The sequence below is a fragment of the Paenibacillus sp. HWE-109 genome (assembly GCF_022163125.1).
Lineage (GTDB): Bacteria > Bacillota > Bacilli > Paenibacillales > NBRC-103111 > Paenibacillus_E.
This window is the reverse complement of the sequence record NZ_CP091881.1, coordinates 2,306,861-2,537,546: the sequence shown is the minus strand read 5'-3', so window position 1 is coordinate 2,537,546 and position 230,686 is coordinate 2,306,861. Positions and strand designations below refer to the sequence as shown.

General features: G+C 45.4%; 227 protein-coding genes, 2 pseudogenes and 2 riboswitches (2 of these 231 cut by a window edge). Of the genes and pseudogenes, 51 read left to right on the top strand and 178 right to left on the bottom strand.

What is annotated here, in order from left to right; translation table 11 throughout:
- Positions 1 to 128 carry the end of a BlaI/MecI/CopY family transcriptional regulator gene (locus LOZ80_RS10380; protein ID WP_373291158.1) on the top strand. The gene continues 205 nt to the left of window position 1, outside the view, so the window shows 128 of its 333 coding nt (coding positions 206-333); the start codon falls outside the window, past its left edge; it ends in the stop codon at positions 126 to 128.
- A complete protein-coding gene (locus LOZ80_RS10375; protein ID WP_238171358.1) occupies positions 125 to 1,606 on the top strand; it encodes a M56 family metallopeptidase in 1,482 nt (493 codons plus the stop codon). Before LOZ80_RS10380 ends, LOZ80_RS10375 begins: the two co-directional genes overlap by 4 nt.
- 70 nt (positions 1,607 to 1,676) lie before the next feature.
- Here LOZ80_RS10375 and LOZ80_RS10370 read toward each other — a convergent pair whose 3' ends face one another.
- The 8 genes from LOZ80_RS10370 to LOZ80_RS10335 form a co-directional block, all read right to left on the bottom strand.
- Positions 1,677 to 3,026, bottom strand: a complete 1,350-nt coding sequence (locus LOZ80_RS10370; protein WP_238171357.1) for a hypothetical protein — start codon at positions 3,024 to 3,026, stop codon at positions 1,677 to 1,679.
- Positions 3,027 to 3,049: 23 nt separating this feature from the next.
- Complete coding sequence (locus LOZ80_RS10365) at positions 3,050 to 4,615, bottom strand: ABC transporter substrate-binding protein (RefSeq protein WP_238171356.1); 1,566 nt, start codon at positions 4,613 to 4,615, stop codon at positions 3,050 to 3,052.
- A gap of 83 nt (positions 4,616 to 4,698) precedes the next feature.
- The gene (locus LOZ80_RS10360) at positions 4,699 to 5,610 is read right to left on the bottom strand and encodes a carbohydrate ABC transporter permease (RefSeq protein ID WP_238171355.1); all 912 of its coding nucleotides are present in this window, start codon (positions 5,608 to 5,610) and stop codon (positions 4,699 to 4,701) included.
- Positions 5,611 to 5,634: 24 nt separating this feature from the next.
- A complete protein-coding gene (locus LOZ80_RS10355; protein WP_238171354.1) occupies positions 5,635 to 6,609 on the bottom strand; it encodes an ABC transporter permease in 975 nt (324 codons plus the stop codon).
- Positions 6,610 to 7,017: 408 nt separating this feature from the next.
- Positions 7,018 to 8,736, bottom strand: coding sequence for a sensor histidine kinase (locus tag LOZ80_RS10350; protein WP_238171353.1), 1,719 nt, complete (start codon positions 8,734 to 8,736; stop codon positions 7,018 to 7,020).
- A gap of 1 nt (position 8,737) precedes the next feature.
- On the bottom strand, positions 8,738 to 10,396 hold the full coding sequence (locus tag LOZ80_RS10345) for a response regulator (RefSeq protein ID WP_238171352.1): 1,659 nt from the start codon (positions 10,394 to 10,396) through the stop codon (positions 8,738 to 8,740).
- Positions 10,397 to 10,559: 163 nt separating this feature from the next.
- A complete protein-coding gene (locus LOZ80_RS10340; RefSeq protein ID WP_238172947.1) occupies positions 10,560 to 11,270 on the bottom strand; it encodes a YebC/PmpR family DNA-binding transcriptional regulator in 711 nt (236 codons plus the stop codon).
- 93 nt (positions 11,271 to 11,363) lie between these two features.
- Positions 11,364 to 12,233 (bottom strand): helix-turn-helix transcriptional regulator, encoded by an 870-nt coding sequence (locus tag LOZ80_RS10335; RefSeq protein WP_238171351.1) that lies wholly within the window; start codon positions 12,231 to 12,233, stop codon positions 11,364 to 11,366.
- 146 nt (positions 12,234 to 12,379) lie between these two features.
- On the opposite strand from LOZ80_RS10335, the gene LOZ80_RS10330 reads away from it, so the two are divergent.
- Positions 12,380 to 14,347, top strand: a complete 1,968-nt coding sequence (locus tag LOZ80_RS10330; protein WP_238171350.1) for a family 10 glycosylhydrolase — start codon at positions 12,380 to 12,382, stop codon at positions 14,345 to 14,347.
- On the opposite strand, the gene LOZ80_RS10325 is transcribed toward LOZ80_RS10330, so the two are convergent.
- The 5 genes from LOZ80_RS10325 to LOZ80_RS10305 all read right to left on the bottom strand — a co-directional run bounded on the left by LOZ80_RS10325 (position 14,323) and on the right by LOZ80_RS10305 (position 19,144).
- Complete coding sequence (locus tag LOZ80_RS10325) at positions 14,323 to 14,466, bottom strand: hypothetical protein (RefSeq protein WP_238171349.1); 144 nt, start codon at positions 14,464 to 14,466, stop codon at positions 14,323 to 14,325. The genes LOZ80_RS10330 and LOZ80_RS10325 overlap by 25 nt on opposite strands.
- 1,341 nt (positions 14,467 to 15,807) lie before the next feature.
- Positions 15,808 to 16,617 carry an MBL fold metallo-hydrolase gene (locus LOZ80_RS10320; protein WP_238171348.1) on the bottom strand — a complete coding sequence of 270 codons (810 nt, stop codon included), beginning with the start codon at positions 16,615 to 16,617 and terminating at the stop codon, positions 15,808 to 15,810.
- Positions 16,618 to 16,740: 123 nt separating this feature from the next.
- Positions 16,741 to 17,424 (bottom strand): MOSC domain-containing protein, encoded by a 684-nt coding sequence (locus LOZ80_RS10315; RefSeq protein ID WP_238171347.1) that lies wholly within the window; start codon positions 17,422 to 17,424, stop codon positions 16,741 to 16,743.
- 43 nt (positions 17,425 to 17,467) lie between these two features.
- A complete protein-coding gene (gene pdxS / locus LOZ80_RS10310) occupies positions 17,468 to 18,349 on the bottom strand; it encodes a pyridoxal 5'-phosphate synthase lyase subunit PdxS (RefSeq protein ID WP_283214751.1) in 882 nt (293 codons plus the stop codon).
- A 27-nt stretch (positions 18,350 to 18,376) separates the two neighbouring features.
- Positions 18,377 to 19,144 (bottom strand): type 1 glutamine amidotransferase, encoded by a 768-nt coding sequence (locus tag LOZ80_RS10305; protein ID WP_238171346.1) that lies wholly within the window; start codon positions 19,142 to 19,144, stop codon positions 18,377 to 18,379.
- Between the two features lie 112 nt (positions 19,145 to 19,256).
- Between LOZ80_RS10305 and LOZ80_RS10300 the strand changes: the two genes are divergently transcribed.
- Entirely contained in the window at positions 19,257 to 20,147 is an 891-nt protein-coding gene (locus LOZ80_RS10300; RefSeq protein ID WP_238171345.1) for a LysR family transcriptional regulator, read from the top strand.
- Here the strand turns inward: LOZ80_RS10300 and LOZ80_RS10295 are convergent.
- The 11 genes from LOZ80_RS10295 to LOZ80_RS10245 all read right to left on the bottom strand — a co-directional run bounded on the left by LOZ80_RS10295 (position 20,134) and on the right by LOZ80_RS10245 (position 32,905).
- Positions 20,134 to 21,360 (bottom strand): cysteine desulfurase, encoded by a 1,227-nt coding sequence (locus LOZ80_RS10295; protein ID WP_283214750.1) that lies wholly within the window; start codon positions 21,358 to 21,360, stop codon positions 20,134 to 20,136. The genes LOZ80_RS10300 and LOZ80_RS10295 overlap by 14 nt on opposite strands.
- Before the next feature lie 13 nt (positions 21,361 to 21,373).
- Positions 21,374 to 22,618 (bottom strand): serine hydroxymethyltransferase, encoded by a 1,245-nt coding sequence (gene glyA, locus LOZ80_RS10290; RefSeq protein WP_238171344.1) that lies wholly within the window; start codon positions 22,616 to 22,618, stop codon positions 21,374 to 21,376.
- 188 nt (positions 22,619 to 22,806) lie between these two features.
- A complete protein-coding gene (locus tag LOZ80_RS10285; protein ID WP_238171343.1) occupies positions 22,807 to 24,681 on the bottom strand; it encodes an LTA synthase family protein in 1,875 nt (624 codons plus the stop codon).
- Between the two features lie 123 nt (positions 24,682 to 24,804).
- Positions 24,805 to 26,070 carry a Gfo/Idh/MocA family protein gene (locus tag LOZ80_RS10280; protein ID WP_238171342.1) on the bottom strand — a complete coding sequence of 422 codons (1,266 nt, stop codon included), beginning with the start codon at positions 26,068 to 26,070 and terminating at the stop codon, positions 24,805 to 24,807.
- A gap of 60 nt (positions 26,071 to 26,130) precedes the next feature.
- Positions 26,131 to 26,970 (bottom strand): carbohydrate ABC transporter permease, encoded by an 840-nt coding sequence (locus LOZ80_RS10275; RefSeq protein WP_238171341.1) that lies wholly within the window; start codon positions 26,968 to 26,970, stop codon positions 26,131 to 26,133.
- Between the two features lie 13 nt (positions 26,971 to 26,983).
- Positions 26,984 to 27,868: a carbohydrate ABC transporter permease gene (locus LOZ80_RS10270; protein ID WP_238171340.1), complete on the bottom strand. Its 885-nt coding sequence runs from the start codon at positions 27,866 to 27,868 to the stop codon at positions 26,984 to 26,986.
- Positions 27,869 to 27,940: 72 nt separating this feature from the next.
- Positions 27,941 to 29,239 (bottom strand): ABC transporter substrate-binding protein, encoded by a 1,299-nt coding sequence (locus LOZ80_RS10265; protein ID WP_238171339.1) that lies wholly within the window; start codon positions 29,237 to 29,239, stop codon positions 27,941 to 27,943.
- Positions 29,240 to 29,400: 161 nt separating this feature from the next.
- A complete protein-coding gene (locus tag LOZ80_RS10260; protein ID WP_238171338.1) occupies positions 29,401 to 30,447 on the bottom strand; it encodes a LacI family DNA-binding transcriptional regulator in 1,047 nt (348 codons plus the stop codon).
- Positions 30,448 to 30,617: 170 nt separating this feature from the next.
- A complete protein-coding gene (locus LOZ80_RS10255) occupies positions 30,618 to 30,986 on the bottom strand; it encodes a hypothetical protein (protein ID WP_238171337.1) in 369 nt (122 codons plus the stop codon).
- 103 nt (positions 30,987 to 31,089) lie between these two features.
- The gene (locus tag LOZ80_RS10250) at positions 31,090 to 31,884 is read right to left on the bottom strand and encodes a Nif3-like dinuclear metal center hexameric protein (protein WP_238171336.1); all 795 of its coding nucleotides are present in this window, start codon (positions 31,882 to 31,884) and stop codon (positions 31,090 to 31,092) included.
- Positions 31,885 to 32,020: 136 nt separating this feature from the next.
- On the bottom strand, positions 32,021 to 32,905 hold the full coding sequence (locus LOZ80_RS10245) for a LysR family transcriptional regulator (protein WP_238172944.1): 885 nt from the start codon (positions 32,903 to 32,905) through the stop codon (positions 32,021 to 32,023).
- Positions 32,906 to 33,014: 109 nt separating this feature from the next.
- Between LOZ80_RS10245 and LOZ80_RS10240 the strand changes: the two genes are divergently transcribed.
- Together LOZ80_RS10240 and LOZ80_RS10235 are read left to right on the top strand one after the other, a co-directional pair.
- Entirely contained in the window at positions 33,015 to 33,386 is a 372-nt protein-coding gene (locus tag LOZ80_RS10240) for a CidA/LrgA family protein (RefSeq protein WP_238171335.1), read from the top strand.
- The gene (locus tag LOZ80_RS10235) at positions 33,383 to 34,072 is read left to right on the top strand and encodes an LrgB family protein (RefSeq protein WP_238171334.1); all 690 of its coding nucleotides are present in this window, start codon (positions 33,383 to 33,385) and stop codon (positions 34,070 to 34,072) included. Before LOZ80_RS10240 ends, LOZ80_RS10235 begins: the two co-directional genes overlap by 4 nt.
- Before the next feature lie 426 nt (positions 34,073 to 34,498).
- Here LOZ80_RS10235 and LOZ80_RS10230 read toward each other — a convergent pair whose 3' ends face one another.
- The 5 genes from LOZ80_RS10230 to LOZ80_RS10210 form a co-directional block, all read right to left on the bottom strand.
- Entirely contained in the window at positions 34,499 to 35,608 is a 1,110-nt protein-coding gene (locus LOZ80_RS10230; RefSeq protein ID WP_238171333.1) for a low temperature requirement protein A, read from the bottom strand.
- Positions 35,609 to 35,719: 111 nt separating this feature from the next.
- On the bottom strand, positions 35,720 to 36,061 hold the full coding sequence (locus LOZ80_RS10225; protein ID WP_238171332.1) for a zinc ribbon domain-containing protein YjdM: 342 nt from the start codon (positions 36,059 to 36,061) through the stop codon (positions 35,720 to 35,722).
- Positions 36,062 to 36,273: 212 nt separating this feature from the next.
- A complete protein-coding gene (locus tag LOZ80_RS10220; protein ID WP_238171331.1) occupies positions 36,274 to 37,158 on the bottom strand; it encodes a PhzF family phenazine biosynthesis protein in 885 nt (294 codons plus the stop codon).
- A 61-nt stretch (positions 37,159 to 37,219) separates the two neighbouring features.
- Positions 37,220 to 37,657, bottom strand: a complete 438-nt coding sequence (locus LOZ80_RS10215) for a rhodanese-like domain-containing protein (RefSeq protein WP_238171330.1) — start codon at positions 37,655 to 37,657, stop codon at positions 37,220 to 37,222.
- A 108-nt stretch (positions 37,658 to 37,765) separates the two neighbouring features.
- A complete protein-coding gene (locus LOZ80_RS10210) occupies positions 37,766 to 38,659 on the bottom strand; it encodes a LysR family transcriptional regulator (RefSeq protein WP_238171329.1) in 894 nt (297 codons plus the stop codon).
- 90 nt (positions 38,660 to 38,749) lie between these two features.
- On the opposite strand from LOZ80_RS10210, the gene LOZ80_RS10205 reads away from it, so the two are divergent.
- Both LOZ80_RS10205 and LOZ80_RS10200 read left to right on the top strand, forming a co-directional pair.
- Positions 38,750 to 39,232 carry a CBO0543 family protein gene (locus LOZ80_RS10205; RefSeq protein ID WP_238171328.1) on the top strand — a complete coding sequence of 161 codons (483 nt, stop codon included), beginning with the start codon at positions 38,750 to 38,752 and terminating at the stop codon, positions 39,230 to 39,232.
- Between the two features lie 99 nt (positions 39,233 to 39,331).
- The gene (locus tag LOZ80_RS10200) at positions 39,332 to 39,556 is read left to right on the top strand and encodes a hypothetical protein (RefSeq protein ID WP_238171327.1); all 225 of its coding nucleotides are present in this window, start codon (positions 39,332 to 39,334) and stop codon (positions 39,554 to 39,556) included.
- A gap of 357 nt (positions 39,557 to 39,913) precedes the next feature.
- On the opposite strand, the gene LOZ80_RS10195 is transcribed toward LOZ80_RS10200, so the two are convergent.
- The gene (locus LOZ80_RS10195) at positions 39,914 to 40,582 is read right to left on the bottom strand and encodes an O-methyltransferase (RefSeq protein ID WP_238171326.1); all 669 of its coding nucleotides are present in this window, start codon (positions 40,580 to 40,582) and stop codon (positions 39,914 to 39,916) included.
- 123 nt (positions 40,583 to 40,705) lie between these two features.
- Here LOZ80_RS10195 and LOZ80_RS10190 point away from each other — a divergent pair, with 123 nt between their 5' ends.
- A complete protein-coding gene (locus tag LOZ80_RS10190) occupies positions 40,706 to 41,602 on the top strand; it encodes a LysR family transcriptional regulator (RefSeq protein ID WP_238171325.1) in 897 nt (298 codons plus the stop codon).
- Positions 41,603 to 41,605: 3 nt separating this feature from the next.
- A complete protein-coding gene (locus LOZ80_RS10185) occupies positions 41,606 to 42,196 on the top strand; it encodes a 5' nucleotidase, NT5C type (protein ID WP_238171324.1) in 591 nt (196 codons plus the stop codon).
- Positions 42,197 to 42,226: 30 nt separating this feature from the next.
- Here the strand turns inward: LOZ80_RS10185 and LOZ80_RS10180 are convergent, their stop codons facing one another.
- From LOZ80_RS10180 to LOZ80_RS10170, 3 genes are all read right to left on the bottom strand, one after another.
- Positions 42,227 to 42,628, bottom strand: a complete 402-nt coding sequence (locus LOZ80_RS10180; RefSeq protein WP_238171323.1) for an NUDIX hydrolase — start codon at positions 42,626 to 42,628, stop codon at positions 42,227 to 42,229.
- A 78-nt stretch (positions 42,629 to 42,706) separates the two neighbouring features.
- Positions 42,707 to 43,516 carry an ABC transporter permease subunit gene (locus LOZ80_RS10175; protein ID WP_238171322.1) on the bottom strand — a complete coding sequence of 270 codons (810 nt, stop codon included), beginning with the start codon at positions 43,514 to 43,516 and terminating at the stop codon, positions 42,707 to 42,709.
- A complete protein-coding gene (locus LOZ80_RS10170; RefSeq protein WP_238171321.1) occupies positions 43,513 to 44,400 on the bottom strand; it encodes an ABC transporter ATP-binding protein in 888 nt (295 codons plus the stop codon). The genes LOZ80_RS10175 and LOZ80_RS10170 overlap by 4 nt, the downstream gene beginning before the upstream one ends.
- A 157-nt stretch (positions 44,401 to 44,557) precedes the next feature.
- Here LOZ80_RS10170 and LOZ80_RS10165 point away from each other — a divergent pair, with 157 nt between their 5' ends.
- A complete protein-coding gene (locus LOZ80_RS10165) occupies positions 44,558 to 45,151 on the top strand; it encodes a TetR/AcrR family transcriptional regulator (protein ID WP_238171320.1) in 594 nt (197 codons plus the stop codon).
- An 18-nt stretch (positions 45,152 to 45,169) separates the two neighbouring features.
- Here the strand turns inward: LOZ80_RS10165 and LOZ80_RS10160 are convergent, their stop codons facing one another.
- The gene (locus tag LOZ80_RS10160) at positions 45,170 to 45,916 is read right to left on the bottom strand and encodes an MBL fold metallo-hydrolase (RefSeq protein WP_238171319.1); all 747 of its coding nucleotides are present in this window, start codon (positions 45,914 to 45,916) and stop codon (positions 45,170 to 45,172) included.
- A gap of 142 nt (positions 45,917 to 46,058) precedes the next feature.
- Here LOZ80_RS10160 and LOZ80_RS10155 point away from each other — a divergent pair, with 142 nt between their 5' ends.
- Positions 46,059 to 46,472, top strand: a complete 414-nt coding sequence (locus tag LOZ80_RS10155; protein WP_238172943.1) for an Lrp/AsnC family transcriptional regulator — start codon at positions 46,059 to 46,061, stop codon at positions 46,470 to 46,472.
- 204 nt (positions 46,473 to 46,676) lie between these two features.
- On the opposite strand, the gene LOZ80_RS10150 is transcribed toward LOZ80_RS10155, so the two are convergent.
- From LOZ80_RS10150 to LOZ80_RS10140, 3 genes are all read right to left on the bottom strand, one after another.
- Positions 46,677 to 47,108, bottom strand: a complete 432-nt coding sequence (locus LOZ80_RS10150) for a hypothetical protein (protein ID WP_238171318.1) — start codon at positions 47,106 to 47,108, stop codon at positions 46,677 to 46,679.
- Positions 47,109 to 47,447: 339 nt separating this feature from the next.
- Positions 47,448 to 48,245 carry a polysaccharide deacetylase family protein gene (locus LOZ80_RS10145; RefSeq protein WP_238171317.1) on the bottom strand — a complete coding sequence of 266 codons (798 nt, stop codon included), beginning with the start codon at positions 48,243 to 48,245 and terminating at the stop codon, positions 47,448 to 47,450.
- Positions 48,242 to 49,219, bottom strand: a complete 978-nt coding sequence (locus tag LOZ80_RS10140) for a Gfo/Idh/MocA family protein (protein ID WP_337951012.1) — start codon at positions 49,217 to 49,219, stop codon at positions 48,242 to 48,244. Before LOZ80_RS10140 ends, LOZ80_RS10145 begins: the two co-directional genes overlap by 4 nt.
- Before the next feature lie 204 nt (positions 49,220 to 49,423).
- Here LOZ80_RS10140 and LOZ80_RS10135 point away from each other — a divergent pair, with 204 nt between their 5' ends.
- Positions 49,424 to 49,828 carry a CBS domain-containing protein gene (locus LOZ80_RS10135; protein ID WP_238171316.1) on the top strand — a complete coding sequence of 135 codons (405 nt, stop codon included), beginning with the start codon at positions 49,424 to 49,426 and terminating at the stop codon, positions 49,826 to 49,828.
- Positions 49,829 to 50,371: 543 nt separating this feature from the next.
- Here the strand turns inward: LOZ80_RS10135 and LOZ80_RS10130 are convergent.
- Genes LOZ80_RS10130 through LOZ80_RS10120 form a run of 3 tightly spaced genes read right to left on the bottom strand, consistent with a single transcriptional unit; the run spans position 50,372 to position 54,861 of the window.
- On the bottom strand, positions 50,372 to 52,258 hold the full coding sequence (locus tag LOZ80_RS10130; RefSeq protein ID WP_238171315.1) for a cache domain-containing sensor histidine kinase: 1,887 nt from the start codon (positions 52,256 to 52,258) through the stop codon (positions 50,372 to 50,374).
- On the bottom strand, positions 52,209 to 53,720 hold the full coding sequence (locus LOZ80_RS10125) for an extracellular solute-binding protein (RefSeq protein ID WP_238171314.1): 1,512 nt from the start codon (positions 53,718 to 53,720) through the stop codon (positions 52,209 to 52,211). Before LOZ80_RS10125 ends, LOZ80_RS10130 begins: the two co-directional genes overlap by 50 nt.
- A gap of 31 nt (positions 53,721 to 53,751) precedes the next feature.
- Positions 53,752 to 54,861 (bottom strand): SGNH/GDSL hydrolase family protein, encoded by a 1,110-nt coding sequence (locus LOZ80_RS10120; protein ID WP_238171313.1) that lies wholly within the window; start codon positions 54,859 to 54,861, stop codon positions 53,752 to 53,754.
- Between the two features lie 264 nt (positions 54,862 to 55,125).
- On the opposite strand from LOZ80_RS10120, the gene LOZ80_RS10115 reads away from it, so the two are divergent.
- From LOZ80_RS10115 to LOZ80_RS10105, 3 genes are read left to right on the top strand one after another with little or no spacing between them, the layout of a single operon-like run.
- On the top strand, positions 55,126 to 56,688 hold the full coding sequence (locus LOZ80_RS10115) for an FAD-dependent oxidoreductase (protein ID WP_238172941.1): 1,563 nt from the start codon (positions 55,126 to 55,128) through the stop codon (positions 56,686 to 56,688).
- A gap of 31 nt (positions 56,689 to 56,719) precedes the next feature.
- Positions 56,720 to 57,778, top strand: a complete 1,059-nt coding sequence (locus LOZ80_RS10110) for a Gfo/Idh/MocA family protein (RefSeq protein ID WP_238171312.1) — start codon at positions 56,720 to 56,722, stop codon at positions 57,776 to 57,778.
- 23 nt (positions 57,779 to 57,801) lie between these two features.
- Positions 57,802 to 60,942, top strand: coding sequence for an Ig-like domain-containing protein (locus LOZ80_RS10105; RefSeq protein WP_238171311.1), 3,141 nt, complete (start codon positions 57,802 to 57,804; stop codon positions 60,940 to 60,942).
- 480 nt (positions 60,943 to 61,422) lie between these two features.
- Here the strand turns inward: LOZ80_RS10105 and LOZ80_RS10100 are convergent.
- From LOZ80_RS10100 to LOZ80_RS10045, 12 genes and pseudogenes are all read right to left on the bottom strand, one after another.
- Positions 61,423 to 61,605, bottom strand: a pseudogene (locus tag LOZ80_RS10100) (transposase zinc-binding domain-containing protein); the annotation flags it as partial.
- A gap of 625 nt (positions 61,606 to 62,230) precedes the next feature.
- Entirely contained in the window at positions 62,231 to 63,064 is an 834-nt protein-coding gene (locus LOZ80_RS10095; RefSeq protein WP_238171309.1) for a Gfo/Idh/MocA family oxidoreductase, read from the bottom strand.
- 65 nt (positions 63,065 to 63,129) lie between these two features.
- Positions 63,130 to 64,662, bottom strand: a complete 1,533-nt coding sequence (locus LOZ80_RS10090) for a type 2 periplasmic-binding domain-containing protein (protein WP_238171308.1) — start codon at positions 64,660 to 64,662, stop codon at positions 63,130 to 63,132.
- 106 nt (positions 64,663 to 64,768) lie between these two features.
- Complete coding sequence (locus tag LOZ80_RS10085) at positions 64,769 to 65,695, bottom strand: carbohydrate ABC transporter permease (RefSeq protein WP_238171307.1); 927 nt, start codon at positions 65,693 to 65,695, stop codon at positions 64,769 to 64,771.
- Positions 65,696 to 65,719: 24 nt separating this feature from the next.
- Positions 65,720 to 66,646 carry an ABC transporter permease gene (locus tag LOZ80_RS10080; protein ID WP_238171306.1) on the bottom strand — a complete coding sequence of 309 codons (927 nt, stop codon included), beginning with the start codon at positions 66,644 to 66,646 and terminating at the stop codon, positions 65,720 to 65,722.
- Positions 66,647 to 66,819: 173 nt separating this feature from the next.
- On the bottom strand, positions 66,820 to 68,418 hold the full coding sequence (locus LOZ80_RS10075; protein WP_238171305.1) for a response regulator transcription factor: 1,599 nt from the start codon (positions 68,416 to 68,418) through the stop codon (positions 66,820 to 66,822).
- A gap of 90 nt (positions 68,419 to 68,508) precedes the next feature.
- The gene (locus tag LOZ80_RS10070; protein ID WP_238171304.1) at positions 68,509 to 69,342 is read right to left on the bottom strand and encodes a nicotianamine synthase family protein; all 834 of its coding nucleotides are present in this window, start codon (positions 69,340 to 69,342) and stop codon (positions 68,509 to 68,511) included.
- Positions 69,343 to 69,445: 103 nt separating this feature from the next.
- Entirely contained in the window at positions 69,446 to 70,723 is a 1,278-nt protein-coding gene (locus LOZ80_RS10065) for an MFS transporter (RefSeq protein WP_238171303.1), read from the bottom strand.
- Positions 70,707 to 71,321, bottom strand: a complete 615-nt coding sequence (locus LOZ80_RS10060) for a nitroreductase family protein (RefSeq protein ID WP_238171302.1) — start codon at positions 71,319 to 71,321, stop codon at positions 70,707 to 70,709. The genes LOZ80_RS10065 and LOZ80_RS10060 overlap by 17 nt, the downstream gene beginning before the upstream one ends.
- Positions 71,322 to 71,354: 33 nt before the next feature.
- A complete protein-coding gene (locus LOZ80_RS10055) occupies positions 71,355 to 72,398 on the bottom strand; it encodes an ABC transporter substrate-binding protein (protein WP_238171301.1) in 1,044 nt (347 codons plus the stop codon).
- A gap of 37 nt (positions 72,399 to 72,435) precedes the next feature.
- Positions 72,436 to 72,771 carry a 4Fe-4S dicluster domain-containing protein gene (locus tag LOZ80_RS10050; protein ID WP_189008653.1) on the bottom strand — a complete coding sequence of 112 codons (336 nt, stop codon included), beginning with the start codon at positions 72,769 to 72,771 and terminating at the stop codon, positions 72,436 to 72,438.
- Positions 72,768 to 74,372: an FAD-dependent oxidoreductase gene (locus LOZ80_RS10045; protein WP_238171300.1), complete on the bottom strand. Its 1,605-nt coding sequence runs from the start codon at positions 74,370 to 74,372 to the stop codon at positions 72,768 to 72,770. The genes LOZ80_RS10050 and LOZ80_RS10045 overlap by 4 nt, the downstream gene beginning before the upstream one ends.
- A gap of 385 nt (positions 74,373 to 74,757) precedes the next feature.
- Between LOZ80_RS10045 and LOZ80_RS10040 the strand changes: the two genes are divergently transcribed.
- Positions 74,758 to 75,201, top strand: coding sequence for a MarR family winged helix-turn-helix transcriptional regulator (locus LOZ80_RS10040; RefSeq protein ID WP_238171299.1), 444 nt, complete (start codon positions 74,758 to 74,760; stop codon positions 75,199 to 75,201).
- Between the two features lie 61 nt (positions 75,202 to 75,262).
- Here the strand turns inward: LOZ80_RS10040 and LOZ80_RS10035 are convergent, their stop codons facing one another.
- From LOZ80_RS10035 to thrS, 8 genes are all read right to left on the bottom strand, one after another.
- A complete protein-coding gene (locus tag LOZ80_RS10035; protein WP_238171298.1) occupies positions 75,263 to 75,604 on the bottom strand; it encodes a 4Fe-4S dicluster domain-containing protein in 342 nt (113 codons plus the stop codon).
- Positions 75,601 to 77,199: an FAD-dependent oxidoreductase gene (locus LOZ80_RS10030; protein WP_238171297.1), complete on the bottom strand. Its 1,599-nt coding sequence runs from the start codon at positions 77,197 to 77,199 to the stop codon at positions 75,601 to 75,603. The genes LOZ80_RS10035 and LOZ80_RS10030 overlap by 4 nt, the downstream gene beginning before the upstream one ends.
- 23 nt (positions 77,200 to 77,222) lie before the next feature.
- Positions 77,223 to 78,080 (bottom strand): ABC transporter permease, encoded by an 858-nt coding sequence (locus LOZ80_RS10025; protein ID WP_238171296.1) that lies wholly within the window; start codon positions 78,078 to 78,080, stop codon positions 77,223 to 77,225.
- 34 nt (positions 78,081 to 78,114) lie between these two features.
- Entirely contained in the window at positions 78,115 to 78,963 is an 849-nt protein-coding gene (locus LOZ80_RS10020; RefSeq protein ID WP_238171295.1) for an ABC transporter permease, read from the bottom strand.
- A gap of 17 nt (positions 78,964 to 78,980) precedes the next feature.
- Positions 78,981 to 79,757 (bottom strand): ABC transporter ATP-binding protein, encoded by a 777-nt coding sequence (locus tag LOZ80_RS10015; protein ID WP_238171294.1) that lies wholly within the window; start codon positions 79,755 to 79,757, stop codon positions 78,981 to 78,983.
- 483 nt (positions 79,758 to 80,240) lie between these two features.
- Positions 80,241 to 81,077, bottom strand: a complete 837-nt coding sequence (locus LOZ80_RS10010; protein ID WP_238171293.1) for a sugar phosphate isomerase/epimerase family protein — start codon at positions 81,075 to 81,077, stop codon at positions 80,241 to 80,243.
- Between the two features lie 178 nt (positions 81,078 to 81,255).
- On the bottom strand, positions 81,256 to 81,816 hold the full coding sequence (locus tag LOZ80_RS10005; protein ID WP_238171292.1) for a GNAT family N-acetyltransferase: 561 nt from the start codon (positions 81,814 to 81,816) through the stop codon (positions 81,256 to 81,258).
- Between the two features lie 134 nt (positions 81,817 to 81,950).
- Entirely contained in the window at positions 81,951 to 83,870 is a 1,920-nt protein-coding gene (gene thrS / locus LOZ80_RS10000) for a threonine--tRNA ligase (protein WP_238171291.1), read from the bottom strand.
- Positions 83,871 to 84,353: 483 nt separating this feature from the next.
- Between thrS and LOZ80_RS09995 the strand changes: the two genes are divergently transcribed.
- A complete protein-coding gene (locus LOZ80_RS09995; RefSeq protein ID WP_238171290.1) occupies positions 84,354 to 85,025 on the top strand; it encodes a class I SAM-dependent methyltransferase in 672 nt (223 codons plus the stop codon).
- Between the two features lie 79 nt (positions 85,026 to 85,104).
- Here the strand turns inward: LOZ80_RS09995 and LOZ80_RS09990 are convergent, their stop codons facing one another.
- The 5 genes from LOZ80_RS09990 to LOZ80_RS09970 are packed head-to-tail and all read right to left on the bottom strand — an operon-like array spanning position 85,105 to position 90,170.
- Entirely contained in the window at positions 85,105 to 85,959 is an 855-nt protein-coding gene (locus LOZ80_RS09990) for an STM4011 family radical SAM protein (RefSeq protein ID WP_238171289.1), read from the bottom strand.
- Complete coding sequence (locus tag LOZ80_RS09985) at positions 85,956 to 87,302, bottom strand: STM4012 family radical SAM protein (protein ID WP_238172940.1); 1,347 nt, start codon at positions 87,300 to 87,302, stop codon at positions 85,956 to 85,958. The genes LOZ80_RS09990 and LOZ80_RS09985 overlap by 4 nt, the downstream gene beginning before the upstream one ends.
- Positions 87,303 to 87,318: 16 nt before the next feature.
- Positions 87,319 to 88,104, bottom strand: coding sequence for an STM4013/SEN3800 family hydrolase (locus LOZ80_RS09980; protein WP_238171288.1), 786 nt, complete (start codon positions 88,102 to 88,104; stop codon positions 87,319 to 87,321).
- Positions 88,101 to 89,321 carry an STM4014 family protein gene (locus LOZ80_RS09975; RefSeq protein ID WP_238171287.1) on the bottom strand — a complete coding sequence of 407 codons (1,221 nt, stop codon included), beginning with the start codon at positions 89,319 to 89,321 and terminating at the stop codon, positions 88,101 to 88,103. Before LOZ80_RS09975 ends, LOZ80_RS09980 begins: the two co-directional genes overlap by 4 nt.
- Positions 89,322 to 89,324: 3 nt before the next feature.
- Positions 89,325 to 90,170 (bottom strand): STM4015 family protein, encoded by an 846-nt coding sequence (locus LOZ80_RS09970; RefSeq protein WP_238171286.1) that lies wholly within the window; start codon positions 90,168 to 90,170, stop codon positions 89,325 to 89,327.
- A gap of 191 nt (positions 90,171 to 90,361) precedes the next feature.
- Between LOZ80_RS09970 and LOZ80_RS09965 the strand changes: the two genes are divergently transcribed.
- Positions 90,362 to 90,475 (top strand): YjcZ family sporulation protein, encoded by a 114-nt coding sequence (locus LOZ80_RS09965; protein ID WP_238171285.1) that lies wholly within the window; start codon positions 90,362 to 90,364, stop codon positions 90,473 to 90,475.
- A gap of 78 nt (positions 90,476 to 90,553) precedes the next feature.
- Here the strand turns inward: LOZ80_RS09965 and LOZ80_RS09960 are convergent, their stop codons facing one another.
- Positions 90,554 to 92,146, bottom strand: a complete 1,593-nt coding sequence (locus LOZ80_RS09960; RefSeq protein WP_238171284.1) for an ATP-binding protein — start codon at positions 92,144 to 92,146, stop codon at positions 90,554 to 90,556.
- A gap of 179 nt (positions 92,147 to 92,325) precedes the next feature.
- A riboswitch (cyclic di-GMP riboswitch) is annotated at positions 92,326 to 92,409 on the top strand.
- A 77-nt stretch (positions 92,410 to 92,486) separates the two neighbouring features.
- On the opposite strand from LOZ80_RS09960, the gene LOZ80_RS09955 reads away from it, so the two are divergent.
- Together LOZ80_RS09955 and LOZ80_RS09950 are read left to right on the top strand one after the other, a co-directional pair.
- Positions 92,487 to 92,666, top strand: coding sequence for a hypothetical protein (locus LOZ80_RS09955; protein ID WP_238171283.1), 180 nt, complete (start codon positions 92,487 to 92,489; stop codon positions 92,664 to 92,666).
- Between the two features lie 165 nt (positions 92,667 to 92,831).
- Positions 92,832 to 93,986, top strand: a complete 1,155-nt coding sequence (locus LOZ80_RS09950; protein ID WP_238171282.1) for a GGDEF domain-containing protein — start codon at positions 92,832 to 92,834, stop codon at positions 93,984 to 93,986.
- Positions 93,987 to 94,452: 466 nt separating this feature from the next.
- Here LOZ80_RS09950 and LOZ80_RS09945 read toward each other — a convergent pair whose 3' ends face one another.
- Positions 94,453 to 95,739 carry a hypothetical protein gene (locus LOZ80_RS09945; protein WP_238171281.1) on the bottom strand — a complete coding sequence of 429 codons (1,287 nt, stop codon included), beginning with the start codon at positions 95,737 to 95,739 and terminating at the stop codon, positions 94,453 to 94,455.
- A 137-nt stretch (positions 95,740 to 95,876) separates the two neighbouring features.
- Here LOZ80_RS09945 and LOZ80_RS09940 point away from each other — a divergent pair, with 137 nt between their 5' ends.
- The gene (locus tag LOZ80_RS09940) at positions 95,877 to 96,680 is read left to right on the top strand and encodes a helix-turn-helix domain-containing protein (protein WP_337951032.1); all 804 of its coding nucleotides are present in this window, start codon (positions 95,877 to 95,879) and stop codon (positions 96,678 to 96,680) included.
- A gap of 2 nt (positions 96,681 to 96,682) precedes the next feature.
- On the opposite strand, the gene LOZ80_RS09935 is transcribed toward LOZ80_RS09940, so the two are convergent.
- From LOZ80_RS09935 to LOZ80_RS09805, 27 genes are all read right to left on the bottom strand, one after another.
- Entirely contained in the window at positions 96,683 to 96,949 is a 267-nt protein-coding gene (locus LOZ80_RS09935; protein WP_238171279.1) for a hypothetical protein, read from the bottom strand.
- Entirely contained in the window at positions 96,942 to 97,634 is a 693-nt protein-coding gene (rpiA, locus tag LOZ80_RS09930; protein WP_238171278.1) for a ribose-5-phosphate isomerase RpiA, read from the bottom strand. Before rpiA ends, LOZ80_RS09935 begins: the two co-directional genes overlap by 8 nt.
- A gap of 62 nt (positions 97,635 to 97,696) precedes the next feature.
- On the bottom strand, positions 97,697 to 98,305 hold the full coding sequence (locus LOZ80_RS09925; protein ID WP_238171277.1) for a transglutaminase-like domain-containing protein: 609 nt from the start codon (positions 98,303 to 98,305) through the stop codon (positions 97,697 to 97,699).
- 150 nt (positions 98,306 to 98,455) lie between these two features.
- Positions 98,456 to 98,806: a VOC family protein gene (locus LOZ80_RS09920; RefSeq protein WP_238171276.1), complete on the bottom strand. Its 351-nt coding sequence runs from the start codon at positions 98,804 to 98,806 to the stop codon at positions 98,456 to 98,458.
- A gap of 18 nt (positions 98,807 to 98,824) precedes the next feature.
- Positions 98,825 to 99,916, bottom strand: coding sequence for a toxic anion resistance protein (locus tag LOZ80_RS09915; RefSeq protein ID WP_189018235.1), 1,092 nt, complete (start codon positions 99,914 to 99,916; stop codon positions 98,825 to 98,827).
- Positions 99,917 to 99,933: 17 nt separating this feature from the next.
- Positions 99,934 to 100,596, bottom strand: coding sequence for a hypothetical protein (locus LOZ80_RS09910; RefSeq protein WP_238171275.1), 663 nt, complete (start codon positions 100,594 to 100,596; stop codon positions 99,934 to 99,936).
- A 186-nt stretch (positions 100,597 to 100,782) separates the two neighbouring features.
- Entirely contained in the window at positions 100,783 to 103,419 is a 2,637-nt protein-coding gene (locus tag LOZ80_RS09905; protein ID WP_238171274.1) for a discoidin domain-containing protein, read from the bottom strand.
- 38 nt (positions 103,420 to 103,457) lie between these two features.
- Entirely contained in the window at positions 103,458 to 104,987 is a 1,530-nt protein-coding gene (locus tag LOZ80_RS09900; RefSeq protein WP_238171273.1) for a glycosyl hydrolase, read from the bottom strand.
- 197 nt (positions 104,988 to 105,184) lie between these two features.
- On the bottom strand, positions 105,185 to 106,555 hold the full coding sequence (locus LOZ80_RS09895) for a sugar phosphate nucleotidyltransferase (protein ID WP_238171272.1): 1,371 nt from the start codon (positions 106,553 to 106,555) through the stop codon (positions 105,185 to 105,187).
- Positions 106,556 to 106,608: 53 nt separating this feature from the next.
- Positions 106,609 to 107,937: a UDP-glucose dehydrogenase family protein gene (locus tag LOZ80_RS09890; protein ID WP_238171271.1), complete on the bottom strand. Its 1,329-nt coding sequence runs from the start codon at positions 107,935 to 107,937 to the stop codon at positions 106,609 to 106,611.
- A gap of 4 nt (positions 107,938 to 107,941) precedes the next feature.
- Positions 107,942 to 109,042 carry a glycosyltransferase gene (locus tag LOZ80_RS09885; protein ID WP_238171270.1) on the bottom strand — a complete coding sequence of 367 codons (1,101 nt, stop codon included), beginning with the start codon at positions 109,040 to 109,042 and terminating at the stop codon, positions 107,942 to 107,944.
- A 31-nt stretch (positions 109,043 to 109,073) separates the two neighbouring features.
- Entirely contained in the window at positions 109,074 to 110,225 is a 1,152-nt protein-coding gene (locus LOZ80_RS09880) for a glycosyltransferase (protein ID WP_238171269.1), read from the bottom strand.
- Positions 110,191 to 111,462, bottom strand: coding sequence for a glycosyltransferase family 4 protein (locus tag LOZ80_RS09875; RefSeq protein ID WP_238171268.1), 1,272 nt, complete (start codon positions 111,460 to 111,462; stop codon positions 110,191 to 110,193). Before LOZ80_RS09875 ends, LOZ80_RS09880 begins: the two co-directional genes overlap by 35 nt.
- Positions 111,446 to 112,282 carry a glycosyltransferase family 2 protein gene (locus LOZ80_RS09870; RefSeq protein ID WP_238171267.1) on the bottom strand — a complete coding sequence of 279 codons (837 nt, stop codon included), beginning with the start codon at positions 112,280 to 112,282 and terminating at the stop codon, positions 111,446 to 111,448. Before LOZ80_RS09870 ends, LOZ80_RS09875 begins: the two co-directional genes overlap by 17 nt.
- A gap of 24 nt (positions 112,283 to 112,306) precedes the next feature.
- A complete protein-coding gene (locus tag LOZ80_RS09865) occupies positions 112,307 to 113,683 on the bottom strand; it encodes a lipopolysaccharide biosynthesis protein (protein WP_238171266.1) in 1,377 nt (458 codons plus the stop codon).
- A complete protein-coding gene (locus LOZ80_RS09860) occupies positions 113,646 to 115,130 on the bottom strand; it encodes an O-antigen ligase family protein (protein WP_238171265.1) in 1,485 nt (494 codons plus the stop codon). The genes LOZ80_RS09865 and LOZ80_RS09860 overlap by 38 nt, the downstream gene beginning before the upstream one ends.
- Before the next feature lie 63 nt (positions 115,131 to 115,193).
- Entirely contained in the window at positions 115,194 to 115,997 is an 804-nt protein-coding gene (locus tag LOZ80_RS09855; RefSeq protein WP_238171264.1) for a WecB/TagA/CpsF family glycosyltransferase, read from the bottom strand.
- Positions 115,994 to 117,334: an O-antigen ligase family protein gene (locus LOZ80_RS09850; protein ID WP_238171263.1), complete on the bottom strand. Its 1,341-nt coding sequence runs from the start codon at positions 117,332 to 117,334 to the stop codon at positions 115,994 to 115,996. The genes LOZ80_RS09855 and LOZ80_RS09850 overlap by 4 nt, the downstream gene beginning before the upstream one ends.
- 8 nt (positions 117,335 to 117,342) lie before the next feature.
- Complete coding sequence (locus LOZ80_RS09845; RefSeq protein WP_238171262.1) at positions 117,343 to 118,278, bottom strand: glycosyltransferase; 936 nt, start codon at positions 118,276 to 118,278, stop codon at positions 117,343 to 117,345.
- A gap of 30 nt (positions 118,279 to 118,308) precedes the next feature.
- Positions 118,309 to 119,007, bottom strand: coding sequence for a sugar transferase (locus LOZ80_RS09840; protein ID WP_238171261.1), 699 nt, complete (start codon positions 119,005 to 119,007; stop codon positions 118,309 to 118,311).
- A complete protein-coding gene (gene galU, locus LOZ80_RS09835; protein ID WP_189018191.1) occupies positions 118,976 to 119,914 on the bottom strand; it encodes a UTP--glucose-1-phosphate uridylyltransferase GalU in 939 nt (312 codons plus the stop codon). Before galU ends, LOZ80_RS09840 begins: the two co-directional genes overlap by 32 nt.
- A gap of 41 nt (positions 119,915 to 119,955) precedes the next feature.
- Positions 119,956 to 120,594, bottom strand: a complete 639-nt coding sequence (locus LOZ80_RS09830; protein WP_238171260.1) for a CpsD/CapB family tyrosine-protein kinase — start codon at positions 120,592 to 120,594, stop codon at positions 119,956 to 119,958.
- A complete protein-coding gene (locus tag LOZ80_RS09825) occupies positions 120,578 to 121,321 on the bottom strand; it encodes a YveK family protein (protein ID WP_238171259.1) in 744 nt (247 codons plus the stop codon). The genes LOZ80_RS09830 and LOZ80_RS09825 overlap by 17 nt, the downstream gene beginning before the upstream one ends.
- A gap of 382 nt (positions 121,322 to 121,703) precedes the next feature.
- Entirely contained in the window at positions 121,704 to 122,324 is a 621-nt protein-coding gene (locus LOZ80_RS09820) for a response regulator (RefSeq protein WP_238171258.1), read from the bottom strand.
- Between the two features lie 39 nt (positions 122,325 to 122,363).
- Entirely contained in the window at positions 122,364 to 124,025 is a 1,662-nt protein-coding gene (locus tag LOZ80_RS09815; RefSeq protein ID WP_238171257.1) for a sensor histidine kinase, read from the bottom strand.
- Between the two features lie 399 nt (positions 124,026 to 124,424).
- Entirely contained in the window at positions 124,425 to 124,961 is a 537-nt protein-coding gene (locus tag LOZ80_RS09810; RefSeq protein WP_238171256.1) for a GNAT family N-acetyltransferase, read from the bottom strand.
- 14 nt (positions 124,962 to 124,975) lie between these two features.
- On the bottom strand, positions 124,976 to 125,314 hold the full coding sequence (locus LOZ80_RS09805; RefSeq protein ID WP_238171255.1) for a winged helix-turn-helix transcriptional regulator: 339 nt from the start codon (positions 125,312 to 125,314) through the stop codon (positions 124,976 to 124,978).
- Positions 125,315 to 125,461: 147 nt separating this feature from the next.
- Between LOZ80_RS09805 and LOZ80_RS09800 the strand changes: the two genes are divergently transcribed.
- Positions 125,462 to 126,175 carry an SDR family oxidoreductase gene (locus LOZ80_RS09800; protein WP_238171254.1) on the top strand — a complete coding sequence of 238 codons (714 nt, stop codon included), beginning with the start codon at positions 125,462 to 125,464 and terminating at the stop codon, positions 126,173 to 126,175.
- Positions 126,176 to 127,059: 884 nt separating this feature from the next.
- On the opposite strand, the gene LOZ80_RS09795 is transcribed toward LOZ80_RS09800, so the two are convergent.
- The 4 genes from LOZ80_RS09795 to LOZ80_RS09780 form a co-directional block, all read right to left on the bottom strand.
- A complete protein-coding gene (locus LOZ80_RS09795; RefSeq protein WP_238171253.1) occupies positions 127,060 to 127,407 on the bottom strand; it encodes a hypothetical protein in 348 nt (115 codons plus the stop codon).
- The gene (locus tag LOZ80_RS09790) at positions 127,404 to 127,589 is read right to left on the bottom strand and encodes a group II intron maturase-specific domain-containing protein (RefSeq protein WP_283214781.1); all 186 of its coding nucleotides are present in this window, start codon (positions 127,587 to 127,589) and stop codon (positions 127,404 to 127,406) included. The genes LOZ80_RS09795 and LOZ80_RS09790 overlap by 4 nt, the downstream gene beginning before the upstream one ends.
- 335 nt (positions 127,590 to 127,924) lie before the next feature.
- Positions 127,925 to 128,452, bottom strand: coding sequence for a DinB family protein (locus LOZ80_RS09785; RefSeq protein ID WP_238171251.1), 528 nt, complete (start codon positions 128,450 to 128,452; stop codon positions 127,925 to 127,927).
- 67 nt (positions 128,453 to 128,519) lie between these two features.
- On the bottom strand, positions 128,520 to 129,467 hold the full coding sequence (locus LOZ80_RS09780; protein ID WP_238171250.1) for a helix-turn-helix transcriptional regulator: 948 nt from the start codon (positions 129,465 to 129,467) through the stop codon (positions 128,520 to 128,522).
- Between the two features lie 213 nt (positions 129,468 to 129,680).
- Between LOZ80_RS09780 and LOZ80_RS09775 the strand changes: the two genes are divergently transcribed.
- A complete protein-coding gene (locus LOZ80_RS09775; RefSeq protein WP_283214749.1) occupies positions 129,681 to 130,862 on the top strand; it encodes an MFS transporter in 1,182 nt (393 codons plus the stop codon).
- Positions 130,863 to 130,923: 61 nt separating this feature from the next.
- On the opposite strand, the gene LOZ80_RS09770 is transcribed toward LOZ80_RS09775, so the two are convergent.
- The gene (locus LOZ80_RS09770) at positions 130,924 to 131,193 is read right to left on the bottom strand and encodes a hypothetical protein (RefSeq protein ID WP_238171248.1); all 270 of its coding nucleotides are present in this window, start codon (positions 131,191 to 131,193) and stop codon (positions 130,924 to 130,926) included.
- Between the two features lie 179 nt (positions 131,194 to 131,372).
- On the opposite strand from LOZ80_RS09770, the gene LOZ80_RS09765 reads away from it, so the two are divergent.
- Entirely contained in the window at positions 131,373 to 132,317 is a 945-nt protein-coding gene (locus tag LOZ80_RS09765) for an alpha/beta hydrolase (protein ID WP_238171247.1), read from the top strand.
- Between the two features lie 111 nt (positions 132,318 to 132,428).
- Here the strand turns inward: LOZ80_RS09765 and LOZ80_RS09760 are convergent, their stop codons facing one another.
- From LOZ80_RS09760 to LOZ80_RS09715, 10 genes are all read right to left on the bottom strand, one after another.
- Positions 132,429 to 132,794 carry a GNAT family N-acetyltransferase gene (locus tag LOZ80_RS09760; RefSeq protein ID WP_238171246.1) on the bottom strand — a complete coding sequence of 122 codons (366 nt, stop codon included), beginning with the start codon at positions 132,792 to 132,794 and terminating at the stop codon, positions 132,429 to 132,431.
- A gap of 74 nt (positions 132,795 to 132,868) precedes the next feature.
- Positions 132,869 to 134,554 carry a dihydroxy-acid dehydratase gene (ilvD, locus tag LOZ80_RS09755; RefSeq protein ID WP_238171245.1) on the bottom strand — a complete coding sequence of 562 codons (1,686 nt, stop codon included), beginning with the start codon at positions 134,552 to 134,554 and terminating at the stop codon, positions 132,869 to 132,871.
- A 259-nt stretch (positions 134,555 to 134,813) separates the two neighbouring features.
- The gene (locus tag LOZ80_RS09750; RefSeq protein WP_238171244.1) at positions 134,814 to 136,337 is read right to left on the bottom strand and encodes an MDR family MFS transporter; all 1,524 of its coding nucleotides are present in this window, start codon (positions 136,335 to 136,337) and stop codon (positions 134,814 to 134,816) included.
- Between the two features lie 119 nt (positions 136,338 to 136,456).
- Entirely contained in the window at positions 136,457 to 137,647 is a 1,191-nt protein-coding gene (locus LOZ80_RS09745; protein ID WP_238171243.1) for an MFS transporter, read from the bottom strand.
- 349 nt (positions 137,648 to 137,996) lie between these two features.
- Entirely contained in the window at positions 137,997 to 138,155 is a 159-nt protein-coding gene (locus LOZ80_RS09740; RefSeq protein WP_238171242.1) for a hypothetical protein, read from the bottom strand.
- Between the two features lie 683 nt (positions 138,156 to 138,838).
- Positions 138,839 to 140,467, bottom strand: a complete 1,629-nt coding sequence (locus LOZ80_RS09735) for a response regulator (RefSeq protein WP_238171241.1) — start codon at positions 140,465 to 140,467, stop codon at positions 138,839 to 138,841.
- Between the two features lie 8 nt (positions 140,468 to 140,475).
- Positions 140,476 to 142,203, bottom strand: coding sequence for a sensor histidine kinase (locus LOZ80_RS09730; RefSeq protein ID WP_238171240.1), 1,728 nt, complete (start codon positions 142,201 to 142,203; stop codon positions 140,476 to 140,478).
- 350 nt (positions 142,204 to 142,553) lie between these two features.
- Positions 142,554 to 142,727, bottom strand: a complete 174-nt coding sequence (locus LOZ80_RS09725; RefSeq protein ID WP_238171239.1) for a hypothetical protein — start codon at positions 142,725 to 142,727, stop codon at positions 142,554 to 142,556.
- A 133-nt stretch (positions 142,728 to 142,860) separates the two neighbouring features.
- Positions 142,861 to 143,766, bottom strand: a complete 906-nt coding sequence (locus tag LOZ80_RS09720; protein WP_238171238.1) for a protease complex subunit PrcB family protein — start codon at positions 143,764 to 143,766, stop codon at positions 142,861 to 142,863.
- A 94-nt stretch (positions 143,767 to 143,860) separates the two neighbouring features.
- Positions 143,861 to 144,391, bottom strand: coding sequence for a hypothetical protein (locus LOZ80_RS09715; RefSeq protein ID WP_238171237.1), 531 nt, complete (start codon positions 144,389 to 144,391; stop codon positions 143,861 to 143,863).
- Between the two features lie 260 nt (positions 144,392 to 144,651).
- Between LOZ80_RS09715 and LOZ80_RS09710 the strand changes: the two genes are divergently transcribed.
- Entirely contained in the window at positions 144,652 to 145,350 is a 699-nt protein-coding gene (locus tag LOZ80_RS09710) for a C40 family peptidase (protein WP_238171236.1), read from the top strand.
- A gap of 134 nt (positions 145,351 to 145,484) precedes the next feature.
- A complete protein-coding gene (locus tag LOZ80_RS09705; protein WP_238171235.1) occupies positions 145,485 to 146,105 on the top strand; it encodes a TerC family protein in 621 nt (206 codons plus the stop codon).
- Positions 146,106 to 146,114: 9 nt separating this feature from the next.
- Here the strand turns inward: LOZ80_RS09705 and LOZ80_RS09700 are convergent, their stop codons facing one another.
- The 8 genes from LOZ80_RS09700 to LOZ80_RS09665 all read right to left on the bottom strand — a co-directional run bounded on the left by LOZ80_RS09700 (position 146,115) and on the right by LOZ80_RS09665 (position 154,267).
- Complete coding sequence (locus LOZ80_RS09700; protein WP_238171234.1) at positions 146,115 to 146,645, bottom strand: metallophosphoesterase family protein; 531 nt, start codon at positions 146,643 to 146,645, stop codon at positions 146,115 to 146,117.
- Positions 146,646 to 146,707: 62 nt separating this feature from the next.
- A complete protein-coding gene (locus LOZ80_RS09695) occupies positions 146,708 to 148,582 on the bottom strand; it encodes a methyl-accepting chemotaxis protein (protein WP_238171233.1) in 1,875 nt (624 codons plus the stop codon).
- A gap of 191 nt (positions 148,583 to 148,773) precedes the next feature.
- Positions 148,774 to 150,312 (bottom strand): SAM-dependent methyltransferase, encoded by a 1,539-nt coding sequence (locus tag LOZ80_RS09690; protein WP_238171232.1) that lies wholly within the window; start codon positions 150,310 to 150,312, stop codon positions 148,774 to 148,776.
- Between the two features lie 110 nt (positions 150,313 to 150,422).
- The gene (locus LOZ80_RS09685; RefSeq protein ID WP_238171231.1) at positions 150,423 to 151,106 is read right to left on the bottom strand and encodes a DUF2642 domain-containing protein; all 684 of its coding nucleotides are present in this window, start codon (positions 151,104 to 151,106) and stop codon (positions 150,423 to 150,425) included.
- A 26-nt stretch (positions 151,107 to 151,132) separates the two neighbouring features.
- Positions 151,133 to 152,470, bottom strand: coding sequence for an arsenic transporter (locus LOZ80_RS09680; protein WP_238171230.1), 1,338 nt, complete (start codon positions 152,468 to 152,470; stop codon positions 151,133 to 151,135).
- A gap of 55 nt (positions 152,471 to 152,525) precedes the next feature.
- Positions 152,526 to 152,681, bottom strand: a complete 156-nt coding sequence (locus LOZ80_RS09675) for a hypothetical protein (protein WP_238171229.1) — start codon at positions 152,679 to 152,681, stop codon at positions 152,526 to 152,528.
- A 184-nt stretch (positions 152,682 to 152,865) separates the two neighbouring features.
- Positions 152,866 to 153,918, bottom strand: coding sequence for a CotH kinase family protein (locus tag LOZ80_RS09670; RefSeq protein WP_238171228.1), 1,053 nt, complete (start codon positions 153,916 to 153,918; stop codon positions 152,866 to 152,868).
- 67 nt (positions 153,919 to 153,985) lie between these two features.
- Positions 153,986 to 154,267, bottom strand: a complete 282-nt coding sequence (locus LOZ80_RS09665; protein WP_238171227.1) for a hypothetical protein — start codon at positions 154,265 to 154,267, stop codon at positions 153,986 to 153,988.
- Positions 154,268 to 154,623: 356 nt separating this feature from the next.
- Here LOZ80_RS09665 and LOZ80_RS09660 point away from each other — a divergent pair, with 356 nt between their 5' ends.
- The 3 genes from LOZ80_RS09660 (at position 154,624) to LOZ80_RS09650 (ending at position 156,963) form a co-directional block, all read left to right on the top strand.
- Complete coding sequence (locus LOZ80_RS09660) at positions 154,624 to 155,169, top strand: DUF6897 domain-containing protein (RefSeq protein WP_238171226.1); 546 nt, start codon at positions 154,624 to 154,626, stop codon at positions 155,167 to 155,169.
- A gap of 109 nt (positions 155,170 to 155,278) precedes the next feature.
- The gene (locus LOZ80_RS09655) at positions 155,279 to 155,983 is read left to right on the top strand and encodes a DUF2642 domain-containing protein (protein WP_238171225.1); all 705 of its coding nucleotides are present in this window, start codon (positions 155,279 to 155,281) and stop codon (positions 155,981 to 155,983) included.
- A 95-nt stretch (positions 155,984 to 156,078) separates the two neighbouring features.
- On the top strand, positions 156,079 to 156,963 hold the full coding sequence (locus LOZ80_RS09650; protein WP_238171224.1) for an alpha/beta fold hydrolase: 885 nt from the start codon (positions 156,079 to 156,081) through the stop codon (positions 156,961 to 156,963).
- Here LOZ80_RS09650 and LOZ80_RS09645 read toward each other — a convergent pair.
- The 4 genes from LOZ80_RS09645 to LOZ80_RS09630 all read right to left on the bottom strand — a co-directional run bounded on the left by LOZ80_RS09645 (position 156,960) and on the right by LOZ80_RS09630 (position 160,166).
- The gene (locus tag LOZ80_RS09645; protein WP_238171223.1) at positions 156,960 to 158,330 is read right to left on the bottom strand and encodes a PDZ domain-containing protein; all 1,371 of its coding nucleotides are present in this window, start codon (positions 158,328 to 158,330) and stop codon (positions 156,960 to 156,962) included. The genes LOZ80_RS09650 and LOZ80_RS09645 overlap by 4 nt on opposite strands.
- A 74-nt stretch (positions 158,331 to 158,404) precedes the next feature.
- Complete coding sequence (gene hisA, locus LOZ80_RS09640; protein ID WP_238171222.1) at positions 158,405 to 159,178, bottom strand: phosphoribosylformimino-5-aminoimidazole carboxamide ribotide isomerase; 774 nt, start codon at positions 159,176 to 159,178, stop codon at positions 158,405 to 158,407.
- Between the two features lie 184 nt (positions 159,179 to 159,362).
- The gene (locus tag LOZ80_RS09635) at positions 159,363 to 159,842 is read right to left on the bottom strand and encodes a hypothetical protein (protein ID WP_238171221.1); all 480 of its coding nucleotides are present in this window, start codon (positions 159,840 to 159,842) and stop codon (positions 159,363 to 159,365) included.
- Between the two features lie 15 nt (positions 159,843 to 159,857).
- On the bottom strand, positions 159,858 to 160,166 hold the full coding sequence (locus LOZ80_RS09630) for a hypothetical protein (protein WP_079412910.1): 309 nt from the start codon (positions 160,164 to 160,166) through the stop codon (positions 159,858 to 159,860).
- 307 nt (positions 160,167 to 160,473) lie between these two features.
- Here LOZ80_RS09630 and LOZ80_RS09625 point away from each other — a divergent pair, with 307 nt between their 5' ends.
- Together LOZ80_RS09625 and LOZ80_RS09620 are read left to right on the top strand one after the other, a co-directional pair.
- Positions 160,474 to 160,773, top strand: coding sequence for a hypothetical protein (locus LOZ80_RS09625; RefSeq protein ID WP_238171220.1), 300 nt, complete (start codon positions 160,474 to 160,476; stop codon positions 160,771 to 160,773).
- Between the two features lie 105 nt (positions 160,774 to 160,878).
- Positions 160,879 to 161,532, top strand: a complete 654-nt coding sequence (locus LOZ80_RS09620) for a phosphatase PAP2 family protein (protein ID WP_238171219.1) — start codon at positions 160,879 to 160,881, stop codon at positions 161,530 to 161,532.
- Positions 161,533 to 161,775: 243 nt separating this feature from the next.
- Here LOZ80_RS09620 and tnpC read toward each other — a convergent pair whose 3' ends face one another.
- The 5 genes from tnpC to LOZ80_RS09595 form a co-directional block, all read right to left on the bottom strand.
- A complete protein-coding gene (gene tnpC, locus LOZ80_RS09615) occupies positions 161,776 to 163,221 on the bottom strand; it encodes an IS66 family transposase (RefSeq protein ID WP_238166678.1) in 1,446 nt (481 codons plus the stop codon).
- Between the two features lie 225 nt (positions 163,222 to 163,446).
- Positions 163,447 to 163,641, bottom strand: coding sequence for a hypothetical protein (locus LOZ80_RS09610; RefSeq protein ID WP_238171218.1), 195 nt, complete (start codon positions 163,639 to 163,641; stop codon positions 163,447 to 163,449).
- 154 nt (positions 163,642 to 163,795) lie between these two features.
- Positions 163,796 to 164,860, bottom strand: coding sequence for a YheC/YheD family endospore coat-associated protein (locus LOZ80_RS09605; protein ID WP_238171217.1), 1,065 nt, complete (start codon positions 164,858 to 164,860; stop codon positions 163,796 to 163,798).
- A 129-nt stretch (positions 164,861 to 164,989) separates the two neighbouring features.
- A complete protein-coding gene (locus tag LOZ80_RS09600; RefSeq protein WP_238171216.1) occupies positions 164,990 to 165,421 on the bottom strand; it encodes an NUDIX hydrolase in 432 nt (143 codons plus the stop codon).
- 18 nt (positions 165,422 to 165,439) lie between these two features.
- The gene (locus tag LOZ80_RS09595; RefSeq protein ID WP_238171215.1) at positions 165,440 to 167,362 is read right to left on the bottom strand and encodes a DUF2334 domain-containing protein; all 1,923 of its coding nucleotides are present in this window, start codon (positions 167,360 to 167,362) and stop codon (positions 165,440 to 165,442) included.
- Between the two features lie 383 nt (positions 167,363 to 167,745).
- On the opposite strand from LOZ80_RS09595, the gene LOZ80_RS09590 reads away from it, so the two are divergent.
- Both LOZ80_RS09590 and LOZ80_RS09585 read left to right on the top strand, forming a co-directional pair.
- Positions 167,746 to 168,111, top strand: coding sequence for a hypothetical protein (locus LOZ80_RS09590; RefSeq protein WP_238171214.1), 366 nt, complete (start codon positions 167,746 to 167,748; stop codon positions 168,109 to 168,111).
- A 121-nt stretch (positions 168,112 to 168,232) separates the two neighbouring features.
- Positions 168,233 to 169,042 (top strand): YitT family protein, encoded by an 810-nt coding sequence (locus LOZ80_RS09585; RefSeq protein WP_238172939.1) that lies wholly within the window; start codon positions 168,233 to 168,235, stop codon positions 169,040 to 169,042.
- A 91-nt stretch (positions 169,043 to 169,133) separates the two neighbouring features.
- Here the strand turns inward: LOZ80_RS09585 and LOZ80_RS09580 are convergent, their stop codons facing one another.
- The 3 genes from LOZ80_RS09580 to LOZ80_RS09570 form a co-directional block, all read right to left on the bottom strand.
- The gene (locus tag LOZ80_RS09580; protein ID WP_238171213.1) at positions 169,134 to 170,168 is read right to left on the bottom strand and encodes a Gfo/Idh/MocA family protein; all 1,035 of its coding nucleotides are present in this window, start codon (positions 170,166 to 170,168) and stop codon (positions 169,134 to 169,136) included.
- A gap of 156 nt (positions 170,169 to 170,324) precedes the next feature.
- Positions 170,325 to 170,588: an HPr family phosphocarrier protein gene (locus LOZ80_RS09575; RefSeq protein ID WP_238171212.1), complete on the bottom strand. Its 264-nt coding sequence runs from the start codon at positions 170,586 to 170,588 to the stop codon at positions 170,325 to 170,327.
- A gap of 30 nt (positions 170,589 to 170,618) precedes the next feature.
- Positions 170,619 to 171,278 carry a PhoP regulatory network YrbL family protein gene (locus LOZ80_RS09570; RefSeq protein ID WP_238171211.1) on the bottom strand — a complete coding sequence of 220 codons (660 nt, stop codon included), beginning with the start codon at positions 171,276 to 171,278 and terminating at the stop codon, positions 170,619 to 170,621.
- 234 nt (positions 171,279 to 171,512) lie between these two features.
- Between LOZ80_RS09570 and LOZ80_RS09565 the strand changes: the two genes are divergently transcribed.
- Positions 171,513 to 172,403 carry a cation diffusion facilitator family transporter gene (locus LOZ80_RS09565; RefSeq protein ID WP_238171210.1) on the top strand — a complete coding sequence of 297 codons (891 nt, stop codon included), beginning with the start codon at positions 171,513 to 171,515 and terminating at the stop codon, positions 172,401 to 172,403.
- Positions 172,404 to 172,506: 103 nt separating this feature from the next.
- Here the strand turns inward: LOZ80_RS09565 and msrB are convergent, their stop codons facing one another.
- From msrB to LOZ80_RS09550, 3 genes are all read right to left on the bottom strand, one after another.
- A complete protein-coding gene (msrB, locus tag LOZ80_RS09560) occupies positions 172,507 to 173,490 on the bottom strand; it encodes a peptide-methionine (R)-S-oxide reductase MsrB (RefSeq protein WP_238171209.1) in 984 nt (327 codons plus the stop codon).
- Positions 173,491 to 173,937: 447 nt separating this feature from the next.
- Positions 173,938 to 174,870 (bottom strand): manganese-dependent inorganic pyrophosphatase, encoded by a 933-nt coding sequence (locus tag LOZ80_RS09555; RefSeq protein WP_238171208.1) that lies wholly within the window; start codon positions 174,868 to 174,870, stop codon positions 173,938 to 173,940.
- A gap of 99 nt (positions 174,871 to 174,969) precedes the next feature.
- A complete protein-coding gene (locus tag LOZ80_RS09550) occupies positions 174,970 to 175,686 on the bottom strand; it encodes a TetR/AcrR family transcriptional regulator C-terminal domain-containing protein (protein ID WP_238171207.1) in 717 nt (238 codons plus the stop codon).
- Positions 175,687 to 175,831: 145 nt separating this feature from the next.
- Between LOZ80_RS09550 and LOZ80_RS09545 the strand changes: the two genes are divergently transcribed.
- On the top strand, positions 175,832 to 176,542 hold the full coding sequence (locus LOZ80_RS09545) for a DUF6022 family protein (RefSeq protein ID WP_238171206.1): 711 nt from the start codon (positions 175,832 to 175,834) through the stop codon (positions 176,540 to 176,542).
- Here the strand turns inward: LOZ80_RS09545 and LOZ80_RS09540 are convergent.
- The 6 genes and pseudogenes from LOZ80_RS09540 to LOZ80_RS09520 form a co-directional block, all read right to left on the bottom strand.
- On the bottom strand, positions 176,528 to 177,322 hold the full coding sequence (locus tag LOZ80_RS09540; protein ID WP_238171205.1) for a polysaccharide deacetylase family protein: 795 nt from the start codon (positions 177,320 to 177,322) through the stop codon (positions 176,528 to 176,530). The two genes, LOZ80_RS09545 and LOZ80_RS09540, sit on opposite strands and share 15 nt — an antisense overlap.
- A gap of 605 nt (positions 177,323 to 177,927) precedes the next feature.
- A pseudogene (locus LOZ80_RS39440) lies at positions 177,928 to 178,057 on the bottom strand (transposase zinc-binding domain-containing protein); the annotation flags it as partial.
- Entirely contained in the window at positions 178,056 to 178,409 is a 354-nt protein-coding gene (locus tag LOZ80_RS09535; protein WP_238171204.1) for a GIY-YIG nuclease family protein, read from the bottom strand. The gene LOZ80_RS09535 and the pseudogene LOZ80_RS39440, both read right to left, overlap by 2 nt.
- Before the next feature lie 31 nt (positions 178,410 to 178,440).
- Entirely contained in the window at positions 178,441 to 179,196 is a 756-nt protein-coding gene (locus LOZ80_RS09530; RefSeq protein ID WP_238171203.1) for a DUF2087 domain-containing protein, read from the bottom strand.
- Between the two features lie 151 nt (positions 179,197 to 179,347).
- Complete coding sequence (locus LOZ80_RS09525) at positions 179,348 to 179,800, bottom strand: DUF6157 family protein (protein ID WP_238171202.1); 453 nt, start codon at positions 179,798 to 179,800, stop codon at positions 179,348 to 179,350.
- Positions 179,801 to 179,805: 5 nt separating this feature from the next.
- Complete coding sequence (locus tag LOZ80_RS09520; RefSeq protein WP_238171201.1) at positions 179,806 to 180,351, bottom strand: DUF1697 domain-containing protein; 546 nt, start codon at positions 180,349 to 180,351, stop codon at positions 179,806 to 179,808.
- A 141-nt stretch (positions 180,352 to 180,492) separates the two neighbouring features.
- On the opposite strand from LOZ80_RS09520, the gene LOZ80_RS09515 reads away from it, so the two are divergent.
- From LOZ80_RS09515 to LOZ80_RS09500, 4 genes are all read left to right on the top strand, one after another.
- Positions 180,493 to 181,254, top strand: coding sequence for an alpha/beta hydrolase (locus tag LOZ80_RS09515; protein ID WP_238171200.1), 762 nt, complete (start codon positions 180,493 to 180,495; stop codon positions 181,252 to 181,254).
- A gap of 62 nt (positions 181,255 to 181,316) precedes the next feature.
- Entirely contained in the window at positions 181,317 to 182,096 is a 780-nt protein-coding gene (locus LOZ80_RS09510; protein ID WP_238171199.1) for a threonine/serine exporter family protein, read from the top strand.
- Positions 182,093 to 182,521 (top strand): threonine/serine exporter family protein, encoded by a 429-nt coding sequence (locus LOZ80_RS09505; protein ID WP_238171198.1) that lies wholly within the window; start codon positions 182,093 to 182,095, stop codon positions 182,519 to 182,521. The genes LOZ80_RS09510 and LOZ80_RS09505 overlap by 4 nt, the downstream gene beginning before the upstream one ends.
- A gap of 154 nt (positions 182,522 to 182,675) precedes the next feature.
- Positions 182,676 to 183,374 carry a class I SAM-dependent methyltransferase gene (locus LOZ80_RS09500; RefSeq protein ID WP_238171197.1) on the top strand — a complete coding sequence of 233 codons (699 nt, stop codon included), beginning with the start codon at positions 182,676 to 182,678 and terminating at the stop codon, positions 183,372 to 183,374.
- A 1-nt stretch (position 183,375) separates the two neighbouring features.
- On the opposite strand, the gene LOZ80_RS09495 is transcribed toward LOZ80_RS09500, so the two are convergent.
- The 13 genes from LOZ80_RS09495 to hrpB form a co-directional block, all read right to left on the bottom strand.
- Positions 183,376 to 183,819, bottom strand: a complete 444-nt coding sequence (locus tag LOZ80_RS09495) for a DUF2269 family protein (protein WP_238172938.1) — start codon at positions 183,817 to 183,819, stop codon at positions 183,376 to 183,378.
- A gap of 69 nt (positions 183,820 to 183,888) precedes the next feature.
- On the bottom strand, positions 183,889 to 184,221 hold the full coding sequence (locus tag LOZ80_RS09490; RefSeq protein ID WP_238171196.1) for an ASCH domain-containing protein: 333 nt from the start codon (positions 184,219 to 184,221) through the stop codon (positions 183,889 to 183,891).
- A gap of 77 nt (positions 184,222 to 184,298) precedes the next feature.
- Entirely contained in the window at positions 184,299 to 184,472 is a 174-nt protein-coding gene (locus tag LOZ80_RS09485) for a hypothetical protein (RefSeq protein ID WP_238171195.1), read from the bottom strand.
- Between the two features lie 97 nt (positions 184,473 to 184,569).
- Positions 184,570 to 185,571: an aldose 1-epimerase gene (locus LOZ80_RS09480; protein WP_238171194.1), complete on the bottom strand. Its 1,002-nt coding sequence runs from the start codon at positions 185,569 to 185,571 to the stop codon at positions 184,570 to 184,572.
- A gap of 189 nt (positions 185,572 to 185,760) precedes the next feature.
- On the bottom strand, positions 185,761 to 187,248 hold the full coding sequence (araA, locus tag LOZ80_RS09475) for an L-arabinose isomerase (protein ID WP_238171193.1): 1,488 nt from the start codon (positions 187,246 to 187,248) through the stop codon (positions 185,761 to 185,763).
- A gap of 86 nt (positions 187,249 to 187,334) precedes the next feature.
- The gene (locus tag LOZ80_RS09470; RefSeq protein WP_238171192.1) at positions 187,335 to 188,429 is read right to left on the bottom strand and encodes a GntR family transcriptional regulator; all 1,095 of its coding nucleotides are present in this window, start codon (positions 188,427 to 188,429) and stop codon (positions 187,335 to 187,337) included.
- A 211-nt stretch (positions 188,430 to 188,640) separates the two neighbouring features.
- Positions 188,641 to 189,465, bottom strand: a complete 825-nt coding sequence (locus LOZ80_RS09465; protein ID WP_238171191.1) for a carbohydrate ABC transporter permease — start codon at positions 189,463 to 189,465, stop codon at positions 188,641 to 188,643.
- Position 189,466: 1 nt separating this feature from the next.
- Positions 189,467 to 190,351 (bottom strand): carbohydrate ABC transporter permease, encoded by an 885-nt coding sequence (locus LOZ80_RS09460; RefSeq protein ID WP_238171190.1) that lies wholly within the window; start codon positions 190,349 to 190,351, stop codon positions 189,467 to 189,469.
- An 83-nt stretch (positions 190,352 to 190,434) separates the two neighbouring features.
- Complete coding sequence (locus tag LOZ80_RS09455; protein ID WP_238171189.1) at positions 190,435 to 191,790, bottom strand: extracellular solute-binding protein; 1,356 nt, start codon at positions 191,788 to 191,790, stop codon at positions 190,435 to 190,437.
- Between the two features lie 810 nt (positions 191,791 to 192,600).
- Entirely contained in the window at positions 192,601 to 193,224 is a 624-nt protein-coding gene (locus tag LOZ80_RS09450; RefSeq protein ID WP_238171188.1) for a class I SAM-dependent methyltransferase, read from the bottom strand.
- A 31-nt stretch (positions 193,225 to 193,255) separates the two neighbouring features.
- Entirely contained in the window at positions 193,256 to 193,519 is a 264-nt protein-coding gene (locus LOZ80_RS09445; protein WP_337951011.1) for a hypothetical protein, read from the bottom strand.
- Positions 193,512 to 194,231: an alpha/beta hydrolase family protein gene (locus LOZ80_RS09440; RefSeq protein WP_238171186.1), complete on the bottom strand. Its 720-nt coding sequence runs from the start codon at positions 194,229 to 194,231 to the stop codon at positions 193,512 to 193,514. Before LOZ80_RS09440 ends, LOZ80_RS09445 begins: the two co-directional genes overlap by 8 nt.
- 33 nt (positions 194,232 to 194,264) lie before the next feature.
- A complete protein-coding gene (gene hrpB, locus LOZ80_RS09435; protein ID WP_238171185.1) occupies positions 194,265 to 196,751 on the bottom strand; it encodes an ATP-dependent helicase HrpB in 2,487 nt (828 codons plus the stop codon).
- Between the two features lie 126 nt (positions 196,752 to 196,877).
- On the opposite strand from hrpB, the gene LOZ80_RS09430 reads away from it, so the two are divergent.
- Positions 196,878 to 197,132, top strand: coding sequence for a YpbS family protein (locus tag LOZ80_RS09430; protein ID WP_238171184.1), 255 nt, complete (start codon positions 196,878 to 196,880; stop codon positions 197,130 to 197,132).
- Between the two features lie 14 nt (positions 197,133 to 197,146).
- Complete coding sequence (locus tag LOZ80_RS09425; protein WP_238171183.1) at positions 197,147 to 197,311, top strand: hypothetical protein; 165 nt, start codon at positions 197,147 to 197,149, stop codon at positions 197,309 to 197,311.
- A 55-nt stretch (positions 197,312 to 197,366) separates the two neighbouring features.
- Here LOZ80_RS09425 and LOZ80_RS09420 read toward each other — a convergent pair whose 3' ends face one another.
- Together LOZ80_RS09420 and LOZ80_RS09415 are read right to left on the bottom strand one after the other, a co-directional pair.
- Positions 197,367 to 198,011, bottom strand: a complete 645-nt coding sequence (locus LOZ80_RS09420) for an NUDIX hydrolase (protein ID WP_238171182.1) — start codon at positions 198,009 to 198,011, stop codon at positions 197,367 to 197,369.
- Positions 198,012 to 198,039: 28 nt separating this feature from the next.
- A complete protein-coding gene (locus tag LOZ80_RS09415; RefSeq protein WP_238171181.1) occupies positions 198,040 to 198,348 on the bottom strand; it encodes a Dabb family protein in 309 nt (102 codons plus the stop codon).
- 129 nt (positions 198,349 to 198,477) lie between these two features.
- On the opposite strand from LOZ80_RS09415, the gene LOZ80_RS09410 reads away from it, so the two are divergent.
- From LOZ80_RS09410 to LOZ80_RS09400, 3 genes are all read left to right on the top strand, one after another.
- On the top strand, positions 198,478 to 198,654 hold the full coding sequence (locus LOZ80_RS09410; RefSeq protein WP_238171180.1) for a hypothetical protein: 177 nt from the start codon (positions 198,478 to 198,480) through the stop codon (positions 198,652 to 198,654).
- A 140-nt stretch (positions 198,655 to 198,794) separates the two neighbouring features.
- A complete protein-coding gene (locus LOZ80_RS09405) occupies positions 198,795 to 199,766 on the top strand; it encodes a YpdA family putative bacillithiol disulfide reductase (RefSeq protein ID WP_238171179.1) in 972 nt (323 codons plus the stop codon).
- A gap of 767 nt (positions 199,767 to 200,533) precedes the next feature.
- Positions 200,534 to 200,836, top strand: coding sequence for a hypothetical protein (locus tag LOZ80_RS09400; protein WP_238171178.1), 303 nt, complete (start codon positions 200,534 to 200,536; stop codon positions 200,834 to 200,836).
- Between the two features lie 62 nt (positions 200,837 to 200,898).
- Here the strand turns inward: LOZ80_RS09400 and LOZ80_RS09395 are convergent, their stop codons facing one another.
- The 12 genes from LOZ80_RS09395 to LOZ80_RS09340 all read right to left on the bottom strand — a co-directional run bounded on the left by LOZ80_RS09395 (position 200,899) and on the right by LOZ80_RS09340 (position 210,962).
- Positions 200,899 to 201,459: a DNA-3-methyladenine glycosylase I gene (locus LOZ80_RS09395; RefSeq protein WP_189019176.1), complete on the bottom strand. Its 561-nt coding sequence runs from the start codon at positions 201,457 to 201,459 to the stop codon at positions 200,899 to 200,901.
- A gap of 85 nt (positions 201,460 to 201,544) precedes the next feature.
- Positions 201,545 to 202,339, bottom strand: a complete 795-nt coding sequence (locus LOZ80_RS09390; protein WP_238171177.1) for a TatD family hydrolase — start codon at positions 202,337 to 202,339, stop codon at positions 201,545 to 201,547.
- The gene (locus LOZ80_RS09385) at positions 202,336 to 203,100 is read right to left on the bottom strand and encodes an ABC transporter ATP-binding protein (RefSeq protein ID WP_238171176.1); all 765 of its coding nucleotides are present in this window, start codon (positions 203,098 to 203,100) and stop codon (positions 202,336 to 202,338) included. Before LOZ80_RS09385 ends, LOZ80_RS09390 begins: the two co-directional genes overlap by 4 nt.
- 18 nt (positions 203,101 to 203,118) lie before the next feature.
- Complete coding sequence (locus tag LOZ80_RS09380) at positions 203,119 to 203,886, bottom strand: ABC transporter permease (RefSeq protein WP_238171175.1); 768 nt, start codon at positions 203,884 to 203,886, stop codon at positions 203,119 to 203,121.
- The gene (locus LOZ80_RS09375) at positions 203,886 to 204,176 is read right to left on the bottom strand and encodes a thiamine-binding protein (RefSeq protein ID WP_029194191.1); all 291 of its coding nucleotides are present in this window, start codon (positions 204,174 to 204,176) and stop codon (positions 203,886 to 203,888) included. Before LOZ80_RS09375 ends, LOZ80_RS09380 begins: the two co-directional genes overlap by 1 nt.
- 43 nt (positions 204,177 to 204,219) lie before the next feature.
- Positions 204,220 to 205,236 (bottom strand): ABC transporter substrate-binding protein, encoded by a 1,017-nt coding sequence (locus LOZ80_RS09370; RefSeq protein ID WP_238171174.1) that lies wholly within the window; start codon positions 205,234 to 205,236, stop codon positions 204,220 to 204,222.
- Positions 205,237 to 205,449: 213 nt separating this feature from the next.
- A riboswitch (TPP riboswitch) is annotated at positions 205,450 to 205,558 on the bottom strand.
- Between the two features lie 64 nt (positions 205,559 to 205,622).
- The gene (locus LOZ80_RS09365) at positions 205,623 to 205,949 is read right to left on the bottom strand and encodes a YnfA family protein (protein WP_238171173.1); all 327 of its coding nucleotides are present in this window, start codon (positions 205,947 to 205,949) and stop codon (positions 205,623 to 205,625) included.
- Positions 205,950 to 205,995: 46 nt separating this feature from the next.
- The gene (locus tag LOZ80_RS09360) at positions 205,996 to 206,415 is read right to left on the bottom strand and encodes a VOC family protein (protein ID WP_238171172.1); all 420 of its coding nucleotides are present in this window, start codon (positions 206,413 to 206,415) and stop codon (positions 205,996 to 205,998) included.
- Between the two features lie 20 nt (positions 206,416 to 206,435).
- A complete protein-coding gene (locus LOZ80_RS09355; protein ID WP_238171171.1) occupies positions 206,436 to 207,287 on the bottom strand; it encodes a patatin-like phospholipase family protein in 852 nt (283 codons plus the stop codon).
- 183 nt (positions 207,288 to 207,470) lie between these two features.
- Positions 207,471 to 209,036 (bottom strand): DUF3369 domain-containing protein, encoded by a 1,566-nt coding sequence (locus tag LOZ80_RS09350; protein ID WP_238171170.1) that lies wholly within the window; start codon positions 209,034 to 209,036, stop codon positions 207,471 to 207,473.
- The gene (locus LOZ80_RS09345; RefSeq protein ID WP_238171169.1) at positions 209,033 to 210,568 is read right to left on the bottom strand and encodes a sensor histidine kinase; all 1,536 of its coding nucleotides are present in this window, start codon (positions 210,566 to 210,568) and stop codon (positions 209,033 to 209,035) included. The genes LOZ80_RS09350 and LOZ80_RS09345 overlap by 4 nt, the downstream gene beginning before the upstream one ends.
- Positions 210,569 to 210,581: 13 nt before the next feature.
- Positions 210,582 to 210,962 (bottom strand): hypothetical protein, encoded by a 381-nt coding sequence (locus LOZ80_RS09340; protein WP_238171168.1) that lies wholly within the window; start codon positions 210,960 to 210,962, stop codon positions 210,582 to 210,584.
- A gap of 313 nt (positions 210,963 to 211,275) precedes the next feature.
- On the opposite strand from LOZ80_RS09340, the gene LOZ80_RS09335 reads away from it, so the two are divergent.
- Together LOZ80_RS09335 and udk are read left to right on the top strand one after the other, a co-directional pair.
- On the top strand, positions 211,276 to 211,593 hold the full coding sequence (locus tag LOZ80_RS09335; protein WP_238171167.1) for a hypothetical protein: 318 nt from the start codon (positions 211,276 to 211,278) through the stop codon (positions 211,591 to 211,593).
- A 112-nt stretch (positions 211,594 to 211,705) separates the two neighbouring features.
- Positions 211,706 to 212,341: a uridine kinase gene (gene udk, locus LOZ80_RS09330; RefSeq protein ID WP_189019198.1), complete on the top strand. Its 636-nt coding sequence runs from the start codon at positions 211,706 to 211,708 to the stop codon at positions 212,339 to 212,341.
- Between the two features lie 320 nt (positions 212,342 to 212,661).
- Here the strand turns inward: udk and LOZ80_RS09325 are convergent, their stop codons facing one another.
- Positions 212,662 to 213,207 (bottom strand): hypothetical protein, encoded by a 546-nt coding sequence (locus LOZ80_RS09325; protein WP_238171166.1) that lies wholly within the window; start codon positions 213,205 to 213,207, stop codon positions 212,662 to 212,664.
- A gap of 172 nt (positions 213,208 to 213,379) precedes the next feature.
- Between LOZ80_RS09325 and LOZ80_RS09320 the strand changes: the two genes are divergently transcribed.
- Positions 213,380 to 214,495 (top strand): aminopeptidase, encoded by a 1,116-nt coding sequence (locus LOZ80_RS09320; protein ID WP_238171165.1) that lies wholly within the window; start codon positions 213,380 to 213,382, stop codon positions 214,493 to 214,495.
- Between the two features lie 90 nt (positions 214,496 to 214,585).
- On the opposite strand, the gene LOZ80_RS09315 is transcribed toward LOZ80_RS09320, so the two are convergent.
- Positions 214,586 to 216,067 (bottom strand): L,D-transpeptidase, encoded by a 1,482-nt coding sequence (locus LOZ80_RS09315; protein WP_238171164.1) that lies wholly within the window; start codon positions 216,065 to 216,067, stop codon positions 214,586 to 214,588.
- A 170-nt stretch (positions 216,068 to 216,237) separates the two neighbouring features.
- On the opposite strand from LOZ80_RS09315, the gene LOZ80_RS39155 reads away from it, so the two are divergent.
- Positions 216,238 to 216,369: a hypothetical protein gene (locus LOZ80_RS39155; RefSeq protein WP_283214748.1), complete on the top strand. Its 132-nt coding sequence runs from the start codon at positions 216,238 to 216,240 to the stop codon at positions 216,367 to 216,369.
- Positions 216,370 to 216,827: 458 nt separating this feature from the next.
- On the opposite strand, the gene cyoD is transcribed toward LOZ80_RS39155, so the two are convergent.
- From cyoD to LOZ80_RS09290, 5 genes are all read right to left on the bottom strand, one after another.
- Positions 216,828 to 217,157 carry a cytochrome o ubiquinol oxidase subunit IV gene (gene cyoD, locus LOZ80_RS09310; protein ID WP_238171163.1) on the bottom strand — a complete coding sequence of 110 codons (330 nt, stop codon included), beginning with the start codon at positions 217,155 to 217,157 and terminating at the stop codon, positions 216,828 to 216,830.
- Positions 217,158 to 217,775 carry a cytochrome o ubiquinol oxidase subunit III gene (cyoC, locus tag LOZ80_RS09305; protein WP_238171162.1) on the bottom strand — a complete coding sequence of 206 codons (618 nt, stop codon included), beginning with the start codon at positions 217,773 to 217,775 and terminating at the stop codon, positions 217,158 to 217,160. It abuts the gene before it with no gap.
- Positions 217,775 to 219,748, bottom strand: coding sequence for a cbb3-type cytochrome c oxidase subunit I (locus tag LOZ80_RS09300; RefSeq protein ID WP_238171161.1), 1,974 nt, complete (start codon positions 219,746 to 219,748; stop codon positions 217,775 to 217,777). Before LOZ80_RS09300 ends, cyoC begins: the two co-directional genes overlap by 1 nt.
- Before the next feature lie 33 nt (positions 219,749 to 219,781).
- Complete coding sequence (cyoA, locus tag LOZ80_RS09295) at positions 219,782 to 220,753, bottom strand: ubiquinol oxidase subunit II (RefSeq protein WP_238171160.1); 972 nt, start codon at positions 220,751 to 220,753, stop codon at positions 219,782 to 219,784.
- 268 nt (positions 220,754 to 221,021) lie between these two features.
- On the bottom strand, positions 221,022 to 221,282 hold the full coding sequence (locus LOZ80_RS09290; protein WP_189019213.1) for a hypothetical protein: 261 nt from the start codon (positions 221,280 to 221,282) through the stop codon (positions 221,022 to 221,024).
- A gap of 248 nt (positions 221,283 to 221,530) precedes the next feature.
- Here LOZ80_RS09290 and LOZ80_RS09285 point away from each other — a divergent pair, with 248 nt between their 5' ends.
- Positions 221,531 to 222,292 carry an MBL fold metallo-hydrolase gene (locus LOZ80_RS09285; RefSeq protein ID WP_238171159.1) on the top strand — a complete coding sequence of 254 codons (762 nt, stop codon included), beginning with the start codon at positions 221,531 to 221,533 and terminating at the stop codon, positions 222,290 to 222,292.
- Positions 222,293 to 222,352: 60 nt separating this feature from the next.
- On the opposite strand, the gene LOZ80_RS09280 is transcribed toward LOZ80_RS09285, so the two are convergent.
- The 5 genes from LOZ80_RS09280 to LOZ80_RS09260 all read right to left on the bottom strand — a co-directional run bounded on the left by LOZ80_RS09280 (position 222,353) and on the right by LOZ80_RS09260 (position 228,079).
- Positions 222,353 to 222,661 carry a DUF4870 domain-containing protein gene (locus LOZ80_RS09280; protein WP_189019217.1) on the bottom strand — a complete coding sequence of 103 codons (309 nt, stop codon included), beginning with the start codon at positions 222,659 to 222,661 and terminating at the stop codon, positions 222,353 to 222,355.
- Between the two features lie 200 nt (positions 222,662 to 222,861).
- Positions 222,862 to 224,046, bottom strand: a complete 1,185-nt coding sequence (locus LOZ80_RS09275; RefSeq protein WP_238171158.1) for an FAD-dependent monooxygenase — start codon at positions 224,044 to 224,046, stop codon at positions 222,862 to 222,864.
- A 130-nt stretch (positions 224,047 to 224,176) separates the two neighbouring features.
- A complete protein-coding gene (locus LOZ80_RS09270; RefSeq protein WP_189019223.1) occupies positions 224,177 to 224,326 on the bottom strand; it encodes a hypothetical protein in 150 nt (49 codons plus the stop codon).
- 323 nt (positions 224,327 to 224,649) lie between these two features.
- Positions 224,650 to 225,306: a deoxynucleoside kinase gene (locus LOZ80_RS09265; protein WP_238171157.1), complete on the bottom strand. Its 657-nt coding sequence runs from the start codon at positions 225,304 to 225,306 to the stop codon at positions 224,650 to 224,652.
- A 526-nt stretch (positions 225,307 to 225,832) separates the two neighbouring features.
- Complete coding sequence (locus tag LOZ80_RS09260) at positions 225,833 to 228,079, bottom strand: PAS domain S-box protein (RefSeq protein ID WP_238171156.1); 2,247 nt, start codon at positions 228,077 to 228,079, stop codon at positions 225,833 to 225,835.
- A 192-nt stretch (positions 228,080 to 228,271) separates the two neighbouring features.
- Here LOZ80_RS09260 and LOZ80_RS09255 point away from each other — a divergent pair, with 192 nt between their 5' ends.
- Complete coding sequence (locus tag LOZ80_RS09255) at positions 228,272 to 229,204, top strand: zinc dependent phospholipase C family protein (RefSeq protein ID WP_238171155.1); 933 nt, start codon at positions 228,272 to 228,274, stop codon at positions 229,202 to 229,204.
- Here the strand turns inward: LOZ80_RS09255 and LOZ80_RS09250 are convergent.
- Positions 229,201 to 230,686, bottom strand: partial view of a M3 family oligoendopeptidase gene (locus LOZ80_RS09250; RefSeq protein ID WP_238171154.1) — the 3' portion only. Its footprint extends 209 nt past the window's final position; the window shows 1,486 of its 1,695 coding nt (coding positions 210-1,695); the start codon falls outside the window, past its right edge; it ends in the stop codon at positions 229,201 to 229,203. The two genes, LOZ80_RS09255 and LOZ80_RS09250, sit on opposite strands and share 4 nt — an antisense overlap.

Below are 230,686 nucleotides of genomic sequence, written 5' to 3'. Positions count from 1 at the left end.
CATCTTTCCTGAAACGCATATATGGCGGTGCTTTTAAGCCTCTGCTTGTCAACTTTTTGAAAGAGGATCACCTCTCTCAGGAAGATATTCAAGAATTGAAAAATATCTTGGATGACAAAACAAAATGAAACAGTTAACTGAACACTTGATTCAGCTCTTTGATTGGGTTTGGTCTGTTTCGACGATGACAAGTGTTTTGGTTGTGCTGATTATTGGGATGCAGAAGGTGCTCAAGCATCGACTCAAACCAAGATGGCATTATCTTATGTGGCTTATGGTAATTGTCCGATTAATTCTACCCTGGGGCTTAGAAAGTGAATTCAGCATCTATAATTGGGTTGGATATACAGATTCAGTCCACTCTGCGATAGATGTTAATCAAGAAGTAATTAGCCAAATTACTAACACTCAACCAACTGCAGCCCCATCTATGTATCGAGCTTTATTCGCAATTTGGCTGTTTGGTGTATGTTCTTTAGGTACTTATACGATCTGGATCAATCGTAAATTTGCTCGAAAGATACAACGTGAAACGATTATGATTACCGATGCGCGCATACGTAAACTTTTCAATCAATCCAAAGTCATGATGTCGTTTCAAAGACCCATAGTGCTTCTACAATCTGATGAAGTAGCGACACCTACTCTTTTCGGCCTTATAAAGCCCAAACTCATTATGCCGAGATCTATTCTTAACAGTTTAAATGACGATCAATTGCAGCATGTGTTCTTGCACGAACTAGCCCATAGCAAGAGAAATGACATCGCGATCAACTGGCTCATGCATGTTCTTCTTATTATTCATTGGTTTAATCCAATTCTTTGGTATGCCAATCGTCGCATGCAGGAAGATCAGGAAATCGCTAGCGATGCTCTCGCCCTCAACTGCTTACCACCTGAACAAAGTCAGGACTACGGCTATACGCTCATCAAGCTGTTGGAAAATTTCACTCAACCTAGGCGTGTAGCAGGGAACGTCCATCTCTCAGGAAATAAAGGTCAACTACAAAGGAGAATTACCATGATCAAACAATTCAAAACCAATTCCTATCGATGGTCATTTCTTGGCCTAGCCACCATTCTTATTATTAGTGGATGCACCTTAACCAATCCTAAGGGCACTGAGACAGCGGCTCCCCCAGCATCAAGCACCAAAGTGTCCGAAGAAAAATCAACGCCTAATGTACCGCAAACAACACCAACTGGTGTTACAACGCAACAAACCGATTTGGCAAGCGGTACGCAACCGCCAGCCGTTGATAGTAAGCCAAAATCAGAGACATCCGAAGTTCAATCTGCTGTGACTGTGGAGAAGCCGGGACCTGCAGCTTCAGATGGGGCAGCGCGAGTTATACCGACTGAGAATACTCGTGCAACTGCTCCGGCAGTTGCGCAGCCTGCTGCGGTGAGTGATCAACGACAGCAGCCGAGAGCTGTACCTTCTGTCAAGGAGCTGCCTTCTGACTCGGGCGTCAAGCCGAGAGAGGCTGCTTCTGTAAGAAGTCAGCCATCTGCAACAAAAGAAGAGCCGCAACAATCGGGCCCTGTCAGAGCCCTCCCTCAGGTAGTCGAAGCTAAGCCGACTGCTGCGCCTGCAGCTCCATAATTGATGTCTACTCAAAAATGCAAAAGCCAAAGCCCTGCATCTCTTTCGATGCAAGGCTTTAGCTACGTCATCACTGCTTTTTCCGTAGTATTAATCGAATCGATTTCTTATCCCCTGTTAAATTGAACCGAAGAAAAACCAACTCATTCTTAATAATCTTCGCTTCATCAACTTCTGAACAAGTATCGATTTCATACTCATGCAAATCATCCCAGTACACGATTCCTAAGGGAATCGGCTTCCAGTTCCCAATTTCATAAACAAGCTCAATACGATCGTCCGTGCGCTCATACTTGGTTACGAATAAATTAGGAATATCTTCTTGGAACATTTCGTTCATATTCCATTGTCCAACGTAGTTGCGCAGCAAACGCGGTGTGCTCTCTCCTTTCACGAAAACCATCTGACACTGGTTGTCGTAATAAAGGAACGTGTCCGGCCATGGCCCGGTGGCCACACCGCCTAAAGTCATCGTATATTCATTGACTTCGGGGCGAATCGGCTTATCTTTCGTTAACATATAGACAGGGGCCGTGATTGGATTGCGCTCGTGATAGGACGCGAGCGCCTTCGGCAAGGTTGTGAGTGTGACCTCAAACTGCGAAATATAGGCAAAGAATCGGTCCAGCATCCCTTCACAAGCCTCCACATGCGAAGCAGGGAAAACGGCGAAGCGTTCGGTGAACTCCATCTCGTGGGCTTCCTGCTGCTGCAGAAAAAACACCTGATCATTATGATCTGTATTCTCCAAATACTCATCAAACATCAGTTTCCAGTAAGTGATATCTTCCCCCGTGCATAGACCTGCGCGCAGAACATCATTAGGGTCGGTTGAGTAAATAACAGGACTGCCTGTATGGTAAGTCAGATGCAAATCCCGTGCTGTCCACTCGCAGGCGACAACCTTGCCTTTCCCTTGGTGAGGAACCTTATACCGCTGGCTATCCACATACCACGTGCCCCATGGAATACCTTTATGCGTAATGCCATCCCACCATACTTGCTCCCAACAGTAGCCCCACATGCCCTGGAAATCCAGTTCCTCCAACACTTCGATCACTTCATTGTAAATTTTGCCTCGCCCGGCGATCTTGGTGGTCGCCCATGGAAAGGCTTCTTGCACAAGGAGCCAATCCGCTTCCAGCCAAGCTTTTAACTCTTCTTTTGACATTTTGGCATCTTCCATAAAAAACGGACATTGCAAAATAACATCATCGCCATATTCAGCATGCCACTTCCGAATCTGTTCGCCAAGCACGGGGATAGACCCCCGGTTGACAATCCAAGTCACAGGAATGTTGTAAGCGTGCGCCAATTTGGCTGTCCGCTCTACACCTTCAACAGCCGTTCCATGTCCCCAAGGAGTATCATAATGGGAGGCATAACTGACGAAGGTATAGATGAGATTCTGGGGTTTCAACGGGAATCACCTCTGCAATCTGGCTATTTTTTGTTTTCTTTCCACCAAGCATCGATTTGCGTTTGCAGTTCAGTTTTCACTTTCTCAAGACCTGCTGCTTTCAGCTTCGCATTCCGCTCATCAAGCAATTTCACTGGATTCGGAACAGCTCCCGTACTGATAACTTTGTATTCATTCACAATAGTCGTAAGCTGGGCAATCTCATTTTTCACATTCGTATCGTCAAAAACAAATCCAAGAAGCGGAAAACGCTTAGCATCATTGTTGAACTTTTTCCAACTTTCATACAGATCGTCCGGTTGTCCTGGTTTCAAATAATTGAGGAATTGATTGCCAAGTACCCAGAATAAGCCGCCGTCATAACCAGAATCCTTAATTGGTTCAATCCGATTAGCGCTTATTTTCTTGTAATGCTTACCCTCAATACCGTTAACAACTAAATTGATAACATAAGGATCTGTGTGCAGGTAGTTGAGCACCATCATCGCTCTTTCTGGATTCTTCGACGTTCTGGAAATGGAAAGCATAGAACCTGTCGCTAAATCCGTCGTTACAATAGGCTCCTCGATCACATGGGATACCCAGTCAAAGTTATCGGAAAGTTTTAACTCAATGTCTGAACCTGGTTTCCAAACCGTTGTTTGCTGCCAAATTTTCCCTTGTTTGCGGATATCGGCAATGTTCGTCGTTACCGTAGCCGCATCGGCATTCGTGTAACCTTTTTCATAGTATCTGCGGAACATCTCGGCATCTGCTTTGTTCAGATCAATAATATCCTGGTCGAGTACTGTCTTGACCTTCATCTCCTGAGACTTGTAATCCAAGAAGAACATCGGCAGCTTCGCAGGAACCGGTCCAATCGGACGATAGTTGGATTTGCTTTCATACATCATGAAGCTTGCAGGTCCGCCAGCCACATAGTTATTGATCATTTCCGGTTCTTTTTGTTTAATAATTTCAAAATAAGGTTCCAAATCTTCCATCTTGTTAATCTTATCAGTGGGAATATTATATTTATCGACGATATCTTTTCGGAATGTAAAAGCTTTACCCTGCGTAATCTCCTTATTCGTAGGAATCGCATAGAGTTTCCCTTTGTAGCGTGGAGCCTCCAAATATAACGGATGCAGTGCTTTCTTCGTGTCAGGAGCGAATTTATCCAGCAGCGCATCCAGCTCAATAAAAGCGCCTTTGGTCACATTCGCGGAGAAATCAAGCCACGATGCGGTGAATACAAGGTCCATCTTTTCACCCGTGTTCATCATCAGCTCGGTTTTTTTCTTGTAATCACTTGGTGCAATCGGTTGGAGCAATACGGTAGTATTCATCTTTGCTTTTAAATACTCATTCAATTTCTCCTGCACCAAAGCATCGTCCTTCTGCGGTTTCCCGTGATACACGATCGATACTTCATAGGGAGCCAAAGCTTGCGGACTGGCAACCGCAGCAGTGCTTGCAGATGTACTTGCAGCTGTTGCTGCAGGGCTAGCCGAACTCCCCTTGTTGTCACTGGAGCAAGCCGGTAAAATAGCGGATAAACCAAGAGCCAGCGCTAGCGGTGCAAACACGACAGTCTTTCTACTTTTCATAGTGGACCCTCCTGAAATGGATATTATATAAATCGGCTGATTGATGCAATAGGCAATCTGAACAGCCGGCAATGCCAAATTATTCAACCTTTTACAGCGCCAACTGTCAGCCCTTTGACAAAGTATTTCTGGAAGAACGGATACACCAGAAGAATCGGCCCCATCCCGATAAAAGCAATAGCCATCTGCAAAGATTCATTCGGCAGATTTTTGAGAAGCTCTGGATTTTGCGAAACCAGCGTCATATTTTCCCTGATGTACTGCACATCCTTTAAGACTCGCATCATCAGGTATTGAACTGGATATTTATTCTCTGTATTGATAAACAGGAGCGCATTGAACCAATCATTCCAATATAAAATCGTGGCAAAAAGCGCCATAGTTGCCAGTACCGGAAGAGACAACGGAAGCACAATCCGGAAAAAGATGCGCAGTTCACTCGCTCCATCGATTCTTGCGGACTCGATCAAGGCTGGATGAATCGTCGTTTGAAAAAACGTCCGCATAATAATCACATTGAACGGAACAATGAGAAGCGGCAGGATCAGGGCGATATACGAATCTTTTAGATGCAGAGTCTGCGTGTAGATCATATATCTACTGACTAATCCCCCGTTGAACAGCATCGTAAAAAACAGGAAGAAAGTGAAGAAGGAACGGAATGGATAGTCTTTGCGGGAAATCGGATACGCATATAAGGCCATTAGCAGGACGCTTAGAACTGTTCCTACGACCGTTATCCCAATGCTCACCCGGTACGCAGCAGCGATGGTTGAGAATTCTTTTAATAATGTTGTGTAAGCGGTAACTGACCATTGTGACGGAAAGAAACTATACCCCTGGTTCACAAGTGAATCATTATGCGTAAAGGAAACAATGATAACCAGCATAACAGGCAGCACACAGGCTAGCGACAGCAGAATGAATATCACATTCAATATCGTCGCAGACAACGGGGAAATGCGATTTTCCCGTTTATACGCTTTGGAGATCAAGAAGCTCACCTCATCTCAGTTGATTTAGAACAAGGCTTGATCCGAATTTATTTTCCGGACCGCTCCATTCGTGATAAAGACCATGATGAAACCCAGGACAGACTGCACCATTGCCGCAGCGGAAGACATGCCGATATCGTTTAGCTGCATTAAGACGCGGTATACGTAAGTATCCACCGTATCTGTCACGGGGTACAACATTCCGGAATCCATCGGCACCTGATAAAATAAGCCGAAATCGGAATTAAACACATGTCCCATATTCAGGATAGTCATGATAATCACGATCGGCATAATCGCAGGAAGTGTAATATGGACAATTTGCTTCCATTTGGAGGCTCCGTCGATGACTGCGGCTTCGTAATATTCGGGATCAATCCCGGCGATAGCGGCAATGTAGATGACAGCTCCGATTCCGATGCCTTTCCAGGCGTTGACCACGGTCAGAATATACGGCCAGTATTCTTTGGCCATATACCAAGACACTGGCGCTTTGCCAAGCGGTTCCAAGATGGATGCATTAATGAAACCATTCGTTGGATGCAGGAATGCGTACACGAGATAGCTGATCACTACCATCGATAAAAAGTGCGGCATGATCAAAAAGCTCTGATAGCTTTTGACCGCCAAACGGCTGCGCAGCTCGTTAATCGCCACCGCGATGGCTACCGATAAAACCAAGTTGAGAATCATAAATGTCATGCTGTAAGCAACCGTATTCCTCACAATTCTCCATAGCGACCCATTATTGAATAGAAACGTGAAGTTATCGAAACCAATCCATGGGCTATGCCAAATGCCATCCACATAATTGATTTTTTTGAATGCGATAAACAAACCGAACATGGGCAAATAGTTGTTCAATACAAGCACGAGTGCCGCTGGCACGATCATGAAAGTTAAATGTCTGAACTGCCAAAAGCTGCGAAAAAATCGATACGCTTTCACTTGGCGATTCGTTCGCACGGCATTTGGTGAAGGTACGACGGTCTCTCTCACTTCTTTCACTCCTTCCTCTGTTACATTAAGTATATGATAACGTTTTCCTGTTTTCGATGATGTATATATATAAGAGCGTGATGCATTCTCTCAACTAGAAACACCCGCTATGCAGTGACAGAGAGCGTCGTGTGAAAAGGAACTATGATCCTCTATATGGCAGGAATTGGGGTAAACGTAGCATGAAAAGGAACTGAGATCCGCTATTTAAGCCAAATCTGCTGATTCCAACTGGGAAATGGTCAGATAGCGGATCGTAGTTCCCTCTGACGTGGAATATCGCGGTTTTCAGAATGATAGCGTACTGTAGTTCCCTCAAACCCGCTATCCTGACAGGGTAGCCTCCGACTTTCTTTCGGGTCTCCAAAATCACAAAAAAATCCGGCATATCGCCGGATCCAATGCTGCTTATTCACTTGGCTGCGCAGGTATAACAATGTGGGCGATCAAGCCCCCGCCTTCTCTTAATCGATAACTCAGACCATAACCTTCACCATAATGCAGTTGGATACGTTGGTGAACGTTCCGGATGCCATAGCCCTTATCTTGTAAGTGACCGTGTACAATACTTTGAAGTTTATCAAGGTTCACCGGAATGAACCCATTGTCTTCTACCAGAATATGGACATCCTCTGCGCTGCGTCGCATGCGTACCCAGAGATGTCCTTCCCCATCCATGCTCTGAATGCCATGGAAAATAGCATTTTCAACCAAGGGCTGGATGAGGACCTTCGGCATAGTGTAGGCGCCTATGCCTTCCTCTATCTCCCAGAACACTTCAAAGTTTCCTGGATACCTTTTCATCTGGAGTCTAATGTAGGCTTGAATATGTTCCAATTCTTCGCTGGTAGAGATAATGCTCTTGCCTTTGCTTAGCCCGATGCGCAGCAGCTTCGATAAATCCTTGACCATGCTGCCTACACCCTCATTGCCGCTTTCCAGCGCATACCAATAAATAGAATCAAGCGTGTTATACAATAAGTGCGGCGTAATTTGAGAATGCAGTGTAGTCAGTTCTTGTTCCTTCTGCTTAATCTTCATCCCATAATTTTCTTCGATGGAGTCATTCAGCCTGCCTGTCATCCGAATGAAAGCTTTGTAGAGGACGCCGAATTCATCCGTGCTGGCACGCGAGGATAGGTTTCCAAAATCAAAGGGCCGCCCCGGCTCATATAAACGGGTGAACATAACCAGCTTGGCCAACGGCTTAATAATATTGCGCAACAAATATAAGACGAATAGCAGCACAAGCAGGAGGTAGACAGCCAGCATCACCATAATCATCCGCTGAAAGTCGGTTTGATTGCCCATAATAGACGCCAAAGGTATTTTATAAATTAATCTTGTATTGAAATTTATATCATTGGAAATGGCGTACAAGTCTTGATGATTCCGACTATTGGCAAAATAGAAACCAGACGTTTGATTGCGCATATTTTCCGGCAATTCCGTAAGATCCATCGTGCCGGTCCCGGCCTGCATCAGAAGCTCGTCTCGGTCATCGAATAAATAGACACCGGCATTCGGAGGCAGTTGAACCGAAACCATATTTTTGGTCAGCAAAACCTCCAGTTTGGAAACGACGAGAAAACCAATCGATTCGTCATATTTCCCTGGATGCAGAATGCTTCTGGTGAAACTTACGGTCGATTGTCCATTGCTCATTGTAGCAAGGCGAATGCTTCCGGCCCCTTTTTCCTTTTGGGTTTGCTCGGCCCATTCCGGATAAGGGCTTCCTTGATCCAGATAGATTAAGCCTTGGTTTTTATAAAGCGCATTGAGTGGAAAGGGTTGCTCTCCTTTATTCTCCAAATATAAGGTATATTCGGTCCCATCCGATGACCAGCGTTCCAGAATCGTATCCGCTTCACTAAGCTCGCTAATCGACGAAATATGCGTCCAAAATGCAAATTGTTTAGGATTGCTAAAAAAATGATTATCCAAGAAAGTGACGGTCTTGTCCCTTGCAGAAGACATGGTGTTCTCCATCGTTGCATGATTCTGCTTCACAAGTTGAAGCATCGTCTTTCCGACCTCATTCTTCATGGTTGCGGAAGTTCGCGAAGCGGAGTACCAGCCTACGAGCAGAAAGGGCCCAATGATAAACAGGCAAAATGCCAAAATCATCTTATACTGGAGCCTCAGATGAATTCCCCCTGATCTCTTTGCGATAATCGGCCGGTGAACTGCCTAGGAATCGCTTGAACATCCGACTGAAATGCTCCGGCGATTGATATCCGACTTGGTAGGAGATTTCGTACCTCTTCAAATCGGTTGTTGCCAGCAGATGCTTGGCCTCCTCAATACGGACTTCAGATACATAGTCCCAGACGTTTTTGTTCGTTTCTTTTTTAAATAGATAGCTCACATAGGCTGCGCTGAAATGCACCTCGCCGGCAATATCCTGAATCTTGAGCTCATGATTGCCGAAATGTTGATGAATGTAGGCGGATATCCGGGAAACAACGGTCTGATCCCTTTTGCTGATACTTTCGCGAATTAAGGATGAAAGCCCTTGCACATACGACTTTAGACAATCAACCTTTTGGCTGCTATCCATGCCGCGGTAATAAACATCTGGATCATAGTGGCGAAAGCTGCTGCTAGCCTCTTGCCCATTATCAAAAAGCAATCCATAAAGCCGATAAACCAACAGACCGAAACAGCTGTGAAATAAACCATCTGATTTCTTGAGCGATGACAATACTTTGACAACATGATATAACTCATCAGGCAAATGAGCATCGGTATCCGTTTTTAATTGAAGGACCACTGTTTCCACCAGAGCTGCCCATTCCATCATTCGCAAATTGCCCAAGGCTGACATATCCTCATAATAGAGAACCTTATTATTCGGATGCAGCTTCCTCCACTCGATAGCAGCATTAGCCTCCTCCATGAGCCTAGGCAGCGTTGTAATTTCAGGACTCAGCGTGCTGACACCAACTGTCACATCTACATTCAAATATTGCTTGAGATTCATAATAATCGTTTGACCAATGAGATTAAGCTGTGAATTCATAGACATTCTCGTATCTAGCGGCTCCGAAACGTTCAATTGAATGACGCAAACCAACTGATTGCCGAAACCGTAAAAAGCAACACCGCACCAGTCCGACAAGCTTTCCTCCAGAATATTAACCGAGGCATATTTCAATAGTTTACGATCTACCAACGTTATATCCTGATTGCTGAAGCCGCCTTTGCTTAGATTCAAATGTACAGCCGCGATGCCGTACCAATAGCCTTCTTCTTTCAGTGGACCGCCGATTTCACGCAGCAGATCGGCATAATCCTTTTCCTGGAGATCTTTCTCCGTAACTAGCTCAATTAAAGCTTCATGCCGTTTCTTGAGCAGGCGATTATCCATGGCGGAAGTCGATTCTGGCCGCTGCAGCGTTTGTCTTCCTATTTCTTTCTTTTCTATCAGCGCTTTGCCCACCACGCGAATCAGTTCATCCAGTTCAACTGGTTTTATGAGGTAATCCTTAGCACCCAAACGCAGTGATCTCTTGGCAAATTCAAATTTCTCATGAGCAGAAATCACGATAACCGGCAGATGCGGCTGCTCCAGAAGGATTGCTTCCATCAATTCGATGCCGTTCATCATGCCCATCTGAATGTCAGTTAAGACGAGGTCATAAATGTCCATCCGCAAACAATCCAGCGCTTCAAAACCATTGATAGCTGTCTCTACATGATCAATCTGCAGCTCCGATCTCATCAAATAGTTCTTAATCCCCGAGCTAACCGTTGGCTCATCATCCACGACCAGAATCTTATACATCGCTGCTCACCCTTTATCATGCTGAATTCGTTAAATATCGCTATGATACCATGTTAGCCACTGCACTTAGGTCTGGCAATGATTCATTTTCAGAATAATGTGATTAATGCTAGGAAGTTTTATTGTCTAAAATAAAAAACCGCGCAATGCGCGGTTTGAGGTCTTATTCAACGTTATGATACACCTGTTGTACATCTTCTAAATCTTCCAAAGCGTCAATTAATTTATCGAATTGGACTTGTCCATCATCTGGCAATGTGACATTGTTTTGCGCCAACATCGTTAATTCCGCAATCGAGAACTCCGTGATGCCAGCTTTCTTGAATGCTTCTTGCACAGCATGGAATTGCTCCGGATCGGCATAAACCATCACGATGCCTTCTTCTTCAATAATGTCACGAATATCAACATCCGATTCCAGCAGAAATTCCATAATGTCATCGATGCTCTTGTCTTCAATACCGATAACAGCTGTGGCATCGAACATGTAGGCAACAGATCCTGTTACACCCATATTGCCGCCGTTTTTGCTAAAAGCCGCTCGAACACTTGAAGCCGTGCGGTTGACATTATTCGTCAACGTGTCCACAATGACCATTGAACCGTTAGGTCCGAATCCTTCATAGCGAAGCTCGACATAGATTTCATCGGAGCTGCCTTTGGCTTTATCGATGGCGCGATCAATAATCGCTTTGGGCACATTGTAGGTTTTGGCCCGCTCCAGGACAACTTTCAAAGCGCGATTCGATTCAGGGTCTGGTTCACCCTTGCGTGCTGCTACATAAATTTCGAGTCCGAACTTGGCATAAATTCGACTTGTATTTGCATCTTTGGAAGCTTTCTTTTCTTTAATGTTATTCCACTTACGGCCCACGAGTGATCCCACTTTCTTTTTTAATTTCATTATATATAATACCTGATTTTTGTTCTAAATGTAAAAAAAAATGTTGAGCCTTTCAATTTCCGCCTACATGTAACCCTGACACATCTTCCGAAATCTCCCCGGCGTCATGCCAACTTTCCTATGAAACAACCGAACAAAATAGTTGCTATTGGGAAAACCTATCTGCTCTGCAATATGTTCTACCGGCAGTGCCGTACCCGTTAATAAGAGTTTGGCATCTTCGATCCGCAAATAATGCAAATACTCGACAGGTGTCATGCCCGCATGCTTCTTCAAACAACGATTCAAATAATCTGGATTGAAATGGAGTTCTCGCTCCATCTCACTGGCTTTATACGGTTCATGACGTCTTGCCTGCAAATACTGCATCACGCGGTCACAGATCGTTTGGGAGCGCGAAGTATGCCGATTGCGTATTGATTTTTGTAATTTGCTAAATAAAAGCCCTAACAACGCATGAAGCTCAAGCGCGTTTTCTACTTGAAATTGATTATGCAAGGCGTACATTTCTTCCAAAATGGGGATAATCGGCGCCAAATCAAGTGACGTATATTTAGGAATATACATCGTTTGCTTAGAGGGCGTGATGTCGGTATCCGTTCCTTTTTTAATCACAGAGGTCCACTCTATTTCTTCATGAAATAAGGTTCTATTCGGCCGTTCATGAACAAAATGCACCCAATAGATATCCGAATTAACCTCAGTCGGCCGATACCCCCAATGCTCTTTGCCTGCCTCCAGAACTAACATGTGTCCAGCCAGAACTTCATAAGATTGCTCGTCTTCCGACATATAGAAAGCACCACTCGTACAAAAAAGCATGTCATAAACATCAAATGTTCTCCGGAAATGCTGCATCCCCTGTTCCCACCTAGCTCGCCCGATGGTAACGAACTGCGGGAGCGGCGGCATGGTCAACTCCAAGCATAGCATTCGCTCTGATCACCTCATGTCCCTATCGTATCACAAATAAGTTAAAGTCGATATTAGGCTATTAATAGTCGTTTTCCTTGCTAGTGGAATAGAGTAATTCTCCGTACAGTTAGAGTAGTGAATTTAACTTTAAAGGAGAATAGAAAATGAGATTCAGACAAGTGCATTTAGATTTCCATACCTCAGAAGCAATTGAACTCATTGGTGCCCAATTTGAGAAAAAACAATTTCAAGAAATGCTCAAGCTCGGACATGTAGATTCCATTACGGTCTTCTCCAAATGTCATCATGGATGGGCTTATCATCCCTCTGCAGTTAATGACATGCATCCAGGGCTTACCTTTGATTTATTGCAAGCAATGATAGAGGCCGCACATGATATCAATGTGAAAACACCTGTCTACCTTTCAGCAGGTTTAGATGAAAAACTAGCCCGGAAGCATCCAGAATGGCTTTTTCGTGATCAAACGGATGGCACTAGTTGGGTTAATGGTTTCATGAAACCAGGATATCACCTGTTTTGCATGAACTCACCTTATCTTGAAATTCTGCTGTCGCAGATCAAAGAAGTCGTTACCAACTATGACGTAGACGGTATCTTCTTAGACATTGTCGGTGTAAAGAATTGTTATTGTCACAATTGTATAAATTCCTTATTGGAGCAAGGCAAAGATCCACGGGATCCGAACGCTGTGCTCGAATTAGGCGAACTGACCTATGCTAATTACACAGCCAGAGTGAACGAAACTATCCATGCAATCAAGCCTGGGACACCTATTTTTCATAATGGGGGGCATATACGGCGAGGACGTCGGGATTTGGCTGCGATGAATACGCATTTAGAGTTAGAATCTCTGCCGACAGGGGGTTGGGGTTATGATCATTTCCCTCTATCTGCACGCTATGTGCAAAACTTAGGTTTACCTTATCTCGGAATGACCGGGAAATTTCACACAAGCTGGGGCGAATTTGGCGGATATAAGCATCCGAATGCCCTCAGATATGAAACAGCTTTAAGCTTGGCTAACGGGGCGCGCTGCTCTGTCGGAGATCAACTGCACCCCAGCGGTGTCATGGATGAAGCTACTTACACTTTAATCGGGGCAGCTTATCAAGAAGTCCAAACGAAGGAAGCCTGGTGTGTACAAGCCGACAATGTGGCTGATATTGCTTTAATAAGCCTAGAAGCCGCAGGTGCTCATTATGCAGCAGACAGCACCAAATTACAATCCGATGCAGGCGCAGTGAGAATGCTCTTGGAAAGCAAGTATCTATTCGATGTTATTGATCTGGATCAACATTTTGACCCATACAAAGTTATCATTCTCCCTGACCGCATCGTCATTCATGAAGCTTTAAAGAAGAAATTGCAGGCCTTCCTACTTAACGGCGGCAAACTATTAGCAACTGGTAAATCCGGATTAAATGAAGCGGGTGATGCTTTCGCCATCGACTTAGGCGTGAAATGGGTTTGTGAGAATCCGTACAAACCGGATTACTTCCGTCCTCATTTTGCGTTAGCGAATCTTAGGAACGCCGCCTTCGTCTTCTATTCCCTCGGCCAGAAAATTGAGCTTGACGGCGGCGTGGAATTAGGTCAACGGGAAAACCCCTATTTCAATCGGGATGTTTTCACCTTTTGCTCACATCAGCATACGCCAAGCCGTCATCATCATGCAGGTCCTGGCATGGTTGAAAGTGCTTCTGGCATTTATTTCGCCTGGGACGTCTTCGATGATTATGCGAAAATGGGCAGCCTAGCACTCAAGGAATCCGTACAATATGCTTTAGATAGACTTCTAATGGAACATAAAACCTTACAAACCAATTTGCCCGCACAAGGAATTGCGACATTGACGAAACAAATATCGGAGAAGCGATACGTGCAGCATCTGCTCTATGCTTCCCCTGTCAAACGCGGCAAAGATATCGAGGTCATCGAGGATATTGTACCTCTCTATCAAATAAACGTTGCCATCCGAATCCCGGAAGCGGCAACTGATGTTTATTTAGCTCCACAGATGGAGCCATTGGCTTTCGAGACCAGAGAACAGCTGCTCACCTTTACTGTCCCTAAGCTGGATCTGCATCAAATGGTTGTTATCGAATATTGAAATGGCGCCTCAACATCAACAGCAACATCAACAGCAACATCAACATCAACATCAACATCAACATCATCAACTACAACTATAACAACAGCAACAGCAACATCAACTACAACAACGCTCACCGCTTACGAACTGCATGATGCTTATTGAGGCGAAAATGGCTGCTTTAAAAATCTAACGAACTGAATTAGCGTTATGATGCATTTTTTGGGCGGAATGGTGGTTAATTTCTTGCAATAACGCATCTGGAATTCGTTATCTTTTCAAATTGAACCATTTTGATCAAATAAGGGTTACTGAGTTCGTAAGTGCTGGGGTTGGGGGTTGCGGGTTGGGCTTTGCGGTCTGCGCTTTGCGCTATGCGCTCTGCGGGCTGCGCTCTGCTCTCTGCGCTCTGCGCTCTGCGGTCTACGCTCTGCGCTCTGGGCTTTGCGGACTGCGCTCTGCGGTCTGCACTCTGCGCTCTGCGGTCTGCGCTCTGCGATCTGCGCTTTGCGGTCTGCGCTCTGCTCTCTGCGGTCCACGGGCTGCGCTCTGCGGCCTGCGCTCTGCGCTCTGCGCTCTGCGGTCTGCGCTCTACGCTATGCGGTCTGCGCTCTACGCTATGCGCTATGCTCTCTGCGCTATGCTCTCTGCGCTATGCGCTCTGCGGCCTGCGCTCTGCGCTCTGCGCTCTGCGCTCTGCGCTCTGCGGTCTACGCTCTGCGCTCTGCGCTTTGCGGTCGGCGCTCTGAGGTCCACGGGCTGCGCTCTGCGGTCTGCGGTCTGCGCTCTGCGCTCTGCAGCCTGCGGTCTGCGGTCTGCGCTTGCGCTCTGCGGTCTGCGGTCGGCGCTCTGCGGTCGGCGCTCTGCGGTCGGCGCTCTGCGGTTTGGAATCTGGAGAGTCAGGTTCGGGGGGCAGGGAGTCGGGGTTCCGAGTTCGAAGTTCAGGGTTTGAGTGATCTAGGGTTCAGGGGTCGGACAGAGCTTCAAGGCTTCAGGGCTTCAAGGCCTCAAAGCTTCAGTACTTTCCGGCTCCCCCCAAGGCCATAAGCCTTAAGGAAGCCCCCCTTACCCTGCCACATAGCTCGACATGGGAAATAAGGCAGCTGAAAGTGCATATTTGATCGAATTTCGCTAAGTTCATGTCACGAACTTAGCGGAAACAAGCACTTGTAGCTTACCTATTTACCACAACGCCCATAATATTAGAAAACCTAGCCGCTGGCTAGGTTTTTGACATTTAAAACATCTTTAGAACCAACCCGAAGAGTTGCTCAGCTGCCTTACCAAGAGATAAGTGAACGTCAATCCTCTATTTCAGCCAGAAACGTCATTATCTCGAGGTTGAGGGAACTATAGTACGCTATTTTGCTGTTTAGAGGGAAATTCAGCGCTTTTCGAGGAAATAAGACCCTGTAGTTCCGCTATGACCCTCGCATCCCTGCAATTTGCCGAAATAGCGGATCAGAGTTCCCTTAAATCTACAACTGAACAATCAAACCATCATAAGCAACCTGAATTCCATGAGGTTCAAAAATTTCAAGCAAATCCTCATGAAGCAAGCCAGCATTATGTGAGAAATGCGTAACCAGGACCGGTGCGCTTTCTTTCAGAACACCGTTCGCCTCCATCCACGCCTTCGTTTCCAACACCGCATCGACGTTCATATGATTATTGCGATGTGAGCTCTTTCCTGTCGTGCATTCCAGTATGGCCAGATCCAACTTTTTATCCTTGAGCCATGCCCAAGTCTGTTCAGGAAACCAACCGCTGTCATTGCCATATAGGATAGCTTTGCCATCTTTTTCAATGTAATAAAGCAGACATGTTTCTAGTTGATCATGATCAGCCAATAAGGGCACAATCATCGCTGTTTGCGTCTTAACCGGAACGAATGGCAGCACGCGATGAAACTGGTAGTTATGCTCTAGCCCATTAAGTGCTTGGAAACAGAGCCGGAAGGGCAGATCATGCCCATATACATGGATGGCCTTATCCCCAGACTGTGCGTAGCCTTCTGCTCGAATCGCCATATCCTCGGCATACAAATGATCAGAGTGAGAATGCGTGATAAGCAAATCCTGGATTGAATTCATATCCAAGCCATACCGATGCGAGTGATATAAGGTGTCGGGAGGAAAATCAACCTTTAACACTTGATCAATTATCACCGATGTACGTGATCGCATATTTTTACCGCCTCGTTCACGAGCTTGCTTACATGTCGAGCATTGGCAAAATAGCGAAGGAATTCCCTCAAAAGCCGCTGTTCCAAGGAATTGTACCTCCATATCCGTTCTCCTCCTTTTAGCTAAACAAGTGTTTCCGATTTTGGTTTCGTGTTGATTCATACATATTTCATGTGTTGTTTCGTGGTAATTGTATAGTGGTTTTACACATATGTCAAAACATTTCTAGTCAATTCCATGCAATCGCTCACGCGTATCTGTTTCATGGCCTAATAACCGTTTGGCAAACGTCTGTCTCCAGTTCACCGAAAGCTCCTTGACTTCTAGAATGCGTTGCATTTCTTCCCAATTATTCTTATCAACATGCATAATACGGTTAGCAAAAGCAACTGTAATGGATTTCGGATGAGCCGAAATTTGTTCCAACCTGTCGGTTAAGCCGACCTTCCCTTCCTTCAAAACACGGAAATAAAAGCCTGAGTAGCCGGACGTTTGAACTTTTAACGGCATTTCAGGATCATTGTAGCGAACAGATAGTTTAAAACAAGGTTGTCGCGGTTGACTGACTTGCAAGATGGTTTCTCCTAATGCAAAGATGTCTCCGATGCAAACATCCGTTTCCAGAACTCCGCGAACTGTTAGATTCTCTCCAAAAGCCCCGTATTCCAGTGCTGTCTGCAACTCTTGTTCCCAATAGGGATAATGTTCAAAAGGATATACACATACCGCCTTCTCTCGCCCGCCATGGTGAACAAGATCTGCCTGACCGTCGCCTTCGAAATTCTCCCAAGTTAAATACAAGGCGTCAAGCACGGGCAATTTATAGATCCCAGTAGAAATTTCCTTATTATTATAGTGGACTTTCATCGGTTGACTAATATTAAGAGAGAGAAGCTCTCCGCTAAGCATATGTGATCCTCCTCCATGCACGAATGATTCACTTATTTCCAAATTAAATACCACGTTCCTGCATACGATCATACGCGGAAAGTGTGGATATCTCAATGCCTTTCATGGGTGCTCCCAGATTACGGGATATCCTCGCAATCAAGCCGTAATCCGAATAATGTGTGGTCGCTTCGACAATCGCGCGAGCAAATTTCTCAGGATGCTCGGATTTAAATATCCCTGATCCAACAAATACGCCATCCGCGCCCAAAACCATCATTAAAGCTGCATCTGCCGGAGTAGCCACACCTCCTGCTGCAAAATTGACAACCGGTAATTTGCCTGTGGTTTTTATCTCCAACAGCAATTCATATGGTGCACCAAGATGCTTAGCCTCTACCATTAATTCATCCTTGTTCATTCCTTGAACCTTGCGAATTTGCCCTAACAGCATGCGAATATGGCGAACCGCCTCAACAATATTGCCTGTACCCGGTTCTCCCTTCGTCCGTATCATCGATGCCCCTTCGCCGATGCGGCGTAAAGCTTCGCCTAAATCTCTTGCCCCACAAACGAACGGCACTTTAAAATCCTGCTTATCGATATGATAAACATCATCGGCTGGCGTCAAAACTTCGCTTTCATCGATATAGTCAACTCCCAAGGATTCAAGTACCCTTGCTTCTACATAATGGCCTATACGCGCTTTCGCCATCACCGGTATCGTCACAGCCTTCATCACCTGTTCGACTATCAGCGGATCTGCCATCCGAGCTACGCCTCCGGCAGCCCGAATATCAGCAGGCACTCTTTCCAAAGCCATGACTGCCGTAGCACCCGCAGCTTCGGCAATTCGAGCCTGCTCAGCATTCATCACGTCCATGATGACGCCGCCTTTTTGCATTTCTGCCATTCCTCTTTTAACTCGTTCTGTTCCTGTTGCCAACTTACATTCCCCCTGCTTAGATAGTTTTTAATCACCAATATTCCGAAATGAACCTCTAGGCGCCTCATCGAATGTGTGAGTTTGCTCCCGATTCCACGCTTGGGCCTTGGCTTCCATGGCATCAAGCAATTGAGTTAAGATCTCATTGGATTGTTCCAGCCATTGGCTCCGACCCAACATTTCTGCGGGTTGCTGCACATAGGTTCCTTGTTCCAAATCCGTTTTGCAATGCTCGATAATTCTCTGAATACTCGTATCGCTGAACTCCAAGTGAAATTGCAATCCAACAACATGATCCCCGTAAACAAATGCCTGATTGATGCATCCTGGGCTTGAAGCTATTCTCGAGGCTTCGGACGGCAGATGAAACGTATCTCCATGCCAGTGAAAGGGAACAAAGTCTCTCGGAAAATTCTTGAAATACTCTGATTGGGCGGCGTCATTCGTTAAATGGACTGGAAACCAGCCTATTTCCTTTTTATCGTTTTTGTAAACCTCTCCCCCGATGACCTCAGCAATCAATTGGGCACCTAAACAAATGCCAAGCACCAATGTTCGCGATTGAATAGCTTCCTTGATTAATTGCTTTTCCGTAGCCAACCAAGGAAACTCCTTTTCATCCTTAACACCCATGGGACCACCTAAAACAACGAGCATGTCCACATCCGATAAAGAAGGAAACGGATCATTTTCAAATAGCCGTTGACTCGTTACTTCATGACCTTTGTCTTGCGCCCAGACCGCAATCATCTCCGGTGTTTCAAAAGGAACATGCTGTACATAATGAATTCTCACTTTCCTCACCCTTCCAATTCAATTAAGCATTCGTTATACTGTATCATTATGATGATAATGATTGAATTTACCTATGATTGTCGCAGATGAACCTCATCAAGGAGGAAGCCAAATGGAACTCAAGCAATTGGAATACTTTATGGCCGTATGCCGGGAGCTGCATTTTACTCGAGCGGCCGAAAAACTTGGTATTTCTCAACCTTCCCTAAGCCAACAGATTCGCTTGCTGGAACATGAAATGGGAACACCATTATTTGACCGGATTGGCAAACGCACCGTCATTACAGAAGCAGGCAAAACGCTGCTGCATCATGGGTATAATGTGTTTCATGAAATAGCCCAAGCCCGTACAGCCATCAGTGAATTGCAAGGTTTACAAAGAGGGTCACTGAAGATTGGCGCGCTTTTAACCGTAGTGAATTATTTACTTCCGCCAGCTGTCATATCTTTTCATCACAATTATCCGAAGGTGGAGCTGTCCATCCTAGGATTACGAACCGGGGATATCTATAATGGGCTGTTGCAAAATGAGCTTGATTTGGGCATTGTCATGCTGCCTGTGGTACATGAAGATTTGGAAGCGATCCCCCTCTGCGAGCAAAATCTGGCCTTCGCCGCACCTGTTGATCATCCTATTGCCAATCAACCCTTCGTAACCCTGCATGTGCTAAAAGAATACCCCAGTGTGCTGCTGCCAAATACGTATCAACTGCGACAGCTTATCAATGATGAATGTCGCGAATTGGCATTTGCGCCAAAGCCAGCCTTGGAGATGACAACGATGGAATCGATTGTCAATATGGTTTCAAAAGGGGTCGGAATCACCATTCTGCCAAAACCATATCTTGATTATATGGACCATCAACAGGTCCGAACCATCCCTATCGATCAACCAGCATTAAAGACGCATATGGGTATCGTATATCGCAAAAACAAACATATGTGCGCGGCAAGTCGTGTATTCATGGAGCAATTGATTGAAACAGTTACTACGAGCTCTTGAAAAAAGTTTGCGTTTGCAGCAACGCCTCTATCAAACGGTCTACATCATTTTCCGTGTTGTACAAATAAAAACTGGCTCGCGCCGTTGCGGACACTTCAAAATGTCTCATCAACGGTTGGCAGCAATGATGGCCTGCCCGGATGGCTATTCCGAATGTATCCAGAACCGTCGCCACATCATGGGGATGAATCAGGTCTATCGTAAAGGTGATCAAGCCCAACCGTTCGCACTCAGGTCCGATAATGGTGATCCCGTCGATCTCATTCATTTGTTGCAAGGCATATTGCGTCAAATAGCGATCATGCGCTTCGATTTGTTCCAGCCCTATTTCCTCCAGAAAATCGATGGCCGTTCCTAGTCCAATTGCTCCGGCTATGTTAGGTGTTCCTGCTTCGAACTTCCATGGAAGCTCTCTCCAAGAGGATTCATATAATCCGACATCATCAATCATTTCGCCGCCGAATTCAATCGGATGCATTTGTTCAAGATGATCTTTTTTGCCATATAGAGCACCAATCCCCGTGGGTCCGCACATTTTATGCCCCGAAAACACATAGAAATCACAGTCTAAATCCTGTACATCCACTCGGATATGAGGCGCACTTTGCGCACCATCAACAACTAGCACTGCTCCGTGCTTATGAGCAATTGCGGCAATTTCCTTTACTGGATTGACCGTGCCCAGAACGTTGGATACATGCGACATCGAAACGACTTTGGTGCGACTAGTGATCGCTTTCTCCACATCCTGAATTGCTAAAGTTCCATCTGACTGTAAGGGAATATAGGTTAACGAAGCTCCCGTAGCTTGAGCCACTTGCTGCCAGGGAAGCAAATTGCTGTGATGTTCCATCGCCGAAATGACAATTTCATCCCCAATTCCGCAAACCGCTTGCCCATAACCGCTGGCTATCAGATTTAGTCCAGATGTTGTTCCGCGAGTAAAGATAATTTCCTGTACCGATGAAGCCTGAAGAAATCGGGCGACTTTGTATCGCGCTTTTTCATAGGCGTCTGTTGCTCTTGATCCTAAAGTGTGTATCCCCCGGTGGACATTGGCATTATCCCATTCATAATAGTGTTGGATGGCTTCAATCACTTGCAATGGCTTCTGAGTTGTTGCCGCGTTATCCAAGTAAACGAGGGGATTTCCGTTAATTTGTTGGTTGAAGATTGGGAAAATAGACCGCAATTCATTCAATGATATAGACATTTGCTTTCCCTCCTTACTTTTCGTTCTCATAAAGAGGAAACCTTGAAGTGAGTTCCTTCACTCTATCTGTTAAATGCTTGTTGGAAGCCGCAAGCGTCGGATTTTTCAAAGCAAGTGCAATAAAATGGGCGATTTCTTTCATTTCATTTTCCCCCATCCCTCTAGTCGTTGCTGCCGGCGTCCCAAGACGGATTCCGCTAGTCACAGTTGGACTTGCTGTATCGAACGGGATCGCATTTTTATTTACGGTTATTCCGATAGAATCTAGAACATGTTGTGCCTCTAGACCGGTTACCCCCAAGTTACGCAGATCCAATAGCATGAGATGATTATCCGTACCACCTGAAACGACATTCAATCCTTCTGTTTGCAGAGCCTCAGCCAGCATTTTGGCATTTCGCAGAACACGGCTGATGTAATCTTGGAATGCGGGCTCTGCCGCTTCTTGGAAAGCTACCGCTTTGGCTGCTATCGTGTGCATGAACGGGCCGCCTTGTGTGGTCGGAAAGACGGCTCTATCAATCGCTTGAGCCCATGAATTTCGGCATAAAATGACGCCGCCTCTTGGCCCGCGAAGTGTTTTATGCGTCGTCGTGGTCACGAAATGCGCATAAGGCACCGGATTGGGATGCAGTCCTGCTGCCACAATCCCGGCAATATGAGCCATATCCACAAGGAACAATGCCCCTGTTTCTTCAGCAATTTGTGCAAATGGCTCGAATTCAATCGTTCTAGAATAGGCGCTCGCGCCTGCCACGATCATTCTCGGTTTATGCTTGTGGGCAAGTTTCCGCAATTCATCAAAATCAAGACGAAATGTTTGCGGATCCACCCCATATGGAATGAAATTGTACATGCGGCCTGATACATTCACTGGGCTTCCGTGTGTCAAATGACCGCCATGCGAGAGATTCATGCCCAGAATCGTATCATTAGGCTTAACCGCAGCAAAGTATACGGACATATTCGCCTGCGCTCCTGAATGGGGCTGCACATTGGCATGTTCAGCGCCAAATAGATCCTTGACTCGCTGCCTCGCCGTTTCCTCCACGATATCTACGGCTTCGCAACCCCCATAATATCTTTTTCCTGGATAGCCTTCTGCATATTTATTGGTAAGTACCGTACCCATAGTTTCCAGAACGGCCCCACTCACAAAATTTTCGGATGCAATCAGTTCTATTTTGTCCCGTTGACGTCTTAGTTCTTCGTGTATCGCTTGTGCGATAGCTGGGTCTTGCTTCATCAAATGATTCATGCAGTTTGCCTCCAACGTTATGTTTTTGATTAATGACTACATTAAGACAAGATGACATATAGTTCAATTCAATTATTTGTATGATAATGATCACGTTTGCCTATGATTAATCACAAAAAGAGCAGATACGTCAGAACATATTCTGACGTATCTGCTCAATTCTAGGCAAATCAGGTGATAGGCCCAGCTTATTTGGCGAAAAAATTACTTTCGTGTACGAGATCCGCAATCTTAAATGAATCGAGGATGTGTGTCTTTTCTCTGCCATCAGGTTGATCGCCTACTAGAGTCCCATCGTTAAGAATGGTGAAATTCCGCTTTGTATTAACCAGATTTTTCCCCATGGCGGTACCGCTGAACTGATGTGTGTCCACCCCCATCAGATACGCAAGTGTTGGCAAGGTATCCACCTGGCCGCCGACTTGATCGATGGTCTCTCCTTGCAAGCCTTTTTGATATACAAGAAAGGGCAGCTTCAAAGTTGGCGCTCTCCACTCCTCGTTTTCAATAGCAGCAATCGCATTAATTTGATCTTGGTAATATTTATGGACACCTGTATGGTCCCCGTAGATAGCGATCACGGATTGTTCAAGAAGTCCAGACTTGTCTAATTTGTCCAAGAAAGCACCGATCTGCTTATCTGCATAATGCACAGCCTGAAAATAAGCCCCCATCGTTGTCTGGTTAAATTCTGGCGAGAGACGAAGTTCTTGTTTCTTCTCTGGAATATGAAACGGGCCATGAGAGGACAGCGTTACAAAATGCATTAGAAACGGCTGCTTTTGATCCTTGATTTTATCACTCAATTGCCGTAAGTACGATTCATCTGAAAAACCAATGCCTACTTGTTCATCCACATTGAATTGGCTTAAATCCCAGATCTTTCGATACCCAATGCTATGGTGGGCTTCAACCCAATTCCAGTTCCCGGCTGGTTCCGGATGCGAAGAGATCGTCTGGTAGCCCATTCCCTCCAGTAATTTGGGTAACGTGTTGTAGACGTTCGTTGGATACCGATAGAAATTGGAGCCCTCCCGCAAAGGGAACACAGAAGTCGTAGTCAGCAAATCGCTGTCTGAGCTGGTGCCATTGTTCACTTGTTCATAAAAGTTAGTAAACTGCAGGCTGCTGCCCAGGAGCCGATTCAGATTAGGCGTAATTTCTTGACCCCCCACTTGCTCATTCAGAACGAATGCTTCCAGTGATTCCACTTGGATGATAATCAAATTTTTTCCGCGAAACTTTCCTTTATATGCGTTATCTGGCAGATTTTCGTCCTGCTGCGAGAACCAAGCTTGAACATCCGCCCGTTCCTGTGGCGCCAAGGCATGTTCTTTGTTGTCGCCGAACAACCGCAGACCATCATACAGATGGTACCCGATTGGTGACATGTTCGACATGGTTTGGAACGGCACCCAACACATTCTCACAAACATCATTTGACCATTGGTTGTGTCTTTAATGTCAATTCGGTAATGATCGTAAGAGACCACCGATACAGCCGCTGCCATGACTAGGGCAGCAAGCACAGGATGTCGATGCGAACTTTGCCTCGTGGTACCCAATTTCCTGTTCTTACGCACTAGCATGACGCAAACGATTAAGATTAGATCGATCAGAAACCAGAAATCAAACAGCCGGATGAAGCCCCCAAGATTTAAAGCAAGCGGATTAAAACCTGCGGGATGTTCAAGAAAACGAAGGGAAAGAAATGCGGCATACGCTCGGTAATAAATTAGATCACAAAAGAGCACCAAGCTGATGATCACATTTAACACAATCAAATATAATCGTCGAACCTTACTTTTGAAAAACAAACCAATCGCCACAAAAAATACGATGATCATAAGGTGTGAGAAAATAGGCGGCACCGTATAAAACATGTGGCCAATATCAACACCCGCAACACCCGGTGCATGCAAGGCTGCTAGCAGCAAAAGCGATTTAAGCAGAATCGCCAGAAACGTGTAATACAGGAACTTGCCGTTTTTCAGAGCCAGTCTTAAAGAATTTGCAGGACGTATGCGAAATGCTTGCCGTAACTGCGATGCTAATGGAAACACTGATCTTTCACCTCTTCATCTTTGAACGAAAACCGATTTTTCCATTTTAACATAAGTTGCTCGCATTCGTTAAACATAGAAAAAACGCAAGCAACCCATGTTCGGTTGTTTGCGTCTGGTTTCTTAATGAATAGCGGCTAATCTCTGATGCAGCTCTTCTATTTTTACAGGCTTGCCGCCATTCAAACGTGATTCCTCTGCGGCAAAAGCCATCAGATGGCTTCGCACAGAAACGGATGCCGATGATTCGCTTTCTCCGCCCGCATAAGATCTAACTTCGCGAAGGAAGCTGCGCATAATTCCCGCATCCCCGCCATTATGCCCTTCATGGGATGCCTCAACACGCACTGTCGTCTTCTCATTGGTAATAAAGTCATGAATGGTAAATTCATGCTCTTCCATATTTCCGCGGATATCGCCTTTCGTCCCCATGATCTGAAGAATACGCGTATTGTCACGCGTAAATCCACACATGCTGAACATCGCTGTAGCTCCACTCGCAAACGCCATATTCACTACTTGATGATCCACCACGTTATTGTTGCTGCGATACACACATTTGCCATACGGTGTTGTGCCTAAAGCTTCAATAATACCTTCAAGACTCGTATCCGTCGTGAATTTCCCGGCCCATCCACGCCCTGTGCCCAAATAATACTTGGGCGCGTAGTATTGGCAAGTGGCTTCTGCCGGACACCCATCCAAACAGCGTTCTGGCGCCCCGGCTGGCGCGTTCTCCGCTGTAAAATGCATCAGAGATCCAAACGAACTGACGACCTCGCAGGGCTCATCCATGATATAAGAAAGAATGTCCATATCATGACATGATTTGGCTAGAATCATGGGGCTGGAGGTATCTGAATTGCTCCAATTACCACGAACAAAGCTATGTGCCATGTGCATATTGCCGACATTTTCATTCAATTGAATGTTGACAATTTGACCAATTTTCCCATCCTCAATCACTCTTTTCATCGCCGTCCAGAACGCTGTATAACGAAGCACATGGCAAATCGTAAGCAAACGATTATGCTTCTTAGCCATAAGCTCCATCTCTACGCATTCTTCCGGACTTGGCGACATAGGTTTCTCCAATAGGACATGATAGCCTAATGCGAGGGCTTGCAGTGTTGGATGGTAATGCATCTGATCTTGTGTGCAAATTATGGCGATATCAGCAAGCTTAGGTTGTGCCAGCAGTTGTTCCCAATCTGAAAAGGCATGCTCAGCCGCGATCTGATGAGCAGCGGTGAACGCTGCGCGCCGCTCTTCATCAGGCTCAGCAACCGCAATAATATCGAGCTCATGCGGATAATTCAGCGCATAAGGTGCATAGGATTGCGCTCCGCGGTTTCCCGCCCCAAGCAGGATAGCCGTAACTTTTTGCATGTTAAATTCCCCCTGAAGACTACGTATGTAGATATCTTATCTGTTCGTAAATAAACTTCTTCAAGACTTGCTTCCAGTGAAAGCAATTCCTTGGATAAACGATCGTTGAAAAACGAAAAAGATCACGATCATCGGTAAAATGGCCATCATGGAGCCAGCCATTATGATGGTATAGTTCGTTTTGTGTTCCCCTTCCAGGAAGGCAATCCCCGCGGAAAGAACCATTTTATCAGGCGAGCTGTTCACAATGAGAGGCCACATCAAATCATTCCAGGACCATAGCATTGTGAAAATGGCCAGGGCAATCATCCCCGATTTGGCCAGCGGCAGCATGATTTGCCAGTAAATCCGGAATTGGTTGCAACCATCCAGCTTCGCTGCCTCCTCAAGTTCATGCGGGAGCGTCATGAAGAATTGACGCAGTAAGAAAGTACCGAATGCACTGAATAAGCCAGGCACAATTAGCGCTGTAAGAGAATTAAGCCAGCCCATATCTTTCATAATCATATATTGCGGGATCAAGAATACTTGGCCAGGCACCATGAGTACCGAAAGCATAAGGATGAAGAAGAAATGACGTCCTGGAAAGGAAATACGTGCAAACGCATAAGCGGCTAAGGAACAAATAATCAATTGTCCAACTACTTTAACAACCGTCGTAATCAATGTATTCCAGTAGAAAGTAAAGAATGGCAAGTTCACAAAAACTTTCGCATAATTATCCCAACGGAAAGATTTCGGAAAAAAAACAGGCGGTATTGCCGTCGACTCACCCAACGTTTTGACCGATGTAAGAAACATCCATATAAAAGGAGTGACCATGATCACTGCACCTAAGACAAGAATAAGATGGACGAACCCGATCTGAAGTGATTTTTGGCGGTAGGATTTGGTATTCATACACTCAACCTCCTCATTCGTAGTGAACCCATTTCTTCTGAATTTTCATTTGAATATACGTGATGATCATAATGATCCCGAACAACAGCACAGCGATGGAGGATGCATATCCTTTGCTATTTTTCAAGAATCCGTATTTGTAGTACAAGAAAACAACCGATTGTGTTGACTCCATAACAATATCGCCAACCATCATATAGATGAAGTCGAATACCTGAAAAGCGCCAATTAAAGAGGTTACCATGACGAAAAATATCGTCGGCGTTAACAAAGGCAGCGTAATTCGTGTGAATTTAGTGAATGCCCCTGCCCCATCAATCGATGCGGCTTCATAATAGGAAACCGATATGCCTTGCAGCCCTGAAAGAAAGATAATCATGTGACTTCCGATGGAACTCCAAATCGCCACAATAATAATGGAGAGCAAAGCCGTTCGATTGTCGGTTAACCAATGCGGTCCCGGAATGGATAAACGTCCAAGCACATAATTAATCAGTCCGAAATCGGAATTATACAGCCATTTCCAAACCATCGCGACAGCCGCAGGCATCGTCACAACAGGTAAGAAATACAAGGTGCGATACACCGACAACCCCTTTACCTTCTGATTTAGAAGGACCGCAAGAAATATCGATAAGATAATGCCAATCGGCACAGCCGTAATGATATAAATACTTGTATTTCGAAAGGCATAGAGTAGATCCCGATCCGTTAGCAGCCGCTTATAGTTGGAAAGTCCTGACCAGGTGTACTTACCGAAAGAGCCCCAGTCCGTAAACGAGAAATAAAAGGTTTGAAACACGGGCCAAATATAAAAGAATAGCAAACCCAGCATTAAAGGTGTGATCATGATGTACGCCCACATCCAATCGGAGCGGCGTTTTGAGCTGATTCGCATGAGTATTCACGCTCCCATAATGAATTAGGGAGGGAGATTCGTTAGAAAATCACGAATCTCCGCACCGAAAACTTATTTCTCTGCAGCTAACGCTTGATTCATTTTGGCTCCGAGCTCTTTGGCTGCATCAGCAACTGGCTTCTCACCTGTCCAGGCATTTTTCAAAATTTCTGTTTCATACGTCGTCCAAACGGAAGTATTTTTCGAGACCGGATAAGGTGTTGCATATTCCGTCATATCAATAAAAGCTTTCGCGTGATACTGCGGGAATGCAGCTAACCAAGCCGCTTCACTGCCTTTGAACGCTGGGATAGCTCCGCCTTGCTTGGCAGCGATTTCTGCTGCTTCTTTGGAGCCAAGGAATTTGACGAATTCCCACGCTTCTTTGGGGTGCTTGGAATTTGCCGAAATGACATGACTCAAACCGTGGATCACAACCCCTTGTTTCTTCCCTTTTGGCAGCGGTGCCACATCAGCATTGTTTTTCATCTCGGCATTTTGAATAATTGTGAAAGCAGCCCAAGATCCATCGAAGTACATGGCTAGCTTGCCGGATGTAAATAAGTCCGCTGGCGCAGTTTCTGTCATTTGAGCCAGTGTTGGCGATACTTTATGCACCTGAATGAGGTCAGTCAAAAATTTCAGGCCTTCGATCGCTTCTGGTTGGTCAAAGCCGGATTTTTTGTGATCGTCAGAAATAATGTTTCCGCCTGCTTGAAGAATCGTATTATAGTAGTCCTCTTGATTCATCATCGGTGCAGCAAATCCATAGATACCCTTGGAGCTATCGGTTAATTTCTTGGCCGCTTCCGTCAATTTAGCCCAATCCCATGTGCCGTCCGGATACGGAATGCCTTTTTCATCAAACAACTTCTTGTTGTACCACAATCCAATGGTGTCATAATCCTTAGGAATTCCGTAGTTTTTCCCACCAAGACTATATAAGGAAATGAGTGAAGTTGGATAATTTTTGAGATCGACCTGATCCTTCTTGATGTTATCGGACAAATCTTTCAACATGTTATTCTCAGCGTATTTAATGAAATTCGGACCGTTCATCCAGAGCACGTCCGGCATAGTCCCGCCTTGTGCGGCCGTTTCTAATTTGGTGAAATATTGTTTGTACGGTGTGTTCTCTGCCTTGACTTCAATGTTCGGATGGCTCGCATTAAATGCTTTGATCACGTCCGTCATCGTGTCCAAGCTCCAACCGCCATAAGAAATGGTTACTTTCTCACCGGATGCTGCAGCCGTTTCTTTCGCACTGCTGGTAGGCGAGTCCGTTGAACTCGAACTTCCGCAAGCACTTACAACAACCATAGTGGACATAAGCATTGAAATCGCAACTACTTTTTTCGCATTTTTAACCATTTCGCGATCACCCTTTTTCGTTTTTTGTGAGAGAACTTGGTCCATACTTCACATCGTTGTCAAATTGTTACGGCCGGAAAGCAAGACTCACCCCCTTTATAGAATCGAATTTATATTGGCGCCAAATTATGGATAACGTTATCCAGAGATCCAAAAAAAAATTAATTGCGGTCAAATACCGACGATTGTCTCACCATTAATTTATGTGGAAGCAGTACTTTCGACAATAGGGGCTGCTCTCCTCTTAGCATATCCAGCAGTGTTGCTGCCGCTGTCATACCTATCTCTACTTTAGGCACATGTACGGAAGATAGAGGCGGTGTTGTATATTGGGCAAATTCAATGTTGTCCATCGAAATGAAAGCGATATCATTTGGAATTAGCAAATTGTTCTCAATGATGGCACGCATGGCTGGGATAGCCAACTGGTCGCTTGCTGAGAAGAACGCCGTTGGACGCTCAAGTGATGGCTGCTTCAATTGCTCCATAACACGTTCATAACTAAGATCGATGCCCCATCTTGTGTCTATGATCCATTCTTTCTGTAACGGAATTCCCGCATCATACATTGCAAATTTAAACCCTTGGAATCTCTCTTCGCTATTGAGTTCACCAGTATGCCCTGGACCTCCGATAAAACCGATGGACCGATGTCCTTGTGCAATCAGATGGTCAACAGCTGATTTAGCTGCATGAATACGATCATAATCAACCATCGTAATTTCAGTCCCATTGGTACAAATCCCAATCAAGGCCAGATCTTCTGTCTTTTGCAAATAATCAAGGATGGCCGGACCTACTTCTCCAACAATAATAATCCCATCCACTTGAATCTCGTGAATGCATCGATGCAGGAGCGCATCATCAGCAAGTTCATCCGACGTATGTATGAATGCTAAAGAATAACCGGATTCCAATATTTTCTTATTAAATGACGTAATAATGGGTGAGTAATAGGGATGATCATCATTCAACCGGGCCGTCTGAATAATGCAGCCGATTTGTTTGGTCATCTTTTTCTCAGCCTTCTGTTTGTTGACCAGATGACGAGCTGACTCGTTAGGCGTATAATCCAGTTGACGAACAGCTTCCCACACCTTGGCTTTGGTCTCCGCATTAATGTGCCTGCTGGTATCGTTTCTGATCACACGAGAGGCTGTTGAAATCGAGACGCCCACTAATTCAGCGACATCTTTAAGTGTAGGCATGACATACAGCTCCTTTGGCTTCTTACATGTTTCCATCTATGTTGCCCAAACGTTATCCAAGAAAGTTAAGTTTAAGTAAATATTAGTTCATCCCTCTCAATCAGTCAATACAATGTTATAAAAAGCAAATAAAAAGACAGCTCGTTAGAGTCTGTCTTCGTCCCTATCAGCTAGATTTCACTTTCTGTTTCTTCAAACTTATGTCCGCAAGTCGAACAGAACTTGGTGTCAGTCGCCACGACTTTACCGCAAACACATTCTTTTTCATTGCGAACTTCACTTATTTTATGTTCGAGCAAAGAGATCTCCTGCTTGATCACATCGATCCCGACACATAGATCAGCTCTGCGTTCTTCAGACTGCGCTGCATCTCCAGCAACATAAGCCGCATAGACCGATTCGCCAATAAGATGATAGGTTCTCTCGATTTCTTTCTCTTTCGCTGAAATTTGCGTTTTCAACTTCGTTATCTCTACCGTTTGCTGCGCTTTTTTCGCAGCATCTGACGCTCCTTGTTTCACCTTATCAAAAAAAGACATTTGTCCATCTCTCCCTTTTTATAAATGGTACTAAGGCATCATATGCTTTGTTAGAGCAAAGTAATACCCATTAACATTGGATCAATTTCTCCTCTTGAATTCATTAAATACGCTGAACCGCAAGGGAATTTTCTATGAATTCAACTTGCAGCTCAGGAAAAGATGAGCGCAATTGGTTAACAACTGTTTGCATGCCAGCCTCTTCACTTTTCTGATGACCCGTTATGATCAGCGCCTTGGCAAGCCCCATATCCACAGCATCTCTCACGTATTCATTCGTCTCCCATTCACTCGTTTCACCAACAATCAACAGATCAATATCTCTGCTTCCCAAGAACTGAATATGGGATCTACCGCCAGATGCGCCAGGCAACAATCCCATATTGCTCACTGGCTGCTCCAGATCACCAACCACCAACATATGTTCAATGCCTAGTTTGCTTTTGAGATGAGCAACGATCGAGCGTACAGAATACTTTTCTCCATCTGGAAGACGGAGCATATTCCTATCTGCCGGGTCCGCCAAGGCTTCCCATTCCAGTGCCTTAAGCATGCCGATGAGGATGCCATCGGGCTCGTAGCTGTGCACGTAATCGTGCAGCCGGAAAATCGCCACACCGGATTCTTCGATAAACTTCCTCTTCTGTTCATAGACCAAGTCACCAGCTAACCAATTACCTTCATCCATATGGTTATAGTAGGTAGGCTCATGGGTAATGATAAGATCAGCCCCTAACTCAACCGCTTCTTTAATTGAAGCGTACGTTGTCATGAACATAACGGCAATTTTGCGAACTTGCGCATCCGAACGTCCGCTTTTCAGCGTGTCAACTGTTGATGGAAGTAGCCCAACAGGTTCGATGAGATGATCCAGAATCGTCTGTACAGTAATTGTCACAAGAATGGCCTCCTTCATTAAGTTGCAGCAGTCGTGCATGCTGGCCTTTTCTGACTATACAGTAATGATAGCAATAGTCCTTTCCCTTGTAAATGCTTCCATTTCTTTTCGTATGCCAGCAGACATAACAGGAAGCTCATTCCACAAAGATATCTTTCGTGAAGCGAATCCACTCTCTCGCTGCCAAAGAAAGATAGCCTTCTTTTCTCCAAACCATCATCAGCTGCCAAGGTATGCTTGGATTTAACAATGGAATTGCCTTCACCTTCTCTGGATTGAGCAATTGACAGATCGTATCCGGCAGCATAGCGATACCGAGTTCTGCGCCAACCATCTCTCCGATAAAATCCCATTGCGAGCTCTCATAGACGATCTGCGCTTCGAAGCCCACCAAACGGCATGCAGTAATAATGCGATCATGCAGCGTAAAATCACTATTAAACAAGATGAACTTCTCGTTCTTCAGTTCAATAAGTTCAATTTGCTGTTGACTGGCAAGCTTGTGTGTGAGGGGCACAATGACCTTTAATTCGTCCTTAACGAGCAAAAAAGACTCAAATAATTCCTCCTGAATGGGCGAAAGCACAACCCCTACGTCAATACTTCCATCTTCAACGAATCCTTGAATTTTATTAGCCCCGTCTTCAATCATTTTAATCGCAATACCCTCATATTGCTTTTGAAATTTCTTGATCACACTTGGAAAAAAGTTGGCACCTGCCATTGGTGGCAGCCCGATACGTATGCTTCCTTTATTCAAATAAGTCAGATCCTTGAGTTCACCTTGCAGTTGATCGAATAAGTGAAGAATTGGCACTGCGTAATGGCTGATCGCTTGGCCAGCATCCGTCAGTTTCACTTGCTTCCCATCCCGGGTGAATAATTCTACATTCAGTTCAGCCTCCAAATTTTTGATCGCTTTACTGATCGTCGGCTGTGTAATATGCAGCGCTTGCGCGGCCTTCGTAAAACTATTTAAACGAACAATTTCATGTACATATTGCAAATGACGTATATCCAGAAAGACCCCTCTTTCCATAGCTAAATGGAATGTAATTCATGGTATATATTCATTTTACCTATAATAATTCATTCTGTATACTAACATACCAAGAGGGATGGATGAACTTATGCAGACATGGATGAAGACCATCATACAAATTATCTTTTTTGTTGCGATTTCTAAACTTGCGGATTTCACCGTAGAGAGGTTTCATTTACCGATGCCTCCCAGTGTATTTGGCATTTTACTCGTATTCGCGCTCTTGCAGAGCAAAATAATTCCACTAAAATGGATGGAACTCGGCTCGAGTTGGTTACTGGCACAGATGCTGCTGTTCTTCATTCCTGCAGCCGTAGGCATCATAAAGTACAAATCATTAATCATAACGAGCGGTTTACCCATCACAATAACGATTATCGCAAGCACCATCGCTGTTATGATGTGTTCAGGTTTAATGGGGCAATGGGTATCGAAATTACTAAGGAGGAGTTCGGAGTGAATGATACCTTGTTATCTTTGATTTGGTTAGGATCGACAATCCTTATTTACGGGGGAGCGAAGAAGTTACATCAATATTTCCCGAAAGCGTATCTGACCCCTCTGCTGATTACACCAATGATCCTAATTGCGCTTATATCTGGCACAGGGGTTTCCTTCGATACCTATAATGAAGGTGCGGGCTGGCTCAGTAAAATGATTGAACCTGCCACGATCGCCTTAGCGGTTATGCTGTATAAATATTATAATGTCATGAAAAAACATGCCATTGTTATCCTGACGAGCGTCACTTGCGGTGCCATCGCTTCGATTGTTACTTCTGCTGGCTTGGCGCATCTTTTTGGATTGAGTGCGGAAATAACGGACAGCTTAGCGCCTCGTTCGGCTACAACCCCGATTGCCATAGCCATTTCCAATCTGATCGGCGGAGTGCCCACGATAACGGCAGTAGCTACTTTAATTACTGGCATTCTAGGTCTTATACTGGGACCCGTTATTGTAAAATGGTGCGGCATTCAGAATCCTGTTGCGCGAGGTGTCTTGCTTGGAACGAGCGCCCATTCTGCCGGCATCAGCAAAGCGCTTGAATACGATGCGGTTACGGGATCTGTCGCCGGCATTGCCATGCTGACAACGGCATTCGTAACTTTGGCAGTTGCCCCGTTTCTCATTGTTCTATTCAGGTAACTCTCATTTAATTCGATTTATCGTGTAAGGAGGCACTTTGAAGTGGCCTACTTCTTTAGATGCCTAGGAAAAGAAGCTTTGCCGCCCTAAGGGATGAGCGTCTTCATAATGGTTTTCAGCAATCTAGTGGATTCTAGTTCCCTTTGGGCTTTGCGATGACAGAAAGTGTCGTGTGAAAAGGAACTATGATCCTCTATATGGCGGAAACAGGGGTAAACGTAGCAAGAAAAGGAACTGAGATCCGCTATTTAAGTGGAAACTGCTGATTCCAACCGGGAAATGGTGACATAGCGGATCGTAGTTCCCTCTGGCGTGGAATATCGCGGTTTTCAGCATTATAGCGTACTGTAGTTCCCTCAGACTCGCTATCCTGACACATTTTGCTTGGATGAATTCCAGTGAAGCTGAGCTATGAGAAGCTAAAATTCAAGTTGTTACTTTCGTATAAACAGCAAAGAAAACCATCAATTCGCCGATAATGACGTAATTCGGTACCACAACAAACAAATTCAACAATAAGAATAGGCAAAGCAGGCCTAACATGAAAATCAAATGTTGTACGCCCAATCTTTGATCTATATGCCTATATTTATGAAAAACCAGAGTAGTTGAGAAAAAATACAGCAGCACAGACCCAAAAATAAAAAACAACATAAAGGCATAACTTACTTGTTGCAAAAATAATAATTGGATCGAAGCCGCTATCATGCACATGGACAAATAAATGAATAAATGACCATAGATGATGGTCTGGCCGGCTGTTTCCAACGCTTTGTTCACTTTCTTTTCTACATTGTCAAAATACTGCCACCACATCGCTATGATTAGCATAAATGTGAGCGCCGCGAACAGAATTGATTCCCAGGTCCATGCGCTAGACTGCAAGACGGCGAGAATACTTATGACTGATTCGCCTAAGAGGATAAGCGTGAATAATGAGAAGCGTTCCAATAAATGATGCGTATTGATTGGACTTTTCACCAGGAATTTACGCCCGATCAGCGGCAGTAAAATATCAACGATAATCCCTGTATACAAAACAGCGTAACGAATCCATGAATCAAAGAATAGGGATAATGCTGAGATCGCAAGCCCTATCCAAAACCGACTTCCCAGATAGCGGGCTGTATCTCTGCGGTGCGCGTCTTCTTTTTTATGAACGGATAAATATTGTATCGCTGTCATCGCTCTTAAACCGATATATCCAATTAGAAATGGCACATAATACTGGTCAAAATCCACGGATAAACTTGCTGTCATGATTAAAACAAAAAATAATTGCAAAATCAGAAATACACGATGTGACAAAATATCTTGTCCATAACGATTCACAAAAAGCGATTGGCCCACCCAGGCCCACCAAATCGGGACGAAGATGAGTACAAATTTGAGCAAATACTCCGTTGGAATAATGCCATCATCGACATGCAGCAAGACATGGCTCGCCTTGGAAACAGCTGCTACAAACAGCAGATCATAGAAAAGTTCCAACCATGTCACTTTTTTCTCAATTAAGGCATTGAACTTTTGTTTCATTGTTGCCCTCCTTGAAATGATGTTTATGTACATAGTGACTATTCATTTACTTGCCTCTGACACCAAAAAAGCCACCATCATAGCGGCTTCATTTGTGTAATCCTTTTCTATTTATACCTTTTTAACAAATTCAGACTTTAATTTCATCGCGCCAAAAGTATCAATCTTGCAATCAATATCATGATCGCCGTCAACTAAGCGAATGTTTTTCACTTTAGTGCCAATTTTCACGACTAATGAGCTGCCTTTGACTTTTAAATCTTTGATGACGGTGACTGTATCACCATCAGTCAGGATATTTCCATTGGCGTCTTTCACTACTTTTGTTGCTTCACTTTGATCTGTTGCTGATTCTAGCGACCACTCATGCGCGCATTCTGGACAAACCAATTGGCTTCCATCATCGTAGGTATAAGCGGAGCTGCATTTCGGGCAATTTGGTAAATCTGACATAATCTTAAATTCTCCTCAATCTGTTTAGGATAAGCTGATCTATTGTTCTTCTATACTGCCACATTCCGCTTTTTTTAACAATACTTTCCCCACTTGTCTCGTTTTCCTTACGATATTTCCTGCGGACGAGCTACGTATTCCATTGTTGGAAGTCATGCCGACTGAATCTCACTTTGTTTGAAATGTGCTTATGGTTGTACGCGCTGGATTACCTAATCCGCTATTGACACTTCAAATTCACTTACATAAACGGCGTTGCCCGTAATTTCAATCACATCAGGATGGATCACTTTTACGCCAACTCTGCCATCTCTTTCAATCTCCTGGCCTTGCTCAATGACAAGTTTTACGGAAGTATCCGCATTCTTGTTCATATATCTTGTGTAGTAGGCTCCCATCACTCCTGATGCTGTACCTGTAACAGGGTCCTCAACGGTCCCTGAGAATGGTGAAGAGAAGTGCCGGGCATGCATATGAGCATTGGAATCATAGGTTTCCAGGCAAAATGGATGAACAGACGCTCTTGGCATTTCCTTCAGTATACTTGGAAAGATCTTATTATCGGGCTTCATTCGTCTAAAAGCTGCTAGCTTTTTGATTGGAATTAACAAGGTCCATGCCCCCGTACTCCCATACAAGGTAGGAAGGTCTTGCTCGATATCCTCCACTTCGATCCCCATGGAATGAGCAAGCTCTTCAAGACTTCCATGGAATTCCCGGAATTCCGGGGCAGCCTGCCTCATGGTGATGGCAAGGTCTTCCGTTATCGCTAAACGAATCGGCAATATCCCTGCTTTCGTTTCAATGGTGAGCGATGTTTGATCTCCTAGTAAGCCTCTCGTTTTCAAGGCATAGATGGTTGCCATTGTCGCATGACCACAAAGATTAATTTCATGACCTGGCGTGAAAAAGCGAATTCTCCAATCTGCTTTTTCTGACTTCATGGGAAAAGCCGTTTCATTAAACCCAACTTTCGCTGCGATCTCCTGCATCTGCTCTTCTGTTAAATGATCGCCATTCAGCACGACACCAGCCGGGTTGCCCATGTTGGGAATACAGCTGAACGCATCGTAATGGTACACTTTTATTGTGCGCATGTAGACAATCCTCTCCCTTGCTCAATGTTACGATACCGCCTTCTTCTATTGGTTGCAAGCATTATCCAATCAATGGTGCTAAGTGAGCTAGTGTACCTTCTACTTCATTTCCTTCTCTACGCCAGTATTCAATCCCGCCGATCATTTCTTTTACTTGAAACCCCAGCGCCGCAAGCCGCGAAGCCCCTTTGGTACCTCCGTTACAAGCCGGTCCCCAACAGTAGACAACGATCACTTTATCTTTGGAAAAAGATGACGTAGTTGCCTCATTGATTTGGTTAGATGCTAAATGGATGGCACCGGGAATATGACACTCTTCATAGGCTTTCGAGCTCCTTACATCTATAAGCACGAAGCTGTCAATGCCTCGCTGCAAATCATTACGAACATCAGCAACATCGGTCTCTACTGCTAATTTGTTGCTAAAATGCCTATGCGCAGCCTCTGGCGAAGCAGCAGGTGTTTCCAGAACGAGCGAAAATAACATTTGATTTTCCATAGGTGTAACCTCCATTTGGTTTGTGATATCAAGCTCGAATGACTTGAAATCACTATAGCACAGCGCTAAACCATGGAGTTATCGATAGAAATCGATACCAAACTTCATTTATTCCGATAGATGGCTTCCGTTGATAAGTTCCAAAAAACCAAAAAAGGCCTTGGATTGCCATTTTTTCTTGGCATAGACAAGCTGGGTGTAAAATTTAAAGTGAGGGTGAATTAGCGGAAATGCACTCACTTGGCCTTTGGCGATATCGGAAGCGACTACAATTCGTGGCAGCAAAGCAATACCCAGGCCATACGTTACACATTGTTTAATGGCTTCCAGATTGCCGAATTCATAAGATAAAGAGAAATTGATTTGGTTGCTTTTCAACGTTTGCAGCAGCATTGCACGATAGGTACAACCATCTTCGGTCAGAATCAGAGATTCGCCCTGGAGATCCGAAATCTGAATCTCGCTCTTCCCTGCGAACTTGTGATTCGGATTCGTAATAATGACTAGCTCTTCTTCCCTTAACTTGCAGCTGTGCAGCTCAGGATCCAGAAAGGGGGGATCCAGGATAAAACCAACATCGATCGTGCCGTCTTTCACTGAATTAATAATAGAAGGCTCATTGGCTGGTTGAATCATGACATTCATATCCGGAAAAAGCTGACGGTACTTTTGAAGATAAGGGGGTAGAAAGAATGCCGCCAAGGTTTCAATCGTGCCAATTGTAAGAATGCCTTTGGACTGATGGGATACGACTTCCTTGGACTCCTCATGAAGCCTTAGGATATCATTCGCATAGTGCAGCAGCGCTTCTCCGGCAATGGTCAACTTCATTCCTCTTCCCAATCGCTCCAAGAGCACGGCCCCATAAGATTCCTCCAGTTTTTGAATCTGCGTTGTAATGCTCGATTGCGCATATCCTAACACTTCAGCAGCCCGCGTGTAGCTTCCCCATTTCGCGACCTCGCGAAAGGTCTTCAAATACGTTAATTCCAACTTAACCATCCTTTCGATCCTTCTGGCCTTCCAATTCATGCATAAAACATCACACGTACTCAAACAATAACCACTATGTTATGAAAAGGAACTGATTACATGTTGGATAAAATTATTCTCTACGCTGTCTGGGTCTTTACGGCAACGCTTTTGCTAATCTTCATTAAAAAAAAAGATCTGATCAAAGCTCAAATCAGCTTTTTATTTATGCAGGTTCCCAGTTGGTTATTCGGGGCTCTTGTTGTTGAAGGCGGATTAATTGAGTATCCGGTCGGATTGCTTAAAATGGTCTATAAAGCAAGCTTTACCTTTGAATTTTTTGTTTTTCCAGCGGTAAGCGCGATTTTCAATGTTCATTTCCCAAGAGAGAAATCAAAGTTCATTAAAGTTTTATATACACTTAGTTTTCCTACGTTCATTACAGTTATTGAAGTTTTACTGGAGAAGCATACGGAATTAGTGAAATACTTGAACTGGACTTGGTACTGGAGTTTTATCACGGTAACCTTAACATTGCTGCTTTCCTATGCGTACTATCTATGGTTTTTCAATAAAATCAAAAATTTGTATAAGCAAAATTAAAACTCTATCAAAATTACCAAAAATACGACACCGTGTTTCGAGCGACATTTCAGTCAATCTGCGATAATCTATGAAAAATGATTCATAGGAGGTCGACGTATGCCGCGTGAATTGGAATTCTGTGCCATGCTATTTCTGATCATTGGTCTAATGTTCTATTTTTTTGTCGATGTGCTGCAAAGAAACAGGAACAACCTTCACCTTCAACTTGATCAGCTCGAATCCCAGAATGAACCCGATGCTCCAATTGATCGAATAGAATCGCCGATTTATCCGATGTATATTGATTGTAGTCTGCCTAGTTCTCCGCGGATAGCCTCATAGCCTCATCAGAGCCCTCCGCTCGGCATGCGGCTTACATCTTTGGCATACACCCACAACACTCCCATTCTCATCAGAGTAATAGGAAAGCTTAGCTGATTTTTTGCGACAGAAGGAACATGGCTGGTTCCTAAACTTTGTCGCTCTTTTTCTGTGCGCTGACATTTGCACGACTCTTTGCGCTCGCGAGGTCGCTTTCTTCTTGACTTGCATCCGGTAAATAAGCGTTGCGACGGCAAACAGGATGACTCCGACTATGATCCATTTCATAAGCAGCTTCCACCTTTCAAAAAAAGGGATGTGATCCACAAGATCATATCCCTTTATTCTTGTCTTCTTTTTGTACCATACTAAGCTTATCTAGTAAACAATCCCGAGAACAAAACCATCATATCCCTTACTTCCCACTGTTTGAATGGCTGTCGCCGTAATTCTGGATTCTTCGGCTAGCAGCTCGTAAAATGATTGCACACCTTTTACCCGAGGGTCCTCTGTACGCCCATTGATGATTTCACCCTCACGAATGACGTTATCGCCAAGAATAACTGTTCCGGCATGTGAAAATTGCAGAGCCCATTTCAAATAGTGTGGATTATTAGGTTTATCTGCATCAATAAATATAAAATCGAAAGGTTCAACCCCCTCTGCTTCCATCTGAGCCAATTGTTCCAGGGCATCTCCAACACGAAGTTCTACCTTGTCAGCCACTTTGGCAAGTTTGAGATTTGCCAAGGCGACTTGCGCATGTCGCGGGTCCAACTCCAACGTGACGATATGTCCATCTGCCGGCAATGCTCTGGCCATCCAAATCGTACTATACCCACCCAAAGTGCCAATCTCCAGGATCCGTTTGGCTCCTTTCATCTGAACAAGCAAGTTCAAAAACTTGCCTTGCGTAGTCGAAACATCATACGGCGGAAGGCTGGCATTATGATTGGCCTCCAAAACCTGTTCCAACACGGTGTCATGTGGAATTAGTTTCTCTGTTACATACTGATCGACCTTATTCCAAGTAATCGCTGCGCTCATCTCCATCACTTCTCCTTTTTTAACTTCTAAGGATAGTGTATACGCGTTATACTTATAAATATAATATATATTAATTCACGAACCATATATTTATTATATGATTGGTTGCAAAGGAGTTATTCCATGAACTTGCATGCGCTTCGTTTATTCCACATGATTGCAACGACTGGGAGCGTGACCCGATCGTCTGAACGTTTGCTCATCAGTCAACCGGCCATAACCGCGCAAATTAAAAAGTTTGAAAAAGAGTTGGATCTAACCCTCTTTGAGCCTGAAGGAAGAGGTATCCGGTTGACCGATGCCGGTGCTGAACTCGCTGTGCTTGCCAAGAGATTATTTTCAGTAGAACAGCAAATCGAACAGTTTGTGCAAGATTATCGCAATGGAACGAATGGCAGCATTCGTCTGGCAGCCACGTATTTACCCGCTCATTACCTGATACCTACATGGATTGCCAAGTTCAAGCAGCACTTTGACCGTGTCGAGATGATGATTACAACGACAAACTCCAGTGATGCTCTTCAACAGCTCCTAAATGTCGATGTTGATATTGCCATTTATGGCGGACTACCCGAATCTTACCCGGAGACGATTCAAACGGATGAATTATTTCAAGATCAACTGTGGTTTGTCGTTTCTCCGCAGCACCGCTTTGCCAATCAGCATATTTCATTGCGTGACATGATGACAGAACCATTTGTCATGCGGGAAGTAGGCAGTTCAACAAGGGAACGCTTGTTATCCTTATGCCGGACCTACAATCTGCCTTCCCCTACAATTTCTCTGCAATTTAATGGTTTGCAGGAAGCTATTCAAGCTGTAATCGCAGGTTATGGAGCAAACTTTGTTTCTTCTCTAGTTGTAAGAGAGTACGTCGAACGCGGGGAATTAAGTCGTGTTTATGTGGAAGGCATCCAATTAGAAAACACCATAGCCATTTGTACGCGAAAAAATGAAACGCTACCGGCTTCTGTCAGAAACTTCATTCAAATGATTCGCCAAAATCCTTGGAGGTGCTAACTTATGCATATTGGCATTGATCTAGATAATACAATTCTCGACGCCACTTCAGCTCATCTAAAATACTATAATATAGCCTCCGGGCAATCCTTTACAGCCGAAGACGTGAATGATTTCTATATCTATCGTTTATATGGTTGGAATCGAGCCGAACGTGAAGCCATTTATCATCAATATGGTCACGACATTCATTGGCATTCTTCGCCTTTTCCACTGGCCGTAGACATGATCCAACAACTCTTTCAACATCACCAGATCTCGATTATTACTGCGCGCCCAGAGCTTTTTCGCAAGGTTACCCTAGACTGGTTGAAACATCACAACATTAACTATCACCAAATCGCCCTTGTTGAAAATAAACTTCAGCAATGTATTTCCGCCAAGGTTGATGTGCTGATTGATGATGGACCGCACTATGCGGAAGAGTTTGCCCGATCCAATAAGTCTGTAATCTTGTATGAACAACCCTATAATCTATCCGTGCGGCATGATTCGGTTCTACGCGCTTCGAATTGGCATGAAGTTAAGGATCATATCGATAACTTAGCTTTGAAATTAAAACAAACGAATCTGACTCTGTCAGACACTATGTAAATGGGCAGCCGTTAGGCTGCCCTCTTGGTCTCAAATGAGTAATTCCATCTCATACAACTTGTCAAAAATAAGCTGGCACACAGCGGAAACGCGATCTTTGTCCGCGTAACTTAACCATACCAAATCTTCAATTTCAGATGCAGGACTCAGTCTCCCTGCAAATTCGCCGGTATAACAGGACATCTTCACCTGAACACCTTCTGATTTATCATGCGCTTGAGCTTCAAATGCCCCAAAAAACTTAATGGTTTCCGGTTTTACCTGCACGCTTAGCTCCTCTTGTATTTCTCTTACGAGCGTTTCGCTGTCGGTTTCACCTGGCTCTCTTTTGCCACCAGGCAGGTAACACGTGTTTTTCCCTTTGGATCTTGCTGTTAAAATGTGACCATTAGCAATGTGAATCCATGCAATTTTATCTATGACGGTTGGCATGTGAACTCCTTCACTCTTTTCATCAAATTATAGCACAGTTAGCTCCGCCAACCTCACAAATCCAGCTCAACCGCTCCCTTACAAAGGCAAATCTCGCTTCTTAAACAACATGACAGCTAACCCAAAAGTAATGACTCCAATAATGAAGAGAACCGATAAAGAAACGGTTAAGTCAACATTTCCGTTAATGATTTCGCCCGGTTTATATAAGGTAAAAATGGAGAAATACTTCATCCAACTGATTTGCTCACTAATTTTAGCGAGCAAATCCAAGCTGAAGAAGCCAAACGTGATGACACCGGACAAGCTCAGCGCCTTCTTCTCGTCATTAGACAGGGCTGAGATCAAAAAGCAAATACCCCCGATGGCAAAGAACAATAAGAAGGCCGCGATATTCATCTCGATAAATTTGGACGTATTGAACTCAAATTCGCCGCGTAGAAACCAGATATTAGCCAAGAAGCCAGCCAAAGTCGTAACCGCCATAATTAGAAATAAACCTGTGACCAGAACACTCGCTTGGGTGAACGCTACTTTGCCTCTTGTCGTCGGAGTGGATAGTAAATAGCCCATTGCTCCCTGATCGATTAATTTAGCCATGAGCTGTGTAGACAGTTGGACACATACAATTGCGAGAATCAGAACCAGAATTAATCCGTAGTATTCCCCCGAAATGAAGGCTTCCGCACTGCCAAACCCGTTCAACCCAAACGCTCTGCCCACACCTTCGGGCATCGATTGCACCAATTCATCTATGGCTTTGGCGCTTCGGCCAATGCTGGGGTAGAGCCAAAACATAAGGATGATATAGAAAGCCGAGCCGATGGCGTAATTCATAAATCCCTTCACATTTACTTTCATCATCTGCTTATATAAGGTAGTATTCATTTCAGCATCCCTTTCCGATCGTAATAATTCATAAAGATATCTTCCAGATTTTGCGTGAAAATATCAATATTACGGACGCTATATTTGGCAGTTTCGGCTGCAAATCTATCATAATTGCCCTGAACAGCAACGCTGACACGATTTCCCTCGTGCGATTCGATGAGCAGTCCGGAGTTCACGAATGCTAAGGCATCAGCTTGATGTGCAAATGTCACTTCAAACAATTTCCGCTGCATGGATTGCAGTTCATGGATATCTTTCAGCGCGATGATGACGCCATCCTTAATGATGGCTGCTCGATCACAGGTCCGCTCGATTTCAGGAAAGCTGTGTGAGGACATCAGAAATGTTTTCCCCCTGCTCTTCTCCTCAAGAACAATCTCAATAAACACTTTCTGCATAAGTGGATCCAGACCGGAAGTCGGCTCATCCAAAATAAGCACAGCAGGATCGTGCATGAACGCCGCAACAATCCCTACCTTCTGTTTCATTCCCTTGGACATTTTCCGAATGGGTGTATTTACATCAAATTGCAATCGGTCTATGAGGTGATTTCGCTTGGACAAGTCCTTCACCCCCTGCATGTTCCCCATGAAATCGAGGAAAGTCTTCCCTGTCATTCCTTCAATGAAGGAGATTTCGCCAGGCAAATAGCCCATATAGGCTTGAAACTTGCCTTGCTGCTTCCATGTGTCAAGTCCGTTCACGGTCACAACGCCCTTATCTGGTTTCATAAAGCCCATGATGTGCCGAATCGTCGTCGATTTCCCTGCGCCATTAGGCCCGAGAAAACCGAAAACCTCACCTTCCTTTACTTCAAATGAGACATCGAAAATACCTTTCCCATTCGAAAATGTCTTTGTCACATGCTGAACGGTTAACATACTTGCACCTCCAAGTAAAGAAATGAACTATTATGATTACCATATTTCATATGTTATACTATACCCGAGCAATCAATTCGTCAATAATTTAATGAAATATATTTATATTTATATTTCATTAATTACATAATATGCTATCTAGATAGGATGGTTCATCATGAATGGTTTTGAAAAAAGAGCGCATGCGATTAAAGAAAAAATCATGAAATCCACCATGGATTTGCTGCGGACATCAGACCCTAAACGGATTCGAATCTCGGATATCTCTAAAAAGGCCAACGTTTCGCAAGTCACCATTTACAATTATTTCGGAAGCAAAGAAGCTCTGGTCCGCGAAGTTTTCGTCAACTTCGTGGACAGAGCTATTCAAGAATTCGAAGCCTATATGAATGCCGGGCACTCCTTAAAGGAGAAAATTGCCCATATTATTTTACTGGAGAAAGAATCCTATAAGGATTTCCCACCAGCTCTTATGAAAGAGTTATTGATCAACGATGACGAACTTGCGCGATACATTGAACTGCAATACAAGGAAAAGACGATCCCTTTAACCATTCGCATCATTCAGGAAGGCAAAGACAGCGGCGAAATTTCCGAGGATATATCGATCGAGACCGTGCTGTCGTTCATCCAATTGTACATGAACCAGTATGATAAATTACTGGAAATGGCACAGCAAAGCGGCGATATCGAGAAATTCCTTGAAGGAATGGTTCATATGTTCTTCTATGGCATTTGCGGGAAACCCTAAACGATTAGCTGCAGCCTGCTAAATCCATTCTCCATCATCTGGGATGAGTACAGAATCAAGTAAGTTTTCTGCGATAATTCGTTTTCTCAAATCATCTTTGGTTACCAAACAATGATTGATCGCATCCATATGCACGGCAACCACTTTCGTGTATGGCGCGTAGCGAATAACCTGAACAACATCAGCAGCATCCATCGTAATCGGATCCCCCATGACGAAACGCGCTCCGCCAGCATTGACGACGGTTACGCTCGGCTTATATAAATCCAGCGCTTCTTGCACATCTTCACACCATATCGTATCTCCCGCAATGTACAGGGTTGGTTGGCCTTCAGCCTGGAATACAAATCCAGAGACATTGCCCATTTGCTCGCCAATTTCGCCTACACCGTGCTGGCCAGTCGTTCTGCTGATCGTGATATGTTGCAAGACTATAACTGACTCGATGGCTTGCACAGACTGAAATCCTGCTGCCGTTATGGCAGCCTCATCGCCAGGTTGACAAAAGATTTGCGTCTCTTTGTTCAAGACTGCTTTGGCCGCTTCATCCCAGTGATCCCCATGCAAATGTGTAACTAGAATAGCATCAGGCGCATTTATTTCAGCGATAGAAACAGGCAGCTCCACGAGCGGATTCCTTCTTTCATTTGCTGTATGGATGATGGGGGGATTACTCCCTTGCGGACTGAACATCGGATCGATTAGAAAAGTGAAATCCGCGTATTGCACCTTAAGCGTAGCATGTCGAATTAGTTGAATTTTCATGTTTATCTACCTCTTATCTTTCTTCCTATGTTATGTTTAAGAGTATATCTCAGTTAGAAAAAGCCTTACATAGGACGGTGAAATGAAAATAGGTATTTTCGTTTCATGTTGAAAGGAGTTATGTGTTTTGGGAGTTTCTGGTATGGATGAGGTTGATCTGCAAATCTTGCAGCACTTGTTGGAAAATTCAATTCGCCCTCACAAAGAGATTGGGCAGCTCGTTCATCTAACGGGACAAGCGGTCGGAGCGCGTATTCGCAAAATGCAAGATCTGGGGATCATCGAGGGCTATACACTGCTGTGGAATCCTGAGAAAATCGGGCTCACTATTCAAGCTTTTATTACGGTATTCATGAAATCCAATAATGCCCATCAAGCTTTTCAACGATTTGCAAACGAGAACGAACATATCGTCGAAACTCATCGTGTGAGCGGGGAAGGTTGTTACTGGATGCGCGTTCGTATTCGTTCAACTTCAGAATTAAATACATTCCTTGATGAGCTTTTGCAGTTTGGCAATTATCGAATCAGCTTATCGATTGGTCAGCTTAAATGATAGAATTAAATTATATAATGAATTTTCATTTTCAAACTCCATTCGGACTCTAAGATTAACTTTCATAACGTTTTGTAAAAGCAGTATCTAGTGATGTAAACAACATATCTATTTTATCCTTCGAGCAAATATTAAGAACTGCTAATGTATAATAATAATGTTTGGCTGCCGTAATCAATTTTAACACCAGTTCAAATTCAGGCATTATTTTAGAAGCATAAATTTCGTTTTCACCATAAACCAATTTAAAAGAACTTGGTCATTCACAAGTGATTCCATTGTCAAAGTTAATCTATTTTGGTGAAAAAAACCTGTTCCATAATTTTGTTTAAAAAGTTGATCAAGTATGTCCAATAGTATAGACCACTGATCAGAATCATAATTGTTAAAATTCAAAATATAATCCCCATTATGCTCAATAATTACTGCTGTATTGAAAACCCTCATTCTTACTTTTCCAAGTTGAACCCTCTTACTTATCACTAGTTTTTTCATTTCAACTAAATCATTAACATTTACGAAACATTCTAACGCATATTGAAGGAAAAAGTGATTATCGTAAGCCAATCCAAGATGGTCAAATCGTTCCCGAATTAATTCGAATTTTTTCATAAGATACGTTTCTACGTTTATCATTTGAATGTGCTTCGCTCCTTTACTATGCGAAAGTAAGGATGTTTGAACTTTCTCTGCAACCTGCCAAAGAAAGTTCAAACATTTCAAATCAGTTCACTTCAGCATTATTGTCTGGGTATAAGACATTATTTCTGTTTTGTGATAGAAGTGACGGAGGAAATCATGCTCAAAGTCAGCAACGACAAAAAAGCCCGGTTAGCCAGGCACTCTCAAGGATTCAAGGATTAGTCAAACGAAGATTGTCAAAAGTCCAACGAACTGCTCGCGAGGTTAATTCGGACGTTCATAGAGTTAGTGAACCCTGCTCACCCACTCTATGAACGTGGACTCTTGCTAATTTTAGAAGCGTACCATCTCACCTGATTTAATCTTAATGGCTTCTTGGTTCACACTGATCCATACAGGAATAGCGCTCGGATTGTAAATCACCTTCCCATTGACGGTAAGCTGAAGCGAACGAACAGCGTTCATATAATCGTAGATCTCAATATTGGTTGCAAACCAAACGTCTTCCCTTGCTGACAATAATTTCCCGAAAGATTCCATGAGCTCCCAGTTCGAATCATTATCGAACTCATAGCTATGACCCCACACATACAGCAGACCTGTGGTATGCCAAACGGAACGATTTAGAAATTCTTCGGTTCTTTGCAGCAAATTATTATTATGATGGCAAGTAGCGCCCCATTGCAGGAATTGATTCGGCAATTTGAAAGAAAGATGCGATTCGGTCGTTCTCGAGTAAGCGATACCAAGAGAGGACAACACTTCAACAACGCGTGAATCCGTCGTACCAAAAGGATAGGACATCCCTCTGACCGGGTAGCCGGCCAGTTCTTCAAGCGCGCTGCGGTCTTCCATAATTTCCATGATCAATCGCTCACGAGGAATTTCCGTCAAATGCGGATGAGTAACGGTATGAATAGCAATCTCGTGGCCTTGAAATAAGGCGGCTACTTCATCGCGGCGAATGAATCCCTCTTTATCTAGATTGCTCGAATTCAAATGAAATGTGCTTTTCAGACCATGTCGATTCAATATTTCAACAAGTGCACGGTCTTGCACTCGGCCATCATCATAGCTTAAGGTAACTGCCTTGTCTTTCCCGTCTGGGAAGCGATTTAAGCGAATTTTCATCTCGCACCTACCTTAATTGGGAGTCCACTATGGGATGACGCTAAAGCCGCTAATGTAATGCGCAGTGTAACAGCCGCGTCGGTATAATCAGTTAAGATGCGCGAGCGGTCTCCTGTCTTAATCGCATACAAGAAGGCATCCGTTTCTCTTTCGTAAGGATTCGCATTGTCCTTATATTCCGTAATCCGAGAACTTTCATGATGTTTCAAATATCGGCCTTGCTCGATTTCCAGCACGCCTTGATCCGTAAACAGTTCGAGGCCAGAGCGGTGTCCAAAAGGAAGAATACAAGTATTCGTCAACGACGCGATTGCCCCATTCGCAAGTTTCAGTGTGACTGCGCCGACATCCGCAACTTCAACACCCTCATGGCTCGTATGCATGTGACGCTGCGCATAGGCGGCATACACTTCTTCTACTTCACCGACCAAATAACGGACTAAATCCACGATATGCGTCGTTTGCTCGACGAATTGTCCGCCGGATCCACCCTGTTTGCGCCACCAAGGAACACCGGGCATCTGCCCCATCCAACCGCCGACAGCCATGCCGACTGTTCTTGTTTCAAGTAGTTTACGGGCTGTTTGGACAGCATCCGTATAGCGGATATGATAACCAACCGAGGTGATGATCTGTTTGCTTTCTACAAGCTGCTGAATCCGATCAACCGTTTGCAAGTCGAGTCCAATTGGCTTTTCTACCAAAAAAGGAAGATTGCGCGCGAGGATAGCCTCTTCAATCGGGCCATGAGCCATCGGCGGAACATTGATATAAACCGCATCCGGTTTACACGTATCCAATAACTGTTCAATGTCATCAAATGCTTGAGAACCTGCATAGCGCTGAGCCAGCTTCTCCGCTTTGTGGATTGACGTGCCAAGGAATGCTACGACTTGCACGTCGTCTCTTGCAGCTAATAAATCAGCGTGTTTATCAGCAAACCAACCGGTGCCGATAATGGCAATTTTCAACATAATTTGACTTCTCCCTCTAATTGAGTGATAGAATGTACATCATAACCCAGTATAACCCTTGTCACCGTCATTTTCGATATTTACCACAAAAAAATTTGTTATTGATTTCCACATTGGAAAGATCTTTCAATGCCTTTATCCCCAAAGTATGTTTAAATAGACATATCACGTTTTGAAAAATCCAGTGAAAGGTAATAAATAACTATGAAAACAGCCTCTTTTTTGTTACCGAAAGATAAAGTTGCCTATATCCATTCCTCTTCATCGATGAAAGAAGCACTTGAACAATTAGAACAGCATTATTACACAGCACTGCCCATCGTTGATCCCGAAGGGAAATACGCGGGAACACTATCCGAAGGCGATCTGTTGTGGACACTAAAGGACACGCCTGGCCTGGACTTCACCAACATGGATCAAATCCAAGTCTGTGACATTGAAAAGAATACGCGTAATGAATCGGTATCGATTCATGCCCATATGGAAGATATGCTGGCGCTGGCGGCCGATCAGAACTTTGTTCCAGTAGTCGATGATAACTTTATTTTCCTTGGGATCATTCGTCGTAAAGATATCATTGAATACTACATGAGAAATATTACTGACTGATGGATAGATGCAAATGATAAAAATCGCCTCCGTGACGGGGGCGATTTTTATGTTCAGGAATTAATGACGATGTTGCCGAACCAAAACTTATTTGGGGCAAGAGGTGTCGGCACGCGAAAACTAAGCCGCTTCTAGATATTGTTTGGCTTGGGAGTAGTGATTCTAAAGATAAGAGTCCCCAAAGACTCCTATGCCCCCAAATGAGCCTACTTTTGCGCACTTAGGAGCTCCTAGAGACTCTTATTTCTTTGGTTGGAAGGGTTTGAACGGAATTGGTTGACGATAAGAGTCCCCAAAGGCTCCTATTTCCCAAAATGAGCCTACTTTTGCGCAAATAAGAGCTCCTAGAGACTCTTATTTCTTTGGTTGGATTCGAGGAGATATAAGAAAGTGAATGGGCTATCCCACTCTCAGGGTTAAAACCTTGGGAGCGGGATAGCCCTTTGTTTCAAACGAGAGGTGCGATGCAGAAAACTAGGCATCTGAAAGTGCATATTTGTTCAAATTGCTCCTGTAACAAGCGAATATGCAAGCTATTTCGTATCAAACAGCCTGATCCTCCACAGGCTTGAGACATTTATCCAAAGGCAACCGCAAGGTCATACGTGTACCTTGGTTCTCCTCACTTTCAAAGGCAAATTCCGCTTCGTCGCCATAGTACATTTTCATCCGTGCAATGACATTCCGCAGTCCGAACAAATCATTCTCCCGCTTGCGGTCCGTCGAAATGCCCTCGGCAGCAAGCTTGGCCGATTCTTCCAGCTTAGCGCGGATATAGGCGAGTTTGGCCTTATTTACCCCTACACCGTTGTCGGCGACCTCAAAAACAAGCAGATTACCATCCGTATACGAAGAAATGATAAGCTCCCCGCCCGTGCTTTGTTTTTCCAGACCATGCAGAACGGCATTCTCTACGAGCGGCTGCAGCAACAACTTAAGCACATGGTAGGGCTCGCTCTCTTTGGCAATCTCATATCGGACAGTAAAATGATCTAAGAATCGCAGCTGCTGAACTTTAATATAATACGTCAGATGCATGATGGTTTCACTGACCGGAAATGTTTCATTGCCTTTATTCAGACTTAACCGAAAAAACCTGGATAAATTCAAAACCATTTCACTAATTTCATCCGCGTCATAATTCTTGGCCGTCCAATAGATAGAATCCAGCGTATTGTAGAGAAAATGCGGATTGATCTGCGACTGGAGAAATTTCAGTTCCATTTTGGAAAGCAGCAGCTGTTTCTCGTAATGGTCGCGAATGAGCGATTTCTGGTTCTCCGCCATGCGGTTAAAGGACTCAATTACATAGCCTAACTCGTCCACTCGCGTATCTTCCAGCTGTATGGTGAAATTCCCGGTGCGGAGCTGCTTCATTCCGTAAGCCAGTTTCCGCAGAGGTGCCGAGAAGCCACGATACACGATCCATGATATCAAGATGGCGAGTACCACACTGACAACAACGATGCCATACGTAAATACTTTCAAAGAATCGGTATGACTGCGAATTTCCCACAAGGGCTGCTCCATCATGAGAGACCATCCCGAGAATTTGGATTTGACACTGATTGTAACCATTTCCGTGCCGGTTTGCGGCGATCTGCGCACCGATCTGATGTCATGCTCTTGTTTCCATACTTGCGGGTTTACACGTGCCCCCGTGCCCGTTATCGGACTTCCATCGCTGTCAAACAAATAAATATTCGCGTTTTTGGAAGGAAGAAGCGGCTTCGCCAACTCAATCAACGCTGTTTTCTTAATGGAGATCACGAGTAAATTGGGATTCATTAATGTGCGGTTGTAAGGATCCATTGTCCGAATTAGATGCACACTATCGGTGTCAAAATAGGACTCACTGTCCTGCGGTGTATAAAATACGGTACCCCCGCTAGCTTCCATTAGCCGAATATACCATTCTTGTTTCTCAACGCCTTCAGGCAGCTTGCGGCCGCCGATTTTCGTGGAAATGACGGTTCGTGAAGGCATATGAATAATCGTTATTTGATCTACCGTAAGATTGACGGTTGTCATATTCGTGATCTGATCCATCACTTGCGCCAGCTGTACGAATGACTGCTTATCAGGCTCCTGACCGATGGATTGGAGCGTCGTATTGATATTCATATCGAAAGCAATCAAGGAGGATAACTGCTCAATATTTTGCAGCGTAAGGTCAATGTAATCAGCCATCGTATGCAAGGCTCCCTGGGTTCTTTCCCCCGTTTGCACCTCTAGAATCATTTGTGATTTAACGATGGCAAACAAACTGAAGCCCGATATCGGGAGTAAGATCAGCAGAAAGTAACACATAAGCCTGACTTGAATAAAACCGGTCAATAATTTGCGGATTCTGGTCCAGAAATCTTGGGCTTTGCTACGATTATTTGCCGGATTCCCGCCACCATTCATTGACTTCCCCCGATATCTCATCGCCTCCGGCCTCCTTCCATCTTTTCACAAAGGCATCGAATTCATCAAGGGGACTCATTCCTGCGATAATCCGCGTAAATGTTTCTTCCTGCAGCTTAGAAAGCTTCACTTGATGCTTGCCCATGGCAGGTGTCGGCGGTCCATTAAAGCGATTCAACTGCAAATGACTTTCAATTCGCTGCAAATTGTCATACAGTCTATACTGCTCGCCCAGGCCTTCTAACCGATCCCGCGTCATAGCTGGATCTACTGTATCCGCCAAGGCTCCATAAATGCCCCGATAGGCCTGTTTAATATGTTCATCAAATTGAATCGTCAGCTTTCCGTTTACCTGCTTCCATACTTTGTTTTCAAAACCAAGCTTCAACGTTTTTTGACCGGGTCCTGCGATAAAATCAAGGAATTTCACAACTGCTTCCGCGTTTTGGCTTTTTACTGGGACAACATTATAAGAACGTACATTGGATGTACTGTATACGCCGCGGTTACCAGAAGGACCGATTGGAAAATCCAGCGGGATCCATACCGCTTGTGGATCATGTTTGCGATTCTCAGCAATACTCGCTCGAGTATCTGACCAAGCCGCCGAGAAAAGTCCTACTTTCCCAAGCGCCACCTTTTCATTGAGAACATCAATTTTGTTCAATGGGAATTCCGGGTCCAATATATTTTGCTCATATAAACTGCGCAGGTAAGCGAGTGCTTCTTTCATCTCTGGCAATATGCCGGCATAAACCAACTTGCCCTCGCGTTCGTACCATGCATTCTTCTGGACGCCAAAAGCGCCAAGAAAAGGAGAAGTCCTTCCAAGGCGCTCTAAAATCGAAAGTCCAAAGGTATCCTTCTGCCCATTGCCATCCGGATCTCTCTCCGCGAAAGCTTTCATAACTGCCGTGTATTCCTCAATCGTTCGCGGAGGCTCCAGACCCAGCTTATCCAGCCAATCTTTGCGGACATACATAATCTCTGTCCCCTTTACCTCATTCAAACTCGGAATCGCATAAATGTTGCCATTGACGGTTACATTATCCCAAGCTTCCTTAGGTATTTTGGCTTTCAAATTAGGGCCATATCGCTCAATATAGCTGTTCAACGGTGTTAACGCTTTTTGGTTTACAAAGTTAATAAACCAGGAAGGACTGCTTGTGTTGAGCAGATCCGGAGGATCACCCGATGTCATAATAACATTTAATTTTTCATCATATCCATTAAGCGGCGGCAAAGTCACACTTACTTCTACGCCAGTATTTTTCTCGATGTAGGCTAGATAAGGATTATTGTTCGCATCCATACCCTCCGGAAAGTTAAGTCCCAAGCTGTTGGCGACAATACGTATGGCAGGTGCTTGGGCATTGGGACTAGATGTGCTTAGATTTCCATTCTCTTGATAGCTGCAGCCGCTCACAGTCAAACAGGTGATCAATGTAAGTACAACGTGAACAAATTGCTTTCTTTCTGTCATGGAACCCCTCCTTCACTCCTACCCGTTCCCCCTACTTGCCCGCTAATATCTGCTTGATAACCGGCGTAAGTCCATCAGCCATTCGTAGAAATCCAAGGTCAGTTGGATGTACGCCATCGACTGTACATTCATGAGCATGCTCACCAAGCAGTTGGGAACCATCACAAAAGAATATATGCATGTCCTGCAATTCTTGACGCCTGTGAGCTACCGTTTGAATTTGAAATTGTTTGTTTACTTCCCGCTCCTGCGACAACCGCTTATCAAATCTTTCTTTAGCATAAATAATTCTGGAAATGACAAGAATCGGGATCAGAGGATGCTTCTCTCTATAGATGGATATAAAGGCTGGCAATGTCTGTTTGAATACTTCCGTAGACACACTGTTAGCTTCATAATCCAAAATCAACATCGCCGGGTCGGGAATTTCACTCAGAATCCGGGCAAGTTCCGGCTCACCCCTGCCATTTCCCGAGAAACCAAGATTCAGGAATTCCATGTTGATGCGTCGCGACAAAATGTTGGTATAGGACATCCCAGGTCTCGTTGCACAGCCCCCTTGGGTGATTGAAGTACCGTATAGGATGATCTTTTTATTGCTTTCATAAGATGGTGGAGGTGTCACGCTTGCTTCGCTGTTTAAACCGACCCAGACCTCTTCGACCCCTTGATAGAGCGGAAAGTTTAACGTAATGAAGCGATTCTCAGGTGAGAACTGACGAAAGATCGTGCTTTCATACGCCGTCAACTGATGATTAAACGTAGTGGTTCCATAATAAAACTGCTCTCCGGGATCGCCAATGTAACAATCAAATCCACATTGTCCAGTGGCAGGCATATGGTTCATATTCGCTGCACCTGACAATTTCACTTTCACAATCAATGTTGATGCATCTGTCATAAAGCGAATTTGTCCGCCAGATGTACAGTTGGCTAACGAATCGACAGCTTCCGAAATGGGCTGTGAGGGCTGAATAGGCAAACGGCGATACTGTCTTTCTGTTTGCAGCCAGCCAAAACCAGCAATTTGATAAGGCAGCTCAAGCGGGCTGTACCATACGATTCCTGTATCATCGGATTGTTGAATACGCATGTTGGCATCCAGCTTCATGGCATTCACGGATGAAGATTGTTGACTCATTGAAAAGCGCCTCCTGACGACTTGCCTCATAATATTTTCTCGTGATATTCATTTTCGTCATTTGCGCGTTAATCCCTTTTTTGGACGGATCAATGGTTATTAAAGTACCAAAAGAAGTCATCGTCCTCCGCTGTGGCGCCGTTCCGGCTGTAATACAATGGGGGTAGCCTGTGGAAACCTGTAGGTGAGAAGCAACTTAAAGGAGGGATTCATCCGTTGGGAGCTACAACAAGCGAAACTAATACCGTACATAACCAACAAGAAATGAGTGCCGATATCGCCATTATCGGCGGTGGAACCGGCGGCTTCGCCGCTGCGCTTGCGGCAGCGAAGTCAGGTAAATCGGTTATTATGACCGAAGAAACCGAATGGATCGGCGGACAGCTTACCAGTCAGGCGGTTCCGCCGGATGAACATCCGTGGATTGAGCAATTCGGCTGTACCCGCACGTATCGGCAATTTCGTGACGGTGTCAGGGATTACTACCGTCGACATTTCCCCCTGACAGCCGAAGCACAGTCCCGTGTTCATCTAAATCCCGGGAACGGCGGTGTGTCTCGCCTGTGTCACGAGCCGCGCGCGGCTTTGGCGGTCTTGAAGGATATGCTAGCCCCTTATGTTCACAGCGGCCGCTTGCAAATTCTTTACCGCCATCGCGTTGTCTCCGCCGTGTTGGAAGGCAACGACATCCGCCAAGTCATCGTTCGCAATCTGCTGACGGATGAACTCGTAACGCTAACCGCCGCGTATTTCCTCGATGCGACGGAGTGCGGGGATGTTCTGCCGCTTGCTGGAGCGGAATATGTGACCGGTGCCGAATCGTTCAGCCAAACCGGCGAACCCCATGCCGTCGAAGGAGCGGCACTTCCGCAGGACATGCAGGGTTTTACCCATTGTTTCGCCATGGATTATGTCGAAGGCGAAGATCACACGATCGAACGGCCTGAGCGCTATGACTTCTGGCGGGCGTATAAGGCGGATTTCTGGCCCGATCGCTTGTTAAGCTGGACCGGTGTTCGCCCTCATACACTGGAAGCCGTTAATTATGAACTTTTTGAAGGCACGGAAAGATACTCGCTCTTCTACTATCGGCGTATCATTGATGCTGCGAACTTCGAGAAGGGCTTCTATCCGGGGAGTATAACACTCGTCAACTGGCCTCAGAACGATTATTGGATAGGTTCTGTCATTGACGTCAGCGAAAGTGAAAGAGAGCAGCATCTTTGGGATGCCAAACAGCTAAGCCTCTCGCTACTCTACTGGCTGCAAACCGAGGCGCCTCGGCCAGATGGCGGACACGGGTACCCGGGACTGCGTCTTCGCAAAGATGTTGTTGGCACTGAAGACGGCCTGGCTATGTACCCTTACATTCGGGAATCACGCCGCATTAAAGCAGAATTTACTGTGCTTGAACAACATGTAAGCGCAGCTTGTCGGCCTGACGGGAAAGCGGAGACGTTCGATGACTCCGTCGGCATCGGATGCTACCGCATTGACCTTCATCCCAGTACCGGCAATCGCCACTACATCGATATCTCTTCCCTGCCATTTCAAATTCCGCTCGGCAGCTTGATTCCGGTACGAATCAATAACCTGCTGCCTGCGTGCAAAAATTTGGGAGTCACCCATATCACGAACGGCTGCTATCGACTCCATCCCGTCGAATGGAATATTGGTGAAGCCGCTGGGTATCTCGCAAGTCATTGTATAGACCGCGGCTTGCTTCCCCGTGAAGTTCGCAATCAACAACCAGAACTTCGCGAATTCCAGCGAAAGCTCACGAACGATGGGATCGAACTTACTTGGCCTTCCATTCATTCCGTTTAATACATTCTACTGAATAAGGGGTTATTCACTAATGAGCAAACAACGCATTGCCGTCATCGGCGCAGGTTCCATATCTGAAATGCATTTGAAATCATATCAAAACAACCCGGACGCCGAGCTTTACGCGATCTGCGATCTGAACGAAGAACGGGCGCAAGCCAAAGCAGAGAAATACGGCATTCCTCATGTTTTTACAGACTACAAAACACTATTGGCTGATGCGAGCATAGATGCCGTAAGTATCTGTACTTGGAATAACAGTCATGCCCCTATCTCCATTGCGGCGCTTGAAGCCGGGAAAAATGTGCTCACCGAAAAGCCGCTTTGCAAAACCGTGGAAGAGGCACTCGCTGTCGAACAGGCTGTCCGTCGTTCAGGAAAAACCCTTCAGGTTGGCTTCGTAAGGCGGTACGCATCGAACACCAGCATCGTGAAATCCTTCTTGGATAACGGGGAGCTTGGCGATATTTACTATGCCAAAGCTTCGTGTATTCGCCGTCTAGGCAACCCTGGTGGTTGGTTTTCGGATATCGAGCGCTCCGGCGGCGGTCCTCTGATCGATGTCGGCGTACATGTGATCGATTTGTGCTGGTATTTAATGGGGAAACCGAAAGTAAAGTCAGTATCCGGCAATACGTACAAAAAACTTGGCAATCGGGCTAATGTCAAAAATCTCGCTTTTTACAAAGCGGCTGACTATGATGCTACCCACAATACGGTGGAAGATTTGGCGAACGCCTTGATCCGTTTCGAGAATGGGGCCTCCCTGCTCGTAGACGTCAGTTTCACGCTTCATGCGAAGGAAGATGAGCTGACTGTTAAGCTTTATGGTGAAAACGGCGGTGCCGAACTGGAACCGGAATTAGCTATTATTACGGAAAAATACGACACGATTTTGAATCTTACGCCTCAAATCAATAACTTGTCCTTCGACTTTGTTGCCGGTTTCCAGCAAGAAATCAACTATTTCATTGAAGTTTGCCAAGGAAAGAAAGCAACGCTTTCGCCCGTTGAAGATGGCGTCGAGATGATGAAAATTCTTTGCGGCATTTATGAATCAAGCGAGCAAGGAAAAGAAATACACTTCTAACGATGAAAGGAATGTGTATCCCGTTGAAAACACCCAAATGGCTAAGTATTGCGCTACTGTTGACATTAATTGTTTCTTTGATCCCGATGACGGCCTTTGCAGCAAATGCAGCTGATTATATCGAAGTGGAAGCTGCTCCCGTTGACATTACGATTGATATCGAAGGTCCGCGAAAGCAAATTAATCTCGTTGATAAAGACACCAGTGGTATCACCGATTACCTAGCCTTATTTACAACGGAGTATGCATCTGAGATAACCGTAGCCAAAACATCCGTTGGCGTCGTCGTTGACTCTGCGAACCATGTGACTCAAGTCATAAACCCTTCTATCAATGGCGCTGTTCCCGTTTGGTCTGGACCGACCACCCTGTCAATTCCGCAAGGCGGCTATGTGTTGGTCGCCAACGATGATAGCTGGGCCAACAAAACTTTTAAACAGTACTTGGCCAAAAACTTCAAAGTTGGCGATCTTATAAAACTGCGTAAAAACGGCGGGGTCATCCCTGTTGCCGATCTCATGACAGGCCAAGGTCTCAAAGTTCAGCTTAAACTAAACAATGAGGAATGGTTTACAGTCACAGAACCGAAAGTAACGGTATCCGGCAAGCTGGAGAATGTGGAGGCAAGCAGCGTCTACACCGTGCGAGTTAATCAAACAGCCGCTGCGTTACTAGCGAATCAAACGTTTCAGCTTGAAATCAACCTTGTAGAAGGTGTCAACTACCTGGATGTCGTCATTGCCAAAAATGGCGTACAAAGCGCCAAAAAGTCACTTATCGCCTTTTACAAAAAGCAGACAAGCGCCCCCAAAGAAGTCGTTCTCTGGGTCGATCAAGGAACGAACATTTTTAAGCTGCAAACCCCCGAGAATGTCCGTGATATGCTTACCAAAGCGAAGGATGCCGGCGTCACTGCTGTTGCCCTTGATGTCAAGGGTGTTGAAGGCTTTGCCAACTACAAACGAAATGATTTGACCGGGCGGCCGCATATTTCCATGATGACTGCTCCAACGCGGGCTGGCGCTAATCCGAACCTGGATATGCTGCAGGAATTCATTACATATGGACATCAGCTTGGGATTAAAATCCATGCCGCCTTTAACGTCTTCGCCGAAGGTTCCCCTGCTCATAATGAATATGCGCTGTTGAATCAGCACCTCGACTGGGAGGAGCAGGTCTATCGCCCGGAAGATGGCGGTCAAATTCTTCGGCTGCGGGAGAGTAATTACTACAAATCCGGTAAGTCTCTCGTAGCTTTCGTCAATCCGGCTAATGAGGCTGTGCGAGCATTTGAATTAACTAACATGGAAGAAGTTATCAAAAATTATGATGTCGATGGCGTTGTGCTCGATCGGACGCGCTATGACAATGAAACGGCTGACTTCAGCCCCTTGACTCGCACTAAATTCGAAGCCTTTCTTGCTGCACGTGGCAAGCAGTTGACCAATTGGCCTGCTGACGTATTCTCCTACGTCAATAATGTTCGGGTTAACGGACCACTCATCAACGACTGGTGGGAATTCCGCTCCCAAACCATTAAGACGTTTACAGATGATGTTCGTCAATTAACCGACAGATATACGGCCTTGAAGGGCAAAAAGGTTTACGCTTCTGCTTATGTAGGCTCGTGGTTTGAGTCCTATTATTTGAACGGCGTCCATTGGGGCAGCACGAATTTCCATTACGATAGCCGACTCCAATTTCCCGAAGACAGCATGTATACAGACTCTTACGCCACAGCCGGATATGCGAAGAACATCGATTTCCTTATGATCGGCACCTATCAAACGACGCAAAAGGAAATTGAGCACCATATTACGCTGGGCAATATCGTGACCAACGGCGAGATCCCGATGTATGCCAGCATCGCGCTTGCCAACATTCAAGATCCCCCACTACAGCGTTCTGTATTTCAAGCAGGCTTGTCACAATCCAACGGCCTCATGCTTTTCGACTACTCACAGGTCAACTGGCCTGTTGTCAAAGCATCGCTGCAGAATGTCCCGTATGTGCAAGACTATCAAGTCGGCTCGAGCGTTCCAGGAAATCCCGAAGCGTTCTTGCTAGGCGATATGTACAACGTTAGCCGCAATGAGAATAATTTGAATGTATATTCGGATGCCTTTGGTTTAACCACGGCGACCACAACATTCGGCGTTGAAGCCGTCGTTGGGAGCAATGGCAAAGTTACCAATGTTGTTAATCGTCAACAAGCGCTAACCTGGAACTGGACGAATATGCTGCCCAATAACAGCGTAATTCCGCAAGGCGGGTTTGTCATCTCTGCGCTGGATGCTTCTGGCGTTAGAACCAAGCGTCAACTGGTCGCCAACACTTACAAAATCGGCGATAATGTGAGGTCCGCTGTTCTGCGCGGCCACTTGGCTTATGCGAATGCGACCACATCTCTTCCGAATTTTGAAATCAAAGGCAATGTGGAAGTGCTTGGTCCCGGTACAGCGGAAGTTCGTCTGAACAACGTCCCTGCTGCTTTATCAACCAATGGCGACTTCAGCGGTCATGTGAATCTAAACATAGGATCGAATGCCGTGAAAATCTCGGTCTATGTGGATGGCCTCAAAACAAACGAAAAAACCGTCACGATTACTCGGTCGGCTCCCATACTCACAGAAATCAAACTCGACTCCCCAGCCTATCGTCTTGTCGTTAACGACCAACTTCCCGTGGTCACCTCGGCTGTTTATTCCGATGGTTCATCGGCCGTTATATCCGGGGCTAGCTTCAGTTCCAGCAAGCCCAATGTCGTAAGCATTACGGCAGATGGCACCCTTAGGGCGCTAAAAACGGGTACGGCGGAGATCACGGCGCAATACGAGGGCAAAGTCACGAAGTCACTGGTCACCGTAGTCGAGCTGAAATCTATTGACTTTGTTGGGAAGAAAATTAGCCTTGTCAAAGGTGAGACACAGCTGGCGCAGCTGAAAGCTACTTATTCTGACGGTGTAACGGCAATCCTTACGCAAGGAGTGCAGTTTAGCTCTTCACATGATACAGTCGCCACGGTTTCAGCGAACGGCACGATCACAGCCGTGAAACCCGGCACTGCCACGATCAGCGCGTCCTATCGCGGCAAAAAAGATGAAATTAAAGTCAAGGTATTCAACAACCATAAAGACAAAATGGATGATAGAGAGATTGAATAAGATATGAAAAAGTAGCCTCAATAAGAAAACCGGCTTTGCCGCCCTAAGAGATGAGCGGCTTCATAACGGTTTTCAACAAACTAGCGGATCGTAGTTCCCTTTGGGCTTTGCAATGACCGAGAGCGTCGTGTGAAAAGGAACTATGATCCTCTATATGGCGGAAACTGGGGTAAACGTAGCATGAAAGGGAACTGAGATCCGCTATTTAAGCGGAAACTGCTGATTCCGACGGAGAAATGGTGACATAGCGGATTGTAGTTCCCTCTGGCGCTAAATATAGCTGTTTTCAGAATTATAGCGGACTGTAGTTCCCTCAAACTCGCTATCCTGACACATTTTTCTAGTATCGCGGCTTGACGTTCCCTTATCTCCGCGCGATTGCTAAGCTAGTGGATCTCATTCTCCAAATAGCTTGTTTATACCTCCAAACCAGCAGCCATTCGAATAAATACGTACGTTCACAGCAACCTTGTTCTCATCTCATCGAACCAATCCATCGTGATAGGGTGACTTGGAACCCAAGCCTCGAGACTGGAGTCTCTCTTCCGTTTCTCCGCATGAACACGTCGTGCAGAAACGTCCCTGGCACCGATAGGACACCACCTTAAGATCGTGGCATCCTTCACATGCGAGCAGCTTAAACCCTTTTTTCGGATCTCCACAATAATGGGAGAATCCCTTAAATCCACGCAAAAAGCATCCGGTACCTTCCTTATGGAAGTTCCGGATGCTTTTGTGTTGGGGTTGCTTTTGTGTTCGGGCTGCTTTTGTGCTCGGGCTGCTTCTGTGTTCTCGATACTTCTGCGTTCTCAATGCTTTGTGTTCTCAATGCTTCTGTGTTCTCGATGCTTCTGCGTTCTCAATGCTTTTGCGTTCTCAATGCTTTTGTGTTCTGGATGCTTCTGTGTTCTCAATGCTTCTGTGTTCTCGATGCTTCTGTATTCCAAATGCTTCTGTGTTCTAGATGCTTCGGTTAGGCACGTCTTGCATTAGAGGAACCACTGAGATTAAGGCAGCTGAAAGTGCTTATTAGTCAGAATTCCTACTGATCTAGAGGTATAAGCAAGGCAGCAGTGCTTATCGTTCATTCTGAGCAAGCAGATCCGGAAATGAGGCAGATAAGCACCCTCAATGGTCTTATTTCACGAAATGCCCCATAATTCAGCAGAATAAGCCCTCGTGGATTGTTCTATTTATCCCTGTGCTTATCATTGTAGGTGACCAAGCCGCAGGCTCCTGCTCATTCCAATGAATGAGCAGGAACTTCCTCCTTTAGTCTTCTCAGAAACTAAATTAACACCCACTGATGCGGCGTGAAACGCGCCTTCAAGCCCCGCTCCAAAACCGTCGCAATAGCGATGGTTTCCGCTTGGGATACAACAGGCTTGCCGGTTTCGAAGAAGCCGACAAGGTTTGCAATAAATCGGCCGAAGAAATCCGACTCGATTTGGATAAACTTCGATGCGCCTTCCTCATAGCGCAAGGCCATGTTGAATGGGCAATCCCAGCCGTACAAGTTAATCGTCGCCTGACGACCATCTGCATAGCCGATAATCAAAGATGGCGTCTTGTCGGTCCCCGTCCACATGACTCGTTTCACATCTATGCCCATCAGCATAATGATCGGTTCAACTTGATGAATCGCATAGTTCCCGAATTCTCCTGGCCCCAAGCTGCAGATAGACTCGATGCCCGTCTTCTGAAGATCGGTATACTCAACTGCAAACCGCAGTGCCGAGGTAGAATACATAGGTGTTCTGTGCTTCTCTGCGAGTTCAAACATACGTGAGGCAGCCGCTTGACTTGGCGCGAATGTTTTATCGATATACGTTGGTTTGCCGGATCGAAGCGCAAGAAGCGACAATTCTTCATGAAATTCTGGATGATCAGGCGATAAAATGACCAAATAGTCACTTTGTTCCACAACAGCCTCTATCGTACTAAACAGTTGAATGCCTTTCTTCGCACACCATGCTGCGTTGCTGCTCTTGTCAGGCAAGTCTATATGGCCATAAGCAAATTCAACTTTCATCTTTCCACCTGAAGCCTGCTCTATCCAAGCCGGATATTTCTCCGCATGCCATTCATCCAAATAATAATCAATAAACCCGATTTTCTTCATAACTCCCACTCCCTTAGTCCTAATAAACCCCCGTGGCAGTCAACCACAGGGGAATTGCGTGTCTATTATTTCTTATTCGCAGCGTACCACTCGTTAGCAGCTTTGGTCATTTCATCGCCGCCCTCCGCTTTCCACTGTGCCAGGAATTTATCATAGTTTTCAAGCGGTTCTGCACCGGTAATGTATTTCAAATACGTATCTTCCATCAATTTTTGCAGCTTCTGATTATTCTTCCCAATCGCTTCAAGCGGCGGTGCGAAGGAAAGCGGATCGACCACTGTGCTGCCTTTGGCCGCTTCTTGATTTTTATTGAAAGCGTCCGTTAGAATCGGATCTTTACGAACACGAGCCTGCCAATAAATCGGATAGTTTTTCTCATCAACCCCTGTAAGGAAGGAGGACGCATTGTTGTACTGATCGTTGAAAATAGGCAGAATAGGGAAATAGTTGCCATTCTCTACTTTGTGGTGAACCCCTTCTTTACCGATCGTTGCTTCTTTATGTATCTCTTTATCCAACTTTAAATCCAGGTACTTAATGATTTCTTCCTTCTTGTCGGCCCATTTGGGGATACCTACATAATAGCTGATCCCAGCAGTTGCCATGACCTGCACTTTCCCATCATCGCCTTTCAGATAAGGCAGGGCGGCAATTTTGGCGTTCGGCGTGTTTTTCAAAAGTGCATTTTGCACGGTAGGCGCATTGAAATAGCCATTGGATATGATCGCTGCTTTACCGCTTGTGAAATTCTCAATGACTTTATTGGCTTGGTTCAGTGACCATTCCTGATCAATCAGCTTCTCGCTGTACAGCTTTTTCATAAACGTCAAGTACGATTTCATGTTCGGGTTCTCGACAGCATTAACAAGTTTCCCGTTCACATCCTGCCAGCCTGTTGTCAAGGTCGATTGAACCATCGTTAATCCAAACGTTGGCAATATTTCAGGCAATAGCGGACTTTTGCCGCCTGATATGGCCATGACATTCTTCTTTTCTTTGATCGTTTTCATCACCGTATACAACTCATCACGCGTAGTCGGAGGCTTGAGTCCTAATTCATCCATCCAGTCTTGCCGGACAATAAGCGAGGAGTTGACGACCGTGCCTGATCCCGTTTGTGGAATACCGTAAATTTTACCGTTTAGCTTAGCCCCGTTCCAGGAGTTTTGCGAAATCACATTTTTCATATTGGTGCCATATTTGTTAACCAACTCATCAATCGGTTCAAGGGCTCCGGAAGATGCGAGTTTAGAATACTGCGGACCTGTTAACAGCATGAAAGCATATTGTTCTTTGTTGGCCATGAGCAGGTTCAGTTTGTCATCCGGATTTTCAACTGGCAGCATGTCATAGGTAACTTTGTATCCTGTTTTCTCATTCAGAAATTTCGCCACTACCTCAGCGTTGGGATCGAACCGGGCATATTGCAGCAGCGCTTTGAATTCTGGTTTAGTCGCATTTGTGCTTGCAACAGCCGTTGGTGAAGTTGACGTACTTGGTACTGTCGTACTGCCAGCAGGTTCATTGCCGCCGCCGCAAGCGCTTAGTGCAGCCGCTAACGTGGTAATGGATAGGACTGTTAAATATTTTTTTAACATGCAGATGCCTCCCTTTGCATTTCAAGATTGGATAGAAGATAGCCAAACTAACTTGCCATACGGTCGCTGCCCAACCACCACCCTTCATGAGGTTGCTACTTTGAATTCAGCCTTTAACCGAGCCCACCAGTACGCCTTTCACGAAATATTTCTGCAAGAAAGGATACACGAGGATAATCGGCAGTGTCGCCAAAATGATGGAAGCAGCTTGAATCGACTGCGGCGATACATTCAGAGAAGCATCCACATTCGTTCTCAGGAACGCATCGGTTGAAGTGACGAAGAGCTCTTTTAAATAAAGCTGCAATGGCTTCAAATCCGCGGAGTTGATATAGATCAATGACGTAAAATAATCATTCCAGAATGTAACCGCATAGAAAAGGGCAATCGTTGCAAGTACAGGCATGGATAGCGGTAAAATGATTCGCACCAAAATTTTCATATTGCTCGCCCCATCGATTTTCGCCGATTCCTCCAGACTGTCAGGCAAACTTTCAAAATAGCTTTTGATAATCAGCATGTTGTAGACATTGATCATGAAGGGCAGAAAAAGCACCGGCAGTTTATCGATCAAATGAAGCTTATGCATGAGTAAATAAGTCGGGATTAGCCCGCCACTAAACAGCATCGTAAAGAGATACATTAGGATGAAAAACTTGCGTCCTCGCAGTCTAGGCTTGGACAGCGGATAAGCTGCTAGGGTTGTCATGACCAGAGCCAAGAGCGATCCAATTAACGTGACGGTGACGGAGACCGTAAAGGCGTTCAAGAATAGTGAATTGCTTGCCACATAAACGTAGGTCCCCACTTGAAAATCAATGGGATACATCGTCACCATCCCCGAGACGACAGCGGCTTCTCCACTTAGCGATTTGGCAATTAAATTAATGAATGGAAAGATTGTGGAGAGACCTAATAAGATAAAAAAGAGAACGTTTACGACTTGGAAAATGCGCTCTCCCGTTGAAGCGCGAATGACGCCCGCGCCCGACTTTGGTCCAATAGATCCTTTAACGGTAAGGTTTTCACTCATTCTTGTTCCTCCTTCATGCGCCGATCACCAGATACCGCGCCCAAAAAATTTCCTCGCCAATCCGTTGCCTGTCAAAATTAAGATAAAAGCGACCACAGATTCGAATACGCCTACAGCTGTCGAAAAACTATAATCCTGTTCGCCTAATCCAATGCGGTAAACATAAGTGCCTATGACGTCAGCCACGTTATAAACGCTCGGATTATACATAACAAGCACTTGTTCTGTACCCGCTTCAAGCACATATCCTAGCCTTAGAATAAACATCAGCAGTATTATCGGCAGTAAGCCTGGCAGCGTAATATGAATAATTTGCTTCCATTTATTCGCTCCGTCCATTTTCGCGGATTCATATAGTCCAGGGTCGATGCCAGCCAAGGCAGCCAAATAAATGATCGTATTCCAACCGGTGTCCTTCCACCCAGCGGATGTCACTAGCACCGAGCGAAAGATATCGCTGTCCAGAAAGAAGCGGATCGGTTCGCCACCCAGCGAAACAATCATTTTATTCACAATACCTCCGTTCGTGGACAAAATATCAATGAACAAACCGCTCACAATGACCCATGACAAGAAATGCGGCAAGTAGATGACCGTTTGCACACTCCGTTTAAAAGCAACCTGTCTTAATTCATTAAGCAAGATCGCTACGATAATCGGCAGCGGGAAAAGGAACAAAATTTTATAGACCGAAATAATCAATGTGTTCTGAAAAACAGATAAGAAACTTTCAGATGAAATCAACTTTTCAAAATGCTTCCAGCCTACCCATGGACTTGCTGCCATTCCCTCAAAAATATTGAAATCCTTAAAGGCAATGATGATGCCATACATCGGCGTATACTTAAACAGCAGTAGAAAGGCAAGGCCAGGAAGGAGCGCAAGATATAAGTCCCAATCTTTGCGAATATCAATCCATAATTGACGTGAATAGTGCTTTTTTACTCTCAAAACGACGCCTCCTTCTTGCCTCTTAGTCTTGTAATTAGTGTATCATCCGGCGATTTTTTGCGAATTAGAGTTATATTACTTGTTTTGGTACTTTGATAACTTCTCGATTAGGAAACAAGAAAAAAAGCCTTCTCCACCTAGGAGAAAGCTTGCACTTGCAGGTGAATGAGCGTTCAATTCCGAACCTCACCCGGTGTCACGCCCCAATATTTGCGAAATACCCTTGTAAAATAACTCACATCTCTATAGCCGACAGCAGCCGCAGCATCATAGACTCTTGCGCCTTCTTGCAGGGTAGCCTTGGCCTTCTCCATTTTCCTTTCAAGTACATAAGTGGAGAAAGCTTTGCCTGTTTCCTGCTTGAACAAACGGCTCAAATAGGAGGAATTAACGTACAACCTATCAGCTACAGCTTGGAGTGTCATTTCCTGATCAATTTCATTTTCGACCAAGCCAAGAATGGTCTTAATCACACCATGACTCGTTGATTTTCTTCGCTGATTCGCGTAAGCCAAATACGCTTTAATCATGCGCTGCAGCCAAAAGAAAATCTGATCCTTCGCTGTCAGCTCCCGATGATTATGAAAGTAGACATAGTCGTCCCCTGCCACTTCCTGCACCGGCCAGCCCTGTTTCTGAATCATTCGGACGAACAAGCTGCCAAAATAAAGAATATACTCCTGCATAGCCACAAGTGTCTCCGCACTACGCATTCCGCTATCCCAAAGCATGCTTAACGTTTCGCTAGCCTTCTCGGCTTCGCCCGTTTCGAGCGCGATCTCCAGAGCCTTCTCCAAGTTCGGCTGGAGCTGCAATTCCGCCTCTCTTCCCTGCTCTTCCCGATACGGAATTGCCAAATCATGTCCAAGCACAATCCGGTTTTGCAGCGCACGCATAGCTTGTATATACAGCTTGTTCATTTCATCACGCCGGCCCAGAAATCCGCTAATGCCTGCGCTTGCACTAAGTCTGAGACAGCTATGCACCGTGAAAAGCAGCTTCTCTGTCAGGGCATTAATTTTCTGCAGTGCAAGATTAGCAGCTTCATTTCCTGTTAAATGGAAGATAACGACTGTCCCGCCGGCATAATCTGAAATAACCCAACACGCTTCTTGCTGGAGGAATTCCTTCGTGATACTGCCAAGCGAGAATTGCAGCAAGGACGTGTCCTTCCTGCTGAACCTCGTCTCCTCTTCCGAGATCGGGTCCATATCAATGACGACAACGGCGTAATGATCCTCCTGCGGCAATTCCAACTGCAGCGTATTGCTTTTGTGCTCAATCTCCCATGGCTCGAATTTGCCTTTCAAGCAGCCGAATAAAAAATCATTCACCAGATGCGGCAAATGCAGCCGCCACTTCTCCTTTAACTCCACTTCGTTATGATGCTGTTCAAGCTCGGATTTCAACCTTTCTGCCGCTTCAAGCACGGTAGCCAGAATTTCCTCATCTCCAGCAGGCTTCAGCAAATATTTCATGACACCTAGTTCAAGCGCTTGCTGGGCATAGGAGAAATCATCATGGCCGCTTAACACGATGATTTTCAGAAAGGGGTCGGTTTCGCGAAGCTGCCTGGCCAACGTCAAGCCGTCCATCTCAGGCATTTGCAAATCCAGCAAAATAATTTCCGGTTTTTTCAAATCGATTAAGCGCAAAGCTTCTTTGCCATTGCCAGCTTGGCCGACAACCTCAATATCATGTTGGTCCCAAGGGATGTTATTAGCTAGTGCGTGTCTGAGTCGAATTTCATCTTCCACAATTAATAAGTTCATGGCTGTCTCTCCTTGTGGATTCAGATTGATTTCGAAACCCATATCCAAAATATCACAAGTCCGACGTACAATTCTAGAGTCAAATGGATACTATTTATGGTACATTGACAGCCAAAATCCTGAACTCATCCCCATTTGTTTGGCACGTTCCATGAGGAGTATGTCATAGATCTGCGACGGATTGCTAATTTTCCTCTGCGTCCATTCTTCGGAAATATCATCTTCCATCGGGCAATTAAATAACGATTTGAGCCCGTTCCCGTATCTCATCATAATTCTCACTGACTTAGGGGCGACCTGCTTGAGTTCCTCCAGCAGCTCCAATTTATTGCTGACAAGTGAAGCGATTAACACATGCGTAGCCTTCCTCGTAAATGCTAATTCCAATAAGCTTGTAGTCGTAAAAGTAATGTTGCCTTCGAGGCCTGACATCCTTGCTGTATGTCTTCCCAGTTCTACCGCTTCCGAGTCAATATCCACACACAGTACTTCAGCTCCTGTTTGCTCTGCAATGATCAACGACGAGGTCGGGAGCGCGCCAGAACCAACAAATATGACCTTAGACTGACGATCAATCTGCAGCAGGTCGAGCTCATTTATAACCGAGTGGGATAAGTTGCGAATATAGTCGCTTATCTGGCTTTCTCCTTTATGTAGGCGTCTTGATTGATATTTCTCTACATGACAAAGAGCTTCAATGGAGCTAGCTCTAAGCAGCTGTGCTTGAGTTCGAATCTCTGCGTCATGACTGCATAAATGCCATTCACGGATATGTTCCTCGTTATTAATAAACGCGCACAGTTCATCCAATTTATTTTGCAGCACCTGCATACAGTCGTGACCTTCACGCAAATTAAATGTCAATTGTTTTAGCTGCGATTCCATTTTATGCAAAGCAAACAAAAAAGCATCATCGTTTTTCATCGCCCACCTCATTATGCACCTGATATCTATGCATATCTGACTTTTCGCCTGAAAAGTACAGAAATGAGTAAGTTGCCAAAAAACCTTAATGCCACTAGTGGCATTAAGGTTTAGATTCAGTTGCCGGATTAAATAAGGAATGTGTAACCTGCAAGTGAGCATTACGTGAATAAAACCGACCGATTCCAAAAGCTTGCCCGCAGCTGATGGCAAAGACCAGCATAGCTGCTACAAACCAACCTTGGATGCCAAACTGGGCAACGATAATCCCCCCAATGAGCGGGCCGGATAAACTGCCGAGGAACATCCAGGAATTTACCATAGCAAAGGTCTGCCCTTCCATCCCCTTCTGAACCAATCCCCTCACCTGTGCCTGGATATTAGGCATCATGCCTGCTACACACAACCCAAGCAGAAATCGGCATCCAAGAATAATGGGATAGAAATGTGTTATCGCTTGCACCAAACAAAGCAACAGCGCAGTACTTGTCGCCACTTTCAGGAGCAGCAAGGGTCCAACGCGGTCAGAAATCATGCCAAGGAAGGGAGAGAACAGAATGACCGCAAGCGAAGTTGTCGATAAAGTAACACCGAGCAGCCACTGCTCATTGAGAAATGGCAACGTATGCGTCGCTTGCTTCACATAGTAGGGCAAGACGGGATTCGTCCCGATGATGGCAAAATTCACACATAAGGCACTGATCAACAAGGAGGGCAATGGCTTCATACGCCACAATCGTTTCCAATCAGTGAGCAGGGAGTCCCTCACCTTCGTAGGTATATGCGTTGTGCGCGGGCCTTCATTCACAAATAGCAAGACACACATCGCTGCCATGAAAATAAATACGCTCATGGCTGGGTAGGCACTTTGCACAGGCATGAAGGACAGCAAGGATGAAGCGATGAGGGGTCCGATGAGTGACCCGCTCTCTCCCATCATCTGCATCGTGCCTGCTGATACGCCGACTTTTTTGCGAGAGGCTCCGATCAGTACTAACACCATGGTGAAAGGCAAAATACCGGTGAAGCAGCCTTGCAGAAAACGCAGCAGCGTTAACTGCCATGGTTCCGAAGCAAGCGGCATGCAGGCAGTAATGACGGCCATCCCGAATCCCGACCAGAGCATAACAGGCTTGCGGCCATAACGGTCACCAATGCGGCCAAGGAACGGCATAGCCAGCATCATCGCAATAAAGTTGGCAGAGAATACAACTCCTGACCAAATATAGAGCGAGTCCCCACGAACATGCCCAACGTCCTCAAGGAAGTTGGGCAGTAAAGGAACAAACATGCCATGAGCTGTTGAGACAAGCAATTGCACCGTCAGAAGCGCAGTGAATTGCCGATTCCAGTGCTCCATGCGATTAGAATGAACCTTCAATGATACTTTCGTTCAGAACTCGCCGACCGTTCGGAATTTCACGTTGCTGCAATTCCTCCGGCAATGTTTCACCAGCACCGCGATAGCCTAGGGCAATTACAGCATGCAGTTCATACTCAGCCGGGATCTGTAGCACTTCACGCGCTTTGTCTTTGTCATAACCGCCAACAGCCCGAGTAGCGAGGCCCAGCAGATGCGCCTGAAAAGCAATCGACGCCCAAGCTGCTCCCGTATCAAAGGCATGTGCCCCATTCAGCTCGCCATCTGGACGATGCTTATTAGAAATCAACAGAAAGAGAACAGGTGCATGATCCGTCCATAAACGGTTGTTTGGCTTAATGAAATCTTGAAATTTCAGTTTCTGTGCTTCTGTTTTTGCAACAATAAATTTCCAAGGCTGTAGATTACTTGCCGACGGCGCCCATCGAGCAGCTTCAAGTATAGTCGCAAGCGTCTCCTCTGCTACGGCTTTGGGTTCGAAAGCACGAGACGACCAACGGTTTAGAAAAAGCGCATGAACCGGGTGTTCAGCCTTGCGATTAGCCTCAACCTCTGGGGATATTGAAGCTTGATAAACGGCCTGCGTAGTAGTCGTCATGTTTACATTTCCTTTCGTCATCGAAATATCGGCTTATTTTAGAATCCACTGATTCAGATCAAAATCTTTCTCTGCCAGCTTCTCATCGACTAGAAACTTCTTCGTCCCATCGAGCAGCTTGAGTCCATCATCGGTGAAATTAACAGCTTTAATCGTCTCGATCGGCGTAACTTTCTTGTTCAGTTCTGGAGTAAAGCCATTTAACTGCGAAAGGAATTGGTAATATTCATCAGGTTTAGCCTGCAAATCCTTCAGTGCTTTGAGACGCGCTTCATTCCAAACTTTTTGGAAATCAGGAAATTTCTTCAGATACTCTTCAGAAGCCACGGTGATGCTGGTACCGATCAAATTGGGATGTTTGGACGCATCATCAATTAACGGATAGCCTTGTTCGATTTGCTTTAAAGCGAAGATTGCGCTGTTGGTCATCGCATCGACTTCTCCACGAGAGAGAGCAGCTTCGCCGTCAGGGCGCAGCATATGGATGAATTTCACATCCGGAACGTTCTGTTCTTTCACCAAACCAGCAATATAACGGTGCATAAAGGAACCCTTTTGAATCGCAACCGTTTTGCCTTTCAGATCAGCGATGGACTGAGGTCCGCCTTTCTTGCCAATCAAGTAGCCGATACTGTCCGTAGCCCCTTGTGTAATGGCTCTTGTTTTGGCTCCGGTAGAACGAGCAAGAAGTGCAGGCGTATCACCCAAACTACCGAAATCAAGTCTGCCGCTGATCAGCGATTCACTTTGATCGGGTCCGTTCGGGAAAGCAACCAATTTAACATCCGTTATGCCGTATTTCTTGAATTCTTCTTGAATAATTCCTTTATAAAAGCCCCAGCCTTCCGCCCCGCCCGGAAAATTAAGCTTATTCGTCCCAATGTAACCATAATTGATGACACTTGGCGGCTGCACTTTGGCTCCGCTGCTAGTTGCTGTGGCACTGCTGTTCGCCGGCTTAGAGGCTCCTTCGGAATTGCCGCATGCCGCTACCAAGCCAACCATTGTCGCTAACAAAACGACCAAACTTGATGACCGTAAAAATCCCCTTTTTCTTTGTATCTGTTTCTCTGTCATGATTGTCCGATCTCCTCTCAGGTTGCAGCCACAGGGATTACCCTATGGCGGTTCTTTTCGCTAATTCATACATATAAGGATGTTCGGCGACCGGTTTGCGGCCTTTGCCCCAACCTACTTTCTCACGATAGCCGCCCAATAGACCTTGTTCATCCAGAAGCGCTTCACTTACAGCCGTTGGCCCTTCTGCATCCGCAGCGACATAAAGCGCATCTGCCGGACAATACAACTCGCACATGAAGCAGGTTTGGCAGTCGCTTTGACGCGCAATAACCGGAATACCATGCTCCCCGCGATCAAACACGTTCGTTGGACAAACCGACACGCATAAATTGCACTCTACACATTTGGACTCGCTGACCAATTCAATCATGGCGTAACGGCCTCCTTGCTTACTTCAGCCTTTTGCGTCCAGACCTGGTCAAGCCCGCCGCTGATTAACCGATAGCGCTGCGAATCATCCAATGTCGGATAATCCTCACGTTTGTGCATCCCTCTAGTCTCCGTACGAACCTGTGCGGTATTGTACATCCATCGAGCCGTCGCTGTCATAGCTGTAGCTTCACGATGGCGAACACCTTGCAGATCCAGGGTCGTCGTACGTTCGCGCAGATCCGTCCAAAGTCCATCCAGACGGGTGATTGAGCTAGCCAGCCCTTCTTGCGTACGGAACAAATTGCGATCATACGGCGTTACTTCCTCTTGCACGGCACGAATGGCTTCTGCTGTTTTGCCTTTATCCTCACTGCCTCCGGCTTTGGCGAATGTGGTGGTGGAGACACTTTTCAACTGGCGATTGGATGCTCTGTCACCGAGATCACGCGCAAACTTGGAAGCTCCCTCGCCTGCGAACGAACCGGATGACATCGCCCAAGCGGCATTATGACTGCCACCGCCTGTGAAACCTCCGCATATCAGTTCGCGAGTAGCCGCATCTCCAGCCGCATAGAGGCCTGGCACAATCGTCGAACATTGCTCGTCAATAATACGAATACCTCCTGTACCGCGAACGGTTCCTTCCAAGCGCAGTGTGACCGGGAATTTATCTTTGAATGGATCGATACCGAGCCGATCGAAAGGCAGGAAGAAATTCGTTTGGTTCACGCGCAGAAGCGGACGAATATCCTCAGGCGCTTGATCCAAGCTTGCATACACTTGACGACCTTGCAGCAGATTGCGAGCGATGATGGATCGACCGCGTTGCGAGCCTGCCCCCTCCACAATGGTTCCATCTTCATAATAGAAGGAAGCATACCGATAGTAAGCTGTTTTGGTCACGGAAGAGAATGTCGGGCAAATCGCGTACGCATTCGAGAACTCCATGCCGGAGAAGTCTGCCCCTGCCTCAGCAGCCAGCAAATAACCATCCCCCGTTAAAACATTCGTTCCTAATGCTTTGCTTAGGAAAGCACAACCGCCTGTCGCGATCACTACCGCCCCGGCACGCACCGTCCACGTTTGGCCGCTTTGCGTCCTTACGCCTGTCGCACCGCCAACACCGTGTTCATCGGCAAGCAGTTCAAGTACAGGACTGTGATCGAGAATTTGCACACCAGCTTTTTGTACCAATTTACGCATGAGCTTCATATATTCAGGCCCTTGCAAGCCTCTTTTGTAAGGATCACCGTTATCATCTTTGGGAAAAGGGTAGCCCCACGCTCCCAATTTATTCATATTCTCATACGTGCGATCGAGCACACGATTCATCCAAGGAACCTCAGCCAATTTACCGCCGAGTAAATATCGACTTTGCCTTGCTTCCTCACGAAGCTGTTCGTCCGGCTTGATATACCAAACGCCCGTACCTGATGGCGCCGTTGCTCCGCTTGTGCCGCAATACCCTTTATCTACCAGAATGACTTTGGAGCCATTCGTTGCAGCCGTTAAGGCCGCCCAAGTTCCAGATGGCCCGCCACCAATGACCAGAACATCAGCAGACAACCGCAATTCACTATCTTCCCATACCTTCGCCATATCCATTGCCCCCTAAACAATTATTCTCAATTGAAATGCCAACATACGACCTCTTCAGTCACCAAGCAAAAAACAAAAAGGAGGCATCCCTAATAAGGAACGCCTCCGTTCGTACGGTTGGACGAGTAGTCATATCGTTCATTCCTAGTAAAGAGTTCGCGATACATGTGTTGTACATTATATCCACAAAACCAAGGTGTTTACTAAGAATAATATCATAGTAGCATCTTCATTTATATTCGTCAACTAAGTTTTATCCGGATATAAAACAAAATAAGCTTAGATTTCCAACCGTTTTATTTGAAATATGATTTGAAATATATATAGGTTAGCTATATAATATAAATGAACTTGGGAATATATAACTTTTTTTGGAGTGAATAACATGAATCATCCTGATTCGCTGGATCAACTTGCCGCCTCACTGATTGCCGTTAATCGTTATCTGCGGTATACGACATTCGGGCTTGAGAGCCGAACCATAACACGTGTCCAATGGCTGCTTCTGCGCCATCTTTCCAATGAAGCGAATCAAACGATCGGTCAACTCGCCGTTAAATTGGATGTTCAACAGAGCACAATGTCACAAATGCTGGATCGCTTAGAGAAAAGCGGCCTCGTGCTTAGGCAAATCAGCGAAACGGATACACGCGTGAAAACGGTGATTTTAACAGATGCGGGTTATGCCGTTATTCAGCAAACCGAACAAGCATGGAAAGAAAAACTGGCCGAGCCCTTCGAGCAATTCTCGCAAGCAGAGAAGCTGATGCTGGTAGAGCTGCTAGGCAGGCTCGTTGACAAACTGCCCACCAGAGAAGACAACAAATAATTATTTGATTGAAGAGCCGTCAAAACTCGATCTGAGCTAGTCGGCTTTCTATCTGTTTCCATTAGCGACGCGGCGGTAAAATAAGATCGATGAATGGCGTTGTATCTACTTCCGCTAGCGTCGTTCGTCCTTTCCCCCAACCAATCGTTTCTCTCCAGCTGCCAAGCAGCTTGGTTTGGATTAATTCTTCTTCACTCGGAACTACGTCCAGCGGGTCTTCGAATGGCGCTACATACAAAGCATCTACAGGGCAATAAGCTTCGCAAATAAAGCAGGTTTGGCAATCCTCCTGCCTGGCGATGATCGGCACCCCATCCTCATTTTTGTCAAATACATTCGTAGGGCAGACCTTCACACATAGCGTGCAGCCTACACAACGTTCAGAACTTACGAGCTCAATCAAGGGATCAACACCTCCTGTGCAGACTTCTCCTCTTTGCGGATGTGGATCTCATCAATCCCTGATACCAGCAAGCGATACTGCTGTGCAGGGTCTGTCTCAGGGTATTCTTGGAGCATATGCAAGCCACGCGTCTCCTTGCGTTCCAGCGCTGCGGTGTACATCCAACGCGCTGTCGCGATCATCGCCGCGACTTCTCTCGTGCGCACCCGCCCCTGCACCGTCGGCTGCACGGTTCCCCGCAAGCTCGCCCACAGCCCGTTCAATCGCTCCAGCGATTGGCGGATCACGGGCTCGCTGCGGAAATAGTTGATGTCCAGCGGGAATACCTCTTGCTGGACAGCCTTAACCAAGGCCCCCGCATCGATGATGCGCTCGGGTGCCGCTTCCTTGTCGACCAGGCCATAGCGGCCGGCTGGTCGCAAGTCCCTTCCGGCTGCGCCGCGGCCCAAGGCCAGCGCATGCTTCGCTGCGCCGGCGCCGGCCCACGTGCCGGAAGAGATCGCCCAGGAGGCGTTGAACGCGCCTCCACCAGACTTCGCACCCGTGACGCGCTCACGGGTTGCGGCGTCACCGGCGGCATAAAGGCCGGGAACCGTTGATTCGCAGCTGTCATCGGTCAGGCGGATGCCGCCTGTTCCGCGAACGGTTCCCTCGTAGCGAAGCGTCAGCGGGAACCGTTCCTTGAAAGGATCGATGCCCGCACGATCCAGCGGCAGGAAGAAAATTGCATGTGATTTGCGTAATATCTCCTGCTTCTCTGGGGTATCTGCATGGTTAAGCACCGCATAGACAGGTCCCTTGCTCAGCATCGTTGGCAGAAAGTCACCTGCACGCGGACCACCCCCTTGCAGCACGGTTCCATCTTCCGCGGTGTAGGTTGCCCAGTTCAGCAGCCGGCCGCGAGTTACCGTGCCAAATGCCGCACTTGGCGCGTATTGCCGCGTAAATTCCATACCGGACAGCTCTGCGCCAAGCTCGCTTGCCATAAGCAAGCCATCGCCCGTCAGCACATTGCAGCCCAAGCCTCTGCTGAGGAATGCGCAGCCCCCCGTCGCAATTACGACGGCATTAGCGCGAACTTCCCATTCTGTCTCATCGAGTCTTGAGATCCCGCGAGCGCCTCCAACGCCATTCTCATCCACCAGCAGTTCAAGCGCCGGTGACTGATCCAAGATCTTCACACCCGCGCGTTTCACTTGGCGGCGCATGATTTTCATATACTCAGGCCCCTGCAAATGATCGCGCAACGGGACACCTTGCTCATCCCGACGAAACGGATAGCCCCAGCCCTCAACCAACAGCAAGCTCTCATACACTTGATCCAGTACACGGTGAATCCATGCAGGTTCTGCCAAATAACCGCTCTCTCGGTAGCGCTGCTGGACAGCCTTCTCCCTAAGCTCAGGATCTGGCGGTAAATACAAGAGATTCGTTCCTCCGGGAGCCGTAGCTCCGCTCGATCCCAAGTAGCCTTTATCAACCAAAATCACCTTGGCATTCTGTTGGGCTGCGCTCCATGCTGCCCATGCCCCTGCGGGACCGCCGCCGATAACTAAGACATCGGCCTCCCATTTTACAACCTCGGCTGAGCTCATCGGTTTCCCCCCTTGATGTTCATCTAGCCTTGAAAGCTGTCTCTCCAGCTCAGCCATTTTCTTTCCAGCAAACGCACGAGCGAATCCACGAGTTTGCCGATCACAGCAAAAATAATAACACCGACAAAAATAAGTTCAGCACTTGAATTCTGCTTGCCATAATTGATCAGGAAACCGATTCCTTCCTGAGAGCCGATCAATTCTGCGACCACTAGACCTAACCATGAAATAGCTACAGATAAGCGCAGCCCTAACAAAATACCAGGCAACGAGGCCGGAAGAATTAAACGGAAAATCTGCTTCGATTTGCTGAAATTCAGCACTTGAGCCACCTCGAAAAACTTATGATCTACACTGCGAATTCCCAAAAATGTATAGATATACATCGGGAAAAAAGCGCCATTTGCGATGATCACAATCTTGGATACTTCCCCAAAGCCAAACCACAGAATAATAAGCGGAGCGATCGCCAAATGAGGAATCATCCGCAGCATTTGGAACGACGGATCGAGCATAAATTCCAGCTTTTGAATAAAACCAACGAAAAACCCGAAAATAAGCCCTATCGATCCCCCAATTACAAAACCGATGGCCGCTCGTTGCAGGGAAATCGCTAAGTGCTGCGAGAGCTCGCCGGATGCTATTAAGGTGCGAAATTCAGAAGCAATTTGCCAAGGAGTAGGTAGAAAAGTAGGTGAGAACAGCCCTAAGTCACCTGAAAGTTGCCAGATAACTACAATTAATAACGGCAAAATCGAGCCGATGACGATGTCATTTAGTTTATCCCGATACCATTTTATTCTAAGTAGTCCCAGTTCCCCCTTGTCTGACTCCCCGATTCCTTGTGGCGCTTGTCGAATCGCTTTGACACTATTACTCATTTCATCACGCCTCCTATGCCTTAGTAATGATCACTTATCTTCCTTTATAACTGTCTTGCCAGCTAAGCCATTTACGTTCTAGTAATCTCACTGCCGAATCCGCCACGATTCCGAAAACAGCGAAAATGAGGATACCGACGAAAACGACCGGTGTTTTGGAAAATTGTCTCGCATCCGACATCATATAACCGATACCCGAGGTGGAACCCATTAGTTCCGCTACGACAAGGCCAAGCCACGATACGCCAAGCGAGATTCGAACGCCCAGTAAAATATGGGGCAGCGCTCCTGGTATGGTTAAACGAATAATTTGCTTCCATTTACTAAATCCAAGCACACGTGTCACATCAAACAATTTATTGTCTACGCCGCGAATTCCCAGAAAAGCATTGATATAAAGCGGAAAGAAAGCTCCTTTGGCAATTAACAAAACCTTGGCGGTTTCACCGATCCCGAACCACAAAATAAACAAAGGCGCAATCGCAAGATGTGGCACCATACGAATCATTTGAACCGTTGGATCTAACGCCCTCTCCGTTTTGCGAAATAAACCAACGAAAATACCGAAAGCAAGCCCAAGCGATCCTCCTAACACGAAGCCTGAGAGCGCTCGCAGCACGCTGATTTTGATATTGTCATAAAGCTCACCTGTTTGAATTAAGCGAATGCCAGCGTTGATGATTCGGATTGGTGTCGGAAACAGCAACGATGAAATAATTCCGAATTGACCTAATACCTGCCACGCGATCAGTACGATTATGGGGACAAGTGCCCCAAGAAGTGTTCGATATATACGTTGTTTGACTCTCACCTGTCGATCTGTCAGCGGCCTTTTCTGTCCAGTGTCCAGTTCAACACCAACTAAATGTCCTTGTCGGCTCATCGAAATCCCCCTCCCTATTAGATACCAGAGCTATCTACGAGTTCCAGCTCTTCGATCTTTTCGAATTCACTAAGCACCTTTAGACGTAACTCTTGAAATGATGTCGTTGTTTTTTTGCGGGGAATCGGCAAATCAATAGAAACAATATTCCGAATCGCGCCAGGACGCGGTTTAAGAATGACAACACGATTGCCCAAATAGATCGCCTCATCAATATCATGCGTGACAAAAATCATCGTCGTTTTATTTTTTTGCCAAATATCGATCAGCACTTCCTGCATATGCGTTCTCGTAAAAGCATCCAAGGCTCCGAATGGTTCATCAAGCAGCAGCACCTTAGGATTCCGGAGTAGAGCTCTTGCGATCGCCACTCGTTGAGCCATCCCACCGGACAATTCTCTTGGAAACGACTTCTGAAATCCCTCTAAACGAACTAGTCCAATCAGTTCATCCACTTTTTTGCGGACATTTGGATCCCGGAGAGAAAGATCTGCGGCGATGTTTTTTTCAACGGTCAGCCAAGGGAATAGGCGCGGCTCTTGAAAAATAAATCCTTTGTCAATACCTGGCCCCTTAATCGGCTGTCCGCCGAGATGAACATCTCCAGAGTATTGAACATCCAGTCCTGCTATAATTTTGAGCAGCGTGCTTTTGCCGCAGCCGCTTGGACCAATGACGGTAATAAACTCTCCCTCTTTTACATGCAATTGGATGTTATGCAGCGCTTGAACAGACCCTTTGTTCGACTGAAACGTTTTGTTTAAATGTTGGATTTTCAATAATGGTTCGCTCATGAAGATCAACTCCTCTTTAAAATGTAAGAAAATCAGTGTAGTCACCATGCGACACGTCCTATTAAGGGAACTGTAGGACCCTATTTAGGTAAATAGCAGGGATGTTGACGCAATAGAGGAACTACAGGGTCTTATTTCTACGAAATGTGCTGAATTTCCCAGCAAACAGCAAAATAGCGCCCTGTAGTTCCCTCAACCTTGCTATAAGGCCACTTTTTGCTAGTATAGCGGCTTGTAGTTCCCTTATCTCAACCCAATCCATTTAGCTGATAGGTAAAAAAAAAGACACTTTTCTCTAGGTAGAGAAAAAGCGTCTCCGTTTAAACGGTAGTCACAATTCAAGCGTATGGAAGTTGTTGATTAATTTCATTGTTTATCCGTAGGATTAATATGAATTAAACTTTTCTATTCATAGATTAACATTCTTTATTAAACTTCGTCAATTATATTTTCTTATATTCCGATAAGTTTTATCGGGATGCACTATTTCACCGTGAAATAAGGTGCTGCCAGCTTACGAACACGCTCGATACCTTCCCACATGTCGCCAGGCCCGTCATATACAAGCGTAATCGGCCCTTCATAACCGGCCTGCTTTACGAGATCCATGCAGCGAATGAACTCATCCTCATCGGGAATCCCACCCGCATCTGTTTGCGCCTTGGCATGAATGGATTCACTGCGTGGAATCGTTCTGGCAAGCGCCTTATATTTGCCTTCTCCTTTAAAATTACCGAAATCGGAAGTAAATCCAATGGTTTCGCCACATCTCTCTAACAAGGCAAGGCAGTTGTCTGCCTCCGAGGTTAACGCATGGAAGTTTTCAGTGACCACTTTCACGCCTCTCGCAGCAGCGTACTGTCCCAACTCGCTCAGCCCGTTAGCTGAACGTTCCAGTGCTTCTTGATCCGCAGGATTCGCATCGCCAGCAATGACGCGAACCCTCTCGGCTCCAGCATTAGCCGCAATATCAATCCAACCTTCGATCCATGCAAGATCGGCTTCTCTGCGGCCAGCATCCGCACTAGATATATCTCCATATTCAATAAGCAGCGTATAAAAACGAATACCCGCCTTTTGGAAGGATTGCTTCAAAGCCTGCAGGTAGCCCGCGCTAGTATCTGGAAAATGAAAATGGCATATTTCAACGGAAGTGAACCCCTTGTCAGCTAGAATCGCCGGCAATTCCAATAAAGTAAGAAGCTCTGGTTGATCCTGCGTCTCCGTATATGTCGTACGTGCTGTTTCATCCCAGCGTGTCCAACGCAAAGGTCCCAGATTACGGTGCAAACTCCAACTCGTTAATGATAAGTAAGGCATAAGCTCAATCCTTTCATTTCTCTGAATGATAGTAGTTTATCAACCTGAAACCTTAATCACCATATGCGAAAACGCCGATTTATCTCCTATTGTGCTTTTTTTCTGCTTACCACTTTATTGTGCGGGAAAAGGGAAACACTTTTTCGCCTATTTTCTACTCCATAATGCCACATGCCCTTCACCCTCTGCCGCGATAGGCTTTTTCATGGTAGTCCGTAATATGAGTGAATAGGGTCTGCCCATCATCCGGAAGTTCCGATTGTTCATCCAAATCCAAATACATAGCCCGGTAAGTTTCGGGAACCCACACATACGTGTGGACATAATCGGTCAAATGAAATCCGACCTTTTGCCAAAACGCTATACGGGCTATATTCTCTTCCGTCATTTCAGCTTCAACTTCAATAACAAGCTCCCGGCAGTTCCCTTGGGTCTTCGCCCAATGCCGAATATCTGCTAGGCAAGTTCGGCCCAGACCTTTCCCCCGCTGAGATTTGCGAACAGCTATATAATCAATAATGAGTACCTTGGTCTCCTGATTCGTCGCCGTGAGCGCCATGGCAACAACTTGAGTTGGATCGCGCCAAATATGAAGCGTGCAAATGCCTCTTTGGAACATCCGTCGGATCAGCTCTCGCGGTTTCCTGCCATGCTTAGGAAAAGCCTCGTTATACACGCTTTCAGCTTGCAGCCATAGCGCTTCATCCCACGTCTCGGTCGTCATGTATTCCCAAGTCATCGATCGTCACTCTTTTCTGTATGGAAATTTACTTATGATTTATTATCACTCATTTTCAGCTGCTTCATCAAGAAAGAAAAGCTTCACCAACGCTCAAGTTTAAGCGCAAGTGAAGCCTTAACTGTACTGCTATTTTAAATTAGTTCTTTGGCATGTATTTCTTGTTTGATACGCTCGACGAACGCTTGAATACTCACAGAGCCGAGATCTCCCTCTCCCCGTTTGCGTACAGCTACGCTTTCCGAGTTCTTCTCTGTCTCGCCAAGTACAAGCATATAAGGTACTTTCTCAAGCTGCGCTTCACGAATTTTGTAACCCAACTTCTCGTTTCTTCCATCTACTTCTACACGGATGCCAGCCTGTTCTAACTGCTTCTTCACTTGGAACGCATAGTCCAGATAATGATCTGAGACAGGCAGAACTTTCGCTTGGACCGGAGAGAGCCATACAGGGAATGCGCCAACAAAATGTTCTGTCAAAATACCGATAAAGCGCTCGATAGAGCCGTACAAAGCGCGATGTATAACCACCGGCCGATGCTTGAGGCTATCTTCACCGATGTAAGTGAGATCGAATTTCTCCGGCATCTGGAAATCCAATTGAATCGTCCCGCACTGCCAGCTTCGTTTGAGGGCATCCAAAATGTGAAAATCAATTTTGGGACCATAGAAGGCTCCATCGCCTTCATTAACAACATAATCAATGCCCAGCTTATCAAGCACATTCGCCAGAGACTTTTCAGCCTGATCCCAAAGCTCCTCGGAGCCCATGGAATCTTCGGGACGAGTGGATAACTCAACCTTATATTCGAAGCCTAGTACTTGATAGACATGGTCAATCAGCGAGATGATTCGTCCAATTTCGTCTTCTATTTGCTCGGGCAATACGAATAAATGAGCATCATCCTGGCAAAATGTCCGCACCCGCATCATCCCATTCAATGCTCCGGAATACTCGTGACGATGCACTTGTCCAAACTCCGAAAGTCTGATAGGCAATTCCCGATAAGAGTGAAGCGCATTTTTGAAAATAAGCATATGTCCCGGACAGTTCATTGGTTTGAGCGCAAATTTCGTATCATCGACATTCGTGAAGTACATATTCTCTTTGTAGTGATCCCAATGTCCGGATTGCTCCCAAACACGATTGTTCATCATGAGCGGTGTCCGCACTTCATCGTAATCCCGCTGTCTTTGCAGCTCACGGGCAAAATTCTCCAACTCTGTGCGGATAGTCATCCCCTTAGGCAAAAAGAAAGGCATGCCAGGCGCTTCTTCCGAAAACATAAACAGCTCGAGTTCCTTGCCCAGCTTGCGGTGATCGCGTTTCTTCGCTTCTTCAAGGACGTGCAGATGTTCTTCTAACTGGCTCTTCTTAGGAAAGGAAGTACCATAAATGCGCTGCAGCATCTTATTCTTTGAATCGCCGCGCCAATATGCGCCAGCAACACTCAGTAATTTAAATGCTTTAACTCTGCCTGTTGAAGGAAGATGAGGGCCACGGCATAAATCCAGAAATTCACCTTGATCATAGATGGTGATGACCGCCTCTTCTGGCAAATCACGAATCAACTCCAGTTTCAAAGGATCTTCAAGTTCTTCAAAAATTTGTATCGCTTCCGCCCGACTAACGATTCGGCGGACAATCGGCACATTTTCTTGGATCACTTTTTCGATCTCTTTCTCAATCAATCCAAGATCATCAGGGGAAAGCGGCTTTTCAAGATCCATATCATAATAGAAGCCATCCTCAATCACAGGTCCTATGCCGAGCTTAACTGCTTTGCTCCCATAAATTCGCTTAATCGCTTGAGCCATGATATGAGCGGTTGTATGCCTATAGACCTCTAATCCTTCCTTGCTATCCAGAGTTACAATTTCGATTAGGCCATCCTGCTGGATTGGATAGTTCAAATCAACGAGCTTTCCATTTTCCTTTCCGGCGACTGCCTGTTTCTTCAAGCCCATACTTATTGACTCAGCAACTTGTTCAACTGTGGTGCCAAGCGGATACCTCCTGATTGATCCATCCGACAACGAAACTTTAATTTCCATGATGCAGCCTCCATTTCTACTTTTTCTCGATTTATATGAACGCAAAAAAACGCATCTCGCCCAAGAAGGGACGAGTGCGTTCAGCTCGTGGTTCCACCCTAATTCGACCTGCCTGACAATTGGGTTCAATACCCAAGATTGCAGCTGCAAGGTCCTTATTAGTATCTGATATCGAAGATAACTCGGTGTTGTTTACTGCCGCCAAGCTAATCTTAACGGGTTCTACAACACGGCTGCAAAGGGGTAATTTCACATCCGTTTACAGGAGAAGCTTTCAGCCTGAACTTCTCTCTCTGGGCAGTTCGTGAAGGAAATCATGTCTTTGGTCAATGCCTGTTATGCAATTAATTTATTATATTACTCATCACAGAGCGGGAAGTCAAGGAAATCCTTCTAACGGTTGCGAAATTCGCATAAGAATGAGGGGGGATTAAGCTAGCGGTTGCCACTGCGCATTGTCATCATTATTGAGGAGGCCTTGGAATGACGAACCATTCTCATCTTCAATCCCGATTTATCCTCGCATCTGATCCGTCTGTGCAAGAACTTATTTACCCATTGCCAGAAACATGGTGGAGTCGTCCTTATGAATATGCTTGGTGCACATCGTTCATGAATGAGCATGATATTGCCTTGGATGCTGCATGCGGAGTGCCTCATCCTTTCAAATTCGCCCTAGGTCAGCGATGCCAAGAAGCTTATGCCTGTGATTGGGATGCGCGAATTCATTCCGAACAAAGTATATTGGATGCTGTGCGAACCGAGATCAACGTAGAGGCTGTCGAGCTAATAAAAGCAATTGATTACAGGCGGACCAGGCTTACTCAATCCAGCATTACACAACTGCCCTATGCGGATGATTTTTTCGATAAAATCTATTGTATTTCTGTCGTTGAACACATGGATCTCACGGATATGCGGCTTGCTCTGAAAGAATTTAGAAGAACTTTGAAAGCCGATGGTTATCTCCTGCTTACACTAGACTTTCCGACTATCGACTTATCGATGTTTCGCTCATTGGTGCATGAGACAGGACTTGCTTTTGCTTTTGATGCGCAATTCGAGCTTCCCGCAGATGCGCTTTACAGCGATATCTGGGGACGATTATATTGCTTCCGCGCGGTTTTGAAGAGAAACACATCAGCCCAGGAGTGACGCTCGGTTTCAGGATCAACCTCCCGCTGATCACGAACAAGCCAAACTCCCTTACCAATCCGGTTGCTTGGCTTGTCATCTATCCGTTTGCGATACGCTCCAACAGATGATCCCCATACACGCGGCTCAGCGCCAACTCCGGCATATGAATATAACCGATGTAACAATCGCAGCAGCTCATTGTGCACGGCCTGTCTGCGGACAGGCCTTCCAGACCATCCCGATAGAGATGACCAATTACCGTGCGATCCTTGTAACACCTTTTCACGATACCAGCGCCTTGCACGTAGAAAACATCTCTTCCCGTCGAGCAAGGTCTACCCTGGCTGCTATAATCCACAGCATTCCGCTCAAAATGAGGATCGATTTCACGTAAAAAAGCGACATCGGCAGCCGTGTAATAGTCTTTTTTATCTTTAAAGGCATTAACCCACATGTACACATCTGTTGGCAAACCCTGCCGCAGGGAAGCTAGCGCAGAGAAAGCGCTCTTCACGCCAACTGAACCCACACTAAAAGAAAGGCCTCGTCGATGCAATTCTGAACATTGGTTCAGAAAAAAGGCCTCATCCACTTGCCCAGGATGATAGGATGCCCAGAAGGCGGCATTCTTCGGATTCAAGTCATCCGTCCAGTTCAGCTTTGCCGACAAATTCGTTTGGATCGCCACTTTGTCAACATGGGGCATCAGAGACAGCTCAATCATGGCTTCTCGATACCAGCGATGAACCAGCCCTTCCCCATAAGGATTAAAAAATAGAGCAAGACGATGCCCCTCTCTCTCCTGCGCTTTAACCCAATTAACAAACGTGAGAAGTTGAGAACGATCTTTGGCCAAAGTTGCCGCATTGTCTTTATTCTTGCTAAAAGGACAGTACGGACAATCATAATTACAAGAAGACAAGCTGCCTCTGTAATAAATGGTTGCTCTCATACGAAAACATATCCTTCCATGCGTTCCTTCACTTCTGGAGAAATGAACCAATCACCGATCGCATCCGAATACGCTAAACCTTCATCCGTCAGTCGCAATATCCCATCTGTGTTCGTCGCAAAACCATTTTCCAGCAATAGAGCAAGGTCCGGGTAATCCTCCAAAGCTTGACTAGCGAAGCGTTCAACGTAACTTGAAAGCTCCAATCCTTCTGTATGCAAAATGGCTTTGAGAATAAATCGGCGCTGTTGCTCCGCTTTATTCAACTGATAGCCGTAGTCTGCTCTATCATGGCGCTCGGCAGCGACATAATCGGCAATAATACTTGCCGTAGCTTGGCGATCCACGGCGTAGCGTGAAGCATAATGGAGCTCTCTGGTGTACGAGCGTGCGCCGCAGCCTAAACCAACCATCCCGTCTTCCTGGCAGCCATATGGCAGCAATTGCTTGGCCGAAGAGGCCGTTGGTTTAGCGAATCGACGCATGGAATGCTGGATATATCCCGCTTCTCGCAAACGATCGCGCGCAGCCAAATAACAGTCCATCCGAATGTCGATACCAACGCGGCGAATATCATCAGGTTTAACAATGGTTTGCTCACGTGTATATAACGGATAGATGAACACTTCTTCCGGTTCATAAGCCAGTGTTCGCTCAACAGAATACAGCCAAGTGGCAACCGTTTGTCCAGGCAACCCATAAATGAGGTCCAAATTAAGAATTGGAAACGGCTCGCTCTTCAACAAGGTCAAAGCTCTCTCCACTTCAAGAGGTTTTTGCGGCCGATATATCGCTGCTGATTCATCCTCAATAAAGCTTTGAATCCCCATACTGACTCGATCTACGCGGTGCGCATGCAAGATTCGAAGCCTTGCCTCCGTCACCGTTTCCGGGGATGTCTCGACAGAGATGGACGCTTGCCGGGTATCTAACCCCATCACTTCCTCGGCAATCCCAAATAAGCGCTCAAGCTGTTGCGGCTCAAGCAAGGTCGGCGTTCCGCCACCGATTGCGAACCGGGCAAATGGCTTGCCGCCTGCAAAAGAAGCCCACTCGCGCGCTTGCCGTTCCAATGCATCAACGTATTGTTCATGACTGCTAGTTCTTTTATCAGGCAAAGTGAACAAATTGCAGAAACCGCAGCGTGCTCCGCAAAATGGGATGTGCATGTACAAGAAATACGTTTCAGCCGTTTCTTGGGCCCAAAGCTCTGACAATGGCCTGCTCGGTTCCAGCTCCCGATAGGCGGTTTTGTGCGGATAAGCATATAAATAAGAACGGTAAGGTTCTGCACGCATATGATCAGCCCAACTGCGGATCCTTGAAGTATCGCTAGAAGTCATCTTCCGCTCACATCCTTTATAGAATAAACTCACGATAAGGTACAGTCCATACAGCTTCATGCGCAAGCCGATGTCCTTCATAACCATCTTCCCCATAACAAGTGCCGTGATCTGAGAAAACAAGACAGAACACAGGCCGTTCCCGCTTTCGCAGTACATCGAACAAACGACCTAATTCACCATCCACATAGCGCAGTGCTGCACGTTGGGTCTCTATGGAGTCTCGCTTGGCCCCCTTAACGTAATAGTGATTAGGTCCATGAATCGCAGATACATTTAGAAATAGAAACAGCCGTTCCTTCTCATCCAACTGATCCAGAAGTTTAATTGTGTGATTGACCTGATGCTCTGTGGAACGAGGGTTCGTTACGCCAAACGTCATCCGCCAGTAGCTTTGTTGAAAATAACCTGGCAGCACTCGGGCAAGCGGCACTTTCTTGGTAAAGAAAATAACGCCGCCGATGCAGATCGTTCGGTAGCCTTCCGCTTGCAACCCTGATACGAGATCCGGTGTATCGAATAGCCATGTATGCGGATGCGTCTTGAGCCCGGTATGTTTGGAGTGAAACAAACGCACATGATCAGCTTTGTTCGGCGTTGCCGGCGTCGGCAAAAAGCCGCCAAAAAAAGCGTGATGAGCCGCATACGTAAAGCTGCCTGGCGTATGCCTCTTCTCCCAAGATCCGCTGCCGCATAAGTTTGGACAATTGGACTCCTCCAGATCAGCAGCATCATAACGCAGTGTATCCAGCGTAATCATGACAAGATCATGGGTGCCGATAATCGCGTTCATATCTGTCATATCTGTTCCCCTTTAGCACAGTTCATAAGTTCCCAGGCATAAGTGTCTTCTCCTTGGAACTGCACCTTGTAAAGCAAGTCGCCGAACGGATTGACGTCTAACACATACGGCTGCAATGCCCCGCGGCTCAGCAATACATCCACGCCAGCAACCAAAGAACCGGGAAATGCCGCAAGTGCTTGAGCCGCACACACCCCTACGGAATTTCGCAAGTTTGCATCCAATCCTACAGCCTCCAGACTCATCCGCTCACTGCGCAAATGCAGGTTCGTAATCGGGGATCGACTAACCCTGGCAATGCTATGACAGGGTTCTCCAGCAACAACAAGTTGACGGACATCGAAGGACCTCTCTTCGTAAGCGGCCTTCGCTATCCATTGCTCGATATGCGTACCCTGCTGAAGCAGCCAGTTAACGATGGTTCTGATCGTCTTCCTGTCTGAATAGGTGAGAATCTTCATAGAATTATAAAACATCGAAGGCCTGGACAGATAAGACTCAACGCCAACTGTTGTTACTGCTAATTCCGCGCCAGTGACTGGATTAATTTGATAAGCGACAACACCGCATGCGCCCGATCCGCAAGCTAGCTTGATGAATATCCGGTGCTTCCGTTGCATGAGCATGAATTCCTTCAATTCTTCATAATTCGAAATCCGATCAGGCTCAGCCAATGGCCGAGGAACAGGCACACCTGCCGCTTGCAACACCTCATGCGTCCTTCTTTTATCAAACATAGCGACTATGTCTCGCGGCGCGTTCACCCACTGTCCTTCTGGCCATAGCTCGGCTGCTTCCTGCTCAATCCGAGCAAGCAAGCGTCCATAGCCGCGAAACCACTGGGATGGATGATACAGTCGACCTGGCTGCTCCTTCAAACCCGCGATCATCGCTTGAGACCACGGATCAGGATCGCTTCGCTCGCCGAATGGCAGCAACCGATCTCCGCCATTCAAGCCTGCGGCATCTGGAGAACCTAGTGCCATTAATGCGCATTCAACTTCATGATCCTCCCCAGGTGCATCCAAACGCAGCCAAGGTGTCTTCCCCAACTGCAAGCCCTCACGTTCAGCCACTTCGGCTAGCGAAATCTCGCCTTTTAACAAAGCCAGATAGGGCACGACAACCGCTGGGGACATGCCAAGTCTAACCCTTGCTGCTTGCACGCCGTTCGTCCGGCGATTCCCAGGGTTGCCGATTAATAGCATCGGTGCCATGCTTTATTCCGTAAGCGAAGGATAGCGATAGTCTTCATCCTCATCCGCATCTTGTTGTTCGTCTGTATCAACCGAAAGTCCAGAGGCCTGCCATCGTTGTACCATGTCATCTGACATGTAATGATAGCTGAGATCAAGGAATTGCAATTTTCTCACCTGATCGCTTGCAAGAAGCGCTTCTGCGCCTTTATCCGTTAACGTTCCCAGCGACAAATCCAACGTATGAAGCTGACTCAGAATTGGCGCATCTGCCAACGCAATCGCAATCTCATCTTCAAGTTCACTATTTTTCAAACCCAGATACGTCAATTCAGGAAATTTACCCTGTTCAATGAGAGGAAGAATATCCGCTAGCTCACCATCAAACCCATAGTCTTCAACCCCCATGTAAAGCTCCAACTTTTTTAATTGCGGAAATGAAGATTGACTAATACTAGCAAGAACTTTTTTGCCTAGTCCACCACAAATAATGACAAGTTCCTGCAGCTTCGCATGGCTCACCGGCTCTATCTCCAACCCTGTGCTTCCCTTTATCGTCAATGATTCCAGTTCAGGGAATTCCGTTAGGATAGGGGTAAGATTGCTTTGCATAATCCAAGATACCTCGCATTCCTCGAACCCCATATCACCAATGAATAATTTGCGCAGGTTGGGAAACCGGTCTTTCAATTGCGTCAACGCAGCGACAATTTCGCTGGAATCATTCTCATAAGAGCCGCCCCAATCACCGATAATGAGGCTGTTTAGCTCCGTACTCTCTGGTTTCGCGGCTAGCTCTTCCAGAAGATCCTTGATTTTAACACCCTCTTCATACTGCTCATAATCAATTGATAATTTCACTTCTGTCATGATATTCCCCTCCGGTTCCATTAATTTCCTACCTATGTGCCTAGACTAACTATAAACGATCTCAAAAAAAACATGCAACTTCTGCTCCAACAGGGACAACAGCACAATCATTCCATTGGCCCAAACATCTTGACCGAGAATCCATACATTAGGTATGTAGCACAAGCAACTCCAAAGAAAGGGTGATTTAAATGTCTTATGTTGGTGGCGCAGGTTGTGGAACAGGCGGCGTAGGTACTTCTTCAGCAGCAATTTTGGTACTTTTCATTTTGTTGGTTATTATTACAAGCGCATTCGTTTGGTAAGTTAATACCTATTTGCATATAGAAAAAACCGTCACACCCACTTGCAACAAGTGAGGTTGACGGTTTACTTTGCTTAGTTTAGGAAAGCGGAAGCGTCACTTCAAATTTCGTTCCTATCCCTTTGCGCGATGTGGCTGTCATATTCCCTTTATGATTTTCAATGATCCGATAACAGATGGATAAACCAAGTCCAACGCCGTTTTCTTTTGTTGAAAAAAATGGATTTACGATTTGCGCGAGCTCTTCCTTCGTCATGCCCACGCCGTTATCTTCAATGCTGATTTGGAACATTTTATTATTGGCACCCATCTTCGTTGAAAGCTGGATAAATCCATTTTTGTCGATGGAATCTATCGCATTCTGAATTAAATTAACCAGTACCTGTTTAATTTGAGCAGGATCAATCCAAGCCATTGTTAATGATTCATCATATATAGCGGTGATAGATGTATTTTTTAGAATGGCTTGACTGTCCATAAACCGAATCGTATCTTTCAAAAATTCTTGCAAGTTTACGGCCTTTCTCTCCGGCGTGCTTGGTTTTGCCATGACAACGAAGTCAGAAACCAACTGCTTCATGTTTTGCAGCTCCGTATTGATGAGTCCCACGTAATTCTGAAATTTCTGCGGATCATTTGATTTCTGAAGCAGCTGAAAAAAACCGATAATCGAGGTTAGCGGATTCCTTATTTCGTGGGCTAAACCTGCTGCCATCTTCCCGATGGCTGAGAACTTTTCCGCATTAATGAATTGCCGTTCAAGAACAACACGATCCGTAATATCACGAAATTGAGCAAAAGCGCCTAAAATTTCGCCCTTTTCATTGATAATGGGAAGTAAATCGAACAGGCACACATTCTTCTGATCCAACGAATATCGGAAAGAAAGCTCTATATTTTCGAATTGCTTCCGATACTTGAGAGCTTGATAGAAATAGCTTCCGAAATGTTCGAAAGGAAAGACAGGCGTATGGATGACACTTTCCCGATTTCTTCCTGTTATTTTCTCGGCATAGGCGTTAAACTCTGTAATAATACCGCGCTCATCTGTCATAATAATGCCGTTGCGCATGTTATTGACAACAAGCTGCTGAATAAGATTTTGATTCTGATTCGTCATTCGAAGCGATAGTTCTCTTTCAATAGAATCAGCCATATTAGAAAGAAGTGCTAGATAGGTATGATTATGGTGCTCGACCGAGGTCATGATGGCAATGGTCCCTGATAAATTATGATACATTGGGAAATGGAACGGCACACAATAACACGCCGTATTTCCCAGCATCTCATGATAATGTTCCTCGCCGACGATCTGGATGGGTGCCTGCTCTTGCAGAGCGAGTGTGACTACATTCGTGCCCATAAACTCTTCGTCGCATTTGATTCCCGCATGAATGCCATAATTGTTGATGACTGATTTGAATCCTTCATCCCCATAGCTGTCTAAGATGTATCCCTGTTCGTTATTAACAAGGATCAGATGCGGCTTTCCGGCCAAGAGTGACAATATTTTTTCAGCAAAATACTGAATTACAGCAAGAATATCCCGATATCGTTCTTTTTCCACTTGCAGTTGATTGTCTGATAATTTAATTCCCGCCGAAGATATTCTTGTAGGATCCATCCCGCGATCCTTACATCTTTGGCGAGATAATTCTATCCATTGCTTCATAACCCTTCTCCTCAACTTGACGACGATCTCATTTTAATATTTTTAAAAAATGCATTCAAATATTTTCAATTTTATCATAAATTATACTTTATATGTAAATTTACTTTTTCTTATCTATTTCATAGTCTATAAGGTATTTACTAGTGATAGCAACTCGATGTATAATTTGTGTACTAAGAACTATAACAGGGCGCAATGAAGCTTGGTCATTATATGGGCACTTTGACCTAGTGGAGCGAATAGTGCAACCGACCTTCTTTCAATGAGAGAGATGGTTTTTTTGTCGTCTCTTTCCTTGCGGACAATTATACACCAACATAATTGGGGAAGGAACATTTCCATGACAACTTACAATGCAGGCAATAAACAAGGGATAACGAATGAATTTGAACCGGGGCATCCGTCCGATGTCAGTCCGGCTGAGGACTCCATTGACGCGCATCGTTTCGAGATGACTGATTTCACCGAGAACACATTCTATCAATTCGTTTCTTGGGTATTGAAAGGCCAACAGAAATAAGCTTGTAAATAACCGTGTTCAATTATTGACATAACGGTGGTGTGACCCTAAGAATCGGATAATCCCGACCTTGGGGTTTATTCATGCGAACTTTTGTGGAAAATTGTAGAATTATTGGTTATACTCAAAGTGGCATGGAACTCATACATAAGATGGTGGTTCAATATGGATTTGTTATTGGATATGAAGACAATCTTCATCACGTTAGTCATTGGGCACCTGTTTACCGTTATTTTAATTAGCGCTTATTGGAGTCAACACCCTAAAGATACAACAATGAATATCTTTTTTGCTGGAAAATGTGTTCAAGCTCTAGCCTGGATTGTCCTAATTTGGCGTGGTGGAATTCCTGATACGGTAACAATCTCATTGACCAATTCTCTCCTTTTCCTCGGATTCAGCTTGGAAACTGTAGCGTTGCTCAAACTGCAGCAGCAATTTCATGTGTCCACCAGAAGATTCTATATCAGCATGACAAGTGCCATCATGATCTGTTTTCACTTATGTCTTTTCTTTTACAATGTTGAGCGAGTGCGCATTCTCGTTGGGTCTTTGGGCCTAGCCGTCCTTATTATTCTTCCCGCTTACCGAATGATGAAGGACGAAGCTTCATCTTTGCTTATGAAAATGATGGGCTGCATCTATCTATTAATCAGCTTAGCCCTTGTAATAAGAAGTGTGTTTGCACTTCTTTTGAATAATCTTATGGGGTTTTTCACACCAAGTTTTTATCAAACCATCTCTTTTATAGTCCTTTATCTGGTCATGATTCTAGGGAATACAGGTTTTGTCCTACTTTTGAAAGAACGGGCCGATCGCGAATTAACCATGCTTGCGAATTATGATGATTTAACCGGCATTCTCAACCGGCGAATGTTTGTTCTCCACGCTCGAAGAATTCTTAGCAGTTTCGCTAAAAAAGGGAAGCCTGTTTCCTTATTGCTGTTCGATATCGATGAGTTCAAAACGATTAATGATACCTACGGGCACGATACAGGTGATCTGGTCCTGCAGGATCTATGCAAAAGGATATCGAGCCTATTGGGGAAACATGATTTGTTTGGGCGATATGGCGGCGACGAGTTCGCTATTTTACTTCCCGGCGCGGGCATAGAAGAATCGACTGCTAAAGCGGAATTATTCCGGCGAGCTATCGCTGGGACAACCAATTCGGAACTGCCAGCAGCCTATACCATAAGTTTAGGCGTTGTTACGCTGATTCCAAATCCCGATACACAATTAGAAACGCTGTATTCTTCTTGTGACAAAGCACTCTATGGCGCCAAAAATAACGGTCGAAACGGTGTGTTTCGACACTAAAGAAGGAAATTTTGTAGACTTATGTCTACGGGATACAGAAGCACCTTCAGCTGCCTTATTTTGACGCAAGATAAAGAAAAACGGCTTCGCCGCCCTGAGAGATCAGCCTCTTCGTAGCGACAAAACCTGTTAAGGGAACTATAGGACGCTAAATAGGCATATAGCAGGGATGCTAGGGTATTAGCGGAACTACAGGGTCTTATTTCCACGAAAAACGCTGAATTTGCCTTGAAACAGCAAAATAGCGGATTGTAGTTCCCTCACTCCCGCGATATGGATACTTTTGGCTAGAATAGCGGACTGTAGTTCCCTCCCTCTGTTCGCACAAGGCGGCTGGAGTAACTCCGCGCTCACCCCAAAACATATAAACTCTTATATTTTAAAAAAAGAGGCTGTGCCAAAAGGTAATTATACAACCTTTTGGCACAGCCTCTTCTTTATTGGTGGGCGGTTGATTCACAAGTACTCAGTACCCTCCAGCAAACCGATTTGCCTTCGGAGGAGCGTCGTCCTCATAGTTTCTCATATAGGCGAGTCGCTTCGTAACGGTAGCAGCTGCCGCTTCTTTCGCTGCTCTATTGTCACCGTGATGGACTTCATCGATGATCCATTTCTGGCCAAAGCTGGCATGAACGACCTCATCTGCCCAATCGAAATCCTGGAAGGTCGTCATCAAGGGATCCTTGGCAATATCCCGGCAAAACTCCCATTCTTCCCGCTTGCCAGGGGGATATTTCATCGCTGCCTTTTCAATCGCAATGGTCAGATGCGTGTAGGCTTCATCTTTTTCGAACAGTTGGGCCGTCATATCGTACCAACCAGTCCAGTTGGGAACTTCATAAATATCGTAACCGTTCTTACGGAGCGCAGCTTCGCCAAACCACGCGTGTCTGACCTCGTCCCAGAGATGACGCGCCGTATCGTAATAGAACGCCCACGGCTTGCCTACGGTCGTAAAATGCACATAAGCCACACCTTCCGCTGGTGACATTTCGAAAAAACGAGTGAACATCATCTGTTCGAGTCTTCCCTGATCCGAATCAGCGAAATGCTGATCTTTATGTTTCTTAATCGCAGAAACGAATCGAGAGTCGCGCGTACTTTGACGGGGAACTTCGAAAGGCCGTGTCTTCAAGATGAGCGCCTCCGCTGTCTCTTCCCGCTTATCCGTCCCCTCTATTCCCCCTGCTGCTCTAAGAAGTGCCTCCGTATAACCCTTCCACTTCACAGCATACTCCAGTTCGTCTTCCTTCGCCGCTTGGGATAATTCAGCAATCGCAGCAATCCCCCAAGCGACTTGATCTTCTCTCTCCGGCAGTTGTCTTTTAAACAGCGATAACGTCGGCTCATCAACCAAAGGTTGTGCCAGACTCATATAAGATCGAATTGCCGCTATCTGCGCTGGCTTGATTACTTCGAATAGAACCTTCAATCGGATCAAAGTCGACTCGGCCTCCAGTGACCTATCCAAGAGTTCCTTCAGTGCCACATCCTGGCATTTATCGAAGGCGACCACACTCATCCTGAGCTGCTTGCAGCGGCTTCGAAGTTCGTCATGATGGCTGGCATCTTGCCATACCATCCTTGACAGAGCACCCTTCACTTCATATTCTGGCGTGGCAATCATAAACCCGGCCTCCATATGCATGAGACCACGATCCATATAAGCAATTCTTTGAAGCCTTCTTGCCGACTCTTCCACGGATAGACCCACTCGGTCCCAATCTTCGATTCCCATGAATGGATGAAGCATTCTAATCACTCCTGTCATGTTCCTATGTGCTAGATGATTTTGCTGATGCTCTCTTTATCTTAAAGAGTAATTAGGCTAAAATGAATAGACTTAACCACACAATATTGGTACTTTTCTACCTAAGAAGAGGGTGATCTATCATATTAGAACTAGCAGCTCAACTACAGCTCAACTGCAATATAGGAAAGGTAACCTGTGAAAAGAACTGGAAATGGGACACACGTCATCAACCTTTAATCGATTATGATTTGTGGTATACCTGGAGTGGGGCAGGAACGATGAACTTGCACAATCATACCTATGAGATTCGTAAAGGGAGTTGTTTTCTATTCCGTCCTGGGGACCGAACGCTCGCTGAGCACAATCCTCAACAACCACTGACTGTCACGTTTATTCATTTCTCATTACCAATGGCGATGGCTAGCGAACTTCCTGTCTACTACCATGTCGTCCGAGACACGTATCTTTTTGAAACTTATTTAAACCATTTTGTTGAAACGATGATTCCTCCTGCAAGCGAAGATGATTCCGAAGCAAAGCTATTGTTAACTTTGCTGCTCAAGCAGCTTCGCCGGGAAGAGATAAGCACACAACAACCTATGATAGATCGGCCAAATTCTGTCATTCGTACAATTGCCCATCAAATCAAACAATCTCCTGGTACTCTTCACACTGTGGAAGCACTAGCTGAGCAAGCTCAGCTCTCGCCTCGATACTTCGCGCTTAAATTCAAACAGGTTATGGGTATTACTTTTGATCAGTACTTGATCAGAATGCGGATTGATCGCGCCGAGCATTTATTGCGCTACAATGGCATGAACGTTACCGAAGTTGCGGAAGCACTTGGCTACAACGATCTCTCCTTCTTCAGCCGACAATTCAAGCAGATACGGGGTAAAACGCCCTCACAAATGATGAAGGAAGCCGGCAGAATTCTTTGAAATCATTTGCCTTTTTTGAAATAACGAACCAAATAATAAATGCTCATGCCTAAAGCCATCATGCCAATTAACTCAAGGCTTATTTGCCAATTACTGGCCGCTTGTCCGAAAGCCACTTTACTTTGACCATTACCTACCGATCCAGTGGTGTTGGCGAAGTCTGGTGCATAACGAAAGGTTATGATCATGCCCCAACTAATCTGGTAAGCATAATATGCAAAGATAAACAGAGTGCCAACCCCAAGAGCTCGAAAGATTGATTTATTCATTTGCAGCCTCCGATTGCATGGGGATAGATCTTACAGAAACACCATTATCCCCGCCGACGATAATCATTTCCGCCATATTCACAAAGAGTCCTGTCTCAACGACACCTATAATCTTAGTCAGTTGTTCATTCAGTACCTCTGGATGCTGTATTTCTGTAAAATAACAGTCGAGGATATAGTTTCCATTGTCCGTAATAAAGGGCCCTGCCGTATGAAGGCGAAGTTCTGGAGAGCAGCCCAGTTTCGCAATATTGCGGCTTGTGATTTCCCAACCGAAGGGCACGACTTCAACGGGCAAAGGAAATTTCCCTAATGTATTCACCACTTTGGAGTCATCAACGACAATAAGCAGACGGCGGGAAAGTGACGCCACCATTTTCTCTCGAAACAACGCTCCGCCTCCACCTTTGATAAGAGCAAAATGTGGATTTACTTCGTCTGCACCATCAATCGTCAAATCAATTTCCTGCACTTCGGAAATATCTAGAATTGGAATGCCAAGTTCTCTTGCCTGCTGTTCCGTTGCCTTGGAAGTTGGAATTCCCTTGATCCTAAGTCCCTGTTTTACAAGCTCTCCTAGTTTTTGAATCGTCCAATATACCGTCGAACCGGTTCCCAAACCTAGTATCATTCCCTCCTCGATATAGGTTGCAGCCTGCTCCCCGGCAAGCTTCTTCTTGTCCATCTCATCTCCACCCTTCTTCCATAAATCGCCAATTTATTTCATTTTATCACAATTACGAACATCTACAAGCTTGTCGGCAAACCATGAAGTATCATTTGTATGCAGTCTGTATGCTGTTTTAATGTATCTATAGTCTTCTTATTGGGTTGTATATAAATCCCAGCATAATCAACTTCGTCGTAATGTTCCCTGATCGGAAAAGCAAGTTTTTCCTCGTCAATGGCGAATTCGGCTTGTACCCCCACCTTGTTGCCCCTTGCATCCAGACGTATCCATTTATCGAGTGATTTCAAGTAGACCGCATTCAAAGCATGCAGACAATACCCTGTATCCGGGGTATCTCCTAACGTTAAACGTTGATAGCAAAAACCAGTCGGGATCCCTTTGCTTCTTAGTATTGCGCATAGTAAACCAGACTTTGCATAACAAATCCCTTCCCGAAAATGCAGCGTCTCAGAAGCTGTGCGGGTAATCCGCGAGCTTTGAATATCCCAGGAATGTGAAATGCGGTCACGCACAAATTCGAAAGCTTTTTGCACAAAATCAACTTCAGTTTTTGCTTCCAGGAAGAGAGTATTTGCTAATATTTGAATTGCAGGATCGGTATAATCTACTTCTTCACTCTCGATTAAGTAGTCTTCCAGCTGTAAAGACTCGTGGGTCAATATCATTCCAATCACCCTTTTTATCAAATTTTACCGTAGGTCACAGAATTATTATGCATTATATTGCATGAATATACAAATTTACTTAGACCTAGCTCCACCATAAAAAAAGTGGGCTGACCCACAAGTAAATATCGACTTGTGAGTCCAGCCCATTTAACATCTGCAAACCATCAAAAGATTACCATCAGGATCTTTGAAATTGATCCACTGATTATGCTCAATGCCTGTGGCGAGTTCAATGTCGCTAGCTTTGAGGAATTCGAATGCCGCTTCGATATTCGTCGTGTTGAAATGGAAAGCCGGCGTTTTGTACAGCCGATCTTCTTGGTATATTTTACTGTCCAGTACAATCCCTGTACCCTCCATAGGCAGGATGAATAGATGACCGAACAGCACTTCTCCGTCTGCCGGCAAACCTAGCAGCTTGCAATACCAATCACGAGCATTTTCAATGTTGCTTACGGGAATAAACACAGTTCCAATACGATTCATAATGGGATTCATTCTTATAAAGCCTCCCTTTTACTGCATCAGCTCGTCCAATTCCGAAGTTTTCAATTCTGCGTTTGGTTTATTGCCTGGCATTAACCCCAAACGCTGCGTCATCTGTTGACTGATAGAGCCAAGACGCTTCGTATGTTCAGTCGCAGATTGGATGATTGTGCGATTCGACTGCTCGAACAAATCCAAGGCGGCAAATAGATCAGTCATCCCACGTTCGATGGATTCCATCTGAACGCCGGGTTTGCCTAGCAAGTCATTCGTCCTTTGCGTCGTTTCTTTGAGCAAGCGCGAATTCTCTTCGAACATTTTGTTAAGCGTAGAATTCGCGGCATTGACGGCATCAATCGTTTGAACTTGATCGTCGATAGCCATGGAAATCATCGCGGAAACGGTAAGCAGGTTTTGCGTTTTATCAATTGTCGCATCCACAGCATCGATGAGTTTATCATTATTGTCATTAATAATATCCGTTCCGGCGATCGCTTGTTGATACAGAATAATCATCTCTTGAAAGGATTGAATGCGTGTAACGACTTTACGCAGGCCTCTTTCCAGGTGTGTTTTGCGATGCTCATTGTCGGGTTTGGCGATCTCTTGTTCAAATAGCTGCTTCAGGTTCTCTCCCATCGCGATTCTCATCTGCAAATTGTAAACAGATTCGAGAGAGTTTCGTTTCAAAGTTTTCATGTAAGCCATATTTTCTTCCAAGGTTTCTTTGCCGTTGCGTAATGATTGCACAATCGCATTCACATTTGTTTTGACGGATTGATATTTGTAAATATAGTTTTTAAGCGGCGTCTTCTTCATGATTTTCTCAAAAAAGCCCAGCTGCTTGCTTTTGCTCAAAGAATCGATTTCACCGCGCAGTTTCAAAATGTTGTTTTGAACATCAGATCGCTTTCCTGACATTAAGTCATTCACGGGCCGCTCCAGCATCGCTAACGATTGGCCGGCCTGCTCCATAGTTTTGGAGCCCATTCGCCCAATGGAATCCATCAGTGTTTCGAGTTCCATGGTATCCGTTGTTGAAACTTTCTGAAGCAGCTGCTTCGCCTCTTGTTCCACTTTGATGATGTCGGCTTCCTTCAATTGCACCAATTGTGTTGTCATGATTGATGACCTCCTTGTTAGTCTGAAGAACGATACCTTTGCTGGATGAGATCCATGCGAGTCTGCAATTCGATCAGATCTTTTTGTTCAATGGTCTCCACATAGGCCGAGAGTTTAGAATTAATATCTTTCAAGCCATTAAGCAAAAGCCGCCGATTCAAACGTTTGGCCTCACCGCCCAGCTTAAGAAACGGGTTGATGGCGCCGTTCAAATCTTTAAATACTAATCGTTGAATGTTATGATTCATATTGCCATCATTCAGTTCTTTTAACTGCGGAATAATACGGCTTACCCTGGCGAGCAAGCTAAGTGTTTTCTCCACAATCTCATCATCCAGGCTGCTTTTCTGACCTTCTGAGATGACCATTTCTTCAATCACATGAATATACTCGGTGACGGGTCCCCAGAAGGAATCCTCCTCCGTTCTCACCTCAGCAGAGACTTCCACAGAACGATCAGGAATCGGCAATTGCGAGTTGTCACTTGAGTCATTGATTCTTGGTGGAACGGTTGGCTCATCCAAAGTTGTCGAACGACGATTCAGAACCATCACCCCGCCTAGTGAGAAGGCTGCAGGAATGAGCAAGTTTACTGCGCCTGGAATAAAAGTGGAAGTGATTAAACTTATGAGATAGCCGGCGACTGCGAGACTAGCGGCTGTTTTGAATTTCTTTTGCACCGTGGATGCCTACCTCCAATCTCTTTCAACTTACAAATTCATTACTTAAATGATAGCTCTGATAAGGAGGCTAGTCAATTATTCGTCGGTTTGAGAAGCCTGCTTATCGGCTATAAATGAAAAAAATAACCGACCTCAGCACCAACAAAGTGCCGAACATCGGTCATTCCACCATAGAATCCGCTCTTACTCACGCCTCTTCCCATACACCTGAAAATCGTAAATGGACCAATAATTGCCTGCTTTGGACGTCTGAACGATCTTCACAAATCTAGCGTTATGTGGCTCAAATGTGATATTCGTCTGTGTGGATCCCGCACCAGAAGCAATGGAGGCTGTCCAATTCACCCCATCGGCTGAAAGGAAGACCTCATAATTCCTTGGAAAATCATTAGGCGAGCCCGCTGTTTGCAGCTCAATCCGGCTGATCGTAAACGATTCTTTCATATCGACTTGGATGAATTGACCAGGCACCTGATTTTTCGCTGTATCCCACCGGCTGTAAGGATTACTGTCAATCGCGCTTTGCGGTTTCCCCGAGCTGCTGGTGATGACCCAATCTGATCGGTTAAGCGCAGCTTCGTCCGTAACGGTCACAAGTGCCTCAGCTGATGCTTCTTTCTTGCCCGCCACGCGAATTTGATAGGCATAGGTTTGACCAACTGCCGTTTTCATATCCGTCCAATGCGGATCAGGCACCTCTTTGGCGACTAATTGATACTTCATCGCTCCGCGTTCTTTTCGCCAAACTTCATAGCTTTGAGCGCCCTCCGACTCCAGCCAATTGACTTCAATTGCATGATCGGGCTGCGAAACAGCTTTTACCCAACTTGGCGCTTTGGGCTTCACATCCTCAGTCCGCGTAAGGATATATTGGACTGCTTCACCTGGAGCAAGCGTCTCCTTGAACTCAAGCTCTGGAGAAGCTTGCAGTTGACTCACATAAGTACGAGCGGATTCATAGGTGTCCCCATTTCCGAATCGTTCTCCTTCATATTGCCCAGCCTCTGGCATGGCAACTTTGACATGCACAGTTTGTGAACTATTTTCAAAATTCACGAAATTAAGCAGGAGTTTGTTCGATGTGCCTTTGGATCCAGGCAGCGGCGCCAAACTCGAGGTATCTACACCGCGAAAATAGACCAGTTTATCACTTAGCTCTGTTTTATTCGTAATCTCATAAGTGAGAGGTCTGCCATGTGTGGCATATGCCAGATTCAATCTTCTCATGACACTGACTCTGGAGTCTGTATCAGGCAAATTCTTATGAATCTTCATCTCTGCGGGATTCTGACCGTTTAAGTCAATATTCGGTTCAAACAAGGCATATTGCGGGTAAAAAGCCGCATGCTGCATGAACATATCCGCAAAGCCGATATGGGCTCTCAGAATTCGATCAAATACGGCTGCTTTCGGTTGCACAGCGCCATAAGCCTGGTTATCTACATGAGTATCCGATGTCCCATACTCGGTATTCAACATTAGTTTAGGCAAGCCGTCCTCAGCCCCATCGAACGTTTGCAAATTTTCCAGCAAACTCCCTCCCTTATTCTCGGAGTACGAGGTGCCGTATGCATGACCATTGGTTAAATCGGTTACCTTCTCCAATTCGAGGCGCTGCTGGGAATCACCTTCCCAACCATCGGGTTCTCCGCATTGCAGTCTGCCTGACGCATCTTGATTGCGACAAGTCCGCACCGCATATTTGGGTGCATACGCCCATCCTGGAGCAACAGTTTTCAAGTGCGGCGCCAGCTCTGGGATATGACCTTTGAGCCAATTGGCAATGGCTAGATTAACACCTTTGGAACGATTAAACAGGCCTGGCTCGTTATCAATTTCATAGTATTGAAACATCGACCCATAGGCTGTCACATAATCCTGCAGCTTTTTCTCGGCATCTGCCGGTAAAGATCCATCTTCCTGCAGCTTTACATTTCCTGTGTGCAAGTGCAAAGCTACAGCTTGCGTGTTGTAATCGCGCAGCGTTTCGTAATAAGCCTTGATCGCTGAGCAGCCCTGCCGGACATCAGTCGCGCAATCTACTCGCATGATGTTGCCGCTGTAGGCAATACCCAACCATTTTAAAACATATGGCAAATGTCTGACCGCTCCCTCATCATAGTAGAAGGATAAATTACTGACTTTCGTGCCGGATTCGACGTATTTGCCATGAATCGGTTCCGCGGCAGGTTCCGTCAAGGCATCCAACTCAATAAAGTCCCATTTCCACCATAAATATTTATCTTCATCGGCCGTACAGTATAAACACCCAGTTGCCATGAATTTGAGCTCGTTATCTCCAACCTGAAGCTGCTCTTTGGGAATATAAAGTTCATACGTTTTTTTAAACGGATACGCACTGGTGGTCCCTCCAACACCGGCAATTTGAACGATGCCAGAGAGAAGCTGATTCGTAAATACAGCCATTTGAGGTACCGCTTTGTGAGCATCCAAGATACGGACTTTTAACACTACACCGTGCTCGGGCACCGTGCTCAGTGGGAATTGAACTTGAAAGCTTGGATTCACTGATTTGCGCAGTCCTTGCGGTACCGATTTCAAATCTTGCGGTTGACTTGAATCCGCGGATACGGTGTAATGCGTTAAAGCGCTATTCTCTTTGCTGAATTCCTCATCAGCATCATTGGGATTTCCTAGCCGCCATAGCTGGTTGCCGATCATCTCAGACACAGGCTTCACCTCATTGAGCGCAGCAATCTTATTGGCAACGACACCATGATTATTGGATGCAGATGTGAAAATCAATAAAATCAAAAAACTGACGAGTATGATCATAACTCTTATGAATTTCGGGTTCATCCTGCTCGCTCCATCTTCTGTAGTTTCCTGCTTATTCATCAAGGAAGAAACAGGGCATCGTCAGGAATCAATTGTTTGGTTTGGGATTGACTTTCCCAGCTGACTTTGGCAACAGCGCCATTCGTATTATCATAATACTCCACTTTGAAATCAACTGGGACTCCTGCTTGTAAGGCAATACTGCCTTTTCGCTCCACCCAGCTCTGGTTGAACCAACTGTCAATGACCAACTCACCATTCACCCACACGCGAATACCATCATCCGATAAGGTTGAAATTTGATAATTTTCTGTATACTTGGGTTTCAGCTTCCCCGTCCAGCGAACAGAGAAGGTATCTGCCTGCATGGAAGGAAATGGCGCCGCATTCGACCAATTGAAATCGATCTTCCGATCTTCCCTGACCTCTTTCAATGCAGTCAAATCTTTATTATCGTAATATTCTCCGCGTAATCCATTCCTCGCCACGACGGGTGCTGTTTCCGGCTTGGGCACCGGAGCCGGTGATGGTGCTGGAACAATAGCATTCAGAAGATCACTAAGGAATGTCTCCCTCGTTAACAACCGTGGATTTGCATAAGAGGAAGTGATTTCAGCAAGTCCGTTATTATCGGATAACATTTTTCCCCAAGTCATGAAATACGCCCATTTGGATTGATTGGAAAGAACCGTTTGGCTAGGCAATTCTCCATTCTCGCCAATGGCGATTGGTTTACCTGCTGCTAATTCCACAATTTTATTGTAGTAGTCGGGATTATAGTCATTGTCATAGATATCAACTGCCAACACATCCACTTTGGATATCCCTGGAAAACTGGCATTATACGGATCTGATGAGGCATTGGGAGCATTGGGACTCCATACCCACAACAAATTATTCAACTTATGCACTTGAACAAAACGCTCGTACATCAAATTCCACAGCGCGGAGAAATTCGTTTTCTTCCCCCACCAGAACCAGCCTCCATTGCTTTCATGATAGGGGCGCCATAACACAGGAACGCCAGCATCCTTTAGCTTGCCTAAATAGACTGCCGTTTTGTCCAAATCGGCAATCAACTGGTTATACTGCGGTGTGCCAGGTGTCACGTACTTATCAAAATCAGCCTGGCTCATTTCTTTCTTCACATTCGCCCAGCATAAGCATGTTCCAGGAATGTTCTCATGATAAGAAATGGTCACTAAGCCGCCTGCCTGATGCCAGGCAATTGCGCTATTGACGACATTCTCGCGCTGCGCAGCTTGCTCGCTTGCAGTCTGATTCATGATCGCTCCAAGTTCATAACCGTGGATACTCGGATATTTGCCAGTAATTCCCTTCACACGGTTATTCCATTCATCAGGACTTTCCAAATAATCGTGTTGACCACTAATCGTTTTGAGCCCCGATACCGCATATAGCTGTTGCAGGACGACCTTCGCCTCCAGCGTTGCTTGCGAATTAATCGGAACTGTTGCCGCATTCGAAACATCTGGATGCAACAAAAGATGCGGTGATAATAATGAGAGTAGAAACAACAAGGAAGTCACCTTTATTCGCACACCCACCTTTTTGGATTTCTTCAACATAATCAAACCTCCCGAACCATAGATTTGCACGGCGAGCCAACGTGCTATCTCTATCGTACAGGTTAGATATTAAGCTTTTATCAGGTAAGTTTAAGGGTTTTGCAAGTTTTTTCCAAATGCAGATTTCTGACGAAATAAATAATCGCCCTCCATTCATATTCGAATAGAAGGCGGTCTATTTATGGGTCTGCAACCTGCTAAATAAACTGATGAAGGGGAATATCGTGCCATTCCAGACAAATTCGGATATTATCTTCTTCCACCAGTTCAGAGCCGCTTTGAACTTCGATGAATTCAACATCCGTTATGGCTCGAATACTGTGACGCGTTCCATCTGGAATCCGTACCACATCCCCCGGTTTCACTTGATAGAGTTTGTCATTAATGACAATGTCCGCCACGCCACTAACGATCGTCCACACTTCACTGCGTTTATAATGCAGCTGATAACTTATATTCTTGCCTGCGCGCACAAGAATGCGCTTCGTCAAAACTTCATTATCCTCCGTGTATTTGACATAATCAATGACTCGGTAACGTCCCCATCTGCGCTCTTCGTACATAGGGCGCTGCTCAATTGCATTCATGACTTCTTTAATCCGCGGACTTTCCGCTTTGGAGGTGACGAGGATGCCATCAGGACTTACCGCGATGACAGCATCTTGAATGCCAATCACCGTGACCGGGATATCCAGTTCGTTAATTAAATGCGTATTGGACGAATCTTCCGTTACGATACCTGTTCCGATCTGCGAACGGCTCATTTCTTCTGTGAGCGTGTTCCAAGTACCCAAATCTTTCCAGTAGCCATCATAAGGAACGACCACAATACTCGATTCATTCTCAACGACTTCATAATCGAAACTGATCTTGCTTAATTTTTTGTAATTTTTGAGCAGTTCCTCGTACTTGAGCGGCACGCCTTTCTCCACCATCAGCTCGATGAGATAACCTAGACGGAAAGCGAAGACGCCGCAGTTCCATAGCGCTTTTTGCTCAATGAGAGCAGCCGCTTGCTCGCGATTCGGTTTCTCTGCAAAATGGTTCACCCACAGCGCTTCTGTACCCATAAGCCGTTGTTCCGATGGCACAATATAACCATATTTCTCCGAAGGCACAGTCGGGACTACGCCCATTAAGGCTAAGTTCGACTCCGTATCTTGGAGCACTTGCTCCAACTGCTTTATTTTATGAAAAAAGGCTTCGTCGACATAAGGATCAACCGGCATAACGGTTACTACCGTATCCAGGGGGAGACTTTCAACATCGTAGAGATAGGCCGCTGCAAGGGCAATCGCCGGGAACGTATCTCTGCGTTCCGGCTCGACAATCAATGGCGCATCGCTGCCTAATTGACTCATGAGCATTTCAACTTGCGAGCGATTGGTCGCCAGGTAGGCAGAATCACCCAGTCCACTATCCCGAAGCTGCCTCCATACGCGTTGTACCATCGATTCACTGCGACCGTCCTTATCCTCAAGCACTTTCAGAAACTGCTTGGATCTTGAATCATTAGACAAAGGCCACAACCGTTTACCTGAGCCGCCGGAAAGAAGAACTATTTTCATGAAAACCACACTCCAATCGGTTTTATAGGAATTCGTTGCAGGATTCCGTGCCTTTAGACAACTGCTTTATGACGAGCGACGTGTTTCTGATCAGGTCTTCCGACAGAGTAATAATGAATCCCCGTCCCGTCGATTTGCTCGCGTGTGAATACGTTGCGCCCATCAATCAAGATTGGCTTCTCCATGATGAAAATAAGTTGTGTCAGCGGAGCTGCCTTGAACTCTTCCCAGTCGGTCAGTAAACAGACAGCGTCTGCCCCGGTAGCCGCTTCCAACGCTGATTCGCACCATTGAATGGCCGGATGGTCGATATGGGCTCTGAATTTATCCATTGCGATCGGATCGTACAGCTTCAGACGTGCGCCTGCTCTTATCAAGGTTTCTACGATTTCAATCGACGGAGCATAGCGGATGTCGTCTGTGTTCGGCTTGAAGGACAATCCCCAAATCCCAATCAATTTGCCCGATAAGTTCCCTAGAGAACCTTCTAGTTTCGTAATAATTTTATATCTTTGCGATTTATTGACTTCAACGACTGACTTCAGCAATTGGAATTCATAATCCACATTGCCGGCAATTTGAATCAAGGCATCTGTATCCTTCGGAAAGCAAGAACCGCCATAGCCGATGCCTGCATTCAGGAAGGAAGCTCCGATTCGGCGATCTTGCCCCATGCCTTTCGCCACTTCGGTGACATCAGCGCCAACCTTCTCGCAGATATTGGATATTTCATTAATGAACGAAATTTTTGTTGCTAAGAAGGCGTTCGAAGCATATTTGATCATTTCCGCGCTGCGAATACTCGTGACGAAGATTTGATCCGTGAATGGTTTGTGAAGTTCAGTCAAGGGCTCGGTTAAAGTCAGATTATCCAAACCAATCACGATGCGATCTGGCTCAAGTGTATCCTGGATGGCAGAGCCTTCGCGCAGAAACTCCGGAATCGACACCACATCGAAGGATTCCAACGTATTCATCGCGAGAATCATTTGAATATGCTCATTGGTGCCAACTGGCACCGTGCTTTTGGTAGCAACGATTTTGTAACTATTCATCGCTTTGCCGATTTCTATCACGGCTTGCTCGATATATTGAAGATCCGCTTCCCCATTCGGCAAGGATGGCGTCCCAACAGCGATAATAATGAGCTCTGATTGACGGATCGCCTGGGCAAGATCCGTTGTGAACGACAATCGGCCTGCCTTTTGATTGCTTTCCATGAGTTCTTCGATCCCCGGTTCAAAAATAGGCGATACCAGATTTTGCAATTTCTCAATCTTCTGCTTATCATGATCAACACAGATCACATGATTGCCTTTTTCAGCAAAACAAACCCCGGATACTAACCCCACATACCCTGTTCCGATGACTGCTATTTTCATACGATCAATGCCCCTCTCTAAATTGTTGGTAGGATGTACTCATATACGTTTTCAACTTATCCATGAACGTTTTCTCGTCAAACTTCTGAGCGTGGCCGATAATTTGTTGGACATCCCATGCATGGTTTTCCACGTCGCGAATTGCGCCAAGCAAATCCTCAACCTCTTGCCGCTTGAAAAACACTCCATTCACATGCGGCACGATCGTATCTAATGCTCCACCAGCCTGGTAAGCTACTACAGGTCTGCCGGCCGCATTGGCTTCAAGAGGCGTAATACCGAAATCTTCTTCCCCCGGGAAAATAAGCGCGCGGCATTCGGCCATCATTTTGGTCACGACACGATCCTCCAGCCTTCCCATGAAATGAACATTGGCTTTGGCCATGGCTTTGAGCCTGGCTGAATCCGGCCCTTCTCCAACAATGTAGAGCGGAAGACCATTCTTATTGAACGCCTCAACAGCCAAGTCAATTCGTTTGTAAGAGACCAAGCGCGACACGATTAAATAATAATTCCCGATCTCCTTCGAACTATGGAACCGTGAGGTATTAATCGGCGGGAAAATAACGTCAGCGTCGCGTTGATAGTAATTCCGAATGCGATGTTTCACGACGGAAGAATTCGCAATAAATTGATTCACGTTAGCAGACGTTTTTTGATCCCAATGCTTCAACCTGTCAATATAAATTTTCAGCAGCCTTTTCATCACACTGGATTTCGTTTGCCGCTCCATGTAAGTATCATAGTCCCATGCAAAGCGCATAGGCGTATGGCAATAACAGAGATGGAACGTGCTCTTAGGGACTTCGATGCTCTTCATGAAAGCGCTGCTGGAGCTTAGAACAATATCGAATTCCCGGAAGTCGAAATCTTTGATGGCAAATGGATACAGTGGAAGCATTTCTTTGAAGTGGCTCTTCCCCCCAGGCATCTTCTGCAGCCACGAGGCACGTATATCTGCATCTCGAAGCTCGTCCAGCAATCGATGGCTGCTGAACATGGTTGTATAGATGGGGGCATTCGGAAACATTTGGTGAAAGACCTCGACAACTCTTTCAGCGCCGCCCATTTGAACCAAATAATCATGCGCAATTGCTATTTTCATTTGATCCATCCTTTATTTACTCGGGGATTAATTACGTATTAGCAATTAATCCAGCGTAGTAATGGGTGATTTGGGTAACGGTTTTTTCTATGACAAAGTGTTGTTCCACACGTTTCAGGCCATTCTCGCTCATTCGACTGCGCACATCTGGGTTCTCCAGCAGATAGCGAATCGCTTCGGCCAGCAGCTTGGGATCACCTGGTGTGATGAGCAGTCCTGTTTCTCCAGGGACGACCGTTTCCCGCGGACCACCTTCGTTGGAAGCAATGACTGGCAATCCGGCTGCCATTCCTTCCACAATGACTTGACCGAAGGGCTCCGGCGTGATGGAAGTATGAACTAGAATGTCAACTTTCTGCATTAAGGCTTGAATGTCGTCGACATGACCAAGCAACTTGACATTGTATAAGTGATTGTCAGCCATTTGCTGCAAAAGCTGCTGTTTGTAGGCATCCTCTCCGAAAAGAGCATCCCCTGCCAGCCAAAACTCGACTTGTGAATCGTGCAAGAACGTCTTCGCAGCTTCGAGCAGAATATGTTGACCCTTCCACTCTGCTAATCGACCGACTAGCAGAATGATGTAGGACTTCGTATTTCTATCTACGGACTTGATCCGATTCGGAGCGCGCAATTGCTGGGCATAAGCCGAATACACGACAAGCGTTTTCTTCGATTTGGGCAATTGCAAAGCATCCAACGTTGAATTGGAATTAGCTATGACGCCATTGGGCAGCATGCGTGACAGGAACCGAATCGCCCGGGCAACGATCGGTTTGAGATACGGAACACCGATATGATCGCGGATATGCCAGATCAGCGGAACGCCGGCAAACTTAGCTGCCACAGCGCCATAGAACGCCGATTTCAAAGAATTCGTATGCACGCAGGCAACCTGCTCTGCACGCAGCAGCTTGGAGATTCGCTTGCCGTAAGTGAAGAGTTCCAGCGCGCCGAATACGGCATCCAAATTGACGGCATTGCGATTGCGGTTCCTCACTTTATCACTTAGAGGTACGACACGGACATCAATTCCTTTATCCCGCAAGCGCTGGACTAGCGCGCCGTCCTCCGCTACAATAACCAGGGGTTTCACTTCATCCCCCAAATTCGTAATTAAATTGTATAAGGCAACTTCGCCTCCGCTCCATCTAGCGGTATGATCCAAATACGCTATTTTCAACATCCTTCTCATGTCCTCCTTTTCGTTCAGCCTGAACCCGAGGTGAACGGTTGCGGCCATAAGCAATTAGATGATTATCAATGACGGATCGGAAAATACCTTCCACTTGGTCGGACACTCGTTCCCACGTGTAATTCTCCAGCACATGATTTCTACATTGTTCGGCAGTAGGCCAGTGATCTTGATTCTGCAAGCTGCGAATTAAGCCAGCCGCCATATCCTGGCTGCTTTTGCCTGCGAACAGCAGCTCCGGGCGAAATTTCTGCAGAATTTCACGATTGCCGCCGACGGGGGTAGCCATTACCGGCACACCAGCCGCCATAGCTTCAACCGTGATCAATCCGAATCCCTCCAACGCTTGCGAGGGTACAACGAACAGGTCTGCGGCTTGATAGTAATCTGCCAGTTCATGATCCGGCACATACCCTAAGAGTCGAACACGAGACTCAAGTCCGTATTCGGCAATTTTCTTCTCCAATTCTTCTTTCAACGGCCCCTTGCCGCCTAATAGAAGAACGGTATCCGGTACTTCACGTACAACCTCCTTCCAAGCATCGATAAGTTGAAGTAATCCCATCCGATTGACCAATCTTCGCAGCGTCAATACAGCTGTTGTTCCTTCTGTTATATGAAGTCTTTCTCGTATTGCTTTACGCTCGGTGGAAGGCTGGAATCTAACAATATCAGCGGCACCTGGTACGATATGGATCTTTGTAAGCGGAATTTGATAATTCTGATGAAGAATGTCGCGAAAGGTTTCACTTAATACGATGAAAGCATCGGCATATCGATAAGCTTTCATCTCCATATTCTTGGCGATCCGGGTTTTCACCCAGTGTTTAAGGCCCTTGCCCTCAAGCTTAATCTCTTCACTCCATGGACCGTGAAAAGTCATTACGACCGGTATATTGCGTTGTTTGGCCTCCATGGCAACCCCAGTACTATAAGGGGCAAAATGGGAATAAACGATATCCACATCCTGATTGTCCATCAGCCAAGCAGCATGCTGGCGAAAAGCATCACGCCTTTTGCTCAGTTTCAACTGCGTCTTGGCTACATTCGTAACTTGAAGCCCTTCTTTCACAACAGGCTTCTCACTGCTGCTAACCAAAGCTTGCAGATCATGATTCTCAGCTAAAGCTTCATTAATATGTTTGAAATACGTGTTAAGTCCACCTGGCTGCGCAGAAGGCCATCCCATTCCGGTAGAAAGAATTCGCAAGCTATTGTTGAATCGCATAAGCACTTCCCTCCTTAATAGGTTCGCCCTCAGGCTTTTTCGTTTTTTTGCGAACTAACTGCAATTCGTACTGTTTTAAACAAACCAGAAACTCATACATGCCCCAGAAAAGTGCTACAGCCAGTCCCGGAACTCCTTTTCTATATAACCCTTGAAAAATATATTTCTGCACAAAGCGCAATGGCGGCCGCACCAGCATGCGTAACAAATTAAATCTCTTCCCCAAAGCGACGGCGCCTTCTGCTTCCAAATCCGTATACTTATTAAACCTTTGAATATGATCATGAATGCTGCGAAAGCCATAATGCCATAAGATACCAGGCAGCAAGGAAACTTGATCCTGTTGCACATCCGGAGTTTCATGTACAAGACTATCCTTATACTGAATCTCTGTCCGATTATACAGCCGAACCAATCGTTCTCCTTTCCCCATCCAACGTCCCAAAAAGTCACCAATGCGCAAGACGGAGTAGGCTTTACTCGTATCCGACAAATCAAATTTCAGTTCCCGAATGGCCGCCGCAAGTGTTTCGCTGACTACCTCATCCGTATCGATGACGAATATCCAATCATAGGTGGCACGATCACTTCCATAAATACGCTGCTTCGCGTAACCGGGCCATGCATTGGTGTATACCTTACAACCTAATTGTTCCGATACACGGACAGTTCCATCCTGGCTTCCCCCGTCAATGACAACAATTTCGTCTGCAAACGACTTGCAGGATTCAATTGCACTGCCTATTCTCGATTCATCATTCTGCGCGATGATGACAACAGAGAGGCCATTCTTTCCCGCAAGGTCACGTTGGTGACTCATTTGATTCGCCCCTTTCCCCCAATTTCAATCCGACTGTTTACTTTTATTGGCCGATATTGCCTTGAGCAACCAGCGAATATCCGCTTTATTTATGAATAATTTAGGCAGTTTTGTTTTTAATGTGAATTTCACATTGATGAGAATAAATAAGAAGCGTAAGACGCCTGAGGATAATATGGCGATACCTGCTCCGAACAAGCCAAATTTCGGGATTAAGAACATCAGCAGCGGGATGACGATTAGTAAGCCAAGCCCCTGCAGAATGGTCACGATTTTGGGCTTGCCCAAAGCCATGAAGGCTTGCGCCAGAACCATCGTTCCACCGGATATGGAAACTTCCAGCAACAACATACGAAAGACGCTAATGGCTTCTTTGAAATCCGAACCATACAGAAGCGGCATAATGAGTGGTGCCACGAGCATAATGCAGAGTGAACAAAACAGTGCAATACAAGTGCTTAGCCGGTACACACGGAAGGTCATTTCCACAACCTGATCCTTAGGAAGACCAGATGCTTTGGGAAACAAAACGACAATAATCGAAGTCGAGAAGATATTGACCACACGCGATAAGCTAACAGCTACAGCATATAAGCCAAGCTCTGCAGGATTCAACAAACCAACAATGACAATTTGATCGATGTAATAAGACACATTGCCCATCAAATCATTGCCATAAGAACCAATCCCATATCGAATCAACGTACGGAAGGATTGCCAAGCATCCTTGATTTCAAAACGATACTGCTTCAACAAACGCGCCGTTGTCCAAACATAAAACGGCAGCGCAGGAGCTAAGTAGGCAACGGCAGATGTGAATGGCGTCATCATTTTGGTCACGATAAGAATTCCCAGAATGACGAGTGTACTAAGTGGAATCAGAAACCGCAGTCGGTTGAACAGCTTGTACTCGCCTCTGACTTGCATCATTGCGTTATTAATTTGCGACAACACGATTAATGGAACAAGCAGCATAGACCATTGCGAGAATAAAACTACACTGTGTGAGTAAGTACCGAGCCAGTATGGCAGAATCAGGACCCCAACGATGAGTGCCAGCACACCTGCCATCAGCCCCATCAGGACAGCGGTCGTGTACAGCTTGGCGGAATCTTGTATATTCTTCTTGACGTTGTAAATAATCGCGGAAGGGATGCCAAAGGTGAAGCTGAAGGCAAGAAACTGAGACCACAACACCATAGCAGCTTGCTCCCCCCTGCCGGAAGGTCCAAGAAATCGTGCCGTCAAGATGCCCGTCAACATGTTAATCAATAGAATCAACACGCTGAAAAACATCGTTTTAATCGAACTTGCCATATGACCTTTACTGGAATAAAACGACTTTATGATACCTAGAAGCGGTTTAGAGCGAATTATCTTTAAATCGACCGGTTGCTGCATCCGTTCGTTGCCTCCTTTCTTGCGTGTTCATACGATGCGCCATAATCCCAATCCCAACAACCAACCATAGTAGAAAGCCTTTTAATCCTGTATAACCATTTTCGAAAATGAGACACACGATACTTCCCTCCAAGGCGGATAAAGCAAGCCGTGTATAAGGGTTTAAACCGCCGGTTTCTTTTCGTTTGGAGATCAAATACTTAATAACAAGCCAAAGTCCCCAGAAGAATAAAATCCCCCCGATAATTCCGAATGTTAGGAATATCGCTACAAAACCATTATCAAAAATACCATATTCACCGAGCGCACCATCATTGCTCAGCTTGGTTCCAACCCCAATGCTCCCCAGCCCTAGACCCTGCGGCTTCGCAAACAACATGGGGAACACCGTATGGAAGAAATCCAATCTTTCATTATAGGAATGATCATCCTGGATCGCAGTCATCGTGTCCAAGCGAGCTACAAGACCCTGAGCACCTGGAAGTTTGGGAATAATGAAATACATCGCAGCGATAACAGCGGATAATTGAGCCAGCAATTTCCACTTCTGCTTTCCGGCCGATACGGCGGTGTAGATGGCTATATCAATGAACAGCATGACCCAAGCGGAACGAACGAGAGTAATTAATAACCCTACGGTGACGAGAATGACGCCAATCCAACCTAACGGCCCCCGCCATCTTTTCTCCAGAATCATAGGCGCTAGCGCTGTTCCCATATACATACCAGCGGGTCCTGGCGAGTTCAGAAACGAGAACACGCGAATCTCAAGCGGATAAGGTTGACCAATCGAAGTCATTTCCACATGATTCATCCAAAAAGCATCCCAAGGCGGTACCACAATATATTGGATAATGCCGTAGACCGCAATGAGGATGGCTGTATTGGAAAAGGCGACCAGCAAGCGATCCAAATCCTTTTTCTCAAAGTTACTCAAGGCCGCATACGGAATTAACAGCATCGGTATGAGATAGTTAGCTAAATCATAAAAGGTTCCCATCCCATTCTTGGTCATCCCAATTAGGCTTCCATACAACAAGGCGATACAAAAGTAAATCAACAAACGTTTGAGTGCGGATTCTAACTGATGTATTTTCGATAGGATCGGAATGATAACGACAGCACTTGTCAAAAGCGGCGCAATACTTAGTAAAGATACCGAATGATAGGTCCCTTCCATCCAATCCTCAAATCTTCGTATTTCGGGACAGACAACCCAGACCAGCAATAGGTAGGGGATTAGTTTGCGGGAATCCAATAAAGCGAGCATAAATGCCGGAAAGATCAGCATAGCCAGCATAGCAATTTGCGATTTGTTCTCATGACCTAACGTGGCGCTTCCATAGCCGATGACTAGAGAAACAGCCAAGGCTCCAACTAACCAAGCCATTGTGGCTCTGCTTGCATATAGGGATACAAAAGGATTGCGTGCTCTCAACGTTCTCATAACGGATAGCTCCTTGCCGATTTCGTTCCTAGAGTGACAGGTTTCTGTGTCGCTACCAGCAGATTACTCATTTTGCTTGGATAATCCATTGTTAACTCCCGTCCCCTCCCTTTTCAGCTTAAAATGCTTCTTCCATTCCATCCAGAGCATAACGATAAACATGGAGTCATGAATCAAATACCGTTTCCACAATCTCCGAGGCTCCTGCGCCAGACGCCAGAACCATTCAAAGCCTGTTTTTTGCATAATATTGGGAGCTCTCTTCACAGAACCTGAGAGGAAGTCAAACGTAGCTCCTACTCCGATTGAAATCGGCACTTGGTACGCTAAGTAGTTTTCATAAATCCATTTTTCTTGCTTGGGCGCGCCAACCCCGACGAAAACAATGTCAGGCTGCGCCTTAATCAACATTTGAACTATCTGCTCATTCTCTTCCGCTTTTTTCTCGAAGCCATAGGAAGGCGAGTAATAGCCAACAATATTGAGCGCTGGGAAGGATAATTTCAAATTTTTGATCGCCAGCTCCGGGATCCCTTCCGCAGACCCCAAGAAAAACAATTTGTACTGCCTCTTGGCGAATGCTTCACCTAACTTGGCGAATAGATCGGAACCGGATACTTTCTCCTTCAATGGCTTTCTCAACATCTTGGAAGCCCAGATAATCGGCATTCCATCCGCTACAATTGCCCCTGCCTCTGAATAGACTTTCTGAAATTCGACATCCTTCCTGAGCTTGATCAAATGATCGACATTGCAAGTCAAAATGTAAGAATGGCTTCTCTGGCGAATTCTCTCGTCCATGAAGGCAAGCAAGTCCAGGAAATCATAATTATCAAAATTAACATCGAACATAGTCACTCTACTCATCTAATCACTTCTTCTTTTTTCGGATTTGTCGTTGATTGGATATACAAACCGTTCAAATACCAACAGAAAGGAATGATAAATTGGACCGTGGATAACGTATTATCAGAAAAGGAATATAGGAAGAATCCCAGAATAAAAGTGGCATAATACACTTTAATTTTGGACGGTATCACTCGGTAAATCATTACGAATACGATCAATAAAGAAAGAAAAAGAGCGATACTCCCCGTATAGCCGGCATCATAATAGAAGCGAATATACTCATTGTGCGGAACAACAAATCCTTCGTATAAGCTGCCATCGTTGGCAACCGTCACTGCCCCCAAACCTCTGCCTGCTAGGGGAGAATCCTGTACACCTTTTAGAAAATACGTCCATGCTTCTGTTCGTCCGGATAAGTCTATACCTGTTCCTGTTTGGCGTTCGAAGGAACGCTTCGTCATATTGTCCCATTGCACATACACGGCTCCGCCGATCAAAGCCAGGGAGCAAACTAGCGGCACGATCAAAATCAATTTGCCTTTGATATATTGTTTGACCATATCGTAGAAATAATAGGCAGCCATAGCCAGCATCGCGAGGATAGGCCCTCTTGTTCCTGTTGCAATCAAAATTGCAAAGTTAGAAGCAAGCGTGCAGTAATAAAATTTGGCTCGCGACGGATCACGCTTGGTCTCCATCAGCCCAATCGTAATGCCCAGAAAAGCCAACATGGCCAAATGCGGCGCTATATTCGCTCCCTGCACTCTAACGGCTCCTGTAAACTCAACGTTTAAGAAGGAATACAGATGAGCTAGCTGCAAGACAATACCGGTTGCTACGCTGATCAGGGGCAATAAACAAATAATTTGAATATGCCGCTGCGCCGTTTCCCTCTTCCATTTGATCATTAGGAAAAAAAAAGGCAATGTTAGCCCGATGAATGCTTTGACGGTGAGCGATGTCGTCAATCTTGGATGCCAATCGGAAAAAAAGAAGGTTAGAAATAACATCAGCATGAACGCTGCGATCGGATACATGAACTTTAAGCGCAACCCGTTTTGCAGCATACAGGGCACCAAGAGAATTAGAATACCCAGCTTGTAGAGTGAGATGATTTCCAGACCGCCTACACTCGCTGTAATAATATAATTGACCGAGATAGCCGTAGAAATAAGGACAGGGTAGCTGACGATTTCCGGGTTGCGAACCGACAAGGCAAGCAGGAGAAGGACAGCCATTCCCATCAGGCTAATCAAAGGCTGATACACAGCTGCGATTCCCATCACAATGGCGATACCTAGGTAGCCGACACCGTAGTACACTGGCTTTTTCACATGTAAGGAAAGTTCTGTCATATGCGCCCTCACCTAGTCAATTGCATGTTATTGCGTTTACGCATCGTATCAAGTGTGCCACGAATACTCTCCATACGGCAGGCAACAAGCAGTTTCTTCCCTGCGGACCGAGCACATAAAGCCTCTCCTGCAATGTAAACCACTTTCGCTGCCACTTTTCCAAGCAAAATGAGCTTTGCAACATTCCCTTTATGCATAGAGCCATTCGTGACCCCTTGATAGTAGTACCTTTTCTTAATCCAATCTTGTGTTAAGCGGCTGTCCGGGATGAAGTGATCAACGATCATATCAGGATGATACAGAATTACTTTCCGCTGTTTCTTCATTTGTTCGAATAACCATGATTCTTCTCCGGATAGCAGCATGTTTCCGATCCGTCCCAGGTGGGTAGGAAAGTAGTGAGCCACCAAAAATGATTTCCTGATAGCCATATTCGCCCCAAAAGGATGAAGCGTGACTGGATATTCCTGTTTCTTGGGTCCCAAATCAACGATGGTATAGGGCATTTCTAAACCTTTAATCAACCACTCAGGACGTTCACTTTCAAAATTCGGACGAATCCGGCCGCCCATCGCCTCGACTTCCAACTGTTCACCAAAGGTGGTCAACATGGTACGAATCCAGACCTTGCACGGGATGGCATCATCATCAAGAAATGCGACAATGTCTCCTTGAGCTTGCTCGATACCGCTGTTTCGTGCTGCCGACAATCCTTGTTTTTGTTCAAATACGTACTGAACACGCAAGATGCCAAGATAACGCTGAATGAATGTATCAGCAACATCTCGGGTATGATCCGTGGAATTGTTATCCACAATCAGAATCTCAGTTTGATCCAAATCTTCAAGGGCAAGAATGGACTCTAGCGTAAGATGCAGAAGATCCGCTCGATTAAACGTACAAATGACGATAGATATACTAGGTTTGGACTGGTTTCGTACCATGGCTATCCTCCCTTCGTTACTTCCCTGGTCTTAGAATGCGTCTTTGGAGCCTAGCAGAACGAGAACCGTTTTCATCACGATTTTGATATCAAACAACAAACTGCGATGCGTGATATAGTTCAAATCGAGCTCAACCATTTGTTGAAAGCTCACATTGCTTCTTCCACTTACCTGCCATAGCCCTGTGCAACCCGGAGTTACCGTTAAACGCTGCTTCTCGTAGGGCGTATATTCAGCAACTTCATTTGGCAAAGCCGGCCTAGGGCCAACCAAACTCATATGGCCGATAAATACATTCCACAATTGCGGCAATTCATCAATACTTGTCTTCCGGATCAGGCGGCCTACACGTGTCACACGGGGATCGTTTTTCATTTTGAACATAGCGCCTTCAACTTCGTTTTGCGCCAATAATTGCTGTTTGAGCTCTTCGGCATTGGACACCATCGAACGGAATTTATACATGGGAAACAGAACTTCATCTTTCCCGACGCGATTCTGTTTGAAGAACACAGTCCCTTTGGGATCTTCCACTTTGATCCAGATCGCAATGACAGCGAACAATGGTATCAGGAAAAGCATCCCGAGCAAAGAAAGTACGATATCGAGCATTCGCTTGACGAACAAATAGGATGTAAGGCTCTTCCCGCGAGGGATTTTCGCAGCTTGATAATAGCTTTGCTTAGGGCCTAAATACTCATAATCCTCCTGCAGTTCGCGCAAACTCATTATCGACACCTCCCAGATGATCCAGCATCGGTTGATATTTCTCTTTGATTAGAATTTCAGCCATAGCTTCCATCACATCGAAGCGAAGATCCTTGCTTTCCATTGCAAAAGCCATTGTTGTAAGAATGTAACCCAAGCGCTCGCCAACATCATAACGGATACCGTCAAAATGGTAAGCTAGAACGCGTTCTATTTGATTAAGCTTCTGAATAGCATCCGTCAGCTGGATTTCTCCGCCTGCGCCTTTCTCCTGAAGCTCCAAAAATTCAAAGATTTTAGGGGAGAAAACGTATCTACCCATAATGGCAAGATTGGAAGGCGCTGTTCCCAGCTTAGGCTTTTCAACAAAATCATTGACTTGATACAACCGGTTATTTTGCACACCAGGATCAATAATGCCGTAACGGTTTGTCAATTCTGGCGGCACGGCCTGCACACCAATGACAGAATTTTCAGTTAATTCATATTGCTGAATGAGCTGTTTTAGACATGGCACCCGTCCTGTGACGATATCATCCCCGAGTAGAACTGCGAATGGTTCATTGCCGATAAATCTTCTGGCACACCAGACAGCGTGTCCCAACCCTTTAGGTTCCTTCTGACGAATATAATGAATCTCCACTTTGGCAGAACGCTGCACTTCTTTCAGCATCTCAAGTTTGCCTGACTCCAAGAGCTTGTTCTCCAATTCAAAAGCGTTATCGAAATGATCCTCGATCGCCCGCTTCCCTTTACCGGTCACAATAATAATATCTTCAATACCGGATTCAATGGCTTCTTCCACGATGTATTGGATAGTGGGTTTATTGATGATAGGGAGCATCTCTTTGGGCATCGCTTTCGTGGCAGGCAGGAATCTGGTTCCCAGTCCCGCAGCCGGAATAATTGCTTTCTTCACCGTTTTCATCTAATCTCATCCTCCTATCGATTATGGAAAGTCCAGCCTCTCTATGATTGATTGAACACAATGCCGAGCATTCTTGCTCCCGACTGTTCAAGCTGGATTCTAGCCTGTTTCGCCCATTCGCGCTTGGTCTTGCCATTCTTCGCGACCAAAACGACTCCGTCGCTATACTCCGTCAATAAACTGGCATCGGTGTAATCCAGCGTGGATGGAGAATCCAAGATGATTACGTCATATTGCTGTTTCAATTGAGCCACGAGTTCAGCCATTTTCACCGATCCCAGCAGCTCTGACGGATTTACGGGCTGGCCGCCGGCTACGATGAGCTCAAGACCTGGAATGCCGCTTGCTGTTACAATGTCCTGCTGAGCCATGCCTTTGGCAAGTCCCTGCAGCAACCCTTTGTTATTTTTCACGCCAAATACGTCATGAAGCGATGGCTGGCGCAAATTTCCATCGACGAGGACAACGGCTTTGCCCTCTTGTGCATAAGCGATAGCCAGATTGGCCGCAGTCGTTGTCTTACCTTCTTGTGATTTAGGAGAAGCAATCATGATTATGATGCCTCTAGCCGTTGGTACAAGCTTCTTGTACCTTATGGCTGTCCGCAGTGCGCGATAGGATTCTGATACCGGCGATATCGGGTCGAACTCGGTCACAAGCGCATTACTTAACTGTGGCATACGTTTGTTCTCCCACCTCTCTGGACGCTGCTTTGGCTGGTTTGCCGATCTGATTCTTCTTGATCGTACCGATCGAGCTCAGAACTGGCAGTCCAATGCTGTGTTCAGCTTCTTTTTCAGAGCGAATCGTGTCATTCATGTTTTCCAAGAAGAAAAACACGCCAATCGCCGCCATTGCCGATAGAATGAAGCTGACGGCCAAGTTGATTGCCACACTCGAATTAATTGGCAACGGCTTGACTGCTGGATCGGAAGAAGAAAGGATTTTGACATTATTCATATTCATTAAGCTTGGAACTTCACTTATGAATGTGTCAGCGAGTGCTTTCGTAATCACAACCGCTTTGTCATAGCTCTTGTCTTCAAATTCCATTTTGATGATCTGCGTCTTGTCCGTTGAACTCACTTTGAGATTCTTCAGCAATTCCTTTTGCGTCAGATTGAATTCAGGGTGATTTTGCAGCAGTAGATTAATCGTATGATCCGATTTCATAATTTCCTTGTAGCTTTCAATCAAATTCAAGTTCATTGACACTTCGTTCAGATCGATGGCTTCTTCGCTCTTAATGCTGCTGCTAACCAACACTTGTGTGTTTGCCTTATATACCGGCTCGACGAATGTCTTGCTGACGTAAAAGGTGGTCAAGCAGGAGAGTAGAACGAACAACCCAATCATCCACAGTTTTTTGCGAATGAGTACGAAGTAATCCAGCAACGATTTCTCCATGACACCCTCCCGAAAAAAAGTTTGTAATTCTAGTTAAACTCCATTGATTTTTAAACTTGTCTAAGCTATTATTGGTGTAATGAAAGCGTTTCATTTCTCTTAGCCCTCGCCTACTCTCTGTCATCAATCACTCCTTCAGAGGAGCATTCCTCCCTTTCTTTCGACAGGATCAGCAGTTGATCTGTCCCAGACATAGGATCGTGTCAAAAGGAAGAAAGCATGCCGCTTTTTGTCAATTATTTGGTTATACTTAAAGCTTATCTGAATTCCCGTGATTATGATATTACTCAATATTGTGATTTTTGGGTCTATTTGGTATATACCCCTTTGGCTATATGTAACGAAACGATGGTATACTTTAGGACCACAAAAGCTTAGTATTCTACTGAAAACTGCCGACCAACCCTTTGGATTGCGCTAATAAAGCTGCTTGTGTACGGTCATTCACGCTTAATTTATTAAGTATTTGACTGACATGCTTCTTCACAGTAAACTCCGTAACCATCAATTTCTTGGCCATCCCTTGGTTGGACAGCCCTTCCCCGAGTCCGATCAACACTTCCCGCTCTTTCGGCGTAAGCTTGCTGATACTGTCCTCATCTTCTTTCTTGAACATCATTTCCATCAACCCTGGATCGTAATATTTCTTGCCTTTGAAAATCAATTTGATTGCAAGCAGCAATTCTTCCGGCAGCGCTTCTTTCAGCACATAGCCATCAGCGCCTGCCGCTTCAGCTCTCCTGACATCTTGCTCCATAGTCGATGAAGTAAGAATAATGCTTCGGCAGGATGAATCCCGAATTTGTTCAACCACTTCAATACCGGAGCGATTTCCGAGCTTGAGATCGACAATTGCCAGATCTGGCTTCGTTCGCACAATTAAGTCTACAGCCTGCTCCACCGTTTCTGCCTCGCCAGTAACTTCCACATTATTTTCGAGTTTTAATACGGCTGATAATCCTTTGCGCACTAATGGGTGATCATCTACGATAATGACTTTCACAGTAACACCTGCTTTCGTTAGAATGGGGGTTTACTTGGTTTAGCCCATCGCTTGAAGCTCATCCGGTACCTTCTGCTCGTGATGTTGAATGGGTAACTCTACTTGAATATGCGTACCTTTGCCTTCGTTGCTGGTAATGACGATTGTTCCGCCCAATGCATGGACTAGCAATTTCATATTGTTGACACCAAGACCCGATGATAACGGGTCGGACAACCTTTCAGTGACGGAGAAGCCACGCCCGTTATCCAGCACAGATAAGTGGATCCCACTAAGTTTCATGCTCAACTCCACATAAATTTGAGAACTGCTGCCATGACGAATCGCATTGCCTGTTGCCTCCGAAATAATGCGGAACAACGCCTTTTGATAATTAAGGGGCAGTCCATGGTCGTCGCCAGTCACTTTCAGACTAACTTTGACCGCATGCAATTTAGACAAACTGTCCAGATGTGATTTGACCGTTGTTATCCAGAAATTACCGCCATTTTTCCTGGAGCTCAAACTATAGATCGTTGAACGTAGCTCTTGGGAAGCCGCAACAGAGGATTCTTGAATGACCTGGAGCTGCTCTTTGATCTGCTCTGCCGTAATGTCTCCCCATTTGCGGTTCAACGAATGCACCGCATACACGATGCCAAACATATATTGCGAGACACTGTCATGCATCTCGTCCGCAATCCGGTTCTGTTCCTCAATGATCATTAATTGATTCTCAATCCGCTCCAACTGGTGTCTTTCCAGGATGACAGCACACAGCTCGGACAGGAAATATAGCTGCTTAACGAACCAATGCCTGCCTTCTTCGTAACTGGAGCGCTCAATTTTCACCCCCATCACACCCCAGAACCGGGTTGAGGATTTAATCGGAATCACCAGAAATTCACCTTGTTCCGGCATCGTCATCACCATACAACTGTCGAGTTGTCTTAGTTCTGCTACATTGTCTTCAATAGCCGCGCTGAGCGCAGCTTCAAGTCCTTGCGGTGTAATTCCTTGCGTAATAAGTCGCTCGTCACGTTCTTGTCCATTGACATCCCAGAAGAAGGCCATTTTCAATCTTGTCAGCTTGAGCGCGAATTCGGCGAAAATCATTTTCAAATTTTCGGATTCGCTATGCGTCGCTGCCTCTACGATTTGATAAAGCGACTTCATGTGCTCCATCGTTTCGGTCGATCTTGCATTGGCAATTTCCAGTCTGGTTTTCACGCCGACCAGCAGTTGAATGGATAAGGTCATGAACAGCAGCACGAGATAAAAATGATTGTCATTCAACAATATTTGACCTAGGGTCTCGTGATTTCCGTTAACGAAGAAGTAGGAAAACGCGGTGATGACTAAAAAATAACTGATCATCATACACCAGCAATACACCGAGGATAGATAACTGGCAGCCATCCAAGCTGGATTGAATACACACCATAGGAATGGACTTTCCATGCCGCCGCTGAGCAGATGCAGAATCATCATACCGGCCATTTCCAAGCCCACAGTTATTTTGATCACCTGCGAAGCTTGTCTGCTTTTGGTATACATGTCTGTAATCCATTTGGCGAATAAAAATAAAGAGAGAATAATACAGATCTTCACGCCCATCGGAGGGCCTCGATCCTCAATGGCATAAACTAACGATGTCACGGCTAACGTAATATAACGATACAAGTAAAAGACTCTACCTTCACCTGAGAACAATCTTCTCATAGGAATAACCCATCCCTCACCTGATATTTAAATATTTACAGACGTATCCCTTCGTATACATCTCGCTTCCTCAACAATACCCAAGTTTATAGGCAACAAAACAGTAAAATTTTTACAATCGTCTGCCTGACTTATTCCTATAGACTTCGTATAAAATGTATTTTTCTGTCTCAAAAATTGGAAAATGCTTAATTTCAGGCACTAAGGGCTAGTCATTTTGAACACTTCGACCTACTTAAGATACGAACTGTATTTGGAAAAGGAGATAAGCACCAGATAAGAATTCATTCTTTTGTCGCATACATTTTTTTGCAAAAAATTAAGAAAAACGCAAAAAAAGAACCCAAAAATGCGTAAGGTTCTTACTTGCCTATTTGCTATGTAAGTTAATCTTCCACTTTATTCCTTATCATTTAACTTAAAACGCCAATCATTGCATCGCATAAAAGTCCCCGGCGGGTACTCGAACGAACATTCAGCGACCCATTCCATCTCTAATTTGCGGCAAATGGCATTGGAAGCAGGGTTATCAACGGCCGGAAAAGCATGTAAGAACCGATGTTTATTCGCATCTTTGGCGGTAGAAATAGCAGCAGCTGTCGCTATGGCAGCAATACCTTGACCTTGGTAGGGAGGCAACACTCCCCACCCCATTTCGTAGATTGGTTCCCCTTGCCATTCCGTTTCCCAAAAACCGACATTGCCGACGGCTATGTTTTCAGGCAGCAGAATGATGCTAAACATGCATCCTTTACCATTTGCCTTTAGCTCCTTGTAACGCTTATGGCGATTATGCACCTGATCTTCCGTTTCAGTTCCTCCCAAATGGTCCAGCATTTCAGGGATATTCAGCCGAACTAGCAAAGGTAGATCCGATTCCGCCCACGGCTCGATGCGCACACCGAAAACAGGCTTCGATGTTGATAAATCGTTCATTCCTACTCCCCCTCTTATAAATGCAAGCCAAAACGTTTCAGTTCAATAAAAATACCTTCCAAATTTCTTCCTTTGTCGGTAAGCGTATATTCGACACGCGGCGGTACCTCGGGATAAACCTTGCGACTGACAACACCATTATGCTCTAATTCCCGCAGTCGAAGTGAGAGCGTCTTGGGACTGATTCCGTCCATAGATCGCATCAGATCACTGAAACGCAAGGTCCCCTCAATCAGCAAATCACGAATAATTAAGAACGTCCACTTAGTTCCAATTAAATCAATCGTTTTGGCAATTGGGCACATCACACCAGGGGTTCCTTTGGTTAGTTGTATTTGCTCCTTGTTGTTCATCTCTGTGTCCTCCTATTTCCCCGTCATTTCCTGAATCATATCACAATAGTATCTTTTGGGAAACTATATGTATTTATTTTCATTACTTCCCTTAATGAAGTTAGTGTGTTTATAATAACATGAAATACACGACTAGGAGGAACTTATATGTTTCAAAATCAAAAAATCGTTCTTATCGGAGGAAGCTCCGGCATTGGATTAGCGGCGGCAAAACGGTTGATTGCCCAAGGTGCGGAGGTCATCATTGCCAGTCGTTCCGAGATCAAGCTGCAACAGGCACTGGCACAACTGGGCAAGCAAGCATCCGCCTATCCCCTCGATACAACCAACGAACTGGAGGTACAAGCTTTTTTCGAAAAAGTCGGCACGTTCAACCACTTAATCGTGAGTGCGGCAGAAACATCTGGCGGCCCCTTTCTTCACACAGAGACAGCCAAAGCCCGCCAGTTGTTTGAGAGCAAATTCTGGGGGCAATACTATGCCGCCAAATACGGTGCTCCGAACATCTTGCCTAATGGTTCAATAACGCTATTCTCAGGTGTAGTCGCCTACAAATCGATGATCGGTTCCTCCGTGCTTGGCGCCGTCAATGCAGCCATCGCGAATCTTGGCCAGACATTAGCCCTGGAGCTTGCGCCACTCCGTGTCAATGTCGTTTCACCAGGGATCATTGATACGCCTTCACGCAGTCAAATGCCCGAAGAGGCGCGGGCTAACTTCTACTCAACCATTGCCAATAAGCTGCCTGTACAGCGTGTGGGGCAACCGGAGGATGTAGCATTAAGCTTGATTTATCTAATCCAGAACAGCTTTGTAACAGGCACAGTGCTTCATGTGGAAGGCGGGCATGTGCTCACGTAAAGCTTCGCTTGACTGCCACGGAGTGGACACTAAGAAAAGCGGCTTTGCCACCCTAAGAGATGAGCGTCTTCATAACGGTTTTCAACAAACTAGCGGATGTAGTTCCCTTTGGGCTTTGCAATGACTGAGAGCGTCGTGTGAAAAGGAACTATGATCCGCTATATAGCAGGAAATGGGGTAAACGTAGCATGAAAGGGAACTGAGATCCGCTATTTAAGCGGAAACTGCTGATTCCAACCGGGAAATGGTGGAATAGCGGATCGTAGTTCCTTCTGGCTTGAAATATAGCCGTTTTCAGCATTATAGCGCCCTGTAGTGCCCTCTGGATCGCTATCATGACATATTTTGCTAGAATCGCGGCTTGACGTTTTTCCAGCTCCCTCTGCATCAAACCGGACGTGAGGTTTTCCCTCATTTTCAACAAACTAGCGGATCGTAGTTCCCTTTGGGCTTTGCAATGACAGAGAGCGCCGTGTGAAAAGGAACTATGATCCGCTATATGGCAGGAACTGGGGTAAACGCAGCATGAAAGGGAACTGAGATCCGCTATTTAAGCGGAACCTGCTGATTCCAACCGGGAAATGGTGGAATAGCGGATCGTAGTTCCTTCTGGCTTGAAATATAGCCGTTTTCAGAATTATAGCGCCCTGTAGTTCCCTCAGACTCGCTATCCTGACACATTTTGCTAGTATCGCGGGCTTGACGTTTTCCCAGCTCCCTCTGCATCAAACCGGACGTGAGGTTTTCCCTCATTTTCAACAAACTAGCGGATCGTAGTTCCCTTTGGGCTTTGCAATGACAGAGAGCGTCGTGTGAAAAGGAACTATGATCCGCTATATAGCAGGAAATGGGGTAAACGTAGCATGAAAGGGAACTGAGATCCGCTATTTAAGCGGAAACTGCTGATTCCAACCGGGAAATGGTGGAATAGCGGATCGTAGTTCCTTCTGGCTTGAAATATAGCCGTTTTCAGAATTATAGCGCCCTGTAGTTCCCTCAAACTCGTTATCATGACATATTTTGCTAGTATCGCGGGCTTGACGTTTTTCCAGCTCCCCTTGCATCAAACCTGACGTGAGGTTTCCCCTCATCCGGCTTTCCGTTGTTCTTCTTTTTTCCGCTTTACGGTACTTTCCTAACCTACAAGCTTCTTCAGCCCAGATTGCAGAGCAACAATGCCCGCTAATCTGGAATTGCTGTGCTTCATACGACGATTGCAGTTCTTGTTTCAAAACAGTATCAGTCTTTTTCGAATGTACCAGTCGATTTTATTCAGAAATAAATCGGCAAAGGAGTCTATCCCGTAGTAGTTTCTCCATCCCTGAATTTTCGGATTGAGTTCTTCAACCATTCTGTTCATTGTCCAGAATAGTCGGTTTCGTGGTTCGGCGTGCGAGAGAGGATAACGCGGCAGGATTCACTTCATGTTACGACCTGCTGTTATGCCTCGCTCCCCATGCAGGGATACTTTGTCACAGGGCTTCGGCTTTAGGATCTCTCCACCAGTTGCCTGCCAGCTACGAGGCGACTTGGCTCTTACCTCGATTGAACTTTCATCAATTAGTTGTGCCTAGTTTGGCTAGGCGCGCTATTCAAAAAACCTAGCCTACGGCTAGGTCACCTAGAATTATGAGATCGGAATGAGATCGGGAATGAGATCGGGGATCCGATTAGGATGAATAGGCAAGCTAGATGATCTTATTCCGCTAAATCATGTGACACTTAATGAAATAAGACCACAGAACGTGCTTATCTGGCTAAACTTTCTTTTAACCGATTAACCTGCAGACGGTGATGACGGAAGTGCATCTCGATCAACTGAAACCACTCTTTGGCGTTCAAGTCACCTAATCTCGGATGTGCAGCGGTATATTTGGAAGAATTTACATCGAGTTGAGCTTGAATAACCTGCATTTTAGCAATGACTGTTTGCAAGCCTGTAACGATCTGTTCCTTATCGACTGGTTGCGAGGGTGTGTACTGCGGAGAAGGCGGCACATGAATCTTAGTTGGCGGAAAGCTGCCGAGTTCAAAAACAGCACTTCCTGCTGCTGTTTTTTCAAAATTGGGCTTCTCTTCATTTGCCGCGAGACAAGTCTCAATGTTTCGAATTTGCATATAAAGTGCGGTTTGAATCAAATGTACATATACTTGACCAATCGACCATTCATCCTCACTCGGTTTCTGTGTCAGCTGGGCCATATTAAAATCATGTAATTCTTGCTCATATACACGGGTTACTTCTTCAAGATTTTTCAGTGTTTGCATCGTATTCATCAGGGATATACAGCTCCTCTTTCGTTTGGTAGCCTAATCATACAAAAACGCTACTGACAACAGTATGTCAGTAGCGTTTCAACGTATTTTCCAGTTCTTCGCGAACACGTTGGCGAAGCTGATCAGGTTCCAGTACAACTACATCTGATCCCCAACTGAGGACCCAGTGCAGGATATCTTCGATCTGTCGGACACGAAAAGTTACAATTAATCCCCTCTCTTCAACCTGTATGTCTTCCAAATAAAAGTTGTTCGATTCTTTGATTTGCTCTGCCAATCGCACATTCGTATGAACGCGAATGAGCAGATGCCGGTCATCAGCCGGGCTATAATCCTTCAGATTAAACTCAGCGGGAACTTCGTAGACTTCGCCCGTCTCATGAAGATCCGACATGCGTGAGAGGCGAAAATGCCGGATGGCATCGCGCAATTCACAAGCTGCGATTAATACCCAATACCCATTAATAAGAATGAGGCCATAGGGTGCAACTCTGCGGCGAGTTGGTTCAACATCTTCACCATATCGGCTTTTTTTGGCATAACGAAACTCCACTTTGGTCATCTGTAAGATCGCTTGACGAAGCTGAACTAAGTACTCTTTCTCCATTCGGCTAATTCTAATTTCATTGGGGTCTGCCACTTTCGTTATTGCTCGAATTCGCCGTACCTCATCAAGCACCTTCTCAGGCAGAATAGCTTCTATTTTCGCTTGCGAGGTGTGCGCGGTTGCTCGATAACGAGAATCAAACTTGGTTTCAACAAAATCAGTGCCAATCAGCAGTGCAACCGCCTCTTCTATCGTGAAACTTAGCGGCGGCAAAAAATATCCTTCCATTAATGAATAACCAATTCCTGTAGAACCGACAATCGGTACCCCTGCTTCACTCAACGCCTGGATATCTCGATAGATCGTTCTTCGGCTGGTTTCGAAAGTCGCTGCCAAATCCTCAGCACGCATTGTACCATTGCGCTGTAATTCAAGGACGATGGCCAGCAGTCGATCTGTTTTGTTCAAACACGCCACCACCACTCTGATCAGATATCAATTGACCTGTCACTTCTCATATCTTATGATGAGCATAATAACACAGCTTACGTGAAAAAAGGAGTCTGTCCTATGACTAATTTCGCACGCCCGCCCTGTTAAGATCTAGCAGATCATTCATCACGAGCCCCGCCTTGACTGATTGAGCCTCATTGCCCAATCAGACTTGAGAGGAGCTTCATCATGAAAGATACTTTTACCATTCGAATACTGTACGCCATTCGCTTTTTTTCCAGCCTAATCCCAGCATACGTCATCGAGAGGCTATACTGGGAGGAGCGAGGTATGACGATCCAAATGGTCGTATATACCGAGATCATCTATGCATTGACAATTGTGTTGCTAGAAGTTCCTACGGGTGTGCTCGCGGATAGATGGAGCCGCAAAAAAATGATCGTGCTCAGCGCCCTGCTTGGCTGCGCAGAGTTTCTGCTCTTAGTATTTGCAACGGAATTCTGGCACTTTGCGGTCGTTGTTTTTCTCGCAGGCATCAGCCATAGCGCAATGAGCGGTTCAGAGAATGCCTTGCTCTACGATACATTGAAGCTTCAGGGTAAAGAAGCCTCATTCGAGAAGCTGCTTGGCCGTCTGAACGCTATTCATTTCCTATCTGCGATGCTTGCTGCACTTAGCGGAAGTTTGCTCGCCAGCCGATTCGGGCTCGAGCTCAACTACTGGATTTCACTGGGAAGTGCGCTGATAGCGCTGCTGCTGTCCCTATGGATAGTTGAGCCTCCAACGACTGGCAGCGAGAATCCAGAAGCGGATACTATTCCACTCCAACACTACATCACGGTACCTTTGCATTTTTTCAAAGTCAATCCCGGGGTCAGCCTCATGCTGCTCTCCGGGATGGTGACGGGTACGGCTATTGGTTTCATCGACGAATTCTGGCAGTTATATGCAGCTAGGCTATCGATGCCTGTCATCTACTTTGGTTCTATTTCTGCCGCGCTGATGGTTCTGAGACTTCCCGGAAATATATTAGCCCATCATTTGCTTAAGAGATTCAGCTATCGGACCATTCTTTCAGGCGTTATGAGCGTTGTCACACTTGGCTTTCTATATGCAGCGATGAGCAAAGACATTCTGGGTCTCCTCGCGATGCTTGTCATTTGCCTATTCTCTGGCATCATCGAACCGCTGGCTGCCGGATATTTGCATCACCGGATCGAATCAACCATGCGAGCGACCACCGATTCCTTCCAGTCACTCGGGGAAAATGCCATTCATATTCTCGCTGGCTTAGGCTTCGGCTACTTCTCTACTCAGTACGATGTGTTCGGCGGCTATGGGTTCATCGCGATCCTCTGTGGCCTATTCCTGATCGTCTTTCTAGCATCAGCCAATAAAATCAAACACTGAATTTCATAAGTAAAAGCCTTGGTTTCTGTCGAGCAGCGTCGGCAGCAACTAAGGCTTTATTTCATTTCTTGAGATCCATAGTAGCTTGTGTAATGTGATACCCATCCTTATCATGGCTGATCACTTTAATATTGCTGCTCAGTGGATCGATGATCCAGACCGTATCTTTATCCATATGAACCGTTTGATAGGGCTGCGGAACCACTGGTCCCGGCACACCCTGTACCGTGATGTTTCGACTATCATGCAGAGAACTTTTGATGGAGCTTACAGCCCATATCGTCAGAATCGTGAACCACAGCATAATTAAGATAAATGTTTTATTCTTCATTCGCTACTCTCCACCAACCTTTTCCCCAAATAATTTCACTTTATTATACGTCCAAGCTGCCATAAAGTTGTTACAACCGAAAGGTTTCATTCGCAGACTGTTGGTGTAAGTAGTAATAGAAACCGTAATTGTCAATGTACAACAATATAGAACTTTCCAACTTAAAGGAGGAACTACCTATGACGAACAAAATTCAGCTTGAAGCCGCCGCTCAGAAATTTGCTGATGATAACGCCAACCCCCCATTTCTCTTCGACCTCAGTCCTGAGAAAGGGCGTGAAACGGTGGATAAGGTCCAATCCAAACCTGTACATAAAGAACCCGTAGATATGGAGGATCTTACGATTGACGGCGGACCCTCAGGACAAGTGTCAGTCAGGATTATGCGGCCCAAAAATGCACCAGGTCCACTTCCCGTCATTGTGTACATCCACGGAGCAGGCTGGGTATTCGGCAATGAACATACACATGATCGCCTCATTCGAGAACTGGCGGTTGGTTCGCAATCTATTGTTGTGTTCCCCAACTACAGCTTATCGCCGGAAGCCAAATACCCAACAGCTCTAGAAGAAATTTATGCTGTTGTGCAGTGGGTTGCGGATAATAGCCGCGACTATGGCTTTGATGCGGAGCGACTCACCCTTGCAGGTGACAGCGTCGGAGGGAACATGGCTGCTGCGATTACGTTGGTAGCGAAAGAACGCAAAGGCCCAGCCATCCAGAAGCAGCTTCTCTTCTATCCTGTCACAGATGCAAACTTCGATACCGATTCCTACAATGCCTTTGAGACCGGCTATTTCCTGCGCCGGGATGCGATGCAGTGGTTTTGGGATCAGTATACGACGGATCCCCGCGAAAGAGCGGAAATCACCGCCTCGCCGCTGCGCGCCACATTGGAACAGCTAAGCCATCTCCCCCCAGCGTTGATTATCACTGGCGAAGCCGACGTCCTTCGCGACGAAGGCGAAGCCTACGCCAATAAACTGCGCGAAGCCGGCGTACATGTTACAGCCGTCCGTTTCCAAGGCATCATCCACGACTTCGTGATGCTGAATGCCTTGGCTGACACCGCCGCTGCGCGCGGGGCTATCCTGCTAGCGAATGCATGGCTGCGCGAGCAATAAGGCCTTGAAGAACCTCCGCCACACATCGTGTGAGCGGGGGTTCTTTTTTACCCCAAACAACGCAAAAACAGGCTTACGCTAACGCGTAAACCTGCCCTGCTTCGTCCCGCTCTATTTCATTTCGGCGCTGTCCGAGCTGTATACATCGGAGTATTGGGTATCCGATTTGGACCACACATCCGCATATTCAGGGTGCTGCTGAAATTCTTCCAAGGCAAAAGAACAAGAAGGAATAATTTTACGACCCCTCTCTCTCGCCTCTTCCACTACAAAGTCAAGTAACTGACGTCCCAAGTGTCTGCCACGGAACCGCGGATCAACAAAGGTATGATCAATCACCCAAGTATCAACATCAACCAATTGATAAGTAATTTCACCTACTGTTCCTGCAAGTGTGGATAGGATATAGCTGTTTCCTTGTTTTTGCACAACGATTTCTTCTTCTGCTTCATGGAAAGCCGGATTGACTTGGCTCATGGTTGATGCACCTCCTGAAATAGTGGTAATTTGTTAAACTTCATTACCCATACAGGTTGAATTTGAACCATATGTCACAAATCAGTTACGGCACCTTTGGCTGCGGAGGAGACCAATCGTGCATATTTGACTAAGGCTCCACGATTTACTTTGAGTGGAGGCTGAACCCAAGCCATTTGCCTTCGTTCAAGCTCGGCCTCTGTAATCTCGAAGGAGATTTCTTGTGTTTCACTGTCAATCGTGACCGAATCACCATGATGCAGCAAAGCAATAGGACCGCCGACCTGCGCTTCTGGGGCTACATGGCCAACAACAAATCCGTGCGATCCTCCGGAAAAGCGGCCATCCGTGATAAGCGCTACTTCACCGCCAAGCCCTTTTCCAACGATCAAAGCGGTTACGGAAAGCATTTCAGGCATGCCTGGCCCACCCTTGGGCCCACAATATCGGATGACAAGCACATCCCCTTTCTGGATATCATCTCGGAGAATTGCCTCTGTCGCCTCTGCCTCACTATCGTATACCCGCGCTGGTCCTGTAAAACGCAGCTTTTTCATCCCTGACATCTTGGCAATAGCTCCTTCTGGCGCCAGATTTCCTTTTAATACAACTAACGGTCCGGTAGGTTTCAAGGGTTGGTCAAAAGGATAAATTATAGCCTGATTTTCCTGCAATGAGGCTGCGTCAGCCAAGTTTTCGGCTAATGTTCGGCCAGTGACCGTTAGGCAATCCCCATGGAGAAGCCCTTGGGCAAGCAGAAGCTTCATTACGCCCGGCACGCCGCCAATATCATTTAAATCTTGCATCACATATTTACCGCTGGGCTTGAGATCGGCAAGATGCGGAACCCGCATTCGGACCCGTTCAAAATCATCATACGTCAACTCGACATCAACCGAATGCGCCATAGCGATAAGATGCAGGAAAGCATTGGTGGATCCGCCTAGCGCCATAACAACTGTGATCGCATTCTCGAATGCTTTTTTGGTCATGATATCGCGTGGATATATCCCCATTTTCAGCAACTGTATGACTTGTTCGCCGGCTCGTTCACATTCGACTAATTTATTAGCCGAAATCGCTGGTGTAGACGATGATCCCGGCAAGCTCATGCCTAATGCTTCTGCAGCGGAAGCCATCGTATTGGCTGTATACATCCCTCCACACGCCCCGGCGCCAGGACATACGCTGCATTCCACTTCATGCAGTTCTTCCTCCGACATTCTTCCATCATGATATTTCCCCACTGCTTCGAAAGCCGTGACAATATCCACATCTTTCCCATCTAATTTCCCCGGTTGAATGGTGCCCCCATAGACATACACCGCAGGTAGATTCATCCGACCGATCGCCATCAAACAGGCTGGTGTGTTTTTATCACATCCCCCTACCGCAACCAAACCATCAAAACGTTCCGCACTCGTGACAATTTCGATGGAATCCGCAATCGCTTCCCGACTGGGCAAGGAGAACAACATCCCTTCGTGTCCCATCGAAATGCCGTCTGATACGGTAATCGTATTGAAAATTAAAGGGGCGCCGCCATGCGCTTGGACACCTTTTTTGGCGTTCAGCGCCAATTCATTAATGTGCATATTGCATGGCGTAACTTCACTCCAGGTACTCGCAACGCCGATCATCGGTTTGAGAAAGTCTTCATCCTTAAATCCAACAGCCCTTAACATCGCTCTGTTCGGTACGCGATTTACACCTTCACTGATTACTTTGCTGCGTATTCTTAGATCTTTATTATTCGTCATGGCTCTGTGTCCTTTCATCGATAAATTATATTATATGCAATATATCGCATATGAATATTGAATGCAAACTTTATTTTCAATCAACCTCATCAGCCGGCCGTCCCCCAACAGGCAAATTCGGTTTAAAGCGACCACTATAGTGGTCCCACAACGCGAACTTGTGGAAAGAAGCGCCTCTCTCTTCTATATAAAAAACCTTCGAATTCCACCATAATAGTGAAATCGAAGGTTCGTGCAGCTGTGCTGCCTATGCGTAGTCTCAGCCTGCACTGGAAGAAGTTGCTGGTTGGCTGGCAGGAAGTTCTTCGGTGGTCGCAAGCACTTCTTTTTTCATAAACAAGCACGCGATGAAGGCGACAATCGCAAAACCAATGCTAATAGCAAAAATGTGTTGAAACGCGCCGGTAAAAATATGTTTAATGCTCAGCAGCAGTTCGGGAGAGATCCCTTTGGGAATCCCGCCATTCATGATCGTTTCACTTGTACCTTCTGGAAACTGCCCGGATAATCCGGCGATTCCACCAGAAATATTACGCGATAGCAGGCTGCCGAAAATACTGAATCCGAGCGTCGTCCCAATTGCTTGGAACAATTGAACCGTTGCTACGCCAACTCCGCTGTGTTCCTTTTGGACCGACTCCTGCACGATAAGATTGTCTGATCCGAACAGAACGCCAATACCTAATCCCAAAATGAAGAAAGCGACGATGACATACAGCACAGTCGTATCGATATGAATGCGCGACAGCATGATAAAACTTGCAATCGGGAAAATGAAAGAAACAATGAATAGCTGTTTATAAGCAAGTTTGGTAATCAAATTACCACAAACGATGCTAGCTGGAATTGCCCCCGCCATGAAGGCCAGTGACAAGTAGCCAGAGGCAGTCGGCGATAGGCCCATGACATTTTGCGCGAAGAACGGAAACCCTGACATTCCACCCATAATGCCTAGCATCGTGAGAAAAACGATGACTGATAGGACGATGATGGAGCGATTTTGAAATAAAACTAAGGGAATAATCGGCTCCTTCGCCCTCGCCTCAATGCGTACGAAAAGTACGATAAGTGCTAAAGCCCCAATCAGTAAAGCAATAATGACCGGTGAACCCCATGTGTATCCTTTGACATCAATCAGAACGGGTGCCAGCAAGAGGGAAAGCATTGAAAGTACGAGTGTGATTGCTCCTGCCCAGTCAATAGATTTTTTCTCCGTACTGACTGATTCGCGCAAGCCTTTGGAAACTACGATGGCCGAGGCAATCCCGACAGGAATGTTGATCAGAAAAATCCAATGCCAGCTCACATGGCTTACGAAGAAGCCCCCGATGGTTGGACCCAGCAACTGTGGAAGTATGAGCATAGGACCTATTAAACTTTGAAGCTTAGCTCGCTGCTCTAGTGGAAACGTATCTCCGATGATGATCATCGCGAGTGGCATGAGCCCTCCGGCCCCAATGCCCTGAATGCCCCTACCGATCAATAAAGTCGTCATGGAACCCGCCAATCCACAGATCACAGACCCCGTCAAAAATAAGATAACGCAAGTGAGATAGATCTTCTTCCGTCCATAAATATCCGCTAATTTCCCGAAAATCGGCATAAACATGGTGATCGACAGCATGTAAATACCCGCGACCCAGCCATAAAGCGATAAGCCATGCAGATCACGAATGATCGTTGGCAAAGCGGTGGACACAATCGTTTGATCCAGTTCAGAGAAAACTAGACCAAGCAGCAGTCCGATTAATACTAATTTCTTGTTGTTGCCTTCCGTTTTCAAAAGTGCACCTCAACTTTATCCAATTTGGTTGCCTCGTGTTCAATCTTCACTATAAGCATAAATCCAAATGGACTTCCGATCATCCGACTGCAGTATTTAAAAGCTCTCGGTCTGAGGAACTAGTTTACTTGGCTTTTGGGCTGACGTAAAGGGCTGAGAAACACGGCACCCATGACTAGCAAGATACCACTGATCAGGTAGACAGGAAAAAGGGTAAGCCCATTTTTTAAATAACCGGACGATGACATCCCGATGACCATCATCCCCATAAAAATTGGCGTAATCGCTCCACCCACGCGCCCTAAGAAGGCGCCTTCGGTGTTTTTCATGATCATCGTTTGAATGCCTACTTGAATGCAGGGATAAAACATACCGCTAATAATTTGAAGCAGGATGGTCAATACCGTGCTGTGAGATGCGCCAATAGCTACCGTCGAACACGCCGTTACGAGTAATCCTACAGCTAGAAGCAGCTGTGGTTTCACCTTTTTGGCTATCCCCATAATGAGTATGCCACCGACCAGCATTGCCGCGCCGTTCACCATAAGCAGCCATTGCAAAAATTGTTTATCCTGACCCAAGTTCTCTACGGTTATAAACAGCGCGAGCGGCTGAATGATCCCTGCTGCAAGCCCGGTAACGGCGAATGTCGCGCTTAAAGTTCGGAGCGCCTGATTCGTCCAGAGATAACGAATGCCTGCCATCATCTCGCTCATAAAATGAGTATGGCTGGCTGCTTGAGATTCTTGCTGATCTCGGGGAAGGCTTGTTAGGACTAACGCCGAACCGCAAAAAGTGACAAACGTTACGATAAGAGAAACCTGCATACCATAGTGCAAATAAATGAAAGTCCCGATCATCGGACCCAAGACCATGAAGATGGCGATTAATGATTGATTCATTGCCATAGCACTTTGCAAATGTTCTGCGGAAACATGGTTCTTATACAATTTCATCGCCGATGGTTGTGAGAATTGCGATAAACTTGCCGACACCAGTGTGCCGATCAACAGCACCAGCCATGAACCGGAATGCAAAGCAAGGAGAACAAGCAGAATGGATACGGCCGATAACCAATCACACCCAACCATGGTACGTTTAGGCTGCCAACGATCAGCAAACGTCCCACCAATGATCGCAAACACAAATATCGGCGCATACTCCGCTACAGATATAAGAGAAATATACTGCGGATTGTTCTGGGTAACTTCAGCAACATAAAGCAGAATTGCAAAGTTCCTGATCCAAATCCCAAGCTGCAAAAGCACGCGAGAAATAAGAATCGTACGTACATAACGATTGGACAACATGAAAATTTACACCCTTCCTATATCTAATTGCATATAACGCTCGATTTTATTTATAAACAAAATAACAAATCGATCGCTAATATATAGACATTATATTAAATTGTTTATATATTTACAACATGTTTTATAGACAGATTGCATTTCCGTCTATAAAAATTAATTCAAAACAGAGAAAGACCCAGCCTGCGGCTGAGTCTTTCTGTCGTTCTGTATGGCTGTGCTCCTTAATGCTAATTCGTCATCTTAACCGTCATCGTCTCACTAAAAGTAACACCCGCGGTATTCACTTGCTCTGCGCGGTATCCAGCAGCTTAATCTATGCAATTAATTACAGTTGTTATTGCTTTGCTTAGCTAGTAGGTAAATCACGGTTATTTTCAGCTTGCTCATCTTCTGCACAGGTGAAACAAAGCAGCGTTTTATCAGTGAAAATAACACCTGTAAAAAAACCATCCAGACAATAAATCTCCTTCTGACAATTGTGGCAGTGTCCCACCAATTCTTGCATGCTGCTCCCTCCTAGTACTAATCAGGATACTTATTAAGCATACTGCAACCATGTGATCTTGCAAGTAAGTAAATCGGCTTCACCCTTTAATAGATAAACCATTAAAAGCAGCAAATCCTATTAAGAGAGGGAACTCAAGTACGTTATTTAGGCAAAAAGCAGGGATGCGAGGGTCATAGCGGAACTACAGGGTCTTATTTCCACAAAACGGCTTGATTTCAACAGCAAATAGCAGAATAGCGGACCGTAGTTCCCACACCCTCGCTATATGAACACTTTAGCTAGAATAGCGTACTGTAGTTCCCTCCCTCCGCCTCTACATAAAAAAGAACTCCTTGCGGAGTTCTTTTCGACGGTGATTGGATTGATGGTACTTATGCTCTGATCCTTACTTGGCTTGGTCTTTACCTCATCCATTATTGCAGTACAGGTACTACATTAATTGTCTGCGGCACATCTCCTCGCTTCTATATGGATTCAATAACAACTTCCCTGGTATTTATCTCGTTGAATGCTCAACGGAACCACACCTCTCTTGTTTCACCGTCAAGATATAGGATGTCCGAATTAACTTCTTTTATACATCCGAATCTCGCTCATGCGCTAAATGTTTTTTCATAAACCAGCCATAACAACCCTGGCCAGAATCCGGAAACCCAATCATCTGCCGAGGTCCATGCGAATCACTGCTTCCGGAAAATGTCCGGCGTTACACCATAATATTTTTTGAATCTCCGAATAAAATGTTGAGGGCTTTGGTATCCTACCTTTTCAGTAATTTCATAAATCTTATACGTGGATTTCTCCAATAAATTTTTGGCCTCTTCCATACGAGCATGTAAAATATATTCACTTAAATTAAGTCCTGTAATCTCTTTGTACAATTTGGATAAATAGACCGAATGCAAATAAACATATTCACTTATCGATTGCAGCGTCACATCTTTCGACAAGTTTTGATGGATATAAGCATGTATTTTATTGACCAGTTGCTGGTGATTCTCATCATCCGCCGCTGGGATTTCCTCAATCAACACATTCATGATGATGGTACTCCATGTTCGTAACTGCTTTGCGGAATGGATTACACTGTGTTCCTTATAAACGGAAGCTATACCGATAATATCTTCCAGCACTTTGCCCTTCTTGTGCGCCAGGAATGTGAAACAACTCAATACATGCAAATACGCTTCGCGGATATGCGCTCGTGAATCAGCGTGAGTTTGTTCCAGTTCTTCGAAGATGGATGTAAATTTAGCGTTTATTTTATCGACAGTGCCGTTATCCATAAGTTGTATCAGCATGGGTGCTTGATACAACGTACGCAGCGGTTCCAGTGCGCGGCTTGACACTTCATCGGTATCCATCATGAATACCCCTTGTCGTTCTGCCGATCGAATTACCTTGGAGGCAACGGAAGCGTAAGCAGAATGAACTTCTTCAGGGAATATCGCCGATTGCGACAGATAGATGCAAACGCTCCCTTTTAGATAACGTCTCACTTGTTCGATCAATCGGTTCGCTAACGAAAACAAGTCTATTCCTTCACGTTGTTCACCTTCCATGGCGACCGTCCGGCCTAGAGTCGCAATGGGTTTTAGTAGAAGTGTTAAGTTGTCTTGCGCCGCTATTCTTGTCCATATTTGATAATAGCCTTGGAGCAGTTCCTCCGCCATATTCATAACGGCATAATCAAAGAGTTTCATGTCCGAGGCCGTGTAAGATTCATAGAAATTAGAATCAAATTTAATAACCATCAATTTAACGGTGTCCCCGGTTGCAAATGGGATTTGGTACATCTGCAGCTTCTCTTGCAATTGCGTGGACGAAAACTTTGATCCTTGCAAAAGGTCATTGAGCAAGCTCTCTTTTAACAGTGGTAAATTCTGATGAAGTATCGCATTGGCCTGTTCAAACGCTTGAGAATGCTGCAAATCATTCTGTATCTTGCTGATGATTCGGCTTACGGCATCCAAAAGCAATTGATCTCGCACCGGTTTGATGAAATAGTCAATAGCATGCAGCTCGATCGCCTTCTTGGCATATTCGAACTCCGCATACCCGGTCAGCAGAATGCATTGGACCTTCCGTTTAGACGTGTTGATATGCTCTATTAATTCAAGACCATTCATACCAGGCATGCGAATATCTGTGATCAGAATATCGATGGGATGCGTCTCGATGATCGCAAGCGCGCCTTGGCCTTCATATGCTCTATGAATGGTAGTTATCCCCAGCTCATCCCAGGGCAATGTAATGGCTAATGTATCGACTTGATGCTTATGATCATCCACAATTAATAAAGAGAACATCTTTGATTTCACTCCCCTGCTGCTTTCTCCCAGAACAACTCGATTCGCAATCCACCCAGAGCAGAATTATCCAACCGCATGCCGGAATGCTTCCCGAAATAATACTTGAAGCGATGATTCACATTCCAAATCCCTTTTTGCGCTGTCTCATTTTCCTCAAGTTCATTTTTCCTGCGAAGATTCACCAGATCCTCAGCACTCAAACCCGGACCATTATCTTCGATGATAAGCCGGAACAATGGACCGTCATCCAAGCCAACAATGGTGATCAGCCCCTCATTAGAAATCTCTTCCAGACCATGCACAATCGCATTTTCAATAATCGGTTGAATCATCAATTTGGGAATTTTCTTCATTTTCATCGAATCAGGGACCGAGACAATATAACGAAATTTATCCAATTGATGATTCATAATATTCATGTAGTTCACAGCCAATTCAAGTTCCGTTGACAGCGTCGTCTCCAAGGTTTCATTCCGGGTCGTGTATTTATAATAATCTCCCAGATTGTGCGCCATGGCGATAACGGATTGATTTTTGTTCATTTTGGCCATATTTACGATGTAAGCCAGACAATTATAGAGAAAGTGCGGATTAATTTGGGACTGCAGCTGCTTCATAACTGCCTCTCTGGAGCGAATTTCTTCCGCATAGACTCTTTTAATCAAATCATCGATTTCTTTGGCCATGTCATTGAAGGAATCAAACAACTGTCGAAACTCATTATTGCGCAAACTATGAATCCGATAGGCAAAATTTTTGTTCTTGATATGCTCTGAGCTGCGTATCAGAATACGGATGGGAACCTGAATGTAAAAGTACAGCAAATACGCCGCAACAATGCCTAGAAGCAGCAGCAGAAACAGAATAATGTAGAATAAATTCCGACTGTGATTCACTGGTTTCAGAATTTCATCCAAGGGCTCGATATCCACCAAGCTCCAGTTGATCTTATCCGAAGGAAGCACATATAGGATGTATTTCTTTCCATTTAGTTCTACAATATTATGCTTGTTTTGTATCTTCTTAGATAAATCGAAGGGGTATTCCTCCATCAACTGCTTGATGAGATTCATATTTGCTGTACTGTTGTAGACAATTTGATCGGCGCTATTGTAAAAAAAGGCGTCACTATAACCAGCCAATTTAAACTCATCCAGCACATTTGTTATATTTTTTGTGAAAAAGTCGACCCTGATAATAAAATCAGAATTCATAATGTCAGAGGGCTCGGCATGATACGGGGAAACAAAGAATCGCGAGAACGCTTCCATTTTCACTCCGCTTACATCAACTTTCGTTAATTTCCAATTGGACGTGTAATCCTTGTAGATATCTTGTTTATTAAAAACGGTTGCAGGAACCGTAGACAATGCAAGCTCACTTTTCGGAAAATAGATTGAGATGATATTCATGATTTGATTCGTAATACTGAACAGGTTGAGCTTCCCTTCAATGGACTGAACCACACTTACGCGATCATAACCAGATGGAGGTAAACTGCCATAGGCGACATTTTTAATTTCAGGATCTTTGGTAACAAGCGTAGCGTACATCATATTCTGATCCAGCAAACTTTCAATCCGGTTGAGGAAATACGATAATTTCTCTTCATTTCTTATGTTGATTTGATTTTCAATAACCTTAACACTTTGTCGGTACGAATAGGCGTATAGGGCAAGAATGACGATTAAGCTCATCACAATAAGAAGGATAACTCTCTTAATTAAATTCATAGCTGCTCCTCCTCCTCTTCCAATAGTTCTATTATACCAATTTCTTGCATTCCACAGTAGCATGTCGGAAGGTTATAAGGCAATTGCGGTTGAGAGGGCTCTTTCATTATTGCATCCGTTTACGGGAAAATAAATGATCGAGATTCAAGATCATGAACTTTCTTTAATGACCTAACGAACTCAATACCCTTTGAGACCAAAATCCGCCGACATAGCATGAGAAAACAGGTTTCTCCACTTTTTGCTGAAACAGCTCACTGTAATTCCCTTTTAGCAATCCCCCTGTTTTACTCATTCGCTGCAACAAAAAAAGACCCGAATTCTCACTCAGGTCACTCTTGTCACTATCATTATTCTAATTTCTGATGGTTTGCATAAACGCCAATAATGGAAATCACCGCTGCTACACCGTTAGCAATCGCGTTCATATCCTCGTCATGGATAAGTTCAAGACCAAAAGCATTCAAAATCAATTTCGCGGCGCCCAACAAGCCCAGACTTAATGTGTAATAATTTACTTTCATCTCTCTCACCTCCTATGTGAATAGGATGCTATATTTTATGTGAGAGAGTAGTCATTGGACAGGACCAATAGCAGGGGTTCATCATACAAAAAAAGTGCTGCACCTTGCATGCAAGGTAACAGCACTTTTCTTATTATTTAACAGTTGCTGGCTCAGCAGTCGCTTTATATTTGGAAGAAACATAGGTTTCTGCTTTTGCTTCCGTAATAACAGCTGGATACATCATATCTGGCTTGGGATCGTGCAAGGTATACGTAATTACCGCTTGACCATCCGCATTGAATTGAATACTGTTGATTTCAATGCTGTAGCCTGGGTTCGGTTTGTCACCACGGGATAGCGTGATTTTATTGACATCATCGTTCACTTTATCCACTTTAACCGTAACATCTTCTATTGGCGCAGGTGCTTGTGCGTGCGCGTCTTTGAATTTAATCGCTTGGTAGATCCAACTCGCTGCTTCTCCGCGCGTTAATTCAGCTTTCGGGCTAAACTTGCCATCTTGATCCAGTTTAGTGATTTTGTACAGCAGCAATCTTTGTAATGTACCTTGATAATCGATGTTAACTTGATCTGCATCCTGAATGTTGATAAACATTTTGACCAATGGGAAATTGCCTTTTTTCTCAAGTGCACGCACTAACAAATCACCGAATTGCTCACGAGTAATCGTTGCGTTCGGATTAACATCCTTAGGAATCTCAAGGCCATTATAGTGAGCTATGATGAAAGCCTCTGCAAACCAAGCATCATTAGGAATGTTCGTGTAAGTGTCAGATGCAACAGGCTGCTTAATGAAACGAAGCGTATCCATGTTCAAATCCAAACCTTTTACAATCATTTGCACAGTCTGAGCATAGCTGATTTTACCTTTTGGTACGTAATGATCTTGATCAATACCGCTCACGACACCACGATCCTGCAAACCTTTAACAGCCTCTGCTTGTCCTTCTTCCACATCTGAAAAGGCAAATGCTGTACTAAATGTTAAACTGCTCACCAACAGGGTCGTTAACGTTAAAGCTGCTATCTTTTTCATTCGTAATCTCTCCTCTTATTGTATATATTTACTTCCTCGCTTCCGAGTTATCTTCTAAACGTGACCTGTACATAGAATGTTGCACAACCACTTTTTATTTTTTTCCATAAGCATTCAAAAGCTGAAATAATTTAGATTTAATAGCATCATCAATCGGTTCATCTTCAATAAATCTCTTGACTGCAGACTCGTTTACCTCGCTGCGCAAGAGGAAGTTGAATAGTAACTCCGCTTTCGCATCCCTGCCCATCATCATATAAGCCACAAACCAAATTTCAGGAGCGCCTACGTGAATGCCATGCCAGATAGAACTAGCCGCTAGCGGAAAAGTTACGGTGCCTGAGCTGCTATGAAGAGCAAACTTGCCTATGATATCTATGTTCTGCTCGATGAGTTGCAGGCGAAATTGACTGGCGAATGGATAATCCCCACTCTTTTGCTCGGAGTACGGATAAGGTTCTAGAACTGCTTTTAATTTCTCTAGGGAACAATCCACTAACAAATCCCAGTCATTCACTTGATCGATGAGTCCCAAACTAGCCAGGAGTCCACTGCCTCCTAGTGTATAGGGTATTTGATTCTGTACAAGCAAACCTGCGACACCTTGCAGTTCCTTGATGTTCATCCCTTATCCCCTTTCTTCCACTATTGTTCCAGACCCTGAATTTCACGCGAAAATGCTTACAATGTTAATAAACGTTAGATTTACCTGTCAAGGAAGAAATACTCATCAACTTCTAACGGAATTTTAATAATGGCTATAAATACTAGTACTGTTAAGACTTTCAGACTTCCGAGGTAAATTTTAGGGACTTCGAAGTGTGATACAGTGAGTTTAGATGAAGCAATCATCTTATCATTGATTCCACAAGGAGGAAGTCTTTCATGCCAAAAAGGAAACACTACTTTGGGAAAAAAGCAATGCTGTCCGTAGGTCTAGCGATTTCGATGTTGGGTGGCTTTTCAGCGACAGCACTTGCTGCTCCTGTTGCAACTGCTACCGTGAATAAAGGTGTAAATTTCCGTGCTGATCAGAATGTGAATGCTCCCGTCTGGGGCTTTATTAACGCAGGTACAACGCTTTCTGTTGAAGCGGCGAACGACTACTGGGTTTTAGTTAATTATAATGGTAAAAAAGGCTATGTTTCACGTTCTTATGTAACCGTACACGAGAAAGGAACAACACCTTCAAAACCATCGACTGGTTCCAGCTTTGCCAGCAGAATCCTCAATACTGCTTCTTCGTTCAAAGGCAGAGTGACTTATGTGTTTGGTTCCGAAGACATTCAGCGATTACGTCTGGACTGCTCCTCTTTCACTCAATATGTCTTTCAATTACAAGGAAAAGCGATTCCTCGTTCTTCTAAAGCCCAATCTCAAGCTGGCTCCTTTGTTCCTAAGAGTCAACTGCAACCAGGCGATCTAGTTTTCTTCAGTGTTGGCACACCTGGCGTTGTAAACCACGTAGGAATCTATATGGGGAACGGACAGTTCATTAATAATCTGCCTAATGAAGGCGTTGTCGTTTCCAACTTTACGAACGCATATTGGACAAGCCATTATATTACCGGCCGCAGGATGTAGTCCATTTACATAAGCCCTCCTTCACTTTGAAGGAGGATTTTTTATATAAATAGTTAGATAATATTGGAATTTACTTCATATACTGATGTTAACTCCTTGGACATGCATGAATAGCGATGAAAGGATCACTTTCGATGCAAGATTGGATCATTATATTCCTCTATAATATATTTACCAATATCGACAATGCGATCATGGTTCAAGGATCTTTAATGAAATACAGTGTGCGAAGTAATTACAAACTTTATCTCATTGGGCTTCTCTGCCTACTCCGTGTTCTCTATATCATCTCGATCCAGTCTTTCTCCAGACTACCTTACATCAATATGATGACTGGGCTCATCATGTTGATCTTTTCCATCCAAATGGTCTTGCCTAAGAAATCAATGCGCAGGCATTTTTCCTTACTGTGGATCTTCAGTAGTGTCGCTTTTCTGGATTTAATTATGAGTGTGGACAGTATACTCCTGACCGCCAAACTGTCTGATAACGTCGGCTTTGTTGCGATAGCTGTCGTTCCCGCACTCTGTTTACTGTTCTTTTTCTTTTCCAAGATGGAGCTATTACTTATTAAAATGCCGTGGATCGAGGCTGTTGTCGCTGGTTTGCTTGCCCAATTAGCTGTTCTCCAAATTAAAAAAGAACCTGGCATCCTGCAGTGGCTCCAAGATGACGGGTTCGACTTAATGAGCATTATTGCCTTGTGCATCATATGTTCTGTGGGTTGGTACAATCAGTTTAAAAAGAATTTTTAAACCGATCCCCTAAAATCGCAGCAGCATAATCTCATCGATCGATTTTTGAGCGCGGAGGTTTAACGACTTCTTATCTTTCAAATGATAGTGATGTAAGTCATGCCCAGGGTCGATGACGAGCGGTTTGGCAAGGATATCTTCCAGGATTCTTAAAGCTTGCTGATAAGCTGAATACCGATTCTCTTGGGTGATGACAGGCCTCAGCGAGACAATCAACGAGATTAGCCGCTCTGCATACATAAGCTTCACAATGCTGTCAGCCCCCATAATTTGGCGAGTTATGAAGTTCATCACACTTTCCAGCATGCGTTCATCTTGATAATATTTGGCAAGTGCTTCCAAACTACTAACAGCATCCCAATCACGAATGGATAAATCAAGCGATAACTTCGCAATCAGCTCTTGATACCACTCGATCTCTGTTTGGCGCTCTATTCCGCAATCTCTATAGTCCTCGAGGACACCATCCCGATGCATCTGAATGAAGTGCCCTCTATATAATGTAAACAACCCTTTAGCGACAACGATCCGCTCTTCCATACAATCACCACTCTTTGCATACTCATCTAGCTATCTTATCATATGCCTTCCTAAGAGAAAACTCATTTAATTTTGAAAACGGCAGCTGCATCATGCAAGTTCTCAGCAAGCTTGGCTAATTCCTGAGAGGTTGCTGCTGTTTCTTGTGCACCTGCTGCGCACTCTTCACTTGTTGCTGCGACTGACTCGATAGCTGTCATAACTTCCGACGCCTGCGCAGCTTGTTCTTCGCTGGCAGCTGCAATCTCAGTCACTTTGCTCGACGTTTCATTGACCTTATTGACAATGCTTTCGAAAGCATCATACGTTAGTTTCGATTGGGCTACGCCATCAGCGACAACACGCACGCTCTTATTCGTATTAACCTGCATATCACGGATGATCTGGGCGATTTGTTTGGTTGCAAGACTGCTGCGCTCAGCTAATTTGCGCACTTCTTCGGCCACGACAGCGAAGCCTCGGCCTTGTTCGCCTGCTCTCGCAGCTTCAATCGCAGCATTCAGCGCGAGCAGATTCGTTTGCTCCGAAATATCATCAATGACCTCGATAATCTCGCCAATTCGCTGAGAATCTGTTTCCAACAGCTTCATTTGCTGGTTGACTTGATCCATCCCGTTAATCGAGTTGTGAATCGTACTGCTGCCTTTTTTGGCAATGTGCACCGTTTGTGCAGCCAGTTCCGCCGCATCTTCTGCACTGATCGCCACGGTGTTAATCGCAGCTGACAACTCTTTGAACAACTCAGCCATCGTTTGCGAGGCTGTAGCTTGATGCGTGCTGCCTTGCGCGATCTCTTCCGTGCTCGCCGAAATCTGATCGGCAGCCACTGCAACGCTGCCCGAAGTTTGAATAACTCCGCCAATCAGCGTGCGTAGATTGGCAATCATCTCATTGACCGCTGTAGATAATTGGCTAATCTCATCTTTATTTGTGACCACGAGCGGTTTCACAGTGAAATCGCCTTTTGCTGCCAAGAGCATCAAGTTCGAGATGGCAAGTATCGGTCTTACGGCTACGGAACCAATGAGATATGCAAGAACACTGACAATCAAACAACAGATTACAACGATAATGATCGAATTTCGCATAGCGATGCTTCTGTCTTTGAACACTTCCGTCTCTGGTGCTGTTACGATAAGTCTCCAGCCTAGAGTGCCTATTTTCTCATAGGTGGCTTGCATTTTTTCTCCTGATTTCAACGTATACGCTGTTTTCCCCTCAACTTGACTCACCATACTTTCTTTGATTTCTTTACTAGAAACTAATAAGTCATCGAGCTTTTTGCCAATAAGCTCTTTCATTGGGTGAACGAGAACGGTTCCATCTTGACCGACCAAATAACCATATCCACTTGCCCCAAAGTGCACATTGGATATAATGTCCACGACTCTTGAAGGGTCAAGAATCGTTTGAATCGCCCCATCGTAATCGCCTTTCGCATTCAGAATCGGAATATCAATAATAATGATCATTTTATTGGTTCTGGCATCCATAATAATATCCGAAACCGCCATGTTCTTCGTTGTTTTCAGTTGGATAATATTCGCGAAACTCGCACCATCAAAAGAGGAGCCATCCGTTTGGGTAATAAATCCTTTGGAATCGGCATAGGCAAAAAAAGCGACATCCTCGTTGCTCTCTTTGAGCTGCATCAAGATAGGCATAACTTTGCTAGTTTCATTATTTTGAAATTCAGGATGTGCTTTAATTGTGTTCTCGACAAGTCGTATCTTCTGATTAACAAAGGCTTGAATGGCATCACCATGCGCTCTAGCCAATTGCAGCTGTCCATCATCTGTTATGGTTTGTACGGATTTGGTTGATTGTGTGGTCAGAATGAACATGGAAATTATTAAAGGGATTAAAGAAACGGCTAGCAATAAAGAAGTTAGCTTGAATTTCAAAGATTTACTTGTATGTACCACTCGTTCGAACATTGGATGTCCCCCATCTTTCTCATTGGATGTTATTGGCTATGTATACTCCAAGTATCGCACAACAAAATTTGCTAAGTTTGTGAAAAGTATGAGCAGACTATGCATTTTCTTAACAAACTTAATCTCCTTGTCTCTTTCCTGAAGCGCAAAAAAGAGCCTCGCGGAAGTCCGCAAAGCTCTGTCTATTACTCCTATTCCAGCAATCCTAGAAGCGATAATGCTTCCTCATGATGAGGACTTAATATCAAGGTTTGTTCTATATACGCCTTGGTCCCTGCCATATCTCCGATCTCATAGCAGCAAATCGCCATCTCATATACAATACTTGCATCTTGCATGTCTTCCGCCGCTAGATAGAAAGGCAAAGCCTCGCTAAACATTTCCATCCGGTAGTAAAGTGACGCACACGCAAGAGCAACTTTGTTAGAAATCTCCATGGCGTAATACCCGCTCCACATCTCAGCAATCCCTTGTGAGATTCCTGCGCAATCTGCCTCCTCCGAGGTCACAATAAGGTCCATTAGACGACTTGCATTTTGCAAGAAAAATTGTGAGTCAAAGCCGCTCAAGCGCCAGTAAGCTAACATTTGTGGAATGTCCAAGTGTGCAAGATGATCATCCAGCCATTCCTTGATCGTAATAAAATCGTCCGGTCCAAAACGCTCAATGTATCTACGATACGCCAAACGCGTAAGACCGTATGACGGCAGATCAGCAAGATGGAGCACGCAGCCAACATTCAAATGATGATGCGGATGAGCTGTGAATAAGCTCTCAGCTCCCTTTTCCTCATAGTAGGCAGTAATAGCATGATAATTCGCCGTCAATGAAAAACTGCCGTGATGAATCAGTTCTGGAGGCTCATTATACGCCCAACTTGCAAGCTGATGTTCCCCCTTGTCTGCAGTCAGCAAGAGAAATCCTTCGGTCGAGAGCTGACTCAACCGATCCAGACAATCTAACCCAACAATCGGAAATAGCACATGGGAATCATCTAACTCTCGCGCATAAAGCTCAATTAATGACTGATACGCATAAGACCCCGCCTCGAACTCGGCTGACTTCCGATACTCATATTCAGCTACCAAATTCTTCAGCTGCTCCGAAGCAGTCCAATCCTTATCTAGCTTTGGAATATAACAGTTAATCCAGCACTCGTAGACCTGATTATTTTCAATATAAATTAATTCCTGCGGAATACTATCAAAAAAGTAGTTTGCAATAATCAGCAGAGGCTGCCGCAAGCTTCCCCGAGCCAAACATTCTCCTGATACTACCAGATGAAGTTCAGTATCCACAGCCGCATCAAACTTAGCAAAGTCGAGATTGCCTTGCTCCACATAAGACATCAAACTAGGATGCTGCTGCCAGTATGCAATATTGCCCTCCGCCAAATCACTCATCACATATCGGTATGGAGGAAGCGGAAAGCCTGCAAGCGCTGATAATTGGCGCAGCTCCTTCAGGACATGAAAGGCAAGTCGCCCCGAACCTGCACCAAGTTCTACGATCGTCACGGGTTCCGATGTCTCATCCAGGCGCGCGCGATCTTGCAGGAATCCAAAAATAACCTCGGCATAAGAACCAGCCAGCATTGGATTGCTTGTAATATAAGACGGCACCTCATCACGCTGCCAAGCTGTTATACCTTGCTCTTCATAATAGGCACGCTGCAGATCCCATATGGGGGCCTCACTGAATCGATAGCTTTGGGGTTCACTTAATGACATCCTATAATCCTACTTTTCTTTTATTTGCCCAACTTTTACATCTTAACATAAAGCCGTTTAGATATAAAAAAGACAGCTACCCTGTCAGGTAATAACTGTCTCATCAACATCTATTCACTTTCCTTCTTCAAGGGAATGCAGTTTTTGATATGCTGTAAATTATAATGAAACTTAAGTTCTTCCGCCGTAATCAATTCGACAAAAGAATTATTGATTGTCTGAAGCAAACCAATTTTATTAGCCTTTAGACCGGAATCAATACCAACCATTTCTCCTTCTAATCCTTTCATTAATTGTTCAAATGTGGGCGGCAAAGCATTAACAGAACCCTCAATGACCTCTTTTGAAAGGTGTTTTTGATCTAACGAATACGGAGTCTGATCTGATTCAAAGGGAGTAATCCATTTTAAATGATCCAAAGGAATATACATGGTTTTATAAAATTGCGAATAAAAGACTAAATAATCTTGCGCGATTGCTTTTACGTAGCCATGAATGGATTGATGATCAGAGATATAAATCTCTACGAATTTATCTATTGCGTTATGCAAGACTAGAATAAAGGTGATAGCCCCCGTTTGATTAATTGGATCCGGGGCCGTATCTGTGTTCGTCTTGTCTTCCGTATTTAATTTGATCGTTTTGACATGAGCACTTGGCACATAGACATATTTTTTGTCCATATAAATGACGAATACATCGGGGCCTGCATCAACTAGATAGCCCATCTTGTCCCTATCTCCCAGCAATTCAATGTGTACCAGTTTACCCAAATATGAATGTGCAAATAACATGGTTGAACCTCCTATTCAACAAAATATTAAAAAATCCAGCTGACCCAAAGCGCTAGACAGACAAGCGTGAAAATCAAGGCAGGTGGAATCGTTAAAAAAGTGACTTTGCAATACTCCCTCCAGCTCACTTTCACTTTGTTTTGTTTGAGAATATGCAGCCAAATGAGCGAAGCAAGCGTTCCAATTGGCAATAATAAAGACCCGAGGTCGCTCCCTACGACACTAGCTAAATAAGTAACTTTTAAGGTGATTGGATCTAACTCCATACCTGTTAATGTAATCGTTCCGATCATTAAAGCCGGATGATTATTGACCAAGGTCGACATCAGAGTGACCAGTCCGCCCATTATCAAGCTACCATTCATTAAATCACCCGAAACTAGTGGTTTCAAATAACTAACCAGAAGCTGTGTAAGGCCGATGTTGTTTAAACCGAATATAATTACGTACATGCCGAATGCAAAGATGAGAATATGCCATGGCGTCTTTTTGACCATATCAAGCGGCGAAATTTTAAGATAAATCCAGCGCCAGAGCAACAAAATCAATGATCCGGTTACAGCAACGATACTTACGGGTATGCCCATATACGATGCGATGAAAAGACTAACTCGGACCATGAAAACAAACAGCAAGATGTTGAGCATAAATCGCGTTCTATTTTTACTTATAGGCAGCACTTCTGGTGATTGAGCTTGCAGCGGATGTTGACCTTTACCATTTCTCGGCAGTTTCTTGGGCAGAACTCGGTAAAAACATAGAAATAATAACAATAAGAAAAACAATAATCCTAATGTTGATGGTATAAACATCATTAACGTATGCATGTACAAATCCATACCAACGATCTTGAGCGCAATGAGATTAACGATGTTGCTAACACCAATAGGTGCACTTGATGCGGTAGCAATCAAAGCACCAGAAAGTAAATACGGTATTTTCTGATGATTTTTCAACCCTAAATTTTGGAGAACGATGATTAAAATCGGTGTTGTGATCATGATACTTCCATCATTGTTGAAAAATAAAGTCATCAGAAAACAGAGCAAATTAACATACCAGAATAACCGTATACCAGAGCCTTTCGCTCGGGCCATTAGTCCTTCAGCTGCCCATCCAAAGAATCCGAAGCTTTCTAACACGATAGCCATCACGATCGTCGCCATTATGGTGATAGCTGCATCACTGATCGTATTCGTAATTTTGATGATATCGTTCACTGATACACTTCCGCTTAGAAAAACAAGTATAGCGCCTCCTATAGCTGGAATAGCTTCATTAATCTCCTTAGGACGCCAAAGAATGAGAATAACAGTCATTACAAATGCTGCAATCGTAAGGGATATTGTAGCGGAACCAAACATGCATTTTCACCCCAATTCTAGCGAAATATAGATCTGAAACCTATCGTTTGACGAATCAAGCATCCAACCTATTCACATAAGCCATATCAGAAACTTTTAAATCAGTTGCCGCTTCCTGTTCTACGAGTTCGGATTCCACTGCTGTATAGGGTGGTTTAATCACAAAAAATAGAAAAATACCCGCTAAGATGATGATGAGAAGCACGATCATTGTCACTCACTCCTTCCTAATGGCTGCTACCAAATATCATTAGTAGATATTGATACAGTATATATACGAGACCCCCATAATGTTTGCTATAAACAAATACCCTCCTCGCAAGAAGATTCCACGACTACCTAATCGTAGTAAGAAAACACAAAAATAAAGCCAAATGCTTTGGACATTTGGCTGGTTATAGCTTTTTGAGTTCCTGTTTAATGATCAATCTGCGTTCCTGCACATAGTTTCGAATTAACTCGGGTTCCCCTTTAAATTCGGAATAGGGCCATTTACGATAGGAATCTTCCTTCATATAGGGAGCTATATTCCCATGTAAATGTTCGACAATCGGTCCTATCTGTTTCCAAGTGAAGGATGATCGCAGTATCGAAGATAGAATTTGTTTATAACGCAGTCTAGCGCTCTGAATACCCAGCAACTTCTCGGTAAGACCGTTGTACCCTTTCACTCTTACCAAGTCACTCCCGCACACTTTTCCGTAACAATTTCGTCCCCAGGTTCCTTCATAGTCCCAAGGAATAATTCGATATAATTTCGTAGGTTTATGCCGGTAAATCGCATAGTTTTGGTCAAATCCATCAAAATTTCCTGTAAAAACAGCACCTGCCAGCCACCGCAAATAATTATCTACGTCTAATTGAGAGTTTATATAATAGGCCAGAGGCTTTCTCGATAATTGGTTGATTTGTGCGATGAATCTCCTCAACTCTTTTTTCTCACTACTGAGTCCCATAATTTGTTCATAGCCTTCAAACATCGTTTTTTTGGCTTTCTTCGTTTCGGGATGGAATGTTTCGAAGTTGGCATCATCATCCACGGCATAGAAAAGCGATTGCACACCTATTTTTCTGAATTGAAAAAAGTTCTTATCGACCGCTTCAATTTCCAAATAAACCCCTTGGCTCACCCCATTTAATTTCAAATGGATATGCTTGGTTTGCGGGCTCGGCACGCCGATTTTTTGAAAAAAACGAAAGGATAACGCATTTCGAATCATTGATGGATCGTCATATTCCGCATTGAGATGGTAGGTTCTGCCTCCGCTGACAATTTCGAATGACTTCTTGGCATACTCTCGCGTATGCCCGCCTCGATACCGGACTTTGATGGCTCCGCGTTGTCCTTTTGAGATAAGAACTCCGTTCACATATTGCTTGCTCCAAACATCTTCATTCAATTTTCTGAGCTGTTGCTCTTGGATAACGATATGTCGAGTCGGTATCATCGCGCACCACCTTTTCTTCATAACAAAAAGCCTATCTACAAGAGATAGACTTTCATCATAGAATAATTTATTCCAGGTTATTAACGGTTGCCACGGCTTTTGTTCCCTCTTGTTTTGTTTCCGCGAGATTTGCCGCCTTGTGATTTTCCACCGGATTTGCCACCATGTGATCTACCACCTGATTTGCCGCCTTGCGATCTTCCACCTGATTTGCCGCCTTGCGATTTTCCACCTGATTTGCCGCCTTGTGTTTTGTGATTGCAGGATTTGTCACCCCGTGTTTTGTCGTTGCCGGATTTGTTTCCTCTTGTTTTGTTCCCTCTTGATTTGTTGCCTTGTGTTTTGTCACCTTTAGTTTTGTCGCAATTGCATTTGTTAGAAATGCTAGCCATCATATTTAAAACCTCCTCATAGTTTAATAGTGCAGTATATGATAGGAGATTTTAAACGGATAGAGATATTGGTTGATATGGACAAAATATTTTACCAATAGTTCCAGTACCACTAGCTGGTCCAATGCGGAATTAGCAATAAATGAGCGCAAAAATAGATTTGAATCTAGTACCATTTTTCCAGGGATTCATATACTTATATTACAAATGAGCAGCAATGACAAACATATAGGAGGTGAACATACCAATCAAATTAGCATCTGCTGCTTATTAGATCGTACAAAATAAAAGTTCTGAGAGGGGAAATGACAAAATGGGTTTAAACTATTTGGGTTCATTAGTCGGCACTGAGGTTAAAGTCAATCGCGGAGGTCCTGATTCAATTATTGGTAGATTGGTAGCCGTTCAACATGATTACTTAACACTTCAATTAAAAGATGGCACACTTGTTTATATTCAATTGCAACACGTCAAAAGTATCAGCGCAACGAACGGCAACGCCAGCAGATCTTACAAGACTACTCACCGCGCTGAGCAAGCTCACAACTTCGAAGGTGTTCTAGCACAATTAAAGTATACGTTTGTACAAATTAATCGCGGTGGCCCTGAGAAAATTGAAGGTGTCGTCGTAGAAACTTGGGATCATTACTTGCTGATCGTAGTGAACAATGAAATAGTTCGTATTCCAGTCTTCCATATTAAAAGTATTAATGCCATTAACAAAAACAATAGCAACGGCAACAAATCCAATAAATCCAATAGCTCCAATAAATCCAACAAAAGCAACAAAAGCAACAAAGCAACTGCTGCACAAATCGTTGCAATCAAACTTATGTTAAAAAAATATCGCTCTCGATAAGCCTTTCTCCTATCGATTAACCCCAAACTCGTCGCAGGCGCGTTGATTGCTACGGCACTCAGCGCGCCTTTTAGGGTTATTTCTACTATAGGGAGAGGAGGAATTTATCATGGATGCTATGAATTCGATGCTAGATAAGCAAGTGGAGATCACATTTTCGGGGATTCAACAACCATTAAAGGGAGTATTACTAGAAGTAAGCAGTGATCTGATCGTAATCTACAATGAACTAAACTTTTACTATATTCCCACGATTCATTTACAATACATGACACTGAATCAGCATCCGACCACATTCCTGGATCCTCCTACTGAGTATCCCTTTGAACTTGAATCCTCATCCATCTCCTATCGCAAAATGCTAATGAGCGCCAAAGGGATGTTTGTTGAGATCTACATTACCGGCAATCAAAGTGTGCATGGATATTTGACCCATATTATGAATGATTATTTCGCTTTTCATTCACCGATCTTCCAAACCATCTTCATCTCTATGAAACATGTCAAGTATGTGGTTCCCTATCACCCCAACACAACACCTTATTCTATGAAGCTGGAAAATTTTCTTGTGCAGCCATCCCAAGTAACCTTCTCTCGCACCTTCGAGCAGCAATTAAAAAAACTGGAAACGATGTTTGTCGTTTTGGATCTTGGCGAAAACCCACACAAAATAGGCGTTCTTAATACTTGTAATCATCCTTTTCTAGAAGTACACACAGCCACAGGCAAATCTGTTATCCATAGCGATCATGTGAAAACCATTCACCTGCCTGCCTCGCGCAAAGGCGACAATTTCACAGGACGCATAGTCTAACCCTGACGTCCTATTGGGACGTCTTTCACATTTCCATTGGCAAATGCCTAATCTGGGCATATAGTGTTACATCTAAATCCGAAAGGGAGTTCCCCATGATTTACAATTATGATTATGTGCCCCAGCCTCCTCAGGCTTGGCCTTTTCCGCACCCGGTTCAGCCCAATTTCCCAACAGCTGGTTGGCCCTTTGCAGCCGCTCCTTGGGCGTCTGAGCAAGAATATGACATGCGTGAACGCGAGCAGACTTTGACCTTTGTACTCATCCATGGCGCCTGGGCGGATGCCAGCTTCTGGGCAGGTACCGCGGCGGAGCTGCGCAAGAAGGGTCATACCGTCTATGTGCCCGAATATCCGGGACATGGGGCTGACCCTAATAAAAAAGTCACGCATGCGATGCTGTCCAAATCGATTGCGGATTACATCATCTCGCACAATTTGCACAACATCATTCTCGTTGGACATAGCTTCGGGGGATCCCTAGTTCAGAAAGTAGCGGAGCTCGTACCTGATCGTTTACGACGTCTCGTCTTCCTTAATGCCTTCGTTCTCAAAGATGGTGAAAGGGTAGCGGATGAGTTCCCGCCTACGGTGATCGCCGTGTTTGAACAGCTTCGTAAAAGCACGAAGGATGATACCATCATGCTGCCATTTCCTTTGTACCGGGAAACCTTTGCCAATCTTGGGAGCATGGAGCAAGTTCAAATGATGTACAAGAAAGTTTCACCGGAGCCCGCCGCGCCATCCTTTGAGAAGCTTGATCTGAAAAAGTTTTACAGTCTGACAATACCAAAAAGTTATCTTCACCTGACGGATGATACCGCACTGCCTTTGGGCAATCCGGATTATGGCTGGCATCCGCATATGTCGAGCCGTTTGGGCTTATTCCGGCTAATTCAGACGAGTGGCGATCATATGACGACAATCCAGTTTGAGCCAAAACGCATAGCCAGAAAACTCTACGAGGCTGCGAGGGATTAAGAACAAGCTGCACGGTTTGGTGGCACCGGATTATTTTTAAGCCAGTTCAACATATCATCGAGGGTTTTAACAGGCACGATACGTAAGCTCGGCGCTCCTTTTCTTGCCTCCTCCTCATTCGATGCCGGAACAAAGAAAACATCGGCATCCGTGCGGCTGATCGTATAGGCCTTCTGCTCCAATCCGCCAACTGCGCCTACAGAACCATCAGGTTCAATCGTTCCAGTACCCGCCACATGATGCCCGTACGTGACCCCGCAAGGGGTCAACTGATCGATGAGCGTCAAGGCCAGCATCGCGCCGTGGGACGGTCCCCCCTCATGCAATAAGTAATTGTGATAAGTCACAATTTCAGGGATGTCATACTGGATTTCATTCGCCACTTGAATCCCAAAAGCAGCGCGGCTTGGATCATCCGGATTAGCTCGAGTCTCAAGTGAAAGCTGCGTCGTTTGACCGTTGCGTAGAACTTGGACGGAGGCTTGGTCGCCAGGTTTGGTCTGTTTCATCACATCGGTCAATTCTGAGATCATCGCAACCGCATGGCCGTTTACTTGCACGATCACATCACCAAGCAGCAAAATACCAGTTACAGAGCTATCTTTCACAATCGCGGTAACACGTACACCGTGGGACGTAATACCTTGACCTTTCCCTACCTTCTCATAGGCAATGGCGCTTCCTGCTGCATTCGCATCAGCTTTCATCGTACGAACTTCTAAATTGTATTCGCCTAGCGACATACCCAGATCCTCAACCTCAAAGGAGTACTTAGGAAAAAGCTTCGCATACAGCCAATCGATGGGAAAAGCAGGCCGTTCGAATATCAGAACACCCGTGATATCCCCATGCGATTGCCCGCTCGCCGCTTGTGCGTAGCGATTCATATTCAATGTTAAACCTGGATAGGTGACCAAATATTTCGTCGGATAGAACAGCACGAAGAGTAGACATAGTGAAGCTCCGCCGACAAGTAAATTTCGAATCGGCAGCCTTCTACGCACACGCTCATTGCAGACGAGATCGACAAACACCAGCACCAAGGTTATGACGAAAATAGTTGCCGAGTATTCAATTTTCTTAGGAATCGTTATCAGGGTAACGACACTGACCAAGCTGGTTAAGCCAATAGCCAGACATCTGACCTGGCTCCATCTCCCTTCAACAGCTGTAAGATGAAGGAGCGCTCCGATCAGCCAAAGACAAGGAACCAACGCCAGCACATAAATCAAGGTATCGATGAGGTCAATCCAATAGAGGCCAATTCCAATCCGCAGCGGATCCGGCAGCCAGATGAGCTCACCTAGAATCGCTAACAGCAGGGTCAATACCATACCGCCGTAATAAAGTCTTTGCCAGAAGCGCATGTGGTCCTTACATCCCCTCGTGACGAAAAAGTAGCCGACACTCTTATCCTTCGAGTATCCGCTACTTTTCCGTGTTACTCTTGCGTGATTGACAAGTTTTCCATGTAGGCGACAACTTCTTGATAAGAAAGCTGTCCGCCAAAAATATCTAGGGCACTCCCTATTGTGATATCCAATTTGCCACCCGACAATTCTTGGAACAACGCAATATCTGCAAATGAGCGGGCTCCACCGGCATAGGTTGTCGGGATGTTAACCCACCCTGCCAACGATTGAACGAGACTTTGCTGAATACCGCTTTGTTTCCCTTCCACATCAACGGCATGGACAAGGAACTCATCGCAGAACTGCTCCAGATAGCGAATAGATTGCTCATTCACTTCAAAATCGCTTAGCTGCTTCCACTGATTAGTAGCTACAAACCATCTGCCCTCTTTCTCTTTGCAGCTTAGATCGATAACTAATTTATCTTTGCCAACTGCAGCCACAATCTTCTCAAGATGCTCAAGATTAAGCTGCCCGTCACGGAAAATATACGAAGTTACGATGACATGAGAAGCGCCGTAAGCTAGATACTCGCTAGCGTTCTCTGCATGAATGCCACCGCCGATTTGCAAACCTCCTGGATACGTTTGCAGCGCAGCTACAGCTTCTTCTTTATTGCCATCCCCTAACATGATGACATGTCCGCCAACTAAGTGATTGCTTTTAAACATGTCGGCATAATACGTGGAATCATAGGAAGAAACGAAATTTTCCACCACTTTTTTCTCTTCTGAACCTAATGTTTCACCAACGATTTGTTTGACTTTACCATTATGAAGATCAATACAAGGCCGAAATTTCATGAAAATCCTCCACTACCTGTGTTTATTCTTGACTCAATTTCCCAATAATTATAGCACAAACGCTGAATGGAACACTATGCTCACTGCAACTGCTGGTTAAACAGAAAATAAGGCCTGTCCCCGAGGCCAATTGACCTTGAGGCAAGCCCCTTACGAACCCTATTAATTAAAACAAGCACTTTACCTACAACTTTTTGGCGAAACCTTCTTCGTTCATGTACTCCTCAACCTCTTCATAGGTTTCAAATGCACAATCAAGATTCTCGCCTGCATAGATGTACCATAAATCTTCAACGAATGTGACCGTAAGTTGATGACCTTCTTCGTCCAACCACTGCTCTTCCACTTCTTCCGTGGAACGCGGTTCAGCCACTTTGGGGGATGCCTTCCCTGTTAAAGAAGCAATCGATTTCGCAATCACGGAGCGAAGCTCCTCTGCGCTGAAATCCCGGATATTCACGAGTCCCTTGTTGTCTGTCGCATATCCTTTGATAAACTCGGCATACACAAAACCGTTTCCATTCGGATGCAGATGATAAACAACATTCTTCTTATCGTATACACTATCTTCATAATGAAAATTAATCCGGCCCAATGAGACATCCTTGCGCTGCAGCTCGGGGAAGGATGCCACAATGGCTAACTTTTCTTCTAAACTAAGCATACAAGCCTCCGTAACTTACTCTACCACTTGAATTTTAAACACGTTCTCCAGTTTACCGTCTGTCCTTTTCTTCAAAGGCACTTTGATATCTCGGCCGAGTTCTTTGAAAAAAGTTTCAACATCACACTGCACATTGGATAGAACAACTTTAAATGAACCATCTTCCACAATGTTTTGATTAGCATCTACGGGAACCTTAATATCAACTGCATACTTTTTCGTTAATGTGTTGATATATCGGCTGAAAATTTCAATGAGCTCCTCGTTATTGAAATTTTCAATCACCAATTTACCTTTGTTCGTAAAATTTAAATGAACGTTCACCTTTAAATGCCCCTTTTCCATTAAACCGTTTATTTTCTTGTGGGTATTGAACTTGTTGCTTACAGGCTTCTTTTCGTTGAAAAGGATTCAATCCACTAGTCGGTTAAACATCGTACATAGAAATGCTTCACTTCTATTTTACTTGTTTTCATATGCATGAAGCAATACAAAAGCGAAATTCATTTTGAAAATAAAAAAAAGCAGTCATATCCTGCCTATTTCTGTAGCATATTGTATAATTATAACACACTTTTATTAATTCTAAGCTTTTTAGTGGGATAAAATTAAACATAGGATGGAATTACATATGGCCTTTGGCATTAAGCGTGAAGAACTTCAAGCCTGGAAAGCCGCAGTCAGCCGCGGCGAGATTTCTTTTTTGACACATTATTGGCAGGACGCACGTTTCGCAGGCATCCGAACTGTAACCAAAGTTGGCTGTGCGGATCTGCCTAAATTAACCAACTGGTGCCTATCGCAGGGTCTTAACCCGCAGTATATTCACCATAGCCCTTCTTACCCGCATTATGATTTATTCGGTCCTATCCAGAAGAGAATCCTGATATCCGAACAACAATGGGAGCAAATTGCAAGATTCAAGCTTTAGCACAACAGCACCTGACAATCCTCTCGTATAAAACTGGAAAGCTATGCTATACTAGTTAAATATATTTTTTTTGTAAAAGAATCCAAACACACAGGTGACCTAAGCGTGATTCCCAAATTAAAAGTTACATTCGTTTTGCTTATCAGCATTTTTGCATTTCTTGTTTTCATTTTGATTGCCTCCATGATTAAGGGGCAATGGATCGCGCAATTCGATCATACTTTGATCTCCTTCATTCAAGGGCTAGAATCACCCGGCCTTACGTCAATTATGAAAAGCTTCACTTTCATTGGTTCAACCCTGATGGTCATTATCATTGCTTTTGCCGCTATTCTTTTTCTGTATTTCGTTTTGCATCATCGCTTGGAGCTTATCTTTTTCCTCGTAGTTGTGATCGGTACAGCTATAGCCAATTCGATGCTTAAACATTATTTTGTTCGTCAGAGGCCGGATTTACACCGACTCATTGAAGTAACAGGCTACAGTTTTCCAAGCGGCCATTCGATGGCATCCTTTGCCCTATATGCCTCATTGGCTTTTCTGCTTTGGCGGCATATTTCTACCCGAGTAGGCAGAACAATAGTCATTATGTTATGTATCATCATGATTCTAAGTATAGGTATAAGCCGGATTTATCTGGGAGTTCATTATCCCAGTGATGTTGTAGGAGGCTACTTCGCTAGCGGCTTCTGTTTCGCATTAGCCGTCTGGCTGTTCCAGTGGTACAAAGAATATCGTGCATATAGTAAGCAAAAGTAACTAGTAGAGGCTGCATCAAGGTCACTTAGCCTTGATGCAACCTTGCCTAATGTGTAAATAAGAGTCTTTAGCAGCTCCTATTTGCACAAAAAGCGAGGGATCTGCCTAAATAGCGGTCCTTGGAGACTCTTATCTCTGGTGAAACAGGCAAATATTCCCCAAGATGAAGCAATAAGAGTCTCCAAAAGCTCTTATTGGCTGGGAATACAGCCATATCCAACCAATAGAAGTCCTTGGAGGTTACTACTTACCTTCTTCCAAACGCGGAAAACGAAACTCCCCACGAAAAGTAACAATAAGCGTCGAGAGTACAGGTAAATTTTGTTTACGAAGGGTTGAAATGAAGCCGCGCGCGCGGGCGAACTGATGAGCCCCGTCCCAGGTACGGAATAAGCCGGAGACTTTGGCTTTGACCTTGGCCATCCGCAAGTCTCGTTCGGCGACATTGTTGTCAAAAGGAACACGGACATCTTGAATAAACCGGAGAATCGGTTCCTTGTGACGACGGAAACGTTCACCCAGATTGGCCGATTTACTTTTGCTTTGCCTGCCTTGCGGTCCGGTTTTGGCTTTGGTACGCCCTTGATTCCATTCCAGCTCGCCCTGCTGCAGGATGTCATCGTACCAATTCTCTAGCCATTTAACCGTACTCGGAGCTAAGCAGCACAAGACTTTACGGGCGGCTAGCGTGAGACGCCAGGCTACTTGTAGCAAGCGTTTCATCTGCACGGCCCACTGGTGATGATCATAATCGGCGATTCCTTGGCATTCCCGCAGTAAGTGCGCATTGCATAAGGCATGCTGGAACGTGTATTTTTCTTTAAAATACGGCCCGTTGCAGTCATGCACTAGAATGCCCGAGTAAGCCGGCAGCAGACCGATGGCATCAAAAGCGAGGGTGCCCCGGTTTTCGTGAACCGCCTGGAACGTCCAGTCCACATTAGAGAGGGTGTGCAGCCATCGCTGTTTGCCATCGACGTGAATGCCGGTTTCATCAGCGTGCAAAACATCGGCATTCAGCAGGTTTTGGCGAATTTGTTCCTCATAGGGACCTAGCTGCTTGTGCGATTTCTTCAAATGGGCGATGACCGTAGCCTCGCTCAGCGAATGCCCGGTCAGGTCCGCAAACATCTCGCTCACCCTTTTCAGTGGAATCATATGGTACGCACTCACATACACGATCCAGCCCGTAACACCAGCTCCATATTGGACAGAGGCGCTGACATGCGACGGAAAAGCAGCCTGATGAACCCCGCTACACTGCGGGCAGCAGCTCGTATGAGCGCGAAACTCGGTTGTCTGGATGCGTGGTTCAGGCAGATCGATCTGCTGACGCCGGTCGTAGCCTATACAGTTCTCCTGGTCCATTGGAGCATGACACGCAGGGCAGGTAGTTAGGCAAAAGTCGAGGATGGCATCCGGATCATCCACCATACTAAGTGTGTGTCCTTCATGACCTAGGGGTGCTCCCTTTTTGCCACCAGCGATGCGGGAGTTTGCGGGCTTACGAAACCCGTCACTTGAAGGCGGCTTGCTACTATTCTTGCTGTTAAGCCCTAGCTGGCGCTCCAACTCGGCTACTCTGTTTTCCAGTTCAGTGATCCGTTCTAGCAGTTTCGTAATGACCTTCTCGATTTGATCTGGACTACTGTGGCTAATTTGTTTGATTTCTTCGAGGCTCATTTTCATCCTGATCCCTCTTCTCCATTAAATTCGTTAAGTATTCTTAACCAATTTTTAGGGGTTTGAATAAGGGGACCTAAGTAGTAACCCTTGGAGACTCTTATCAGGATGCCAAACCAACAACCCTAGAGATAGCCTCCCCTGCTGGGAGCACAGACAAAGGAGCTAAGCGTACAATCGCTTGGCTCCTTTGTCATTTCAAAATCTCGGTTTCTATCGATTGAAACCGACTTATGACTTGTTTCTGCTCGGCTCTCTCAATCTGGTTTCATAGCGACTGATACTAATAATCGTATAATCGCCGAAATCTGCCATCCGTTCCCGGACAGACTGAGGGAAACTAGGATGTTCGGTTTCCAAATAATCATCCAGTTCATTATACCAGGGCAATAAATTCGTTTTAATCACCAATACACGACTTTTCACGTTCGAATACCACCTTTTCAACGCCATATTAAAGTTTATTCACGTCTGACTGCTTGTGTCCTAGTTGAATAAGCCAATTCGGTATAGTGGTATGCCCTATTTCTTTTATATTGCTATGTATAGCCCTACTTTTGAGGGCTGAACCTGATAGATGTTAACTTTTTAATAGAAATTTGGCATATCTCATAGGTGTCTCATAGGTTTGAATAAACGTTTCTGTCATTTTCAAATTTTTAAATTCGTACCTTTGATCCCTGCCATTGACTTCAATCAAGCGGATTCGGCGCTCGTCATCCACCCCAATATCCAATCCAACATCGGCTATCCCTGGAAGCCGCTCCGCTAAACTTTCTACAATCAGCAACGATGCCTCCTCAACCGCTCTCCTCATACGATATGAATCGAAACCACTGTAGCGGAATAACTCCTCACATCTTCTTGCATCTCCACCCTTGGCTAAATTCGTTACATGGCGTCCTGAAGCCGCCACCTTGCCAGCAATGCCGTTGACCTGCCATTTCCCTTGGTCCCCTCGCTGCACGGATATTCTCAAGTCATACGGTCTCCCCTGATAAGTAGCCAAAGAGATCGCTTGCTGAATCATATAGCTTTGGGTTCCCACTTTCTCCTGAATGAGCGCAACTACCTGTTTTTCACTCACGATTTGCGGCTTCTTATTACTCCAGAAAAACTGCCAATCCTTGTCATTCATCAGCGTTAGTTTCATAATCCCTCTACCCACACTGCTGTTGGTAGGCTTGATAAAAAGCGATGAGTAACGATTCATAGCTTTCTTTAAATTTTTGGTTGAATAACGTAAAGATGCCGGCAGGTATTCTGCAACCGACTTATTTGCAATCAACAAAGAGTGGATAAACAGCTTATCGTAGCGATTCTGACGGTTAAAGACAATACTGGATTTTGAAAGCATGGATAATCGTTTCTGCAAAGACGACGTCAACGTCATCGCACGGTTATGAGTAACCTTGGGAATAGGCAATCGAACAAGTCGGTACTTCTTATTTTCATAGCACAAACCAAGCGCTGACTTCTGACTTATATGCTGCGGACACATATAAAACGGTGTCATTCCCAGTTTCTCTGCTGCTTTATTGTAAAGATCGATCTGCTCATAGCCCGTTTGTTTACTCGTAATCCCTAGGTACTTTTTTCGATCTAATAGTATGCCTACCACATTGCGCACGGTTATCACCTTCACCTATAGGATCATCCTTATCACTGTATGCATCCGTAGTCTCCAAGGTCCAAACCAATGCAGTCAAAAAAAAAGGAGCTGCATATGCAGCTCCTGCCAACAATTCAAATCATCAGGCTGTTGCCAAGTTTCTCACCAGCCTACGCTTTCAAACCAAACACCTTGCTGCTTATTGTCCAATGCTGTTCGAATATAAGAAACCATATTGTCCGGGAGCTGCTTGGCGGGAAACCATTTGAGCTGCTCACATTTCTCAGGTTCTTGATTCCTGATTTCTCCCTGCCAGCTGTGTGCTTTAAGAAAGAAATCCACCCATTCCGATGTCGTGTTTTTGCGGTGCATGACACCAATAATTTCTATGTCCTCCGGCTCAATCACGACGCCTGCTTCTTCTCTGGCTTCCCGGATTGCAGCTGCGATGACTTCCTCATCCCCATCCATGCGTCCCGCAACAACACTCCAGTTGCCATCCTGGAACCCGGTATTTTGCCGTTTTAACAACAGAACCTCTTCATCTTGGTAAAATAAAACATGCACAGATCCGTACAAAATCGGTGTTCTCACTTGCGTCCTCCTTATGGATTACTCCTTCGCATTCTGGCTCTGGAATGACAATGCCACGTCCATAAAAGCATCATCATTAGGATACTGAGCAATGTCCGCTTTCCCGTTTCCATCGAAATCGTCCACGATTAAACGTCCTGAAGTTCTTCCCCATGGACCAAATACAGATAACAGTTTGTATTCATCCTCTGTGGTCCCTTGATAAACACGACTAGTTAAATTTTTCGCATCGTAACGAAGAATGTCCTCTTTCCCGTCGCCATTAAAATCACCAAAGCGGATATTGCCAAGCTCATCCGGAATGTTTAAGGTCACTTTCGCCAGCTTCCATTGCATAACGGTTTTATCCAACTGGAATTCCACGCCTTGCGACGTATCTTCTTTAAACAAGAATAAACCTTGGCGATCCGGACTCGCCATATTTCTAACGATCAGGTCTCTGGAAGAATTGGACCGGAACGTATAAGGTTTGATAGGTTTTACATCTTTCCCATGCACATACACACCTAAAAGCTGACTACGGTCCCAAGATTGACCCGCAAGTATGCAATCACCATTGGGCTGACGAAGTTCATATAAATCATACCAGCGATTGGCCGGTATTTTCCAGCTTTGGTGCTTGGCAAAACCACTGCCATCAGGGGAATATTCATCAAGTCTGCCGCTCGGATTAACAACCCACAGCCCTTTTTTACTGCGATCCAACCGACTATCGAGAGCAAAAGCCGCGCCATCCGTATAAGGAATCGAACCAACAACCTGCGAAGCAGGCTGGGCAGCACTGCGAATGGGTGAGTATTCTCCCTTCGTAATCGATATACTTGCTGTTTTCTTATTCCATGTAACAACATCAACTTGGCTTCTGCCCGTCAGATGACCCGTTTGAACAAGCGTCGATTTGGCGCTGCCTATTTTCAAGCGTTGTGCTGGCGTGAAAGGGATGTAATCATGCACCGAATAGAACGGATACCCTTTCGCATGCAGTTGGGTAATTAATTTTTGCAGAACACTCTTGTTGTCACCGGAATAATGATAGGCGGGTATGCCATCTTTCACAACAGGGCTGCCCCATTCATCCAGGATTGGCTCCAGATAGTTAAATTCCAGAAAAGGATGATAGAAAAAGGAATTAATGCGTTCGATTTTGCCCAATTGATTGAGGATAAACTTCTCATCTTTCCCGCTTGGGATATAGGATAAAGTCGTAGGCACATGAACATTTCCAAGGGAAGGCACACCATTGCTTGTGTTAAGTGCATTTTCATACTGCGCAAATGGCGGATTTACCTGAACAGCCGTGTCCGGCTGATACAACAGCCCGAAATAAGACCGAAACACCTTATCCTGCTCTGGCGTTGTATGATAATGCGGCGCTTCCCAGAAATGCGGAGTAAATCCCGCTTGCTGAAAACGAGCTAACCCTTCTTTCACCCGACTTTCGGCGAATGCAGTCGTTGCCGTCTCAGGCTTATCGGGAACATTAAATTCATTGCCTATCCCAGAAGCTTGATGTCCATCCTCCCGCAGTTCCTCGCCAACTTGATGCGTATAGCCATGCATACCGATTGTGCCATTCGTTTGTTCAGCTTCACGCAGAACTTTGTTAAAAGCTTGCACATAACTATCGCTCAATTGACTAATAGATCGGTCATAGCGCGTTCCATCCGCCGAAATATTCTTCCAACGTGGAACGACGGCGAGGCTGTAGTGAACATGCTGTTCATTCAGATACGCCAAAACAGCTCTTAATTTGCCGACCCCTTCAAGGGAGCTGTAGTAACCACCTGGCCCGATATCTTCCAACCGGATCATCATAAACCGTGGATTATTATCGGCTCCTTCAACAGTCATCATGTGATACAATCCCAGATACAAGCCAAATGAAACCACACCAGCTATCACATATCGTAACCACGTATTTTTTTGTATTAAGATCCGCATACAAGCAATCTCCCCCCAAGGCTGCTGGACCATTTTCCCCGATATAGAAACAAGTTCATTCGTACGATTAAGGCCATAATTTCATTGGACAATAATCAGACGAAAATGTCTATTATACGTTATTACGATAATATTTGGTGATCGGTGTGCAAAATTCCTTTCAAAAAAATTATAACCTGTTTTTCTGTGGATTACGCTCCTATTTCACCCAAATTCCAACATATTCTGGAACGATCCTCCAGTTATGAAGTCAAACCGCTTTCTCCGCACACTTATGCTTCAAGAAAACACCAAAGTTAAGTCTCCGCGTTTGACTCATTTCGGCTGAAATGCTACAATTCAAGCAAATTTGGTTCAATGTAAGGATCAGGAGGGGATACTCCTTGCGTCTTTTTCTACGAAAGTATCAGTGGCAAATTTTGGTTTGGATCATCCTCGGCTTATTTATTTTCCCGTTGACACCACCGATTTCCCATCATTTCTCATCTGATACCGAAATACTTGTGTTGGCTAATACCACGCAAGTCTTGAGCATACAAGAACATTCACTGACCAAAAAAACATTTTTCCAGCACGTCGATAAAATTCGATGGCACAATGATTTTTTCGCCCAATATGATATCACCGTGTTTGTTATTTTCATTGTTTATATCTTAGCTAAAATATGGCTTCGACTAAAGGAAATACTCCTCGCCTTTCTCAAATTCATTTCGGGTTATACGGGCCTCATTCATTATTTTTCAACCTAGAAAAAGAATTGAATCAGGGAAAGAGGAACCTTACATGTCAAACTCATTATCCGGAGCAGAACACACAAGCTCCCAGCATCGCAAGTTAACTCGCACCAAATTTCTGCGTAGAATCTTATTCATGATTTTCGGGTCTGGCTTAGTATCTGTTGGGTTGGAAATTTTCTTGGTCCCCAACAACATCATTGATGGCGGAATTGTCGGGATATCTATAATCCTCGCTCATTTAACGCATATCCCGCTAGGTATATTTTTAATTTTGCTTAACTTGCCATTCTTACTTTTAGGCTACAAACAGATCGGTAAGACATTCGCCTTATCCACTTTATTTTCGGTCATTCTGATGTCGGTTGGCACTTACTTGCTGCACCCCGTTCAGGCCATAACGATTGATCCCCTATTAGCCGCTGTTTTCGGAGGTATCATCTTAGGTATCGGTGTAGGGCTTGTCATACGGTCAGGCGGATCCTTGGATGGAACAGAAATTGTCGCGATCTTGATCAGCAAAAAGTCGCCATTCTCGGTTGGTGAAATCGTCATGTTCTTCAACTTCTTCATCCTGGGAAGCGCAGGCTTCGTATTTGGTTGGGATCATGCCATGTACTCGCTGATTGCCTACTTCATTGCCTTCAAAATGATTGACATCGTCATTGAAGGACTCGATCAATCCAAATCCGTGTGGATTATCAGTGACGAATACGAAACAATCGGAGAAGCCATCACGTACCGTTTGGGCCGCGGCGTAACCTACCTGAAAGGCGAAGGCGCCTTTACCGGAGATGACAAAAAAGTCATCTTCAGCGTCATTACCCGCCTGGAAGAAGCCAAGCTAAAGTCCATCGTCGACGAACTGGACGCCAAGGCATTCCTCGCCATCGGCAACATTCACGATGTGAAGGGCGGACGATTTAAAAAGAAAGATATTCACTAAACAAGAATGCAAAATGGCCCGTGCGCCTGCTTGTTCCTAAGGGAACTGCAGGTCACGGGCCATTTTCAAATTTGGTACGGTTCCCCAGCGCTCAGCTCCAATAATCGCGCAAATCCACCTTCTGCCCGAGCTTGGCGCTTTCGATGGCGCCGAGCACCATCGCCATGCTCTTGATGTTGTCGCGGCAGTCGGTTTCCGCGGGACGGCCTTCCTCCAGCGCTGCGAACATCTCGTCCAGACATCCCGCGTGGCCGCTGCTGCCTGGCCAGTTCAGCTCCGCCTCCACTCGCGTGTAATCGCGGATGAACTTGCCTGTCTGGTCGCCGCTCGCGACAATTTCGGCGTATGGTGCGCCTGTGCCGTCCCATATGACGCTGCCCTGCTCGCCCGTCACGCGCCATGCGGACTCCCATGAGGTCGGAACACCTTCTGCGCACCAGGAGCCGCGATAGCAGAACACAGAGCCGTCAGACATCTCATAGATGCAGACCGCAGAAGCATTACCCGCATACCAGGAACCAGGCGGGTTAAATTCTTGGCAGTACACAGACACGGGGTCTGCCCCTGTAATAAAGCGAGCCTGATCGAAAGTATGGATCGCCATGTCCAGAATCAACGGGCTGTCCATCGCATCGCGGAAGCCCCCAAAATGCGCGCCGATGAAAAAATCGGCACCCGCATACCCCACACGGCCAATCGTGCCTGTGTGAATGAGATCCCGCATAGCGCGGATGTTCGGCAGATAGCGGCGGTTTTGCATCACCGAAAGAGTCTTGCCCGTACGTTCCGCCAGCTGTACAATCTCCCGAGCTTCAGCCATCGTGGCTGCCATCGGTTTTTCGCCAAAAACGTTGCAGCCAAGACGCAGTCCTGTGGTGCATACTTGAAAGTGACTGTCCGGTATCGTTATATCCAACACCAAATTAGCCCCGCTCTCTTGAATAGCCTGCTCCAAATTGGTGTAAACGCTGCAGCTTAGGCTATGACGATCTGCCATTGCCTGCGCGAATTCCGTTTTAATATCGACGAGGGCAACGACGGTGCTGTCAGCCCGTTTCAAGATATACTCAACCCACACATTGGCCATGCCTCCGCACCCAACAACGACAACTTGATGCTTGTTCATTTACGCTCACTCCTTCAATATCTACCTTATATTGGCTGCATCGTATCCTGCTAAACGGACAGGCAATAAGCTTGATAAGCTCATTTTATCGCTTATAGTAGGTACGATCTCTATCCAATCTTGTGAGAATAAGGTCAAATATTGTGCAGAGAATGCTCAACGATAAGATTCGAACAAATCAAAAATGACATGCATCGCTTCTTCCTCATCTTTGCCTCGCGTTAACAAACGCAAGGATGTACCCGCTTTGATAGGAACGAGCAGCATCCCTAGCAAACTTTTCACATCTACGTGATAGGCTTTATGCTCCTGTTCGAAATCGATCGTAATATCCGATATAAAATGAGAGGACTTGGCTGAAATGTCGGACATATCACTTCGCTGTAAATCCCGCCGAATGCTAAATTCATGGACTCTCATAGATGCGCCATCCTTTTGTACATAGTAATTTCACTTAATCGATTGTATGGTATGCCTGGACCTGCGAATTTTTTTCCATTTGCGATAGCCTCTGCGAACCACATTCAAAGCAAATCCAGGAATCCGTAATCTGCGAATCCATGAATAGTAGAAGCGGTCATACGCCTGTTTCAAATCGTCCCACATCGGACAATATTCACTTTTCATAAAATCAGACACGTCTACGACTAGTCCCCTGCCGTCCTGCATCATCACGTTTTTCCCGTGAACATCGTGCGGATTTAGTCCCCTGCTCACCGCATAAGCAAGTGCTTGATCAATATCTACGATGACCTGCCGCGGGATAGGCAGCCCGCGCTGTAAACAATTGTACAAGGTTACGCCAGTCAAACGTCGCAAAACAAGGAAATTGTCCCCTGCATGCAAACATTCCGAGAAAGCCGGGTGCTTCCCTAGTCGACTATACACTTCCGTTTCCTCAACGATCCCATGCCTGCCAGGCGCATACACTTTTACCACCACTTCCGGATGGTTTGGATGCATGAAAACCGCTGCATAGTTGCCAGCACCTACTAATTTCCAAGGTTTTGGGTATACATGCACAACAATGGGTTCGAACGGGTCTTCACTATGAATTTCCAGGTTTGGAAGCAATTGATGTTGAATATCGATTAGCCAAGGTTTTAACATAACTTTTTTGCCTCCCCCATGAGATCGTCAATGGACAGACCTATCGGCATGGTTTGTTAATTTCTACTATGTGTGGTATTATACAAAGATATTTGTGTAAAGTGAAGTGTTGATTATGTCCTATTATTTTGTACTAGATTCCCATTCCCATATAAAAAACAATGAAAATCCCTTGACCCTTGGTCAAGGGATTTTTTTTCCTTGGGGAAACACTTCTGTAGGAGGTCATCTTTGATGAGCAGTAACAACAAATCATCTGTCTGGGCCATTTGGCTCTCTCTCATTAGCAACATCGTTCTAACTTTTATGAAAATTATTATCGGACTTGTCTTTCAAAGTGAGGTGCTATTAGCAGACGGGGTTCATAATGCCGGTGACATTATCGCAACTGTCGCAGCCCTCAGCGCCATGCGCATATCCAAACTTCCAGCCGATGAAGATCACCCCTATGGACATGGCAAAGCAGAAGTGCTCGGCTCCGGATTTGTCGCATTTATTCTTGTGTTAGCAGCACTTTATATCGGTTATCATGCGACAGCCGCCTTTTTCCACGAGCCCCTGGCTCCAAGCTATATCGCTTTCTTCGCAGCCATTTTATCTGCTATTTGGAAATATGCCCTCTACGTATATACGATTCGGATCGGCAAAGAGACGAATAGCAAAGGGCTTATCGCAACAGCCAAAGATCATCTAGCCGATGTCTACGCATCGTTAGCCGCAGTGATTGGGATTGGCTTAGCTTTTATAGGCAATGTCTACAATGTTCATTGGTTATCTTATGGCGATGCGGCAGCCGGAATTATCGTTTCCCTATTGGTTCTTCGTTTAGGCATTGAAATGGCTAAGGAATCCTTCGATATTCTGATGGAAAAAACCGTCGATCAACAGCGACTAACCGAATACACACAATTAATTCAAGCCATCCCACAGGTCAAAAGAATCGATCGCATTCGCGCGCGAGAGCATGGTCATTATATTTTGGTAGATGCCCGCGTCTCCATTCCAGGAGAGCTCACCGTTCAGCAAGGTCACGATATCTCAAGGGCCATCAAGCAGTCCATTAAAAATGAACACCATGATGTCGATGAAGTTCTGATTCATTTAAATCCTTGGTACAAAGAATAAACAATTTTCCAAATAAACAGAAAGACGCCTGCCCAAGTTAAATCTGGGAAGCGTCTTTTTTTATTACATGCGCCAATACGCAGGACTTAAACTGCCATGGGGCTTACTTCTCTTCAAAAAAAGGTATGAATGCCGCATACCCTTCCTTTTCAAGCTCATCGAGTGGAATAAAGCGCAATGCAGCTGAATTAATGCAGTACCTCAATCCGTTCGGTCCCGGACCATCATTAAATACATGGCCGAGATGGGAATCGGCTTCATGACTTCTAACTTCCGTACGAACCATGAAATGACTGACATCCGTCTTTTCTTTGACACTGCCGCCAAATAGCGGCTTCGTGAAGCTCGGCCATCCGCAGCCGGAATCGAATTTATCGTAGGAACTGAATAGAGGCTCACCCGAGACAATGTCAACATAGAGGCCTTTCCCTTTATGATCCCAGAATTCATTATCAAAAGGTCGCTCAGTACCATTATTTTGCGTCACTTCGAATTGTATCGGAGTTAGCTTTTGTTTGCGCTCAGCTTTATCCTTCGCTGTATTCCAGTGCTTCTCAATATAGCTATCACGTCCTGAACCTTTGCGATAAGCTTTATAACGCAGCGGATTCTTATGATGGTAATCCTGATGATACTCTTCTCCTGGATAAAAGGCTTCCGCATCGATCCGCACGATTTCCGTCACAATCGGACGATCAAAGCGCCCGCTTGCTTGCAGTTCCTGCTTGGAAGTTTCCGCTTGTACTTGCTGCTCATCGCTATGGGCAAAAATGGCGGTTCGATACGATGATCCACGGTCATGGAATTGACCTCCTGCATCCGTTGGATCGATCTGGCGCCAATATGTTTCAAGTAATTTAGAATAAGGATATAGAACGGGATCGAACGTAATTTGAACGGCTTCTGCATGACCGGTCGTTTCCGAACATACTTCTTGGTAAGTCGGATTGCTCGTGTGCCCGCCAATATAACCGGAAACAACTGAAATTATGCCTGGAAGTTCCTCAAACGGTGTTACCATACACCAGAAACATCCTCCTGCGAATGTTGCCTTATCATAGTTTCCTTGCTGAACGTTGTTAACCATCTCCTGCTCCACCTCTTTCTTTGATCTCTTCACTATCATACCAAAAGATTGCGCTGCGACAAAATGACCCTAGCGTTATTTTGCACGAAGTGAAAAAAACATAAAGAAAAACGGCTTCGCCGCCCCGAGAGATCATCCTCTTCGGAGCGACAAAACCTGTTAAGGGAACTAGAGGACACTATTTAGGCAAATAGCAGGGATGCAATGGTATTAGCGGAACTACAGGGTCTTATTTCCACGAAAAACGCTGAATTTGCCTTGAAACAGCAAAATAGCGGACTGTAGTTCCCTCACCTCTGCGATATGGATACATTTGGCTAAAATAGCGGACTATAGTTCCCTCCCTCTGTTCGTACAAGGCGGCTGGAGTAGCTCCGCGCTCACTCCAACTCTTATATTTTCAAAGAAACGCCGTTCATCGAAATGAACGGCGTCCTCATCCAAACCTTACAGCGTGTTGAAAATGTCCGTAAGAACGGGAACGATTTGGGATTTACGGGAAACTACGCCTTTAAGCAATGCTTTGTTATCTACAAGTGTTACATTGTAGGCTTTCTCCACAGCATCTGCTTTGCGACCTAGTGCCAAACCAACGGAATCATTGTTCAAGATGTCAGTCACAACGAACAAGAATAGATCCAGATTTTTCTCAGCGATGATCGTGTTCAAAGCGGATTCAATTTCTGTTTGTTGGGACAGAACATCATTCACGTCAACCGCATTAACTTGTGCAATCTCAGCTTTGTAGCTGCCCATTTGGAATTCTTTCGCATCCAGCGAGATCAGTTGCGCAACGGTTTTGTCGCTCAAATCTGCTCCTGCTTTCAGCATTTCCAACCCGTAGCTTTCAGCGTTCACGCCAGCAATTTCAGCAAGCTCATGTGCTGCTGCAACGTCTTGCTCTGTGCAAGTCGGGGATTTGAACAACAAGGAATCAGAAATGATAGCAGAAAGCATCAAGCCTGCGATATCTTTATCGATGGACACGCCATTTTCTTTGTACAATTTATTCAGGATGGTCGCCGTGCAACCAACCGGCTCTGCACGGTAATAAAGCGGGTGGCTCGTTTCAAAGTTCGCGATACGGTGATGGTCAATAACTTCCACAACACGTACTTTATCAATATCCGCAGCACTTTGTTGACGTTCAACATGGTCAACTAAGATTACATTTTCAGCTTCATTGGCTACAGTCTCAACTTGACGAGGAGCAGCTACTTTGAACGTATCAAGCGCATATTGGGTTTCACCGTTCACACTGCCAAGACGAACAGCTTCAACCTCTTGACCTAGTTTTGTTTTCAGTGCTGCATAAGCAATAGCTGAAGTGATTGAATCAGTGTCTGGATTTTTATGACCGAAAATTAGTGTTTTTGACATGATATGACTCCTTAAACGAAATAGTTTAGTAAAAAAATATTATCTATATGTACGATTATACTCAAAAAACTCGGTAAATCCACTACTATACCAAAAGCATTAGTGTGAATTAGGTAAATTAGCTGCAAATCCGTCTAAAAGCACCTGCAGACCATAAGCAAATTCTTGCTCTTCCTCTCCGCTTGTCGTGTAAGCCGCGAGACGAATCATCTGTGGAAACTGCTCTGGCGGCAGCTTTTGAAAAACAGTACGGTAAGCTGCTCCGAGTTCCTCCGTGCGACCCTCTTTCATTTTCGCCATATAGTGATGTCGGACTTCTTCAGCCACGAAGCTGGTGATATAGTTCTTCAACATTCCTGCAAGCCATGGAATTTGATGATCCCCAAAGCCTGCCACAGCCAGCACCTCATAGAGTTTCTCTATGTGCCGCAGTCTTCCAAAAGTTGTCGCAATTGTGGCATTGAAAATGTCTACTGCATCTCGATACGCATGCAGCGCTTCCCGAAAAGTTAAAGCCCAACTGGTCAACTGCTCGCGCCAATCCTTCCTGTCGGAAGACCATACCAATCGCTCGCTAATGCGATCACCAAGAAGCTGCAAAAGCTCATCTTTATCCTTCACATGATAATAAAGAGAAGCTGCTTTTACACCCAATGCGTCAGCGATTCTGCGCATACTCAGCTCCTTGAGACCAACCTCGTTAAGTATCTCCAACGCCTTATCGGTAATTCGGTTGCGATCCAGCGGAATATAGGCCTCTCCTTCTGCCTGTAAAGCATCCCTATTCTCCAGCGAATGAACTTTCCTTCTAGCCACTCTTCAATCTCCTCTTTTGCATAAGCATCCATGATCATTTCACTTTTGTATTGACAATTATATCACAAACATTTAATCTAACGTCATTAGATTATGGCTAACGACGTTAGATTAATGTAATCAAATGACTAAAGGAGCTGCTATTATGAAACCTTTATCCACATTTTCCAAAGAAAAACAACTCTCCATCCATAACCTTGCTGCCTATGCCAATCAAGTGATCGCTGAGACTTGGACAACTGTACTGGAGGAACAGCGCGCTGAACTAATTGAGATGTTCACTGTTTACGGAGACCGCGCTTACGGAGTCTTCATTCAAAAATTTATGGCACCGTTGTTCGAACAACTCGCGCAAAATGAATTTATCACCCGTCCAGGCTTCAACCTAGCGGATTCGTTGGAGAAATGGGGGCCGCCCGAAGAACGCGAGCGCTGCGCTTGGTACATCATCGAGAAGCCAGATGGCTCATCCGTCGGCACCCTTGTGCTGCAAATTTTTCACTCTCATGTCCAATTTCATCTCCCGCATCCTCCACATATTATGGCACTGGAAGAAACAGAACGGGAAGATATTCTCGATGCCCTCTCCTACACGATAAGGCGAGCCAAGAAAAAGGCATCTGACGGCTACCAACGCATCCATGAGCAAGAAACGATGACAAAGTGGGAATACAGCGCAGAAACAGGGCTCGCTGATGCGTTCCGCTCCTTCAAAGGACAATCTGGCGGCAGCTATGTAGATCTAGCCCTTGCTGCATGGGGACGCAATGGCTGGGAGTTGGTATCGATTGTGCCTCAACAAGATCAACTGATTGCTTTTTTCAAACGGCCTGTTTTCGCCTCAAGGAACGGATAGCCGTTGCTTCCAAGTCTCGAAGCTATCCTCGCTGCGTACAACCAAACGACTTCGTTCATAGGGAGATTGGGCTGACGTTGCCCATCCCTCCTGGGTCGTGAAGCCCCATTGAAATCCAGCTTCTTGCAAAATCTCCAGCGTCTGAGTGTTGTACTCGCCATACGGATAAGCAAAAGCAGCCGCTCGCTTTCCCAGCTTCTGCTCAATCCAGCGGCGCGATTCCGTGATCTCCTCGCGCTGCTGCTTCTTGGTGAGCTGCGGGAGATGCGGATGGGTCATGCCATGCGGCTCAATGTCCCATCCCGCTGCGCTCAGCTCTTGCACTTGCGGCCAGCTCAGATAGCCCGGCTGGCCCACGGCTCCAGGCGACAGGAACAGCGTCGCCGGAAAACCGTGCTGCCGGAGGATCGGCAGCGCCGCCTCCGCATTGTCTGCATAGCCGTCGTCGAACGTGAGCAGCACGGGCTTCTGCGGCGACGGCAGCTCTTTCGCGAGGACGCGGGCGAAGTCCGCCAGCGTCAGCGGGGTGTAGTGCTCCGCAGCCAAATAGGCCATTTGGCGCGCGAAGACATCGGGGTGGAGCACGTACGTGTTCCCCGGCTCCACCCCGATGCTGTGGTAGTTCAACACGGGAATCCGGATGATTCCGTGCTTCAGTTCCTCAGCGGCATGCGCCCAGCCAGACGAGATCATAAGCAGCCCCGCGATGGTTACTGGGATGATGCGCACGAATGCGATGAAGCGCACTATTGCGATGAAGCGTTTACGGTATTCTCTCATCAGACTTTCGACCTCCTCCTGCCTAAGCATTCGCTTAGTTTCTGCAGGATTGACAAGAAAATACTGGCTTTCTCACGTTCTCATTAACAAATCATAAGATAGAGGGTCTACGATCCCTCTGGATTTGAATTTGTCTGGTTGGTGTTGGTTTATATTGGCTGGTGGAGTTAGATAGAGGGGTGGGAGAAACACATATTTGCAAGGGAAAGTAGCAGCCTAGTTGGACGGTATGGCAACACGTCCTCTGTTAAAGAAACGACAACCACATAAGAATAGCGGCTTTGCCGCCCTGAGAAATTAGCGTCTTCATAACGGTATTCAACAACCTAGCGGATCCTAGTTCCCTTTGGGCTTTGCAATAACAGAGAGCGTCGTGTGAAAAGGAACTGTGATCCTCTATATGGCGGGAAATGGGGTAAACGTAGCATAAAAGGGAACTGAGATCCGCTATTTAAGCGGAATCTGCTGATTCCAACCGGGAAAGGGTAAAATAGCGGACCGTAGTTCCCCCTGGCGTGGAATATCGCGGTTTTCAGAATGATAACGCCCTATAGTTCCCTCAAACTCGCTATCAGGATACATTTTGCAGTAGTCGCGGCTTGACGTTCCCTTCTTCCGCATGAACACGTCATGCAGAAACGTCCCTTGCACCAATAGGGCACCACTTTAAGATCGTGGCACCCTTCATATGCGATCAGCTTAACCCTTTTCGGGTTCTCCACAATCTCGAAATTTACGGCTTGCGCTTATTGTACCCACGCTCATCGAAGGGTTGCAGCTGCTCAAGCCACTTCTCTTCCAGCTTGCGGAGGGCGTCTTTCTCGTCGAAATACCCCGTCTCCTTCACTTCAAGCACTTCCAGAACTTCCATGACGAAGGCATCGCTTCCGAACTCATTCCATTCTTTTTGAAGTTCCTTGTTCATGTGCCCCCCCATCTCAAGCTGCATGCGTTTCCCGTTCATAGAACGCAAATTTCTCGTGCTGTCGACCCATAATTTATTATTCACAGTATTGCGAACTTGAAACACGCCCGCTTCTTGCTTCGTTTCTTTATATTGCATCTGTAATTCTTGTCTGCGGTTCATAGATCCTGACTCCTTTTTACTCATATTGTAGTCACCCTTTGCGCCAATATTGGCTGCCATCTGGTTCTCGGTCAAGAAAACCGTATTCAATCAAGTATCTGCGTAATTTCACATAATCGTGAAACGCTGGCTTCAAAATTTCATTGACTTCTTTTTCATTATAGAAATGGTCTTGTTCGAACCGCTTGGCAATCTCGCGCAGCACGACAATTTTGTGTTTCTCTTGCTGCGAGAAGGATGACAGTTCTCCGGAGGTGCCGTCCGGGAAATACTTCTTGATAATTTTCTCATACTCATCTTGCGTAATATTGTATCTTTCATCCACCATTTTGGCGGTTTTATGAATGTCTACAAAAACTGGCGCATGCTGGTCTTTCTCCTTCAACAGCTCCATCATGACTAGAAAAACTTTGGCTTGACGTTCTTTCTCTTTGAGTCCAAACCGGTGATTACGAATTGTAGACGCGCTGCCAATATTCAGCTCCTGCTGAATTTCGCTGTCGCTCTTTCCTTCATAAAACAACTGAAGCAAACTATTCTGATGGTCCGTAAGACCTGTCAATTTCTTATCCAAGCCAACTAAATATTGAAAGACAGAGCCATGCGCCTGTGCGATATGCCATTTCAAATAACGCTCCGCATCATACAAGACATCCTCGACTGGATAAATAACACCTATTTCGGTTTGTTTGCCACATAACAAACAAATATGAAAATCGCCTTCCTGTACATAGCCTCTTTTCCACTCGTCAAACGAGGCTTGCCAGAACAATTCAGTTACTTCCACAACAAACACTCCTTATCTATGTCTTGTATATAATAGACATTATATTGTTTTGTTTGCTTTTTTGTCAACACAACCAAATAAAAACCATCAGAAAGATTTCCTGATGGTCAGTTTTGCAGGTTATAGGATTCGCATTGACTCTATTTCACCACTAGCCGCGAGAATTCCGCATCGCATACAATAATTTCGGGGCGTCAGGAGCTCCCCCATTCCCCGCCTCAACAAATTGCTGATATGCCTCTGATTCCATCGGAAATATAGCAATTTTACCTTGTTTATCATAATGTACACCCCAACCATGCTTCTTGGGCAGCATAGATGCGCGTAAACAGGGATGGCTTTTGGCAAAAAGTGCCTGACGAATGTCTTCGCCTCTATCCTCGATTTCACTCTGAGGAATTTGTTTGTGACGCAGATGAACTTGATAAATCAGTTCTCCTTGTGTAAAGCGATAAGGATTTTGAGATAATAACTCATATTGAATCAAATGAGCGGTTTTCCCTTCTTTCTTGTTCGCCGGAACTGTTCCTGTCTCCACCGGACAGTCTGCTGAAACAAGGATGAAGGTATTGGTGTAACTCATTCGCGAATCATCATAAGCCATACTAATCAGCTCCCTTCCTCAGCTAATTGAATCAGTTTGTTCATCGTTTGCCAATTTCTTGTCGTTGCGGTCACACCTAGTTTTTTCTCCAGGAAATTGTTGCTGAACTTCGTTTCACCATAATTCTTGCGAATAAGCATATAAACGGTAAGCCCAATCACCCGGAATTCATCCACTTCATTCTGAAAGGATGCCAATTTCTCTACCGCCTCGTCTGTAGGAAGTTGAGACAATAAAGTAACGTAACGCTGTTCCCCCTCTTCCTCGTCAACAGTTAGATAGGGTGTCTGCTCAACAATCTCATGCATCTCAGTGAGTGATCGAATAATAACAGGTATATCATAATTGAGCTGAGCCAACAATTCTTGGACAATGCGCTCACGGGTAGTTTCTGCACTTTCCTCACTATCGAAAATCACATTCCCACTCTGAATATACGTGATTACACGTTGATACCCCATCGCTTCGAAAATGCTTCGCAGCTTGTCCATTTTAATCAATTTCTGACCGCTTACATTAATACCGCGCAATAACGCCATATATCTAGGCATAAGACAACCTCGCTTTTTTATTCCATTATACACCATCCAGATCCGTCAAAAAAATGCTTTCATACCTACCAGTCTCCTTCAAATGTGTATGCCTTGACACTTCTAATAGGACTTGATAACCTACATGGCGAGAGGTGATGTATGATGAGAGCTTTTAAACGTCATTGGTGGAAATGGGCCTTAGTCTTATTAATTATACTTGTGGCTATTATTTATTGGTATTTGCGACCTTATCAACCTGATGCTGCCGCACTTGAAGCTATGAAAAGCAATGAAACCGTTACTGTAAGCGAACAAGGTCAAGTCATTCTGTTTGAACCTAAGAATCCGGTACAACCGAGCATGATCTACTATCCCGGAGGTCTAGTTAAACCGGAAAGCTACGCCACTTATGCGCAAGCCTTAGCGCAGGCAGGGCATAGGACCTATATTGTGAAAATGCCTATGAATCTGGCCGTTTTTGGCGGTGATCGAGCAGCTTCTATTCTGGCGGCCCATCATCCTGATGAAATTTTCGTAATCGGTGGGCATTCCCTCGGAGGTGTGATGGCCTCCCGTTTTGCTGCTGCACATGCGGATGCTTTTGCCGGTGTTTTTTTTCTGGCCTCGTATCCAGACCCCAAAGGGAGTCTGCTAACAGCAAATCTGCCCGTGATCTCTTTGATTGGCTCCAAGGATGGCGCGGTCAAACAGGATGCCTTCACTGCGGCAAGAAGCGACCTTCCGACCACAACCGAATATCATACGATTCAAGGCGGAAACCATTCTCAATTCGGCAGCTACGGCTTTCAAAAAGGCGATCACCCCGCAGACATTTCTGCCAAGCAGCAGTTGGACGAAACCATTAAATTACTGCTCAATTGGGAAAAAGTTGCTTTAAAATCAATCAAAGCCACGCCTTAACATCAAAGGGGGCTCGTGGTATAGTATACTTTTGGCAAATCTACCCTCAGGAGTGAACGACCATGGAGCAGCCCTCTGCGACCAACTACGAAATCGCACAAGTCTGTTTGCTTGCCGGTAAAATCATGCTGGAAAATGGCGGCGAAACGTATCGTGTCGAAGATACCATGAGCCATGTTGCCCAAGCTTTCGGCATTCCCAATTCACATAGCTTTGTGACGCCAACCGGCATTATTTTCTCCATCGATGGACCCGAACAGACAACCCGGCTGATTCGAATTTCCGCTCGTTCTACCGACCTTCACAAAGTAACTGTTGTCAATGCCGTTTCCAGACGAATCAGTCAAGGAGAACTTACACCTGCTGAAGCTTATCGGTTGCTTGTCGATATAGATACAGCCAAAACAGGCTATCCTGCTTGGATCAAAATCCTGTCCGCAGCCATAGCCAGCGGCTGCTTTTTAATTATGTTCCAGGGGAAATGGACCGACTTTCTGCCCGCTTTTGTTGCCGGCGGCGCCGGGTTTTCTTTTCTTGGTTATTTTCATCGATTAGTGCCGATTAAGTTTTTTGCGGAGTTCCTGGCTTCCTTATTGATAGGAACCATGGCCTATCTCTGGGTAATCGCGGGCCTGGGCCATGATCTTGATAAGATCATTATCGGCTCTGTCATGCCGCTTGTGCCTGGACTTCTCATCACCAACGCTGTGCGCGATTTGATGGCTGGGCATTTCGTTTCAGGCGTTTCCAAAGGTGCTGAAGCATTTCTAACGGCTTTTGCGATTGGCGCAGGTATCGCCTTCGTGCTGTCCTTCTATAACGGGGAGGGAATCACAGGATGATCATGCTCGAACAGCTCCTCACAAGCTTCATCGCTACTGCAGCTTTTGCAATCTTGTTCAATGTGCCGAAGCGAACCCTGCTGCAATGCGGCTTCGTTGGAATGGTGGGCTGGTTGTTATATGTTTCCTGCTTGCTCATTCCCCTTGATCCAATCTTGGCAACGCTGATCGCTTCTTTCTTTGTTACGGTTGTGAGTCAGTTTCTGGCTAAAATCTATAAAACACCAGTCATTGTTTTCAGTGTTTCCGGGATCATTCCATTAGTACCCGGCGGTCTTGCCTATGATGCCATGAGGAACGTCGTCCTTAACCACTATGATCTTGCCGTACAGCTGGCAGCCAAAGCGTTTCTGCTGTCAGGAGCTATTGCCATTGGCCTTGTCTTCTCTGAGGTGCTCAATCAATTATTCCGTCGTGTAAAATAAGAGAATATCCGCCTATTCACAATAGGCATCGTTCACTTTATAGGTTTTACCTATAATTATGATCGGTTTTATATCTTAGATTTCTTCCCCTTTACCAGTTAAACTAACAACAAGACATACGATTGTATCACGAAGTGAACGGAGTTGAAGAAGAGTGCAACATCAAGACAAACAACACATCAGCACAAAATTTGATGAAATTGCCGAAAAGTATGATAGCCAACGAAAAAAGCTAATTCCCTGTTTCGATGATTTCTACGGCATTGCCGCCTCACTTGTACAGGCAGATCATCCAGCACCGCGTATTCTCGATCTAGGCGCCGGAACAGGTCTCCTCTCCTCCTATGTGCTCCATCAACTTCCTGGAGCCCATATTACGTTAATTGATCTTTCAGAGGGGATGTTGGATGTTGCCAAGCTGCGCTTTGGAGAAGATTCCGCCCATCTCACCTTCGTTGCCGGGGATTACAGCCATTTCGAAAGCACTGAAACGTTTGACTGCATAATCTCGGCACTTTCCATCCATCACCTTGAAGAACCCGCCAAAGAAGCCTTATTCCATCATATCTTCGGATTGCTTAAACCGGGCGGCGTCTTCGTCAATGCCGATCAAGTGCAGGGCAGCAGCCCGTTTCTCGACCAGCTCTACCGCTCGGATTGGACGACCAAGATTGAAGCCACGGATCTGACGGCTGACGCGCTCCAAGCAGCTTATGAACGGACGAAACTGGATAAAATGGCTCCCCTTGAACAACAGTTAGGTTGGTTGCGGGAAGCAGGATTCGCTGACGTAGATTGCATATACAAATATTATAATTTTGTAGTCATGCACGCTCGCAAACCGGCTCTGTAGCCTACCAAAGGGTTGGTTTGGCCACCATAAACCACATCATGGATAAGGTGATTAAGACGTACCAGATCAAGGCTTTACGCAGTCTATTGACCAAATCATTGCGATCTTCATGAGGCGCTTTGAGCTTGCGAAGCAGGGGCGAGAATGCGCGGGCAATAAAATACAACGAGGCAACCATAATGAGCACGGTGACGATAATCCAGGAAGTCTTCCATGTCCAAGACGTAATCCATGTCAGTATGATGCCTGTCGCAACTAGAACATGTCCCGCATGCTTCGTAAGTCGTACGGTAATACGAAATGGCTCCAGATAATCCGGCAGCTGCTCGAATGGTGCTGTTCGTATTTTTGCCAGCAGTGGAAATAAGACGAAATAAGGACCAATACTTAATACGACACTAAAAATATGGATATATAACAGTAAAATGTACCAACTCAACACCATCATCCATTCTATGAGAAAATTCAACAAAACAGTGTAGATCCTAAGAATCCACACTGTTTTTGGTTTGCTTTATTCCGCTTTTTGGAACTCGTGAACCCATACTTTCATTTGCGGCAGCCACGGCATGCCCGGATGAATGGATAGAATGCTATCGCGATATTCGTCGATAGTTGTATGTCCTTCCGCCTTCGCATCCTCAACGGTCAAATCTCCTAATGACTGCTGATACACCTTGGTAACCGTGAAGGCTGTGCCTTCCAAGTCCATCGTTTCACCGATATCGGCATAGCGTCCATTGCGTCGGCAAGCTGTCTTTTGACCAGCAAGCACTTTGCTGACCTCAGCTTCTTTGGTAACCAGTCGGTCAATCGTACATGTTTTTGGTGGTAAAGTTTCGTTCATTTGATTTCCCTCCTTTTGGCAGTTTTCATTATACCGAAAGCGACTCCGTTTGTCGAACGATCGGCGAAACTAACGTGTTATTCTCTCAACGCTTCTTTTAATTTGGTCGACATCGTGTCCATCACATCCCCGGAAGGACGCTTAACGCCGCGCAATTTGGCAATCTCTTGTTTTAATCGCTCATTCTCCTGTCGGAGTCGTTTGATTTCTGCGAGTAAAGCGTCTTTCTCGGATACTTCGTTAGTTTCCATTCGTAAGCACCTCTCCTTTCCGATAAAAATACCCCTCACAGCAGGAGATCATCACGTCGGATTCTCTCCATGCGTCTAAGGGGTACCTGTATGTTTCTTATTTCTTCAATTCAATTGTATATAATCTTGCTCTCTCGCCCCAAACCTCACCTGGTTCCAAAGATACGAGTCCAATTGGCTCAGCAGGAAGCTTCACATTCGGAGCATTAACCAAATTCATTTGCGGTTCCGGACAGAAAAAACCTTCCGAAGCGCCATTGTTCCAAATCATCCACTGTTTGTAGGAAGTTCCTACATCATAGACCAGTTTGACGCCTTCACGGGAATCTGTCAACTCCATGTAGTTGCGGCCATTTTGCGGTGCTGTTGTGTAATGATTATCCATGGATTCGAAGAATGGGGATAGTCCGCCAACTTTCATCTTCTCTTCATCGGCTGTTAATGTCTGAAATTCGCCTGTAGGAAGCATTCTCTCATTCAACTGCCAGCGGTTGCCGATGGTCATTTTGAATCCGTAGTCAGATGCTTGACTGTTAGGTGCGAATGGTGCATTAATCGTCGTGTGATAAGCCAGCAAACAAGGCATTGCGTCCTTGCCTTCATTATGTACGGAAATATCCTGATGCAGCCCAAATGCATTCAACGTATAAGTCAAGCGGATCGTAAATTCATGCGGCAAATACGTATATACGGAGTGTCCTTCTCTGACTTGCAGAGCCAGTGTGACATGACTCTCGGCATCGTCCGTTCCGAATTTCTCGACAGTCCATGGAATATTGTGTACAAAACCATGCAAATGGTTGCCTGTTTTGGGTTCGTTTACAGGAAATTCATAGACCTTTCCTTGCCATGGGAATTTGCCGTCTTCATATCGGTTTGGCGGAAAGAGCACTGGAATTCCATGTACAATCGGACGTTCCTTGAAAGCAGCCATTTCTTCTAGAGCCGGCTCGCGCAAGAAACGGTACGCTTTCTCCGTATCTCGGAATGCAATTAGATTAGCGCCGATTTCAGGCAAAACAATTGCTTCGTATCGCCCAGCTTGCAGCCAGACCGCTTTCTCACCTTGATAAGTACCTTCATATGCCGTTGTTGTCATCGCTAGTAATCCTCCCACACGTCCATCCCTTTCCGGGACAGGCTTATATGCATTCACTTTATAGCATCTTAATTAAAGAAGTCAATGGATGAAAGTTTCGCAAACATCGACAAATGTGACTTTATGAACATAGGCAAGAACGAGAAAACCGCCCCTCTCCAGAAGGAGGAACGGTCTTCAATCATTTACTTAGCGTTTCCACGCCGCCTCGTTCCAGCGAAGCTCATTGCGGAATTGCAAGGGAGATGTGTTTTTATTAATGATGACCACTTCCACACCCGCCAATTCAGCCCAATCAACCAACTGTTCTGTACTAACGTTGTAAGAGAATACCGTGTGATGCGCTCCGCCAGCTAGAATCCAGGACTCAGCGGAATCACGCAGCGATGGCTGCGGCTTCCACAGCACGCGAGCAACAGGCAGTTTTGGCATCGCCTGAACCGGTTGAACGGCATCCACCTCATTGATCAGCAAACGGAAGCGATTTCCCATATCAATCAGCGATGCATTCAGAGCGGCGCCTGAAGAACCATCAAATACGAGGCGCGCCGGATCCGCTTTACCGCCAATGCCCAGGGGATGAACCTCAATTTTCGGACGCGTTGCTGCGATCGTTGGACAAATTTCAAGCATATGCGCTCCTAAGACAAGCTCATTTCCTGGTTCCATATGATATGTGTAGTCCTCCATGAAGGAAGTCCCTTTATTATCGGCGATAATCTTCATAACCCGCGTAAGAGCTGCTGTTTTCCAGTCGCCTTCTCCACCGAAGCCATATCCTTGTTCCATTAAACGCTGAACGGCCAAGCCAGGGAGCTGCTTGAGACCGTGCAGATCTTCGAATGTCGTCGTGAAAGCTCCAAAGCCGCCTTCCTGCAAGAACCCTTTCAAGCCTAGCTCAATGCGGGCTTGCTCACGAATCGCATCACGCACAGGCCCGCTCGTACGTCCTTCGGCAGCAATATCGTAAACATCCTGATACTCATCCATTAACTGATCCACATCAGCTTCCGAAATATCACCTACACGTTGAACAAGATCCCCTATGCCATATCCATTAATGGACCAGCCAAATTTGATTTGCGCTTCTACTTTATCGCCTTCTGTAACTGCCACTTGACGCATGTTGTCGCCAAAACGGGCGACTTTCAAACTGCGCCCTTCGATGAAAGCAACCGCTGTGCGCATCCATCCAGCAATGCGTTCAATAACCGCCGGATCTTCCCAATAGCCTACAACAACCTTGCGGGAAATTCCCATGCGAGCTCCAATGAAACCATACTCGCGATCGCCATGCGCTGCTTGATTCAAGTTCATGAAATCCATATCAATGGTTTCCCAGGGAATGTCGCGATTGAATTGCGTATGCAAATGAAGCAGCGGTTTGCGATATTCAGCCAAGCCGGCAATCCACATTTTTGCTGGAGAAAACGTATGCATCCAAGTAATGATTCCCGCACAGGAGTCATCGGCATTAGCATCCAGACAAAGTCTGCGAATCGCATCTGGCGTCGTCAATACAGGTTTGAAAATAAGCTTGCTCGGAATCGATTCCTGACGGTCAATGCCTTCTGTCATTTGTTTGGAATGCTCCTCGACCTGGAGCAGCGTCTCAGGTCCATATAAATGCTGGCTCCCGGTAACGAACCAAAAAACTTTCTCTTTAAAAGGGTTCATGCTAGTATTGCCTCCTTGGTTAGTCGTGTTAATATGGACAGTATAACACTTGTACGTACAAGTTGGCTATCATTATTTTCTCCGAATTAAACGCCTATTGTTGATTCCCTAACGATCAATTCCGGCTTATACACTTTACTGGTCTCACTGCTGTTTACCCGCTTATTCTCTATCATATCTATTAAAAGCTCAGCCGCATCTGCACCTAACTGGGTTTTCGGATGTGTGAGTGTTGTAAGCTTCACTTCGGTAGCTATCGCCAAAGAGGAATCATCAAAACCTACCAATGAGACATCCTCTGGCACTTGAAGACCTAATGTACGTACAGCTTCAAGCAAATGAATTGCCAATTCATCGTTATAACAGACAAATGCGGTCGGACGTTCCGCTTTATGACTCAAGAGTTCAACCGCGGACTGATACGGTTTCTGCCTTTTCTCCTCCGTGGCATAGTGAACGACCAGCTCTGGAAGAAGCGGAATCTGATAGTGCTGGTGGGCACGAATAAAACCTTTCAGCCGATTTACACCCTGCAAATCATCCGTTTTGAAGAAGCCGGCGATCTGCCGATGGCCGAGCTCAATCAGATGCTGAGCCGCTTTAAAACCACCTTCTTCATCATCCACGATCAAGGAAGGACAGTTCATCTCCGGATACCGTTCATTGATCATTAAATAAGGAATATGTTGATAGTCCAGCGATAAGTAAAAGCTCAAATTCGGGTTGCCTTCCGCACTTCTTGTCGGTTCAATAATCAAGCCGCTCAGCGGTTGGCTCATCATCATATCCAGGCTTTCTTTTTCCTTGGCCTTATCGTTGTCCGTCGAAGACAGGAGAAGTCTGTATCCGCGTGCACGCAAAGCCGACTCTGCACCTCTCACAATATGCGGAAAAATATAATCCGAAATATAAGTCGTCAAAATGCCGATGGTCTGTACATCTCTGCTTTTTTGCGTTTGAGGCGTGGATACGTATGTCCCTTTCCCCTGCAGTCGATACAGCCAGCCTTCTTGCTCCAGTTCACCGAACGTCTGCCGCACCGTTTGCCGGCTCATCTGAAATTGCTCCGCGATTTCGTTCTCTGAAGGCATCTGGTCATTCGCTTTTAATTTCCCGGCGTGAAGCCACGATAAGATTTCTTGTTTCAGCTGCATGTATTTCGGTATTGGTTTCTCTTTCATGGTTTCACCTCTGTTGTATGAATACTGAAGGTATTATACCATTCGTCTAACTTGTATGTACATATAAGGACAGCAAAGCTCCCACATCGGACTCGTTAAATTGCACTCGCCAAAATCAAAAAATAAGCGCATTCAGCAGTTGTCCTTTGTTCGCAAGTGCTGAAACCGAACAAAAGAAAACGTCTAAAAGCGCTTATTTGTTACATCCTGCTTAACCCTTTACGCTGCCTGCCGCAACGCCTTGAATAATCTGCTTTTGCAGAACCGTGTAAACGATAATCACTGGCAACGCACTGATCATCACCGAAGCCGTTAACGCGCCGTAATTCATTTGGAATTTATCCATAAAAGCAACAACCGCTACGGGCAATGTGCGCAGATCCTGGCTGGATAGAAACAAATTCGCCATAATAAATTCATTCCAATGCCCCATGAAGTTCAGAATAAAGACAGTCACCAACGTGGGTAAAGTCAGCGGCATAATAATCCGGCCCAGCAGCCCAAACACCGAAAGTCCATCCATGACGCCAGCCTCTTCCAGTTCGCGCGGGATCGACTTCAGAAATGCCGCCATGACAAACACGGAAATCGGAATACTGAAAGCGGTATAAGGAACAATCAGAGCAAATGGCGTATTGTAGATGCCTAAACTTCTGATCATAATATACAAAGGTATAAGTAAAGAGGCAGGCGAGATCAATAGCGATAATAGCAAACCGCCATACACAAGCTTACTAATGCGAGGAAACCTCATTCTAGTAATGGCATATGCAATCGCAGTTGCCAGTATTATCCCTGCAACAGTTGCGATTGTACTTATATACAAGCTGTTCATGAAATATTTGCCAATATGCGAATTTCCAAAGGCATCGATGTAGTTGCCCATTTGGAATTTCTCTGGCAGCGCCCACGGATGCAGAACGACTTCCGAGTTATTTTTGAAAGAGGAATTAAAAATAAACAAAAGCGGATACAAAATGATCGCTAAGTAACCTAAAAGGATGACGTGCCGGAGAATGCCTGTTGCTTTTCTCATCTTAGTAGTCGACCTCCTCTGTCCGTCGGGTAAGGAAATGAAATATCACGGTTAGGACGACCGTAAATAAGAAAATAATAACTGAAATGGCATTCGCGTATCCGAATAATGACATCGAATAAGCTTGTTTGTACATATAGGTAGCCATCACTTCCGAACTACCGAACGGACCGCCTTTGGTCATGATAAACACGATATCCAGCGCTTTCATGGCCCCAGTTATCGACAGCATCATCACTACGAGAATAACAGGGCGAATGAGCGGAATCGTAATGTAGCGCGCCTTGCGCCATCCGATCGCTCCGTCCATTTCTCCGGCTTCTTGCATTTCTTTGGGAATCGCGAAAATGGCAGCTAGTACAAGAACGATGTAGAATCCGGTCCATTGCCAGCCGTTCGTTACGAGAATCGCTAACATCGAGTAACCTTCTTCACCCAGCCAGCCATGCGTCCAACTCTCAAGACCAAACATGCGCAGCAATTGATTCACTAATCCCGCATCAGGATGATAAATAAACTGCCAAATAACCCCGATTATCGCTGTGGACAGTACACTTGGCAGAAAGACGGTCGTTTTGTAAAAGCCTAGAAACCGCTTAGCACCACTAATTAATATAGAGAAGAAGATAATAACGGGTATTTGAACGAATACCGAGAACAATACAAAATAGATATTGTTTTTAAAAGCTATCCAAAACTTTTCGTCATGGAATGCTTTCACGAAATTGTCTAAACCATTAAAAGTCGCTTCATTAATGCCGTTCCAACTTGTGACCGCATACTTCAAAGAATTCAGCATTGGTACAATGTAAAACGTCAGATAAAGCGCCATCGCAGGCACCACAAACAGCACATAGGCATACGGATTACGCAATACTTTATTCATGGTATCCTCCATCTTTCCGTTTAAATAGCGTAAATTAGGACACCAACGCTTACGCGTGGTGCCCCTTTCCCACATGTGCCCAGTTACTTAGCGTCTTGTGCGGCCTGCATTTTTTCTGCTGCTTTTTGCGCAGTGATTTTACCACCGATCAACTCTTCGGAAGTCGCCTCCAGGGTTTTCTTCACGGCTGGTGAAACCAGCGCATCGAATGCCGGGAAAGCCCCTTTCTTCGCTGACAATTGCGCTTGCACGATTTCCGCGATCAAACCTGTTGCATCGCCAATATCCGTCAACTTCAAGGCAGGAATGTTACCGGATTCTTTCAGCGCTAATTTTTGGTTAGCTTCGGTATAGAAGTTTTTGATAAACGATTTAACCGCTTTCAACTCATTTTCATTCAATTTAGAGGAGAATCCGTAACCATTCGACCAACCACCATTGATCATATCGTCACCACCACCGCCCATATTCGGGAAGTTGAAGAAACTCGCGTCGTTGGCCACGATCGACTTAGGACTCTTAATGGCTGAAGCAGCCCAGCTTCCGTCAAATAACATAGCCGCCTGACCTGTATAGAATCTGGCTTGCCCATCTGAATACTTGGTAGCGATCACGTTTTTATCGATGTAACCTTTCGTTTTCAGCTCTTCCAGCTTTTTGAAAGCTTCAACAACCGCTGGATCCGTCCATTTGGATTTGCCCGTTGCAAAACCATCTTGAACCTGAGGTCCGCCGATCCGCACGAACAACGTATTCAATAACATGTTAATGACCCAACCGTCTCCGGCTCCTCCACCCATCGCGATTGGTGTGATGCCTTTGGCTTTAATCGCTTCGCAAACTTTCAAGAACTCATCCCAAGTTTTAGGGACTTGAACGCCTGCATCTGCAAACATTTTCTTATTATAGAAAACGCCTTCAACAAACCCCGATCTTGGCAATCCATAAATTTTGCCATCGACAGTAAACTCGTTCAGATTCATAAATTTATCTTTTAAACCTAGCTCAGTAAGAATTGGTGTCAAATCCAGCAAACGACCCGCTTTGGAATAATTCAACGTATCCGCTCCACCAAAAAGATCAAAAATAGGCGGCGGGCTGCCCGCTTGCATTTCTGCTTTCAACTTCGTGTCACGATTGACTACATCCTCAACACCATCCAATTCGAACTTAAGTCCAGGCACTTCTGCTTCAGTTGCTTTTACTGCACTAGTCAAAATCGCTAAATTCGATTTCGCTGTGTCTCTAATCTCAATGTGTCGAAGCGTCATCTTGAACTCTTTCGGTTTCTCTTTTTCAGCTGCTTTTACTGGGGTGGATGGACTTGGGGACGTAGTTGTCGCCGTCGTTGCCGTTTGACTTCCAGAGCTGCAAGCTACCGAGGTAGCCGTCATAGCCATTACTACCGCTAAAGATAAACCACTTTTTACTTTGTTCATTGTTGACCTCCTAGAATTTCTTCTTTTTTTGGGTACACCTCGATTATAAAAAATTAATTGGAAAAAGTTAGGTTGCTATTCTTATAAAACAGGGATAAATTTATCTATTTCTGGAAATTAGCAAGAAAACCTAGCCTGCGGCTAATTCATCAAGCAATATCTTGAGGCAAACCCCGTGTCCCCTAACGAACTCAATACCCTTTATTCGGCCAAAATCGCTCATCCTGAAAATCTAATGAATTCCAGATGCTCTATTTCAAGAAAATGACCACATTTCCGTCTAAAGTTTGCGCGGTAGCGCCAACTCGGTTCATTAAAATTCCAAAGCAGCCATTTTACGGTCAATAAGCATCATGCAGTTCGTTAGATGCCCGTTGAGACCAAAAAGCCCCGTAGCAAGAACGCTTCGGTGGACGTCATGAAAAATACTCCGCCCCTAACGGTCTACCTGAATGTTTGACCTCGATTCTCCGCGCTTCTTCGCTCCCCAACTTCTGTCTGGTGCATCGCGGTTTCTTCAGCACTACTCTTCCACCAGTTCCAGGCTTCGCACCAAGTCCCTGCCTTTTGGGTCAGGGCTTGTACCAGGACGTTCCCCTTCTTTCGCAGGGTTGTCCGATCTCGCCAGCCAACTTAGTCTAGCCGCTTATTCCGGGATTTGCCTTCAAGCCCTCCGCACGCATCCTCACGGACTACGCACTGCCTGTCAGCTATTTACTTCCGCCACCTCGCGGTGTACTTGAGACTTTCACTCCTTAGTCAATGCGCTGCCAAGCGCACAAAAACCCATCCGTTGCCGGATGGGTTTAACTATTTTTTTCTCGCTAGAATAGCTTGGTAATCTACTTGCGTGCCATCCATTGGGATGAGCGTGAATTGTTCGATGTCAAATACTTCGGCCACTTTACGCTGGATATGCTCATCCTCATAAAAGGAGAAGAATCGCTGAGGCCGATACGTATCATGCTCCCATATCCCCTCACTCTCGTACCCGCCGTAAAGTCCCAAATACAACAGCCCTTCCGGCTTGAGCACAGTTTCTATGTTGGTGAGAACTTGGTGAAGTCCCTCCTTGGGTACATGAAGCAATGCATTCATCGTCCAAACGGCATCAAATGATTGCTCAGGCAAGCCCAGGTGATAGAAATCCATTGCAAAGGCAGCCAACCCTTTTTCTTTGCATATAGCTACCATTTCTTCGGAAAGATCAACACATGTGACCTCGCAACCTTGATTTTGCAAATAGACAGCTTGATGACCAGGACCGCTGCCCAGATCCAGCACCCGCCTGTGCGTATCCGGAGAAAGCTCATGCAGCCGTTTAAGGAAACGATCCATTTCTTCGCTTTTCCAGGTTTGAATCGTTTCCTCGTTGCGCAAGCGGGCTTGTTGATCGTAGCTGGCCTTGAGTGTTTGTTTCACTTGAGCATCCAAGCGGACTTCCTCCCTTCATGCAACTTGCGTTTTACTTCACCAAAGCCTTTTGCGCAGCATCCACAAGTTGATCGAAGTATTCATCTTCTTCAAGCAACTCCTCAACAGCTTCAATGTCTTCTTCTTTCCCGGACTCGTTCAAAAAGTTCAAAGCGTAGCTCCAATCATCTTTCCCGCGTTTACTGTGCAGCGTGATTTCGTAGGGATGTTCGTGCCCGTTTACTTTAAATTCAACCTTGCCTACGTACCCATCTTCTTTGGCGAACTCCATGTTCGCTTTCAGTACTTCAATCATGTTCATCTTCCTTTTCTGATCGGTTTAGCCAAGTCCATATGGCTTTTATTGTGGTTTGCAAGTTGGTTGTATCCTGCCAAATATAAGGATTATGATCTCTAAAATAATCGGCATGACCGCCTATCAAAGGCAGCGTCTGCTGGTGATTCGGTGCATGCTTCATTCGATTCCAACGCCTTAAGCCAAGGCGTGTCTTGGACCATCCGCCCCAAGTGCCCAGACGCGGTACCGGATCTTTCGCTTGATTCAGCTGGTTCGATGCATTCAGATAAAGCACTTGATTCCTAAGATTTGGCGGTATCGCGCATTTGGGGGATCCAATTTGGATCACACCCAGAAGTGAATATCCTTGTTGCACAACCATTTCAGCAGCTTGAATAGAAGCTACCCCGCCTGCGCTATGCCCTATAAGCAGAACTTGTTGTCTGGCTGATAAGTTAGCGGTTAGATAGGCAATCAAGCTTTCCCCTCCATATATGGATGGTTTGCCATGGGCGTTGCGCCAAAGATCGCTTATAATTTCACTGAGCTGCCGCCCCCGTTGACGTGTCCAATCCCCGTAGGGAAAGTGAATAACAACGCGGTTCGCCATACCCTCGTGATCGAACTGAGCGGACAATGCCGTTCCAAAAGCATCCAAAAAATAAGGAGCCGTCGCGAACCCCGCTGATATCATGATGACGACTTCCTCCGCAGCGGAGTACCTTGCCATGGGTGTGTCAGTTCCCTTCTTCTGCGAAATGGGTTAGGAACGCGGTTTAGCGCGATTGGTCGGCATCGCAGCCATCGGATCATCCGGCCAGTAGTGTTTAGGATATCGGCCTTTGAGATCTTTTTTGACTTCAAAGTAGGCTTCCCGCCAAAAACTGGCCAAATCTTTCGTCACCTGAACAGGACGCTGGGCCGGCGACAATAGGTGCAAGGTCACTGGAATTCTGCCCTTCGCAATCCGGGGAGTATCTGCAAGGCCGAACATTTCTTGCAAGCGAACTGCAATCGCAGGAGATTCACCCATCCTATAGTCAACGGGAACACGGGATCCGCTTGGCACTTGAATATGCGTGGGTGCCCACTCGTCCAATCGGCGTCGCTGCTCCCATGTTAGCATTTCTTCTAATATACTTGTCAAATTTAGCCGCCCTATCGCGCCTTTGGTTTTCAGTCCATACAGATGGGGCCCCAGCCAATCTTCCAATGTAACCAGTAAAGTTGCGTCCCGCATATCGGGCCACTCCCCTTCATGCCTATGGATAAAGGTAACACGCTCCTGCAATTGGCGCGCACTCTTCGTCCAAGGCAGCAGTTCCAAAGATTCGGCACGAATGCCCGAGATCAGCGCCTGCACATATAATTCCGGGCTGAGCTCCTGCAAGGGGTTGTCTCTGAGGATAATCGCTCCAAACCGCAAGCGTTGCCTTGCTTTTACAGATTCAGTCGCTTTATCCCAAAGCACTTCTTTCTCCTGCTGCAAAAGACTTTCGAATACGTCAAGCAGCTCATCTTCCTGAACGGGCGCTGCCAAATAAATGCGGCTTTCCGGGCCATTATCGTCCAGCTCGGCAGCAACGAGATAGCGCTCGTTGGATAGCGGCTGCAGCTCAGGCAGCACCGCTCCGCGCCCGCTGCTTAGCAAGAAGCGGCCCGTCGATCGTCGCTGCGCGACGCGATCGGGGTAAGCGAAGGCGAGCAGCAGGCCGCTCGCCGAAGCCCGCCGGGCGCTCTGGCGGATGCCGAGCGCCTGCATGAGCACTTTGGCTTCCGCCGCGATGCGCCGGCACAAGCCAAAGTCAACATCTGCGCGCTGCTCGCCCTGCGCAGCGCGCCAGAGCACTTCGATGCGGGTGCGAACATCCGCATCGCGCCCTTCCGCAGCGCGCATGAAATCGCGCTCGCTGAGCATTACCGCGAGCTCGCACGCCATGGCGCCGAGCTCAAGAGCTATGGCTTGCAGCACCATGTGCGCAAGCCTCGGGTGCAGCCCTAGCGGCGCGAGGCGCTTGCCGTGCGCCGTTAGGGCCCCGTGCGCGTGCAAGGCGCCGAGCTGCACGAGCAGATCCCGAGCCTGCTGATAGGCAGCAGCAGGCGGGGGGTCGAGCCAGACCAGCTCCGCTGGGTCTGACACGCCCCAGGCGGCCAGTTCCAGCGCTAGCGGCGCCAGATCCGCTTCGCGGATTTCTGGCGTGCTGCTCAGCGGGAGCTGCCGCTGCTCGGTCTCGGTCCATAGGCGATAGCACACGCCAGGACCGAGACGACCAGCCCGGCCTCTGCGCTGATCAGCAGAGGCTGCGGAAACTGGAACCGTCGTCAGACGGGTCAGGCCAGTCCGTGGCGAGAAGGCCGGCACACGCATCAAGCCGCTGTCGATAACAACCGCGACACCTTCAACGGTCAAGCTCGTCTCTGCGATCGACGTAGCGAGCACGACCTTGCGGTGACCCGCGGTGCTTGGCGCAAGCGCCCGATCCTGCGCTTCTTGAGAAAGATTGCCATATAGCGGCGCAATCTCCACCTCTTGACCCAATCGCAGTGAGCTGAGACTGCCAGCTACACGATGAATCTCTGCTGCTCCTGGCAGAAAAACAAGCAAACTCCCTGCTTGTTCGGCTAAGGCTTGTTGAATGCTTTTGATAACTACAGTTTCTATCCTGCCCATCACTTTGGTTGTTAAGTAATGCGTTGTAACCGGGTAAGTTCGCCCTTCACTTCTAATAATAGGGGCCTGATCCAGCATGGAAGCGACAGGTTCGGCTTCAATAGTTGCTGACATCACGAGGATGCGCATGTCTTCACGAAGCAAGGTCTGCGTCTGCCGGCTCAAAGCCAACCCCAGATCAGCATGCAGACTGCGTTCATGAAACTCATCAAAAATAACGGCACCTACACCATCTAGCGCTGGATCACTTTGAAGCATCCTCGTTAGTACGCCTTCCGTAATGACTTCAATACGTGTTCTCGGACCGACTCGTGTATCATTTTTCACCCGATAACCCACTGTGTTTCCTACTTCTTCACCTAAAAGCTTGGACATGTAGCCCGCAGCAGCTCTTGCGGCCAGCCTTCGCGGCTCAAGCATTAAGATCTTCTGATCTTGCAGCCATGTTTCTTGCAGAAGAGCAAGCGGAACCCGGGTTGTCTTACCCGCTCCAGGCTGAGCAACCAGCACCGCGCAGGGGCTCCCGCGCAAAGCGTCCAATAACTGTGGAAGAACAGATTCAATCGGCAATGCACTCATTTGTTTCACTCCGAGCTATGTAGAAGTCTGGTTTCAATTTTATGCCTCTATTCTCTTTCTGCTGTTCCTTCCGCAAGCAATCGTGTATACTTAGATAGAATCTGGTCACTAAAGGAGATCTTTAAGATGAACGTACATGAAGCGATATCCAAACATTCGAATGCACAGCATTTGCATCTCGTGCGCTTTGCGGAACTGGATGAACAGCGTGAGCAAGCGATCGATGCTGCCGTTGATCTGTGCAAACGTGGGCTACCCTTCACCGTTGATGCCATCAACGCCATTACAGCCCAAATCATCGCCCATGCGAAAGAGGGCATTTCTCCGCTCCGTTCTTATGTAAATGAGGACATGGTGCGTGATTACGTAAACAAAGGGTAAGGAGATAAGATGTAATGGGTGTTCTGACTTTTATTTCGATGTTAGTTATGGGTTCCGCCTTCAGTGCCGGATTCCTGCTTCTTTTCAAGCGTAAAACAGCTCTGGGAATTATCTGTATCGGACTTTCCGTTGTCTGTTATATTGCTTACGCCTACATAGCGAATAAGTATTTTGCTTAAGACCTTTACTTGGATGAAAGAAGAACCGAGCGGAACGTGCGCATCGGTTCTTTGTCTATGCCTGTGGAATAAAGCCGTATTCCCTCAGTTTCCGAAATACCAGTTCATAATACGCAGTGGGATGGGGAACAATTTGTTCCAAACGCACCACTAGATTCTCCTCTTCCAGGAAACCCGCCGCGTTCAGTCGATAGCCTTTCGCCGTCAGCTCTTCAATTTCAGAACGAATTAAACGTTCAAAACTGGCCGCTTTTACCGCAAAAATCCCGCTGACCTCATCAGGTTGCAGTACATACGCCTGAAGCTGCTGATCGCATCGATGCATGAAAACATGACAAAACTCACGATCGATAAGGTTTTCGGAGATGAGATCTTCTTCCGCAAATATGCCGCATGGCATTAATTGATCGAAGTTAACCTTGAGCCCTAACTCTTCCTCCAGCTCGCGCGCTCCCTCTTTTGTTGTTTCACCAGCCGCAAGATGTCCTGCACAAGAAATGTCCAGTAAATTCGGAAATAAATCTTTATCTGGATGCCTCAATTGCAGAAGAAGAGCCGGTTCTCCCCCTTCATGTGTAACAATCCAGCATTGAAAAGTTTGATGCCAAAGTCCTTTGGCATGCACTTCCGAACGTGGAGCAGCGCCAAGCCAATTCATGTTTTCGTCATAAATATCAAACATCTCTTCGGTTTTGTTCAAGATACTGTCTAACTCCCCTCAGAGCGATCTATTCGAATGCCGCAAAATCGATTTCCTGAAAACGGCTAACTTCTTTCATCCAACGCTCGGCAACATACTGCGTATGTATGGGATGGATATTGTAAGCGTCATATGCCGCTTGATTGGCAAATACCATCGAGAAACCATAGTCAAAATCCGTTTTCACGCTTACTTGACGCAGTACACGGAACTCTTCTACACCAGGAATCGCCGCCAATTCCTCTGCGCTGCTTGTTAGAAATTGTTCAGCCTCTTGTGTATCTTTACCAGCATGCAAATTAAAAATAACCATATGTTGAATATTTCCTAAAGTCATCGTCTTTGTGCTCCTTTTTCATGATCTGCCTCTATTATAGCGGATTTTGTCCATAATATGGAGCATAAAATCGAACGTATGTGTACAGGTTAAGGCTGAACGCTAATTTGTCCAGAAAGGATGGCTCTCATGGAAAACAAAAAACATGCAGGCAATTACACCGGAACCACGAATACAAACGCCAAAAATCAAGACTTGGCCTTCGTCAATGACACCTTAGAGAACGCCCCGAACACAACATCCGTTAACATTGCCAAAGATGATATTAGCGAAGAAAACGAACAAATCCAATTGAATCAGAAATAAGATCATCTGGTAAAAATGAGCAGGCAGCTAGTTCCGCGTTTCGGGCGGCTCCTGTTCTTTTTCTGACGACCAAAAACTTGGCATCCCTCTCGGCTTGCGCTACTATGGAAAGAGATTCAGTCTTGAGGAGGTCAGTCATTTTGGAAAATGTTATTATCATTGGCGCAGGCCCTTGCGGGTTGTCTGCCGCAGTCGCTTTACAACGCGAAGGTCTGTCACCCTTACTAATAGAAAAAAGCAGCATCGTCAATGCCATTTATTTGTATCCTACGTATTTGCAATTTTTCAGCACGCCTGAACTGCTTGAAATTGGAGGCTATCCATTTTCAACCCCTCATGATAAACCCTATCGTCAAGAAGCATTGGTCTATTACAGAGAGGTCGCTCGCAGAGAACAACTGCGCATTCGCTCTTATGAGGAAGTCGTTGCCATAGAACAGCTAGAAACAGGCTTCCATGTACATACCGTAAATCAGTTTGGCAAATCGGCAGTTTATAGCGCTCATCGTGTCATCGTTGCTACCGGTTATTTTGATCATCCTAATTTGCTTGGGATCCCCGGCGAGGATTCACCTAAGACAACCCACTATTACAAGGAAGCTCACCCCTATGCAGGTACCAAAGTAGCCATTATCGGCGGCAATAATTCCGCTGTTGACGCGGCTATGGATTTGATGCGGGTCGGCGCTGAAGTAACCGTTATTTACCGCGGACCCCATTTCTCCGCCAATATTAAACCCTGGGTTCGTCCGATATTCGAAAGCATGGTAAACAAAGGACGCATCCACATGTGGTTTAACTCTCAGGTTGAACGTATCGAAGAACAATCGATTGTTGTACGCAGAGACTCCGAAAGCGTCATTATAGCGAATGACTTCGTTCTTGCCCTTACAGGCTTCAGACCTGATCGTCAGCTGCTGACATCCATTGGTGTGAACTTTCATGAAGAAACGAATGCTCCGCTGGTCAATCCCGAGACGATGGAAACGAATATTCCGGGACTCTATGTCGCTGGTGTCGTTGCTTCTTCCAAATATGATGCGAACGAAATCTTTATTGAAACCGGACGGATGCATGGGATAGCCATTACGAAACATATCATGGCCGAATAAACCTAATTTACGGCTTGGTCACCAAGTCAAGTCATTGAACCCTGAGGAAAACCCGAGGCCTCTAACGAACTCAATGCCCTTTATTCGACCCATATCGCTCACTCTGAAAATCTAATGAATTCCAGAGGCGCTATTTCAAGCATAGCTCACCTTCACACCTAAAATCTGCTCGATAACGCCATTCCAGTTCATTAAATCGCAAAAGTAGCCATTTTCTCGTCTATAAGCATCGTACAGTTCATTAGATGTCCTTGGAGACCTAATTTGACCTCACAAGGAACTCTATTCCTCTATTTCGCTGTTTCGCCCCCGAAATGGGCGGATTCACGCGTATTAGCGGATTCTAGTTCCGCATGGATGCGCGCATCGGCCGATTCGTCACATATTGCGGATTGTAGTTCCTCTTGACGGCTGCCTTCCCGCCCATCCAATCAAGCTACTTTCCCGTACTGCTACTCTCCGCGCTCACTCAACCATCTATTTATCTCCACCACTAGTAGCAAATCCACGCCAGAGGGAACGTCGTTACTCTACACTGAGAATTCACTCCACATTTTCATTCTTCGTGGAGCTGCGCAGCAGCATGGGTGACTATTTTAGGGGTAAGCGCTCACCAAAGACCCAAAAAACTTTCAATCTAGCTGATTGAAAGTTTTTTTATATGAAAATATTTCCCATTTTTCAAAGTTCCCTCTTCCAATACGAACATTTGTTTGTTATGATGAAAACAAGAACAAATGTTCCAATTAGATGAGGAGGTTGTTAACATGATGAACACTAGTCACAATTTTCGCTTTATTGAGAGAGATTATTGGTACCACAAGGCATTGTGTGACACTGACCATCTTCTTCCCGGACAGATAGATGCCATGCTCGATGAAGCACATGCCTATTACGCCGATTATACGTTCAAGTTTTATGATGACGGATCGGTGACAATCATAGACAACGACACCAACAATCGCATTAAACCACGAGAATTAACAGGAGCTGTTTATGACTTCTACATCCGCAAGCGTATCTACCTTATTAAAACGAATCTTATGGAGAAACAACTTCAATACGCATAAATTCTCCAGAAGAAAGGCCACCAAACAAGGGGGCTCCCTTATCTGATGGCCTTTTCTTCTATTTACACATCGCTGTATCGAAAACAAGTCTCGAAGTGATCATTCACCATTCCTACCGCTTGCATATAGGCATAACAAATGGTTGACCCTACGAATTTGAATCCTCGCTTTTTCAAATCTTTGCTCATTGCATTTGATATTTCCGATGTTGCTGGAACTTCACTCATACTGCGCCAATGATTGCGAATCGGTTGGCCGCCTACGAATCCCCATATGTATTGATCGAACGTGCCAAACTCTTGCTGAACGTTGAGAAAAGCTTTCGCATTCTGAACAACAGCTGCGATTTTCAAGCGATTTCGTACGATTCCCGCATTTTGCAAAAGCTCTTGCATCTTGTTATCATCGTAATTCACAATGATTAACGGATCAAATTGATCGAATGCTTCACGGTAGTTCTCGCGCTTCTTCAGAATGGTATACCAACTGAGTCCTGCCTGTGCCCCCTCGAGATTAAGCATCTCAAATAAATGGCGATCGTCATGGACTGGTACGCCCCATTCTTGATCATGGTAATGGATATATAACGGATCTTCATTGACCCAACCGCAGCGGACAGTCATTTCTACGTTCACCTCACCTAGATATAGAACAAGTGTTCTTGTTCATTATAAAACCAATACGAACACTTGTCCAGTTCCAAATTAATTAAATAGGGAGATCATAGAATTGCTGGGTATTCCGATGAATGATTACGGCTGCTGTTTCTCTTGGCACACCATGCAGCAGCGCTATCTGTTCAATAACTGGATGAATCATCTGCGGGTGTGTTTCTTGCCCTTGGAAAGGCCCTTCGAAGGGCCAGGGACCATCAGTCTCAACCATTAGCTGTGTAATTGGATACTGACGAACAAGCGTTTGTATTTCTTCTTCATACAGAACATCAGGTGTAATGGAGATCATATAACCAGCTTGAATCATGCGTTGCACAACATGTGGAGCCCCTTTGAACCAATGAAAATGAGCTTTGCGAATACTATGCTTCACAAGCAGATCACAGACGATTTCCGCATCTTCATAAACCGCGTGCAGCACAACTGGTTTATCCAATTCCGCAGCCAGCTTCAAGAAGCTTTCCAGTAGCGCCACATAGGGAGCAAGATCAAAGGCGTGCCCCTTCTCTTGTGCTTCAACCCGATTATAGTAAGGCAAGCCGATCTCTCCAACTGCAACCATCTCATCTGCGTGTTCGCGAATCCAAGCGAATAGTTCTTCCACTTCTACTTCATCAGGCAGCGCCTGTTCAGGATGGAAGCCATAAGCAGCGAAAACTTTGCCTTCTGCGATTGTTTTCAATCGCTTCGTCGCTTTACAAGAATCCAAATATCTGGATACCGCAATGAGAGCTTCAATCTGGCTCTCGGCTAAATCAGATACGATTTGCTTAGCAGAATCTTCCGTATACATATCAAGATGTATATGGGCATCAATAGCGAAAATCATGATTGGACCTCCTGACGCAATAGACTTTGTATATGTTGACGAAGCTTGTGGAATTCCGGCTCAAGATTGACTTCCTCCTGACGCGGCCGGGCGAAAGGAACCACCAGTTCCTCCAGTATTTCGGCAGGCTTATTCGAAAGCACATAGATCCGATCAGATAAGAAAAGAGCTTCTTCGATACTATGGGTCACAAATAAGATAGACCGCTTGTTCTTCTCCCAAATATTGAGCAGCCAGGCTTGCATATCTTGGCGCGTCAGCGCGTCCAATGAGCCGAAGGGTTCATCCAAGCACATGACTTCCTGCGGACTAAGCAGCGCTCTGAGAAACGACACACGCTGCTGCATCCCGCCTGACAAGACGTGTGGCAGCTCCTGTTCGTACCCGGCAAGTCCAACCTTGGGCAGCCACTCTCTGGCTTTTGCCACCGCATCCTGCCTAGATACGCCAGCAACCTCTTGAGCAAGTGCTACATTGGCTTCAATCGTCCGCCAGGGGAACAATGCGGGCTGCTGCGGCATGTAGCTGATCAAGCCTTTGATGCCCGTCACCTTCGCTCCATCCAACCAAACATCGCCTGCTGTAGGCGTGACGAGGCCTCCAATGATATGGAACAGGGTACTTTTCCCACTGCCGGACGGGCCGATAATGGACACGAACTCGCCTTCTTTTACATGCAGTGAAATATCAGATAACACAGTCACACGTTGTTTTTTGCCCGCGAATGTGTGTTGAATTCCTTGAAGTTCTAACTTATTCATGCTCGTACTCCTTCATCTCTAGGATGACTTTTTCGCATTCCAGCGAATGATCAGCTTCTCCAGCCCGGCAATGAACCAGAAGAACAACAAGCTTAGTATAACGATGATAAATATCGCTACAAATTCACGATCCGCACGAAAGGCCGATTTCTGTAAAATCATATAATAACCAAGTCCAACACCGCCACCCAACCATTCCGCAATAACCGCTCCCATTACACTGTAGGTTGCTGATATTTTGAGTCCGGTAAACAGAGCCGGCAATGCATGAGGCACCTCAAGCTTATAGAAAATTTGCCTTCTGCTAGCCCCAATCATCTGCATGTAATTATACATATTCCGATCTGTTTGCATGAAGCCATCCAGGGTAGACATCGTTACGGGGAAGAAACAAACCAGTGAAATTAATAAGATTTTAGGCAAAAGACCAAATCCAAATAAAATAATTAAAAGAGGGCCCAACGCAATCGTAGGAACATTCTGTGAAAGAATCAACAGCGGATAGAATCCGGCTTTGAGCGCGGGTATCCGGTGCAGACAACCAGCGACGACAGCGCCGCCTGTTACACCGACAGCGAAGCCCATTAACATCAATCGCAGAGTGGCGAAGCTATGCATCCAGACGCGCGGCATATCCGTTGTACCGTCTCTCCATATCTTGAGCGGACTCGGCAGCAGCCAACTCGCTGTTCCTCCCCAAGTCACTGTTAGCTGCCATATAAGCAGCAGAAGGATGACCACGACAATAGGTGGCCATCCTGCTTTGAACCAGCGTTGCTGTTTCATTATCTGTATTTCTCCGTTAACTTGTCCATCGACGCTCCAGAGGGGTTGAAATATATTTTCACTTGGGAAATAACGTTAGGGCTGCCCATTTCAATCATTGCGGCGTTCATATCCTGAATGATTGCCAGCAATTGATCCAATTCCCCTTCCATCGTTGTTTCCAACGGTGAAACGAAATATTTCACACCAGATTTCGCGATCACCTCAATCGCTCGATCGACATAAGGAATCACATCTTCATTATTTTTCGTTTTAGGAATGATTTGAATACTAACAAGTGCATTAGCCATGGGAATTGCTCCTTCCAATTGATCGTCTGATTTCAGTTCGAGCTTATTTCGCAGCTGCTGGCAAGAAATTGTTCGTAAAAGCAGCGTCTACATCCAGGTTCTTCTCCAGAAGCTTATGCTCCAGCATCCAGTTCGCATAATTTTCCCAGACTGCCCGTTTTTGTTCACCCCAACGCGGGGCATCATCCTGATAACGTGTGCTTAGCCATTTTTGGCTAGCAAGCACAAGCTTTTTATCCAAGTCTGGAACTGCTTTGATCAGAATGTTCGCCGCATCATCTGGCTTGCTGATTGCGAATTGATAGCCCTTGGTCGCTGCTGCCATGAAGGCTTTCACGACTTCTGGTTTTTCTTTGATCATTTTCTCATTCGTTGCCAGAACAGGTGTGTAATAATCCAGTTTATCGGAGTATTTATTCAAATAAATCATATTTAGCGGCTCTCCACGCAGCTCAGCATCCACGCCGGTCCAAGCGTAGTATATCCAGGCAAAATCAATATCACGTTTCACCGCTGTGAAGTAATCAGCTTCACCAATATTAACAATCTTCACTTTGCTCGGATCCGCTTTCTCTGATTGCATGAGGGATTCAATCATAGCATTTTCAGCCGGAGCCCCCCAACCACCGTATGTTTTATTCTCAAAATCCTTGGGCGATTTGATGTTCTTCGCCACCGGCGAAGCAAATCCTGATGTATTATGCTGGATCACTGCGGCAAGCGAAACCAAAGGAACACCTTGGATACGACCTTGTGTAATGCTTTCTTGATAACTAACCCCGAATTCAGCAGCTCCTGAAGCGATCATCGTATCCGCGCCGCCCTCTCCGGGAGCGATGATTTGCACATTCAAGCCTTCTTGTTCGAAAAAGCCTTGATCCTTAGCCACGTACAGTCCCGTATGATTCGTGTTCGGCGTCCAGTCCAAAACCACCTTAATATTCGTCAGTGCCTTGGCCGGTTTGGCCGATTCCGTCGGTTTAACGGCTTCATTGCCACACGCTGCCAACGCGATAGACAGGCTTACCAGCATCCATGGTGCGATTTTCTTCCAGTTCATTCCTAGTTTCCCCTCTCGTCTTTACATCCAACCATAAGAAAAAGCTCCCATTATCCGGGAGCGCCATAAGTAGAAAATGATAAACCCTATCGAAGCTTGACCGAAAGGACGTGCATTTGTGTGAATTCTCTACGCTGGCATTACCCAAGATACAAAAAAGCCGCAAAAGACAAAATCGTCTCGTGCGGCGTATACGTTGACATTAGTACACTAATTAATTGTACTATCATTCTCTGCGCTAGCATTACCTAGATCAGATCGAACGGTCAGCGGTATATCCCGCACTCTCAGCCTGACTAATCAAGCTCCCGGTTGGTGGTTATTCAATTCACATAAGAGAAATATACCCCTACTTATTGAATTAAGCAAGCTTACCTTCTAAATTATTAACTTCTAGGGGCCCAAAGCATAATGGAGACCCCTACAACACAAACAGCAGCTCCGATCCAATCGTACATATCAGGTGTTTTTTTATCAACAAACCATCCCCACAGCACGGCAAGAATGATGAATACACCGCCGTAAGCTGCATAGACTCGCCCAAATGTTGGAAAGCTCTGCAGAGTTGGAATAATACCGTACAAGACAAGGATTATTCCTCCTACAATACCGTACGAGAGTGGCTTGGATTCTCGCAGCCAGAGCCACACCAGGTATCCTCCGCCAATTTCAGCGATCCCAGCGATTACGAAAAGCAGGATAGTTAACAACAATCACGAATACTCCTTTCCAAGAGCAAGTTCCGTTGTACTTAACAGGTTACTCCTTATCATTCCCTAGTAAATTCAACTGCCAGGAAACACCAAACTTGTCCCCAACCCAACCGAATTTCTTACTGAACGGATAGGTCCCGAGCGCCATATAGACTTGACCATCCTGCGATAGTTGAGCAAAAACACGCTCAATCTCCTCTTCCGTTTCGCAATTTACATAAAGTGAAATGGATGGCGTGAACGTAAATGCATGTTTCACACTGCTGTCTATACACATAAACTCCTGTCCATGGATGGAAAACCTCGCCTGCATCACACTGCCCTCCGCTCCCGCTTCATTCTGGCCGTATCGCTTTATGCTGACGATTTCAGATTGATCGAAGACAGAAGTATACAGATTCATAGCTTCTTCGGCCTGGCCAGTGAACATCAAAAATGTTGTGATTTTTTGTTGAGATACGCCCATACGAACAGCTCCTTTGTCGCTTATGTCAATAACCAGTTTTTTAATTGGGAACCCATCCGCTTCGCATCCGAGTAGCCCAAATCATGCAGATCTTCCAATTTCTTCGGGTTCTTCTCCATCCGGCCTACAAGCACTTTGGCAGAAGGACGGATGATGATTGCACTGCCATCAGCTTCCATTTTGGAAATGGTCTCCAAGGTAGCATTGTAGATTTCACTTCGATTCACAAGCACATTCACGAGGCCGTCATATTTCGGATAAAAGCTTTTGGCAAGCCACCGTTGTTTGAATGGACTCTTGCGATATCCTTGTTCTTTGGTCAGCACGATAATGTGTTTCTTATTGCCATCCGCAACTGACTTCTGTACCGGAATCGGATCGACCAATCCGCCATCGAATAACGTGCGGCCTTCGTAATGAATCGGCTTTGCTACAAACGGCAGTGAGCTAGAAGCCTGTACAATAGGCATTGTCTCTTTCATTAACTGATGCTTGGTATAATAGATCGGTTCGCCGGTATGCGCATCCGTCGTTCCAATCGCAAATTGCTGTGTTGAATTATAGAAAGCATCATAATCAAAGGGAACCAATTTATTCGGCAGTTCATTGAAAATGAAATCCATGCCAAAAATACTTTTGTGGCGCACCAAGTTGCGATAACTTAAATACCGATGATCTCCAATATAATCGATGGTTACTTTTTTGTTTCGTCCAGGTTGTTTCGCTATATATGACACCGCGTTACATGCCCCTGCTGATACTCCGACAACGTAGGGGAAATATAAATCCTGCTCCATAAAGTATTCCAAGACTCCTGCGGTATATACCCCTCGCATACCTCCGCCTTCCAGTACGAGTCCAATGTCTTCCATAGGTGACACCTTCTTTCTATCTGTCTCAAGCCCCTTTCTAGCATACAGGAAATGTAAATCAAAAGAAATGCTCCTTCATCTCCGAAAAAGAGACAAAGAAGCAGATTATAACCCATTTTTGTAGACAGTTTCCGTAATTATCGCTGATAATCCGCATTTTTGCTGCTAAATGAATGAATGCTATTAACGTTGTTCTTTATATTGCTCTTTGATCACTAAGAATTGATCTAGATTAGTTAAGAAAATATCGACGATATCAGGGTCAAAATGTTTGCCGCGTTCCGTTTTCAGTAAATCCAATACACGATCCAGCTCCCATGCCTTCTTGTACACACGATCACTGCATAGCGCATCAAAAACATCAGCAAGCGCAGTTATACGGCCATAAAGATGAATCTCTTCGCCTTTCAGTCCTAATGGGTAGCCCGTCCCATCATATCGCTCATGGTGCTGCCCAGCGATAATCGCAGCCGCATTCAGTACTTGTTTGTTTGAATGCTTGAGCATTTCATACCCCAAATTCGAGTGAGTTTTCATAATGTCGAATTCTTCTTTTGTTAACGCCCCGGGCTTATTGAGGATTGCATCTGGAATCCCTACTTTGCCGACATCATGCATAGGAGAAGCTAAGCGAATTACTTCCGCCTCTTGCGCTGGCAACCCGTATTTAATCGCGAGCAAATGTGAATATTCAGCAACCCGCTTCACGTGATGACCTGTTTCTTTGGATCTTGTTTCCGTAATTTCCCCCATTGTATAAATGATTTCTTGCTGCGTGCTTTCCAATTCTTCATTCAAATAAATATTCTCGAAAGCTACGGAAACATTCGTGCAATAAATATCAACCAAATAACGTTCCCACTCGCTAAGTGCTTTGAAACCGTTCATGTAAATGACGTTCTCCATCCCCATCTTGCTTTGGAAATAAATCACAAAACGATCGGAAGCGAAGCGGCTTGTCTTGGTTTGAAACGCCTGTTCAATCTCATCCAGCATTTCCGACGGAACGACATCACGAGCACGGTCATCCTGATTGGCGGCATAGTCTCCGCTTGCAGCCAGAATATAAATATCCTCGACCCCTTTGGTCACTGCAAAGCTGCAATGAATGGCATTTTTGTGCAGATTCACAATTGAGGTCATCTGTGTCAAAACACCGGAGGCAAATTTCTTCATCGATTGCAATTCAAACAATGTTGAAGCTGATTTAATAATCTCTTCCAGACCTGCTCTGCTTTTCTCAATCGTTTTCAAATCTCGATAGGAGCGCAATGCCGTAACTACCGTGGTAAAAAGCTTTTGGGTCGTCAATTCTGTTTTTTCTTTGTAATCATTAATATCATAATCCATGATCACTGTCCGTTCTGGCGCTTGACCAGGCTGGCCAGTACGCAGGATAATACGAATCGAGGAATTTTTCAACTCTTCGCGTATATATTTAACGATTTGAAGTCCTGCATCTTCGTACTCCATCACCACATCTAATAAAATTAAGGCGGCATCTGGATGCTGCTTTAATAATTGCTTGGCTTCCAATGCAGAATATGCGCTATGAAACTCCAGCTTCTTGCCATCAAATTCGAAGTCATCGAGTACCATTTTGGTCACTTGATGGATTTGCTTCTCATCATCTACGATCAAAGCAATCCAAGGTTCTTGTTCAACCGGTTTATCTTGCGTAGAATCAGCAACTTCTTCCTCAGCAAAAAGAAGCTCATCTTGGTCTATGGACCGATCTTGACTTGTCATAGCTCAGCTTCCTCCTCTTTCGGGATTGTAATCACAAATAAGCTTCCTTGTCCCAGTACACTGGAGCATTGAATCGTTCCGTTCATCGATTGCGTCACGAGGTTGTAGACAATATTCATCCCTAATCCTGTGCCGCCCTTGCCACGGCTTGTTGTGAAGAATGGGTCAAAAATGTGATCGAGCACTTCTTGGTTCATCCCTTTGCCGTCATCGGAATAAACGATTGTTATCGTATCTTGATCATGTGTAACGCGAATGCTTAAACTGCCTTCTTCGTCCATCTCATAAGCATGGTTTAAAGAATTCATGACTAGATTAGTAATTAATTGCGACAAGGCACCTGGATATGTGTACAGATTAAGCTCATGATCACAATAAACATCCACGCGCAGCCTGGTTTTCTTCAGTGTCGGCTTTAAACTGGCAATAATCCCTTCCAAATACTCCTGCAAAAGGAAAGTACGCTTCACTTCCACACTTTGGTCGACTGAGATTTGTTTAAAGCTGCGGACAAGGGACGACGCACGTTCCAAATTGGACTGCACCATGGCATTCGTCTCACTAACGACAAGAAGAAACTGCTCCAAATCCGACTTTTTCATTTTACCAGTTTCATACAAGCTTTTGAAATCCTTCGTCTTTTGATCCAAATAGGATACCGCGGTAACCCCAATGCCAATCGGTGTATTAATTTCATGTGAAACACCAGCTACCAGATTTCCCAATGCTCCCATTTTCTCGGATTGAACGAGTTGATCTTGCGTCACTTGCAGCGATTGCAGGGCATGCTGGAGCTCGTGATATCGCTCATCCAGATCCGTCACCATCTCATTGAACGCTTCGGATACTTCTTCTATTTCCGGAGATGCCTTGAATTGCAGCGTCGGTAATTCGCCTCCCTGCTTGACCCTTACCGCGGCTTCCCGCAAACGACTCAAAGGCCGAATAACGATGACGCGTAAAATAAGCCATAATACCGTCGATAGAACGATCGCAATCGTTAGGCCCACGATAAAGATTAGCTTGGTCCGTTCTTTGAGCAGCACCGTTTCCTCCGACGAATCAAAAATAACCTCTACCGCACCAACGACCATGCCATCCTCTTGAAGGGGGGCTGTAAGGCGAACAATGGGAATTTCACTTGTTTCCATCGGAACACGGTCAACGATTGTTTGATCCTGTTTGGGGATAATGATATTGGCGGGGTGCATATGCTTCCCCACTTCTTTGCGGTTGGACGCTGCGAGAATTTCGCCATCCTTGTTATACAATTTCATTTCAAGAACACGCGCATTTTTATATTGAATATAATCAAAAATTTGCTGAACATCATTAATCGACCGCGATTCTTCATACCGTCCATTGATCGCCATCGTCATTCCGCTAATTTGACTCACATAGGCTTGTCGGATTGAGGTATTTAAACTCCTCGTGTCAAAAATCATCATCGTCGAAATCATGCTGACTGTGACAATGGTCACGAGGAAAACAATGCGTTTTTGCAGGCTGACTTTCTTTGGTTGAGATTTCATATGTAAGCAGCCCCTACTTCACTTCGAACGTAACGGTTTTACTAACGTCATAGGGCGTGTGATCATTATTGTGCAAAGATACTTTAATTTCGTGTTGGCCTTTGCTTACATGTTCATATACTTTCACTTTCTCGGTAAGAATCTCTTTTTCTCCCTTGTCAAAGGAAAGATGGACATGCCCCTCCCCTTCTTTGCGCACTTGATCATAGTGCTCTCTGGACAATTTCAAATCCGTTGTTAAGTTAAGCGTAGCCGTATCACCGTTTATTTCAATACTCGCATCGAGCGTAGGTTTGTACATACTTTCAGTTGTCTTATTGCTTTTAGAAGATCCACATCCCGAAATCAATAGGGCTACAGCCGCAATTAAACACATACTTTTAACTATTTTCATACTTTCATCCCCTGTATCTGACCCAATTTGTCTGATGTTGTCAAAAAAAGCTATCTTCTTTAGCTTATGAATAATCCAGAGGTTTGTCCACTTTTATTTTGCATAAATTGGGTATTCAACCTAATTGTTTCTGTATTCGAAATTTTCTGACTTTTGATGTCGAAATATCATAAGAACGCGCAGTTTTTGCGCTTCCCCAGGAAATAATTTCATTTCCCAAGTCAAGAATGATTTCCCCACTTTTGGAGCAATGTAGTAAAGTCACATCTCTCTTTTCAACGACACATCTACTATCCTTAGGAGGCTCTCCCCTATGACGAACACGAATCAGCATCAACAACCCGTCCAACACGCCATTGATGCAGCAGATCATGCCATTCTTCAAGCTCAGGATGCTGAACATAAACTGCAAGTTGCTATCTCGGAATCGAACCCTCATGCGATTCAATCTGCGCAAGCTGCGATTACGCAAGCCAAACATCAGGTACATCAAGCGCACGAGCAGCTTCAAACTTTCAACAACGAGCAGTTCGGACAGCAGATCCAGCAAACGATGGAGCAGTTGACGCAAGCTTCTCAAGATCTCGATGCCAATCAAAACAAGTTCAGCACCCCAAAACAAATTAGATAGCCATTGGATATTTTAAAAGTGATCGAAATTCGATCACTTTTTCTTTTTATATCAAGTCTATGGTAAACTACTGTGGAAGGTTTTCAAGTTATTTGGGGAGGCACTACATTTCATGCTCGTTATCGGAATTGCCGGTGGGACCGGATCAGGAAAAACAACAGTAGCAAGATCGATCATCAACAAGCTTGGTTCGACCAAAGTGACATTAATTTCACAGGATAATTACTATCTTCATCATAGCGGCCTTACGTTTGAGGAACGGGAACGCATTAATTATGATCATCCCCGTGCCTTCGAGAATACTTTGCTGCTCAAGCATTTAAATGAGCTAAAAAACGGCAATCCCGTTGATATTCCAGTCTATGATTTCTCACAGCATGCCCGTTCACAGGAAACGATTCGCATTGATGTTAAACCGATTGTGCTGCTTGAGGGCATTCATGTCTTGACAGATGAAGAGCTTCGCGGCGCTTTGAACATCAAAGTATTCGTCGATACGGATCCCGATGTGCGTATTCTTAGACGGCTATCCCGAGATATCAATGAACGCGGTCGTTCGCTGCAATCGGTTTTCGATCAATACTTAACGACAGTAAAACCGATGCATGATGCCTTCATAGAGCCTTCCAAGAAATACGCGGATATCATTATCCCAGAAGGCGGAGAAAACCAAATCGGTATTTCCATGTTAACTATTTTGACCGAGCGCTACATGACAGATCAGGCTGCCAGCTACGAAATTGGTTGATTCACCATCGGACCTCGAGCGCAGCAACTGCGCCCCGTCACCAAGCTCCCGCGTCTGGATAGTCAATCTTTCCTTTTAATGAACTGGATAATGCTTATTGACGTGAAAATGGCTTGTTTGGCGATCTAGTGAACCGAGTTGACGTTATCGAGCAGTTTATAGGCGGAATGGTGATCATTTGAATGAAATAGCGCGTCGGGAATTCATTAGATTTTCTAAATGACCCATTTTGATTAAATAAAGGGTATTGAGTTCGTAAGGGGGATTCGCCTCAAGATTCATTGAGGGATATCCCCCTTTTTGTACATAAATTAATGAGATTAAACATCATCGTTGCCTAAATCCACAGTTTCCCATCTTTCTGCATAGTCATTCAACTTGCCGTGAAGCGGGACATGAAATTGATTGATAATGAAAAGTCTGACTTTTTTAATCCATTCTTTGAACGAAGGATACGTGATAAATTGATTCGCATAGCGATCACTGATGCACAAGAAATGAGGTCCCGGCGTTTTATCAGTCAAGAAGTTCAAGGAGGTATCGATAGGCGTATACTTTTTGCGCTTCCCTTCCCATGTATCCAAATCAAGTTGAAGGGTCGTCGATGTCTGTCTCAACAAGGCTTCCAAATGCTTCACGCGCGCGTAGTACGGCTCTTTGCTCGGAATCTCCATCCTGCGAAGGGTTTCTTCATGCTGTGGATAGAAAATGGCTCTGACGAATTTGCGCTCTTCGGCCCACTTGATAAAAGCATTCATATCGGATTCTGTCCAATCCTCAAAGGTTTCGAACACAAACACGGTACCTTTGCGTGTTTGGGCTGGCGGTTCGTACCCGAACGGCACTTTAATCTGCTCTCTTGCCATGGCTTCCTCCTCTGTTCGTGTCCTCTGGTTGTTCGTCTTTGCTCCATATCCTGCTAGCTCTTTATTGTAGCATACCCCAGTAACCGGACGAAATGATTCGTTCATTGGATTTAGATCGCCTATTAAGCTATAATTTCTAAGTATTAATTTTCAATTGAGGGAGACCACTATAATGAGAGATCCGCGACTACAAACCTTCGCCCGCAACATTATTCGTTACTCTGTTAGCCTACAGCCCGGCGAGAACATATTGATTGAAATGATAGGCGTCAAAGACCCTGAACTTGCCAAATGCTTTATTGAAGAAGTATATGCCGTCGGAGGAAAACCCTTCATCGAACTGCGTGATCCTGTCATCACCAGAAGTTTGCAAATGAAGGGCTCACAAGAGCAGTTCAGCCAATGGTCTGATTTCGAGCTGCAGCGTATGAAGCAAATGGATGCCTACGTCGCTGTACGAAGCGGGGATAATATTACTGAGTCTTCCGATGTGCCGGATGATCAAATGAAATTGTATCTGAAGCACTTCCAACGCCCGCTGTTCGACGAACGAATCAACAACACCAAATGGTGTGTAATGCGCTATCCGAACCCATCTATGGCCCAGCTAGCCGGCAAAAGCACCGAAGAGTTCGAAGACTTTTATTTCAAAGTCTGCAACCTTGATTACAGCAAAATGGCTGTCGCCATGGAGTCTCTTGTGGATCTGATGAACCGCACAGATCGTGTCCGTCTTGTCGCCAAAGGAACCGATATCAGCTTCTCCATCCAAAATATCGGAGCCGTTCCTTGCTCAGGCTTGCGAAACATCCCGGATGGCGAGGTCTATTCCGCTCCTGTGAAAGATTCCGTGAATGGCGTCATCAGTTACAACACGCCAACCATTTATTCCGGAACTTCGTTTGAAAACATCGTTCTGCGTTTTGAGAACGGGCGAATTATAGAAGCCACGAGCAATGATACGAAGAAGTTGAATGACATTTTGGATACGGATGATGGCGCTCGTTATATCGGTGAGTTCGCTATCGGCGTGAACCCTCATATTCAGCATCCAATGAAAGACATCCTCTTCGATGAGAAGATTGATGGCAGCATTCACTTCACTCCAGGTCAAGCGTATGAAACTGCCGATAACACGAACCGTTCCTCCGTCCACTGGGATATGGTCCTGATCCAACGACCTGAGTACGGCGGCGGCGAAATTTACTTCGACGATGTGTTAATCCGCAAGGATGGGCGCTTCGTCATTCCTGAATTAGAGAAGTTGAACCCCGAAAACTTAATGTAATAAAATAAAAAGCAGGTAAAGTATCCATTCAACCGGAGTACTTTATCTGCTTTTTTCACCCTTGAAGTTAAGGGCATTAATCATTATTAGTTAACCTAGCCAATGAAAAATAACATGCTCCGGCGACTGATCAAGCTCAGGTTTTTTCAAAGGAATCAAGGTTTCCGTGTTCTTGATAAGCTTTGCATCACCCGACTTCCATTGGGAGGCTTCAATTTGAACAACCGTGCCTTTAGGCACAAAAGGAAACAGCGCTTGAACATCTTCGTTCGTGAGACGTACGCAGCCCAATGATTTATCGCTTCCAATTGAGCTCTCATCGTACGTGCCGTGAAGCGCAATGTCTCCTAGACCGAGGCCTGCATCGCCATAGCTGGAAGCGTTCTTGCCTTTTGGTTGTTGCACACGGTCATTCACAATGAAATCTCCAAGTGGTGTTGCCGCATTAGCGCCGAGGCCAACCACTTTATCCTCTAACAAATAATTCCCGCTCATAAGCCTCAATCGATGCTCAACCTTATTGATTTCTATATGTACCGGTTCAAAGGAGATAGACTCCGGCCCAACCGTATTGGGATAAAACATAGCTGCAGCATCGCCTGCCTCACTGTTGTAAACCCATCCCCCCTGCCCATTATTAGCCGCGGAAACTTCGTTAGAGCCCGTCTCAGCCTCTAAAGGAATGAAGCTTAGATAGTTATTCGGATAATCCTGCAGCAGCTTATTCAGGCTTTCTGGAGCTTTCCCATTGTCCCTCATATAGGCTGCTAGAGCTGTACGAACTAAATTAGCACCAATCGCACTAAGCGGTTGGTGCTTGTCATAAGCCGAATTCAGGAAGCGTATTCTTACTGAGGTGTCCGTTTCCGGATGGTACTGAGCAACGACGATCGCACGCTTGGCCATCTCTTCATTGGTGAGGACCATGGTCTTTCCTCTCAGCGTTTGATCCTGAGAAACAATTCCGTAGATGATAATGCTGCGTTTGGGCATATCCTTTGCCAAGGCAACAGCTTGCTTATGCAGTGCATCCTCAATTTCTTCATTAGCGCTTTCAGGCGTTAAATACATAATAAACGGCGTATCCACAGTCTCGTAGGTGATGCTGCTCCCGACTCCCCACACCTTCATGTTGGAAATCGTTTTGTAGATTGGCTTATCCCCAACGAATAATAGTACCAACAGCAAGTTAAACACGAGCAGAACGATAAGCAATGTTTTCATAAAAGGGGGCAGCAGTCCTTTATTCTTACCTGGGAAAGCTTGCTGAAGATTGGCAGCGTGCTGCGCTTGCTGCTGATCCAACTGCTGGATGGCGCGATTGGCAGCCGAATAAAACGGTGAAGGATACGTTTTCAAAACTTCCTTGTAATGAAACACAGCTCTTTTGAGGTTCCCTTTTAACTGAAATTTCTGCCCAATCTTATAATGAGCTTCCGGCGAATTGGCATCCAGATACCGAATCACCTTCTCATAGTATTGGGGATCAGAGGGGCTTACGAAAAAATTTTTGTGCAGATGAATCAAATTGTCATCCAGGTGATTCTGAAATCGTTGTTGGTGGCGAATCATTAGGCTCCTCTCCGTTTCAATAGAGTAGCTTGTCCAATCTCGCTGCTTGATACATTTAGTATCTCTGATACATAATGTATCACGAGTGATATAGAAAGACAACTGTTTTGTTGCTTCCCTGTATGAATGACCCCCGATCAGCAAAAACTGAACGACGGAGGTGATGAAAGATGAGTGGACGAAATAGCAAACCCAAAAACACTGGACCTGCCAGCAGCCCTTCTCGCTTAGATCAATTCGGTGAAAAAGCGGTTCAGCAAGAAAAACAGGAAGCTAAAGAACAAAACAGAAGACCAAACTAGCCTTTACATCTTACGCTTACGTAAAAAAGGCAGATTTAACATTGAAAAACTTTGGCAATCTAATGAACTGACATGGCGTTTGAGTGTCTTCATAACGGTTTTCAAGAATATAATAGCGAATCTTAGTTCCCTTTGGCTTTGCAATGTCAGAGAGCTTCTGTGAACGGAACTATGATCCGCTATAAGGCGGGAATTGGGGTAAACGTAGCATGAAAGGGAATTGAGATCCGCTATTTAAGCGGAAACTGCTGATTCCAACCGGAAAATGGTGACATAGCGGATCGTAGTTCCCTCAACCTCCCGATAATGACACTTTTGGCTAGAATAACGCACCGTAGTTCCCTTACGTCCGCGCGAGGCAGCTGGAGTAACTCGGCGTTCACTCCTTATATGTACACAAAGACGCTCCCGCCTAAGATCCTTAGGTGAGAGCGTCTTGTCGTTGTACAACAGTAAACTTAGTGCGCCACTTGGTTATAGGTCATAATCCAGATGGAGCCTCCTACGATCGTAACTAGAATAATGAGCCCAAAGATCAGCGCCATTATATTCCAGCGTGCATTCTCGCCTTCCCTCACATGCATGAAGAACAGAAGTTGAACACCGAACTGCAGGACGGCCATAACGAGAATCACCAACAGTGTACCCGTTTTATTGAGCATGTGGTTCATGACAACGACCAAAGGAATAATCGTTAAGATAATCGATAAGGCGAAGCCTATGATGTAAGACTTCAATGATCCATGAGCATCATGATTCTGATGCGAGCTTGTATGCTGCCCACTCATTTACATCACCCCCATCAGATATACAATCGTAAATACGAAGATCCACACGACATCAAGAAAATGCCAGTATAACGAAATGACAGCTACTTTCCGTTTGGTCACAGCCGTAATTCCTCTGCGTCTCAATTGGAAAATCAAACCAATCATCCAGATCAGACCGACCGATACGTGCAATCCGTGCGTACCCACTAAGGTAAAGAAAGCCGATAAGAAAGCGCTCGTGCTGATGGTTGCTCCTTCATGATTAACCATCGTAATAAATTCACTTAGCTCAAGCCCAACGAATGAAGCCCCTAGAACCACTGTAACAGCGAGCCAGCCAATTAGCTGTTTCAAATTACCTTTGTTCATTCCCAGGACAGCCAGACCGCTTGTGAAGCTGCTGGTGAGCAAGATGAAGGTCTCGGCGATGATCCCCGGCATTTTGAACAGTTCTTCCGGTGTGGGTCCGCCATTTGTATTTTGGTGAAGTACTATATAGGTCGCAAATAACGAACCAAACAAGATAACATCCGTTATTAGAAAGATCCAAAAACCAAACGTTTTGAGCGATTCATGATCATGTTCATGATCGTGGTCATGGGCGTGCTCCCCACTGTGTGCGGCTGCATGTGCCATTAGAGTTTCGCTCCTTTCAATGCGGCTTCTGTCCGTTTCACTTCATCAGCCGGTATATAGTAATCCGTATCATACGAGAACGAACGTGCAATCATGCAGATCCCTACTCCGATTAAAGCCGGAATCGTCAGCCACATCCAGCCCCATACGAAACCGAATCCGGCAAAGAACCAGAACGTCGAAATAATGAATGGAATCGCTGAGTTCTTAGGCATATGAATAGGTTCATAGACAATTGGTGCAGCGGATTTGCCTGAGGCAGCTCGCTTCTCTTTCTCTTCCCACCAAGCATCTGCTTCGCTAACTTGCGGAAGCACCGCAAAGTTATAGATCGGAGCTGGTGATGGAATGGACCATTCGAGCGTACGACCTTCCCACGGATCACCGTTCACATCCGCTTCTCTGAATTTAATCGAGTGGGCGATTTGCCATACTTGGAAGATGAACCCGACCCCCATCAAGAAGCCGCCAACTGTGGACACGAGATTAAGCGGTCCCCAGCCCATATCGAAATCGTACGTATACGTACGGCGAGTCATACCATCCAAGCCCAAGAAATATTGCGGCATGAAACATACATAGAAACCAATGTTCCACAGCCAGAAAGCCCATTTGCCTAAATGCTCATTAAGCTTGAAGCCGAACATTTTTGGCCACCAGTAGTAAAGGCCTGCGAAGTAACCGAACGCTACCCCGCCGATTAAAACCTGATGGAAATGCGCAATCAAGAAGTAACTGTTGTGAAATTGGAAATCCGCAGGAGCTACAGAGAGCAGAACCCCTGTCATACCACCAATAACAAAACATGGAATGAAAGCGACCGTCCACATCATCGGTGTTGTAAAGCGAATTTTACCGCGGTACATCGTGAAGAGCCAGTTAAACACTTTGGCCCCCGTCGGGATCGCGATCAACATGGTGCTGATGGCGAAAAAGGCGTTCACATTCGCACCTGAACCCATCGTGAAGAAGTGATGAGCCCATGTGAAGAAGGACAATAAACTGATAATCAACATGGCGAAAACCATGGATTTGTAGCCGAATAATTTCTTTTTGGAGAACGTCGACACGATTTCCGAGAAAATCCCGAAAGCGGGTACGACGACAATGTAAACCTCGGGGTGCCCCCACATCCAAATTAAGTTGATGTACATCATCGGATTTCCGCCGCCATCCAAGGTGAAGAAATGTGCGCCAAGAAAGCGATCCAGGAACAGCAAAGCCAAAGTTACCGTCAAGATTGGGAAAGCAAAGATAATCATGATACAGCTTGAAAATACGGACCAAGTAAACATAGGCATCTTCATTAGCTTCATGCCTGGTGCACGCATTTTCAGAATCGTTACGATAAAGTTGATCCCGGTTGCCAAACTACCAATACCGGAAATCTGAATTCCCCAGATATAGAAGTTCTGCCCTACGCCGGGACTATGCGACAACTCCGAAAGCGGTGGATAGCTGAGCCACCCTGCGTCCGGTGAACCACCGATAACGAACGATACATTGAACAGCATTGCGCCCCAGAAAAACATCCAGAAGCTAAGTGAGTTCAAGAACGGATAGGCCACGTCTCTGGCTCCGATTTGAAGCGGGACAACAATGTTAAACAAACCGAACATCAATGGCATCGCCATGAACAAAATCATGATTACACCATGGGTAGTGAAAATTTGATTATAATGATCTGCTTGTAAAAACTCACTATTCGGCATTGCGAGCTGCAGACGCATAAGGAGCGCATCGACACCGCCGCGGAACAACATCATAATCGAACAGATGATATACATAATCCCAATTCGTTTATGATCAACGCTTGTTAACCATTCTTTCCAAAGCCAGCCCCATTTTCTGAAATAGGTCAGCACAAAAATCATGGCCACCATCGAGAGTCCGATACTTACTTGAGCGCCTAAAATGAGCGGATCGCCGGTAACGAAAAACTCCGATGCGAACTGTTTGATTTTATCCAACATGAGCACGACTTCCTTTCCTTAAGCTTCCGTCAATCATTTGGTCATTTTCATTTGACTGTGGTCCATCTTGTCCATATCCTTAGATGTCTCCGACCCTGAGGCTTTCTTCGCCTCTGTCGTCGTTTCTCCACTGCCATGACCACTGTGCGCGGATTGACCTTTTGTATACTTGGTAACAACCTTCTCGAACAAGCCATCTGGAATAGCTGAGAAATATTGCACGCCAGACTTGCCTGGCTTAGCTAAAGCTTCATAGCTTTCCATCGTTAGTTTCGTCGGAACTTTTTTCGTTTTGGCGATAAACTCTTCGAAATCTTGCTGTGAAGTTGCATTCACGTCGAAGGTCATATCAGCAAAGTGCTCGCCGCTGAAGTTAGCACCCGTTCCAAAATAATGGCCAATTTCATCCGCTTGCAAATAAAGCGTCATCGCCATGCCAGACATCGTATAAATTTGTCCTCCCAGCTGCGGAACCCAGAATGAGTTCATCGGTGCATCGGAAGTAAGTTCAAACTTAATCGGCGTATCTTCCGGGATCTGCAAGTAGTTGACTGTAGCAATGCCTTGTTCCGGATAAGTGAACAGCCATTTCCAATCGAGCGATGTAACTTGAATCGTGATGGGAGCCTTATCGGATTTCAAAGGTTTAGAAGGTTCGAGTGCGTGCGTATAACGCACGGTCACAACAGCAAGTGTAGCGATAATAATAATCGGTATCGCCCACCACACTACTTCCAACGTTGTGCTATGTGCCCAATTCGGCTTATAGGAAGCCTTGTTACCAGCTTTATCTCGATACCGCCATACAATCCAAGCTGTAAGTGCAAGGACTGGTACAAGGATAATCGTGCATAAAACGGTTGAAATCATAATCAAATCTTTCTGTTCCGCTCCAACGGGACCTTTGGGATCCAGTACCATGGCTTGGCTGCAGCCTGACAAGACAACGATGAAAGCAATCATCATCAGGGGCAGTAGAGCTCGTACGAGTTTTCTTTTCTTCATCCAACTAACCTCCCTATCCACAAATCTGCAAATTGCGTTTTCGTATTATTTAACTTGCATGATATCGTTCTATTACCAAGATATCAAATTGCGCTTAAAAGTACACATGCGCACATATGACTTAACAAATACGTCAAAGGATCGACGTTTTACTGTAAAACAAATGTCACAGAACGTTTGTTGACTATTATGAAAATGTATGAAAAATCAAAAAGCCCTTCAAGTTAGTTACTTGAAAGGCTTTATTCACTTTTTCGTTGTATCGAATTCATTCAGCCTTTGAAGCAGCACGTGAATGAACCAAGTGGATAGCGGTCCGAATCACATAGATGTGAACACTACCTACCATGAAGCCTACGCCAACCATAAGAGAAGCATTGCGATCGCTAAAATGATTTATGTTGAGCAAGCTCAAAACTAATCCTATGCCAAGTAAAGCCCAAGCCGCGATCGTCATCAACTTCACAAGTGGCATAACATCGCGCTCACTGCGCTCAATACTACTGACCGAAATAGCTCTATTCGCCATTAATATCACTCCAAACTCTGATGTAAGTGCTTTATAAATATAGTATAACACAAAAAAAGAATTTTGTTCATATTTTATTCACACGTCGCTCAAATTTTGGACAAAATTAAGTCGGCAGAACTTCACAAAATTTAATATTGACATTTATCAATTTTTATGATATAATAAAATATTTTATTGACTTTACCACACCCTTCTCGATATGATAGCCATATTCTTTCAAATCATTTTCTGTTGGAGGGTTTTGCATGCAAATTGCTAATGGTCTTTTTATGCTCGAGCTTTCTGTCCCTGTAATGGGCGGGATCGACGTGATTCATCCTACTCTTTTGTGTGATGAGAATGGCGCCGTCTTAGTGGATACTGGTTTCCCTGGCGTTCTCCCGCTTATCCGCCAAGCAATGGAGCAAGAAGGCGTGTCACTTCAAGCACTTCACTCCGTTATTATTACCCACCAAGACATCGATCATATCGGGAGTTTGCCAACTTTATTATCCGAATTGGAACAGAAATTGCATGTTTTGGCTACCGAGATCGAAAGACCCTATATTCAAGGTGAAAAAATGCTGATTAAAGTAACACCTGAGGCTATCGATAAAGCTGTGGCAAGCTTACCCGCTAATGTCTCGCCGGAATGGCGCCAAGCATTTCGCACAACCTTAGAAAATCCACCCAAGGGCCAAGTCACCGGGCTGCTAAGCAGCAATCAGCAGCTTCCTTATGCCGGCGGCCTTCTTGTCATCGATACACCTGGACATACACCGGGTCACATCAGTCTGTACCACCCTGCCAGTAAAACCTTGATCGCAGCAGATGCTCTCGTTATTCATAACGGTCAACTCCTGGGACCTGTGCCTGATTACTGTGTGGATTATGCCCTGGCGATGCAGTCCGTCAAGAAACTCACCGCTCTGGATATTGACCAAGTGATTTGCTTTCACGGTGGCTTGTATCGCGCCAATGTCAACAGTCGTATCGCTGAGCTTGCGGCAGCGGCGAAAAACATATAAATTCTGCTATATTAAAAACAGGCTGCCCCTAAGGGCAGCCCATTGTTTCACTATGTATGCTTATTTCAAAAGCGTGTACTTCCCGATCAGCGGCAATGGCTTGGCTTGACCTTGTGCCGCAGCTACGATGCCCAAGATGGCAAGAATAAAAATTGCCAAGTTAGCTAACGGCAGCAGAATCCAACCAATGAACGGAATAATACCTAAAATCACATTCACAATTACCGCCGTTACCAATAATGTGAGACCTTGATTCGCATGGTACCAAGCGAATTTGGAATCTTTGGCAGCGATGAGCGGGATGAAAAACAAGATGTAAGCAACGATTGCCATTCCCTTATTGTTTTGAATATCCGTCGAATCATGCATGGACAACACCTCTTTTTCTCAAAGTTTACTCTTTCATTATATTCGGAGTTTTCCATCTATTCTATGGATTTTCTCACATTCCCGAAATTTTTTTCTAGGTTCCAACGATTAAACGTCTAAATTTGCTAATAAACGTCTAGCCTCCATGACTTTGTCCACGGAAACAAGTTCGATTCGATCAGCCCCACCGGTAATCACGGTTACACACGATGTCCCAACAGCCAATCCAGCTGACTAATTTGGACTTTAGCAGGCATAATACCAAGAACCTTGTTACGAAGCATCAGCCCTATCGGATTGCTCATTTGAACGACTCGCGACATCCGTCTGGATTGCTGAACGACGCGATGTGCACGGGGCATTCGAGTTCGTTCGTAAGCAGCCAACGCCGCTTCAAGATCTTCTAAGCGGGAAGCTTCAATTTGAGATAAGCAATCAGCAAGGACACTGGCATCTTCCATCGCTTGTGCTCCGCCCTGCCCCAGATTAGGCAGCATGGGATGCGCGGCATCTCCTAGCAGCGTTACTCGCCCTTTGCTCCAACTTTTAAGCGGCACCCGATCATAAATATCATGAAAAAGAATGGATGCCTCCGCCGTGGACTGAATGACAGCCTCAATCGGTTGGAACCAACCCTTGAATTGCTGAAGGGCATGCTCTTTCTTAAGAAGTATCTTGGCTCCTGGCGCGGAGTTAACAGCAGCAAACCAATAAACCTGATTCTCGCCAATTTGCGAAAAGCCGAAGCGCTTCCCTTTTCCCCACGCCTCAAAGCCGCCACCGATCTCTCGTGGATACCGTTGATCCGTAAAGGTTGTTATGCCGCGCAAAGCATGAAACCCCGAGTATCTAAGCGGTTGATGCCCGAATAACAAAGCAACCGATTGTGAATGAATACCATCGCAACCAATCAAGAGATGCCCCTTATCTTCGCTGCCATCCTCGAATCTAAGCGTCACACCGGTTTCATCCTGAACGATATCATTCAGTTTTTTATTCATATGGAGAGTTACACGGGCACCGAGCTCGTGAGCCAAAATAGCTTGCAGCTTGGCGCGATGGATTAGATAGCTGTAAGTCTTATATTTATCGGCTTGTAGATCAACGGGTACAGACGTAATGGCTCGGCCTTCCCAAGCACGGATATCAGCCTTCCCAACTTTTGCGCCCGCCTGCTTAACTTTGTCTGCTACATCAAGTTTCTTTAATACATGCATGGCGTTCGCGGCCAACACAATGCCTGCACCAAATTCAGAGAGTTCTTGCTTCTTCTCATAGATGGCAATGTCCCAACCTTGCTTTTGCAAAAAAAGCGCTGTGGTCAGACCGCCGATTCCCGCTCCTAGAATAAGCGCCTTTTTAGAAGCTGCACCATTGTTCTTCATGTCAGCCTCCTCTTGCCTGTCTTTTCCATCTACTGTACCATAATCTGGACAAGACAAAAACTCCTCAAAGATCACATTAAGGAGTTAGGATGCAGACATGCACGCAGTTGTTTGGGAGATTGGATGCTTATTAGGTAGCAATCAATTGTTGTTGAACTTCCACAAGCTCCAAGTTTGAGAAAAACCGGCTTAACTTTGCCATTTTCTCCGTTGCAGCTAGCTTGGGCATCGGTTTACACATAGGCTTTCCTTGGTAACAGACCGTAAATAACAAATTCATCACCTTAACCTTCAATGAATTTTTAGTTCTTGATACAAATTGTATCACATCGTTAGATTCCCGACAAGATCAGATTTTTAACGCCACTATTCGCGCTATGAACAAGCAACTTCTCAGGACTATATACCCGCGTGTAATAAATATCAAACAGGCTTTCAAAAAAAAATGCAAAAAAACCTTACATTCGACAATCATTCAGCATTATAATGGTATAAAATAGTTGAAAACCCTTTAATTACTACAAAATACGACGTTATCCCACTTGCTAGCGGCTAGTTATATAATACGAAAGACCCCCTCGAAATTGAGGGGGTCTTTCCTAATTAAACGATCGACAATTCTGAAAGTTTAGCGCGAACTTGATCTACCAGTGCTAAAGCATCTTCCGAACGGTTAACGACATCCACAACATCCATATCGATAATCAAAACTTCAGATGCCTGATAGTGGTTCATCACCCAATCATCGTACCCCGACCACAGCTGACGATAGTAGTCAACTAATGACTGATCTTGTTCAAAGCTGCGACCGCGCAATCCAATACGGTGCATAACCGTTTCGAAAGAGGCTTTGAGATAAACCATTAAATCCGGTGCTTTCTTGGGAAGTTCAGCAAGTTCAGACATCATATTGTCTGCCAACCCTTCATAAACTTCGAATTCCAGCTGAGAAATACGTCCCAATTCACGATTCACCTTCGCAAAGTACCAATCTTCGTAGATGCTCCGATCCAACACATTGCGATTATGTACTAATGCTTGTTTGATCGCCTTAAATCTAGTATTCAGGAAGTGCAATTGCAGCAGAAACGGGTAACGTTTCTTCTCAATTTCTTCCGGGGTTGCTGTATAAAATAATGGCAATATCGGATTATCGTCCACACTCTCATAAAATACATTTGAATTAAGCTCTTGACCCAACAAAGTGGATACGGATGTCTTGCCTAAACCGATCATTCCCCCAACCACAATCACTGCCATTGACCCCTTTCTCCTTCTAACCCAACTTGAATTTACCGATAGTCAATAAATCTAAAGCTTTCCTATTATACAAGGAAAACTAAAAGGAGGGAACCCTCTTTTTTTACCTTTCACAGTCACCCCTGCCTGGCAATATGAACTTACCGGCAAAAAAATCGAAAATGATTTGTGATTGTTTCTGCGTTCATACTGTCACTACTTATATGTGCAATTTCATCAAAATAATAAGACAGAGGTGTGAAAATGATTTACGGAACTAAACTACTGGATACAGATATAGAGATATTTATTGCAGCTCTCTGCAAAACACCTGTCTATGTTTGGTCGTTAGATCCTTTAGGCGTTTATTATCAGGTTAATTCGGGAATTATCATGAAATATACACCTGATGGAGTACGAATTCATAATGAACAAGATCCTTCAATCTCACAATGGTATTCTCGTGAATCCAACGAGTTCAGCATTAATTTCTGACATGAAGAAACCGCCATTCCTGATCACAGGCTTGGCGGTTTTTGTTTTTTTCCTACGTGCTTTCCACGATCTCTCCGTTATTCGGTTGGGTAGGCAGAAATACGTCTATCATCGTTCCTTCACCCAATTGACTTTGAATCGTCATCGTCCCTTTGTGGGCTTCTACGATTTTGAAACACATCATCAAACCGAGTCCTGTCCCCTTCTCCTTCGTCGTGTAGAAAGGTTCTCCCAGCTGTTTCAGTCGTTCCTCCGGGATGCCGCAGCCGTTATCCTCAGTTCTGACTCTAATCAAATCAGTCCCTTGCAGGGAAACTGTCATCTTGATTTGGCCATCTTTGGGGATGGCTTCCATCGCATTTTTAACCAAATTAATAAATAATTGCTTTAAATGCATCTCCGAACAAATCAACTCAGGTATCTCGGATTCGAACTCCAGGATTAACTCTACATTGCAAAGCACTGCTTGTGTTTCCAATAGAGCCACTACGGTTTGCAGAATCCCCTGCAAGTCACTTTTTTTATAGTGAATGGCTTCCGGCTTGGCAATCACTAGGAACTCGCTCACAATGAAATTAATCCGATCCAATTCAGACAGCATAATGTCAAAATAGTGCTGCTTTCCTTTCATATCACTCTGCAGCAGCTGCAAGAATCCGCGAAGCGAGGTTAACGGATTTCTAATTTCATGCGCCAGCCCTGCCGCTAATTGACCCGCGACAGACAGCTTATCCGACTTGCGCAGCAGCTCTTCCGTTCGCTTGCGCTCCGTAATATCTCGCGTGATACCTGCGAATCCGATAATTTCGCCTTTCTCGTTTTTGATCGGTGTTTTGGTCACGCTCACATGTACAAGCTGTCCATCTTTGCGCAAGCGAACTGTCTCCAAACCGGAGATCTGCTTGCCCGCCTTGAGCATTTCGTATATTTCTCTGCGCTGCTCTTCCAGATAGGCTGGATAGATCGGCAAAGTTCGATTAAGCAGTTCACCGGGAGGCCATCCAAAGATTTGCTCGTACGCGGCATTTACGGAAATGACGCACGCATGCAAATCGAGCACACAGATCGCATCCGTTGTATTATTGATGAATGACTCCAGCAGCTCTTTCGTTTCTCTAAGCTCCGTCTCCATCCGCTTGCGCTCCGTAATATCCACACAAGATCCGATGACTTCAACTACACGACCATTTTCATAAATGGGACGCAGTGAGGTCAGATACGTAATCCCTCGGAACGTGGTCTCGTACATCACATTTTGATCGCCGTTCCAGGATTTGCTGTAATAGCTTTCAATGTTGGCTGCCATATAGAACGGCCAAATTTTATATAAATCATTGCCTAATATATTCGACGGCTTATACCCTAATCGATACAGCAGTTCCCCATCACATAACGTATGTATGAATTTCCCGCGCATCTGTCTGAACTTCATCGTCATCCCTTGCTGTCTGCGAACAGTGTCATGGAGATCCTGCTGCGCTACCCGCAAGGATTCACGATCCTTATTATGCTGCGTTATATCTCTTGCTATTAAGTAAACGCCTTCTATTGTCCCATTGACAATGATTGGCACATTTTTTAATCCAAGTTCTATGATTCCGCCATTCTTATGTGAAACCCTAAGCATATAGTTGTCAGCTTGCATAACGACATTATCGGATGAGCCTATGTCCTCATTTTCTTTGCCCCAAAAGTGATTGATAGGCTGTCCTATCATATCCGACTCCAGAAAGCCCAGAATTCGTTCCATCGCAGGGTTCACGTTTTTAATCAAACCGTTCAGATCACACGTCAGAATCCCGGCTGGATTATGTTCGATTAATGATTTGTAGCGTTGTTCACTCTCAGCAAGTTTTTGTTCCATTTCTGATTTTGGTGGTAAAGGTCTGATTTGAGAAATAAAATAAAGCGGTTGATTGTAAGCGTCTCTTACTAATGACATGTCACATTCTACGCCTAAAATATTGCCTTCCTTCTGAATCAGTTTCTTCTCCATGTGAATGGCACGAATATCTCCGGATAGCAATTGCGAAATGCGCGCTCGCATTTTTATCTTCTCATCAGGCAGAAAAAGATCATGTAGCTCTTTGTATAACAAATCTTCTTCCGCGTAGCCTGACAAACTGCACATACTGCTATTCATTCTCATCCAGTGTCCATGAAGTGAAATAAGCGCCATACCAACCGTCGTGTATTCAAAGATTGAGGCAAAGGACGGTTCCGTTCTCGAAAGCAGACCCTGAATATTGTCTGGATCTGCACTGGTTGTGACATTCAGCGGATTATTGACCCTATTCATTCTATATCTCCCATCTTAAAATTACATTGGATGGTTACCATCACCGATAGTTTGAATTCGACAATTTGAAGATTATTCCTGCCTTTGCAAGAGTTGGATTTGAAATAGTTCACAAAATGTGCCTTTGACATTTCTTCCTATGGTAGAATGGAAGGGGTCAATTTCAACTATTTTCTGTAAGGAGGTCCACCGTTGCCAAATATTTGGACGCATCTTATTTTCGGACAAGAAATAATGAAACAGCTCGGCCATGCTCCTATGCTGAATGATAAGCAACTGCGAAATATTTTCTCTCTTGGCTGTCAGGGGCCTGATTTCCTTTTCTATCATAACTTTCTGCCTTGGAAAAAAGACAAGAAGATGAATGAATTAGGCTCTCTTATGCATGCACAGCAGTGCGGGCCATTCATCGAGGATATCCTTCTTCATGTACAAGGCAGAGGCTTGTATAATCCTGCTGTTGTATATGCGCTTGGATTCATCACCCATCACATTCTCGATCGCAACATGCATCCCTATGTATTCTACAAATCTGGTTTCAAAAAGTGGGATCATCAACGTTTTGAGATTATTCTGGACACGCTGATCGTTCGTCAAAAGCTGGGCATACAGACTTGGAAAACACCAGTTTGGAAAGAAATTTACGTCGGTGACGCGCTCCCGTTAGGGATTATTCCCGCGCTTGCGAATGCAGCTGCTAATCAGTATAAGGATCGAACATCGCAAATTACCGAGAAGGATTGGAACGATGCCTATAGCGATATGATCCGGGCACAGCGGTTATTTCATGATCCAAAAGGGATCAAACGCCTGTTGACCTTGGGTCAAATCTCACCGCTAGTCTACACCAAACATCCGGCTCCGCTAGATTATCTCAACGAAGCCAAGACGGTTTGGAATTGTCCTACCTCACAGGGCGAAACTTACACGTACAGTGTTTGGGACCTCTGGGACCTTGCGATGGAAGATGGGCTGCTTGTTGTCCAATCCGCCATACAAGCGCTGCAAAGCGGTTCCTCGTCCGACTTTAGCCTTTTGCATGAAAGACTCGGCAATCGTTCATATGAAACTGGCAAACCTTGCGACAGCGGCTTACAAATCAAGTATGTGAAGCCTATCCTTTAGAGGCTTTTATCGTCAATCTGGTCAAGCCAAGACTCAATCTGGCCGATGACTGAAGCGACACAACCGTCTTGAAACGGAGAAATGAGCCGCGCTACTTCAACAAGCTCGGTGAAACTCTGACTTCCCCCTTGCTTGCATAAACGCAAGTAGTCCTGCCAAGCTGTCTCCGGATTTTCATTAGCCCGTTTCCAGAACTGAAATGCGCACACTTGAGCTAATGTGTAGTCGATGTAATAGAACGGGCTTTTGTAAATGTGGGGCTGCTGCTGCCAGAAGCCTCCTCTTTCCAAATAATCGTTATCTTCGTAGACGCGATGCGGTAAATATTTGCGTTCAACTTCACGCCAGACTTGTTTCCGCTCTGCAGGTGTCAGCTCCGGCTGCTCGTATACCCGGTGTTGAAACTCATCAACGGCAACGCCATATGGGATGAACAAAAGCGACTCGCTTAAATGTTTAAACTTGTACTTATCCGTCTCTTCCGCGAAGAACAACGACATCCACGGCCACGCCAGAAACTCCATACTCATGGAATGGATCTCACAGGCTTCCAACGTCGGGAAAATATATTCCGGCACTTGGAACTCACGGCTGCTAAAGCCCTGAAAAGCATGTCCTACCTCGTGAGTTAGGACATCAATATCCCCTGAAGTTCCATTGAAGTTGGAGAAGATATACGGAGCTTGGTAACTGCTGATATACGAGCAATACCCACCAACTCTTTTGCCTTTCTTGGCGACTAGATCCATTAATCCATTCTCAATCATGAAAGTAAAAAATTCATCCGTTTCAGGTGAAAGCTCGGCATACATCTTGCTGGCTTGTTCTACGATCCAATCCGCATCACCCTTGGGTGTCGCATTCCCGGATGGGAAGCCAAACTTATCGTCATAATAGTGCAGTGAATCTACACCAATTCTAGCTTTCTGACGATTTTTGAGTTTAGTAGCAGCGGGAACAATATGCTCATGCACTTGTTTGCGGAACGCTTCAACATCCTTCGCATTGTAGTCTGATCGGTTTAAGCGCGCGTAAGCGAGCTCAACAAAATTAGTAAATCCCAATTTGCGGGCAATAACTGAGCGGATTTTCACTAATTGATCATACAACTCATCCAATTTGGCTTCATGCGCGATGAAGAAGCTATATCTCACATCATTCGCTTCTTTGCGCACTTTTCGGTCTGTCGAAACTTGAAAAGGAGCAAGTTGCGATAAATTACGTTCTTCTCCTTCATAAACCAGCTTGGCTGAAGCCAACAGCTTGGAATATTCACTTGCTAGTTTATTCTCCTGAACCAAATCCTCGACAATCTCCGGTGAAAATGTTTTCAGAGCGAGCGAAGCAATTCTGAACAGCTGTTTCCCCCATTTAAGCTCAAGTTCTGTGCGGTATGTAGAATCAATAAGCGCTTGATAGAAATCAGTAACCAACCCTTGATATAACGGTTCTATTTCATCCAGAAACTCTTGCTCCGCTTTA

Excerpts from the sequence above, each read along its gene's own strand:
- LOZ80_RS09470 (WP_238171192.1), bottom strand. The coding sequence starts at position 188,429 with ATGAAAGAGAAACCAATACCGAAATACATGCAGCTGAAACAAGAAATC.
- LOZ80_RS10330 (WP_238171350.1), top strand. The coding sequence starts at position 12,380 with ATGAGATTCAGACAAGTGCATTTAGATTTCCATACCTCAGAAGCAATT.
- LOZ80_RS10220 (WP_238171331.1), bottom strand. The coding sequence starts at position 37,158 with ATGCGCACAATAAAAGTGTACCATTACGATGCGTTCAGCTGTATTCCC.
- LOZ80_RS09400 (WP_238171178.1), top strand. The coding sequence starts at position 200,534 with ATGATGAACACTAGTCACAATTTTCGCTTTATTGAGAGAGATTATTGG.
- LOZ80_RS10070 (WP_238171304.1), bottom strand. The coding sequence starts at position 69,342 with ATGAAAAACGATGATGCTTTTTTGTTTGCTTTGCATAAAATGGAATCG.
- LOZ80_RS09350 (WP_238171170.1), bottom strand. The coding sequence starts at position 209,036 with ATGACAAGTCAAGATCGGTCCATAGACCAAGATGAGCTTCTTTTTGCT.
- LOZ80_RS09340 (WP_238171168.1), bottom strand. The coding sequence starts at position 210,962 with ATGAAAATAGTTAAAAGTATGTGTTTAATTGCGGCTGTAGCCCTATTG.
- LOZ80_RS09390 (WP_238171177.1), bottom strand. The coding sequence starts at position 202,339 with ATGATTTTCGCTATTGATGCCCATATACATCTTGATATGTATACGGAA.
- udk (WP_189019198.1), top strand. The coding sequence starts at position 211,706 with ATGCTCGTTATCGGAATTGCCGGTGGGACCGGATCAGGAAAAACAACA.
- LOZ80_RS09865 (WP_238171266.1), bottom strand. The coding sequence starts at position 113,683 with ATGCAGCAACCGGTCGATTTAAAGATAATTCGCTCTAAACCGCTTCTA.
- LOZ80_RS09895 (WP_238171272.1), bottom strand. The coding sequence starts at position 106,555 with ATGAAAATAGTTCTTCTTTCCGGCGGCTCAGGTAAACGGTTGTGGCCT.
- LOZ80_RS10365 (WP_238171356.1), bottom strand. The coding sequence starts at position 4,615 with ATGAAAAGTAGAAAGACTGTCGTGTTTGCACCGCTAGCGCTGGCTCTT.
- LOZ80_RS09690 (WP_238171232.1), bottom strand. The coding sequence starts at position 150,312 with ATGTCATTAAGTGAACCCCAAAGCTATCGATTCAGTGAGGCCCCCATA.
- LOZ80_RS10130 (WP_238171315.1), bottom strand. The coding sequence starts at position 52,258 with ATGAGATATCGGGGGAAGTCAATGAATGGTGGCGGGAATCCGGCAAAT.
- LOZ80_RS09890 (WP_238171271.1), bottom strand. The coding sequence starts at position 107,937 with ATGAAAATAGCAGTCATCGGAACAGGGTATGTGGGGTTAGTATCCGGG.
- LOZ80_RS09785 (WP_238171251.1), bottom strand. The coding sequence starts at position 128,452 with ATGAATACGATGCAAACACTGAAAAATCTTGAAGAAGTAACCCGTGTA.
- LOZ80_RS09765 (WP_238171247.1), top strand. The coding sequence starts at position 131,373 with ATGACGAACAAAATTCAGCTTGAAGCCGCCGCTCAGAAATTTGCTGAT.
- LOZ80_RS09905 (WP_238171274.1), bottom strand. The coding sequence starts at position 103,419 with ATGAACCCGAAATTCATAAGAGTTATGATCATACTCGTCAGTTTTTTG.
- LOZ80_RS10200 (WP_238171327.1), top strand. The coding sequence starts at position 39,332 with ATGCCGCGTGAATTGGAATTCTGTGCCATGCTATTTCTGATCATTGGT.
- LOZ80_RS09595 (WP_238171215.1), bottom strand. The coding sequence starts at position 167,362 with ATGCGGATCTTAATACAAAAAAATACGTGGTTACGATATGTGATAGCT.
- LOZ80_RS09730 (WP_238171240.1), bottom strand. The coding sequence starts at position 142,203 with ATGAATTTAATTAAGAGAGTTATCCTTCTTATTGTGATGAGCTTAATC.
- LOZ80_RS10155 (WP_238172943.1), top strand. The coding sequence starts at position 46,059 with ATGGATGAGGTTGATCTGCAAATCTTGCAGCACTTGTTGGAAAATTCA.
- LOZ80_RS09775 (WP_283214749.1), top strand. The coding sequence starts at position 129,681 with ATGAAAGATACTTTTACCATTCGAATACTGTACGCCATTCGCTTTTTT.
- LOZ80_RS09375 (WP_029194191.1), bottom strand. The coding sequence starts at position 204,176 with ATGGCTAATGCACTTGTTAGTATTCAAATCATTCCTAAAACGAAAAAT.
- LOZ80_RS09385 (WP_238171176.1), bottom strand. The coding sequence starts at position 203,100 with ATGAATAAGTTAGAACTTCAAGGAATTCAACACACATTCGCGGGCAAA.
- LOZ80_RS09325 (WP_238171166.1), bottom strand. The coding sequence starts at position 213,207 with ATGGCAAGAGAGCAGATTAAAGTGCCGTTCGGGTACGAACCGCCAGCC.
- LOZ80_RS10295 (WP_283214750.1), bottom strand. The coding sequence starts at position 21,360 with ATGTCTATATCATTGAATGAATTGCGGTCTATTTTCCCAATCTTCAAC.
- LOZ80_RS10205 (WP_238171328.1), top strand. The coding sequence starts at position 38,750 with ATGTTGGATAAAATTATTCTCTACGCTGTCTGGGTCTTTACGGCAACG.
- LOZ80_RS10005 (WP_238171292.1), bottom strand. The coding sequence starts at position 81,816 with ATGACTTGGGAATACATGACGACCGAGACGTGGGATGAAGCGCTATGG.
- LOZ80_RS10350 (WP_238171353.1), bottom strand. The coding sequence starts at position 8,736 with ATGATTTTGGCATTTTGCCTGTTTATCATTGGGCCCTTTCTGCTCGTA.
- LOZ80_RS10315 (WP_238171347.1), bottom strand. The coding sequence starts at position 17,424 with ATGCTTAGCGGAGAGCTTCTCTCTCTTAATATTAGTCAACCGATGAAA.
- LOZ80_RS09575 (WP_238171212.1), bottom strand. The coding sequence starts at position 170,588 with ATGAGAGTCCATGAATTTAGCATTCGGCGGGATTTACAGCGAAGTGAT.
- LOZ80_RS09625 (WP_238171220.1), top strand. The coding sequence starts at position 160,474 with ATGGCCTTTGGCATTAAGCGTGAAGAACTTCAAGCCTGGAAAGCCGCA.
- LOZ80_RS09970 (WP_238171286.1), bottom strand. The coding sequence starts at position 90,170 with ATGACAGAAGTGAAATTATCAATTGATTATGAGCAGTATGAAGAGGGT.
- rpiA (WP_238171278.1), bottom strand. The coding sequence starts at position 97,634 with ATGGACAAGAAGAAGCTTGCCGGGGAGCAGGCTGCAACCTATATCGAG.
- LOZ80_RS09490 (WP_238171196.1), bottom strand. The coding sequence starts at position 184,221 with ATGAACGAAACTTTACCACCAAAAACATGTACGATTGACCGACTGGTT.
- LOZ80_RS09975 (WP_238171287.1), bottom strand. The coding sequence starts at position 89,321 with ATGGCACCGATGCTATTAATCGGCAACCCTGGGAATCGCCGGACGAAC.
- LOZ80_RS09425 (WP_238171183.1), top strand. The coding sequence starts at position 197,147 with ATGGGTGTTCTGACTTTTATTTCGATGTTAGTTATGGGTTCCGCCTTC.
- LOZ80_RS09355 (WP_238171171.1), bottom strand. The coding sequence starts at position 207,287 with ATGGAAGACATTGGACTCGTACTGGAAGGCGGAGGTATGCGAGGGGTA.
- LOZ80_RS10320 (WP_238171348.1), bottom strand. The coding sequence starts at position 16,617 with ATGGAGGTACAATTCCTTGGAACAGCGGCTTTTGAGGGAATTCCTTCG.
- LOZ80_RS09415 (WP_238171181.1), bottom strand. The coding sequence starts at position 198,348 with ATGACTTTAGGAAATATTCAACATATGGTTATTTTTAATTTGCATGCT.
- LOZ80_RS10020 (WP_238171295.1), bottom strand. The coding sequence starts at position 78,963 with ATGAGCCGACAAGGACATTTAGTTGGTGTTGAACTGGACACTGGACAG.
- LOZ80_RS09660 (WP_238171226.1), top strand. The coding sequence starts at position 154,624 with ATGGGTTTAAACTATTTGGGTTCATTAGTCGGCACTGAGGTTAAAGTC.
- LOZ80_RS10265 (WP_238171339.1), bottom strand. The coding sequence starts at position 29,239 with ATGGTTAAAAATGCGAAAAAAGTAGTTGCGATTTCAATGCTTATGTCC.
- LOZ80_RS10255 (WP_238171337.1), bottom strand. The coding sequence starts at position 30,986 with ATGTCTTTTTTTGATAAGGTGAAACAAGGAGCGTCAGATGCTGCGAAA.
- LOZ80_RS09710 (WP_238171236.1), top strand. The coding sequence starts at position 144,652 with ATGCCAAAAAGGAAACACTACTTTGGGAAAAAAGCAATGCTGTCCGTA.
- LOZ80_RS09395 (WP_189019176.1), bottom strand. The coding sequence starts at position 201,459 with ATGACTGTCCGCTGCGGTTGGGTCAATGAAGATCCGTTATATATCCAT.
- LOZ80_RS09745 (WP_238171243.1), bottom strand. The coding sequence starts at position 137,647 with ATGTTGTCCAATCGTTATGTACGTACGATTCTTATTTCTCGCGTGCTT.
- LOZ80_RS09430 (WP_238171184.1), top strand. The coding sequence starts at position 196,878 with ATGAACGTACATGAAGCGATATCCAAACATTCGAATGCACAGCATTTG.
- LOZ80_RS10045 (WP_238171300.1), bottom strand. The coding sequence starts at position 74,372 with ATGGCGAAGGTATGGGAAGATAGTGAATTGCGGTTGTCTGCTGATGTT.
- tnpC (WP_238166678.1), bottom strand. The coding sequence starts at position 163,221 with ATGAAAATGAGCCTCGAAGAAATCAAACAAATTAGCCACAGTAGTCCA.
- LOZ80_RS09810 (WP_238171256.1), bottom strand. The coding sequence starts at position 124,961 with ATGAACGATTTATCAACATCGAAGCCTGTTTTCGGTGTGCGCATCGAG.
- LOZ80_RS09335 (WP_238171167.1), top strand. The coding sequence starts at position 211,276 with ATGACGAACACGAATCAGCATCAACAACCCGTCCAACACGCCATTGAT.
- LOZ80_RS10090 (WP_238171308.1), bottom strand. The coding sequence starts at position 64,662 with ATGTTAAAAAAATATTTAACAGTCCTATCCATTACCACGTTAGCGGCT.
- LOZ80_RS09445 (WP_337951011.1), bottom strand. The coding sequence starts at position 193,519 with ATGATTGAAGTACTGAAAGCGAACATGGAGTTCGCCAAAGAAGATGGG.
- LOZ80_RS10160 (WP_238171319.1), bottom strand. The coding sequence starts at position 45,916 with ATGAAAATTCAACTAATTCGACATGCTACGCTTAAGGTGCAATACGCG.
- LOZ80_RS09685 (WP_238171231.1), bottom strand. The coding sequence starts at position 151,106 with ATGTTATTTGCACATTCATATTTGGGTAAACTGGTACACATTGAATTG.
- LOZ80_RS09505 (WP_238171198.1), top strand. The coding sequence starts at position 182,093 with ATGATCATGCTCGAACAGCTCCTCACAAGCTTCATCGCTACTGCAGCT.
- LOZ80_RS10075 (WP_238171305.1), bottom strand. The coding sequence starts at position 68,418 with ATGAACTTATTAATTGTGGAAGATGAAATTCGACTCAGACACGCACTA.
- cyoC (WP_238171162.1), bottom strand. The coding sequence starts at position 217,775 with ATGGCACATGCAGCCGCACACAGTGGGGAGCACGCCCATGACCACGAT.
- LOZ80_RS09945 (WP_238171281.1), bottom strand. The coding sequence starts at position 95,739 with ATGCTTCATCCATTCATGGGAATCGAAGATTGGGACCGAGTGGGTCTA.
- LOZ80_RS10150 (WP_238171318.1), bottom strand. The coding sequence starts at position 47,108 with ATGATAAACGTAGAAACGTATCTTATGAAAAAATTCGAATTAATTCGG.
- LOZ80_RS09770 (WP_238171248.1), bottom strand. The coding sequence starts at position 131,193 with ATGAAGAATAAAACATTTATCTTAATTATGCTGTGGTTCACGATTCTG.
- LOZ80_RS09900 (WP_238171273.1), bottom strand. The coding sequence starts at position 104,987 with ATGTTGAAGAAATCCAAAAAGGTGGGTGTGCGAATAAAGGTGACTTCC.
- LOZ80_RS10335 (WP_238171351.1), bottom strand. The coding sequence starts at position 12,233 with ATGCTATGCTTGGAGTTGACCATGCCGCCGCTCCCGCAGTTCGTTACC.
- LOZ80_RS10120 (WP_238171313.1), bottom strand. The coding sequence starts at position 54,861 with ATGAGTCAACAATCTTCATCCGTGAATGCCATGAAGCTGGATGCCAAC.
- LOZ80_RS10300 (WP_238171345.1), top strand. The coding sequence starts at position 19,257 with ATGGAACTCAAGCAATTGGAATACTTTATGGCCGTATGCCGGGAGCTG.
- LOZ80_RS09850 (WP_238171263.1), bottom strand. The coding sequence starts at position 117,334 with ATGACAGAACTTTCCTTACATGTGAAAAAGCCAGTGTACTACGGTGTC.
- LOZ80_RS09635 (WP_238171221.1), bottom strand. The coding sequence starts at position 159,842 with ATGCTTAGTTTAGAAGAAAAGTTAGCCATTGTGGCATCCTTCCCCGAG.
- LOZ80_RS09440 (WP_238171186.1), bottom strand. The coding sequence starts at position 194,231 with ATGGCAAGGTACTCCGCTGCGGAGGAAGTCGTCATCATGATATCAGCG.
- LOZ80_RS09650 (WP_238171224.1), top strand. The coding sequence starts at position 156,079 with ATGATTTACAATTATGATTATGTGCCCCAGCCTCCTCAGGCTTGGCCT.
- LOZ80_RS09935 (WP_238171279.1), bottom strand. The coding sequence starts at position 96,949 with ATGAATAAATCAATCTTTCGAGCTCTTGGGGTTGGCACTCTGTTTATC.
- LOZ80_RS09735 (WP_238171241.1), bottom strand. The coding sequence starts at position 140,467 with ATGTTCTCTTTATTAATTGTGGATGATCATAAGCATCAAGTCGATACA.
- LOZ80_RS10375 (WP_238171358.1), top strand. The coding sequence starts at position 125 with ATGAAACAGTTAACTGAACACTTGATTCAGCTCTTTGATTGGGTTTGG.
- LOZ80_RS10140 (WP_337951012.1), bottom strand. The coding sequence starts at position 49,219 with ATGTTGAAAATTGCCATTATCGGCACCGGTTGGTTTGCTGATAAACAC.
- LOZ80_RS10190 (WP_238171325.1), top strand. The coding sequence starts at position 40,706 with ATGAACTTGCATGCGCTTCGTTTATTCCACATGATTGCAACGACTGGG.
- LOZ80_RS10275 (WP_238171341.1), bottom strand. The coding sequence starts at position 26,970 with ATGAATACCAAATCCTACCGCCAAAAATCACTTCAGATCGGGTTCGTC.
- LOZ80_RS10240 (WP_238171335.1), top strand. The coding sequence starts at position 33,015 with ATGCAGACATGGATGAAGACCATCATACAAATTATCTTTTTTGTTGCG.
- LOZ80_RS09760 (WP_238171246.1), bottom strand. The coding sequence starts at position 132,794 with ATGAGCCAAGTCAATCCGGCTTTCCATGAAGCAGAAGAAGAAATCGTT.
- LOZ80_RS09270 (WP_189019223.1), bottom strand. The coding sequence starts at position 224,326 with ATGAATTTGTTATTTACGGTCTGTTACCAAGGAAAGCCTATGTGTAAA.
- LOZ80_RS10170 (WP_238171321.1), bottom strand. The coding sequence starts at position 44,400 with ATGTTAACCGTTCAGCATGTGACAAAGACATTTTCGAATGGGAAAGGT.
- LOZ80_RS09520 (WP_238171201.1), bottom strand. The coding sequence starts at position 180,351 with ATGCCTAGATATATGGCGTTATTGCGCGGTATTAATGTAAGCGGTCAG.
- LOZ80_RS09725 (WP_238171239.1), bottom strand. The coding sequence starts at position 142,727 with ATGAAAGTAAATTATTACACATTAAGTCTGGGCTTGTTGGGCGCCGCG.
- LOZ80_RS09410 (WP_238171180.1), top strand. The coding sequence starts at position 198,478 with ATGGAAAACAAAAAACATGCAGGCAATTACACCGGAACCACGAATACA.
- LOZ80_RS09980 (WP_238171288.1), bottom strand. The coding sequence starts at position 88,104 with ATGACAGATATGAACGCGATTATCGGCACCCATGATCTTGTCATGATT.
- LOZ80_RS09920 (WP_238171276.1), bottom strand. The coding sequence starts at position 98,806 with ATGAATCCCATTATGAATCGTATTGGAACTGTGTTTATTCCCGTAAGC.
- LOZ80_RS09555 (WP_238171208.1), bottom strand. The coding sequence starts at position 174,870 with ATGTCAAAAACACTAATTTTCGGTCATAAAAATCCAGACACTGATTCA.
- LOZ80_RS09265 (WP_238171157.1), bottom strand. The coding sequence starts at position 225,306 with ATGGCAGTGATTGTGGTTGGGGGAATGATCGGTTTAGGCAAGACATCC.
- ilvD (WP_238171245.1), bottom strand. The coding sequence starts at position 134,554 with ATGACGAATAATAAAGATCTAAGAATACGCAGCAAAGTAATCAGTGAA.
- LOZ80_RS10095 (WP_238171309.1), bottom strand. The coding sequence starts at position 63,064 with ATGAAGAAAATCGGGTTTATTGATTATTATTTGGATGAATGGCATGCG.
- LOZ80_RS09460 (WP_238171190.1), bottom strand. The coding sequence starts at position 190,351 with ATGAATAAAGTATTGCGTAATCCGTATGCCTATGTGCTGTTTGTGGTG.
- LOZ80_RS09585 (WP_238172939.1), top strand. The coding sequence starts at position 168,233 with ATGATTTTCGGGTCTGGCTTAGTATCTGTTGGGTTGGAAATTTTCTTG.
- LOZ80_RS09525 (WP_238171202.1), bottom strand. The coding sequence starts at position 179,800 with ATGGCTTATGATGATTCGCGAATGAGTTACACCAATACCTTCATCCTT.
- LOZ80_RS10210 (WP_238171329.1), bottom strand. The coding sequence starts at position 38,659 with ATGGTTAAGTTGGAATTAACGTATTTGAAGACCTTTCGCGAGGTCGCG.
- LOZ80_RS10180 (WP_238171323.1), bottom strand. The coding sequence starts at position 42,628 with ATGCCAACCGTCATAGATAAAATTGCATGGATTCACATTGCTAATGGT.
- LOZ80_RS09870 (WP_238171267.1), bottom strand. The coding sequence starts at position 112,282 with ATGAGTCACCAACGTGACCTTGCGGGAAAGAATGGCCTCTCTGTTGTC.
- LOZ80_RS09705 (WP_238171235.1), top strand. The coding sequence starts at position 145,485 with ATGCAAGATTGGATCATTATATTCCTCTATAATATATTTACCAATATC.
- LOZ80_RS09510 (WP_238171199.1), top strand. The coding sequence starts at position 181,317 with ATGGAGCAGCCCTCTGCGACCAACTACGAAATCGCACAAGTCTGTTTG.
- LOZ80_RS09280 (WP_189019217.1), bottom strand. The coding sequence starts at position 222,661 with ATGCATGATTCGACGGATATTCAAAACAATAAGGGAATGGCAATCGTT.
- LOZ80_RS09670 (WP_238171228.1), bottom strand. The coding sequence starts at position 153,918 with ATGATACCGACTCGACATATCGTTATCCAAGAGCAACAGCTCAGAAAA.
- LOZ80_RS10110 (WP_238171312.1), top strand. The coding sequence starts at position 56,720 with ATGAGCAAACAACGCATTGCCGTCATCGGCGCAGGTTCCATATCTGAA.
- LOZ80_RS09515 (WP_238171200.1), top strand. The coding sequence starts at position 180,493 with ATGATGAGAGCTTTTAAACGTCATTGGTGGAAATGGGCCTTAGTCTTA.
- LOZ80_RS09455 (WP_238171189.1), bottom strand. The coding sequence starts at position 191,790 with ATGAACAAAGTAAAAAGTGGTTTATCTTTAGCGGTAGTAATGGCTATG.
- LOZ80_RS09845 (WP_238171262.1), bottom strand. The coding sequence starts at position 118,278 with ATGGTACGAAACCAGTCCAAACCTAGTATATCTATCGTCATTTGTACG.
- LOZ80_RS09655 (WP_238171225.1), top strand. The coding sequence starts at position 155,279 with ATGGATGCTATGAATTCGATGCTAGATAAGCAAGTGGAGATCACATTT.
- LOZ80_RS09380 (WP_238171175.1), bottom strand. The coding sequence starts at position 203,886 with ATGAAACAGCAACGCTGGTTCAAAGCAGGATGGCCACCTATTGTCGTG.
- LOZ80_RS10270 (WP_238171340.1), bottom strand. The coding sequence starts at position 27,868 with ATGCGAATCAGCTCAAAACGCCGCTCCGATTGGATGTGGGCGTACATC.
- hisA (WP_238171222.1), bottom strand. The coding sequence starts at position 159,178 with ATGAAATTTCGGCCTTGTATTGATCTTCATAATGGTAAAGTCAAACAA.
- LOZ80_RS09840 (WP_238171261.1), bottom strand. The coding sequence starts at position 119,007 with ATGAGTTTGCGCGAACTGCAGGAGGATTATGAGTATTTAGGCCCTAAG.
- LOZ80_RS09290 (WP_189019213.1), bottom strand. The coding sequence starts at position 221,282 with ATGGCGAATAGAGCTATTTCGGTCAGTAGTATTGAGCGCAGTGAGCGC.
- LOZ80_RS09885 (WP_238171270.1), bottom strand. The coding sequence starts at position 109,042 with ATGAAAATAGCAATTGCGCATGATTATTTGGTTCAAATGGGCGGCGCT.
- LOZ80_RS10015 (WP_238171294.1), bottom strand. The coding sequence starts at position 79,757 with ATGAGCGAACCATTATTGAAAATCCAACATTTAAACAAAACGTTTCAG.
- cyoD (WP_238171163.1), bottom strand. The coding sequence starts at position 217,157 with ATGAGTGGGCAGCATACAAGCTCGCATCAGAATCATGATGCTCATGGA.
- LOZ80_RS09545 (WP_238171206.1), top strand. The coding sequence starts at position 175,832 with ATGAAACCTTTATCCACATTTTCCAAAGAAAAACAACTCTCCATCCAT.
- LOZ80_RS09370 (WP_238171174.1), bottom strand. The coding sequence starts at position 205,236 with ATGAACTGGAAGAAAATCGCACCATGGATGCTGGTAAGCCTGTCTATC.
- LOZ80_RS10085 (WP_238171307.1), bottom strand. The coding sequence starts at position 65,695 with ATGAGTGAAAACCTTACCGTTAAAGGATCTATTGGACCAAAGTCGGGC.
- LOZ80_RS09800 (WP_238171254.1), top strand. The coding sequence starts at position 125,462 with ATGTTTCAAAATCAAAAAATCGTTCTTATCGGAGGAAGCTCCGGCATT.
- LOZ80_RS09955 (WP_238171283.1), top strand. The coding sequence starts at position 92,487 with ATGACAACTTACAATGCAGGCAATAAACAAGGGATAACGAATGAATTT.
- LOZ80_RS10125 (WP_238171314.1), bottom strand. The coding sequence starts at position 53,720 with ATGACAGAAAGAAAGCAATTTGTTCACGTTGTACTTACATTGATCACC.
- LOZ80_RS09875 (WP_238171268.1), bottom strand. The coding sequence starts at position 111,462 with ATGCGATTCAACAATAGCTTGCGAATTCTTTCTACCGGAATGGGATGG.
- LOZ80_RS09825 (WP_238171259.1), bottom strand. The coding sequence starts at position 121,321 with ATGGAGAAATCGTTGCTGGATTACTTCGTACTCATTCGCAAAAAACTG.
- LOZ80_RS09680 (WP_238171230.1), bottom strand. The coding sequence starts at position 152,470 with ATGTTTGGTTCCGCTACAATATCCCTTACGATTGCAGCATTTGTAATG.
- LOZ80_RS09815 (WP_238171257.1), bottom strand. The coding sequence starts at position 124,025 with ATGAGAAGATTGTTCTCAGGTGAAGGTAGAGTCTTTTACTTGTATCGT.
- LOZ80_RS10050 (WP_189008653.1), bottom strand. The coding sequence starts at position 72,771 with ATGATTGAATTGGTCAGCGAGTCCAAATGTGTAGAGTGCAATTTATGC.
- LOZ80_RS09300 (WP_238171161.1), bottom strand. The coding sequence starts at position 219,748 with ATGTTGGATAAAATCAAACAGTTCGCATCGGAGTTTTTCGTTACCGGC.
- LOZ80_RS09485 (WP_238171195.1), bottom strand. The coding sequence starts at position 184,472 with ATGGAAACTAACGAAGTATCCGAGAAAGACGCTTTACTCGCAGAAATC.
- LOZ80_RS09465 (WP_238171191.1), bottom strand. The coding sequence starts at position 189,465 with ATGAGAAAAGCAACAGGCATTCTCCGGCACGTCATCCTTTTAGGTTAC.
- LOZ80_RS10115 (WP_238172941.1), top strand. The coding sequence starts at position 55,126 with ATGAGTGCCGATATCGCCATTATCGGCGGTGGAACCGGCGGCTTCGCC.
- LOZ80_RS09570 (WP_238171211.1), bottom strand. The coding sequence starts at position 171,278 with ATGTTAAAACCTTGGCTAATCGATATTCAACATCAATTGCTTCCAAAC.
- LOZ80_RS09345 (WP_238171169.1), bottom strand. The coding sequence starts at position 210,568 with ATGAAATCTCAACCAAAGAAAGTCAGCCTGCAAAAACGCATTGTTTTC.
- LOZ80_RS10135 (WP_238171316.1), top strand. The coding sequence starts at position 49,424 with ATGAAAACAGCCTCTTTTTTGTTACCGAAAGATAAAGTTGCCTATATC.
- LOZ80_RS09985 (WP_238172940.1), bottom strand. The coding sequence starts at position 87,302 with ATGACTTCTAGCGATACTTCAAGGATCCGCAGTTGGGCTGATCATATG.
- hrpB (WP_238171185.1), bottom strand. The coding sequence starts at position 196,751 with ATGAGTGCATTGCCGATTGAATCTGTTCTTCCACAGTTATTGGACGCT.
- LOZ80_RS09965 (WP_238171285.1), top strand. The coding sequence starts at position 90,362 with ATGTCTTATGTTGGTGGCGCAGGTTGTGGAACAGGCGGCGTAGGTACT.
- LOZ80_RS09540 (WP_238171205.1), bottom strand. The coding sequence starts at position 177,322 with ATGAGAGAATACCGTAAACGCTTCATCGCAATAGTGCGCTTCATCGCA.
- LOZ80_RS10230 (WP_238171333.1), bottom strand. The coding sequence starts at position 35,608 with ATGAAACAAAAGTTCAATGCCTTAATTGAGAAAAAAGTGACATGGTTG.
- galU (WP_189018191.1), bottom strand. The coding sequence starts at position 119,914 with ATGAAAACGGTGAAGAAAGCAATTATTCCGGCTGCGGGACTGGGAACC.
- LOZ80_RS10030 (WP_238171297.1), bottom strand. The coding sequence starts at position 77,199 with ATGAGCTCAGCCGAGGTTGTAAAATGGGAGGCCGATGTCTTAGTTATC.
- LOZ80_RS10225 (WP_238171332.1), bottom strand. The coding sequence starts at position 36,061 with ATGTCAGATTTACCAAATTGCCCGAAATGCAGCTCCGCTTATACCTAC.
- LOZ80_RS09675 (WP_238171229.1), bottom strand. The coding sequence starts at position 152,681 with ATGATCGTGCTTCTCATCATCATCTTAGCGGGTATTTTTCTATTTTTT.
- LOZ80_RS09495 (WP_238172938.1), bottom strand. The coding sequence starts at position 183,819 with ATGGTGTTGAGTTGGTACATTTTACTGTTATATATCCATATTTTTAGT.
- LOZ80_RS09565 (WP_238171210.1), top strand. The coding sequence starts at position 171,513 with ATGAGCAGTAACAACAAATCATCTGTCTGGGCCATTTGGCTCTCTCTC.
- LOZ80_RS09535 (WP_238171204.1), bottom strand. The coding sequence starts at position 178,409 with ATGAACCGCAGACAAGAATTACAGATGCAATATAAAGAAACGAAGCAA.
- LOZ80_RS10185 (WP_238171324.1), top strand. The coding sequence starts at position 41,606 with ATGCATATTGGCATTGATCTAGATAATACAATTCTCGACGCCACTTCA.
- LOZ80_RS09860 (WP_238171265.1), bottom strand. The coding sequence starts at position 115,130 with ATGAGAACGTTGAGAGCACGCAATCCTTTTGTATCCCTATATGCAAGC.
- LOZ80_RS10260 (WP_238171338.1), bottom strand. The coding sequence starts at position 30,447 with ATGCCTACACTTAAAGATGTCGCTGAATTAGTGGGCGTCTCGATTTCA.
- LOZ80_RS09480 (WP_238171194.1), bottom strand. The coding sequence starts at position 185,571 with ATGACAACAACGGCATATGAAGGTACTTATCAAGGTGAGAAAGCGGTC.
- LOZ80_RS10025 (WP_238171296.1), bottom strand. The coding sequence starts at position 78,080 with ATGAGTAATAGTGTCAAAGCGATTCGACAAGCGCCACAAGGAATCGGG.
- LOZ80_RS09950 (WP_238171282.1), top strand. The coding sequence starts at position 92,832 with ATGGATTTGTTATTGGATATGAAGACAATCTTCATCACGTTAGTCATT.
- LOZ80_RS10060 (WP_238171302.1), bottom strand. The coding sequence starts at position 71,321 with ATGACGACTACTACGCAGGCCGTTTATCAAGCTTCAATATCCCCAGAG.
- LOZ80_RS09720 (WP_238171238.1), bottom strand. The coding sequence starts at position 143,766 with ATGAAAAAGATAGCAGCTTTAACGTTAACGACCCTGTTGGTGAGCAGT.
- LOZ80_RS09715 (WP_238171237.1), bottom strand. The coding sequence starts at position 144,391 with ATGAACATCAAGGAACTGCAAGGTGTCGCAGGTTTGCTTGTACAGAAT.
- LOZ80_RS09645 (WP_238171223.1), bottom strand. The coding sequence starts at position 158,330 with ATGCGCTTCTGGCAAAGACTTTATTACGGCGGTATGGTATTGACCCTG.
- glyA (WP_238171344.1), bottom strand. The coding sequence starts at position 22,618 with ATGAATCATTTGATGAAGCAAGACCCAGCTATCGCACAAGCGATACAC.
- LOZ80_RS09315 (WP_238171164.1), bottom strand. The coding sequence starts at position 216,067 with ATGATTCGCCACCAACAACGATTTCAGAATCACCTGGATGACAATTTG.
- LOZ80_RS09805 (WP_238171255.1), bottom strand. The coding sequence starts at position 125,314 with ATGAACAACAAGGAGCAAATACAACTAACCAAAGGAACCCCTGGTGTG.
- LOZ80_RS10280 (WP_238171342.1), bottom strand. The coding sequence starts at position 26,070 with ATGCAAAAAGTTACGGCTATCCTGCTTGGGGCGGGAAACCGCGGAGCG.
- araA (WP_238171193.1), bottom strand. The coding sequence starts at position 187,248 with ATGAACCCTTTTAAAGAGAAAGTTTTTTGGTTCGTTACCGGGAGCCAG.
- LOZ80_RS10195 (WP_238171326.1), bottom strand. The coding sequence starts at position 40,582 with ATGAGCGCAGCGATTACTTGGAATAAGGTCGATCAGTATGTAACAGAG.
- LOZ80_RS09855 (WP_238171264.1), bottom strand. The coding sequence starts at position 115,997 with ATGAGTAGAGTGACTATGTTCGATGTTAATTTTGATAATTATGATTTC.
- LOZ80_RS39155 (WP_283214748.1), top strand. The coding sequence starts at position 216,238 with ATGAGTGGACGAAATAGCAAACCCAAAAACACTGGACCTGCCAGCAGC.
- LOZ80_RS09740 (WP_238171242.1), bottom strand. The coding sequence starts at position 138,155 with ATGCAAGAATTGGTGGGACACTGCCACAATTGTCAGAAGGAGATTTAT.
- LOZ80_RS10345 (WP_238171352.1), bottom strand. The coding sequence starts at position 10,396 with ATGTATAAGATTCTGGTCGTGGATGATGAGCCAACGGTTAGCTCGGGG.
- LOZ80_RS09320 (WP_238171165.1), top strand. The coding sequence starts at position 213,380 with ATGAGAGATCCGCGACTACAAACCTTCGCCCGCAACATTATTCGTTAC.
- LOZ80_RS09880 (WP_238171269.1), bottom strand. The coding sequence starts at position 110,225 with ATGTTGAAAATAGCGTATTTGGATCATACCGCTAGATGGAGCGGAGGC.
- LOZ80_RS09830 (WP_238171260.1), bottom strand. The coding sequence starts at position 120,594 with ATGCCACAGTTAAGTAATGCGCTTGTGACCGAGTTCGACCCGATATCG.
- LOZ80_RS10040 (WP_238171299.1), top strand. The coding sequence starts at position 74,758 with ATGAATCATCCTGATTCGCTGGATCAACTTGCCGCCTCACTGATTGCC.
- LOZ80_RS09260 (WP_238171156.1), bottom strand. The coding sequence starts at position 228,079 with ATGAATAGGGTCAATAATCCGCTGAATGTCACAACCAGTGCAGATCCA.
- LOZ80_RS09700 (WP_238171234.1), bottom strand. The coding sequence starts at position 146,645 with ATGGAAGAGCGGATCGTTGTCGCTAAAGGGTTGTTTACATTATATAGA.
- LOZ80_RS09285 (WP_238171159.1), top strand. The coding sequence starts at position 221,531 with ATGCAAATTGCTAATGGTCTTTTTATGCTCGAGCTTTCTGTCCCTGTA.
- LOZ80_RS09695 (WP_238171233.1), bottom strand. The coding sequence starts at position 148,582 with ATGTTCGAACGAGTGGTACATACAAGTAAATCTTTGAAATTCAAGCTA.
- LOZ80_RS10145 (WP_238171317.1), bottom strand. The coding sequence starts at position 48,245 with ATGAAAATTCGCTTAAATCGCTTCCCAGACGGGAAAGACAAGGCAGTT.
- LOZ80_RS09360 (WP_238171172.1), bottom strand. The coding sequence starts at position 206,415 with ATGGGCGTATCTCAACAAAAAATCACAACATTTTTGATGTTCACTGGC.
- LOZ80_RS09580 (WP_238171213.1), bottom strand. The coding sequence starts at position 170,168 with ATGAACAAGCATCAAGTTGTCGTTGTTGGGTGCGGAGGCATGGCCAAT.
- thrS (WP_238171291.1), bottom strand. The coding sequence starts at position 83,870 with ATGGAAATTAAAGTTTCGTTGTCGGATGGATCAATCAGGAGGTATCCG.
- LOZ80_RS09995 (WP_238171290.1), top strand. The coding sequence starts at position 84,354 with ATGACGAACCATTCTCATCTTCAATCCCGATTTATCCTCGCATCTGAT.
- LOZ80_RS09275 (WP_238171158.1), bottom strand. The coding sequence starts at position 224,046 with ATGAAGAACAATGGTGCAGCTTCTAAAAAGGCGCTTATTCTAGGAGCG.
- LOZ80_RS09960 (WP_238171284.1), bottom strand. The coding sequence starts at position 92,146 with ATGAAGCAATGGATAGAATTATCTCGCCAAAGATGTAAGGATCGCGGG.
- LOZ80_RS10055 (WP_238171301.1), bottom strand. The coding sequence starts at position 72,398 with ATGACAGAGAAACAGATACAAAGAAAAAGGGGATTTTTACGGTCATCA.
- LOZ80_RS10010 (WP_238171293.1), bottom strand. The coding sequence starts at position 81,077 with ATGCCTTACTTATCATTAACGAGTTGGAGTTTGCACCGTAATCTGGGA.
- LOZ80_RS10175 (WP_238171322.1), bottom strand. The coding sequence starts at position 43,516 with ATGAATACTACCTTATATAAGCAGATGATGAAAGTAAATGTGAAGGGA.
- LOZ80_RS10165 (WP_238171320.1), top strand. The coding sequence starts at position 44,558 with ATGAATGGTTTTGAAAAAAGAGCGCATGCGATTAAAGAAAAAATCATG.
- LOZ80_RS09925 (WP_238171277.1), bottom strand. The coding sequence starts at position 98,305 with ATGATATTGACCCACGAGTCTTTACAGCTGGAAGACTACTTAATCGAG.
- msrB (WP_238171209.1), bottom strand. The coding sequence starts at position 173,490 with ATGGTTAACAACGTTCAGCAAGGAAACTATGATAAGGCAACATTCGCA.
- LOZ80_RS10215 (WP_238171330.1), bottom strand. The coding sequence starts at position 37,657 with ATGGAAAATCAAATGTTATTTTCGCTCGTTCTGGAAACACCTGCTGCT.
- cyoA (WP_238171160.1), bottom strand. The coding sequence starts at position 220,753 with ATGAAGAAAAGAAAACTCGTACGAGCTCTACTGCCCCTGATGATGATT.
- LOZ80_RS09915 (WP_189018235.1), bottom strand. The coding sequence starts at position 99,916 with ATGACAACACAATTGGTGCAATTGAAGGAAGCCGACATCATCAAAGTG.
- LOZ80_RS09990 (WP_238171289.1), bottom strand. The coding sequence starts at position 85,959 with ATGAGAGCAACCATTTATTACAGAGGCAGCTTGTCTTCTTGTAATTAT.